Raw genomic sequence first — 203,071 nt, forward strand, 5'->3', positions numbered from 1 at the left:
CGCGTCCGTCAACTCCATGCCTGGCAGCGCGTGCATCCCGTGCACCTTGCCGTACGTCAGCGACGGCCACCGGAACTGCCAGGCGCCTCCCGGACCGGGGGAGTGGTCCAGTACAACGAAGTCGCGCTCCGGCTCGAAACCGGTGCGCCGCAGGTGATAGGCGCTGGACAGACCTGCCTGACCAGCGCCTATGACGACGACGTCGACCTCACGCGTGTTGTTCACGCTTCTACTAACCGCGTCGAGGCCGTGGATCTTCCCCCGCGATTCCCCGCGATCCCCGGTGACACGGGGGGCGCCGCCCGGTCGAGTCCTCAGCCCTTGGAGGCGCGCGCCGGCGTCGTCGAGGGCGGCAGGTCGCCGTTGTAGCGCGTGTCCACGAAGTCCCCGAACTCGACCTTCTTCGGGATCAGCTTCAGCCCCGTGAAGGCGTCGGCGATCTGCTGCTCGGAGGCGATCAGCGGCTTGTCGACGGCGACCGAGATGCGGGTGGCGTTGGTGCGCTTCACCGAGGCCAGCGCCACGTCGTAGGGCAGCCCGGTGTCCTTCGCCCAGACCTTGGCCCACTCCTCCTGGTGGCCGTAGACCCAGGCCGTCGCCCGCCGCAGCCGCTCCAGGTAGTCCTTGATGGCGGCGGCCTTCTTCTTGTCCTGCAGTGCGTTCGGTGCCGCCACCTGGAAGGTGAGCCCGTTGGTGACGCCGTCGCCGGTCGTCAGGACGCTGCCCTGCTTGGCCTGGAGCACCTGCGAGGTGTACGGGTCCCAGACCGCCCATGCGTCCACCTTGCCGGAGGTGAACGCGGCCAGTGCGTCGGCCGGCTGGAGGTACTTGACCTTGACGTCGCTCAGGCTCAGCCCGGCCGCCTTGAGGGACGCGACCAGCTGGTAGTGCGCGGAGGAACCCTGGGCCACGGCGACGGACCTGCCCTTGAGCTGCTCGGGCCTGGTCAGCTTCGAGCCCTTCGGCACGAGGATGGCGTCGCCCCTGGAGGTGCCGTGGAAGGCGGCCACCACCGTGATCTTCGACCCCGCCCCGGCGGCGAAGACGGGCGGGGTGTTGCCGACGCCGCCGATGTCGACGGCCTTGGCGTTGACCGCCTCCAGCAGCGGCGGCCCGGAGGTGAAGGTGGACCACTTGATCTTGTAGTCGAGGTTCTTGAGCTCTCCGGCGGCCCGCAGGATCGCCTCCGAACCACCCTTCTGGTCACCGACGTCGAGCGTGAGGGAGCCCTTGCCGTCGGTGTCGGTCCCCGTGCCGGCGGACGCGTTCCCGCCGCAGGCGGTGAGCAGGAGGGCGAGGGGGAGGAGCAGTGCGGCGGGGACGAGGCGTCGTCGCATGGGGGATCGGATCCGTTCTGTGGAGCTGGGCGGGGGGAGGAGTGCAGGTGCGTGGAACTGGGCTGGGGCGTGGGGGAGTTCAGGCGGCTTCGGCGGCGGTGTCGACGCCGAGGCGTTCCAGCAGGCCGGCGCGGAGTTCGGCGAACCGGGGGTCGGCGATGTCACGGGGGCGTTCGAGGTCGATGAGCTGCTCGTGCGCGATGACGCCGTCGTCCATGACGAGGACGCGGTCGGCGAGCAGTACGGCCTCCTCCACGTCGTGCGTGACCAGCAGTACGGAGCAGCCGCGGCGCTGCCACAACTCGCCCACCAGGCGCTGGGCCTTGATGCGGGTGAGCGCGTCGAGCGCGCCGAACGGCTCGTCGAGCAGCAGCAGATCGGGCTCGCGGACCAACGCCCGGGCGAGGGAGGCGCGTTGGGCCTCGCCGCCGGAGAGGGTCTTCGGCCAGGCGTTCGTACGGTGGCTGAGTCCGACCTCCTCCAACGCCTGGTCGGCGACGGCCCGTTCGGGCTTGCCGGGCAGGCCGAGCAGGACGTTGCGCCAGACCTTCTTCCACGGCATCAGGCGCGGGGCCTGGAAGGCGACGGCCTTGCGGCGCGGCACCAGGACGGTGCCCTGGATGTCGCGGTCGAGACCGGCCAGGATGCGCAGCAGGGTGGACTTGCCGCAGCCGCTGCGGCCGAGCAGGGCGACGAACTCGCCCGGCCGGACGTCGAGTTGGAGGTCGTCGATGACGGCACGGCCGTCGAAGGAGCGGGTCAGCCCCTCGACGTGCACCGCGTGAGACGTCCTGGACACCTGCGGGCTCACCGGCCGGTGAACGTCGGTCGCCATTGCAGCAGCAGCCTTTCGAGGGAGCGGACGATGAAGTCGGCCAGCAGACCGAGGAAGGCGTAGACGATGAGGCAGACCACGATCACGTCGGTCCGCAGGAAGTCCCGTGCCTGCACCATGAGGAAGCCGATGCCGGCGTCCGCGTTGATCTGCTCGGCGAAGACCAGCGCGAGCCAGGCGATGCCGAGGGAGTAGCGCAGCCCGGTGAGCGCGCCGGGCAGCGCCCCCGGCAGCACGACGTGCCGCACCAGGCCCCAGCGGGAGAGCCCGAGGGATTCCCCGGCCTCGATCAACTGGGCGTCCACGCCGCGGATTCCGGCGTAGACGTTGAGGTAGAGCGGGAAGGTCACGCCGAGCGTGATGATGGCGACCTTCGGGGCCTCGCCGATGCCGAACCAGATGATGAACAGCGGGATCAGACCGACGAACGGCACGGTCCGCAGCATCTGCACCGGCGCGTCCACCAGATCCTCACCGATCCTGAACAGCCCGGAGACCAGGGCGAGTCCGGTCCCGACGACGGTGCCGAGCAGCAGCCCGAACGCCACGCGCTGCAGCGAGGTCCCCATGGCCGAGGTCAGCGAACCGTCGGAGATCAGATCCCCGGCGACCTGCGCGATGCGACCGGGCGAGGCGAGCACGTCGGACGTCAACACACCGGTGCTGCTGAGGAGTTGCCACAGGGCGAGCAGCAGCACGGGGCCGGCAGTGCGACGCAGCCAGCGGGGGACGCGGGTGCGGCGGGAGGAGGCGGGGACGATGAGGGTGAGGTCGAGGGAGACGGCCGGGGCGCGGGAGTCGACTTCGTCGCCCTTCGATGCGGATATGGGCGAAATATCGGGTTCGGAGGATTCCGGCGGGGCGTGGCTGATGCTCATGGTTGCTCCACGGGAGGAGAGCGGCCGGTGGGGGGAGGGCGCGACACCTCAGCGCCACCACGTACGGTCATGGCTGTGTGCGCCGACGTGGCAGTGCGCAGGCGGAAAAGGGAGAGAAGAGGGGAAGTGAAAAGGCGTCAGCAGCCGCGACGACACGCGGCGGAGGCCACCCGCAGCAGGTCGATGTGACCGCGCGTGGTGAGCATGGCTGAACGCAACATGCGGCCGAAATTAGCCAGCTGGTCGGTGCACGGTCAATGGCGTCTCGCGGAATGGACCCCTCGTACCAACTGGCGGGCGGCCGTTCGCATGCGGAACCCGGCGAATGGGTCAGGATGGGGTCATGTCAGATGCCTTCACCACCCGAGTGCTGAACGTCGCCACCGGATCCGCGGAGAGGATCGTCGACCTGACCCGCGACTGCGAGTCTTTCCTGCGGGAGGTGGCCGCCGACCGCGACGGCCTCCTGAACCTTTTCGTCCCGCACGCCACCGCCGGAATCGCGATCATCGAGACGGGCGCCGGCAGCGACGACGACCTCCTGACCGCCCTCCACACGCTCCTCCCGGCCGACGACCGCTGGCAGCACCGCCACGGCAGCCCCGGCCACGGCCGCGACCACGTCCTCCCGGCGATCGTGCCACCGCACGCGACGCTGCCGGTGCTGGGCGGGCGGCTGGAGTTGGGGACCTGGCAGTCGGTCTGCCTCGTGGATACGAATCGCGACAACCCGGACCGCAAGGTGCGCCTTTCGTTTCTTGCGGGTTCCTGACCCTCGCGCCCGCGGGGACGGTTCCGGAGCGGAGAGCCTTCCGGAGCGGACATTGGTGTGACCCGGGTCACCGCAACGTGCTCCGTGCGTCGGACAGGGAGGAGCGTGGAGATTTCACTGCGCGCCCGTGTGCGGGCCGGGGATCCGGATGCGTTCCGGCAACTCTTCGACGAGCACGCTTCGGCGGTCTACCGGCACGCCGCCCGGATGACCGGCGACTGGGCCATGGCCGACGATGTCGTGTCGCTGACCTTTCTGGAGGCATGGCGGCTGCGGGAGCGGGTCCTTCCGGGGGAGGACAGCCTGCGCCCGTGGCTGCTGGGGATCGCGACGAACGTCACGCGCAACACGGCGCGGGCGGCGCGAAGACATCAGGCGGCGCTCATGAGGGTGCCGCCTCCCGACCCCGTGCCGGACATCGCCGACGCGGTGGCGCAGCGACTCGCCGACACCGAGGAACTGGCCGCGGCGCAGAGGGCGTTGAGCATGATGCGCCGTGGCGAGCGCGAGGTGTTCACGCTGTGCGTCTGGGAGGGCCTGGACGCCGCCACGGCGGCCGAGGCCCTCGGCGTCGCCGTCGGCACCGTACGGGCCCGGCTCTCGCGCGCGAGGAAACGCCTGCGCAGGCTCACCGAGCTCGAACTCGTCGGTGGCGCGGGTGACGCCGGTGACGGAACAGGCGGCACGGAAGGCGCAACCGGGCAGCGCGGAACGCAACGCCTGGCCGCGGCCGGACAGACACCGGGTAGCCGCCACCAGGCGGCTCGGTCCACGCAGGAGAAGAAGCGACGAACACCAACCCGCGACGACGCGATCAGCCGGCCGACCATCAGGGCCTGGCCGAGTTGCTGCCCGCGCCGGGTCGGCCGGTGCTCGCGCAGGACCGCCACCGCGTCCTCAGGGAATCCTTGATGGAACACATCACCGACCAGGCCCTCCACGAGCAGTCGGGTGCGATCGACACGTCCCCTGTGTCCCCCGCACGCCGGAACCGCAGACGCCTCCTCGTTCTCGTCGCGGCGCCGCTGGCACTGGCAGCCGCCGTCAGCTGGGGCGTGGTGGCGCTCGACGGCGCACACGACGACAAGTCCGGCACGGCTGCCACGAAACACAACGGCGATGCCACGCAGTTGCTGGCCCGGATCGCCCTGGCGGCGGCCGACCGTCCGGCGGTGACGGTGCGCGACGACCAGTACATCTACACCAAGTCCCAGGGATCGGCCGGTGAGTTGGGCGTCGAGTTCAACGATCCCGCGGAGCTCGCGAAGCGCAAGGGGACCTTCAAGGTCGAGCAGTACAAGGGAGCCGTCCGAAGTGAGCAGTGGGATTCGGTGGACGGCAAGCGGTCGGGGCTGAGGAAGGGCGTCGCGGTGGACGACCCCGCCAAGAAGATGACCATGGCCATGTACGGCTCCGGCTACCTGACCTTCCGGCAGCTTGAGGCCCTGCCCACCGATCCCGACGCGCTGCTGAAGAGGCTCTACGGCGACACCAGGATGGGACCGGCCCGCCGCCTGGAAATCGCGCTCGAGAACATCGGAGCCATCATCGACAACGCCACCCTGCTGCCGGATCTGAGCGCCGCGCTCTACCGCGCCATGGCGAAGCTCCCGGGCGCGCACGTGGTGGACCACGTCAAGGACGCCGCCGGGCGGGAGGGTGTCGGCCTCACGTTCGAGGGCGCCTCCGCGGGTTCCGTCTGGGTCTTCGACCCGTCGAGCCTCGTCTACCTCGGAACGACCAGGAGCGCGCTCCTGGACATCGGCGTCGCGGACAGGAAGGGCGAGGCACCGACCGGCTCATCTCCACGGCTGCCCCACTGAAATGACACGAGCTGTTCACTGATCATCCACACATCGCGCCACGCACCGACAAGAACCGGCCATTGACTCACCTCGCGCGGCGCCCGCTCGGCGCCAAGTGGGGTGGATCGTTTCCTTGTCCTGGGGGCGTACGTGCTGTCCGCGTTGCAGGACTCCGACAGACCGGAGTCCGACAGACCCGTGCCCCGCCGGCCGCACACGGCCCGCGGGTTCGGGGACCGGGTCTTCCGGTACCAGTTGACGGCCACCGGGGTCGTCGTGCTCGGCATCATGGCGGCCGTCGGGCTCTTCCTGCTCCTGCGGGCCGGCCAGGCGCTGCGGGCCAGGGGCTTCTCCTTCCTCACCACCGCCGAATGGCAGCCGGACGTCCACCGGTTCGGCATCGCGGCCGTGCTCACGGGCACCCTGCTGATCGCCCTCGTCGCGGTGACGATCTCGGTGCCCCTGGCCGTCGGGACCGCCCTGTTCATCTCGGACGTGGCGCCGCGCGGTCTGCGCCGCACCCTCGTGACGATGGTCGACCTGATGGCCGCCGTCCCGTCGGTGGTGTACGGGCTGTGGGGACTGTTCTTCTTCCAGCAGCACGTCATCGGGCTGTCCCGCTGGCTGTCCGACTGGTTGGGCTGGATCCCGGTGTTCAGGGTGGACGGCACCCAGCCGGGTGAGCCGCTGGCCTCGGACAGCGTGTACACCGCGTCCACCTTCGTCGCCGGGCTCGTCGTCGCGCTGATGGTCGCGCCGATCCAGTGCTCGGTGATGCGCGAGGTGTTCACGCAGGCGCCGGCGGGCGAGCGGGAGGGCGCCTACGCGCTCGGCGCCACCCGATGGGGCGTGATCCGCACGGTCGTCCTGCCGTACGGCATGGGTGGGATCATCGGCGGCACGATGCTGGGGCTCGGCCGGGCGATGGGCGAGACGATCGCCGTCTACATGATCATCTCGCCGGTCTTCGTCATCCAGCCGCACATCCTTCAGACCGGTTCGAACTCGGTCTCCTCGCTCATCGCCCTGCACTACGGCGACGCCTCCACCTTCGGCATGTCGGCGCTGATGGCAGCGGGCCTGGCGCTGTTCCTGCTCACCCTGGCGGTCAACTTCACCGCCTCCTCCATCGTGGCCCGCTCCCGGTCCGGCGCGCAGAGCGAGGCATGACATGACCGTCGTGGAAGAGACAGTGGAGATCGCGGCTCCGGCCGAGGACGCCGTCCCCGCCGAACTCCCGGACCGGCCGCGCCGGATCGGCGGGCCCACCCGCTCCGGTGTGCTGTCGCTGTGCGGGGCCGCGGCCTCCGGGCTGTGCGTCGCGGTCCTGCTGTTCGGGCAACTCGCGCCGTTTTCCGGCCAGTTGGGGTTCTTCGTCACCGCCTATCTCGCCTTCCTGGCGATCTACGCGGTGCTCACCGGCCTGGAGGAGGACGGTCAGGCCGTACGCGACCGGGTGATGACGGTCGTGCTGTGGACGGCGGCCGCGGCGCTGTTCACCGCGCTCGCGCTGGTCGTCGGCTTCACCGCCTGGCGCGGGCGGGAGGCCCTGCCGCACGGGAACTTCTTCACCCAGGACATGCAGGCGGCGGGCCCGCTGGACCCGCTCACCCACGGCGGCATCGCCCACGCGATGCTCGGCACGCTCATCATGATCACGATCGCGCTGGCGATCACCGTGCCGCTGGGGCTGGCCTGCGCCGTGTACCTGAACCAGATCCCCGGGCGTTTCTCCCGCTTCGTCCGCACGATCGTCGAGGCGATGACCGCGTTGCCGTCGATCGTGGCCGGTCTGATGGTGTACGCGACCTGGATCCTCATGCTCGGCATGCAGAAGTCGGGTCTCGCGGCGGGATTCGCGATCAGCGTGATGATGCTGCCGATCGTGATCCGGGCGGCGGACGTCGTACTGCGGCTGGTGCCGGGGACGCTGACGGAGGCGGCGGAGGCGCTGGGCGCCCCGCGCTGGCGGACCGTGTGGCACGTCGTCCTGCCCACCGCACGCTCGGGCCTGGCGACGGCCGTCATCCTCGGCACCGCACGCGGCATCGGCGAGACCTCGCCCGTGCTGCTCACGGCGGGCTTCACGGCGGCCCTCAACGCCGACCCCACGAACGGCCCGATGATCTCCCTCCCGCTGGCCGTCTTCAACTTCGTCCGCTCGCCCGAACCGACCATGATCGCGCGGGGTTTCGGCGCGGCGGCGGTCCTGATGGCGCTGGTCCTGGTGCTGTTCGCGATCGCCCGGATCATCGGCGGCCGGGGGCCCGGCCACCAGAGCGGACGGCAGGCACGGAGGGCGGCACGAGCTTCACGCCGGGACGTCGCCCGCTTCGACGAACTGCACGCACCCACGTTGTCCCTCCTCGACCCCGAGCCTGTCACCGGAGAGAACGACTGATGTCAAGCCACCTCACCCGTCCGCCTCTCCTGCGGGCGCTCGGGATCCTCGGCGCGCTGATCGCCCTCCTCACCGCGGTGCCGGCCGCCCCGGCCGCCGCCGACTCCTACACCCCCATCGCCGGCGCGGGCTCCACCTGGGCCGAGAACGCCGTCGACGAATGGCGCCGGGCGGTGAACCAGTACGGCATGCGGATCTCGTACGCCGGCACCGGGTCCTCCGACGGCCGCCGCCAATTCCTCAGCGGCACCGTCGACTTCGCGGTCTCGGACATCCCGTTCCAGACCCACCCCACCGACGGCAGCGCAGCCGAACGCCCGGGCGCGGGCTCGTACGCCTACATGCCGATCGTCGCGGGCGGCACCGTCTTCATGTACCACCTCACCGTCAACGGCAAGCGGGTCACCAACCTCCGCCTCTCCGGAGACGTGGTCACGAAGATCTTCACCGGTGTCGTCAAGACCTGGGACGACGCGGCGATCAAGGCCGACAACCCCGGCCTCCAGCTTCCGCACCGCACGATCGTCCCGGTGGTCCGCTCCGACGGCTCCGGCTCCACCGCCCAGTTCACGATGTGGATGGCCAACCAGCACAAGTCGCTGTGGCAGGCGTACTGCGGGCGCGTCGGCCGCTCGGGTGCGTGCGGGCAGACCTCGTACTACCCGACCGTCTCCGGCATGATCGCCCAGTCCGGCGACCTCGGTGTCGCGGGTTACGTGGCCCAGAACTACGGCGAGGGCGCGATCGGTTACGTCAACTACTCCTACGCCCTCAACGCGCACTATCCGGTCGCCAAGGTCCTCAACCACGCCGGCTACTACACCGAGCCGACCCCGCAGAACGTGGCGGTCTCGCTGCTCAAGGCGAAGATCAACACCAACAAGAGCTCGCCGGACTACCTCACCCAGCAGCTCGACGGCGTCTACAACGACAGCGACAGGCGCAACTACCCGCTGTCCAGCTACTCGTACATGATCCTGCCGCTGAAGGTGCAGGGCACCTTCACCAAGGCCAAGGGCAAGACGCTCGGCGCGTTCTCGTACTACTTCATGTGCCAGGGCCAGCAGCAGGCGCCCGACCTCGGCTACTCGCCGCTGCCGATCAACCTGGTGCAGGCGGGCTTCGACCAGATCCGCCGGATCCCGGGCGTGCAGACGCAGAACATCAACATCCGCGGCTGCAACAACCCGACCTTCACCACGAGCGGCCGCAACAAGCTCGCCGAGACCGCCCCCTACCCGGCGGCCTGCGACAAGAAGGGCGCCGCGCCCTGCGCGACGGGCAGCGGTGGCGCCAAGTCCGGCAGCGGCAGCGGGAGTTCGGGCGGCAGCGGCTCGGGCGGGTCGACGGGCGGTTCCTCCGGCGGTACGGCGGGCGGCGGTGGCACCGGGGGAGGCGGTGGTGCGGCAACGGGCGGCGGTTCCGGCGGCGGCGGGCAGCCGTCCGTCGACCCCGACACCGGCCAGACGATCGCCGCCGACGGCACCGGCAGCGGCTCCACCACCGCGGGCGGCACCGTCGCTCTCGCCCAGCCGGTCGCGGTCGCCGGGCGCAGCGGCTGGACGAGCACACAGACGCTGATGGTGCTCGCCGCGTTCCTGGTCCTCGGGCTGGTCCTGCTGCCCTCGGTCGTCTCCCGGATGATCCGGCGTGCCTCGGACGGGGGCCGGCGATGAATCGCGTACGACGTCTGCTGCTGAGGATCGTCGCCGGGGCCACCGTCGGTGCACTCGCCGGGTTCGCGGTCGCCCAGTCCGCGCCGCCCGCAACGGCCGCCACCGGATCCGCCGTCACCGTCCCCGGGCGGGGCGAGTTCAAGGACATGCAGTTCACCGTCGGCCAGACCACCCACCTCACCAGCCAGGCCATCACGGTCTCCTGGAAGGGCGGCACCCCGACCACCTTCGCGGGCACGCTGTTCAACACCGACTTCGTGCAGATCATGCAGTGCTGGGGCGACGACGACGGCACCGTCCCGTCGAACCCGGGCCCGCCGCGCACGCAGTGCCAGTACGGTGCCTCCCCGACCACCGGCCGGGGCAGCTGGCCCGGCAACGACTACGACGACACCCGCAAGGTCTTCTACAGCGCCGACCCCACCAACTACGGCCATGACGACCGGTACGGGGCGAGCAACCCCAACGCTCCGGGCGAGGTCCCCTTCAAGCCGGTCAGCGGCGCCACCGTCACTTCCAACACCCAGAACAACCCCTACTTCAGCCGCAACACCACCAACGAGGTCGACTTCGCCCGCACCGGCGCCGACGGCACCGGCACGGAGAACTTCGAGGTGCAGACCGCCAACGAGGCCCCGCACCTCGGCTGCGGCGCGCCGGTGAAGACGAACGGCCTGACCAGGCCCCGCTCCTGCTGGCTGGTGATCGTCCCCCAGGGCGACCTCGACCTCGACGGCAAGCCGTACGCCGACCACAGCCAGGTCAACGCGGGCTCCCCGGTCTCCTCCACCAACTGGAAGAACCGCATCGCCATCCCGCTGAACTTCAATCCGGTCGGCACCAACTGCGCCCTCGGCTCGGACGAACGCCCCACCACGGGCAGCGAGTTGGCCGCCGACGCGATGACCAGCTGGCAGACGGCCCTGTGCCCGACCGGCAAGGTGTACGGCTACACCGAGCTCGGCGAGCCCGACACCCGTGCCCGCCTGGGCAACGACGGATCGTCCGGACTCGCCTTCACCACACGGGCGTTGGGCGCCGACGCGGGCACGACCGCCCCGAGCGGCACCACCGTCTACGCACCCACCGCGCTCTCGGGCACCGTCATCGGCTTCAACATCGAACGCAGGCCCAAGGCCGGAGCCTCCGAGGCGACGCAGAGACTCGCCGGGAGCAGGGTCAGGTCCATCGACCTCAACCCCCGCCTGGTCGCCAAGCTGCTCACCGAGTCCTACCGCAACTCCCCCTGGGGCGCGGTCAACGGCTCCACCGTCGCCAAGGGCTACGGCTGGGCGAGGAACAACCCGGCGGGCCTCGCGAGCGACCCCGAATTCATCGCGCTCAACCCCGAGTTCGGCGAGCTCTCGGTCGCCGAGACCCCCGCCACCGACACCGACCTGCTCACCTCGCTCGGCCACAGCGACTCGGCCCGCGCGGTGTGGCAGTGGATCGTCGCCGACAAGGACGCCCGCAACTTCCTCGCGGGGGTGTCCGACGATTGGGGGATGCGGGTCGACCCGTACTTCAGCACCAACGCGGACCTGAACCCGACCGGTTTCGCCTTCAACCCGGCCGACACCGACACCTACCCGAAGAGCGATCCCTGGTGCACGATCCCGCCGGGCACCGGGGCCACCGAGAAGCAGTGCATGATCGACTTCCATCCGTACGTGTCGGACATGCACGCCGGCGCTCTGCACACCCTGCGCGCCGACAGCCTGTGGAAGGCCACCTGGGACCCGCTGTCCAGCCCGCCCGCGTTCAAGACGCCCGGCCCGCAGACGGTCGGCTCCCGGTTCATGATCACGATCACCGACGCGGCCTCGGCGGCCCGGTACGGTCTGCAGACTGCCCGGCTCCTGAACACCGCGGGCAAGTACGTGGCGCCGACGACCGCCTCCCTGAGCACCGCGGCGCAGAGCGCCTCCGGCAAGGGCGTCGCCGAGATCAACCCGTCGAAGGCCAAGGCGAAGGGCGCCTACCCGCTGGCCCAGCTGGTGTACGCGGCCCTCCGCCCGGCCGAGCTCAAGGCCGACGCCCGCAAGGACTACGCGGCACTGCTGAAGTACGCGGCCGGCGGCGGACAGGTCAGCGGCGCCGACCCGGGCCGCCTCCCGGCGGGGTACGCCCCGCTGTCGCAGAAGCTGCGGACCCGTACGGCGCACGCCGCCGAGACGCTCCTGCACTTCAAGGGCGGCTCCCCGGCGGACGGTTCCGGCTCCTCGGGTGGCTCGACCGGCGGCGACTCGGGCTCGGGCACGGACGGCTCGGCGGGTGCGGGGTCCTCCGGGGGCGGCACGGCGGACGGCGGCACCGGCACCACCAGCGCGGGCGCGGGCGCGAGTGCCACGCCGAGCGGTGCCCCCTCCTACGGCGGCGGCAAGGCGGTACAGACCACCGCCTCGGGCGCCACGCCCGCCGACCCGGCCAACCCGCTGCGCTACGCCGTTCCGGTCGGCGCCGCCCTCGGCGCCGCGGCCGGCGCGGGCGCCCCCTTCGCGGGCGGAAGCCGACTGCGGCTGCCGCTGCGGGTGCCCCTCCCCGGCGGTCGCACGGTGACCGTCGTACCCGAACTCCCCGAGCGTCTACGGAAGTTGATTCCGCGGCGTCGCCCCTGACAGCACCCTGCGGTGCTCCACAGACGGCCGCCCGCCCCGAAAGGCAGTCGGGGCGGACGGTCCGCACCACCCTGCCAGATCGATCCACCCCTTTCGCACAGTCACGGAGACTCTCCATGCGCAGAACGCGCTCCACGGCCGCGCTCGTCGCCGCCGCAGTGGTGGCCGGCGGTGTGGCTCTCGCGAGCCCGGCGTACGCCGACCCCACCCCCGCCGGGACCTTCCGCCAGCTGGTCGGCGTGGGCTCCGACACCACCCAGGACGTGCTCAACGCCCTCGCCGGAGACACGGTCAACGGCACGAGCTACGCCACGACGGCCGTGAAGTCGGCGTCCGGCGCGGGCGTCGCCTCGTACGACGCGATCGGCTCGGCCACCATCCAGACCCGCTCGGGCGGCCCGACCTTCGCCCGCCCCAACGGCTCCGGCGCGGGCCGCGCGGCGCTGAGCGCGTCGCTGACCGGCGACAAGTACCCCAACAGCGACGGTTCCGCCATCACGGGCCAGGTCGACTTCGCCCGCTCCTCCAGCGGCCCGACCGCCTCCGGCACCGCCCTGACCTACATCCCGTTCGCGCGGGACGCGGTCGGCGTCGCGGTCCGCGGCTCCGGCCTCGACAACCTGACGGTCGCCCAGCTGCACGACGTCTACCAGGCGGGCAGCGACCACAAGATCAACGGCGTCACCGTGCACCCGGTCATCCCGCAGGCCAACTCCGGCACCCGCAAGTTCTTCCTCGCGGCGATCGGCCTGGACCAGAACACCGTCGACCCGAACCTGCCGACCGTCCAGGAGAACCAGGCGAACGCCGCCCTCACCGAGGACGGCACCCTCGTCCCGTTCTCCGTGGGCAGCTGGATCGCGCAGAACAACGGTGTCGCCCCCGACTACAGCTCCACCGCGGTCGCCGCCGGCGCCCACCTGGCGAGCGTCCAGCTGCCCAGCGACACCGGTGCCACCAGCCCGGTGACCACGGTGAACGGCAAGCTGGTCCCCGTCTCCGGCTACTACGAGAACGCCACCTTCGGCCGCGACGTCTACAACGTCGTCCCGACCCGCGCCGTCGACCCGACCAGCGTCTTCTTCGACAAGGACGTCTACGACGTCTTCGTCACCAGCGGCAGCCACACCGCTGCCCTGGCCTCCGACGGCGCCGAGCAGGTCATCTCGGCCTTCGGCTTCCTCAACGAGTCGTACAACGGCTCGGTCAACCTGGCCAAGCACGCCAAGCAGGGCGGCCTGGAGAACTCGGGCGCCAACCTGGCCACGCCGGGCGCGCCCACCCTGAAGGCCGCCCCGGGCGACAAGAGCCTCAAGCTCAGCTGGACCGCGCCCACCCCGGCCCCCGCCAACCCGGTCACCGACTACCGCGTCACGCTGAAGGACGCGGACGGCGCCGTCGTCGCCACCAAGGACGTCCCGGCGACCACGACGACGTACAGCTTCACGGGTCTGGCGCTCGGCAAGTACACCGCCACCGTGACCGCCGCGAACGTCAACGGCCTCGGTGCGGACGCCACTTGGACCGGCTCGGTCAAGTACAAGAGCACCACGGCCGCCACGGTCGCCACGACCCCGTACGGCAAGGCCCCGAAGGTCGCCGTCACCGTCACCGGCAGCCACGGCGTCGCCCCGACCGGCAAGGTCACCGTGAAGGAGGGCTCCACGGTCCTCGGCACCGGCACCCTGGACAGCTCCGGCAAGGCCACCGTCGCCCTGTCGAGCCACCTCAAGGTCGCCACGCACACGCTGACCGTCTCCTACGCGGGCACCAGCAAGCTCTACTCGTCCTCCACGACCGCCACCCTGAAGGTCACCAAGGCGACCGCCTCCGTGAGCACCACGGCGCCCTCCTCGGTGAGCCACACCGCCCACGCCAAGGTCACCGTCAAGGTCACCGCGACCGGCACCACGCCCGGCGGCACCGTGAAGATCTACGAGGGCAGCAGGGTGATCGCCACCGGCACCCTGAGCGGCGGCAAGGTGACCGTCACCCTGCCGAAGCTGAGCCGCGGCAAGCACATCCTGCACGCCTACTACGCGGGCTCGTCGACGGTCGCCGCCAAGTCCGGCGCCAACTTCACGATCAAGTCCACCTGATCCATCTCCCTGCGGGCTGCCGGGGAGGGCCCCTCCTCCCCGGCAGCCCCCCTTGGAACTCCGCGAAGGAGGCGGGCCGCCGTGACGGTCGCCCTATCTCTCACGCTCCCGCGCGTCCGGAGCGTCACCGTCGTCCGCCACCTCGCCCGCGGCGGCCTGCTCAGCCTCGCCGCCCTGCTGCTCGGCATCACCGCACAGCTGCTGCTGGTCAGCGGCGTCCAGGAACACTCCGCGCAGCACGCCGCGTTCGACGAACTGCGCGGCCAACTCGCCCTGGGAACGGCGCCGGTGGCGCAGACCGACCAGGAGGGCAGGCTGCTCGCGCCCGGGACGCCGGTCGCGATCGTCGCCATTCCCCGGCTGGGCATGAGTCAGGTCGTCCTCGAGGGCACCGACTCCTCGGTGCTGACCGACGGTCCGGGCCACCGCCGGGACACCCCCATGCCGGGCCAGGCCGGCACCAGCGTGCTGATGGGCCGTGCCGCGGCCTACGGCGGCCCCTTCCGCTCGCTCGGCTCGCTCGCCCAGGGCGACAGGTTCACGGTGATCACCGGGCAGGGCAAGGCGCAGTACCAGGTCCTCGACGTCCGGCGGGCCGGTGATCCGGCGCCCGCGCCGCTCGCCGCCGGCAAGGGCCGGCTGGTCCTGGTCACGGCCACGGGTGCCCGCTTCATGCCGGCCGGCATCCTGCGCGTCGACGCCGACCTGGTCTCCGCGCCCTTCCAGACCCCCTCGGCGGTGATCCGCTCCGGCACGCTGCCGGCCGCCGAGGAGCCGCTGGCCCGCCCGTCCGGAGTGCCCTGGCCGCTGGTGATGTGGCTGCAGGCGCTGCTGCTGGCCTCGGTGGCCGCCGTCTGGACCTGGCATCGCTGGGGCCGCCACCAGACGTGGATCGTCTTCGCACCGGTCGTCGCGGTCCTGGGCCTCCAGGTGGCCACCCGCACCACCGAACTCCTGCCCAACCTGCTGTGACCGTTTCCCGTGAGGTGACCGACGTGACCGAAGTGACCGACTCCCTGACCGACACGGTCGTCCTGCCCCCGGCCGTGTCCGCCACGGCCGTGCCCGCCACGCTCGAGGCCCGGTCCGTCTCGGCCTGGTTCGGCAGCCACCAGGTGCTCAGCCAGGTGTCGCTGACCATGCCCGCAGGCCGGGTCACCGCGCTGATCGGCCCGTCCGGCTGCGGCAAGTCCACGTTCCTGCGCACGCTCAACCGCATGCACGAGCTGATCCCGGCGGCGCAGTTCGGGGGCGAGGTGCTCTTCGAGGGCGAGGACATCTACGACCCGTCGTGGCGCCTGACGGACGCCCGCCGCCGTATCGGCATGGTCTTCCAGAAGCCCAACCCCTTCCCCGCGATGTCGATCTACGACAACGTGGTGGCGGGCCTGCGGCTGACCGGCACGCGGGCGGGCCGCAGAGAGAAGGACGAGCTGGTCGAGGAGTCCCTGACCCGCGCGGGTCTGTGGAAGGAGGTCCGCGACCGCCTCCGCAAGCCCGGCGGTGCGCTCTCCGGCGGCCAGCAGCAACGCCTGTGCATCGCACGGGCGTTGGCGGTACGCCCCCGCGTCCTTCTCATGGACGAGCCGTGCTCGGCCCTGGACCCCACCTCCACCCGCCGCGTGGAGGAGACCGTCCACGAACTGGCCGGCCAGGTCACGGTCGTCATCGTCACCCACAACATGCAGCAGGCGGCCCGCGTCTCCCAGCAGTGCGCTTTCTTCCTCGCCGAACAGGGCACCCCCGGCGGCATCGTCGAGGCGGGTCCCACGGACGACATCTTCGGCACCCCGAAGGACAGTCGCACGGCGGACTACGTGGCGGGCCGTTTCGGCTGACCTTCGGGGGTGGTGGGGCGTCAGCCGGGCGCCACGCTCGCCCGGTACGCCAGGATCTCGGTGCCGTTGCCCTCGTCGCCGTCGTCCGGGGCGGCCCACATCGTGATCCGGGCTCCGTCGGCCGCCGGCTTGAGGGGGTTGGGGGTGGCCGCGTGGCCGGCGGTCGACCACTGCTGGAAGGGCACTTCGTGCAGCACCCGGTGGCTGCGCAGGTCGGTCAGGGCCGTGCCGCCGAGCTCGTAGACGGCGCCGGTACCGTCCCCGGCCGCGGTCCGGGGCAGGTTCGTGACGCCGCCGCAGAGCATCTTGCGGTAGTTGATGAAGTACTGCGGGTTCTCCCAGTCGGCGATCCGCCGCCCCCGCTCGTTCCACTCGTAGAAGTGGCGCGAGCCCCAGTTGTTGCCGACGGGATGACCGGTGACCGCGTCCCGGACGATACCGCCGATGGGGTCCTTGACCTCGAACTCCTTGCGGACGTCAAGGGAATGACCTGCACCGCGGACAGGAAGTTGTGGCCGTCGGCCTGGACCATCCCCTCGGTGTGGTAGGTCGTGAAGTCGAGCTTCAGCCGGACAGTGCCGCGGCAACTACGAGGGCGAATTGAATCAGCGAGGTCGCGGCGGACAACGGGCACACCGAAATGGCGCAGGTCGCTCGACAGTAATTGACGTATTGTCAAATGCCGTTATTAGAAGGGCTGTTGATGGAGCTATGTGGAAGTGAAAGCGCGTACACACTCCTTTTCCGCCGTGTAACTTCTACCCGTCAGTAGGGGCTTGAGTAAGGGTGGATGTGTGGTTGCCTCTCCGCATACGGAAAAGTTCGCCGCCTACCTTCGGATGCTGAAGGACCGCAGCGGCCGGGGCTACGACCGGCTCGGCAAGGAGGCGGGCGTCAGTGGCTCCAGTCTGCACCGGTACTGCTCCGGCCTCGGTGTTCCGACCGACTACCGGGTGGTGCACGCCTTCGCCAAGGTGTGCGGCGCCAGTGCGGAGGAGCTCCGCGAACTCCACCGGCTGTGGGCGCTGGCGGACACCGACCGGGACGCACCGGCCACGGATGGCAAGGAGAACCCGCAACCGCTTCCGGACACGGAACCGGTTGAGCCTGTCGTGCTCGCGCAGGCGGGCACCGGGCCTGCCGACGCCACCCCGCCGGAGATCACCCCCGACAGGACCGACGAGCCTCGACGGTCCCGGCTCCCCGAGAAGCTGTCCGCCCGTTTGGCGGTACTTGCCGCCGTGGTCGCGGTGGTGCTGGTGGCCGGCTTCGTGTGGCTGCCCGGCAGCAGCCCCGACGGTGCCTCGCCGGCGGCCGGTGACCGGCTGCTGGAGTCGCCCGCGTGCAAGTCGGTGAGCATGGGGCAGCACGACGAGTGCGTGCGTGAGGTCCAGAACCTGTTGGCGAAGGCGAAGGGCAAGCTCGCGATAGACGGGGACTTCGGGCCGGAGACCCTGCGCCGGCTGACCGCGTTCCAGGTGCTGGCGGGTCTGCCGGCCACCAGCGTGGCCGACGAGGCCACCAAGAAGGCGCTCTACGCACAGAAGGTGAGTATGACGACCTGGTCGCCGGCCAGGGTGGCGAAGCGGATCCGTGAGGTGTTCGTCGAGGATCCCGACACCGCCGTGGCCATCGCCCGGTGTGCGTCGTTCCTCGACCCGCTGTGGGTGCTGCCCAACACCAACGGCAGTCGCAACTGGGGTGTGTTCCAGATCTCCGACGCCCGCCTGCGGGATCTCGACGGCACGCCCCTGCGGGCGTTCGACCCGGAGTGGAACATCAAGGCGGCCCACCGTCTGTGGAGCGTCCGGCACGACTTCCACGACTGGCCCTCCTGTGAGGCGGCGCTGAAGAAGGACAGACCGAAGAGCTGACGCCCGGGGCCCTTGGGTACCGCCGGAGCGGTACCCAAGGGCCCCGGGATCCCCCGTGGCGGTGTCAGATCGTGCCGCTCTCCCACCACCAGTCGCGGCCGAGGTCGGCCCTGCTGTCGACGTGCTGGTGGTCGACGGTGTAGGTCTCCAGTCCGGAGAACCCGCAGGTCTCCGCCTTCTGGTAGACGGTCTTGTTGGCGACGCCGGGCACGTCGAGGTCGGCCGCGGTGCCGTACAGGTGCATGCTGTCGCTGGCACCGCCGATCTCGGCGTTGTGCGCGATGCTGCGGAAGCCGGAGTTGACCGTGATCGGCTTGTCGCCCAGCTTCTTGCGCAGCGCCTCCAGCTTGTACATGCAGCGGCGGACGTTCTCCTTCACCTGCGCCGCGCTCAGCTTGCCGCCGTTGAACGTGCCGTCCGACTGGTTCACGAACTCGCTCCAGTTGAAGTGGAGCGTGGAGCCGTCCGACTGCTCCAGCGCGTTGAGCTTCGCCTGGGTGTTGGGTCCGACGCTGGCGTCGGCGGTCAGGCCGTACGCCGTCTGGAACCGGCGTACGGCCGCCGCGGTACCGGGACCGAAGTCCCCGTCGATGCTCACCCGGCTGTGGCTTGCGCTGTCCGCGGCCCAGCCCGCGACTCTGATCTGCAGCTCGGTCACGTCGGCGCCGCTGTCGCCCTGGTTCAGGGTGCGCGACCAGGAGTAGGCCTGGGCCACGCCCGAGAACAGCAGCTGACCGAACGCGATGCCGGCGCCGGCGGCCAGCGTGCCACGCAGCATGGTGCGGCGGTCGAGGGGGCGGAAGGAGGAAGTCATGGTCGTCCTTTCGGAACGTCGGAACGGTGGTGCGGGAAGAAGTCAGTAGGCGATCTGGAACGAGACGTTCTGCGCGTCGGTGTCGTAGGCGTGCACACGCAGGACGAAGTGGGTGCCGTCCTTGACGTCGGTGGCGACGGTTCCCCACTCGGTGCCGTGCGTGGTGTATGCGTCTCCGTTGTTGCACTTGCTGGTGTGGTCGACGAACACCACGCAGGCGTCCAGGTACACCCCCGGCTCGTCAGTGATGAGCCGTATGTTGATGTCGTTGCACCGCGAGGACGTGGTGTAGGTGCCGTACTCCTTGGCGGCCGGCTGGTAGTGGTACGTCAGGGGCTTGGCGCCGCGGTAGCAGCTGACGGCGGCGGCCGAGGTCTGTGCCGAGGCGGGCGCGACGGCCGCTCCCAGCAGTGCGGCCGCGGTGAACAGAGCCGAGGCGAAGGTTCTGCTCCGGATCATGGTGGTCTCCGTTGGACGAGGTGGGGGGTCAGAAGGCGATCTGCATGACGGCGTCGTCGCCCTCCAGGGGCACGCCGACGGGCACCGTGAACTTGCTGCCGTCCAGGACGTCGGTGGCGATGGTCGTCCAGCTCCGGCCGACCTTGGTCCAGCGGTTGCAGGTGCCGGTCTTCGCGAACTTCACGCAGGCGTTGACGTAGTCGGCGGTTCCGGCGATGACGCGCATGTTGATGTCGTTGCAGCGGCTCGTGGTCCAGTAGGGGCCGAACTCGAGCGCGTCCCCGTAGCGCACCTTGACCGCTCCGTCGTAGCAGGTCGTTGCCGGGGTGGCCGAGGCGGAGGCGGGTGCCGGAGCGGTGAAACCGAGGGTGGCGAGCAGGGCGACCAGGGACGCGTGCGCGAACCGGGTGGTCATGGAGATTCTCCTTGTCCGGCCGGGATCAGCGGTTGGCCAGCCGGTCCAGATCGGCCTGGGTGCCGTTGAACACGTCCGCGGTCGCCGGTGCCTTGATGCCGGGGAAGAGCGCGGCGTCGGTGTACTGCCACATCGCCCAGGTCGTCGAGCCGTTCGGCAGCGGCGGCTGGGTGATCGACTGGCGGTAGTCCGCGAGTTGCAGCGGATAGCGGGCGAAGGCGGTGGTCGAACCCAGGCAGTCGTCCAGGAAGGACTTCTGGGTGTAGATGATCGGGGTGCGGCCGAAGGCCGCCTCCACCTTGTCGAGCCAGGCCGTGGCGTCGCCCACCGTGCCGTAGGTGGGACAGCGTCCGCTGCCGTCGTCCATGCGTTCCAGGTCGAAGATCGGCGGCAGGTCGCCCGCACGCCGGCCGGTGTAGCCGGTCGTCCGCACCGCGGCGATGAACCGGTCGGCCTGCGCGGCACCCGTGTCGGCCGAGGTGCCCGTGTAGAAGTGGTAGGGCGCGACCGCCAGCCCTGCCGCCCTGGCCGCCTCGAGGTCGGTGGCGAGGTATTCGTCGGTGACGTTCGTGCCCCGGGTCGCCTTGACGGTCGCGAACTCGACACCCGAGGCCCGTACGGCCTTCCAGTCGATCGGCGCGCCGCCGGGGTGCTGGTACTTGGCCGTGTCCAGGCCGTCGATCGGGTAGCCGGCGGGGCGCGGTGGCGTGCAGTACGTGTTGCGGCCGGACCAGTCCACCAGCTTCGCCCAGGTGTTGGGGCCCACGACGCCGTCGGCACTGAGGCCGGCGCAGTGCTGGAGCTCGATGACCCGGCCCTCGGTCCCGCCCCCGAAGTCACCGTCGATCGCCAGCGGCGGATAGTGGGACGGCTCCATGGCCAGGTTCAGACGGCACTGCAGCTCCTTGACCTCAGTGCCTTTCGCACCCTTGCGCAGGGTCGGACGGGCGTCGGTGTGGCCGCACACCGTCGCCTGCGCCGTGCTCGACGTGCCCGGGGTGGCGCAGGTGTGCGGCTCCGCGGCCCAGGTGTTCAGCGCCGCCCAGGTCTGCGGGCCGAGCACACCGTCCACGTCCAGCCCGGCGCACCGCTGGAACTCCTTGACCCGTGTCTCCGTCGCCGGCCCGAACGAGCCGTCCGCCGCGATCGGCGTGTACCGGCTCGGCTTCGTCGCCAGATTGAGCTCGCACTGTGCCTCGACCGCCGAGTCACCGGTCGATCCCCGCTGCAGGGTGGGCTGTGCGCTCGTGTGCCCGCAGACCGCGACCGCGGTGGCTGCCGACTCCGCCGCCTGCACCGCCGTCGGCCCGTACAGGGGCAGGACCGCTGCTGCGGCGAGGGTCAGTCCCCGCACCAGCGTCGTCCTCTTTCCCATCTGGTGTTCCCCCTCTTGTGAGTGGCCGGGAGCCCCGGCGCGGATCATGCTGGCAGCGGTTGCCCCGTGGGGCGGATGCTCTTGTCCCGGATTGGGACGCCAGGACAGTCACACGCCTGTGACCTGCGGGGACGGATCACCGCTGGGACGAACTTGGGACACGGACGGCGGCGGGGGTCACGCGACATGCCGAGAGGGCCGCCGCGGGATGCGACGGCCCTCTCGGTGACGGTTCGTCAGGACAGCGTCCACTGCTGGCTGGTGGCGCCGGTGCCGGTCAGCTGGACGACGCCGCCGCCCGCTGTGGTGGAGGAGGAGTCCACCCCGATGTTCAGACCGCTGTTGACGTTGACGAGCATGAACTTGGTGCCGGTGAGGCTGCCCACGAGGTCGGCGGCGAACTGCTGGTTGGCACCGCCGTTGCAGGTCCACTGCTGCAACTGGACGTTCTCCGCGGTCGACTTGTTCGGCACGTCCAGGCACAGGCCGCTCTTGACGCTGACGAGCGTGTAGACGTTGTCCGCCACCCGGTTCAGCGTCCACTTCTGGTTGTCGCCGCCGTTGGACTGCCACTGGATGATCTTGGCGCCGCTGGTGGTCGAGCCGCCGGCCACGTCCATCAGCATCGAGCTGCCCGCGTCGGTCAGCGTGTGCACCGCGTTGGTGGGTACACCGGAGTTGGGTGTCCAGGTGCCGGCGGTGGTGTCCAGGGACCAGCTCGGGTACTGGCCGACGTTGACCACGGTGCCGCGGATGGTCATGGGCAGCCAGATCAGCTGGGAGTTGCCGAGGTCGCCGGTGTTCCACCGGTCGCCGGCGTAGATGTACGTGGTGCCGGAACTGCCCTGCACGGTGATGATGTTCGCCGTCTGGCTGTTGTACGTGTGGGTGCCCGGCGCCGCGAAGTTCCGCATCGGCGCCCATGTCCCGCTCAGCGACGTGGCGGTGGTGTAGACGTTGTCGTTGGTGCTCCAGCCGGTCAGGTGGGAGGCGAGCAGGTAGTAGGTGCCGTTGCTCTTCACCATGGCGGGCGCCTCGTAGCTGGCCGAGCCGCTGCTGCCCAGCAGGGCCACGCTGCTGTCCACGGAGAGGTAGTCGGCGGAGAGCTTGTAGATGTGCAGGCCGTTGTTGCGGTCCTCGCTCAGCAGGTAGCCGGTGCCGTCGGTGTCCTGGAAGAGGTTCATGTCACGGCTCAGGTTGCCCATCGGCCGGAAGCTGCCCCGGTAGCTGTAGGGCCCGCAGGGGGTGCTGCTGGTGGCCACCCCGACCCGCGCGTCGCCGTAGTTGGTGCTGTCGATGTGCATGTACATCACGTACGTGCCGGTCGACGCGTTGTAGATGACCTTCGGCCGCTCCACGACCCGGCTCGGGCCCAGGTCGCCGCTTGCCTGCTTGGCCAGGGCCACGCCCTGGTAGGTCCAGCTGGAGAGGTCGGTGGAGGTGTAGCAGGGGATGTCCTGGAAGGACGTGTCGGACGAGGTCTCGCCGGTCTTGTCCTCGCCGAAGCCGTACCAGGTGTTGCCGACCTTGATGATGCCCAGGCCGTGCAGCTGGAGCGTGTTGCCGTTCTGGTCGGTCCTGGTGGCGCCCAGGGTGAAGGAGACGGTGGCGGCACTGGCGGGCGCCGCGGGCAGCAGCACTGCCGCGAGGCCTGCGAGCAGCGTGAGGAACGCGGCGGCGGCTGCCCGCAACCGGCCACGCGAGGGTCTGTGGTGGGGTGCTCGATTCGGCATGCTCTGCCTCTCCTTCGAGGTCCTGACATGACCGTCGTCCGCACGACGCGGTGCCTGACGGCGTGGCGGCAGGGGGAGTTGAAGCCGCGAAGGGTGACGAACGCGGCGAACTGACGCAAGCGGCTGCGCGGTTCAGTGGGAAATGAGAGCTTCCTGATCGTCGCGGTGTCAAGAGAAGCGATCGATTTTGTTCGTTCATGACGGAAAGCCGAGCACTGGCCTTGTCCGGACTGTTGACCAGTCGTCCCGGACTGCCGTACAACTGCCCGATGTCGGTGGGGAACCGTTGGTTACTGTTCGGTTGTGTTGAGTCGAGAGGTGCACTGCCATGCAGGTTCCAGCACGCCCGGTGTCCCGGCGCGGACTGCTCAAGGGCGCGGCTGTCGTCGCCGGCGCCGCTGCTGCCGGGATCGGTACGACGGGCACGGCTGCGGCGGCGGACGCCGTGGTCACCGCAACCGCTCCCGACGGCAGTACCACGATCACGATGGCGCTGACCGGCGGCGTACTGACCTGGTCGGCCAAGCGCAGGGGCGCGACCGTCGTCGACACCTCGGCCCTCGGCCTGAAGCTGAGCGACGGGACGACGCTCGGCCGCAGCGGCACGGTCGTCACCAACTACCAGCACTGGACCGTCAACAACACCTGGACCCCGGTCTACGGCCGCAACGCGAACGTCCACGACTGGTACCAGGAGATGCGCTGGAACCTCCAGGACACCGCCACCCTCATCAACTTCAGCGTCCAGATCCGCGCCTACCCCAGCGGTGTCGCCCTCCGGTACGTGCTGCTCGACAAGGGCACCGCCACCGTCGCCGACGAGCTCACGACGTTCGTCTTCCCCGACGGCACACTCGTCCACAGCGCCCGGGACGAGGACGCGTACAACCCGGTCGCCCCGGACGCGATCCCGTCCACCGGGACCTCCGGCACCGACACCGGCCCGCTGACCGACCTCCCGCTGACCGCCACGTACGCGAGCGGCGGTCTGATCGCCTGCATATGCGAGTCGTCCCGGGTCAACTTCCCGCGGCTGATGCTGAGTTCGGTGTCAGGGCAGCCCAACACGCTGGCCGCCTACCTGATGGAGCACACCGCCCGCGGGAGCGGGACGGTCCAGGCGGCCTCCACGGTGACCACCCCGTTCGCCACCCCCTGGCGCGCGGTGGTGACCGGCTCCACCCATGCCGAACTGGTCGACAACGCCGAACTGGTGCTCAACCTCGCCCCTGCAGCCGTGCCGGCCGACACCTCCTGGATCAAGCCCGGCAAGGTCTTCCGCTGCAGCCTGACCACCGCCGCGGGCACCGCGGGCGTCGACTTCGCCGTCGCCCGCGGGCTGCAGTACATCGAGTACGACGCCGGCTGGTACGGGCCGGAAGGCAGCACCACCGACGCCACCAAGCCGATCGACGCCATCGACCTGCCGTCGGTGATCTCCTACGCCACGAGCAAGGGCATCGGCGTCATCCTCTACGTCAACCGCATCGCCCTGACCAGCCCCGACAGCCTCTTCGCCCTCTACCAGGGCTGGGGCGTCGCGGGCGTGAAACTGGGCTTCATCAACGACGGCACGCAGGCCATGACCAACCAGATCACCGGATGGGCCAAGGCCGCGGCCGCGCACAGCCTGCTGATCGACATGCATGACGACGTACGGCCCTTCGGCTACGAGCGCACGTATCCCAACTGGGTGAGCCTGGAGGGCGTGCGGGGCAACGAGCACTTCCCGACCGCTTCCCACAACGTCACGCTGCCCTTCACCCGCAACATCGGCGGGCCGATGGACTACACGATCTGCTACGGGCAGTCGCGCGACCAGACCACCAACGTCCACCAGATGGCGATGGCCGCGGTCTACTACCAGCCGCTGAACTTCCTCTACTGGTACGACTCGCCGTCCAAGTACGCCAACACCGCCAACTGGCCCGGCCTGCCCTGGTTCGACGCCATCCCCACCACCTGGGACGAGAGCCGCACCCTCGAGGGGTCGATCGGCCAGTACGTCGCGGTCGCCCGCCGCAAGGGCACCACGTGGTACCTGGGCGCGATGACCGACGAGTCGTCCCGGACGCTGTCGCTCCCGCTGTCCTTCCTCGGCGGCGGCAACTGGACGGCGACGGTCTACGCCGACGGCACGCCCGGCACCTACGCCTACCAGACCCCTGTCGCGGTGAGCACCCGGACCGTCACCTCGGCGACCGTGCTCAGTGTCGCCATGGCTCCCTCCGGCGGCCAGGCGGTGGTGCTGAAGCCGAGCTGACGCCGGCCGACCCGCAGTCTCCGAGGCCTGCCCCGGGCCCGTCAGCCGTACCGCTTCAGCAGCCCGTGCACGTACGCCTCCAGCCGTGCCCCCAGCACCCCGGGCGTCAGATCGTCCCTTCCCAGCTCACGCCACGGCCCGGCCAGCTTCGCCGCGTCGGGGGAGTAGGCCAGGGCGTCGAGCAGCCGCCAGTACAAGTGGTCGGAGCCGTCGGCGAGGCCGCGGCCGCCGTATGCCTCGTACCGCTCGCGGAAGCCCAACCCGCGCTCCGGCCCGTGCAGCAGCGCGAGCGCTGTCGAGCAGTGCGCCACGTCGAGGTCGGCGGGGCCCCACGAGGTCTCGACCCAGTCGACGACGCCGGTGATCCGCAGCTCGGGCCCGGCTCCGGTGAACAGCACATTCCCCGGGTGGAAGTCGCGGTGCAGGAAGCGGCCTTCGTACGACGGCGGGTCGCGGCGGATCACGTCGACGGCCCGCTCCCACAGGGCACCGTCCGGGGTGCGGACGCGTGCCGGGGACGTCCACGCCTGGTACGTGCGCGGTCTTTCGGCCGGTACGACGCCGTGGGCGCGGACGAGCTGGGCCGCGAGCAGGTCCAGGCGCCGGTCGAGGTCGTCCTCGTCCACGCGGACGCGGCCCGGCAGCGCGGACATCAACAGAGTCGGGTGGTCGCAGTGTTCGGCCGTGGCGTCCACGGCGACGAGACGGGGCGCCGCGACGCCCTCCTCCCCGGCGAGCAGCGCCAGGACGGACGCCTCGCGACTCAGCAGTCCGGGCGCGTGGTGGCGGAAGAACGGCTTCACGAAGGTCCGTTGCACCAGGTCCGTGCCGTCGTCGAGCATGAGCCGGCGCATCTGGGAGCTCCAACCTCCGGACAGGAGACCGGAGTCGGCGACCGAGCGGCCGGGGCCGAGCTGCTTGGCCACCCACGAACGGGTGGCCGACCAGCCCCGGTCCTGGAGGCCGGTCAGCACCGCCTCCACGAACTCCCTCCGGTCCTCGGCGTGATCACGGAACCACAGCCCCAACTGATGCTGCGCGTCCGGGAGTTCGAACCGCGTGTACTGGGCGCGCGCGGCCAACGCGTCCTGTACGGCCTCGGTCACCGCGGGCGGGATCACCGCGTCCGCGCCCGGCACGGCGAGCACCGCCCGGCCCTCGTACGCCCGCAGCGCCTGAAGCGCGGGCGCCTCCCGCCAGCTGTCCGGCCGCCGGATGATCCCGCTGAACCGCCCATTGCCCTCCCCGAAGGGCACGTCCCAGGCCTCGGCCGAGTACACGGCGGGCGCGCACAGCCCCAGCGCCGTCACCCGGTCCCCGTAGTGCCGGACGAGATCCGCCACCGTCTGCCCGCTCATGCTGAACCCCACGAGGACCAGCGGCCCGTCCGCCCCCGCGTACGCGTCGATCACCGAGACGGCCTGCTCGAACCGTCGCCGCAGGCTCAACTCACTGAGCCGTCCGCTGCTTTCGCCGTGCCCGGAGAAGTCGAAGGCAACCCCTCGACAGCCGTGGGCCACGAACTCCCGTACCAGCGGGCGCAGTCGCTCCATGCTGCCGTTGCCGGCGCCGTGCAGCACCACGGCGGTGCCCCCGGAAGGATCACCGCCGTACACGCCGCTGAGCCGTTCACCGTCGTGGTCGTGCGTGAAGTCGAGGAGCATTCCGCTATTCACTCACGCCGTGGCCTCCGCCTTCCGTGCCGCCGCGATCACCTCACGTAGGGCGAGGGCCCCCGGCCACGGAGTTCGCCGTCTCGATGACGACCTCGTATACGACCCCGTCCACCGGCAAGGGCAGCACCGTCGAGCAAGACTCCGGCGCCCATCAGTCGAGTTCGCCGAACCCCGACGTACGCGCGCCCACGAGGAGTCGTCGGAGAGGGCCGAGGAGAACACCCGGTTCCCGCAGCCGAGGGACGGGGCGGCCGGTGTGGCCCATGGCATGGTGACCAGAGTGACCTTCATGCGTGAGGTCCATTTCCTCGGCATGGTTTTCCGGACATCCCCTGCCGAAGAGCCAGCCGGCCGCGGAAGTTCTCCGGCACCGGCGCGAAACGCAGGGCCATCGTGATCTCCTCCGGCCGGTCCACGGTCAACCGGTAGCGGGTGCACAGGAGATGGCACAGGGCCATCAACTGGACCGTTCCGAGATTCGCGCCGATGCACTTCTTCGGCGCCCAGCCGAACGGCACGTAACAGGTGCGGTCCGCCGGGCCGTGCGGCGCGCCCGGCAGGAAGCGGTCCGGGTCGAAGTCGTCGGGCCGCTTCCAGACCCGCTCGTCGCGATGGATCATGTGCGGGCTCAGCAGGTACCACTGTCCCGGCTCCAGCCGGGTCCTGCCCAGGTCGAACCCGAACTTGGAGCGCCGCACCAGCAGCAGCGGCGGGCTCCACATCCGCAGCACCTCCTTCACGAACCGGTGCGTCTCCGGGGCGACACGGGTGGGCGCCGTACGGAACTCCACCGGGTCCACGGCGCCCAGTTCGTCCGTGAGCCGGCGCTGCCATTCGGGCTGCCGTACGAACTCGTAGAGCAGGCTTGCCGCGGCGGTGCCGGGCGGGCCCCCGATGGCGGTGAGGACGGCGGTCACCACGTCCAGGGCGCGGTCCATGCCGAGTTCCGGCAGCAGGTCCACGAACGGGTCGGCGAGGTCCGGCTCGCGCTCGCGCCGGCCGCGGGCACGCTGCCGCAGGACCCGGCGCACCACCAGCCCCGAACGCACCTGGACGGAGATGAACCGCAGGTGGTGCCAGGTGCTGCCCGGCTCGGGCGAGACCAGCCGCAACAACTTCATCTCGAGGTCCCGGCGCACCAGTTCCGCCTCGGCGGAGGTGAGGCCGGTGAGCGCGACGGGCAGCAGCGACCGCAGCGTCACGTCCTGCATCAGCATGGTCAGATCGACGTCCTGTCCGACCCGCGCGTCCATGACGCGCTCCATGCGTTCGATCAGCCGGCCGTGGTGCTCCTGCGTTGCGAGGGTGTGGAGTTGGCCCAGCCACGCGGAGCGGATCCGGCTCCACGGCATCTCGGGGCTGCGACGCCGGCGCACCATGTCGACGAGGCGGTCGTGCATGACGAACCGGTGCCAGTTCGTGGCACTGACGTGGCGCGCCGCCTCCGGCTCGAACACGCCGAGCCGTTGGTCGTCGACCCAGAAGATCCCGTCCTCCTGCGCGCTGCGCATCCGCATGAAACGCAGGAAGTCCTCGGGGTGTTGCGGGGTGGTCATCGCGAACGTTCCCCTCGTGGAGCGCGGGGAGCCGACCGGGCGGCGCGCCTCCCCGCGCAGGGCCGGTCAGATGTGGTGGTACAGGTACCAGAAGTATTCGTACTGCCCTCGGATGTTGAGGACCGACTTCGCCTTGAGATACAGCGCGCGCATGCGGGTTCACCTCCTTTCGGGACGGTCGTCGGGGAGGCTCAGCGTCGCGGTGAAACGCGGCGGAGCCAGCGCCGGGCCCACCTGGGGCCCGCCGCCGTCAGGGGTGACCGACACGCGCCAGTCACGGGACAGAAGACCGACGAGGTCCTCCAGCAGCCGTACGGTGACGGTCGCGCCCGCGCAGGTGTGCGGTCCGAGTCCGAACGGCAGATAGGCCGCGTCGGGCACGCCCGCCGCCCAGCGCTGCGGGACGAACTCGTCGGGGTGCTCCCAGTGTTCGGGGTGGCGGTGCACCAGATAGCTGCACACGACGAGCCGGTCCTGCGGCGTCACCCGCGTCCCGCCCAGCTCCTGGACCCGGCTCGGTGTGCGGGCGAACAGCCACGCCACCGGCCACAGCCGCAGTGCCTCGCGCACGGTCCAGCTCGGCTCGGCCGCGGCCCGGTCCGGGTGTGTGCCCAGCAGGTAGACGGACCAGCCCAGTGCGAATCCGATCGATCCGACCACGGCGAAGAGGAAGGACAGGTAGACCTCGACGAGATCGCGCGGATCCGCCGCCGGACCGCCCCCCTCGACGACGACGTCGACCAGATCGCGCGGTTCACCCGCGCCGCCGAGCTGCCGCAACCGGCCCTGCCGGGCGCGCACTTCGGTGTGCAGCGCCCGCAGCGCACGGCGGCGGAAGAGCAGTCGGGACGGGGCCGGGTGACGCCGTCGTGCACCCGCCAGCACCGCACGGGCGACGATCGCCTCCACGGTCGTGTGCAGGTCGGCCGGCGCGTCCCCGTGCAGCAGCACCTCGCGCAGATGCCGCAGGACGAGCAGGTTCCCGGCGTCCGGCCACTCACTGTGCGGTGCGAGCCGTTCGGCGACCAGCGCGGGCAAGTCCTGCCGCCGTGCGTCGAGATGACGGCGCATCAGCTCCCGTGCCGCGCGGCCGATGGCGACCTGCGCGGAACGCGGCCCGAAGACGCCGTGCCGGCCCTGGAAGAAGTCGGACGTCTCCGCGACGGCGGCGTGCCGGTTGCCCATCACCGCCCGGGCCGCCTCGGGATCGGCCACGCACACCGCGCCCATGGCGGAGTGCCACACGTCGTGCACGCCGTCGAACTCCGCGCTCAGCAGGGCCAACGGGTCGCGGCGGCGGCCCCGCGAGGTCGGCGACGACTCCATGGTGCCCTCCGTGAGTGGTGGTACGGCGATGCGAGGACCGCAGAACGGTCGGACCCTGTACGGCGCGGTAGCGCTTCGGCCGACGGGCTCAGCCTGCTGAGGGGGCATCGCCCTGTCGCCCGATGTGCCGCTGAGCGGAACGGCCGAGCCCCGCCGCGACGGCCGACGCCGCGCGGCGGGCGGCGTCGGCGAGGCGTTCCAGGCGGTGGTCCGGGTCGGTCAGAACGCTCAGTGCCGCCACCGGAACACCGTTCGCCGCACGGATGGGTACGGCGGCGCAGCACACCCCCTCCAGCACCTCCTCCCGGTCGTAGGCGGCCCCGCACTCCCGGATACGGCCCGCCTCTTCCGGCCAGGTCCGCGGCAGCGGGCCGAGCGGCGGGCCGGGACGGGCCGAGGCGGCCAGGACCTTGCCGGCCGCCGTGTACCACGGCCAGGTCTGCCGGTCGTCGGGCAACGCGACGTCCGCGACGGTCGTCCAGTCCAGAACCAGCGTCTGGCCCTGGTGCAGTACGGCGAGGGCGACCGTCATGCCGGTGACGGTCGCCAGCCGCCGCAGCGGCCGCCGGGCGGCCGATCGCAGGCCCGGGTACGGCTGCCACCCGTGACCGAGCCGGAACATGCCCGGGCCGATGCGGTAGCGGCCCGCACTGCGTTCGACGGCCCCCAGCTCCGCGAGTTGGTCGAGCAGCCGGTATGCGGTCGTCTTGGGCAGTCCGCAGGCGGAGGCCAGCCTGGTCACGCCGGCGTCCTCCTCTTGGCGCAGGGCGTTCAGCAGTGCGAAGGCGCCTTCCAGGACACTGCGTCCGGCAAGTGGTCCGTCCGGGCCGGGCAGGGGCGCCGTGGTGAGCGGTCCGGCCCATACGGGCGCCGGTTCCGTCGCGGTCGCCGTGTTCGATCGATGCACGTGTCAACCCCCGTGTTCACCTGTGGTCGCGTGCCGCGCCGCCGTGCCGGCGCGGGCGCCGCTCGGATCAGGGTGGGGGTCGTGGATGGGCCGAGATTTTGCCGAAAGGTTGTCGCCCTGCTCGCGACTGTGAGGAGACTGTGGAGGCAGCGTGAACGGGGGGTGGGGGCGATGCTGCGGCTTTGCCTGTCAGGACCGGTGGAAGTCCTGGTGCGGGAAACACCGGTGGACCTGGGGCCGCCCCAACGCCGGGCAGTGCTGGCCGCGTTGGCCGTGGACGCCGGCCGCCCGGTACCGATCGAGGTGCTCATCGACCGGATCTGGGGCGCCGATCCGCCGACCGGCGCCCGCCGCGCCCTCTACGCCCACATCGCCCGCCTCCGGCGGCTGGCGGAACGTCTGGACGATGTCGGCGAGGGACGATTACCGGTGCTGCGCCGGTCCGGCGGCTACCAACTCGACCTCGATCCCGACCGGGTCGATCTGCACCGCTTCCAGCGCCTGGTCGCGCTGGCCCGCGACAGCGCACAGCCCGACCGCACGCGGGCCGCGCTGCTGCGCGAGGCGCTCGAGCTGTGGCGCGGCGAGCCCTTCGCCGGTCTGCCCGGAACCTGGCCCGCCCGGATGCGCGAGACCTGGCGACGCCAGCGCGTGGAAGCCGCCGTACGACTGGCGGACCTGGAGATCCACAGCGGCGACCCGGCAGCCGTCGTAGGTGAGTTGACCGACCTGCTGGGTGAGTACCCGCTGACGGAGCCCCTGGCGGAAGCCCTCATGCGGGCCCTGCACACGGCCGGCGACAGCGGCGAGGCGCTGCGCTGCTATGCGCAGACCAGGCGGCGCCTGGTGGAGGAGCTCGGCACGGAACCGGGGCGCCGGCTGTGGCAGTTGCACCAGGAGATCCTCCGGGAGCGACCCCTCGAAACCGGGCACGAACACGAGGCGCGGCCTGCCACCGTCCCGCCCCCGTCGGGCGGCAGCGCCCCCTACGCCGCTCCCGCCCAACTCCCCGCGGGCGTACCGGGTTTCACCGGCCGCACCGACGAACTCGCTCGCCTGGACGCGTTGCTGGCGGACACCGGACGGCAGCCGGCGGCGGCGGTGGTGGTGTCGGCGCTGTCGGGCATGGGCGGCGTGGGCAAGACCGCCCTGGCGGTGCACTGGGCGCGCCGGATGCGCCCGGCGTTTCCCGACGGGCAGCTGTATGTGAACCTGCGCGGCTTCGACCCGGGCGGTGCGCCCCTCACGCCGGACCGGACCGTGCGCGGATTCCTCGACGCACTGGGCGTTCCCGCCACCCGGGTGCCGGAGTCACTCGACGCGCAGGTGGGCCTGTATCGCAGTCTGCTGTCCGGCCGCCGGGTCCTGGTCGTGCTCGACAACGCGTGTGACGCCGATCAGGTACGGCCGCTGCTGCCCGGCGCGCCCGGCTGTCTGGCCCTGGTGACAAGTCGCAGCCCGCTGACCGGACTTGCCGCGGCCCAGGGCGCGCACCTGCTCGCCCTCGACCTGCTCACCGCCGAGGAGTGCCGCGATCTGCTCGCCGCCCGCCTGGGTGCCGCACGGGTGGCCGCCGAGGCCGCCGCGGTCGACGAGATCGTCGTGCGCTGCGCCGGATTGCCTCTCGCGCTCGCAGTCGTGGCCGCCCGCGCCGCCGCCCGTCCCCATGTGCCGCTGGCCGGTTTCGCCGAGGAACTGCGCACCGCCGAGCGGATCCTGGACCCGCTGGACACCGGCGACCCGGCCACCGCCGTACGGACCGTGTTCCACTGGTCGTACCGGACACTCAGCCCGCAAGCGGCGCGTCTGTTCCGGTTCCTGGGCCTGCATCCCGGCCCCGACGCCGACCTGACGGCCCTCGCCGCACTCGCCGGCACGGGGGTGGACCAGGTGCGGGCACCGGTGCGCGAACTGACCGCGGCCCATCTCCTGATCGAGCACGCACCCCGGCGCTACACCCTCCACGACCTGCTGCGCGCCTACGCCGTGGAGCTGGTCGCCGATCACGACGACGAGCCCACCGTGCGGGCCGCGACCCGGCGCGTTCTGGACCACTACCTGCACACGGCGTACGCGGCCGACGCCCTGTTGACCCGACGGCACCACCCGATGGCCCTCGCGCCGGCCGCACCCGGCGCCCAGCCCCACCAACCGGCTGACTGCGACGAGGCGTTGGCATGGCTGATCGCCGAACAGGCCGTCCTGCTCTCGGCAGTGGAGCGCCCGCTGCCCGGCTTCGACGCCTACACCTGGCAGTTCGCCGCGACCCTGACCACGTTCCTGGAACGCCAGGGCAACTGGCAGGCGCTGACCGACGTCCACACCGTGGCCCTGCAGGCCGCGTCGGACCACGAGGACCTGGCCGGACAGGCGGCCGCCCACCGCGGCCTGGGGCTGGCCCGCTTCCAGCTGCGGGACTCGCAGGGGGCCCGGCACCACTTCACCCATGCCCTCGATCTCTTCCGGCGGCTGGACAACCACGCCGGGCAGGCCCGTACCCGCCAGAACCTGGCCAAGATGATCTGGGCGCACGGAGCGCCCAGTGAGGCACTGCACCACGCGCGCCGCTCGCTGGAACACTTCCGGCTCGCACACGACCGCGGCGGTCAGGCCGTCGCCCTCAACGACATGGGCTGGTACCTCGCCGAACTCGGCGACCTGCGGCAGGCGTTGGCGTACTGCCGGCAGGCACTGCCGCTCGTCCAGGCGACGGGCGACCTGAGCGGCCAGGCGCACACCTGGGACAGCCTCGGCTACATCCACCGGCATCTGGGCCGCCACGACACAGCCGTGGAGTGCTACGACCGGGCGCTCGCCCTCTTCCGCAAGACGGGCGACCGCCGCAGCGAGGCCATCGGCCTGACCTACCTCGGCGACACCCACGAGGCGGCAGGCGCACCCGGCCCCGCGCTCGCCGCCCGGAGTCGCGCCCTGGAGCTGTTCGACGAACTGGGCCTCCCGGAGGCGGACGCGCTGCGCACCAAACTCCGTTCGGCCGGTCCTTCAGCCCGCGCGGACGATCTCCAGGGTCGGGGACAACAGCTCCGCGCCGACGACGCTCGCCGCGGTGGGCAGCCGAAGAGTGTGGAGAGAGCGCACATGTCGCAGTGAACTCACGTCGATGTCGGGAAGGGGGATCTCCAGTGTCAGCTCGGTCAGATGGGGGAACGTGCCGAGCCACTCCCAGGAACAACGCAGATCCGCCGCGACGCACAGTCCCGTGACGCGGTCTGCCACGCAGCAGTTCCTGATCTCGTCGATGCTCAGCGGAGAGGTGATCCTCAACAAGGACCTTCCGCCGAAACGGCGCAGGGCCTTGAGTTCCCGGACGCTGGACACCACGAAGTAGAGGTCGTCCTCGTGCAGGTGCGCAATGACCTCTTCGGCGTAGCGTTCGGTGTCGAACCGGCTCCAGGCGAGGGCGAGTTCGGCGCGTACCCGTAGGTCGTTCACGGACCGGAACCGGGTCAGCACCGGGATCGCGGCATCGGTTCCGAGACGGACCGCGGTGAGGACGGTGAAGTAGGCCTCGTCGGCAGTGAGATCCTCCGGGCCCTGCAGGAGTTCCAGCACGACGGGGCCGACGTCCGCGAGTGCGCGGGCCCGGGTCGTCGAGCGGGGTGGGATGAGCCTTTCGGCGCGGCGCTGGACTTCGGTTCGCACGGCAGGATCGAGTTCGGTGGCGTCGTCGAGGCAGGCCGCGGCCAGCAGGTGCAGGCGGTGGCGGGTGTCCTTCGAGGTGTCGCCGCGTTCGATCAGACCGGTGAGCAGCCGGGTGCGTTCTGCCGGGCGGGCATGGGCCACGGCCATGCGGATGACGTCCTCCCACTGGTCGAGGTGGGCGTTTCCGCCGAGGAAGTCGAAGTCGAGGCTCTCCACGGCGGCCCTGGCACCGAGGTAGTCCTGGAAGGTCCGGTGAATGAACTGCATGGTGCCCTCGATGGGTTCGAGGAGCAGCCCGCTGCGGACGAGGAGGTAGCGGTAGATCTGCTGCGCCGTGCCCTGTTCGGCGACGCGCGGCATCGCCGTCAACGCCTGGGACAGCAGGTCCAGGACATCCCTTGCGTCCATCTCCGAACGGCCGTTGCGGATCAGCCAGTACGCCAGTTTCTGGATCAGCTGCACCTGGTGGGTCTCGCCGATCCGCATGTCGCCCGTCTGGTAGATGCCGCGTTCGCGGTCCCTCCGGGACAGCAGCATGGACAGCGCCGCGTCGTAGAGCTCCTTGCGTCCGTCGGGGAGATAGCCCCTCCGGTCACGATGCAGTGCGCAGATCAGTGCGCACATGAGGGGATTGGTGGCGAGCCGGGCGAGTTCCTGCTTGGCCCGTACCGCGTAGAGCAGCTCTTTGCCGTACGCGTCCGCGCTGCCGGCCGCCTTGTGCCAGCGTCTGATGAACGCGGCGACATCGTCACGGCTCATCGGAGCCAGGTCCAGTTCCGTGAACTTCTCGTCCGCCAGCCAGTGTTCCCGCACCGCGGAGGGCCGTGAAGTGACGAGCCAGTGGTTCTTCGGGTACGCACCGATGAGGTCCCGCAGCCAGCTGCGGGCTTCCTCGCGTTCCCCCTCGGGCATCTCGTCGATCCCGTCGACCAGCATCAGCCCTCGCCCGGCGGTCAGCACCCGGTCGTACCAGCCGGTGGGCTGGGCGTGAGCGATCGGGCACCCCACCGCCGAAAGGAACTCGTCCGGGGTGGGCAGTCGTGCCCCGGCACGGGTCAGGGACCGCATGGGCAGCACGAACGGCACCAGGCCGTGGAGGTAGAGGAGCCGTTCGTCGAGGTCGTCCCGGGCCGCACTCACCGCCAGCCACTGCACCAGCGTGGTCTTGCCGGAGCCTGCCACTCCGCGCAACAGCACCCGGTCACGCCCGGCCAGGACCTGTTCGGCAGGCAGGACCAACGGGATCTCGCCGACCGTGGTGCCCATGGCCTCCAGGCTCAGATAGGCCGCGTCCAGAGGCCATGCCCTCGAGGATTCGGACAGATCAAGGCCGAAGATGGTCAGCTTGCCGTGTTTGCTGGAGATATGGCGCGCATAGCGCTCCTCGAATCCGCCGTCCGCCGGAGAAGGCGTCCGCCGGATCAGCATGTCGATCTTCGAGGAGAGTTCCTCGATTTTTCGGCTCTGCTCCAAGAGCGTCCGGGGTATGAAGGTGGATCTCGTGGTGAAGAAGTGCAGGATGTGCAGACAGGCCGTATCCACCACCCGCGCGTGCAACAGCACCGCGTCGCTCGAAAGTCCGAGCGTGGCTGCCTGATTGCCCGATCGAAGACTTCGGGACAGTTCCAGATAGCCGAGTTGGACGGCTTGGACGTCGTCCATGTCGATGTGGCCCATGGAACTCAGGGAATGCGTGACCGCGTTCACCACCGCGCGCCGCTCGAAGCCCGGAAGGCGCTCCGACACGCCGGTCGACTGTGCCGCGCGCTCCACCAACTCCTCGGCGATCTTGCGGAGTTCGGCGTCCGAAAGCGTTCGCTTCTCGCCACGGAACGAGACCAGGCTGGAGATGCGCACGGGCCGGTCGACCAGGCCCGCGCCCGGTCCGTCCGCCACGAACAGTTTCTTCACCAGCGGGACGACGACGCTCGAGGCGAGCCGGGCCCCAATGCTCACGGGTTCCATGTCGGCTGCAGCATAGAACTCCCAAGCCGCCCAAGGCTGTTCAATCAGTCACGGCGCACTGAAATGCAATGGGAGCGATCAAACGCGGACAAAGTGCGTCACCGGCGGGCAGCGTTCCGGGTAAGAGCCGGGAAACGTGCCCGGACACTCAGCCTTCAGTCACCGAATCCAGGGACGGCAGCCAGCGCTGCCGACTGCTCTCAGTGTGCAGGAGAGTGCCCACGCGCACCGTTTCCCGGATCATGTCCGGCCACGGGCTGCTGTCGGCGATCGCCAGCAGGTGTGCCGCCGGATCGTCGGTGCGCTTGCGGATGCCGGACCGGATCAGGACGCGCAGGATCTCCCTGGGGCCTTCCCGGACGCCTTCGACGAGCTCCTTCCACTGCTGTGTCGACGCCCGTTCGGCGAGACGGGAGAGCGGGCGATACCAGCGCTGGGCCAGGGACATCACCTGCCCCGTGGGCAGCACGCGCAGCCTCCCGGCAGCCGCGGTGACCAGCTCGACGGCATTCTGCGGCGAGGCCTCGGCGAGCCGTTCGACGAACCGCCCCAGTACGGTCACCTCGTCCACCGTGGTGGCCCTTGCCAGATGGTTCAGCGCGCTCGCATGCGCCTGGGCGATGCGCCGAGGCGTGTCCAAGGCGTGGTGGCGGCACACCAGGCCCGTCAGACAACGGCGGGCCACGGCCCGGACGTCCTGGTGCGTGAAGCCGCGCAGCCGGCCTTCCAGCCGCCGCCACTCCTCCGTGTCGAGCGTGCCGTTCGGGCTGTGGTCGATGACCGTCTCGACCAGGAGCAGCGCGCTCCGGACGTGATGCGGGTGGCCTCGCGCGGCGAGGACGGCGTCGAGACGGCCGGCACTCGGCGGCCCGAGGACACCCCGGACGATGAGCTTGCCGCGCAGATGGAACGAGCTCCGGGCAGCCGCCGACCCGTAGTCGCCCGTCCACGTGACGTCGCAGAGCCGCTCGAGGGCATCCGCGTGGCGGCGTAGCGCGGCGGTCAGCCGCCGGTCGACGTCCGCCTCCCTGTCTCCCAGCGCCTTGTTCAGCCAACCCGCATCCAGGCGTGGGTCGATGGTATCCGGCGCGAGCAACTCGTCGAGCAGTTCGGGATGTTCGGGCACCAGCCGCTGCAGGTTGAGCGCGATCTTCTGGTCCTCCTGCGACACGCCCTGCTTGCGGGCAGGTCCCTTGGCGTGGCCCTTGCCCGCGCGGTCGGCACGCCACAGGCGCAGCGCCTTTCGCGCGTGCGGGTGTCCGGCTGCCGAGGCCGCCACCAGCAGTTGGACGGCGCCCTGCTCGGAAAGCCAGATCCGGCGCAGCCTCTCCTCCGCATCCGGCTCGTCGCCGTCGTCCACCCCCGGCTCTTCGCGGTCGTGGCCTGATGGGTCGTCGTCCTGCGGCCACGCCTCGGTGGCCAGCCGGGCCGTGGTGACGACATCGAGGTCGCGGCTCCAGGTGTGTTCCGCCAGGCGGTGAGCGAAGCCGACGGGGCCGGGACGGTCGAGCGCGCGCAGCTGTCGGGCCAGCCAGGCACGGACCGCGACGGTGGCCGCGGGTTCCGCGCCGGAGGTCCGGCTCGACGGTGTGTCGCCGCCGATCGTGTCGACGGTTCCCTGCGCGGCGGTGAGCAGCGGCAGTAGCAGATGGTCGGTGAGCAACGGCATGGCCGCGGGCCCTGCCGCCTCCTCCACCACGTCGAGCAGGCGAGCGACCTCGTCGTAGGACGCCTGGACCGCCATCTCGCTCACGGCGCGAACCTGGGGATACGACATCGACTCCTCTGGACGTCGGGCCGCCGCGGCCAGGACGGCTTCCGACGAGGGCGGCTGCGCGCCGGTCTGCCACGAGACGGCGGTCAACCGGCCCAGGGCCGCTTGGAGTTCGAATCCGTCCTTGTTGCGCGGGCGTTCCCGGCCCCAGCGGTGGCGGACGACCGGCCGGACCGTCGGGTAGGGGCGCTCCGGCCAGTCCTGTCGCCGGGCCGCGAGCCGCAGACAGCGGGCCATCGGGAGCAGGTCGCTGTGCGGATCCGTCATCAGCGTGCGCAGCCGGGGCCACACCCAGTCGGGTCGCTTGGGTGCCAGTGCCTCGAGTACGGCCAGGAACTTGAAGACCTCCGACTTGTGCCGGGTCAGCAACCAGGCCCACAGGCACTCCTGGGAAGAGCAACGGACGCCTCGGCAGGGGCCGTTGCCGCGCGCCCAGGTGGGGCAGGCTCCGTCGATGACCGAGATCACGCTCTCCGGCAGGCTTTCCGCGAGCCATTTCAGGGCGACGAGCAGCGGCTGTCTGAGCTCCTCGTGCCCACGGCGCCAGATGCCGAGCAGTTCCTCGACGATCCGGCCGCGATCCCGGTGGCAGGTCGTGGGCAGCGCCTCCAGATAGACCCTGCCCAGTACCGGCGGGAGGTCGGCGACGGCCCGTCCGAAGCGCCGCCGAAGTCCGGCGTCAGGGGCCGGCAGCCGTGCGTAGACGCGCAGTTGCATGGCGCGCAGCCCATGCAGCTCGGGCGAGCCGCCCCAGGTCTTGGCGAGCAGTTCGGTCAGCAGCGCCGTGCTCGCTTCCGCGGCCCGGCCGCCGCTCCGACCGGCCTGGACGAGTGCCTGCTCGGCGACGGCGAGCCGGAAGTGATCGTCGGGGTGCTCCTTCAGCCAGTCGAGCAGGTGACCGAGGTGGGAGGGCCTCTCGGGCACGGCCGTCCGCGAGAGCCGGCGGCCGGCGGCGTACTCGAACAGGGTCTGGTGGAAGTAGGAGTACCGCTCTGTGGAGTTCGCCCCCTGACGCTCGATCACGCCGCGCGCCACGAGCCCCTGCAGGTCGTCCACCGGGCCGACGCTCCGGGAGCGGCTGCGCAGCCCCGTACGCACCTCCGCGGCCGACAAGTCCAGGCGGCCCTCCTCCAGCATCAGCCGGGCCACTTCCTCACCGGACTCGGACAGATCGGGCGGTGGCGCGGCGCCGGGCGCGGGGACGTCGAACCCAGCCCGCTGATCCTTGCCGACGCGGTGCTCCCAGTACAGGTCGTAGAGGGTGGTGGCGTCGATCTCCTCGACCAGGGGCGCCTTGGGCGCGAAGGTCTCGAACAGCATGCGCAGCGTCAGGGGGGCCCGGCACACCTCGCGCATCGGCAGACCGCGCACGGCCGCGTTGGTGACCGTGCGGCAGACCTCGTCCACGGACACCTCGGACTGGCCCTCGTAGAAGTACCGGGCGTGGGTGCGGATGGCCGCCTTCTGCTCGCGGTCGCTGTACGGGCCGAGCACCTTCCACTCAAGGGCGAAGTCGCCGACGTACGGCCGCAGGATGCGTGCCTCCTCCTTCCGGCAGGTCATCAGAACGCGCACGGAGTGCTCGGCGGCGAGTGTGAGCAGTTCCTGCAGCAGGAGCAGGCCCGAGGTGTCGGAGACCAGCAGGTCGGCGGTGTCGAGGAGGAAGACCGCCGGACGTGCCAGGCGGCGGCACGCGGCGCGGACCGTCTCCAGGAGCGGCCCGGCGCCGCGCGAGGCGCTCCACAGGTCCCCGGCCCGCAGAAAGTAGGGCCGCGGCCCGGCCGGATCCGCGGCCAGCTCCGTGTGGATTCTCCACAGTAACGTGGTCTTGCCCGTGCCGGGCTCGCCGGTCACACACGCCGAACGGCCCTCGCCCAGCAGGCCGAGGAGCGACCACTCCATGTCCCGGGGGACGGCGAGCGCGGTCAGGTCCAGGGGGTGTGCCCCGGTGCCCGAAGCGCCCTGATGTCCCGCGGCGACGACCGCGGCACGGCTGTAGGCCTCGAGTCCGAGCAGTTCCTCGGACGGATTCGTGGCGTCGCGGTCGGCGGAGAGACGGCCCGGTTCGGTACGGCGCGCAGCCGGGGTGGACCGCCGGTCCCGCCGCTCATGAGCGGCGGAGGCGGCCTGTGGGCCCAGCGGCACCGGCGCACCAACCGGTCGTCCTGCCGGGCGCGGACGGTCTTCGTATGGCTTCAGCAATTCGCCGCCTGCGTGTGCCGCCAGCCGGAAGTACCACCACCGTCCGGCTTCTCCCATGTTTTCGTACGTGCTGAACCGCAGCCCCGTGGCGACGAGCGAGAGCAGGAACTGGGCGGACCACACGTCGTACAGGCCGCCCTCGGCGGCCCTGGCGCAGGTCTGCCCTACCGCTCGGACCAGGCGGCTCGTCGAGGGCGGGATCCTCTCCAGGAGGTCCTTGTGCGGGCTCACCAGGTAGCGCAGCAGGGCGTCACCGCCTCTGGCCGATTCCGCCTGGGCCTCGGGGGCCAGAGCGGACAGGAGCAGCATCGCCACGTCCCGGGAGAGCGGGGCGTCGTCCGCGAAGGTCGCCAGATCGATGAGCTGGAAGTCCTGGTACCGGGCGCTGCCTTCCCGGTGCGGAACCATGATGTTGTGCAGATGGAGGTCGCCGTGCGCCAGCCCGCGTGCGATGTAGAGGGCCGGGTCGGGCAGTTCGGCGTGACCGGTGGCCAGGGCCAGGGGATTCGGCAGGTCCTGGTCGTCGGTCCGGATCCACGCGGAGTCGGCCCGCATGCCCGTGATCCGAGAGCCGTACGCGAGCGCCGAGCCGCCGCGGGAGACGAGCGCACCCAGTTCGCCGCGCAGCAGTTGACCGACGCTCACGGGAACGGGCTCTCGGACCCCCAGGCCGTCGTTCCACCGCGTCAGCAGCCACTTCGTCACGAAGGCGCAGGCGTCCGGGAGTTCGCCGCCCCCGAGTCCCGACAACGTGTCCACGGCGCTCAGGCTCCCGCCCGCCGGGGACTGAAACGTCAGTACGCGGCCGTCCCCCACCGGCCATGTCCACAGCAGGGGAGCCACCCGATCCGGTGCCGTCCGCCTCGCCCGGGCGTGGGTGTGGCCCTCGTCGGCCTGGTCGGTGGTGGACACCTTGACCACCACGGCGCCCGGCCGGGGGGCGACCAGCACCGCGGCCAGCAGGGCTCCGCTGGCGCTCACCCCGGACGGCTGCCACGGGGGTATGACCGGCCGGACGGTGCCGCCGTGGTCTCCGTGCCGGGCCCAGTCGATCAGGGCGTCGGAGGCCGGCTCGTCGTCGAACAGATCCTTGAGACCGTCCTCGTTGTCCACCCTGCCCCCGTCCAGGACCCGTCCGCCCATGACGCCGGGACCGCTCCGACTGCGGAGTCGTCCCGGACTCCTTGCCGGTGCGAACAGTCGCTGACGCTACATCAGCCGGGCTGTGGCGTGCTGCGTCCGACCAGATTCTGCAGGTCGTCCATCGCGGCCTGGAAGTCGGCGCGGTCCGTGCTCTTGAAGCGGCGGAAGAACCAGCCCGGCACGCGGGTGTGCCGCTGCCGGGACTGGAAGACCACGTCCTGGACCTGCCGGGCGAAGCCCAGCAGGGCGGCCGTGTCACCGCCGGCGGCGACCTTGCTCTCCAGCATTGCCATCACCCGCTCCCGCTCCGTGGCCACCTCCCACTGCGTCCGGCACACGTCGAGACCCATCATCACCGCGCCGAGCGAGGGCACGTACCACAGCAGCATCAGGTCGAGTACGCTCATGCGTGCCGAGAGGCCGACCACGAGCCCCGTACCCAGCCAGACCACCATCGCCGTCAGCACGGTTCGGGCATAACGGCGGCGGACTCGGGCACCCCACCCCAGGTTCTGCTGCTGACAGGCCAGCACGTCGTAGGGGCGCGGCAGTTCGGGGATCTCGTAGTAGTCGCGCAGCTCTGACTCGTCGCTCGTGAAGCGCCGGCTGAGGCTGTTGATCTGCTGCGGGGCGGGCGGGGGTCCGGCCACCACGCCGTTCCACTCCAGACGGAACAGCCGGACGTCGAACAGCTCCTGCAGCAGCGCGGCGCGACGCGCCTCGCTGCTCTCCCACGAGGTCAGGCCGACGGAGTACGCCACAGCCCAGAGCCCGCCAAGTACCGTCACGCAGAGGCTGATCCCGGGAAGGAAGACGGTGACGAGTCCGGCCCCGGCCAGCAGCAGCGAGACACCGGTCCGGGCGTTGGCCAGACGCTGGGCCCTGCCGTGGGAGACCGTCATGGCGCGCAGCCTGTGCAGGGCCGGCTCCGCGTTCTGTTCCGACAGGATGCGGGAGCCCTCGCCCGGCCCACTGCCCATGACGTCCCCCTCGCCCTTGGCTGTGGTCCCCACTGTGCCCGTCGGTCCGCCGGCTGTACACAGGGCGTTCGCCGTGCTGGGGGTGCCAGAATGGGCCGGATCGGCTTTCGCCGGTACACGAGCGGCTTGCGGCGCCTTCGCGCGGGGGGACGATGACAGTGCTTGACGAGCTGACCACGTGCCTGGGGGACGAGCGCGCGGCGCGGGCGCTGGTGCGGTGGGGTGAAACCGTGGGGAGTACGGTCATCCCGGTCAGCCCTCGCTGGAAGCCGTCTGGCATGGGGTACACGGGCGCGGCGCTGGCGGCCGTGACGGTCAGCCCGGGGCCGGGCGTCGTCGTGGTGAAGCTGTGTCCCGCCGATCAGTGGGGCGAACACGCGGCTCACGCGCGTGCCCGGCGTGCTTCCCGGCTGCGCGGAGGCTTCGCCGAGCGGCACCTGGCCGAGCAGGTCCGTGATCCCTACCCAGTGGGTGACGGGCGGATCCTGACGTTCCAGAGCCCTGCCTGCGGCGACCTGCGGCAGGTGGTGACCATGGCGCATCTGCGCCACGGCGAAGAGCTGAAGTCCGCCTTCCGCGCGGTGGTCTCTGGGCTTGTGACCGACTGGAACCGGAGCATCGAGGACCGGTCGGCCGAGCCGCGCACCGTCTCGGCCTTCCTGCGCGGCGAACTCGGCGCACTGGTCGGGCAGGACGGCCCGGTGCCGGCGTATGCCGCCGGGGTCGATGCGCTGCTGCTGGACGCGGCACGGGCGGCGTGGATCGAGATCGACGGCGTGGTCGTACCGAACCCCCTGCTCATGGCCCAGGGAAACCGCCAGTTGCCCGATCCGTGGTTCCAGGTCCACCACGGTCTGGCCCATGGCGACCTGCATCTGCAGAACGTCATGGTGCCTTGTCGCAGAGGAACCCCGCGGCCCGAGGACTACGAGCTCATCGACCTGGCCGACTTCGCCGAATCGGCCCCGCTCACACGGGACTTGGCGACGCTGATGCTGTCCGTCCTGGCCGAGAAGGTGCCCGTCGGCCTCGTCGCGGAGCAGGAACTCGCGCTGCTGTCCCACGTGGTGAACCCTCAGGAGGCCCATGTCGCGCATCTCGCCCCGTGGTTGAGCGAACTCCTGGACGCTATGCACGACGCCTGCACCGGCGTCGTCCCGAAAGGCTGGCTGGGCCCGTGGACGGAACAACTGCTGCTGTCCGTCCAGGCGACGGCGCTGCGTTTCACCACGTACGAGAGTCTGGGCGACGCCGGCAGGTGGCGGTTCTTCCGTCTGGCGGCCCATGCGGGCGGCGAGTTGCTGGCGCGGCAGGAGGTGGCGCCGCCGGCGTCAGCGGCGGAGGTCGTGTCACCGTCGTCGACGGGGACAGCGGTCATGCCCGATCCCCTGCCCCGTGCGCCCCTCGCACCGGTCGCGGGGCCGCTCACGTCCGGCCCGCGGTCGCGGACCGATCTGCCGGGCCCGCCGCACATGGCACCCGCCGTCCCGTCGGATTTCGTCGAACGCCCCGAGGAAGGCGGCGACCTGGTCAGATCGCTACTGAAGGCGGCGGCAGGTGAGCAGTCGGAATCCGGCGACGCACCCACCGCCGTCGGACTGACCTCCGCCGTCACCGGCGTCCACGGCACGGGTGGGTTCGGCAAGACCACGCTGGCCGCCTGGGCCTGCCACCACCCGGACGTGCTGGCGGCCTTCCCCGACGGCGTGCTGTGGGTCCAGCTCGGCCAGGACGTGTCGCAGCAACGCATCATCACCGAAGCACGCGATCTCGTACGGCTCCTCACCGGCGCCGAACCCCCGGCCTACGCCACCGTGGAGGCGGCGGGCGCCGCGCTGGGGACGGCACTGGACGGGCGGCGCGTCCTGCTGGTGGTCGACGACGCGTGGCGGCGGGAGGACGTGGAACCCTTCCTGCGGGGCGGAGGCACCTGCGTCCGGCTGGTGACCACCCGCAGACGCGGGGTGCTGGACAGGGCGGCGCCGCTGGTCCGGGTAGACCGGATGTCCCCGGCTCAGGCCCTGAACCTGCTGACGGCGGGGATCGACGGAGCCGACAACACCACAGTGCTGCCGCTGTTCGACCGCTCCGGCCGCTGGCCGCTGGCCCTGCGTCTGATCAACGGCGTGCTGCGCAGCATGGTGCACCGCAGCGGCATGGGCCTGCCCGACGTCGTGAACGAGATGGCCGGCGAGCTCGACCGCCACGGTCTGCAGGATCCGCTCGACGCCTACCCGGACACCGACACCCGCACGGTGGAGGCCACCGTCGACCTCAGCCTCGAAGAGCTCGCCCGGATCCCCGTCACCGGCCCCGACTCCCTGGCCCGGCTGCTGGCCACGGCCTGCTTCCCGGAGGACCAGCACGTCCCCTATCGCTGGCTCGCCCGGCTCTGGCAGGTCTCCGAGCTGACCGCGCGACGGGAGTGCGTACGCCTCGACGACCATTCCCTGCTGGCGCAGCACGACGCCGAGGGCGTACGGCTGCACGACGTCATCCGCGATGTCCTGCGACGCCGCGACCCGCGTGCGGTACGGCAGGCACACCGGACCCTGCTGGACGGGCAGGCCCCGCTGTGCGGCGGGGCGGGCTGGCACGCCCTGGCCGCGCCCGACGCCGACCCCGCGTTCCTGGACAACGTCACCTACCACCTCGCGGAGGCCGACGACGGCGTCGGCCTCAACCACACCACCACGGACTTCCGCTTTCTCGTCGAACGGGTCTGGCGCAGCGGCCCGACGGCCCTGCAGGTGGAGGCGTCGCGCCGCCTGCGGGTGTTCCTGCCACTGGGTATGGAGCGCTACGCGACGGAACTCGGCTGGCTGGTCGAGGGGGAGGCCCATCTGCTGACTGGGCACGCGCAGCGCACAGACCTCGCCATCACCTTGTACAGCCGTTGTCTTGCCTCGGAGCAGGTGATGCGACGGCTGCACCACATGGGCGAGGTCCTGTCCGCCGGGCTGATCGCGAAGGCGCCCTTTCCCGACGGCCCCGACGGGCGGTTGTGGCGGGTGCTGACCGGTCACACAGGCGCTGTGCACGCGCTGTGCTGGCGGCCGGACGGCCGGGTGCTGGCCAGCGGCAGCGGCGACGGCACGGTGCGGATCCGCTGGATCGACGAGTACGACAGACCGGAACTGGTGGTGGACGCGGCGGGCGGCTCCGGCGGTGCGGTGATCGGCCTGTCGTGGAGCCCGGACGTGGTGTTCTTGGCCGTGGGCACCGACTGGGGCGAGGTGCTGCTGGTGGACCCGTCGGAAGGGCTGATCGTGCGGCGGCTGTCCGTCGGCGACGAGGACCGTCCCCGTGTCCTGGCGGCCTTCGCCTCCGACTCCCGGGCCGTCGCCGTGGCATGCGGGAAGGACGTGCGGCTGTGGCATGCACCGTTCACCGGGGAGAGCCTGGGCCCGCCGCTGCCCGGCGGGCGAGACGCCACCTGCACGGCACTGAGCTGGCATGCGAGCGGCGGCCTGGCGGTCGGCCTGGGCGACGGCCGGATCCATCTGTGGAAGGCGGAGGCCGAGGGCGAACCGGTGGTGCTCGACAGCGGACAGTCGGTCGTCCAGGCCCTGGACTGGCATCCGGACGGCAAGCTGCTGACCGTCGTCGGCCACGCGGCAACGGTGACACTCGTCGACTGCGCCGGAACCGGTGCCGCCGCGCGGATCTACGGAGAGGAGCGCACAGGGGCCACCTGGCTCCAGTCGCTGGCCTGGGCGCCTTCGGGAGACACCCTGTTCACGGGGGACAACGACGGGACCGTCTTCGCCTGGAGACTCTCCTGGTGGGCGAATGTGCCACGGCTGGAGCTCACCGACAGTTTCTCCGCCCGGGGCGTCCAGGCCAGGGCGATCGCTCCGCACCCGCAAGGGGACCGGATCGCGGTCGGCACGCGTCAACCCGCCGTGCGGCTCTGGATTCCCGACCGGCAGGCCTCCTCGGAAGCCGGTCCGGCGGAACGGGTGAACACCGTGGCCTGGTCCCCGAACGGGGCCCTGGCCGCCGGAAACACCGGGGGTCGGCTGATGTTGGCCCCGGTGGGAGCCGAGAACCCGCCGGGTTGGTGGTCGCGGTACGCGGTGCCCGCGCACAAGGGCGAACTGCGGGCCCTGGCCTGGGCACCCGACGGGCACCGACTGCTCAGCATCGGTGACGACGGCCGATTGCTGCTCTGGGACGCCGACCGGCACGAGGTGGTCCACACGCCGGCGCGGAAGCTGACCTATCCGGGAGCCGTCGCCTGGAGCCCCGACGGAGGCTGGGCGGCCGCCGGGGACAACACCGAAGTGCTGCTGTGGGAGACGGCGGACTGGCAGCCGGCCAGCCGGATCAACCTCGGTGCCAGTGTCAACGCTCTGGCCTTCGCACCCGACGGATCACAACTGACCGCGGCCACCTCGTCCATGGAACTGCGCGTGGTCCATCTCGACCCGACCGGTCGGCCCACGGGGACGGTCAGTGAGTGGGACGGTCACGTCGGCTCGGTCAGCGCGGTGTCCTGGTCCCCCGACGGCCGCCACCTGGCCACCGCCGGGTACGACGGCTACGTGCTGCTGTGGGACCCGGCCGCCGGACAACCCCGGTGCCTCCTCGAAGGCGACGGATCGGCGGTGTGGTCCGTCGCGTTGTCACCGGACGGTGCCCGTCTCGTGGCCGTCACCATGGAGGGATCGGCCTTCCTGTGGGACACCGAGTCGGAGGCCGAAGTGTGCCAACTGCGCGTGGACAACCACCTGTCCTCGTGCTCGTTCCACCCCCACGACGGCCGAGTCGTCCTCGGCGGTTCGGCCGGTCTCTACTTGTGTGAGGTCCTCCGGCAGTCGACCAAGCAGTGAACTGTTCCTATAAACAAGGGAGTTGACTGCCTCCGCAGGTGAACGAGCCGAGCAGGGCGGGGGTTTTGGGCAATCGTGGTTGGCGCTTTGCCGCCCCATGCGTTGTCCCCTTCACCGCACGCACCTAGCCTCACCTGCGGAACCTGGGAGGGCTGGAATGCTGAACAGCGTCCGAGAGCAGGCCACGGGACTCACCAAGGACCAGCGCAATGCTTTCGTCGCCGCCTACTTGGGCTGGGCGATGGACGCCTTCGACTACTTCCTGGTCGTACTCGTCTACAGCGAAATCGCCGACGACTTCCATGTCTCCCTCACCGACATGGCTTTCCTGACGACCGCCACCCTGATGATGCGGCCGGTCGGCGCTCTGCTCTTCGGCATGTGGGCGGACCGACGGGGCCGCCGCCTGCCGCTCATGGTCGACGTCGTCTTCTACTCGATCGTCGGCTTCGCCTGCGCCTTCGCGCCCAACTACGCCGTGCTGCTCGTGCTGCGTCTGCTGTACGGCATCGGCATGGGCGGCGAGTGGGGCCTGGGCGCGGCGCTCGCCATGGAGAAGATCCCGGCCGAGCGGCGCGGCTTCTGGTCGGGGCTGCTGCAGAGCGGGTACTCGCTGGGCTATCTGCTCGCCGCCGTGGCGTTCTTCGGTATCGAGCCCGCCTTCGGCTGGCGTGGGCTGTTCGCCTTCAGCCTGGTGCCCGCCCTGGTCGCGCTGTGGGTGCGGACCCGGGTGGAGGAGAGCGAGGTGTGGGAGAAGAGCGTCCGGCTCAACCGCACCCCCGCGTACCAGGTGTTCAGGAACCCGGCGGTGCTGAAGCGCTTCGTGTACCTGGTGGCGCTGATGACCGCCTTCAACTGGATGTCGCACGGCACCCAGGACGTTTACCCGACCTTCGTCAAGAAGGGCCTGGGCCTGTCCCCGGACACCGCCATCGCCATCGCCGTGGTCTACAACATCGGCGCCATCATCGGAGGCGCGCTGCTGGGCGCCTTCTCCGAGAAGCTGGGCCGCCGCCGCACGATCATGATCGCGGCGGCCGGGGGCCTGGTCGTCGTGCCCTTCTTCGTGCTGTCCACCATGGTCGGCTGGCTGATGCTCTCCTCCTTCCTGATGCAGATGTGCGTCCAGGGAGCCTGGGGCGTCATCCCGGCACACCTGACCGAGATGAGCCCGGACGCCGTCCGCGGCTTCTACCCGGGCGTCACCTACCAGCTCGGCAACCTCATCGCCGCCCTCAACCTGCCGATCCAGGAGGCCATCGCCGAGCGGCACGGCTACCCGTCCGCGATGGCATGGACCGTGATCCCCGCCCTGACCGCGGTGATCGTGCTCAGCGCCGTCGGCAAGGAGGCCAAGGGCATCCGGTTCGGGGGTACGGGCACACAGGCGCCGAGCACGGCGGCGGCCGACACGGTGTAGCACCGCACGGCGTGACGCGGCTGTGTGCCGCTCTCACAGAGCGTGATCAGTTGGACGGCCGACGCACTCGTCGGATACTGGGCATACCCGGCCCAGCATCGACGTGCGGGGGTTGCCCATGATCCGACGTGATGCGCTGGCGGAGTACGTTCGAGGGTCGCTGTGGGTACTTCCCACGCTGTCCGTGCTGGGTGCACTGGTCGCGGGGGCACTGTTGTCCCTGGTGGAGACCGATGCGGGATCACCGCTGGCCTTCCAGGGGACCGCCGACGACGCCCGGACGCTGCTGATCGGGATCGCCGGGACGATGGTGACGGTCATCGCGTTGCTGCTGGGCCTGACCGTGGTCGCGCTGCAGCTGTCGTCCACCCAGTTCTCGCCGCGGCTGCTGCGCAACTTCCTCCGTGACCGGCCCAACCAGATCGTGCTCAGCGTCTTCGTCGCGACCTTCGCCTACAGCGCGGCCGGGCTGTACACGGTCGGCGTCTCGGCAGGCAGCCGCTCCGCGGAGTTCCCGCGGCTCGCGGTGAGCGGCGCGCTCGTTCTGCTCTTCGTCAGCCTCGGCCTGCTGGTGTTCTTCGCCGACCATCTCGTGCACTCCATCCAGGTCGACGCGATCATGAGCGTGGTGGAGCGCAACACCGTCCGGGTGATCCGCGACGGGGTGTTCGCCGGCGGCGAGGATCACGCGGAAGTACCGGCATGGGCCGTGCCCGTGACCGCCCGGCGCTCCGGGTACGTACAGGTGGTGCGTCCTCATCTGCTGCTGCCGGCCGCGGCCGCGCAAGGCGTCTGCGTGCGGCTGCGGCCCCGGGTCGGCGAACACGTCGTCGCCGGGACGACGCTCGCCTGGATCTGGCACGGCTCGCCGCGCGACCCCGCTCCTGACACCCGTACGTTCTCGCAGGCACTGGACAGCGGCGTCCGCATCGGCTTCGAGCGCACCCTGGAACAGGACGCCGCCTTCGGCATCCGGCAACTGGTCGACGTCGCCTGCAAGGCGCTGTCCCCGGCCATCAACGATCCGTACACCGCGGTCCAGGCCATCGACCATCTGTCCGTGATCTTCTGCGCCCTCGCGCAGCGGCCGCTGGGCAACCACGTCGTCCGCGACGGCGGCACGACCGTCCTGATCATCCCCGGCCGGCGGTTCCCGGAGTACCTCGCCGTGATGTGCGGGCTCGTCCGACGCTACGGCGCCCGGGAACCGACCGTCGCCCATGCCCTGCTCCGGCTGCTGCACAACTGCGCCACCGTGGTCACCGGCGATGCCGAGCGGCTGGCGGCCGTCGATGAACAGGCCCGCATCGTCATCGACGACGCCGAGCGAGAGGTGGCCCAGGCGACCGACCTCGCCCTCGCGCACGCGGAGGCGGAAGCCGTACACCGACGCGTGGCCGAGCACCGGCCGCCGGCTCACCTGCCGGCCGACCCGCCGAAACCCTGATCCGCCTCCCGCCGCCCCCTCCGCCCTGCCCACCGGGTGACAGCCGGGTGAAGCCTGAGCCGCTGTCGGCTTCCCGGGGCATGCATGAGGATCCCGACCGGATCCGGCCGGTCGGCGGACAAGACGCGCTGGAGGCGAGAGTGATGAACGAACGAGTCGATCAGGCCGACCACCACACCGTCAGGGTCCCGGTTCTCATCGTCGGCGGCTCCCTGGTCGGCCTGTCGACCTCGTTGTTCCTGGGGCGGCTGGGGGTGCGGCACCTGCTGGTGGAGCGGCACTCCGGCACCTCCATCCACCCGCGCGGCCGCGGCAACAACGTCCGCACGATGGAGCTGTTCCGGGTGGCGGGCGTCGAGCCCGCGATCCACGAGGCCGCCGCCACCCTGGCCGACAACCACGGCATCCTGCAGACGCCCACCCTGGTCGGCGACGCGGGCGAGTGGCTGTTCCGGGAGATCGACCCGGGCGGCGGACTGGCCCGCTTCAGCCCCGCCGCCTGGTGTCTGTGCAGCCAGAACGACCTGGAGCCGGTCCTGCTCGACCGCGCCCGCGCCCTCGGCGGCGACCTGCGCTTCTCCACCGAGATGATGTCGTTCGAGAGCGATGCCGACAGTGTGACCGCAGTGGTCAAGAGCCGTGAGACGGGTGAGCACACCACCATCCGCGCCGACTACCTCGTCGCCGCCGACGGCCCCCGCAGCCCCGTCCGCGAGCAGCTCGGCATCGGGCAGAGCGGCCCCGGCGACCTGTTCCACAATGTCAGCGTCACCTTCCGCTCGCACCGCCTCGCCGATGTCGTGGGCGACCGTCGCTTCATCGTCTGCTACCTGACCAACCCGGACGCCGACGGCGCCCTGCTGCCGGTGGACAACCGCGAGAACTGGGTCTTCCACGCCCCCTGGCACCCCGAACACGGCGAAACGCTGGAGGAGTTCACCGACGAGCGGTGCGCCGAGCACATCCGCCGCGCGGTCGGCGTCGCGGACCTCGATGTCGAGATCACCGGCCGCGCCCCCTGGCACGCCGCCCAGCGCGTCGCCCGCAGCTACCGCTCCGGACGCGTCTTCCTGGCCGGCGACTCGGCCCACGAGATGTCCCCCACCGGGGCCTTCGGCTCCAACACGGGCATCCAGGACGCCCACAACCTCGCCTGGAAGCTGGCCGCGGTCCTCGGCGGCTGGGCGGGCGAGGGACTGCTGGAGTCCTACGACGCCGAGCGCCGCCCGGTGGCGGAGGCGACCAGCGCCCGCGCCGCCGTCCGCTCGGCCGAGCACAGCCACCCCGGATTCACCCCGCCGCCCGGCGCCGGCGGCGGCCGCCAGCGCGGCATCCTCAACGTGGCCCTCGGCTACCGGTATCCGCAGGGCGCCGTCCACGGCACCGACCCCGCGGCCCCCGTGGTCCCGGAGAACCTCGACCTGAGCGGCGAGCCCGGCAGCAGGGCGCCCCACCTGTGGGTACGGCACGGCGCCGCGCGGATCTCCACCCTCGACCTCTACGAGCGCTCCCTGGTCCTGCTCAGCGACGCCGGTGACCCGAACGGATGGCACGAGGCCGCCACCCGCCTCGCCGCAGAACTGTCGGTCCCCATCACGTCGTACCGCATGGGCATCGGTCCCTGCGCCGAGCTGGTTCCGGACGGCGATGCGGACTGGGCCGAACGCCACGGCACGACACCCGGAGGTGCCGTACTCGTCCGGCCGGACGGGTTCGTCGCATGGCGGTCGCCCGGTCCTGACCCGGATGCCGAATCGACGCTGCGCCACGCCCTGAAGCGGGTCCTGGCACTGTCCTGACCCGGGGTCAGCGGGCCCGGCCGAGGCCACCGTCATGTCACCCGGGTGATCGTTCCAAGTGGTGGCGAGTCGGTCCTTGACTGACGGTGGTTCACGTCGGGGCCCGGTCAATTCAGCTGACGAAGCGCCAGCTGCCGGGCCGTGACGGGAAGGGCCATCAGATGCGCTCTGCTCGCATGATCCTGGCTACGGCGGCGGTCTCGGCCGTCCTCGCCATCGGCGCACCCGGCGCGTACGCGGCCGGGGGCGACTGGGACCAAGACGACTCCTCGTACGGCCAAGAGCACGGCGACGAGCACGGCAAGGAGCACGACAAGGAGCACGGCAAGGAGCACGGCAAGGAGCACGACAACGACTCGGGGCACGGCAAGCCGCACGGCGGGGTGCACACCGGTGGTGGTGCGCTGACCGCGGTGAACGACGGCGACTGGGGTTCAGGCGGGGACCGCAAGCAGGACCCGGACTACTGGAAGGACAGGGACGGCGACCACGAGGAGAACTCCTGGGGCGACCACGACAAGCCCAAGGGCGGTATGCACACCGGCGGCGGCGGGCTCGCCACGACGTCGGGAGTGACCGCGGGCGGGCTCGCCGTGCTGGCGGTCGCCGCGACCGGACTGTACGCCTCGCGTCGCAAGAGGCCGGCCGGAAGCGCGGCCTGACCCATGCCGGATGCGATAGCGGGGCCGCGGCCGTCACCCAGCCCCGAGTGGCGGCCGCGGCCCCGCTCCCCGCCCACCCCTCCGCCGTGCTGCCGTGCCTGAGCGAGGTGTTCTCCGATGGCAGTTACCCCTCCTTCCCCCACCGACGGCGACCCCGCGCCCACCGGATCGGGATCGTCCCGCTCAGGGGCGATGATGATGTGCGCCGCGGCCCTGACGATCCTGGCCGCCACCCTGATCGGCGGCAACGACTCGTCGACCGACACCGCCGACCGGCCCTCTGCCGCACAGGCCGCGTCGGCCCCGTCGGCCGCCGCGTCGGCCCCGTCCGCCGGACAGCCGGCGCAGAAGTACCTGCCCCGCTCGCGGCCCGTACGCCTGCGCATCCCGAAGATCTGGGTCGACGCCCCCTTCACCGACCTGTACATCGGCTCCACCGGCCAGTTGGAGCCGCCGCCCGCCGCCGACACCAACCTCGTCGGCTGGTACGCCAAGGGAGCCTCCCCCGGGGAGGCGGGCACCTCGGTCATCGCCGGGCACGTGGACACGAAGACCGCCGCGGCCGTCTTCGCGAACCTCTCCGAGCTGCGAAAGGGCGACCTCTTCTACGTTCTGCGGGCCGACAGACGCGAGGCGACCTTCCGGGTCGACAGCGTGGAGACCTTCGACAAGCAGCACTTCCCCAGCGACCGCGTGTACGACGACACCCCCCAGGCCCAGGCGCGGCTCATCACCTGTGCGGGTGACTACGACCGGTCGGTCAGGGACTACACGGACAACCTGGTGGTCTTCGCCCATCTCGTCTGAGGGGGTCACCCGCGTAGTTCATTCGAGTCGCGCGCTTGCGGGGACGGGCACACGATCGAGGAACGCCGATGTCGCCTCACCGCGGCCGACGTTCATCTCCGTCCCGAGAAGGAGTTGTGCACAGGATGACCACCACGTCCGAGCGTGTTTCCGGTTCGCCGAAGCGGCAGGTGTCGCCACGTGTCTCCCAGTCCGTGTTCGATGGCTCCCGGCTGAGGGTCGTCCTGCTGGTGGACGTCTACGACGGTGCCCAGCAGCAGTTCCTGGAGGCCTACGAGCACCTGTGCAACCAGGTCGCGTCCGTCCCCGGGCACGTCAGCGACCAGCTGTGCCAGTCCATCGAGAACCCCTCCCAGTGGCTGATCACCAGCGAGTGGGAGAGCGCCCCGCCGTTCCTCGCCTGGGTCAACAGCGAGGAGCACGTGCGGATGGTGGAGCCGCTGCACAGCTGTGTCCGCGACACCCGGTCGCTGCGCTTCCACATCGTCCGCGAGACCGGCGGCCCGGCGGTGGACGCCGATCCCGCGGAGCGCCGGCTGCAGACCTCGCCCAGGATCGGCGACGGCATGATCCGGCACGCCCTCACCTTCACCGTCAAGCCGGGCAGCGAGGAGATGGTCGCCAAGATCCTCGCCGACTACGCCTCGCCCGAGCCGAAGGTCGACGACTCCACCCGGCTGTGCCGCACCTCGCTGTTCATGCACGGCAACCGGGTCGTACGGGCCATCGAGGTGCGCGGCGACCTGCTCGCCGCACTGCGCCACGTCGCCCGCCAGCCCGAGGTGCGGGCCGTCGAGGAGGCCATCAACCCCTACCTCGAGCAGGACCGGGACCTCAACGACCCGGAATCCGCCCGGGTGTTCTTCACCCGCGCCGCACTGCCCGCCGTGCACCACGTCACGGCCGAGCAGCAGGAGCCGTCGGCGGAGCGGCACGCCCTGTCCTACCCGGTCAAGCCCGGCTGCGGCATGCGGCTGGCCGAGCTGCTGGCCCGTCAGGACGAGGCGGCGGCCGATGACCCGCGCAGCCCGGTGCTGCGCAGCACGATCTTCCAGCGCGACGACGTCGTCGTACGGCTGATCGACGTGCGCGGCAGGCTGGACGCCGCCGATCCCGCGCTGGCCCTCGGCCTGTCCGACCCGCGGCAGGCGGCCGAACTGACGACTTTCGCCGCGGACGCGTCCGCGCCGCGGGGCGGTGAACTCGCGCGCTGGCTCGAACTCGCGCGCATGGACCTCGTCACCGACCGCCGGTCGCCCGACGCCTGATCCACCCTCACGTGGGTCGGGGCCCAGCCCACGCCCCCGCCACGTCGGTCCAGCACACCATCGGAGGAACGTCGTGATCACATCCAGTCCCAGAATCGTGGATCTCAGCGAGGTCGAGCCGAACCGCCGCCGCGGCGGCGACCTGCGCGCCATGCTCACCCCGGCCACGGTCGGCTCCACCAGCGGCTTCATGGGCGTGGCCCTGATCCGGCCCGGCGAGCGCATCGGCGAGCACTACCACCCGTACTCCGAGGAGTTCGTCTACGTCGTGTGCGGGCAGCTCGAGGTGGACCTGGACGGCGAGCCCCATCCGCTGCGGCCCGAGCAGGGCCTGATGATCCCGATCAACATGCGGCACCGCTTCCGCAACGTGGGCAATGTCGAGGCCCGTATCGTCTTCCACCTCGGTCCGCTGGCCCCGAGCCCGCCGCTCGGCCATGTCGACACCGAGGAGACCGACGCCGAGGCCGTGGCGGTCGGGGCCGAGGCGGCCGAGCGAAGTCAGGTGCGTTCATGACCAGACGGGTGGCGGTCACCGGTATAGGCGTCGTCGCCCCCGGCGGGATCGGCGTCCCGGCGTTCTGGGATCTTCTGGCGGCGGGGCGCACGGCGACGCGGGCCATCACGTTCTTCGACCCGGCCGGCCTGCGCTCGCGGATCGCCGCCGAGTGCGACTTCGACCCGGCGGCCCACGGGCTGGACGCCGAGGACGTCCAACGGTGCGACCGCTACATCCAGTTCGCCCTGGTCGCCGGGGAGGAGGCGGTCCGGGACTCCGGTCTCGACCTGCCCGCCGAGAACCCCTGGCGCATCGGCGTCTCGCTCGGCACCGCAGTCGGCGGCACCACCCGGCTGGAGCACGACTACGTGCTGGTCAGCCACGGCGGGCAGCGCTGGGACGTGGACCACCGGGAGGCGGCCCCACAGCTGCACCGCGCGTTCTCGCCCAGCACGCTGGCCTCGACGGTGGCGGAGCGGTTCGGGGCGTGCGGGCCGGTGCAGACCGTCTCCACGGGCTGCACCTCGGGACTCGACGCCGTCGGGTACGCCTTCCACACCATCGAGGAGGGCCGCGCCGACATATGCATAGCCGGCGCTTCGGACTCGCCGATCTCCCCGATCACCATGGCGTGCTTCGACGCGATCAAGGCCACCTCGCCGAACAACGACGACCCCGCGCACGCCTCGCGCCCCTTCGACGCCGACCGGGACGGGTTCGTCATGGGCGAGGGCGGTGCCGTACTGGTCCTGGAGGAACTCGACCACGCCCTGGCCCGCGGAGCGCACGTGTACTGCGAGATCAGCGGCTACGCCACCTTCGGCAACGCCTACCACATGACCGGCCTGACCAGTGAGGGCCTGGAGATGGCCCGGGCCATCGAGGAGGCACTCGAGCACGCCCGGCTCGACGCCACGGCGATCGACTACGTCAACGCGCACGGGTCGGGCACCAAGCAGAACGACCGCCACGAGACCGCCGCGGTCAAACGCGTCCTGGGCGGGCACGCCTACGCCACCCCCATGAGCTCCATCAAGTCCATGGTGGGCCACTCCCTCGGCGCGATCGGCGCGATCGAACTCGTCGCCTGCGTCCTGGCATTGGCGAACCAGGTCGTACCGCCGACCGCGAACTACGAGACGCCCGACCCCGAGTGCGACCTGGACTACGTCCCGCGCGTGGCCCGCGAGCGCAAGCTGGCCGGCGTGCTCTCGGTGGGCAGCGGCTTCGGCGGCTTCCAGTCCGCGGTGGTCATGAACCGGCCCAGGGAGAGGACACGATGAGCGAACCCCACGCACGGCGCGCCGCCGTCACGGGAATCGGCGTGGTCGCGCCCAACGGAGCCAGCACCGACACCTTCTGGAAGGCCACCAAGGAGGGCATCAGCGTCCTGGACCGCATCACCCGCGAGGGCTGCGACCATCTGCCGCTGCGGGTGGCCGGCGAGGTCCGCGACTTCGACCCGACGGCCGCCATCGAGGAACGCTTCCTCGTCCAGACCGACCGGTTCACGCACTTCGCGATGGCCGCGGCCGACCTCGCACTCGACGACGCGCGCCTGGGCCGGCCCGCCACCGACGAGGCACCGTTCGAGGTGGGCGTGGTCACCGCGGCCGGTTCCGGCGGCGGCGAGTTCGGCCAGCGGGAACTGCAGCAGCTGTGGGGCAAGGGCAGCCGCTTCGTCGGCCCGTACCAGTCCATCGCCTGGTTCTACGCCGCGAGCACCGGCCAGATCTCCATCCGCCGCGGCTTCAAGGGACCCTGCTCGGTCGTCGCCGCCGACGAGGCCGGCGGCCTGGACGCCCTCGGGCACGCGGCGCGGGCCGTGCGCCGCGGTACGGAGGTGATCGTGGCCGGCGCCACCGAAGCACCCATCGCGCCGTACTCGGTGGTCTGCCAGCTCGGCTACGAGGAGCTCAGCACCGTCGACGACCCGGTCCGGGCCTACCGCCCGTTCACCGCCGCGGCCTGCGGTTTCGTGCCCGCCGAGGGCGGCGCCATGGTCGTGGTGGAGGAGGAGGGCGCCGCCCGCTCGCGCGGCGCCCAGGTGCGGGCCTACCTCGCCGGACACGCGGCGACGTTCACCGGCGCCTCCTGCTGGGAGGGCTCCCGCGAAGGGCTCGCCCACGCGATCCGGGGCGCCCTGGACGAGGCCGACTGTTCCCCCGAGGAGATCGACGTGGTGTTCGCCGACGCCCTCGGCGTACCGGAGGCCGACCGCGCCGAGGCGCTGGCCATCGCCGACGCCCTCGGCGTGCACGGCACCCGTGTGCCCGTCACGGCGCCGAAGACCGGGATCGGCCGGGGCTATTGCGCGGCGCCCCTGACGGACGTCGCGGCGGCGGTGCTCGCCATGGAGCACGGCCTGATACCCCCGACCCCCAACGTCTTCGACATCTGCCATGACCTCGCCCTGGTGACCGGCCGGGCCCGCACCGCCGAGGTGCGCACGGCACTGGTCCTGAGCCGCGGGCTCATGGGGTCGAACTCGGCGCTGGTGCTGCGGCACGGCGCCCACGACGCCTCGTAGCGAGGCGCCTCGAAAGTAGAGGAGAGGACTGATGACTGACCGCATAACCGTGGAGGAGCTGGCCGAGCTCATGAAGAAGTCGGCCGGTGTCACCGTCGATGCGGACGAACTCCGCCTGAACAACCCGGGGTTCGCCACCCTCGGCGTCGACTCCCTCGGCCTGCTGGGCATCGTGGGCGAGCTGGAGAACCGGTACGGCACCTCGATGCCTCCCGAGGCGGAGCGCTCCAAGACGCCCCGGCAGTTCCTCGACCTCGTCAACAGTGCCCTTATGACAGGAGCGTGAGATGACCGGACACACGCAGAACGAGATCACCATCGAGGCACCGCTGGACCTGGTCTGGGAGATGACCAACGACCTGGAGAACTGGCCGTATCTGTTCAGTGAGTACGCCTCCGTCGAAGTGCTGGAGCAGGAGGGGAAGCGGACCACCTTCCGGCTGACCATGCACCCGGACGAGAACGGCACCGTGTGGAGCTGGGTCTCCCAGCGCGAGCCGGACCCGGAGACGCTCACCGTCAAGGCCCGCCGGGTCGAGACCGGGCCCTTCGACCACATGACCATCCTCTGGCAGTACCAGGAGGTGCCGGGCGGCACCCGGATGGTCTGGACGCAGGACTTCGCGATGAAGCCGGAGGCGCCGGTCGACGACGCCTGGATGACCGACAACATCAACCGGAACTCCAAGGTGCAGATGGCGCTGATCCGTGATCGCATCGAGAAGGCCGCCGCCGAGCAAGGGCTCGCGCCCGGCCTGACCGACTGAGCCGGACGGAGGACGGTCCCATGCACCAGGCTCTGATCGTCGCCCGTATGGCCCCGGGATCGGCTCCCGACATCGCCAAGGTGTTCGCGGAGTCCGACCGGGGAGAGCTGCCGCACCTCGTCGGGGTGGTCCGGCGCAGCCTCTTCCAGTTCGGCGACGTGTACATGCACCTGATCGAGTCCGAGCACGAGCCCGGGCCCGCCATCGCCAAGGTCACGGGACATCCCGAGTTCCGGGACGTCAGCGAGCGGCTTGCCGCGTACGTCAGCGCGTACGACCCCGAGACCTGGCGTTCCCCGAAGGACGCCATGGCGCAGCGCTTCTATCTGTGGGAGCGCGAACCGGCCGGCTGACGCCGCCCGAAAACCCACCGGCCGCCGGGCCCCGCGAAGCTCCCGGCGGCCGGTGTCCTGTGCGGACCCGGTTCGATCAGGCGGGCACGTGGCAGTCGAACGCGTGCAGATAGGGGTTGACCGGGCGGATGTCGTCGATGACCAGGCCCGCGTCGGTCAGCCGGCCGACCATGCTCTCGGTGGTGTGCTTGGCCCCGCCGACGTTCAGGAGCAGCAGCAGGTCCATCCCGGTGCTGAACCGCATCGAGGGCGTGTCGTCGACGAGGTTCTCGATGACCACCACCCGGGTGCCGGGGCCGCCCGCCTCGCGGACGTTGCGCAGCAACCGGGCCGTGCTCTCGTCGTCCCACTCCAGGATGTTCTTGATGACGTAGACGTCGGCCTTCACCGGTACGGCCACCCGGACGTCGCCGGGCACGATGCGCGTGCGGTCCGCGAGGTCGCCGCCCGGGCGCAGCCGCGGCACCGCGTTCTCCACCACCCGGGGCAGGTCGAGCAGGGCGCCGTGCATCGCGGGGTACTTGTCCAGCAGGCTCGCCACCACGTGCCCCTGGCCGCCGCCGAGGTCGGCGACCGACGAACTCCCCGACAGATCGAGGAACTCGGCGACGTCCCGCGCCGACTGCACACTCGATGTCGTCATCGCCCGGTTGAAGACGTCGGCCGACTCCGGGGCGTCCTCGTTGAGATACGGGAAGAACTCCTTGCCGTACAGGTCCTCCACGACATTGCGGCCGGAGCGCACCGCCTCGTCGAGCTTCGGCCAGGCGTCCCAGGTCCACGGCTCGGTGCACCACAGCGAGATGGCGCGCAGGCTGTTGGGGTCGTCCTCGCGCAGCAGCCGGGAGACGTCGGTGTGCGCGAAGGTCCCGTCGGGCTGCTCGGCGAAGACGCCGTAGCAGGACAGGGCGCGCAACAGCCGTCGTAGCGGCCGGGGTTCGGCCTTCACGGCGGCAGCGAGGTCCTCCACGGTCATGGGGCTGTCGCCGAGGGCGTCGGGGACTCCGAGCCGGGTGGCCGCCCGGAGGGCGGCGGCACATGCCGCCGCGAACGCGAGCTCCCTCAGCCGCATGGACGGCGGTGGGGCGGTCTGTGCGGTCGTCATGTGCCGCTTCCTTCCTTCTTGTTTTCCTGGTCGGCCGCGGCCGACGGGTCGTCAGACGGCTCTCGTCGAACGGGTCAGCACAGTCCCTTGGGCTGGGACGCCCGGCAGGTGTTGGCCACGAAGGCGTTGTCCTTGCCGAGGTCGGTGTTGACCAGGTCCGCGGGGGAGTTGCCCTCGACGACGTTGTCGCTGATGCGGTTGCGGTCGCTGGTGACGCCGACGAAGCTCTTGAACAGCACGATGCCGCCGGACAGCGGGGACTTGCCGACGTTGCCCCGGACCACGTTCCCCGTCACCAGGGTGTCGTCGACGCCGGTCAGGACGATGCCGGAGCCCTCGAGCGCGTCGAGCCGCGGCGTCTTCGGGCACGACTTGTTGTTGTGCGCGATGTAGTTGTCGCGCACGGTCACGGCGCCGGCCTTCGGCTTGTTCTCGTCACCGACGACGAACACGGCCGCGCAGTTGCCGGTGAGGTGGTTGCGCCCGACGACCAGGTTCCGCAGCCGCCGTACGGTGACGCCGATCCGGTTGCCCTCCAGCCGGTTGCGCTCGATCACCGTGCCCTCGGTGTCCGAGGCGCCCGCCTCCTCGGTGATGGTGTTGGCGAGGAACAGACCCGCATCGCCGTTGTCCCGGGCGAAGTTGTCCAGGAACCGGCCGCGGACGGAGCGCTCCTGGGCGATGCCCCACACGCCGTTCTTCACCGCGGTCACGTTCTGCACGGTCAGCCCGTCGGTCGCCATGGAGAACACGCCGGTCCTGGCGAAGCCGGTGACGGTCACGGAGGTGACGGTGACGCCCTCGACGTTGCGGTCCTTGGTGCCCACGACGCAGATGCCGTTGCCGCCCTCGGCGCACTTGTTGGCGTCCTTCTTCGTGCCGGGCTCGAGTACTGTGGCGCGCCCCATGCCCCGCAGGGTCAGCCCGGGGGTGCCGATCTTGACGCTCTGGTGGAAGGTGCCGGGGGCCAGCAGCACGGTGTCCCCGGGCTTGGCGGCGTCCACCGCCTTCTGGATCGACTCGTCCGGCCACACCACATGGACCCCATGGTGGGCAACCGGTGGAGCGGCGGCGCCAAGCCCCGTTGCGGCCACCGTTGCGGTGCACATCAGATACGCGATGCGGTATTTCGTCATATTCCGAACGCTATGACCCGATGTGCCGTTTAGCGGCCAGATGGGCCATCCGGCGGCGTGTCAGACACTTCCTGACTATGGCCCCGGACACATACCAAACGGTATACAGACCCAGTCGCATGTCATGCCCGCGCCTTTGCTGCGGGCCCGCGCGACGCCGGGCTCTCAGGGGGAGGAACGCCATGACGGACGGCACACAGGCGCACAGACCGGCGAGACGCCGGCGTCGGACGGCCGTGGTGGGGGCGGCGCTGGGCAGCTGTGCCCTTCTCGCCGCCTCGACGACGGCCGCCGCGGCGGACGACGGCAGGCACGGCCGCGACACGGACTACGTGTCACTCGGGGACTCGTACACGGCCGGTCCCCTCATCCCGAAGCAGGTGGACGCCAACTGCGCCCGCTCCGACCACAATTACCCCTCGATCGTCGCGGCGGAGCGAGAGGTGACCGCGTTCAAGGACGTCAGCTGCAGCGGAGCGACGACCGAGAACATGTGGAAGCCGCAGGGCACCAACGGCCCCCAACTCGACGCCCTGGGGCGGGACACCGACCTGGTGACGGTCCAGATCGGCGGCAACGACGTCGGCTTCGGCTCCATCATCAGTACCTGCGCGCGCCTCAGCGCCCAGGATCCGACGGGCAATCCCTGCCAGCGCTACTACGGCGCCTCCGGGATCGACCAGCTGACGGTGAACATCGCGCAGACCGCACCGAAGATCGACCGTGTGCTGCGCGCCGTCCACGCCAGGGCGCCGCACGCACGGGTCCTCGTCGTCGGCTACCCCGATCTGCTGCCCGACGACGGCAGCGGCTGCTACCCCTCGGTGCCGTTCGCGGCCGGGGACTTCCCGTATCTGCGGGACACCGGCAAGCGGCTGAACCTGATGCTGCGTCTGGTGGCCGGGTGGAACCGTGCGGAGTATGTCGACACCTACGGTCCGACGCGCGGCCACGACATGTGCAAGCCGCCCGCGGACCGCTGGATCGAGCCGCTGCAGCCGGCCTCCCCGGCGGCCCCCGCGCATCCGAACGCCAAGGGCGAGGAGGCCATGGCGCGTGCCGTGCTGGACCGCCTGGCCAAGGGGCGCGGACACGGCTGAGCGGCAGGGCGCCGAGCGGCACAACGCCGTACGGGTGTGACGTGCGCTACGGGGCCGAATGAAAGGTGAGGAAGCGGCAACGTTCCCCTTCATGCCCCGTACGAACCTCCCCTCCCGGATGGCGCGATGACGGCGGTGACCCGGGCGACCGGGACGCCGCCCGCCACCGCGACCACGAGCAGCGCTCCTGCGCCCGCCGCGCTGCCCTCGCTGCCGTCCCTCACCGGACTGCGGTGGGTGGCCGCGCTGCTGGTGTTCGGGCTGCACGTGCACAACTTCGGCTACTTCGGCGGCACCGCCGGCCGGATAGTGAACTGGGCATTCGGGGCGGGCTCCACCGGGGTGTCGTTCTTCTTCGTGCTGTCCGGGTTCGTACTGATGTGGTCCGCGCGGCCCGGCGACCGCGCCACCGCCTTCTGGAGACGGCGCATCGCCCGCATCCTGCCGGTGCACCTGGTCACCGCCGCGCTCGCCCTGCTGATGGCGTACACACCGGCCCATCTGGCGAAGCCGACGCCGGAACAGGCCGTCGCCAATGTTCTGCTGGTGCACTCCTGGTGGCGGCCGTGGTGGCAGACGCTGGACCCGGTCAGCTGGTCGCTGGCCTGCGAGGCCTTCTTCTATGCCCTCTTCCCGCTGCTGGCACTCCTGCTGCGCCGGCTCGGCGCCCGCGGCCCGGCGGCGCTGGCCGGAGTCTCGGTGCTGACGATCCTGGTGCTGGGCTGGGCGGACGCCCACCACTGGACGCAGCAGATCTACTCCTTCCCTGCCGCGCGCCTGCCCGAGTTCGTCCTCGGTCTCGCCGTCGCCCGGCTGGTGCTCCTGGGCCACTGGCGCGGGCCCGGCCTGGAGGCGTCGCTCGCCCTCGCGATCATCGGCTACTTCCTGGTGCCGCAGGTCACGCACGGCTACGGGGCCACCACCTGCACCGTCGTCGGTTTCGCCCTGCTCATCTCGGCGGCGGCCGTCGCGGACCTGAAGGGGCTGCCCTCGCTGTGGCGGCACCGGCGGCTGGTACGGCTGGGGGAGCTGTCGTTCGCGTTCTACATGGTCCACCTCCTGGTGGTGCGGGCGGCCACGAACCTGTTCGGGACCTCCCCGCACTTCGGGCTGCCGGCCACCGCCCTCGCGTTCTCCGTGTCGCTCGGACTGGCGTGGGTGCTGTACGAGGCTGTGGAATGTCCTGCGAGACGGTGGTTGCTGAGGGGCCGGAGGCCTTGATGAGTGAGCGGTCGGAGAACCTGATGAGTGCGGTCGATGCGGTTCCGTCCTTCCCGCTCGGCGCCGCGACCACGCTCGCCGAGCTCGCCCGGGATCCGCATCCGCGGCTGGCGCTGCTGCGTGCGCACGAGCCGGTGTCCTGGCTGCCCGAGCTGGACGGCTGGCTGGTGACGCGCCGCGATCTCGCGCTGAGCGTGATGCGGGACGCCGCGACCTTCACCGTCGACGACCCCCGCTTCTCCACCGCACAGGTCGTCGGGCCGAGCATGCTGTCCCTGGACGGCGAGGCGCACACCCGCCACCGCGAGCCTTTCAACGCCCCCTTCCGCCCCCGCCAGGTGCACGAGGGCTTCGCCTCCTTCATCGAGCAGGAGACCGACCGGCTGATCACCGCACTGGAACCGCAGGGCTCCGCCGAACTGCGCCGCTCCTTGGCCGGCCCCCTCGCCGTCGCCGTCGTGACCGAGGCCCTCGGACTGGTCGGCACCAGCGCGGACACGGTGCTCTCCTGGTACGACTCCATCGTGCGGACGGTCTCGGACATCACCGCCGGCCACGAGACGGGAACCGACGGAGCCGCGGCCTACGCGCAGCTGCGGGCCGCCGTCGAGGCCACGATCGCCGACCCGGGCGGTGCCTCGCTGCTCCTCTCCGCTGCCGGACGGCTGGCGCCGCCCGAGGTGGCGTCCAATGCCGCGGTCCTGATGTTCGGAGGCATCGAGACCGTCGAGGCGATGGTCACCAACGCACTGTTGCACCTGCTGCAGCGCCCCGACCAACTTGCCCTGGTCCAGGCCGACTTCGACCTGCTGGACGGTGCGATCGAGGAGTCCTTGCGGCTGGAACCCGGCGCGGCCGTCGTCGACCGCTACGCCACCCGGGACACCGTCCTTGGCCCGGCCACCATCCGCAAGGGCGACCTGGTCACCGTCTCCCTCGCGGGCGCCAACCGCGACCCGGACGTCTTCCCCGACCCCGACCGCTTCGACGTGCGCCGCGCGAACGCACGTCTCCAACTGGCCTTCGCCCACGGCCCCCACCACTGCATCGCCGCGCACCTCGCCCGCCTGGAGACGCGCATCGCCCTCCAGGGCCTGCTCGAACGCCTCCCGGACCTCCGCCTCGACCCGGCCCGCCCCGACGCCCCGTACGGCCTGGTCTTCCGCAAGCCGCCCACCCTGCACGTGCTGTGGGGCAGCCCTACCGCTACGCCGAACAGGCCGCCGTCCGAGCCGAGTTGACGGTCCAGGCGTCGTCGTCCAGGGCGAGGAGGCGGTCGGTCTGCGCTCGCGGCGGCATGACGGGCACGTCGTCCCTGGTCCGCAGCGCGGCCGCGGCCGCCAGATGGCCCAGGCGCAGCCGGGCGCGCTCGTCGCGGTCCTCCAGCAGGCCGGCCAGGTAACCGGCGGCGAACGCGTCGCCCGCGCCGACCGGTTCGACCACCTCGACGGGCAGCGAGGGCACGAACGTGCGCACCCCGCCGGCGTACGAAGTCGCCCCGTACTCGGCGTCCTTGACGACCACGACGGGCGCGGCGCCGAGCAGGCCCGCGATGTCGTCCGGGCGGGCGGTGCCCCACAACTCCTCGGCCTCGTCCCGTCCGACGAACACGAGGTCGGCGGCGCGGGCGAGCGTCAGCAGGGTGCGCGCGGCGTCCTTGCCGGCCGCCCGCCACAGCGCGGGGCGGTGGTTGACGTCGAAGGAGACGACGGGTCCGCGCACGGTGCGATCGCGCAGTATCGCCTCCAGCAGCCGGCCGCAGCTGTCGGAGAGGGCCGCGGCGATGCCCGACACGTGCACGACACGGGCCCGGCGCAGCGCGGGATGCCGGGCCCACTCCGGTCCCATCCCGGTCGCGGCCGACCCTCCGCGGTAGTAGTGCGTACGGGTGCGGTCCGGGCCCGGGTCCTTGAAGTAGACCCCGGTCGGACGCTCCGGATCCGTTTCCACGGCGCTCACGTCCACGCCGTGCGCGGAGAGTTCGGCCAGGATGCGGCGGGCGAACGGGTCGTCGCCCAGGCGGCTGAGCCAGGCGGCGCGATGCCCGAGTCCGGCCAGCCCGCAGGCGACGTTGGACTCGGCGCCGCCGACGGCCAGGCTCAGCGCGGGCTGCTCGGCGAGCGGGCGGTCGTCCGGCGGGCTGAGGACGACCATGGTCTCGCCGACGCAGACGACGTCGGCGGCACGGGAAGCGACGGACACCAAGAACTCCTATGCCTCTGCGGCCAGCCGCAGCATGACCTTGCTGCTGCCGCTTCCCGGGTCGGCGGCGACCGCAAGGGCCTCCTCGGCACGCTCCAGCGGGAAGCGGTGGGTGATCAGCGGGCGTACGTCGAGACCGTCCCGGAGAGCGCGCAGCGCCTCGTCGATCTCGTCGACGAACCGGTAGGAGCCGATCCAGGTGATCTCCCGGGTCACCAGGTCGCCGAGGGCGGCGGGTACGGCCGTTCCGGGCAGGTTGCCGACCTGGACGACGGTGCCGGCCTTGGCCGTGGCCCGCAGGACGGGCCCGAGCGCGGCCGCGGCGCCGGAGGCCTCGAAGACCACGTCCATGTCGTCGGGCAGTACGTCACCGCTCGACAGGTCCCGTGTCTCGTCGGCGCCCATGGCCTTCGCCACGGACAGGGAAGCGGACGCGAGGTCGGCCGCGACGACCGTGTCCGCGCCGCCGAGCCGCGCGGCCGCCACGACCAGCGAGCCTATGGGCCCGCAGCCGTTGACCAGGACCGTGCGGCCACGCAGCGCGGGGACCCGGCCGGCGGCGTGCAGTGCGACCGCCAAGGGCTCGGCCAGCGCGCCCTGTTCGGTGTCGACGCCCTCGGGCAGCGCACGGATCTGGGCCGCGGGCACCGTACGGAACTCGCTGAACCCGCCGTCGGTGTGCGGGTCGAAGGCCGCCGAGCCGAAGTAGCGGACGCGTGGGTGGAGATTGGTCCGCCCGGCGATGCGGGAGGGAAGGCCGCCGTCGCCGACCAGTTGGGCCGGATGGACGGTCACCGCCTGTCCCTCGACGAGCCCGGTGACCCCCTCACCCAGCCCGGCGATCCGGCCCGCCACCTCGTGCCCGAGGACCAGCGGGTGCGCGAGCGCCGCCGTCCCCGAGGCGCCCTTCTTCCAGTAGGCGATGTCCGATCCGCAGATCCCGCCCCACTCCATGGCCATCAGCACCTCGCCCCGGCCGGGCACCGGGATCGCGCGTTCGTCGATGCGCAGGTCGCCGGGGCCGTGCACGACCACCGCCTTCATCGGGTTTCTCCTTTGTGGATATTCCCGGCTTCAGCCGGGGGAGGAAACGAAGCTCCTGCGGAGCAGGGCGGGGAAAGCCGGTTGGCCGCCAGGGCGGACCAGCGGTCTTCGGCCACCGGCCAACCCCCTCTATTCACATGGGATCTGATAGAACGTGAGGCATGACGCGGCAGGTCAAGCGGGCGTTCAAGTACCGCTTCTACCCCGCGGACGAGCAGGCGGCTGAGCTGTCGCGCACGTTCGGCTGCGTCCGCCTCGTCTACAACAAGGCGCTGGATGAACGCACCCGGGCCTGGTATGGCGAGCAGCGCCGCATCTCCTACGTGCAGTCGTCCGCCGCGCTGACGGAGTGGAAGAAGACCGAGGAACTCGCCTTCCTGGCGGAGGTGTCCTCCGTCCCGCTCCAGCAGGCGCTGCGCCACCTGCAGACCGCGTTCGCCAACTTCTTCGCCAAGCGCGCCAAGTACCCCCGGTACGTGCCGCTGAACGTCCGCGAGTGGACATGCGAGCACTGCGGTGCCGTACATGACCGCGACGTGAACGCGGCACGCAGCATCCTGGCCGCCGGGCTGGCGGCATCTGCCTGCGGAGACGGTGTAAGACCTCAACGGGAGTCCTCCCGGACGGGGCGGTCGTCGATGAAGCAGGAAGCCCAGCGGGCGACCGCTGGAAACCCCCGCCCTTAGGCGGGGGAGGAAGTCAAACGGCGTCCTCCAACCGGACCAGATCGCGTCCGCGTGTCTCGGGCGCGAGCAGCGCGCTGACGAAGGTGATGAGCGAGTAGACGACGAGCATCGCCGCGATGGGCCACCAGCTGCCGGTGACGGCCGTGAGGGTGGCCGCGAGGACCGGGCCGATCGCGGTGGCGAGGATGCCGCCGATCTCCTTGGCGAGGGCGAGCTGGGTGAACCGGGTGCGGGAGCCGAAGAGTTCGGCCATGGTGACGCTCTCCAGCGAGAACAGGCCGAGGACTCCGATGTTCAGGCCGAGGACCATGCCGAGCATCACGCCCGCCGTCGAGCCGGAGGTGATCAGGAGCATCACCGGGAAGGCGACGACGACCGTCAGCGCCGTGAGCGCGAGGTAGAGCGGGCGGCGCCCGAAGCGGTCACCGAGCAGACCGATGACCGGCACGGTGACGAAGCCGGCCAGCGAGCCGTACACGATGGCGTCCGTCGGGACGGACCGGCCGACCGCGAGGTTGGTGGCGATGTAGCCGACCAGGAACGTCTGCATCAGACCGGAGTTGCCCGCCTGGCCGAAGCGCAGCCCCAGCGCGAGGAAGAACGCCCTGCCTTTGCGCTGCCGGATGCCGGCCGCCAGCACGCTGCCCTCGTGCTCGTCGGCCGTGGCGATCGCGGACTCGACCTCGTCCTTGGCCATCGCCACACCGTCGACCACGTCGGGCCGCTCCTCGAAGACCGGGCTCTCCTTCAGCCCCCGGCGCAGCCAGAACGCGAACAGCATCAGCACGAAGCTCAGCAGGAACGGCAACCGCCAGCCCCAGGACAGCAGTTGGTCCTCGCTGAGCACGGAGAGCAGCACGGCCCACAGTCCGGAGGCGGCCAGCGTCCCGGAGTTGGTGCCGAGCGACACGAGAGAGGCGACCAGGCCGCGCCGCTTGACGGGCGCGTACTCGGCCAACAGCACGGTCGCGCCCGCGATTTCGGCACCCGCGCCGAAGCCCTGGATCAGCCGCAGCGCGACGAGCAGGATCGGCGCGAGGATGCCGATGGCGGCGTATGTGGGCAGGGCGCCGATGAGGGTGGTGGAGGCGCCCATCAGCAGGATGGTCAGGTACAGCACCTTCTTGCGGCCGATACGGTCGCCCATCCGCCCGAAGTAGACGGCGCCGGCGAGCCGGGCGACGTATCCGACGCCGTATGTCGCCATCGCGGCGATCAGCCCGATGGCGGGGCTGACGTCCGGGAAGAAGATCTTGTTGAAGACGATCGCGGCGGCCAGCGAGTACAGCTGGAAGTCCATGAACTCCATCGCCGTGCCGAGCCAGCCCGATACGGCGGCCCGGGCCAGGTCGCGTGTGGTTCGTCGGCCTGGGAGCGTCTGCTGAGCGGCTATGACGCTGTCCTTCATCGTGAACTCCGTTGTTCGGGGACAGAAGGGGAGCGAGCAGGGGGAGCGGGGATCAGATTTCGATGCGGCCGGCGCGCAGGGCGGGCAGTCGGTCCGTAACGGCTGCGGTGAGGGAGTCGTCGTCCGCCAGGTCCGCGGCGCCGAGGCCGCGCAGCTGGGCAGGAACCGTGTCGACTCGCCCGGTGTTCAACACCCAGGCGGCGAGGGCGAGTTCGAGGAACGGGGTGCTCGCGCCCCGGGTGCGCAGTTCGCGCAGAGCGGGCAGCCAGCGCTCCGGGATCTTCAGCGGGCCGTCGGTGCCGATCTGCCGGAGCAGGTGCCGCATGGCGGGGTTGCGGAAACGTACGACGAGATCGTCGGCGTACGACAGCGGATCGGGGCCGCCCGCGGGGAGGGTGGGGGCCAGCTCGGCGCACCACCCGCGCACCAGGCGCTCGCCCCAGTCCGCCGCCATTGTCTCGGCGATCGTGGTGAGGCCGGCCGCCATGCCGAGGTAGGCCAGGGCCGAGTGGGAGCCGTTCAGCAGTCGTAGCTTGGTGAGTTGATAGGGCGTCACATCCCGGACGAACAGGGCACCGTCGCGCTCCCACGGCGGCCGTGCGGCGGCGAAGGAGTCCTGCAGCACCCACTGCCGGTACGGTTCGGCCGTCACGGGCAGGGCGTCACGCACGCCGAGCGCCGCCAGAGCCCCGGCCCGGTCCTCCTCGCCGGTGGCCGGCACGATCCGGTCCACGACGGTCGCGGGGAAGGCGACGGCGTCCGTCATCCGATCCAGAATCCGGGCGCGGTCCGGCCAGTTGGACTCCCGCACGAAGTCGTGCACCACCCCGGCCAGCACAGCCCCGTTGTCCGCCATGTTGTCGCAGGACACGACACTGATCGGCGGCGCCCCCGCGCGCATCCGAGCAGCCAGTCCGGCGGCCAGACGACCGATCACGGTGGTGAGCGGGCCATCGGGGTCCGCCGTGAGGTCGGCGGCGACGGCCGCGGTGTCCAACCCGCCCGTCGACGGCGAGCGTTGATATCCCTTCTCGGTCACGGTCAGCGTCACGACCGTCACCTCGGGATCGGCCAGCAGCGCATCGACGGCCTTGGCATCGGGCCCCAGGACCAGCGCGTCCACGACCGAGCCCACGACACGACTCCGATTGCCCTCCGGACGCCGCTCGGTCAGCGAGTACAAGAAGTCCTGCGTGCGCAGGGCCCGCACGGTCTTTGCCGACCGGGGTGCGACCGCGGTGATGCCCCAGTCCTCACCGGAGAGGGCGGCGGCGCGCTCGGTGTAGAGGGCCTGGTGCGCCCGGTGGAAGGCGCCGAGCCCGAAGTGGACGACACGGGTGCGCAGTTGGGCCGGATCGACGGCCGGGCGCAGTCCGGCGGGGAGTCGGGAGACCGTCTCGCGGTTCAGTGCAGCGCTCACCAGTCGTGCACCGAGCCGTCGAGACGGCGCGCGACCGGCAGATAACGCCGCTGGTAGGGGAAGCGTTCGGCCGCCTTGTCGTCGTACTCGACACCGAGGCCCGGCTCGTCGGAGGGGTGCAGCATGCCGTCGGCGAAGGTGACGCCCGTACGGAACACCTCGGCGGTCTCGTCGGGGTGGCCCATGTACTCCTGGATGCCGAAGTTCGGCACGGCGATGTCGAGATGAACGGCGGCGGCCATGCTGACGGGGGAGAGGTCGGTCGCTCCGTGCGAGCCCGTACGCACCTGGTAGAGCGCGGCGAGGTCGAAGATCCGGCGCAGGTGGGTGATGCCGCCGGCGTGCACGACGGTCGTACGGACGTAGTCGATGAGCTGCTCGGTGATGAGGTGCTGGACGTCCCAGACGGAGTTCATCACCTCACCGACCGCGATCGGCGTCGTGGTGTGCTCGCGGATGAGGCGGAAGGACTCCTGGTTCTCGGCCGGCGTCGGGTCCTCCATCCAGAACAGCCGGCAGCCCTCCACGCTCTTGCCGAACCGGGCCGCCTCGATCGGGGTCAGCCGGTGGTGGATGTCGTGCAGGAGATGGAAGCCGAAGCCGAAGCGCTCCCGGACCGCCTCCAGATAGGTGGGCGCGAAGCGGAGGTAGGCCTCGGTGTCCCAGGGCTGCTCGTCGGGCAGTTCGGTCGCGGCCGGCTCGTAGACCTTGCCCTTGCGCACCCCGTACGTCCCCCCGACGTCGGGCACGGCGGCCTGCGCCCGTACGGCCTTGTAGCCCAGCTCCAGATAGCGCTCGACGTCGTCGAGGAGCGAGGGCACGTCGCTGCCGCTGGCGTGCGAGTAGACCAGGACGCCGTCGCGGGAGCGGCCGCCGAGGAGGTCGTGGACCGGGAGGCCGGCCGTCTTGCCCTTGATGTCCCACAGTGCCGTGTCGACGGCGGCGATCGCGGTCATGGTGACGGGGCCGCGCCGCCAGTAGGCGCCCTTGTAGAGGTACTGCCACATGTCCTCGATGCGGGCAGGGTCTCTCCCGATCAGCAGCGGCACCACGTGGTCGCGCAGATAGCTCGCGACGGCCAGCTCCCGCCCGTTGAGGGTCGCGTCGCCCAGCCCGGTCACCCCGTCGGTCGTGGTGATGCGCAGTGTGACGAACGTGCGCCCGGGGGAGGCGACGAGCACCTCGGCCCGCTCGATCTTGCTCACTGACGGCTCCCATCTTGTCGTACAGTACTTGTATACAAGCACCTGTCGCGCAGACGGACAAGACCTTTGCCCAGCTACGAAGGAGCTTTGCCCGGCTACGTGGGAGGCGCCCGGCTACGTAGGATGTGGCCATGGCTCAATCGAACGGGCGGCGGACGAGTCGGCGCGACATCTACCTGAAGTTGCGTCAGATGGTGCTGACCCTCGAACTCGCCCCGGGCGCCGCCCTGTCGGAGAACGAACTCGCCGCGTCACTGGGCGTCAGCCGCACCCCGGTGCGGGAGAGCCTGATCATGCTGGCCCAGGAGGGCCTGGTGCAGGTCTTCCCGAAGATCGGGTCGTTCGTGTCGCGGGTGGACCCGGCGCAGGTCGCTGACGCGCAGTTCCTGCGGGAGGCCGTGGAGCTCGCCTCGCTGGAGGATCTGCCCGGGCAGCTGGATGCGGCGCTGGTCGGGGAGCTGCGCGACAACCTCGAGCGTCAGCGGCGAGCGGACCTGGACCTGGAGGAGTTCTTCGCGCTGGACGAGGCGTTCCACCACGGCCTGATGCGGCTGAGCGGCCACGGCAACGTCTGGACCACGGTCGCCGCGGCCAAGGGCCACCTCGACCGGGCCCGGCGCCTCGGACTGCACGAGAACGTGTCCCCGGCCGTGTTCGCCACCCAGCACCACGAGATCTTCGAGGCCATCGTCGGCGGCGACATCCCGCTGGCCCGCAGCGCCATGCGCACCCACCTGCGCGCCGTCTTCAGCGACATCGAACGCATCCGCGCGCACTCGCCCGAACTCTTCGCCACCGATGCCTCGACGGTGCCGGTGCGGCGGAACGTCGTCGTCTGGGAGTGACGGGCGGCCCCATTGCGGGAATGCTGCGGGCACGGTCGGCGTGAGCTCTCGTGCCGACTCCGCGGGGGGACGGGGGCCGCATGCAGTTCATCGAGGTGACCGAGCTGGCGGGGGTCCGCTCGGCGGTCATACGCTTCAGCAAGCCGGGAACGGGGCTCGAATTCCTGCTCTTCCCGATGATCCATCTGGGCGAGGCGGCCTTCTACCAGGAAGTGACGGCCCTGCTGCGGCGCCGCTGCGACCTCGTCGTCGCCGAGGGAGTCGGCGAGGGCTCGCCCGGCGCGAAGGCGCTCGCGGACTCGTACGCACGGCTGGACCGGCACGAGCGGCTGGGGCTCGTCGTGCAGGACATCGACTTCGACACGCTCGGCGTGCCCGTGATCTGCCCCGACATGGGCGGGCGGGAGTTCGAAGAGGGCTTCCGGCGGCTGCCGCTGAAGGAACGCGCCGTGCTGGCCACGGTCGTGCCGGCCGTCACGGCGGGCATGCGGCTGTTCGGCACCCGCCGCTACCTCGCCCGGCACCTGGCGACCGAGGACCTGCTCAGCGAGGCCGAGGAGGCGACGGCGGAATTCTGGCCCGGCCTGGAGGACCTGGTGATGCGACGCCGGGACAAGCTGCTCACCCGCGCACTGACGGACTTCCACCGCGCCTCCGCCGACCGCTCGGACTCCTTCACCATCGGCGTCGTCTACGGCGCCGACCACATGCGCGCCGCGGCCGACACCCTGGTCGGCCTGGGCTACCACGCGGCGGACGCGGACTGGGTGACGGTGTTCCATCTGGAGCCGCCGGAGGGATCGGGCCCGGAGGGGACTCGGGCCCGCTCGGCGTGATCCGTGTGGCGCTGCGCGGTGCCGCCCCGGGTGCTGCGGCACCCCCAGTCGCTCAGCAGCCTTTGCGATGCCGTCCACGACATGACTCGCAGGGAGCCGGCCGCCGTCGCAGACGCGGTGGTCGAAGGCCGGGGAGACGGCGTGAACGTGCCGCCGGTGCGGTGCTCGGCGGGCAGTCGCCCTCGGCCGTCGAGGGCGGTGAGCCGCCGCAGCTCGCCGCCGAGGACGTCGAGCGACAGACGGTCGGCGTCCGGGCCACGGGAACCACCAGGCCGTGGTCCGTCTGGGCGGCGAAGCCGAGATGCACCTGGGGGAGGACGATCTCCCGACGGCCTTCCTCGACACGGGAGTTGAGCTCCGGGAACTCGGCCGGCGCGTCGATGCCGACGCGGGCGAGCAGCGGCATCAGGCCCGTCCCGTGGGCGGCGTGGGCCGCGAGCAGCCGTTTGTGCAGTACGTCGACGAGCACTGGACCGACATACGCCCGACGAGCCGTGTCCGTAGCGGTGCCGATCCGGGGTACTCGGCTCGCTGTCCGTGATCCGCACGGCGGGCAGCCGTCCGCGCCCGTCGATGTTCCAGGGAGGCAGGCGCAGTCATGAGCACAGTGAAAGAAGCGGTCGAGGTCGCCGTACCGGTGCGTACCGCGTACAACCAGTGGACTCAGTTCGCGGAGTTCCCGAGGTTCATGGAGGGCGTCGAAGAGGTGACGCAGCTCGACGACACCCACAACCACTGGACCACCAAGATCGGTGGTGTGCGGCGGGAGTTCGACACCGAGATCGTGGACCAGCTTCCGGACGAGAGGATCGCCTGGCGCACCATCGGCGGCGACACCAAGCAGATGGGCATGGTGCGCTTCCAGAGCCTGGACGACCTGCACACCCGCGTCGAACTCGTCATGGACATCGATTCGAGCGGTCCGGCGGAGAAGACCGCCGACCTCCTCGGACTGATGAACCGGCGGGTCAAGGGCGACATGCGGCGCTTCAAGGAGTTCATCGAGGAGCGCGGCGGCGAGTCCGGTTCGTGGCGCGGCCGTGTCACTCCGGGATGAGAGCCGCTCCGTCCCGAGACACCCGGCATGACGGTCCGGGACAACTGCCGAGAGCTCGGCGGCAGGCGCCGGCCGACGGCCTCCCCGGCCACGACCGGCCACCCGTGCTGCCGGAACCGGTGGGTGCGGTCGGCGCCGGTCAGTGTCGTATCTTCACCTTGTGGATCGCGGTGACGCCGAGCGCCGCGAGGGCGATCTGGATGAGCCATTCGATCCAGTCGACGCCCTTGGTGTCGGCGACGTCGAGTCCGGATGCGATGCCGGTTCCGATGAACGCGGCGACGATGCCGATGAGAATCGTCCACAGAACGCCGATGCGCTGGCGGCCGGGGACAACGAGTCGGCCGAGAATGCCGAGCACGATGCCGATGAGGATCGCGCTGATCACGCCTGAAATCTCCATGAGCGGTCTGTCACCCCTCCGTCGTTGTTGACGTTCGAGTGCCCGTTCGAGACGCCGCCACTCCTTGGTTCGGTGGGCGTGCCCGGGGAACTCGGCGCCCATGAACACCTTCGCGGCCGAGCAGGGTTCGTACTGGATCGAGACGGCTCCCCAGGGAGACCCTCACCCGTCCCTGGACCGTGACCTCACGGTCGACGTCGCCGTGATCGGTGCGGGCATCGCGGGACTCAGCACGGCGTGGGAGCTGGCCCGGACCGGGCGTGGCGTGGCGCTCCTGGAGGCCGGCCGGGTGGCCGCGGGGGTCACCGGTCACACCACCGCCAAACTGACCGTGCTGCACACCCTCGTCTACGAGCGGCTGCGCCGGATCCGCGGCCCGGAGGCCGCTCAGCTGTATGCGCAGTCCCAGACGGAAGCCGTCCGCCGTGCCGCCGAGCTGGTCGAGGAACTCGGCATCGACTGTGACTGGGAGGAGCGGGCGGCCTACACCTACGCCGAGGACACCGCGCTCGTCGGGGAACTGATGGCCGAGGCGGAGGCCGCCCGTGCGGCGGGCCTGCCCGCCGACTACGTGACCGGGACGCAGCTGCCGTTCCCCGTCGCCGGTGCGGTCCGCGTCGCCGAGCAGGCGCAGTTCCATCCCCGCAAATACCTCCTCGCCCTCGCCGACGACCTGCACCGGCGGGGCGCACTGATCTACGAGCACACCCGTGTCGTCGGCCTCAAGGAGGGCGAGCCCTGCCGCCTGACCACCGAGGGAGGAGCCACGGTCACCGCCGATGACGTCGTCGTCGCCACCCACTACCCCATCTTCGACCGGGCGCTGCTCTTCACCCGGCTCTCCCCGCGCCGGGAACTGGTGTGGGCCGCACCCATTCCGTCCGAGCTCGATCCGCAGGGCATGTTCATCACCCCCGAGCAGCGCACCCGCTCGGTGCGCACGGCTCCGTACGACGACGGGCAGCGTCTGCTGATCGTCACCGGTGAGCACTTCACGCCGGGTGCCGGCCATGTCGACAGGCGGTTCGAACGCCTCGCCGACTGGGCCGTGGAGCACTTCGGGAAGCTCGACTTCACACACCGCTGGGCCACGCAGGACAACGACTCCACCGACTCCGTGCCGCTCGTGGGCCCGCTCCCCACGGCGAGCCGCCACACCTACGTGGCGACGGGATTCGGCGGCTGGGGCCTGAGCAGCGGCATCATGGCCGGCCGGCTCCTGACCGACCTGATCAGCGGGCGGAAGTGCCGGTGGAGCGGGCTGTACGACCCCCGCCGGCTGGGCACGGTCATCCGCGAGGCGCCCGCCTTCCTCAGGCACCAGGCCCAGGTCGCCCGGCACTTCGTCGGCGACCGGCTGCCCTCGGTGCCGAGTGTCTCGGTCGACGACATCGCCCGGGGAGACGGGGCGGTCGTCCTTGCCGGCGGGCACCACTGCGCGGTCCATCGCGACGAGGACGGAGAGCTCCACGCCGTGGCCGCGCGCTGCAGCCATCTGGGCTGTCTGGTCGCCTTCAACCGGACGGAACGCACCTGGGAGTGCCCCTGCCACGGCTCCCGCTTCGACCCGGACGGGAACGTCCTCCAGGGCCCGGCGACGGGGCCGCTGGAGCGGCGGAACGTCTGAGGGCCACGAGAGGCCGGCGTGCAGGCCCGGGCGCGAACCGGGGCACGGCGGCCGGGCTCAACCTCCTCGCAGAGCAACGAGGTTGAGCCCGGCCGCCGTTCCCCCGTGCGTTCAGGAGAGCTTCGCCGCCGACACCGCGGTGGCCGTCACCGTGTTGTCGCACTCGGCGAAGACACCGTCGTTCAGGGCGACTTGGTGCGCCCCGGAGCCGGGCAGAGCGACCACCAGGGTCGGGTACGACACGGGCTTGGAGCCGGATTCGCAGTAGCCGTCGGCCTCGCCCTGGACCTGTACGAAGGTCAGCTTGAGCCAGGCCTTGCCGCCCGGTGCCACCTTCACCGGCGTGGCGGAGCCCGTGGGCGTCACCTTCAGCGGGGCGTTGTGCTGCGGGGAGCCGTTGCCCGCGCCGGCCACCGTGGGGTGGCCCTGCAGCAGGCACGGGGCACCGGAGGTGTTGGTGAACTCGATGATCGCGGCTCCGGTTCCGGTGCCGTCCGGGCGATCGGTGGCCTGGTATGCGGCCGCCTCAAGGGCGGTCGCCGCGCACGTCTTCGCGGTCGTACCGGTGGATCCGGATCCGGATATGGGGGAAGCCGTCGCGGTCGGCGCCTTCGACGTGGGCGCGTCGGAGGCTTCCGGGGCCTTCGTGCCCGGTGTCGTGGAAGCGGACGGCGAGCTGCTCGGCGCGTTCGACGACGATTCGGCCCCCGCCTTGGAGCCGCCGGCCTGACACGCGGTCACCGACAGGGCGGCCAGGAGCGCGGCGATCGCCGGCGCGGCCTTGCGGATGCCGTTCACGTACTGCATGGAGTCCCCCGAGTTCGGATGGTGCGGGGCCGGTCCTCGCCGGCGCCCGCCGATGGAGACACAGCTGCCTCACCGGGGGTTTCTCCTGTGGATCACCTGTGACAGTTCGGTGACCGGACGGTGCCGACCCGCAGGCCGGAACCGTCCGGTGCATGAGCCGGGGAGGTCAGGCGGCAGCGGGCGCCTCGTCCTTCGCGAGGCCCACCGTCGCGGCCTCGTCGCCCTTGCCGCGCAGGGCGATCACGCTGAGGAGGCAGCACGCCAGGGCCGCGATGCCGCAGACCACGTAGCCGATCGCGTAACCGTTGCCGAGGGCCTCCAGGGCGATCGGGGCCGCGCCGCCCGGTGGGGACGACGGCGGGACCGAGTTGGAGGCCAGCGGGCCGCCCTCGGCCGCCACCTGCCCGGCCGCCGCCTTGACCTCGGCCGACAGGCTGGAGGTCGCCAGCTTCTGGGTGAACTCGTCCGCGGCGCGGCTGAGGGCGATCGCGCCGATGACCGCCGGGCCGAGCGTGAAGCCGAAGTCGCGCAGGAGACTCGTCGACGCGCTGGCCATGCCCGCGTAGTGGACCTCCACCGTGTTGACGGCCGTCGCGGTGATCGAGGAGACGGTCAGCGCGAAGCCGATGCCGACCAGGCCGATGGGCAGGATGAGCGAGGTCAGGGCGCGGTCGTGGACCGAGAGGGTCGCGGCGATGAAGTCGCCGGTCGCCATGAGCGCCAGACCGGCGCCGAGCACCCAGCGCGGGCTGACCTTCTCCAGCAGCCGGGAGATCAGCGGCATCAGCAGCAGCGTCCAGGCGTTGAGCAGGATGAAGGCGAACGAGCCGCGCAGCGGGCTCTGGTGCTGGATCGGGCCGAGCCGGATGCTGGTCGCGTACGCGGTGCCGAGGTAGCTGAACATGCCGACCACCGCGACGAACGACGCCACCGCGAAGGCCCGGTTCTTGAACAGGTCGAGCCTCAACAGCGGGGAGGCGGCCCGGCGTTCGGCCACCACGAACAGCACGATGAACACCGCCGCGACCACGTACGCGATCACCACCGGCGTGGCGGTCCAGCCGTCCGCCGGGCCCTGGATCACGGCGTACAGCAGGGCGAACATGCCGATGCCGATGGTGATCTGACCGGCCAGGTCGAGTGAACGGCCCTCCGGGGCGCTGGAGTTGTGCGCGAGGAACTGGCTGAGCAGCGTGCTGATCACGGCCAGGCCCGTGACGACGATGAACGCCCACCGCCAGGAGCCGTAGTTGCCGGTGATGCCGCCCAGGACCGGGGCGACGAAGCCGCCGCTGGACAGGGCGGCCGCCCAGATCGTGATGGTGCGGGCGCGGTCGCGGGCCGAGTGGGTGCCCGAGGCGATCATCGCGAGCGAGGTCGGGAACAGCGCCGCCGCGCCCAGACCGGCGATGGCCTGGCCCACCCAGAGCATGTGGATGCCGGTGCTGGCGGCGGCCAGCGCCTCGCCGGCCACCAGCAGTCCGCCGCCGCCGACCAGCAGCCGCTTGCGGCCGAAGAGGTCGCCGAGGACGCCGAAGGTCAGCTCCAGGACGGAGACGGGCAGCAGGAACGCGTCCGAGATCCAGGTCAGCTGCGAGCCGACGGGGTGCAGGTCCTCCTGGAAGAGTCCGTTGAGGGTGGCCGGCATGGCGAGGGCGATCTGGGCCAGGCAGACCGCGAAACAGCCGGCGACGAGGGTGCCGACGGGGAGGCCGCCGGACGACGGTCCGGCGGCGGTGGAAGCGGGTTCGGTGCGTGTTTCAGTGGACACGTGGGGCTCCCCTTTGAGCGGGTTTGTCGGGGGATGACGGAGCCGTGAAGCGCTGCGAATGTAGGGCAGTTTTTCGACGGCGGTCAATGGGTTGCCCAGTATTGGTGGACAGACCTCTCCGCCCAGGGGCGGTGAAGGAGGGGTCCTAGGAGGCCGCCACCGCGATCACGTCCAGCGTGCTCGCGGCCTCCCGGCCCGCCAACTCCGCGTAACGGCCCGCGAGTTCACGGAAGAGCTGCTCCGCGCGGGCGGCCGGCCAGTCCTCGGGCAGGTGCTCTGCGGGCAGATGCGGATCCTGGCGGACCTGCTCCAGCCAGTCGGTGTGCAGCAGCAGCTGCCGTACGAGCGCCCCGGCCTCGTCCGCCTCCGCGGCGCCCGTGCTCCAGCGGGCCAGGCACGCCTCGTAGCCCTTGGCGACGGACTCCACGTCGAACGCCGTGCGCAGGACCGTGCGGGCGTCGCTCGGACCGGCGGCCGCGGCCCCCTGGAAGACCCGCAGATACGCGTCGAGGCCCAGCCCCGCGACCACCTCGGGCACATCCACCGTGCCGGGCGCCACCCACAGGCCGTTCTGCAGCGGGCCGAAACCGCTCCACACCAGCCGGGAGCGCAGGTCGTGCCGCTCGCTGCGCCAGGCTTCCGGCAAGGAGAAGCCGACCAGGGTCCAGGTGCCGTCCCAGTCCCGGTTGACCGCGCCGGTGCACCAGATCCGGTCATGGCCGTCCTGCAGGACGCGGGCGGCGCGCGGGGTCGGCCCGAAGTACGTCTTGCGGCCCCGCCGGTGCCGCTCCAGCAGGCCGCGTTTGACCATGCGGGTCAGCGTGGACCGTACGGCGTCCTCGGTGATCCCGGCCCGCCCGAACACGTCGATCAGACAGCCGGCCGCCACCGCGACGTCCCGGCCGAGGGCGTGGATGCCGAAGAAGGTCAGCATCAACGACTGCGGCCGGGGCGCGCCGCCCGCCTGGTCCGGCTGATCGAAGCTGGTCACGGGGCAAGGGTAGATGCGGTCCGGGGACCGATCATTCCCAGGATGCGTTCGCGGTCTCCGTCCCCGCCCGGAGCGAGACTTGCTTCCCCGCCCGGAGTGCGACCTCGGTCCCCGCCCGGAGCGCGGCCACCGGATCGGCCGCCTCGTCCAGTTCGATGAGCACGGTGCCGGCGCCCGGGGTGCGGGACATCGCGTCGGCCCAGCCGTGCCAGTCGACGACACCCGTGCCCAGCGCGGTCATGTACGGCTGCTGCCGGGCGAAGATCGTGTCGTCGACGGTCAGGTGGACGTCGATCGGTCCGACCGCGTCCTTCCAGTGCGCGAGCGCGATGCGCGGGGCGTGGCGGCGCGCCACGGCGACGGGGTCGCCGCCGCCGAGTGCGATGTGGCAGGAGTCGGGGCACAGCCACACGTAGCGCGGGTCGGTCAGGGCCATGAACAGGTCGATGTCCCGCTCGTACCAGAGCGTGCTGTGCGACTCCGTGTGGAGGGCGAGCTTCACGCCGTGCCGGGAGACGGCCTCGCCGACCGCGTGCGCGATGTCGGCCATCCGCGTCATGTACGCGGCGTCGACGAAGAAGGGCGGACGCGTCCCGAACGTCGTACGCATGGGCAGCCCGGTCACCAGGATTTCCGCGCCCGCTTCGGTGAGGAAGGCCGCGCGCCGCTCGGCGTCGGCGACGATCGCGGGCAGGTTGTCGCCGAGCCGCCAGTCGGCGGCGTCGGCATCGGCGATGAAGGCGCTCACCACGGACAGGCCACGGGCGGCGAGTTCGCGGCGGAAGGAGGCCGCGCTGTCGAAGGCCCGCAGAGCCGAGTCGATGCCGCCGGGAGCGAAGGTCAGCTCGATGCCGGTGACGCCTGCCTCGGCCAGCGCGTCCATCACCCGTACCCAGAAGGCCTTGGGGTTGTCGTGGGCCCAGTCGCGCAGGGCGTCGGCGGAGTCGAGTCCCCAGAACTCCGGGTGGTAGAACGTGACGACGTCGGTCGCGAACCGCGGGGTCACTCCTCACCTCCGCGGGCGTTGTAGACGGTGACGTCGTCGGAGTCGACGGCCTGCCGGTAGTTGCGGAACACGTCAAGGGCCTCGTCCCGGAGCACGTCCCCCGTGACCTTGATGCCGCGTGCCTCGAACTGCTCGGCCCAGTCCGCGCCGAGCGGTCCCTCGTCGAACGTGGTGATCTCCTCCAGCTCCGGGCCCTCGCCGGCGACCACGAGGCCGCGTACGCCGGACCACATGGTGGCGCCGTAACACTGCACGCAGGGACGCCAGTTGACGACCAGCTCGTGCGCCTGCCGCCCCTCGCCGCCGAGGTCCCAGCTGCCGGTCGCCTTCTGCGCCAGGCCGAGTGCGAGGACCTCGGCGTGTGCGCTGGAGACGCCCGAGAGGAGGACGACGTTCACGCCGACCGAGACGATCCGGCCGGTGTCCTGCTCGGCGACGAGCGCGGCGAACGGACCGCCGTTGCCCTCGCGCCAGTTGCGGTCGGCGAGACGGTGCACCAGGCGCATCCGGTCCTCGCGGCCGGGGACCACGCCGGGCACGTCGGCCAGCTCGTCGTCGATCCACGCCGGCAGTGCCACGCGGTATTCCCTGGCGATGTCGATCACGATCGGACTTCCTCTCCAAGTGCCGCACGGCGTGCGGCAGTTGCGGTGGTCCGTACGGCGACGGCACGCGCGGCCCGTACGGCGGTCACCGCGCCGGTCAGGGTGACGTTGGCGGCCATCGCGGTGGGGATCACGCCGTTGCCGGCGAGGTACAGATTGTCGTGGCCCCACACCCGGCCGTCCGGGTCGCACACGCCGGTGCCGTCGTCGGCGACGCCGGCCCGGACGGTGCCGGTCAGGTGCAGCGACGAGCCGGGCGGCAGCAGCGCGCTCTCGCTCGCCGGGTCGAAGGGGCCGAACTCCTCGGCCAGCGACCGGACTTCGGCCAGTCCTCGCCGTATCAGCGCACGGTCGGTGTCGGAGTAGGCGAACTCGATGCCGATCCGCGGCATCCCGGCGAGGTCGGTCTCGGTCGTCGAGAAGACGAGGCGGTTCTCGGGGCGGGACTCGACCGGGGCGTACAGCGAGAGGCCCACGGAGTGCGCGAGGGGGCGGCCGGTCTCGTCGACGTAGGTGCGGTTCATGATCTGGCCGTGGAACGGCTGCGCCGCTCCGTTCTGCGGCAGCCAGAGCGAGTCCGTGCTGAACTCGCCGGGCCGCGGCAGCGGAAGCGCGTCGAGGTCGAGGCCGAACCGGTCGAGGTCGAGCAGCACCCGGGCGGTGATGAACGCGTGCTCGTTGAGGTGCCGGCCCAGCGCCCGGGGCCTGATGCCGGAGGCGAACAGCAGCTGGGGTGTGCGCAGCGCGTCGGCGCACACCACCACGGCGTCGGCACGGAGCTCCGAGGTGGCGCCGTCGGCGACGCGCTTCAGCCGGGCGCCGGCCACCCGGCCGTCGTCGGACACGAGCAGCCGTGTCACGAGCGTCCCGGTCACCAGCGTGAACGCGGGGTCCCCGCCCGTCGCGATCGCGGGGAAGACGGTTCCGGGAGCCGTGCGCGGCATGGGGCCCGAGGCCGTCGCGGCGACCGCCATGGGCATCGGCTGCGGGCGCCGATCGCCCGGTCCGACGCCGTCGTAGCGGCGGCGCAGCACATCGAGCACCAGCCGGCCGACCCCGGTCGGGCCGATCGCGGCGGGCGTGACCGCCAGCACCCGGCGCGCGGTCTCCAGGTCCGCCGCCCAGCGCACCGGGTCGCCGAAGTCGAAGACCTCGTCCCCGGCGGGCCACGGCGTCGCGGCGGTCCAGTGCACACCCATGCCCCCCGCGTTCCACGCCAGCGCGGCCTGAGGCATCGCCTCGGCGTCCTCTCCGAGGGCGAGCGCGTGGTACATGCCGGGCGGCAGCCCGGGGAGGCTGTCCGCGACCTCGCGCACCACCTCGGCGCCCGTGTACATGCCCTGGATTCCGGTGGCGACCTGCTCGTTGTAGCGCGACCACAGGGCCGGGTCGTCGAGGTCGTGCAGATGCAGGCCGGGCGTCTCGCCGATCGCGCTGCCGCCGTCGACCATGACGATCTCCAGGGCCGGATCGGTCTCGCGCAGCAGCCGCGCCACGACGGATCCCATGATGCCGCTGCCCACGATGAGGACGTCGGCACGGGGTGTACGGGTCACAGTGGGACTCCAGGGTGAGTCTGATGACGTGGGGGAGTGGGGGATCACTTGGCGGGTGCGAGCGGGCCGAACAGCTCGGTGTCCATGCGGTCGAGCGCCAGCTTGACGGCGCCGATGAGCGTGGCGTCGCGGCCCAGACCGGTGGCGCGCACCTCGACCGCGGGGGTGCGGGCGGCGCGCAGCGCGTCCCGCACCCGGGGCAGCAGCACGTCGGCCGCGTCCTCCAGACCGCCGCCGAGCACGATCAGCGAGGGCGCGACCGTCCACGACAGGGTGGTGAGGATCGACGCGATGTTCTCCACGAGCTCGTCGACCTCGGCGAGCGCCGTCGAGTCGCCGGCCCGGGCCGCGTCGAACAGGCCGAGGGCGATGCGCCGTTGGGCCGGTTCCGGTGAGGTCAGCCAAGCCACCGGGCGGTCCTCGACCGAGCCGGTCGGCATCGACGCCGCCTCGACGATCTCGCCCGCGGCACCGTCAAGACCGCGGTGCACCGTGCCCCGGATGAGGATGCCGAGGCCGGTCCGGTTGCCGAGAATCGCCCATACGACGGTGTCGTGACCGCCGGCCACGCCCCGCCAACGCTCCCCGAGCGCACCGAGGTTGGTGTCGTTGTCCGCGAACCAGGGCACCCGGATGCGCCGACCGAGCTCCTCGGGCAGATGCACTCCCTGCCAGCGCGTCGTGTGCACCAGCCGCCGGACCACTCCCTCGTCGTCGATCGCACCGCCGCTCGCGACCGCACCGGCGCGCAGCCGGTCCGGTGATCCGCCCGCGGCCTCGAGCGCGGCCAGCACCAGCGACGCCGCGTCGTCGAGGGTGAGCTGCGGATCCTGGTAGGCGCGCAGCGGCCGGTGCGCACGGCCGACGATGCGGCCGCGCACGTCGGCCACGACCGCGGACACGTCCTCGGTGGTGATCTGCACGGCCGCCAACAGGGCGTGCTCGGCGCGCAGTTCGTAGCGGCGGGCCGGACGCCCGGCACAGCCGACGGTCGGCGCGCGGTCCAACTCGCTGACCCAGCCCGCCTCGACGAGCGAGTCCAGAATCAGCTCGATGGTCCGGCGGGACAGGTCGGTCTGCTCGGCGAGCGCGGTCAGCGTCGTCGGCCCGGCGGATACCGCCAACGCCCGCAGGATCACCGAGGTGTTGACCCGTCGGACGGCGCTCTGGTTCATCCCGGACATCAGCACGCCTCCACCGCCGCGCGTACGACGGGGTCGAACACCCCGGTGGTGTCGGCCGCGAACGGGGCGCCGGGCCGACCGTACTCGCGGGCCGGGTCTCCGAGCGCGCCGGTCGCCCTCGTCCAGGCCGGCGCCTCGCCGCGGACGAACGCGACCAGGTCGGCGTGCATCAACACGCCGAGTTCCGCGGGCGGGTCGGCGCCGAGTGCCGCCGTGACGCCGGGTGCGTCGAGGACGTCGTAGAAGAACGGGATGTCGATGCAGTGCGTGGCGCCTCCGGTGGTCGGGGAGGGCCATTCGAAGGAGTACAGCCAGGTGCCGGCGGGGGCGTGTCGGCGGGCCGCCGCCGCGCGGGGGCAGGCGGCGCGGAAGAAGGTGTCCGTGAGGCGGGTGCCCGCGGTGCGTGCGGATTCCGGTGCGGCGGGGCCGTCGAACTCGTCGCCCGTCGCGCCGAGCAGCAGGGGTAGGTCGTGGCTGTGCGCCGCGAGTCCGTCGACCACGGGTACCGGCAGGATGTCGTCGCCGACGAACGGGCCGAGTACGAGTGCTTCGTCCGCCCTCAACTCCCTTACTGCCCACTGCAGTTGGTCCCTGGTGCAGGTGGCGAACCCGTCCCGCGTCGGGGGCACGGCGAGCCGTTCCCCGAGCCGTTCCAGGAAGCCGCGAGCGGTGTCCTCGGCCACCTCGAAGAAGCCGCCGGACAGGCTGACCGCCCGCTGGAAACGCCCTTCTGCCGCCGGCGAGGAGAGCAGCGCCAGCACCGCAGCGCCCCCGGCCGACTGTCCGGCGAGGGTGACCCGGCCCGGATCGCCGCCGAACGCGGCGATGTTGTCCCGCACCCAGTCCAGAGCGAGCAGCAGGTCGCGCAACCCTCGATTGGTCGGTACGTCGTCCAGCGGGGCGAACCCCTCGACGCCCAGGCGGTGTCCGACCGTCACGGTGACCACGCCGTCGCGGGCGAAGGAACGGCCGTCGTACCAGGGGCTCGCCGGGCTGCCCGCCAGGAAGCCGCCGCCGTGGACCCACACCAGGACGGGGCAGTCGGCGCGGTCGACCGGGGCGACGACGCTCAGGTTCAGCACGTCGTCGCCCGGCACGGACGGTTCCGGGATCGTGGTCGCCTCGAACAGCGGCACGACCTGGGCCGTGGCGCCGTGGCGCGTCGCGTCGTACGGCTGCGGGAACCGGCCGCGTCGGACCGGTGCCGCGAACCGCCGTGCGCCGACGGGCGGTTCGGCGTACGGGATGCCGAGGAAGCGCCGTACCCGGCCGGCACGGCGGCCGACGATCGTGCCCGCGGGGGCCTGCACCATGTCTGTGGTCGTCATCGTCACCGCATCCCCGTCCCGGCGACGCCCTGCACGAAGTACCGCTGCAGGAACAGGAAGAGCACCAGCACCGGCAGCATCACGACGATCGCGCCGGCGAGCATCAGGCCGTAGTCGGTGACGTGGGCCGCCGCCTGGCTGGTGGCGGCGAGGCCCACCGGGAGGGTGTAGGTCGACATGCTCTGGGCGACGATGAGCGGCCAGATGAAGTTGTTCCAGGAGTACAGGAACGACATGATCGTGATCGTCGCGACGGCGGGACCGGCCAGCGGCAGGAAGATCCGGAAGAAGATCCGGAACTCGCCCGCGCCGTCGATCCGGGCCGCCTCCAGCAGCTCGTCGGGGATCGACAGCGCGTACTGACGCATGATGAACACCGACAGCGGAAGTGCCACCGAGGGCAGTGCGATGCCGGTCAGGGTGTCCGCGAGACCCATGTCGACGGTGATGACGAACTGGGTGATGAACACCGACGTGACCGGCACCATCATCGCCGCCATGACCGCGCCGAACGCCAGCCGCCTGCCCGCGAACTCCAGCTTGGCGAGGGCGTATCCGGCCGCCGACGCGGCCACCACATTGCCGACGACCACCATGACCGCGACGACGACGCTGTTGACCAGGAACCGGCCGAAGCCCTGCGTCCGGAACAGCCGGACGAAGTTGTCGAGGGTCACGTGGTGCGGCAGCCAGGCGCCGGGGTCGGAGCGGATCTCGTCCAGGCTGCGCAGCGAGCCGCTGAGCACCCAGACGAACGGCAGCAGCGTGAGCAGCGCGCACAGCAACAGGGCGCCGTAGAGGGCGGGTCGGGAGACGGAGCGGCGGCGGACGGCGATCCGCTCGGCGGTCGGTTCGGCCTTCTGCAGCGCGGCGACGGCGGTCATGAGCGGGGCCTCAGCAGTCGGAACTGGACGACACTCACCAGGGCGACGAGGACGAGCATCACGAAGGACGCGGCCGAGGACACGCCCAACTCGCCCACCCCGAACTGGTGGTAGGTGTACAGCGCCACCGACTCGGTGGAGCCGAGCGGGCCGCCGTCGGTGAGCAGATACGGCTCGTCGAACACCTGGAGGTAGAAGACGGTCAGCAGGACGGAGACCATCAAGGTGGTCGGCATCAGCATCGGCAGCGTGATGTGCCTCAACTGCCGCCATTTTCCGGCCCCGTCGAGCGATGCGGCCTCGTACACGTCCTGCGGGATGGCCTGCAGACCGGCGAGGAACAGCACCATCGCGGTGCCGAAGTTGCGCCAGACGCCGAGCGCGATCACCACGGGCACGGCCAGGTGCGTGTCGTCCAGCCAGTTCGGCCCGGCGAGGCCGACGGCACCGAGCACCTTGTTGACGGTGCCGTTCTGGTTGAAGGCGTACCGCCAGATCAGGGCGACCGCGACGATGTTCGTGACGACCGGCGCGAAGAAGACGGTGCGGAAGGCGCCGCGCAGCCGCCGGATGCCGGAGTTCAGCGCCAGGGCGAGCGCGAAGCCGACGCCCATGGTCAGCGGCACCCCGACGACCACGAAGACCGCCGTGTTGAGGATGTCCCGCAGAAAGCTGTCGTCCTGGAACAGACGGACGTAGTTGTCCAGGCCGGTGAAGTTCACCGCGAACGGATGACGCAGGTCCGCGCCGCGCAGATCGGTGAGGCTGAAACCGAGCGCGGAGACGGTCGGGATCGCCGTGAAAAGCAGGAACACCACCGTGAACGGCGCGAGGAACAGCCAGGCGACGGCCGTCCGGCGGGTCCTCACTTCGCTCCCGTGCCGAGACTCTCGGCGTACGCCTGCACGCTCGCGGCGGCCTTCGCGGCGCTCTGCGTGCCCTTGGCGACGGCCTCCGTCTCCTTGCCCAGCCGGGTGGCGACCTGCTGCCAGGTGGTCACCTGCGGGAACGCCCGTGTGTTCTTGAGCTGGGTGAGGAAGGCGTCGAGCAGCGGCTGCCCCTTGATGGCCGGGTCGTCCCAGGCGGAGACGACGGCCGGCAGCGAGCTGTACGCCTTGTACTGCGCGACCTGGGTGCTCGGCTCGGCGAGGTGGCGGACGAACTTCCAGGCCGACTCCGCGTTCCCGCTGTCGGCGAGCACGCCCCAGCTGCCGCCCGCGGAGAAGGAGACACTGCTCGACGAACCGGCCGGCAGCGGTGCGGTGGCGACATGGGACGCCGTCCAGCCGTCCTTCTTGGCGGTCGTGTCGAGCTGGCCGATCACCCACGGCCCGGTGATCATCGTGGCCGTCTTCCCGGACACGAAGTACGGCTGGGCATCCAGGAAGGTCGGCCCGCTGGTGTCGGCTGCCTTGGAGGTGAAGAACGAGGCGTTGTACTTCAGCGCGTCGACCATCGCCGGTGTGTCGAGGGTCCACTTGCCGCCCGAGAGCAGCGAGCCGCCCGCCTGCCAGGCGTACATCGCGACGTCCTGGCCGTTGAAGATGTCCCAGCCGATGTCGGCCCCGAGCCCGTGCCCGGCGCCCGCGCCCTGGAGCGCCTTGAGGAACGGCACCATCTCGTCCCAGGTCGTCGGCGCCTTGACGCCGGCCTTCCTGGCGAGGTCGGAGCGGTAGACCAGCGCGTACGTGTACGCGTACCAGGGCACCGTGTAGGCGACGTCCCCGGCGACACCGGCGTCCCACAGGCTCTTGAAGAAGCTGTCCGGGTCGACGAGACCGTCCGGCACGGCTTGCAGGATCGAGGAGTCCAGGAACTGCGCCTGCGACTCCGGGAAGAACTGCGCGACGTCCGGTCCCTTGCCCGCCGCGATCGCCGACTGGAGCTTGGTGTAGTACTCGGCGTTCGGGATCAGCGTGAACTTCACGGTGAGGTCGGGGTTCGCCGCCTTGAAGGGCTTGATGACCTTGTTCAGGACGTCGGCGTCGCCCTGGGCGGCCCAGACGTCGAGGCTTCCGGTGGCCGGGCTGTTGTCGATGGGCGAGGCGGAGGTCTGGGCGGCCGTGGTCTCACTGCCGCGGCCGCAGCCGGTCAGGGCCGAGGCGCCGAGAAGCGCCAGGCCGGCGGTCAGTTTCAGGGCGCCACGTCTGGAGGGATTGGACACTCGGGGGCTCCTGGGGGATTTCGCGAGAAAGCAGCGTTATTGGCTGCCAGCGAAGCTACGAACGCGGTGTTGCGGCGGCGTGGCCGAGCCATCACGAATAATTTCGGAACTTGTAGCGAAATCGATTGACCCCGCCTTGCCCGGAAATCCCCCAGTTCCCCCTGCCTCATCTCAATCGGCCTGCCTCACCTCCACCGAGAGGTCGTTGTCGACCGTGTAGTAGGGCCGCACCACGCTGCCCCCGACGGTGGCCGTCGGATAGACGAAGACCTCCTTGCGGTCCGCCACGTCGTCGAGGAGGCGGGCGACGCGGACGAGAGGGGCCTCGGGTGCGGGTCGGACGAAGACGTTCCAGACGCCGCCCCCGGCTCCCGTGGCCGCGGCCAACTCCTCGTGGGTGATCGTGACGGAGAAGGTCCGGCCGTCGTCTGCGACCCGTGACGCCGGCGTCCGTACGGTGTCTCCGCTCCCGCGCAGCCGCAGGTGCACCGCCGCCCCGTCCCGGAGCGAGGCGCCGTGCAGGCGTGCGCTCAGCGTGATCGAGCGGTCGGTGACATCGATGCCGTCGGCCTCCGCGTGGGCGGGGCGCAGCCAGGCCCGGACCGCGAGATGGCCGTCCTTGGTGACGTAGGGGATGCGGACGGCCAGCGGTGCGGGCCGGTCACGGAGGTGGCCGTCGACGAGGGCCCGCAGGTCGCGCAGGCCCGGGCGCAGCCGCTCCCGCCGGGCCCCCTGCTCACGAAGCAGGTACACGTCCCAGCGGCCCTCCGCGAGGACGGCGTCCGGGCCCAGGACGGCGCGTCGGCCACCGTCCTCGGCGGGTTCCAAGTCCAGTACGTGCAGGGCGTTTTCGGGCTGTCCCTTCTTCGGGCGCAGCCGTAGCAGCAACTGCCCGCCCTCGGCGGGCCGTGCCGGTACGTCGAAGGTGATCCGGCCGTCCGCGTCGACCGCGCAGCCCACGCGCGCTTCCGTACTCACCGCTGCCCCTTCCGCAGTGCGCGCCGTACGCTGCCCGCCGCGGTGTGCGCGGCGTCGCGGGCGGCGAAGCCGTGGCCGTACAGGACGCGGTGCACGCGGGCGCGTTCGCGGACGACCCGGTGGCCCGCCCTGCGCGCCGAGACCGCCTCGGAGATCAGGCGTTCGGCCAGCCCGACCACCGGACCGGGAGCGAACCGGCGGGCGTTCTCCAGGGCCGCGCGGCCCGTACGGCGGCGCCGCTCGTCGTCACGGACGAATTCCAGCAGGGCCGCGCCCAGCGCCTCGCGGTCCCCGACGGGCACCAGCCGGCCGTCGACTCCGTCCGCGATGATCTCGCCGGGACCGTGCGGGCAGTCGGTGCTCACCACCGGCAGGCCGCAGCGCATGGCCTCGACGATCGTCATGCCGAACGGCTCGAAGTTGGAGGCGGCCGCACCGATCGAGCCCTTGACCCACTCCGCCTCCATGGGTGTTGCCGCACCCATCAGGAAGACGTTGTCCCACACGCCGAGATCCGCGATGAGCCGCCGCAGCCGGTCGTGCTCCTCGCCCTTGCCGTAGATGCGCAGCCGCCAGTCGGGGTGTTCGGCGGCGACCGCGGCGAAGGCCTCGATGAGCAGGTCGTAGCGCTTGACCGGGACCAGCCGGCCGGCCGCGACGACCACCTTCGAGGTGCCGTCCGCGGCCGGCAGCGCCGGATCCGGCACGCTGTTGGGCAGCGCCTGGACCCGTACGCCGGGCAGCCGCATCTTGCGCCGGTAGACGGCGGCGTCCGCCTCCGTCACCGTGGTGACGACGTCGAGCCCGCGGTAGGCGCGGCGCAGCGCGGTGCGCAGCCGGGGCGAGTGGTTGTCCAGTGTGAGGTGCTCCTGCCCGATGCGGGCGACGTGCGGCGGGGCCTGGAGCGCCAGATGTACGTTCAGCCCCGGCCGCGTGCCTATCACCGCGTCCGCGTCGATCGCGGCCAGGCACTCGCCGATCCGACGGTCGGTCAACTCGCTGTACTGCCCGTACCGGTACTCGGCGCGCGGGAACACCCGGGCCGGTCTGAGATGTAACGCGTGCCCCTTCTCGTGCCGGAGGTCCACCAGCGGCCGCAGCCTCACCCGCGGGTCCAGGGTGAGGTTGGGGCGCTCCCGGTGACGTAGCACGGAGACGATCTCCACCTCGTGCCGTTCGGCCAGTGCGTGGGCCAGGTTGAAGGTGGTGGTGATGGTGCCTCCGATCCCGTAGGCGTTGTGCAGCAGAAAAGAGATCTTCATGGTGGGGTGGACCACGGCAACTTCCCTACGGTTGCCGCCTGTTACCACTTCGTTTGAATCTTCGTAACTTGTCCGTGGCTTCCTGACGGGGAGTCACCGGGCCGCGGGCGGCTACCCGATGTGGACCACATGTGCCCAGGCGGGCGGCGAGTCCGGCACGTAGTCGGGGTCGTCCTCGCGCCATCCCTCGTCGTAGTCCCGCCGGGGGAACAGACCGACCACCGTCCGGCACGGCGGCCGGGTGCTCGGCCAGGGGGTCTGGCCGTCGGTCAGGGCCACGACGACATCGGGGCGGGGCCGGGTGCGCAGCGCCTTGGCGAAGCCCGTGCGCAGATCCGTGCCGCCGCCGCCCACCAGCGGAATGCCCTCGGCACGGCACAGCGGGTGGGCGATCCTCGCCGCCGCGTCGCACGGGACCACGGTGACCAGGTCGCGGCGTCCGCCCACGGCTCGGGAGATCGCGGCAACCTCCAGGAGGGCACTGCCCAGTTCGGCGTCGCTGACCGACCCGGAGGTGTCGATGATCACGCTGACCCGGGGCGGTCTGCGCCGCAGGCTCGGCAGGACGACGCCGGGCAGTCCGGCCGAGCGCCGCGAGGGCCGGCCGTAGGTGTAGTCCTCGCCCGCGCCCGGCGCCGAGGCCGCCGAGCGGACCGCCGCGCCCAGCAACTCCCGCCACGGCTGCGGCGGATGGAACGCCTCCTCCGCCCAGCGCTGCCATCCCTCCGGGGCGCTGCCCGGACGGCCCTTGATGCCCTGCGCCACCCGGAACCGCACCGCGTCCCGCTCCTGCCTGCTCAGGCCGTGGGCGCCGTCCGGACCCAGCTCCCACTCCCGGTCCAGTCCGTCGGCGCCGCTGCCGCAGTCCAGCCAGGCATGCAGCTGTGTGCGCGGGCCCAGCCGGAACTGGCGCAGATAGTCCTCCATGAGCTGCCCCTCCGGCAGCTGCAACGTCCTCGGCACGACGGCGCCTTCGGGCTGGACGAGTCCTTCGCCGAACGCGTCGTCGTTGATCTCGCAGTCAGCGGCGATGTTCATCCGCAGCCGTTCGCCGGGGCCGGTCAGCCCGCGCTCGCGCGCGACCCGGTCGCTGCGGCCGTGGTGGTCGCGGAGCAGGTGCGAGACCTCGTGCACCCATACGCTCGCGAGCTCCTCGACGGGAGTCCGTTCCACGAACGCCGGCGAGACATAGCAGCGCCAGTGCCGGTCGACGCCCATCGTCGGTACGTGGTTCGACTCGACGGTGTGCAGGGCGAACAGGGCGGTGGCGAGGTAGGGCCGGGCGCGGGCGGCCTGGAGGCGGGCGGCGAAGAGCTTGTCCAGGTCCAGCGTGCCCGGCGCGTCGGCGGCCGTCATCGGCGCACCTTCGTGGCGGCTGTTGCGGCGCGGGCCGCCGCCTGGTCCGCCCGCCGGGACAGGGTCACCACTCCGGCGAGCTTCTCGATCGACTCCGGTACGTCCCAGTCCTCGCGGCGCAGCGTCGCGAGGGTGGTCGCCGGGACGACGACCAGGTCGGGGGCGCCGGTCTCCACCGCCCGGACCAGCAGCGTCCATGCCGCGTCCCAGCGGGACTTGTCCGGGCGCAGGCGCACCGCGGCCACGACACCGTCGAGCACGGCCTGGCGCAGATCCCCGCGCTCGGGCAGCTCGGCACCGAGCGGGTCGGCGAGGACGTCCTCGGGGTCCGGGAGGTCCATCCGGTCCAGGCTCGCCAGCAGCTCCAGCCCCGGACCGTCGCCCACCGTGCCCCTGACCAGCAGCGAGAGCACCTCCCGGGAGGAGCCGGCCGCGGTCGCGAAGGCGATCAGGCACAGGGCCATCTCCCAGCTGCGGGGCGACGGCCAGGCACCGCCTCGTCGCGTCTCGCTGCTGGGCAGCTGGTGCACGAGCTTGGGACGGGCGCCGAGCAGCCCGCACACCGCGCGGCGGGCGAAGTCCACCGCCTCCGGCAGCTTCTCCGGCGTGAGGCGCGGCAGGGTCGCCCGCGGCCAGGTCCCGCCCAGGCCCCGTACGACGACCTCGTGGTCGTGGGTCCACTGCAGGTGCACGAACCGGTTGGCCAGCGGCGGGCTCAGCTCCCAGCCGTCGGCCGCCGAGGACCGCGGGTTGGCGGCGGCCACGATCCTCACGCCGGGCGGCAGTTGGAGGGAGCCGATCCGCCGCTCCAGCACCAGCCGGAGCAGCGCGGACTGCACGGCCGGCGGCGCGGTGGACAGTTCGTCCAGGAACAGCAGCCCCCGGCCGGCCCGGACCAGACGGACCGCCCAGTCCGGCGGGGCCATCGGGACGCCCTGTTCCGCGGGATCGTCCCCGACGATCGGCAGCCCCGAGAAGTCGGACGGCTCGTGCACACTGGCGATCACCGTGGTCAGCGGCAGGTCCAGGGCCGCGGCCAGCTGAGTCAGTGCCGCGGTCTTGCCGATCCCCGGCTCACCCCACAGCAGCACGGGCAGATCGGCGGCCACGGCGAGCGTCAGGGCCTCCAGTTGGATGTCGGGGCGCGGTTCGGTGGTCGAGTCGCGCAGCAGGGTCAACAGGCCGTCGGCGACGTCGAGTTGGGTGGTGGGGGCAGGGACGGACAGGGTGCTTGTGGGCATAAGTGATCACCTTTGGGTTCGTGGCGAGCGCGATGGACGGACGCGGAGGCGCGGGAGGAAAAGGGGAGCGAGGCCCCGGGTCAGGCGAACGTGTGGCGCGGGTGCGTGCGGTGGCTGCGGGGACGGGGAAGGCCCGGACGGATGCGGTCGGGCCCCGGGCCGACCAGACCCGACCGGTACAGCCCGTAGGTGATCCGCCGCTGCGCGGCCGCCTCGAGTTCGTCCCGCAGCGGGCCGTCGCGCAGCACCGCCTCGGGGCCCAGCAGGCCCTCTACGACGGCCAGCGCGCCGGCGACGTCGCCGTGGTCCAGGCGTTCGCGGACACCGGTGAGACAGTCCGGGCGGCGGTGCGCCGCGTCGATCGCCTGGAGGCAGGGAAGCGGAGTGCCGGTCAGTGCGACCAGCAGTTCCTCCCGCCGGATCTCGGCCGGGTCGTGGTCCAACGGGGCCAGCACCCCCTCGACCAGAGCGATCCGGTGTCGCGCGCCCCGGCACTCCACCAGATGCGGCTGTCCCGGCCGGTCCTCAGGCCCGGGTGGACCGGTCGGCAGGTGATCCGGTACGAGAGCGGAGGCGACCAGCGGGTGCAGCCGCTCGGCGTCGATCGCACCGCTGCGGAGCAGTTCCAGATCGGGCGGTGTCCAGGTCGCCGCGTCGGGCAGGACGGGGAGCACGCCCGCGCCGCCGTCCGGTGGCGCCGCCGCGATCCGCACCTTGGGCGAGCAGCGCTCCCCGGTCGCCTCCAAGGCCAGCCGATGCCGGCCCCCGAGCCGCACGAGAACGGCACCGGCGGACCTGGGGCGCCCCTCGGCCCGTAGCAGAATTCCCGCCTCGGCCGCCCAACGCTCCACGGCACAGCGGTGTCCCTGCGGCACCGACCGCAGCAGCCCCGCGCCCGCCACGAGGGGTCGGCCGGCGGTCGGCCGATCCGCCCCGGACCGGACCCGCAGCTCATCGGTCCTGCGCGCGTCCCACAGATGACGGTGCAGGTCGAGGCGGAAGCGCCGGCTGGGATGGGGATGCGGATGACGGCGGGCGCCGTGGTCGGCATGGGAGCCGTCCCACAGCGCGAGGCTGATCCGCTGACCGCCGTCGGCCCAGGCCGGCGGGGTCCGCACCACGAGCTGCACCGTGCGCTCGCCGTCCGGTCCCGAGGTGTCGTAGCGGGCCAGAGCGAGGGTCAGGCCCGGGCGCAGCAGCCCGTGCGGAGCGACCCTCGGCATGTGCCAGCGCAGCAGCTCCGGCACCAACTGGCGTAGATCCGCCCGGAGTCGGGTCGCGACGTCGCGGCCGTACGCGCGCGCCACGGCACGCACGCTCAGATCGACGTCGATGCCCGCGGCGGCGCACGCCCCCGCCCAGTCACCGGCGAGGCGGCGGGCGGTCGCGGTCTCGATCATGGAGGGCGGCACGGCGAACTCGCGCACGCGCAGCCAGAAGGAAAGGCGGGAATCCCCGTTCGCGGTCTCGGTGGGCATCAGCACTCACCTTGCGCGGACGGGACCCCCAATCTGCCAACAGAGTCAGTGGTCATCGCGGGTGAGCGTATCGGGCGCTCGTCGCGGGCCGCCACGTATTTTTTGTCGATCTTTCGCTGGGAGGCCGGGTTGCCGAGCCGCCCGCGATCGCGGAGGATCTTTTGCCCCGGCCCGGCATCCCCAGGAGCTTCCCGTGACGTACGACATCACCGCCCTCCGCTCCCAATTCCCCGCCCTGAAAGCCGGAATCGCCCACTTCGACGGCCCCGGCGGCACCCAGACCCCCCAGCCCGTCATCGCGGCCGTCGCCGACGCGCTGTCCCACCCCCTGTCGAACCGGGGCCACACGGCGGAGGGCGAGCGCAACGCCGAGGCGATCGTCACCGAGACCCGTCGGGCCGTGGCCGACCTGCTGGACGCGCAGCCGTCGGGGATCGTGTTCGGCCGCAGCGCCACCCAGCTCGTCTACGACTTCTCCCGCACCCTCGCCAGGACCTGGTCGCCCGGTGACGAGGTGGTCGTCACCCGCCTCGACCACGACGCCAACATCCGCCCCTGGGTGCAGGCCGCGGCGCAGGCCGGTGCCACCGTGCGCTGGGCCGACTTCACCCCGGAGACGGGGGAGTTGACCGTCGACGACATCCGCGCGGTGCTCTCCGAGCGCACCCGGCTGGTCGCCGTCACCGCCGCCTCCAACCTGATCGGAACGCGGCCCGCGATCGCCGAGATCTCCCGACTGGCCCATGAGATGGGCGCACTGACCTTCGTCGACGGCGTCCACTACACCGCCCACTCGCCGGTCGCCCTGGAGCAGCTCGGCGCGGACTTCTTCGTCTGCTCGGCGTACAAGTTCCTCGGCCCGCACCACGGAGTCCTGGCCGCCCGGCCGGAGTTGCTGGAAACCCTGCGGCCGGACAAGCTCCTGCCCTCGACCGACGTGGTCCCCGAGCGCTTCGAACTGGGCACCCTGCCCTACGAGTTCCTCGCCGGCACCAGGGCGGCGGTCGACTTCCTGGCCGGCCTCGACCCGAGCGCCACCGGAACGCGACGGCAGCGCCTGCTCGCCGCGTACACGGCACTCGAAGCGCACGAACAGACGCTGCGCACACAGCTCGACAAGGGGATCTCCGCACTCCCGGGCGTCGTGGTCCACTCCAGGGCGGCCGACCGCACGCCGACCCTGCTGCTGACCTTCGAGAACCACAGCACGACCGACGCCTACGCCTACCTCGCGGAACGCAAGGTCCACGCGCCGTCCGGCTCCTTCTACGCCATCGAGGCCTCCCGCCGCCTCGGCCTCGGCGACACCGGCGGCCTGCGTATCGGCCTCGCGCCCTACAACAGCTCGGAGGACGTCGACCGGCTGCTCACCGCACTGGGCGACTTCCTGGCGCAGTGAGCGGGCGGGGCGGCGGTGCCGTAAGGCAACCTCCTCAGGCCCGGCCGCCGCGCTCCAGGGGGATCTTCTCGCCCGTCTCGATGGCCACCGGCAGCCGGTTCTCCGTCGGCGGCAGGGGGCAGGTCGCCAGGTCCGTGTAGGCGCAGGGCAGGTTGGCGGCGCGGTTGAAGTCGATGGTCACCCGGCCCTCGGTGTCGGGGGCGGCGATCTGCAGGGAGCGGTTCGCCGCGTACGTGGTCACGCCCGAGGTCTTGTCGGTGAACAGCACCATCAGGGCGCCGGGCGTCCGGCCGTTGAACGCGGTGAGGCGGTAGTGCTCACCGTCCAGTTCGAACTCGACCCGGCCGGGGGAGTCGTAGACGTGCTCCAGGCCCTCGACGGCGGCGCCCACGGTCACCGCGCGCGGGGAGTCGAAGGGCAGGAACCGGCCGGGGCGGACCCAGCGCGGGTCGGGCTCGTAGGCCGGGGTGCGGGTGAAGGCCGTGCGCAGCGGGTTGCCGGGGTGGCGGGGCCGCACGATGTCGTTGCCGCCGCGCTTGGCGACCTCGATCACCGCGTCGCCCCAGCCGACGTACACACTGCTGCGTTCGGCGAGGACACCGAAGTCGTGGCGGCCGCGCACCGGTTGGTCGTCGAGGGTGATCTCCTCGCCTTCGTCCAGCTCGACCACCACCCCGTCGGCGGTGCTCGACCAGGCTCCCGGGGCGTCCTCGAAGCGGGTCGGCCGCTCGGTCAGCCAGCGCAGGCTGGTGATCGCGAGGAACCCGTGCGGATCGGACAGCACCGCTTCCTTCTGCCGGTGCCACTCCTGCCATTCCTGTACGAAGCTCGCGCGGTCGACGTCCTGGACGGTCATGCCGGCTCCCTCTCGCTGCACTGGATGTGCTTCGTGCAACCACCGCGCCCGCACATGTCATCCCGAACAGCGACGCCGATCCGGCGCTGGGCGCGACGCCGATCCATGTCGTCGCCGCGCGTTGGGGCTTCCCCCGCGCCGCCGAGTTCACCCGGGCCTTTCCGCCCGGCCTACGGCGTCCCGCCGAGCGAACACCGTGCACGTGCCAGCAGTGGACTCTCAGCCAAGTAGCTGTGCACCGTCCGCCAACGACACAGCGGTGACCGTCCGCGCATCCTTGTGATCAGCGCAGGTGAGCGGACCGGGCGGGGCCAGGACCACGGGGGAGTCCTGGCCCCGCCGACGTATGGGCGGTGGGTTACAGTGACTTTGTGTTTGAATTCTCAAGCACGTCGGATGGTCGCTCACGCCCGGATCGAGGCCGGTTCCCATGCACGTCGTCATCAGTGGTTCCTCAGGATTGATCGGCGGTGCGCTGTCCGCGTCGCTGCTGGCCGACGGTCACCGGGTGACCCGACTCGTCCGGCGGGAGCCGCAGACCCGGCCCGACGGCAGCCACGAGGCGCGGTGGGACCCACAGTCCGGCGCGGTGGACCCGGCGGTGCTCGACGGCGCGGACGCGGTGGTCGGGCTGGCCGGCGCCGGGGTCGGCGACCGCCGCTGGACCGCCGAGTACAAGCGGGAGATCCACGACAGCCGGGTGCGCGGCACGACCGCCCTGGCCACGGCGATCGGCGGCTGCGAGAAGCCGCCGCCGGTGTTCGTGTCGGGATCCGCGGTCGGCTACTACGGCGAGACGGGCGAGGCCCTGGTCGACGAGTCGGCCGCCCCCGGTGACGACTTCCTGGCCGGGGTGTGCCAGGACTGGGAAGCCGCCGCCGAGGGCGCCCGGGCGGCCGGCACCCGGGTCGTCACCACCCGTTTCGGGATCGTCGTGTCCCCCCGGGGCGGCGCGATGGGCCGCCTGCTGCCGCTGGCGCGCGCCGGACTCGGCGGGCGGCTGGGCAGCGGCCGCCAGTACTGGAGCTACATCTCCCTGCCCGACACGGTCCGCGCCCTGCGGCACCTGATCGACACGGACTCGGTCAACGGCCCGGTCAACGTGACCGCACCGCACCCCGCGACCAACCGGGACATCACCGCCACCATCGGCAGGACCCTGCACCGCCCCACGATCCTGCCCGTCCCCGGCCTCGCCCTGCGCCTCGTGCTCGGCGAGTTCGCCGACGGCATCCTGATGAGCCAGCGGGTGGTGCCCGGACGCCTCCTGGAATCGGGCTTCACCTTCGAACACCCCACCTTCGAGGCGGCGTTGAGCTCGGCGGTGCACTGACGGGACGATCCTGACGTACGGCCCGGATGCGCGGCTCAGGCCCGGCTGCCGCCGTCGACGCTGAGGACCACACCGGTCACGTAGGAGGCGCGGTCGCTCAGGAGCCAGGCGGCGGCCTCGGCGATCTCGTGCGGGTCGGCGGCCCGGCCCAGCGGGGTCTGTGCGGTCAACTGGTCGATGATGCCCGGGGAGTTGGCCTCCCAGTGGTCGATCATCTCGGTGAGTGTCGTGCCGGGCGCGATCGCGTTGACGCGGATGCCCTCCGGACCGTAGGTGACGGCGGCCGACGCGGTAAGGCTGTTGACCGCCCGCTTCGCCGCTCCGTACACCGGCAGCCACGGGTTGCCCATCAGGCTGCCGACGCTGGAGTTGTTGACGATGGCCCCGCGGCCGGCGGTGGCCCGGATCGCGGCGACCTCGGCGCTCATGGCCAGCCACGGGCCCTTGAGGTTGACCGCCAGGACATGGTCGAAGTCGGCCTCCGGCAGCCGGTCCATCGGGCCGGGCTGCTGGGCCGTGGCGCCGTTGTTGAAGGCGACGTCGAGCCGGCCGTACAGCTCCACGGCCCGGTCGACCGCGGCCCGGACGCTCGCCGGGTCGGCCAGGTCGCAGCGCACGTACTCCGCGGTGCCGCCGGCCGCCCGTATGTCCTCCGTCACCGCCTTGAGCTGGGCCTCCGTACGGGCCGCGAGCAGCACCCGGGCACCCTCGCGGGCGAACAGCCGCGCCGCGGCGGCGCCGATGCCGCGACCGGCACCCGTGACGAAGGCGACCTTGCCGGCAAGCAGACCGGGGGACGTGGTGGACGTGATCGATGTGTCGTTCATGGCATCGAGCCTGCGTCCGCCCGCACTCCTCATCCAGGCATCGGCGGTACCTGGCTACGCCCACGGCATCCGCGCACACTGGACGGGTGGACCGACAAGAGCTGGCCGACTTCCTGCGCAGCCGACGCGAGCGCATCACCCCCGCCGAGGTGGGGCTGGCCGCCGGGCCGCGGCGCCGCACCCCCGGGCTGCGGCGCGAGGAGGTGGCACAGCTGGCGTACATCTCGACCGAGTACTACACCCGTCTGGAACAGGCGCGTGCCCCGCACCCCTCCCGCGAGGTGCTCGCCCAACTCGCCCGCGCCCTGCGCCTGTCGGACGCCGAACGCGGCCACCTGCACGACCTCGCGGGCACACCGCAGGGGCCGCCGCCGGGACCCTCGCGGGAGGTCCGGCAGAGCATCGTCGACCTCCTGCACCGGCTGCCGCAGGCCGCGGCGATCGTGCTCTCGGCGAGCCACGAGGTCATCGCCTGGAACGACCTGGCCGCCGCCCTCATGGAGGACTTCTCCGCCCTGTCCCGCCGCGACCGCAACCTCGTGCGGCGCGCCTTCCTCGGGCCGCACCGGGAGGGCGGTCGGCTGTACGGCGTCTCGGACGCGGAGGAGTTCGCCCGATCCTCGGTCCAGCACCTGCGCGCCACCGCGGCCCGCTACCCCGACGACCCCGAGGTGACCGCGCTGGTCGAGGAACTCCGCGCCGGCAGCGAGGAGTTCGCCCGGTTGTGGGCCGCCCACGACGTGACCGCCGCGCCCACCCTCTGCAAGACCTTCGACCACCCCGTCGTCGGCCCGGTCACCGTCAACTGCGACGTCCTCGACATCGTCGACCGCGACCAGCGCGTCGTCATCTACACGGCCGCCCCCGGCTCACCGTCCGAGGAGGCACTGCGCCTGCTGTCGGTCGTCGGGACGCAGCGCATGGGCGTGGCCGGCTGACGACCTCCTGACGGGGCTGGGTCAGGACCGTGGGGCCGAGGCGTCCACCGGCCCACCCGTCATGGCCTGCAGATGACGAAGAAAGGCGAGCGTGGCCGGGTGGGTGGGAGTGCTCGGCCAGGCCATGCGGACCGTCACGGGCGGCACGTCCGCCAGGGGCAGATAGCGCACGCCCGCGTGCGGATGGCTCTGCTCGGTGGCCTCCGCGGTGACGCCGACCGCCTCTCCCGTGGCGATCACGGTGAGCCATTCGTCGACGTTGGCCACCTCGAACGTGCGGGGGCGCCGCCCCTCGGGCCAGAGATCGGCGGTGGTGGCGGCCGTCGCACACAGCACCACCGAACGGTCGGCGAGATCCGTCAGCCGCACCGCCGGGCGCCCGGCCAGCGGATCACCGTCGGGTACGGCGGCCATGCGCCGCTCCCGGTACAGCGGCCGCACCTCGAGGGCGGCGCCGGGAGCGGGCTCGGTGCGCAGGAGCGCCGCGTCGATCTCCCCGCGCCGCAGCGCCGCCTCCGGATCGTCACGGCGGTGCACCTGCACCGGGGTCCCGGGATGCTCCTCGCGCCAGGTGCGCAGCAGCGGCACGGTGAGGTCGCCGAGCGCCGCCCAGGCGAAACCGATCCGCAGCGGCCGCACTCCCGCGGCGGCCTCCGTCAGCGCGTCGTCGAGCTGATGGAGGATCAAGTGGGCGCGTTCATACAGTCGTTGACCGGCGTCGGTGAGGGACAGGGTGCGGGTGGTGCGGTCCACCAGCCGCACGCCGACCCTGCTCTCCAGCTGCTCCAGGGTGCGCGAGAGGGCGGGCTGGCTGATGTGGAGCACGGCCGCGGCACCGGTGATGGAGCCCTCGTCGCCGATCGCCGCGAGTGCCCGCAGATGCCGTAGCTCCACATTCATAACCATGAAGCATAAGTGCTCACCGGAAGGTATTTCCCTCCCGCCGGGGGCCGGACCTACCGTCGCAGTCATGAAGATTCTGCTCATCGGCGCCACCGGCACGCTCGGCGCGGCTCTCCACAAGGCACTGGACACCCGCGGCCACGAGGTCCTCACCGTGGGCCGCAGCGGCGGCGATCTGCGTTACGACATCACCGACCCGGCGCAGGTCACCGAGCTGTACGACCGCGCCGGCCGGGTGGACGCGGTGGTCGGCGCGGCCGGGCACGTGCCGTACAAGCCGGTCACCGAGATGACCCCCGAGGACTATCTGGCCGCCTTCCACGGCAAGGTGCTCAGCCAGATCGACCTGGTGCGCCAGGGCGTCCCGCGCATCGCCGAGCGCGGCTCCTTCACCCTGATCACCGGCGTGCTCGCCCGCGAGCCGATCCCCACCGGCAGCGCGGCCTCCATGGCCAACGGCGCGCTGGAGGCGTTCGTGCGCGCCGCCGCCATCGAGATCGCCCCGCAGCGCATCAACGCGGTCAGCCCGACGGTCTTCACCGAGAGCCTCGCCGAGTACGGCGACTACTTCCCGGGGATGCCGCCGGTGGATCTCGCCGACGTGACCCAGGCGTACGTGCGATCCGTGGAGGGCGCCCAGACCGGGCAGATCTACGCCTTGTAGGGACGTACCGGCAGCCCGTTGAGGTAGCGGGAGGAGAATGTGCCGCCGTTGCCGCGGGAACACCACCGCCGGCGGGACCCGCCGGAAGTTCGACGCATCGACCGAGTACTGCGCCGCACACCGCCGGCACCCTGGAGTGTCACCGTCATGCCCGCGCCGCCTCGAAGTGTGCCGCGGCCACCACCAGGTCCTCCCAGGCCATGCCCACGCTCTTGAACAACCGCGGCCTGTCCGGCGCGAGTTGGGCCTTGCCGCGCACGAGATCGGCGAGACCCACCAACGCCCCGGGATCGACAGCCCCCGCCTCGACCGCCTGAACGATGTCACCGGCCTCCCGCAGCGCCGCCGAAGCCGCCTCCACCACCACCGTCGAACGACCGACCGCCGTCTCGTCGACCTCCCGGGCCTCCGGCTCGTGCGAACCGACGGCCACCACGGTCGCGTGCGCGGGCAGCAGCGAGCCGTCGAACACGGGTGTGCGCGCCGTGGTGCAGCAGGCGACGAGGTCCGCGTGCGCCACGTCGTCCGCGGTGCCGACCCGCGCCCCGGTCTCCTCCGCGAACGCACGGGTCCGCACGGCGTCCCGGCCGACGACCACGACGTCCCGCACCGGTCGGACGCACCGCAGGGCCTCCAGATGCGACCGCGCCTGTGGCCCCGTCCCGAACAGCACCAGCCGGCTCGCGTCCGGCGTGGCCAGCGCGTCGGCGGCCACCGCCGAAACCGCCGCGGTGCGCACATTCGTGAGGGCGATCCCGTCGAGCAGGGCCAGCGGGGCGAGCGTCTCGCCGTCCAGCAGCAGGTAGTTGCCCTGGATCCGGGGCAGCCCCCGGGCCGGGTTGTCCGGCGCGGCGCTCACCACCTTGACCCCGACGTACGAGCCCCACTGGGCCGGCATGACCAGCAACTGCCCACGTGGCACCGGGACGACCGAGCGCGGCGGACCGGCCTCCGGATCGAGCCCGCCGAGCAGGCTCGAGCGCAGGGCGCCGATCGCCGCCTCCATGGGCGGCGCTCCCTCCAGAACGGTGATCACAGCTGGAACCCCTCCTTGCCGGCCGATCATGTCCGACCGGGTCCTCCCCACGATGCGGACCGGTCAGGCCTGCCCACAAGGACCAGAAGCACCGTCCGCAGCACGTCGACCAGCGTGGCAGGTCCGTCACGCTGCTGACGCCGAAGCCCGTCTCGACCGGCACGAGCGTGACCGCGGTGTCGGTCACCCCGTGCTGCACATCCGGTGCAGGCCGAGCGCCTGATCCACCCGGTTCATGGACGTCAACGGTTGGGTGAGCCACGATGGCGGGCAGAAAGCTGATCAGCGTCCAGCCACCTACTGACGGCCCAAGCCGCACCCGCCGACCCGAAGCCCTCGGCCCCGGGGCGGCCTCCGGAAGGGACGGTCCGTTGTCCTCCTCATCCACCTTCCGCTCCGTTCCGCAGACCGCCGAAGTCGTGATCATCGGCGGTGGTGTGATGGGTGCCAGTGCCGCGTTCCACCTCGCCGAGGCCGGGGTCACCGACGTCGTCGTGGTCGAGCGCGGCGAGCTGGCCTGCGGCAGCTCGGGCAAGCCGATCGGCGGCGTCCGCGCCCAGTTCTCCGACCCGCTCAACATCGAACTGGGCAGCCGAAGCCTGCGCGCCTACCGGGACTTCCCCGACCGCCCCGGCGCCGACATCCGGCTCGACAGCGTCGGCTACCTCTTCCTGCTCACCACCGACCGGCAGGCCGCCGACTTCGAGGCCAGCGTCGAGACCCAGAACGCCCTCGGCGTCCCCACCCGCATGATCACCCCGGACGAGGCCCGTGAGCTGTGCCCCTACGTCACCACCGACGGACTCGTGGCCGCCACGTACTCGCCCACCGACGGCCACGCCCGCCCCGGACTCGTCGTCCACGGATACGCCGACGCCGCCACCCGGGCCGGCGTCACCTTCGCCACGCACACCACCGTGACCGGCATCGACACGGCCGGAGACAAGGTCACCGCCGTGCACACCGACCGCGGCCGCATCGACTGCGCCACCGTCATCTGTACGGCGGGCGCCTGGTCGGCCCAGATCGGCGACATGGCCGGCGTCCACCTCCCGGTCCGGCCGGTCCGCCGCCAACTGGCCTTCACCGAACCGCTGTCGCCCCCGGCGCCCCGCATCCCCTTCACCATCGACTTCACCTCCTCGGCCTACTTCCACAACAGCGACGACGGTCTGCTGTTCGGCCTTGCCGACCCGCGCCAACCGGACGGCTTCGACACCACCTGGACCCCGGAGTGGCTGGAGCTGTTCCAGGACGCCGTACGGCAACGGGCCCCCGAACTGGCCGACATGAAGACCGTCGGCGGCTGGGCCGGCCTCTACGAGGTCACCCCCGACCACAACGCCCTCATCGGACGCTCCGGCGACCTGGTCAACTTCCTGTACGCCACCGGCTTTTCCGGCCACGGCTTCCTGCAGGGTCCCGCTGTCGGCGAGATCCTGCGCGACCTGCACCTGGAGCGCGAGCCGTTCGCCGACATCACCCCGCTCAGCGCCGACCGCTTCCGGGCCGGAGCCGGGATCCGTCCCGAAGCCCACGTGGTGTGACCGCCGAGGCTCACGTGGTGTGACCGCCGAAGCTCATGTGGTGTGACCGGCGAGACCCACTTCGTGTGTCCTCCCGAGGCCCCGTGGTGCGAACTCCCCGGATCGAAAGGGCACTTCGGCTCGCGCGAGGGCAACGAACGCGCCTTGCGCGCACAGGGGCGACGCCGAACGGCTCGGTTGCATCGGCCGCGTGGCCGCCGTGTGGTCCTGGAACTCCGCCGTGGTCCTGGCCTGCGACCGGTTCCTGGCCCCAGGCCGCCGGCGAGGTGGGCGCGCCGCGCTCGTCAGCGTCACCGGCTCCACCTGCATGGGGCGCGCGATCGGCCCGTGTCGCGGCCCGCTTCGGCCGCAGCCTGCTCGACGGGGGCGTCGAGGGGCCGCTGGGGCCGTCCCATCGGCTTGCTCCAGGGGCATCTGCCGGGAGGGCCACCCCCAGGCGGTCAGCCCCGCCGCGCGAGCATGCTCAGGCAGTTGGCGACGACGATGGCACCGATGCCCGCCCACTCCGGCCGGCCCAGGTTCTGGCCGAGGCCGACCCGGCCCACGACGGCGGCGAGCACGGGGTTGACGCTCATGAACAGGCCGAACGCCTGGGCCGGCACCCGGCGCAGTGTGAACAGGTCCGCGAGATACGGCACCGCGGAGGAGAGCACCCCGGCCGCGACGGCGCAGCCCACCGCCGCCGCGGTCGGCGGATGCCGCAGGACCACGGCGATGCCGACGGGCAGGAACATCAGGGCGGAGAGACCGGCGGCCGCCGCGGACCCCTGCGCGCCGGGGACGCGGCGGCCGACGCTGCGGTTGAGCAGGATGTACGACGCCCAGCAGCCGGCGGCGAGCAGACCGAGGCCCATGCCGAGGTAGTCGGCGGACGGCTGCGGGCGCATCAGCGTCACGACGCCCGCCGCGGCGACCACGGCACAGCAGGCGTCCACGCGGTTGCGGGTGGCGGCCAGTGCGACGGCGAGCGGGCCGAGGAACTCCAGGGTGACCGCGAGCCCGAGGCCGATGCGGTCGATGGCGCTGTACAGGGACAGGTTCATCGTGCCGAACACCAGGGCCAGCAGCAGGACCGGCTGCCACTGACGCCAGGTGAAGGCGCGGAGCCGGGGCCGTCCGACGGCCAGCAGGACGACCGCGGCGACGTACTGCCGGACCGCGACGACACCGACCGGGCCGAGCACCGGGAAGGCGAGCGAGCCGATCGCGGCACCGGTCTGGTTGGACAGACCACTGCCGACCATCGTGACCACGCCGGCGAGCCGCCGCGCCGGGCCGGTACTCGGGCTTTCGGGAACTGCGCCCTGCGCAGACGCTGAGACAGATGCGGGGGCCATGCCCCGATCGTGCTCCGGAAGATGACTTGCACAAAATGCGTGGCCCAGTCGATCCATACGCTTGAGTCATGGATGCTGGTGCCATGGATGCTCGTGTCATGGACGTGGAACTCCGGCAGCTGCGCTGTCTCGTCGCCATCGTCGACGAGGGCACCTTCACCGACGCGGCCATGGTGCTCGGCGTCTCCCAGGCGGCCGTGTCCCGCACGCTCGCCTCGCTCGAACGGACCCTGGGCGTACGGCTGTTGCGCCGCACCTCCCGCGCGGTGACGCCGACCGCGACGGGGCTGCGGGTGGTGGCGCAGGCCCGGCGGGTGCTCGGCGAGGTCGACGACCTGGTCCAGACGGCCACCTCGGGCCACACCAGTCTGCGCATCGGCTACGCCTGGTCGGCACTGGGCCGCCACACACCCGCCTTCCAGCGCCGCTGGGCCCAGGCCCACCCCGGCACGGACCTGCACCTGGTCCGGGTCAACTCCGCCACCGCCGGACTGGCGGACGGCGCCTGCGACCTCGCGGTGGTGCGCAGACCGCTGGGCGAGGACCGGCGCTTCGACTGCGCCATCGTCGGCCTGGAACGCCGACTGTGCGCCCTGGCCGCCGACGACGCCCTGGCCCGGCGCCGCTCGGTCCGGCTCACCGACCTCGCCGGACGCACCCTGCTGATCGACCGCCGCACCGGCACCACCACCGCCGCACTGTGGCCGCCGGACGCCCGCCCGGTCACCGAGGAGACGCACGACATCGACGACTGGCTCACCGTGATCTCCAGCGGCCGGGCCATCGGAGTCACCGCGGAATCGACCGCCCACCAGTACCCGCGGCCCGGCGTCGTCTACCGCCCGGTCCGCGACGCCGAGCCCATCGCCGTACGCCTCGCCTGGTGGCGCGACGACCCGCACCCCGCCACCCCCGCGGCGATCGAACTCCTCACCGCCCTCTACCGCAACGGCTGATATCGCGCGGTGACGGCCGCGAGGTACCCGCGCAGCATGACCTTGGCCTCGTCCAGGAGCTCGGCGTCGCCCTCCGCGTCCCGCCGGAACGCCTCCTGGGAGAGCGCGTCGGCCGCCAGGACCGAGGCGTGGCAGGCGCGGGCGAGGGCTTCGTCGTCACGGGCCACGCCGAGCGCGATCAGGACGCGGCGGATTCCGTCGGCCATACGGCGCTTGTGCTCGCGGTCCGCAGCGCGGGTCCGTTCGGTCAGGCCGCTGCCGAACCACAGGGCTCGGAAGCCGTGTTCGGTGCGGTAGATCCCGGCGAACGCGTCGACGAGCACGCCCACGGGGTCGTCCCACTCCTGCGCCGCCGCGGCCTCGACGAAGCCGTCCATGGCGGCCTCGAGCTTCGCGAAGTATCCGGCCGCCAGCGCGTCGATGATCGCGTCGCGGTCCGGCAGGTACTGGTACAGCGAGCCCACCGACACCTTCGCCTCCGCGGCGACGCGCGTCGTGGTCAGCGCCTCCACCCCCTCGCCGACCAGGACCCGCTCGGCCGCCTCCAGCACCCGCGCCAACCGGGCCTTGCTGCGCGCCTGTTGGGGCGTACGGCGCAGGGGAGCGGCCCCGCTGATATCCGCGGTCGGCTCACCCACGAAAACCTCCGAACCTGAACGTGACTTTGTTTCACGTTTAGGTTACGGTCCCGCACATGACCGACTCAAGCACGGCGCTCGGGCGGGAGCGGGCCGCCGTGGCGGACGCCTGCCGTCGGCTGGGGGCCGAGGGCCTGCTCATCGGCACGGCCGGGAACGTCAGTGTGCGCGTGGAGGACCGGGTCGCGATCACCGCGACCGGAGCGGTGCTCGCCGAACTCACCGAGGACCAGGTGACGGTGGTCGACCTGGACGGCAAGCTCGTGGCCGGGCAGCTCGAGCCGACCTCCGAACTGGACCTGCACCTCGGCGTCTACCGCCGCTACGGCACCGGGGCCGTCGTCCACACCCACGCCCCGATGGCCACCGCGCTCTCCCTCGTCCTCGACGAACTGCCCTGCATCCACTACCAGTTGCTCACCCTCGGCGGCACCGTCCGCGTAGCGCCGTACGCCACCTTCGGCACCCCCGAACTCGCCGGATCGGTCCTCACCGCGCTGGAGGGCCGCAGCGCCGCCCTGATGGCCAACCACGGCGCGGTCACCCACGCGCCGACCCTCGACAAGGCCGTCGAACACGCCCTGCTGCTGGAGTGGGCCTGCGGCGTCTACCAGCACGCGGCCGCGCTCGGACCGCCGCGCGTCCTCGACGAGCAGCAGCAACTCGCGGTCATCGAGGCCGCGATCGCGCGCAACTACGGCACCACCCACCCCGTACCACCCGAGCAGGAGGGAAAGCGATGAAGGTCGTCACGATGGGCGTGCACGTGCTGGACGTACTGGTACGGCCGGTGGAGGAGATACCCGAGGGCCAGGGCGCGACCCTCGTGGACGACATCCGCATGACCGCCGCCGGAACCGCGGGCGGCACCGCACTGACCCTCGCCAAACTCGGCGCCCGGGTCCGCACCGCCGGCGCCATCGGTACCGATCCGACCGGCGACATGCTCGTCCAGCTGCTCAACAGGGCGGGAATCGACACCGAGTTGCTCGTCCGCCGTATCGACACCTCCACCTCGGCGAGCGTCCTGCCCATCCGCCCCAACGGCGACCGCCCCTCCCTCCACCTCCTCGGCGCCAACATCACCTACGGCCTCGACGACGTGCCCTGGGACGCGGTCGCCGAGGCCACCCATCTGCACCTGGGCGGCCCGGAGTTGATCGGCGCGGACGTGGCGGCACGCATCCTGTCGTACGCGAAGGACCACGACGTGGTCACCTCCGTCGACCTCCTCGCCCCCGGCGAGCTCGGCACCTTCGACCAGATCGAACCGCTGCTCCCGTACGTCGACTTCCTCCTCCCCAACGACGACCAGGTGCTCGGCTTCAGCGAGGAGCAGGACCTCGTGACCGGCGCGAAGAAGCTCCTCGCCGCCGGGGCCGGTCTCGTCGCCGTCACCCGCGGCGGCGACGGCGCGCTCCTGGTCACCGCCGAGGGCACCGAGACGGTCCCCGCCTTCGAGGTCGAGGTCGTCGACACCACCGGCTGCGGCGACGCGTTCTCCGCAGGCTTCATCCGCGGCGTGAGCCTGAACCGCACCCCGCGCGAGTCGGCCATACTCGGCAGCGCCGCGGCGGCACTCGTGGCGCAGGGGCTCGGCAGCGACCACGGGGACTTCGACCTCGCGGAGGCCGACGAGTTCTCCATGACCCGGAAGACCCGCTGACGAACCCGGTAAGGACTTCGGTCTCGCCATGAGGTCAGTTGCCCCTCTTGGAAGAGTCGTGTTCGAGTCCGGCCGTTTCGTCCACGGCGACCCCGACAAGGTTCGGGATCGTCGACGCCGACCCCGAGCGGGGCGCCTTCCTGGGCCCCCTGCTCGTCTCCGCCGACCCGGACGCCGCCGCACCGCACGAGGTGGAGCCCTTCGGTCCGGCGGCGACCGTCCTCGCCCACCGCGACACCGCCCACGCCACGGACCTGCCGACGCGCGGCCGCGGCAGCCTCGCCGTTGCCCGCCCTCAAGCACGGCGGCCCCGGCCAGGCCGGCGGAGGCTCCGAGACGGCGGGCATCCGAGGCGTCGTGGAACTGATGCAGCGGAGGCGCTCCAGGCGTCACCGCGGCTGCTCGACGCCCTCCAGAGCTCCTGCAGAGCGGGTCTCCCCAATCGAGTGGTGACGGCTACGGCAGGAGCGTACGGTCGAACAGTGGACGGCACCGTTCACTGACTCCTCGTGAGGGCTCAACCCCCGAGAGTGCGACACCTATGAGCAGCAGCCCGCAGCCGGCCTCCGCATCACAGGCCACCACCCGGGAACCGGGCGGCGGCGGAAGCGGCATGGCGCTGCTGGTCATCGCTTCCTGCCAGTTGATGGTGGTCCTCGACATCACCATCGTGAACATCGCGCTGCCGCACATCCAGACCGCGCTGGACTTCTCCACCACCAGCCTGTCCTGGGTGGTCAACGCGTACACGCTGACCTTCGGCGGTCTGCTGCTGCTCGGCGGCCGCACCGGGGACATCCTCGGCAGGCGGCGCGTGTTCATCTTCGGCGTGCTGCTGTTCGCGCTGGCCTCCCTGCTGGGCGGGCTGGCGCAGAACTCCGGCCAGCTCCTCGCCGCACGCGCACTGCAGGGCGTCGGCGGCGCCATCGCGTCCCCGACGGCCCTCGCCCTGATCAGCACGACCTTCCGCGAGGGTCCGGAACGCAACCGCGCCTTCGGGGTCTTCGCCGGGGTCTCGGCGGGCGGCGGCGCCATCGGGCTGCTCGCGGGCGGGGTCATCGTCGAGTGGCTGAACTGGCGCTGGGTGCTCTTCGTGAACGTCCCCATCGCGGTGCTCATCGCCCTCGCCACGCCCCGCTGGATCAAGGAGTCCGAACGCCACCCGGGCCACTTCGACCTCGCCGGCGCGCTGACCTCCACCGTGGGCATGGTGCTGCTGGTGTACGGCTTCATCAGAGCGGCGCAGGACGGCTGGCGGGACGCGCTCACGCTGGCTTCGTTCGGTGCGGCCGTCGTCGTCCTCACGGCGTTCATCCTGATCGAGCGGCGTTCCAGCCAGCCGATCACACCGCTGCACATGTTCGCCGACCGCAACCGCGCCGGCACCTACGGCATCATGCTCAGCCTCGCCGCCGCGATCTTCGGCATGTTCTTCTTCCTCACGCTCTTCGTGCAGAACGTGCTCGGCTTCAGCCCACTGGCCACCGGGTTCGCCTTCCTCCCGGTCAGTGCGGTCATCGCCCTGGGTGCCGGGCTGGCCTCGCGGTTCCTGCCCACCTTCGGCCCCAAGCCGTTCATGGTGGTGGGGGCGATCCTCGCGGCGGCCGGCCTGGCCTGGCTGACCCTGACCGACGTCCACTCCACCTATGCGGGCAGCATTCTCGGCCCGATCCTCGTCTTCAGCCTGGGCATGGGCATGGAGTTCGTCTCGCTCACCCTCATGGCGCTGTCGAACGTCTCCGTCGAGGAGACCGGCGCGGCCTCCGGGCTCCTCAACGCCACTCAGCAGGTGGGCGGTTCGCTCGGGTTGTCCATCCTGGTCACCATGTTCGGCACGGCCAGCAGCAACGAGGCGGACAAACAGATCCCGCGCTTCCTCGCCCAGGCGACCCCCGCCGAACGCCTGCACTTCCGCCGCACGGGACAGCTGCCGTCCCCCTGGTCCGACGAGATCCTGACCGCCGGAATCTCCGCCGCGTTCGTCATGGCTGCCATCTTCACCGCCGTCGCCGCCCTGGTCGCGGTGTTCGCCATCCAGGTCCGCCCCTCCGACCTGGAACGGCTCAAGGGCGGGGCGGGGCCTGGGGCGGTCTGAGGATCGCTCGCTCCCGCTCCCGACCGCTCCCGATGTCACAGACGTCCGGGTCTGTCTCGTCTCTGCACCGAGAGGCAATTCGGGAAGCGGGAAGGTGATCGTTGTGCGGGTGTTCGTGGCAGGCGGGTCCGGAGTTCTCGGGCGGCGACTGGTGCCGCAGCTCGTGGCCCGGGGCCACCAGGTGACGGCTACGACGACGAGCGCGACCAAGCTGGGTCTGCTGGGGCGACTGGGCGCGGACGGGGTCGTGATGGACGGGCTGGACGCGGTCTCGGTCGGCGAGGCGGTCGCCCAGGCCCGGCCGGACGCGATCGTGCACCAGATGACCGCGATCTCCATGGCGCACGCGGGCAAACCCGATCTGAAGCACCCGGACCGCTGGTTCGCGAAGACCAACCGGCTGCGCACCGAAGGGACGGACCACTTGCTGGCCGCCGCCGAGGCGACCGGCGTCTCCCATGTCGTCGCGCAGGGCTACGCCAGCTGGAACGGCATCCGCCGGGGCGGCTGGGTGAAGACCGAGGAGGACCCGCTGGACCTCCTGGAGGGAACGGCCGCGCAGGCGGGCATGGAGGCGATGCGGCACGTCGAGGACACAGTCCTCGAGGCGGGCGGGGCGGTGCTGCGCTACGGCGCGTTCTACGGGCCGGGCGCCATCGACGACCAGGTCGTGCTGGTGCGCAAGCGGCAGTACCCGCTGGTGGGGAGCGCCGCCGGGTACAGCTCCTGGATCCATCTCGACGACGCGGCGAGCGCCACCGTCCTGGCCGTGGAGCAGAAGGCCACCGGCGTGTTCAACATCGTCGACGACGAACCGGCCCCGGCCAACGACTGGCTGCCGTACCTCGCCGCGTGCGCGGGGGCCAAGCCGCCGATGCGGGTGCCCAAGTGGCTGGCCCGGCTGCTCGCCGGGGACCAGGCGGTGATCATGATGACCGAGGGGCGTGGCTTCTCCAACGCCAAGGCCAAGCGTGAGCTCGGCTGGCAGCTGCGTTACCCGTCGTGGCGCCAGGGCTTCAAGGAGGAGCTGGCGTGAGTCGCACGGAGGAGTTCGAGGAGCTGAGGCCGCTGCTGTTCGCGATCGCCTACCGCATCCTCGGCAGCGTCAGCGAGGCGGAGGACGCGCTCCAGGAGGCCTGGCTGCGCTGGGAGACCACCCCGACCCGGCCCGCCTCGACCAAGGCCTATCTCTCGGCGGTGGTCACCCGGATCTCGGTCGACGTCCTGCGCTCGGCCCGCGTCCGGCGGGAGCAGTACGTCGGCCCGTGGTTCCCCGAGCCGCTGCTGGCCGACCCCTACGAGGACCCGGAGCGCTCGGCGGAGCTGTCCGACTCGCTGTCGATGGCGGCCCTGTTGCTGCTGGAGCGGCTGACCCCGCTGGAGCGTGCGGTGTTCGTGCTGCGGGAGGTCTTCGGGTTCGGCTTCCCGGACATCGCATCGGCCGTGGGGCGCTCGGAGGCGGCCTGCCGCCAGCTCGCCGTACGGGCGCGCCGGCACATGGACGCGGGCCGGCCCCGGTTCGAGGCCGACCGCAAGGAGCGCGAGGAACTGGCCGGGCGGTTCTTCGACGCCTTCCGGGAAGGAGACGTCGACGCGCTGCGGGAACTCCTCGCGGCCGACGTCCACATGGCGGGCGACGGCGGCGGCAAGGCCCCGCAGCTGGCGAACGCCGTTATCGGCTCCGAGAAGGTGGCCCGGGTACTCGCCGAGTTCGCACCGCAGATCGTCACGATCGGTGTCGTACTGGAACCGCACCAGGTCAACGGCCAGCCGGGCGCGGTCTTCCGCGACCGGGACGGCAAGGTCGTGAGCGCCATGGTGCTCGACATCCTCGACGGACGCGTCCAGACGATCCGCTCGGTGATCAACCCCGACAAGCTCGGCCACATGGGCCCGGTCGCGGACGCATGGGCGCTCCGGCGCGAGGCGGACCAGGTGCGCCGCTTCCAGGCCGACGGGGCGAGCTGACCGTGCGGCTCAGGACACCGAGGTGCCGCCCCACTCCTCCGGCGCGACGTCCGCGAGCGTCTCGGAGAACGTCCACTGGTGGCCGGCCAGGTCCTCGGCGGTGTACTGGCGCTCGCCGTACTCGAAGTCGATCGGTTCCATGAGGATGCGGGCGCCGTGCTCCCGGGCCCGCTCGCAGTGGGCCCGGGCGTCCGGCACGCGCACCGTCACCGAGTGCGTGACCTCGCCGGGGCGCGGCGGACGGCGCTCCTTGCGGACGTCCCCGACGATCACTGCCCCGTCCCCGAAGGCGAGTTGGGCGCGGTGGTCCTCGCCGATCCGCACCCGCTCCACGAACCCGAAGGCCGCGCCCAGCCAGTCGACCGCCGCGCGCACATCGGGGTAGATCAGGACGGGGATGACGGTCGCCGCGGGGATGGAGCGGTTCGGCTTCACGGCTGACTCCGAGCGGTCGCGGACGGTGTCGGGACCAGGCCGAGCCGCTGTGCGCGCAGGACCGTGCTGATGCGGTCTCGGGTGCCCAGTTTGCGGTAGATGTTCTCGACGTGCTTGTGGACCGTGCGGTCCGAGATACCGAGCCTACGGCCGATGGCCGCTGCCGTCAGGGCGTCCGTGAGCAGGAGCAGGACGGACAGCTCGCGCGGGGTGAGGGCGCAGTCCGCGGCCGGATCGACGGACGGTTCGGCCGAGCGCCGCAGGCGCTCCAGGAGCTGCCGCTGCTGCTCGACCGCCGCCAACAGCGGCTGCAGCTTCTGGGCCGCGCGGACGTGGTCGTCGGTGAAGTCCCTGCCGGAGCGGTAGATCATGCAGCCGGTTATCGGGGCCGTCGTCCGCGGCAGCGGAATCGCCAGTACGTGGTCCGCGCCCATCACCTCGCCGATCAGCCGCGCGGTCGGGCTCGAGGACCACGCGCGTCCGGCCCTGCGGCGCGCCGTGAGCGGCGCTCGGTCGGGGCCGGCCGCGTAATGGCGGGCGAAGGGATAGCCGGCGCGCAGAAGGGCCAGGTCCTCGTCGCCGAGCCGTGCGAACGCGGCGGCGACCTCGGACGGAATGCCGACCGTGCCCTCGGCCTCGTTCCAGTCGTCCAGCTTGTAGATCAGGTTCTCGCCACCGCACAGCTCCGGCAGGGCGGACGCCACCAGGGGCCACAGCCGCTCGGGATCACGTTCGTGGAGTGCCGCGACGGCCACCGACAGCCCGCGTTCGTACACATTGCCCAGCACGTTCCATCTCCGCTCGTCCGCCGCGTACGCAGTTGTACCCATACCGGCGACGTCCCGCACTGTCCCAGACTTCATACGAGCAACAGGGACGTTCTCGGATGTACTCCAGCACATCGTCGCTCCGGCGGCCACGGCGGGGGAGACCCGGCGGTTCGGTGGGGGACGGCCGGTGCTCCCTCCTGCCCCCGGAGCCCGTGCGGGCCGCCGGCGCGGGGGACCGGCGGGCCGCACGGCTCCGGGCCCCTCAGCCTTCCCGCACCGCGTCCGAGATCGACTTGACGCCGCCGTGTGCGGTGAGGCCGCCGTCCACGGGGATCTCCGCGCCGGTGATGAAGGACGACTCGTCGGACAGCAGGAACAGCACGAGCGGGACGATGTCCTCGACCGTGCCGCTGCGGCCGAGCGGCGTCTCCCGGACCGTCGCCTCGACGAACGCGGGGGTCGCGGCGGCCGTCATCTCGGTCTCGATGTAGCCGGGGTGGACGGTGTTCACGCGGATGCCCCGCGGCCCCAGCTCCATCGCCGCGATCTTCGACACCCCGCGCAGCGCCCACTTGCTGGCCGTGTACGCCACCGGGTAGTAGCCGGTGAGCGCTGCGGACGAGCCGACGTTGACGATCGACGAGCCGGGCGGCATCAGCGGGGCGAGGTACTGGATGCCCAGCAGCGGCCCGGTGGTGTTCACCGCCTGGACCTGCGCGAAGTCCTCCGGCCGCACCTCGCCGAGCCGCTCGCGCCGGATGACGCCCGCGTTGTTGACCAGGCCGTGGACCTCGCCGTACGACTCCTTCAACTCCGCGGCCAGCTCCGCCCAGTCGCTCTCGCTGCTGACGTCCAGCCGCCGTACCTCACCCTCGGTCCGCACATCGGTGGCGACCACCCGAGCACCCGCCCGGGCCAACGCCGCCGCCTCCGCCGCCCCTTGGCCCCGGGCCGCGCCGGTGACGACGACGACCTTCCCGGCCAGACGCTGTGTCCGATTCATGCCGGACAACGTAGTGCCGCCGTCCGAGCTCCCCTCCCACCCGCACTGCCACCTCGCTGAACTGCGCCTTTCGAGTCGGTTCGAAGGCCGTTGAGCCCCTTGCGGCAGACCCCGCACGCTGAAGACGTCCACTCGCCGACCTACGGCGGGCTACGAACAGCAAGCGACGATCGGGGGATTCACATGGCGTACCTGACATGGCTGGCGGACATAGGACGGCGGCGGCCGGCGGCCTGACGTCACAGCCGGGCGGCTCCCAGCCAGGCGGCCACGGCGGCGAGCACCAGCAGGGCGATGTTCAGCCCGATCACCCGGACCTCGCCGCGCGAGACGTGGACCACGATGCCCCCGACCTGGATCAGGACGAATCCGATCGCCGCGGCGACGGCGAGCCCGGGCGCGATCCCGGTCAGCGGCGGCAGGACCAGGCCCGCCGCACCGAGGACCTCCAGCGTGCCGATGCCCCTGACGACCGGCATGGGGATGCGGTCGACCCACCCCATCATCGGCCGGAGCTGCTCCTGGCTCTGCAGGACCTTCTTGCCTCCGGCGTAGAGATAGAACACCGCCAGCAGCACGGCGAGTATCCAGAACGCAACGTCCACACCGACCCCCAACACGACAGTTACCAGGCGTAAGTTGCCTCATCATGAGTGACTGTCGGGGGGCTTACAAAAGGCACACGCGTGTGCGCTAGGCACAGGGGGTTGTCATGCCGCAGCAGTACCAGCACACCTGCATGATCCGGGGCGACGGCGGGCGGACGATCCGCGCTGTGCTCGACCGGATCTGCGACAAGTGGACGCTGCTGATCGTCGCGACCCTCGAACAGGGACGCCTGCGCTTCACCGATCTGCAGCGTCAGGTCCCCGGGATCTCGCAGCGGATGCTCACGCTGACCCTCAAGAACCTGGAGCGCGACGGCCTGGTGTCGAGGACGGCCTACGCGGAGGTCCCGCCGCGCGTCGAGTACGAGCTGACCCCCACCGGGCAGAGCCTCATCCCACCTGCGCTCGCCCTCGCCGGCTGGGCGATGGAGCACATCGCGGAGATCGAGGCCAGCAGGGCAGCCTACGGCGACCGGGCCGGATGACCCCGCACTCGGGGTCATCCGGCAGTACGCCTGACCAGCGCGGCAGTTCGAGCTCGTAGTCCGGATCCGCTGCATGTAACCGGTGTCGTCGCGCGTGCGCACCCCCGACTCCACATACAGCCGGTGCAGCCGCTCCAGCGCCTCGTGGTCCAGCTCCACGCCCAGCCCGGGACCGGTCGGGACCCTGACCTCGCCGTCGCGGAACTCCAGCACCCCGGGGCGGATGACGTCGTCGGCGAAGTTCCACGGGTAGTGCGTGTCGCAGGAGTGGGCGAGGTTGGGGATGGCCGCCGCGACATGGGTCATGGCGGCGAGGCTGATGCCCAGGTGCGAGTTGGAGTGCATGGACAGGGCGAGCCCGAACGCCGCGCAGACGGCGGCCAGTTCACGGGTGCGGCGCAGTCCGCCCAGTACTGGTGGTCGGTGAGGAGCACCTGGATCGCGTCCTGTTCGATCGCGGGCTTCAGATGCTCCCAGGCGATCACACACATGTTGGTGGCGAGGGGGAGCGGCGAGTCCTGCGCCACCTGCGCCATGCCTTCGATGCTCTTGGTCAGGCCCTCCAAGTACTCGAGTACGCCGTCCAGTTCGCGGGCGACATACTTCGACGTCTCCACCGTCCAGGCCGTGTCGGGGTCGAGCCGCAGCGGCTGCCCGGGGAACGCCTCCGCCAGCGCCCGGATCGCGGCGATCTCCTCGTCCGGCGGAAAGACACCCCCTTCAGCTTGAACGACCGGAATCCGTACCGCTGTTGCATCAGCCGGGCCTGCTCCACGATCCCCGCAGGATCCAGCGCCTCGCCCCAGTCGTCGCCGATCGCCTCCCGTCCGTCGAGCGCGGGGAGCACGCCGTCCGGAGCGTCGAACGACGGCGCGCGGGACGTTGTGCGTTCCATCGAAGGGTTGAATCCGGTCCGGGCCTTCGGGCGACGCGGGCAGCGGCCCTGCCGGGCGAGACTTGCCGCGCTCGCAAAGGATCACCGAGGAGAGGACCCCCACCATGTCCACGGACTTCAGCAGGCGCCGGCTGCTCGCCGCAGGCGCGGGCGTCGCGCTTGCCGGTGCCGCCGCCGGCACCGCATCGGCCGCACAGGGCGCCGGGAGCTCCGGGACGTCCGCCTTCGGCGTGCGTGAGGAGACGCGCTCGCTCGACGAGCTGTACGAGGCCGCGGTCGCCGAGGGCGGCAAGCTCGTCCTCTACCAGGGCGGCGACGTCGACAGCCAGGCCGCCGGGACGCGGGCCGCATGGGCCCAGCGCTTTCCCGAGGTCGAGCTGACCGCCGTCGTGGACTACAGCAAGTACCACGACGTCCGCGTCGACAACCAGCTCGCGACCGGCACCCTGGTCCCCGACGTCGTCCAGCTGCAGACCCTCCAGGACTTCACCCGCTGGAAGCGCGAGGGCAGGCTGCTGCGCTACAAGCCCGCCGGGTTCTCCGAGGTCCACCAGGGGTTCAAGGACCCGGACGGCGCGTGGACCGCGATCCAGGTCATCGCCTTCAGCTTCCTGTACGACATCGCGGGGGCCGGCGCGGGCGCCCCGAAGTCCCCGCAGGACCTGGTCGACTCGCGCTGGAAGGACGCCATCGCCTCGTCCTACCCGCACGACGACGACGCGGTGCTCTACCTCTTCTCGCTGTACCAGAAGGCGTACGGCTGGGACTGGGTGGCGCGGTTCGCCGCGCAGAACCCGCAGTTCGCCCGCGGCTCCAACAGCCCGTCCGTCGCGGTCGGCGGCAGGCAGAAGACCATCGGCGTCGGCACCAGCGGCAGTCCGGTCTCCACCTCGACCACGACCAAGTGGGTCCTGCCCGAGGGGCACCCTTTCATGGCGTGGGGCCAGCGGGCCGCGATCCTGAAGCAGGCCGCCCATCCCGCCGCCGGCAAGCTCTACCTCAACTGGGTGCTGTCCGAGGAGCGGCAGAAGGGCAGCTTCAACGGCTGGTCGGTCCGTATGGACGTCACGCCGTCGCCGGGTCTGAAGCCGGTGTGGGAGAACCCGGACGCGCACGTGGACGGCTTCCCGCGGTTCATGGAGGACCGTGCCGCGATCGAGCGGCTGAAGCAGACCTTCGCCCTGTACTTCGGCGAGGTCAAGGGCGACCCCTCGCCGGGCTGGCTCGGACTGCACCCCGGGCGCTGACGCCCGCGCGGGACAGCGGGCTCCCCGGGGGCTTACAAAGGTCACACAGGTCGCGGCATACAATCTGCACACTCTTGTCGCATCCGACCGGCCCGCCCCCAGGGAGCCGCCGCCGTGCCCGCCAACGCCCTCGCCGTCCGCCGGCCGTCCGCCTCGGCGCGGCACCTTCCGCACCTGGTCTTCCTGGTCGCCGTCGCCGGCACGCTCGTACGGCTGGTGCACCTGTACAACGAGCTGTGCTGGTCCATCGCGCCGCCCACCGCCGCACTCGCCCTGCTGTACGCCGCCGGGCTCGCCCGGTGGGACCGGCTGGGCCGCCGGGGGCTGCCGGTCTGGCTCGGGCTGCTGTTGGTGCTGTGGACGTGGGTGGCCTGGAAGCTGCCGGCGCCGCTCGCGTTCGGATACGCGTGGCTGGCCGTGCCGTTGGCCGTCGTCGCCGTACGGATGCCGAGCCGCGCCGGGCGGGCGGTGGCCCTCGGCGCCATCACGGCGCTGCTGCTTGCTTCGCTCGTGCGGATCGGCGGCGGCCCCGACCCCGATGTGCTGGCGCCTCCGGTCGCCGCCGTCTGGGCCACCGTGCTCCTGTACCGCAACCAGCAGCGACTGACGACCGAACTGGCTGCCACCCGGGGCGAGTTGGCCGTGCGGCAGCGGGAGGCCGGGCGGCTCGCCGAACGGGCCCGGATCGCCCGGGACCTGCACGACACCCTCGCCCAGGAACTCTCCGGCAGCCGCATGCTCCTCCAGGCCGCCGAGCGCGACTTCAACCGCAACCCCGACGCCGCCCTGCGGCAGGTGCGGGCGGTCTCCGAGGCGCTCGGCGCGCACCTCGAGGAGACCCGCACCATCATCAGCGACCTCACCCCGCCCGCCCTGGAACGGGACGACCTGGACACGGCACTGCGCGAGCTGTGCACCCGCCCGCAGCCGACCGCCGCGGCACCCCGGATCACCTTCCGCACACAGGGCGAGCCGTTCCCGCTGCCCGCCGAACAGGCCGTGACCCTGCTGCGAGTCGCCCAGGGCCTGCTGGCCAACGCCTGCGAGCACGCCGGGGCCACGCACATCCACGTCACCCTCGCCTACCGGGACGGCGCCACCGCGACCCTTGAAGTCCGCGACGACGGAACGGGCTTCGACCCGCACTCCACCCTCCCCAAGGCCACCGACCGCGGCTTCGGACTGGCCGCCGCCCGCGACCGGCTGAGCACCCTCGGCGGCACGCTCGTCGTCGACAGCGCACCCGGACGCGGCGCCCGCATCCGCGCGGTCCTCCCCGTCGACGAGCGCATCCTGATCGGCGCCCGGTGAGCGAGGACGCCCCGCCGCTGCGGGTCATGATCGTGGACGACCACACTGTCGTACGGGCCGGACTGCGCGCCCTGTTGGAGGGCGAGCCCGGCTTCGACGTCGTCGAGGAGACCGGCGACGGCAGGCAGGCCGTGCGGCTTGCCGAGCGCCTGCGGCCGGACGTGGTCCTGATGGACCTGCGCCTGTCGGACGCCGGCGCCGCGGACGACGGCTTCGGCGGCATCGAGGCCACCCGCCGCATCACCGCCGCGGCGCCCGGCGTCAACGTCGTGGTGCTGACGAGCTCCAGCGGCCGGGGCGATGTCGTACGGGCCGTGGAGGCGGGCGCCCGCGGCTACATCCTCAAGGCGGGCCCGCCCGAGGAACTCTTCCGCGCCGTACGCGCCGCGGCCGCGGGCGGCATGGGCCTGGCCCCGGAAGCCGCCGCCCGCCTCGTCGGCACCGCAGCCGACGCGGGCCCGGTCCTCAGCGACCGCGAGATCGAGGTCGTAGGCCTCCTCGCCCAGGGCCACAGCAACAGGGCCATCGCATCGGCCCTCTTCCTCACCGAGGCCACGGTCAAGACCCACCTCGTGCGGATCTACCGCAAGCTCGGCACCGAGAACCGGGCAGGCACGGTCAGCGAGGCCGTGCGGCTCGGACTGCTGGAACTGGACGGGCAGTTGTGACGGGCGTGCGCCCCGAACCGGGACCATGGCCGCAGCGCCGGCAGTCGGTGCGGCCGGGTGCGGAGCGGGCTCGGCTTCGAGGCGGCGGCCTGCCGCTGATCCGGCGCTCGAACCCGACGCGTCCCGAGACTCACCGGATGCCGTGCGTGCGCGCACCCGCGGCCAGTGCGGTCGCGCTCAGTACGGCGACCGCCAGCAGGTAGTACGCCGGTGAGACGCGTGATCCGGTCGTGGTGACCAGGGCCGCCGCGATCGTCGGGGTGAAGCCGCCGAAGACGGCGACCGTGGTGTTGTAGCTGAAGGACAGGCCGGTCGCCCGCGCCCGCACCGGGAACACGTCGGACATCACCGAGGGCAGCGCCCCGAAGTACGCCGCCTTCAGCGGACCGAGAGCCGCCATGCAGAGGGTGAGGGTCAGGAACGACGGCGAGGTCGTGAGCCACACGAACAGCGGGACCGCGGCGGCGCCGATCAGGAGGGCGGCCGGCAGCATGATGCGCAGCCGGCCGTACCGGTCGGCGAGCAGGCCGACGAGTGGTGTGCCGAGGGTGAGGATCGCGCCGGTGACGAACAGAGCGACGTAGGAGAGGGAGTCGTCCAGGCCCAACTCCCGTATGCCGAAGGTCGGCAGGTACTGGAGGATGAAGTTCAGCGCGGTCGACACCACCAGGACACCGCCCGCGATCAGCAGGCCGCCCCGGTGGTCGCGGAACACGGTGAGGACGGGGGAGCGCGGTGCGCGTTCCTGGTTCAGCGCCGGGGACTCCTCGACGTAGCGGCGCACGAAGTAGCCCACCGGCCCGATCAGCAGTCCGAACACGAACGGCACCCGCCAGCCCCACGACGTCATCTGTGCGTCCGACAGCATCGCGGTCAGCCCGGCCGCGAAACCCGCCGCCAGCAGTGTCGACAGCCCCTGGCTGGCGAACTGGAAACTGCCGAGGAACCCCTTGCGCGCCGCGTTCTGCTCGACGAGGAAGGACGTCGCCGCGCCGAACTCCCCTCCCGCGGCGAAGCCTTGGAGCAGCCGGGCCAGGACGATGCCGACGGTCGCGGTGATGCCGAGCGTCCCGTAGCCCGGCATGAACGCCATCAGCAGCGTGCCTACGACCATCAGCCGGATGGACAGCATCAGCGCCTTCTTGCGCCCGCGCCGGTCCGCGTACGCACCCAGCACCAGCCCGCCGACCGGGCGGATCAGGTACGTCACCCCGAACACCGCGTGGGTCTGGACGAGTAACGGGAGCGATGGCCGACTTCCGGCGGGCGCATCCGGACGTCACCTTCCGCCTGGACATCGTGCACCGCCAGGAGGCGACCCGGCGGGTGGCCGAGGGCATCGCCGACGTCGCCGCCACCTATGCGATGGGCCCGCAGCACGACGTGCGGGTGGAGTGCGCCGTCGTCATCCCGGTCGCGGCGATCGTCCCGGTCGGGCACGGGCTGGCGGGGCGGGAGCGGATCACCCTCGCCGAGCTGTGCGCCCACCCGCTCGCGCTCGGCTCGGCCGGCACCAGTCAGCGTGAACTGTTCGACATCGGCGCCCAGTTGGAGGGACTCACGGTCCGGCCCGCCCTGGTGTGCGACGCGCTCGCCCCGCTGTACGAGTTCGTGCGCTGCGGCGGCGGCATCGCCCTCGTCGGTGATCTCGGCGACCTGGACGAGGGCACCGAGGGCGTCGTGCACGTACGGGTGGACCACCCGGTCTTCCGGCAGCGCGAGGCCCAGGTCCGGACGATGCTCGGCCGCCGACTCGCGTGGGCGGCCTCGCAGTTCACCGAGCTGCTGGTGTCGCGGCTCGAGCGGCGTTCCTGAGACTCACGCGGGCCGTACGGCGATGCGGATCGCCGCCTCCCCGGCGTTGTGGATCGACTCCTCGCGGATGACCGAGCCCGGGCCGGGCGCGTGGATCATCATGCCGTTGCCGGTGTAGAGGCCGACGTGGCTGAAGTTGTCGTGGAAGAAGATCAGGTCCCCGGGCCGGCTCTCGGCGAGCGGGATCACCGTGCCGGTGCTCGCCTGCTCGGACGTGGACCGCGGCAGGGCGACCCCGGCGGCCCTCCAGGCGGCCTGGGTGAGACCGGCGTTGTCGTACGACTCCGGCCCGACCGCACCCCACAGGCAGGGCCTGCCGATCTGCGCCTGCGCGAAGGCGACGGCCCGGTCGGCCTTGGTGCCGATGGGCGTCTGCGGCGCCGGGACACCGGTGTCGAGCACCGACGGCTGCTGCGCGCGCCAGTCCTGGGTCATGGGTATGCCGGTGTCGAGGACCGTCTGCTCCTGCGGGCGCCACTCCCGCGTCATGGGCACGCCGGTGTCCAGAACCGTCTGCCCCTGCGGGCGCCACTGCTCGGCCATCGGCACGCCGGTGTCGAGCACCGACGGCTGCTGCAGCCGCCACGCCTCGTCGGCCGCACGGCGGGCCTGTTCCTGCGCCACCGGGTCCTGCCAGCCGCCCTGGGCCGGCTGCGCCTGCACGACGGCCTGCTGCGCCGTGGTCGCCCAGGCGGGCTGCGGCTGCTCGATCGCCGCGAGCGGCGCGCTCTGCTGCACGGCCGTCTGCCAGGTGTCCTGGGCCGGTCGCGGGTCGAGGACCGGGCGCGGCAGCGAGGTCTGCTGGGCGGTGTAGCGGTACAGCAGCTCGCTGGCGGCCGCGATCTTGCGCTGGCTCTCCTGCTTGGACTTCCGCAGCGAGGACTGCTTCGACTCGGGGGCTGCGGGCAGGGCGGGGGCGGTCTCCTGACGCGGGGCCGGCACGGCGGGGAGCGCGGTCGCGGGTCCGGCGGTCAGCTCGGCGACCGGACGGCGGGCGCCTGCCGCGGGCAACTGGGGCAGGGCCCGCGCGGCAGCCTCCAGCTCACGGCCGGTACGGCCGTCCCCTGCGCGCTCCGCCGGACGCGCGCGCCGGGTCTCGGCCGGGCGGGCCGGCGTGCGATCGGACGGCAGCACCGCCGGCACCGTCGGGCCCAGCGAGGCCCGCGCCCCGTCGAACCACTGCCTGGTGACGTTGTCGAGGTCGGGATCCGAGCGCCTGCCCCCGCCCGCAGGGGTGACGCGGCCGCGCTTGGCCGCCTGCTGGATGCGGGTCAGGTTGTGTTGGCCGGTGTCGTCCTCGGCCCGGTCGTACAGGCTGCTCACGCGCTGCCGGACGTCCTCGCGGCTGGGTCCCTCGTCCCCCGTGAGCGGTGCGGCGTCGGCGGTCTGCGACAGCAGCGCCACCGAGGTGAGGGCCGCCGTGGCGAGGGCGGAGTTGCGCATACCGGGGAGGCCAGTGCCTCCAGGACGCGACGATCGTTCCGGCGCCATGGGAGCCGTACTCCTTCCGTACTCCGCCTACCGAGTTAGCTGTCGGGTTCGGGCGGTCGTTCCGGAAGGATTGCCCTACGGCCCTTGCCCCGAAGGGCAGTTGGGCCGATTCACCCCATGATTCGGTTGGGTCCCCGGCTCCGGCTGCCCACACAGGCGCACCGGACTCGGCGGAGGCCGCGCTTCCCGACGGGGTTCGCCGGAGTGACTCGAGCGGCCTGATGCCAAGCTAGCCAACTTGTGCGGCTCGTGTGAAGGTTGAAGGGCGGAATGTCCGATACGCTTTTGTGACCTTCGTCTTGATGCGCCGTCAGATCCGCCCCTTCATATACGCACGGAGTCCGGGCGGCGACGGACTGTCGCGGCCCGGACTCCGGGACGTCAGGATCGCGGGTGGTCGGCGCCGGCCGCGCGCTCGGCGTTGCGCTTCTTGATGCGCGCCCCCTCCTTGCGGACCTCGGCCTGGGTGGCGCGCTCCTTCACCAGCCACTCGGGCTGCTCCTGCTTCAGGGCCTCGATCTGCTCGGTCGTCAGCGGCTCCGTGATCCCGCCGCGGGCGAGACCCGAGATGGAGATGCCCAGCTTCTCCGCGACCACCGGGCGGGGGTGCGGACCGTTGGCCCGCAGCTCGCGCAGCCACTGAGGCGGATCGGCCTGGAAGGCGTCGAGCTGGGCGCGCGAGACGACACCCTCCCGGAACTCGGCGGGGGTGGCCTCGAGGTACACACCCAGCTTCTTCGCCGCGGTCGCGGGCTTCATCGTCTGGGTGGTCTGGTGCGACTTCATGCCGTCCAGGGTAACGAGCGCGTGCGGGCCCGCCGACCACGGCCGGTAACCTGGCGGAATGCCAGGCTCGGAAGCACCCCCAGTGTTCCGGCTTGCGTACGTCCCGGGGACGACGCCCGCCAAGTGGGTGCGGATCTGGAACGAGCGCCTGCCCGACACCCCGCTGACCCTCCTCGCCGTACCGGCCGCCGAGGCCTCCGGCGTGCTGCGCGACGGTACGGCCGACGCGGGGCTGGTGCGGCTGCCGGTGGACCGTACGTTCTTCAGCGCGATCCCCCTCTACACCGAGACGACGGTGGTCGTGGTCCCCAAGGACCACGTGATCACGGCGGCGGACGAGGTGACCCTCGACGACCTCGCCGAGGAGGTCGTCCTCCACCCCCTCGACGACGTCCTCGACTGGGACCGGCCGCCCGGCGAGCCCGCCTTCGAGCGCCCCGCCACCACCGAGGACGCCGTGGAACTGGTCGCGGCGGGCGTCGGCCTCCTGGTCGTCCCCCAGTCGCTGGCCCGCCTCCACCACCGCAGGGACCTCACCTACCGGCCGGTCGTGGACGCCCCGCAGTCGGGCGTCGCCCTGTCGTGGCCGGAGGAGGCCACCACGGACATGGTCGAGGACTTCATCGGCATCGTCCGCGGCCGCACGGTCAACAGCTCCCGTGGCCGACAGTCACCGTCGGCTCAGCCCCAGGACAAGGCCGGCCAGCCGCGCCGTAAATCCGCGGCTGCGAAGACGACGCCGAAGGCGAGCGGAAAGACGACCGGGAAGGCGACCACCCGGAACCCCCGCGGCGGTACGGCCGGCTCCAAGGGCGCCAAGCCCGCCAAGCGCGGAAAGCCGCGACGCAGGTCGTAGGCCGACGTCCGGCAGGCTCACCCGGCGGGGTCGACCAGGCCGACCAGCTCGGTCCGGTCGGCCGGCCCGAGTTCGACCGCCCTCTGTGCCGCGTGCCGGTCGGCCGCGCCCCGTTCGCCTGCCGTCTCCGCCGCCGACCGTTCGGCCAGTGCGTTGACCGCGGTGTTGAACCGCTCCATGGACGCGGGACGGTCCGGGCCGAGGACGTACTCCTTGAGGACGCGGCGGTGCGCGGCCATCGGGTCGTGGTGCGGTTCGCGGACCGAGCCCAGGATCTCCGGCAGCCGGGTGCACTCGCGGTCGAGGAGATAAGCACCTCCGGCAGTGGTGTACGCGGCCCGGAACTCCTCGTCGGGCAGGCCCAGCGCGTTGGTCAGCACATACGGCTTGAGACTCGCGACGAAGTCGGCGACCACCGAGGAGACGTCGCTGATCAGGACGTCCGCCTGGTTGAAGCAGTCGTACAACGTCGGCAGCTGCTCGGTGATCACGTGGTGCCGGACCGGGCCCGAGCTCTCCCAGAAGAGCCGGTGCCACTCCGCGCGCAGCTCGTGCCACTCGGCCGCGCCGCCGCGGTCGGGGACGCGCGCGTCACGGGTCTGCTGGACGTAGTCGCCGTCGTGCTGCCCCGACACCTCGTCGAGCCGGGCCCGGATCTCCGTCAACCGCCGTTCGGCCGAGGCGAGTTGAGCCCCCACGGGCTCGTGCCGCTCGTTGGCGGCGGCGAGCAGGTCACGCACGGCCCGGTCCGCGGCGGCCGCCTCGGCGGAGCGGCGGCCGGTGAGCGGGTGCGGCTTGTAGATGACGCGGACGTTCTGCGCGAGAAGCTGCTCGACGAGAGTCACGCCCATGGGGATCAGGGAGGTGTGGCAGTCGTCGTCGCTCCAGCCCTCCCAGGTCGGGGCGTACAGGACGGCCGGCAGCGGTCCCGGGGTGTGATCGGCGTGCAGCCGGATCGGCGCCAGCTGCGGGCGGCCCACCTCGACGATGGCCTCGTCGCTGATGGCGTGCCGCACGCGTTGGTAACGGTCCCGTCCGGCCCGTCCGGCCACCCAGATCTCGTCGTACACCTTGCTGACACGGTTGCTGCTGGCGAGCTTGTCGCTGTCGCCGTGGCCGATGAAGACGTGCTTGGCCTCGGCGACGCGCAGCATGTGCACGTTCTTGCCGGCGTTGCCCGGATACAGGACGACCCGGACGTCGGGCAGGTCCAGCTCGGCCAGGTCGTCCGCCTTCGGGACGCAGACGACCGGGATCCAGGTGCGGCTGAGATGCCGGAACGAGGCATGCTCACGAAGGATGATCAAGGGCCGCCGGTCGAGTTGCTCGAGCGTCTCGATCCACATGTTGACCTGGTACATGAAGTCCCGGGAGACCGCGGCGAAGCTGAAGTAGAGCGCCACTTCGGGCCGGTACTCGGCCAGTTGCCGGTTGACCTCGCCGATCGCGTCCTCGCGGCGCGGCATCCGGCGGGCCGCCCGGAACTGTCCCCACAGCGCCAGCACCGCCGCCACCGCCAGCCCCGACGTGAGCGCGTAGCCGATGCCGGCCGGGTACCACGTCCCGGTGGCCAGCGCGGTGAGCAGTCCCGCGTGGGCGGGCAGGTCGAGATGGAGCAGCTTGCGCAGGAACCGCCGGTAGAGGAGGTCCGGCGGGCTCTGTGGGATGCCCGCCCCGCTCATGTCGAGATTGCGTACGACGACGGGAAGCATCCGGCGGCGCCGGATGGCGTGGTGCAGTGCCGAGTACAGCATCACCATCGTGAAGTGGGCGGCGAAGACGGCGAGCCCGACGACCAGGACCGGATCCGGCGCGTCCATGCGGTTGGCCAGGGCGAGCAGCATCACCGATCGGACGGCGAACCGCAGGGTGCGGTCGAGCTGCAGGGCCGCCAGCCGGCGCACGAAGCCGGGCGCCCGGGTGTGCAGCACCTCGTCGGCGACATAGCTCGCCGCCGACGCCGCGGCGAAGCCCCACAGGGACGGCAGCAGCGCGAAGACGGGCAGTGCCGCGAAGCCCGCTCCGAACAGGAAGACAAGCAGCAGGTCGGCCTTCCCGCGCACACGCAGGACGCCGCACCACCAACGAACGGTCGTGAACAAAATTCCCCCCCAGGAATCGCATTGCGGCAGCGCCGCCGATGTTCGCCAGTTCGACATGAGGAGGGGGTGAATGGTTGTACACCTGACGGACAGCGGGTGTTCACTTTCGGGCCTTCAAAGTTTGCGCAAGGCGACAACCATTACACTCGCCAACCCAGAACCGCTCATGCGGGCGCGATCGGCTCGAGAGCCGCCGCGGGCTGTCAACCATCGGGGGAGATGCCATGCAGGATCCTGAGCCGTCAAGGGCGGATACCGACGTCCCGGCCGGGCGTGCGCCCGTGCGGGACGTGCTCGTGCTGAGGCTGCCGGCCGTCGCCGCCATCGCCTTCCTGCTCCTCGGCTTCGCGCTGCGCCACTTCGACGGCCGGCCCTACGTCGGCGAGGGGCTGATCACGGTCGGGCTGATCGCGGGGGCCATGGCCGTCGGAACCGCGGTCGGCGACCTCGCCTGGGTCTATGTGACGGCGGCCCGTAAGTGTTCCGGCGCGGACGACGGGGCCGCGGAGGACGGGCGTTAGGCGACCGGGGCGTGCCGGTCCGGCTCATACACTGGGGCGGCGCACGTGCGTTGAGGGTGACCGGGCGGGACGGGAGAGGACTGTGGCAGTCGACGTCGGGGGATTCCAGGACCCGCCCGCCGAGGTACTGATGGAGGCGGCCGCCGCCTTCGGACTGCTGGCCTCGTCCGCCCGACTGCACCTCATGTGGGCGCTGGCCCAGGGCGAGAGCGATGTCACCCGCCTCGCGGACCGGGTGGGCGGCGCCCTGCCCGCGGTCAGTCAGCACCTGACGAAGCTGAAGCTCGCCGGCCTCGTCCGCTCCCGCCGGGACGGCCGGCGGCAGATCTACTTCGTCGACGACCCCGATGTCGTGACCGTGGTGCGCCTGATGGTCGGCCAGCTCGCCGCACGCGCCGAGGCGGCCTCCGTGCCCGTGCGCGCGCTGCGCGGGACCGGTGGCTGAGACCTCCGCGACCGTGGCACCCGGCGCCGGGGCTTCCCGGGACGAGCCGGCGCCAGGGAGCGTCTCGGCTGAGCCGGGCGTGCCGACGTTGCTGGAGACCCTCCGGCGCCTGGACAGCGGCCCCCGCGGACTGACCGAGACCCAGGCCGAGGAGCGCCTGGACCGCTTCGGCGCGAACACGCTGCCCATGCAGCGCGACCCTTCCTGGCCCCGGCTCCTCGTCCGCGGTCTGCGCGATCCGTTCACCGCCGTACTGCTGTGCCTCGGCCTGGTGTCGGCCACCGTCACCTCCTGGGGAACCGCCTGCGTGATCCTTCTGCTGGTGGCGGTGAGCTGCGTCCTGCGCGCCACCGGCGAGCACCGCGCCGACCGGTCCATGGCCGCGCTGCGGGACCTGGTCGCCACCACCGCCACCGTCCTGCGCCGCCCCGGTGAGGAGGCCTCGCCCCGGGCGCGGGAGATACCCGTGGCCGAGCTGGTGCCCGGCGACGTGATCCGTCTCGGCCCCGGTGACGTGGTCCCGGCCGACGTACGGCTGCTGCGGGCGCAGGGCCTGACCGTGCACCAGGCCCCGCTGACCGGCGAGTCGGCTCCCGCGGCGAAGGACGCCGCCGACACGGTCCGGGCGGCAGGCGGCGGGGACTTCGACCGGCCCCAACTGTCTTTCCAGGGCAGCAGCATCGCCTCCGGCAGCGGTACGGCGGTCGTCCTGGCGACCGGTGCACGGACCCGGTTCGCCGCAGCCCACGGCGCGCTCGCCGCCCGGCGGCAGGCCGGCGCCTTCGACCGCTCGGTGCACGGGATCTCGTGGATCCTGATCCGGTTCATGCTGCTGACCCCGCCGCTGGTCCTCATGGTCAACGCCGCGCTGCGCGAGCGGGGCCCGGAGACCCTGCCGTTCGCCGTCGCGGTGGCCGTCGGGCTCACCCCCGAGATGCTCCCGGTGATCGTGACCACGTGCCTGGCACGCGGGGCGGCGCAGCTCGCCCGCGGCCACGGAGTGATCGTCAAGCGGCTGCCCGCGCTGCACGACCTGGGCGCCGTCGACGTGCTGTGCCTGGACAAGACCGGCACCCTCACCCAGGACCGGCCCACCGTCCACCGCGCCCTCGACCCGTACGGCCGCGACGATCCGGCGGTGCTGCGATGGGCCGCGGTGAACGCCTGGTGGACCCTCCAGCTCGTCGATCTGCCCGCGCCCGACGCCCTCGACGACGCACTCCTGGACGTCGCAGACGAGGACGACCCGGCGGCGTACGAGGGCGTGACGGCGATCCCCTTCGATGCGGTACGGCGCCTCGCCACCGCAGTCGTCCGCACGCCGGGGGCTCCGCTCGGCACGCACACCCTGGTCGTCAAGGGAGCCGTCGAGGCCGTACTGGATCGCTGCACGGCGACGGACGAGGAGCGCGCCCGGCTGCTCGCCCTCGCCGCCGTCCACGCCGACGACGGGCTGCGGGTGCTGGCGGTCGCCACGGCCGAACGCGTCAGCCGCATCCGGGACTTCACTCCGGCCGACGAACGCGGCCTCACCTTCCGCGGGTTCGTCACCCTGCGCGACGCCCTCGCGCCCACCGCCGCCGCGGCCCTGGAGGTCCTCGCCGACCGGGGCGTCACCGTCAGGATCCTCACCGGCGACCACCCGGGCACCGCGGTCCGCGCCTGCCGCGACCTGGGGATCACCGTGCCCGAGGACGGCGTCCTCACCGCCGACCGCATCGACGGCCTCACCGAGCCCGAGCTCGTCGAGGCCGCCGCCCGCACCGTCGTCTTCGCCCGCTGCGCCCCCGAGCACAAGGTCCGCATCGCCGCCGCCCTGCGCGCGGGCGGGCACACCGTCGGCTACCTCGGCGACGGCGTCAACGACCTGCCCGCGCTGCGCGCCGCCGATGTCGGCATCGCCCCGCGCGACGCCGTGCCGGTCGCCCGGGAGAGCGCGGACGTGGTGCTGGCCGAGAAGGACCTGACCGCGATCGGCCACGCCGTCGCGGCCGGCCGGCACGCGGGCGGCAACATCGCCGCGTACCTGCGCATCACCCTCTCCTCGAACCTCGGCAACGTGATCGCGATGCTCGGCGCCGGTCTGCTGCTGCCCTTCCTGCCGATGCTCCCCGCGCAGGTGCTGGCCCAGAACCTGTGCTTCGACGCCGCCCAGCTCGCCTTCGCATACGACCGGCCGCACCCGCGCGTGCTGCGCCGCCCGACCGTGCTGCGCCCCCGCGACCTGCTGCGCTTCATCACCGGTTTCGGTGCGCTCAACGCGGTCGCCGACCTGGCCACCTTCGGCGTACTGGCGCTCGCCCTGCGCGGCCCGGACGCCCTGGACGACGAGGCGGTGTTCCACTCCGGCTGGTTCAGCGAGAACCTGCTCACCCAGGCCGCCGTGATGCTCCTGCTGCGCGCCGGCCGCCACCGGACGCAGGGCCGGCTCCCGGGCCCGATCGGCTGGGCCGCCGCCGCGCTGACCGCCGTAGGCCTGCTGCTGCCGCTGTCCCCGCCGGGCGCGCTCCTCGGCCTGACCGCGCTGCCGCCGCTCTACTACCTGCTGCTGGCCGCCGTCCTCGGGCTGTATGCGGCCGGGCTGCCGGCCGTCGGGGCACGTGACGCACGGCTCGTCGCCGACCTGGAAAAACAGGCCTGAGGATCCGAACCGGAAGGCCCGTTCCGTCATCTTGTTCTACGGAATCTGCGGCGTCGGGCGTCCATGTCCGTACATCTCCTCGGGGTACGTACGGCGATCCCCAGGACGTCCTGTTGGCGGGGGACTTAGGGGGCACCTTTGCTCTGCGAGGAAAAGCTGTGCGAGGACGATCTGTTCCATGACGAGCCGTCCCGCGCGCCGGGCACTGGCGCGCGGGAGCGGCCGCCGGCGGTGTGGCGGCGGGCGGCGGGGTTCGTCTGGCGCACGGTGCGGGGGGAATGGCAGGGCATCGTCGTCGATCCGGTACGGCAACTGCGGGCCCGCGGGCTGCCCGCGCTGACCCTGGCGTTCATCGCCGCGTTCGGGGTGATCTTCTTCCACGCGGTGGCGCAGCGGCCGGCCGGTGCGGTGGTGGTACGGATGCTCGGCGGGGTCACCGCCGACCTGCCGTTGGGGCTGGCGCTGCTGCGCACTCCGGTTTCGCTGTATGTGCCGGCCCTGGATCTGCCGGTGTGGGCGGGGATCACCCAGCTGTTCCTCGCGTTCGCGCTGGCCGAGCTCGCCCTCGGCAGGGCCCGGACGCTGGCGGTCGCGTACGCGACCACGCTGGCCGGCACCCTGATGGTGCGGGTGATGATCGCGCTCGGGCCGGGCTGGTGGGGGCTGGGGCTGCCGCCCGAGATCGGGCACGTCCTCGACACCGGACCCTCGGCCGCCGTCGTGGGCCTGTTCACCTATCTCTCCGTCGTCCGGCGGGCACCCGTGCTGTTCATGCTCACCGGCGGGTCGATGGTGTGGGAGTCCGTCGCCGTACCGAACCTCGCCGGCCGCGAGCACCTCATAGCCATCGGCGTGGCGATCGTCATGGGCCTGCTCCACGTCCGGGGGCAGAGGTGGCCGAACGCCTCGGCCACCTCCGCCCGCCGCCGCCAACTGCTCCCCCGCCCGCAGGCGACCGCGCTGGCCCGGCAGCAGTACGCCGCGCACTCCGTACGGAAGCCGATGTACTGAGGGCGGGCGGCACGCCCTGCCCGCCGGCCTACGGGGCGGGCTCGGTCACGCGACCCGGCCCCCGAACGCCGCCGTGCCCGCTCGGCCCTTGGCTTGGTTCTCCGCGACGTACGGCCGCAGTTCGGCCTCGTACGCCGTGAACGCGCTCGTGTGGTCGCCGTTCGCCTCGGCCGGCCGCCGGGTCAGGACGCGCGCGCCGATCAGGGCCTGCGAGGTGCCCATGCCGCTGGTGGGCGCGGCGCAGTGGCCGCGTCGCCGACCAGGGCGATCCGGCCGTGCGACCAGGTGCCCAGCCGGACCTGGGCGGAGGAGGAGAAGTGGAAGTCGTCCGCCGCCGACATCGCCGCCGGCAGTCGCGGCGCCATCTCCCAGCCGTGTCCGGCGAACGCGTCCCGCACCGCCTGTTCCTGCTCCTCGCGCCCGAGCCGGTCCAGGGCGGGCGAGTCGGTCTCGAAGGAGAGGCCCACCGCCATCCGCTCCTTGCCGGCCGCGCTGAACGCGTAGACTGCCGTGCCCTTGCCCTGCTGCAGCAGACCGGTGTGGTCCAGGCCGAGGAAGTTGGCCGTGGTGAACCCGGTGCCGGACAGCCCCAGATGCCGCAGCGCGTCGGCGTGCGGACCGAAGGCGAGCTGCCGCACCTTCGAGTACAGCCCGTCCGCCCCGAGCACGAGGCCGAACTCGCGGGCCGCGCCGCGCTCGAACTCGACCCGCACGCCGGCGTCGTGCTGAGTGAGCGCGGCGATCGAGTCGTCGAACACGTACTCCACGTCGTCCGCGGTGATCCGGTGCAGGATCCGGGTCAACGCCTGCTTGGGGACCTCGAGTTCACCCGCGAACACATCGGCCGGTAACCGCCCGGTCCCGCCCCCGCCGCATCCAGGAGAGCGGTGCCGCGCATCTGTGTGTCGTGCCCGCGCACTTCGTCGAGGATGCCCATCTCGTCCAGTACGTCGAAGGCGGCGCCGCGGAAGTCCACGGCATACCCGCCGGCGCGGAGGTCCGGCGGCCCGCCCTATGACTTCACAGGATCACAGTCGCCTCCCTCTCCCCTCTAATGGAAATCAAGCCGACGGGGGAGTCGGAAGACGGCTGATCGAAGTGAGGGGTGGCCACGGTGCGGGCTTCCAGGTTCGTGTCCACGGTGGCGCTGTCGATGTGCGTGGCGACCATGGTCGGCGGCTGCGGCAAGGGCGACGACGCGGGGAAGCCGCGGTCCGTGCCACGGTCCACCAGGGCCCAGGACGATCTGCTGAAGAAGGCTCAGTCCGCGCTCGTCCAGCGCTGCCTGACGGACCGCAAGGTGGCGGTTCCGCCGACGCCGAGCGGGTCGGTGAAGTCGACCGCACAGGCTCGAGTCGGCGAAGGCGAGCGCCAGTTCCCGTACGGGATCGACGATCCGGCCTGGGCCGCCCGGCACGGCTTCGGCATCGCGGCGCAGGCCGGGCGCACACAGCGGACGGAGCAGGCACCGCAGCCGGACAAGAAGACCCTGGCGCAGCAACAGCGGCTGTCCGACGCGCTGTTCGGGACCGGACGCCGCGAACTGTCCACCCGGACCGCCACCGGACTCGTCGTCAAGGCCAACAGCGACGGCTGCCTCGCCGAAGCGCAGCGGGTCCTCTACGGCGACCAGGCGGCCTGGTTCCGCAGCGATGTCGCCGTGAACAACCTCGCCGCCGCCGCGCACCGGCGCGTGACTCAGGACCCGGCGTACCGGGCCGCCCTCGCCCGCTGGGCGCGCTGCATCGCGCCGGTGCACAAGGCCGAGGATCCCGCGGACCTGCGCGACGCATGGCGGCGCAGCGCCCGTGACCTCGAGCCGGGTCAGGCCGCCAAGCTGCAGAAGCGGTACGCCGTCGCGGAGGCGCGGTGCGTCCGGCGCACGGACCTGGCGGCCACCGGCGCCCGTCTGGAGAAGCGCAACAGTGCCGAACTGCGCGCCGAGTACGCCGACTTGATCGGCAGGCACCGGCAACTGCGCGAACACGGCCTGGAGTACGCCGTCCGGCACGGCATCTGAGACGTCCTCCGGGCGACTTCACCACCCTCGCAGCACCCGCTCGACCGCACCTTCGCTGCGAACACTCGACCTCACTCACCGCAATCACGCAACCGCAATGTGTTAGATACCGAAAGGAACCGCATCATGCGCAAGGCCTTCATCTCCGCCGCCGGCGTGCTCCTCGCCGCCGGAACCGCCCTGGCCGCCGTACCCGGCACCGCCCAGGCCGCAGCCACCTGTGCCTCCGGGAGCTTCTGCGCCTACACCGACGCCAACTTCGGTGGGCTGTCCGTGAGTTGGACCGGCGACGACGGCTGGTGGGAGAGCAACATCGCCGACGAGGACAGCTCCTGGGCCAACCACGGGATCTCGGGCCCGGGCATCAAGGACCACGTCAAGGTGTACGCCAGCGCCTGGCAGAGCGACGGCGTCACCATCTGCCTCGCCCCCGGACAGGAGGTCGGCTACAACGCGGCCGCCAACGACCGGGGCGACTCCCACATCTGGGCCACCGGCTGCTGAACTCGCCGAACGGGCCGGTTCACCATCCGCGATGGTGAACCGGCCTCGTGCGCGGTGCGGGCCCCTGCTCGTGGGGCGCGTCAGACGTCGAAGTACAGCTCGAACTCATGTGGATGCGGCCGCAGTTGCAGCGGAGCGATCTCGTTCGTCCGCTTGAGCTCGATCCATGTGTCGATCAGGTCCGGCGTGAAGACGTCCCCCTGCAGCAGGTACTCGTGGTCGGACTCCAGGGCGTCCAGGACGGAGGGGAGGTCGGTGGGGACCTGGGGGACGTTCGCGTGTTCCTCGGGGGCGAGTTCGTAGAGGTCCTTGTCGACCGGCTCGGGGGGTTCCGTCTTGTTCTTGATGCCGTCCAAGCCCGCCAAGAGCATGGCCGAGAACGCCAGGTACGGGTTGCAGGACGGGTCGGGGGCGCGGAACTCCAGGCGCTTGGCCTGCGGGTTGGCGCCCGTGATCGGGATGCGGATGCAGGCGGAGCGGTTGCGCTGGGAGTAGACGAGGTTGACCGGCGCCTCGAAGCCGGGGACCAGGCGGTGGTAGGAGTTCACCGTCGGGTTGGTGAAGGCGAGCAGCGACGGGGCGTGTTTGAGCAGGCCGCCGATGTAGTGGCGGGCCGATTCCGACAGGCCTGCGTAGCCGCCCTCGTCGTAGAAGAGCGGGCTGCCGCCCTGCCACAGGGACTGGTGGCAGTGCATGCCGGAGCCGTTGTCGCCGAAGATCGGTTTGGGCATGAAGGTGGCCGTCTTGCCGTTGCGCCAGGCGACGTTCTTGACGATGTACTTGTAGAGCTGCAGGTCGTCGGCGGCGTGCAGCAGGGTGTTGAACTTGTAGTTGATCTCTGCCTGGCCCGCGGTGCCGACCTCGTGGTGCTGCTTCTCCACCAGGATGTTGCACTTGATCAGTTCCAGGGTCATCTCGGCGCGCAGGTCCGCGAAGTGGTCGACCGGCGGGGCCGGGAAGTAGCCGCCCTTGTAGCGGACCTTGTATCCGCGGTTGTCCTCCAGTGCGCCGGTGTTCCAGGCGCCCGCCTCGGAGTCGATGTGGTAGAAGGCCTCGTTGGTCCTGGTCTCGAAGCGCGCGCTGTCGAAGACGTAGAACTCCGCCTCCGGGCCGAAGTACGCCGCGTCCGCGATCCCCGTCGACACCAGGTACGTCTCCGCCTTCTTCGCCACGTTGCGCGGGTCGCGGCTGTACTGCTCGCCGGTCACCGGGTCGTGGATGAAGAAGTTGACGATCAGCGTCGTGTCCTTGCGGAACGGGTCCAGGCGGGCCGTCGACAGATCGGCGCGCAGCGCCATGTCGGACTCGTGGATGGCCTGGAAACCGCGGATCGAGGAGCCGTCGAAGGCCAGCTCGTCGTCCGGGTCGAAGATCTCCACCGGCACGGTGAAGTGCTGCATGATGCCGGGCACATCGCAGAAGCGGACGTCCACGAACTTCACGTCCACGTCCGAGATGAACTTCCTGGCTTCCTCGGCGTTCTGGAACATCCGACTCACCCTTCAAGCCGCGGGGTGTCCACCTGCTGTGCACTGTAGGCACGGGGCGTGGGCCCGGGGAAGGCCGAAGGCCCCCTCAGGGCGGACAGCGGGAGTTTGACGACCGGGCCAAGGGGAGGCCTTCGGGCGGTGGTGTTCATGAAGGCCTGCCGTACAGAATCGGCGCGTGGACCGGGGGATCCTCGAACGTGAGCCCGAGCTGGCACGACTGGCCTCGGCCGCGCGTGAGGCGGCGGACGGGGCGGGGTCGGTGCTGCTCGTCTTCGGCGAGGCCGGCATCGGCAAGTCGAGCCTGGTCAGGGCCATGCCCGACCGGCTCCCGCTGCAGGCACGGGTGCTCGTCGGCCAGTGCGACGACCTCGCCACGCGGCGGCCGCTCGGCCCGTTCCGCGACCTCGTCGGCAGCGTCGGCGCCGAGCTGGCCCGCGCCGTCACCGAGGGCGGGGACCGGCATCGCGTCTACGAGGCCCTGCAGGGCGAACTGGCCGTGAGCCCGCACCCGGCGGTCCTCGTGATCGAGGACGTGCACTGGGCCGACGAGGCCTCCCTGGACGCCCTGCGCTTTCTCGTACGGCGGATGGAGCGGCTGCCCGCGCTGCTCGTGCTCACCTACCGCGACGACGAGCTGAGCCGCGGCCACCCCCTGCGCCACCTCCTGGGTCAGGTCTCCCGCGCGCCCCGTGTGCACCGCCTGCCCCTGGCCCGGCTGTCCCTCGACGCGGTCCGCACGCTCAGCGCGCCCGGTGGCCTCGACCCGGCGCAGGTGTACGAGGTGACATCGGGCAACCCCTTCTTCGTCAGCGAGGTGGTGGCCGCGGGCGGCACCGGGGGAGTGCCCCCGACGGTCGTCGACGCCGTCCTCGCCCGGCTGCGGGGGCTCGATCCCGCGACCGTGGACGCTTTGGAGCAGCTCGCCGTCGTCTCCTCCGCGGTCGAACGCTCCCTGGTCGACGAGCTGTTGATCAAAGGTGTGGCCGTCCTCGCGGAAGCCGAGCAGCGCGGGCTGCTGGCCGTGGCCCCGGAGCGGGTGGCGTTCCGGCACGAGCTGATCCGGCGCGCGGTCGCCGACTCCGTGCCCGCCGCCCGCCGTATCGACCTCAACCGCAACGTCCTCGCGGCGCTCGTCGCCCGGCCCGGCTCGGACGCCGCCCGCATCGTCCACCACGCCGCCCAGGCCGGCGACCGGGACGCCATCGCCCGGTACGGCCCCGACGCGGCCCGCGACGCCTCAGGAGCCGGCGCCCACCGCGAGGCCGCCGCCCAGCTCCGCCTCGTTCTGCACCAACGGCACCGCTACAGCCCGCCCGAACTCGCCGACCTGCTCGAACGCTACGCGGTGGAGAGCTACACGATCGCCGACTCGGCGGCGGCCGTCACCGCCCAGCGCGAGGCGGTCTCCCTGCGCCGCTCGCTCGGCGACACCCTCGCCCTCGGCGGCGACCTGCGCTGGCTGTCCCGTATCCACTGGTGGGCCGGCGACGCCGACGAGGCGCAGGCCGCCGCCCGAGAGGCCGTCGCCGTACTGGAACACGCCGGCGACGACCGGCTGCTGGCGCTCGCCGTCAGCAACATCGCCCAGCTGCGGATGCTCTCCGACCGCTATCCCGAGGCCGTCGAGCACGCCGAGCGGGCCATCGTCCTGGCCCGCAAGACGGACGACGCGGCGATCCTCTCGCACGCCCTCAACAACCAGGGCACGGCCCGCTGGCGGGGCGGAGACCCCGGCGGGCGGCACCAGCTGGAGGAGAGTCTCGAGGTCGCCCTCGAGGCCGGCGAGGTCGAGCACGCCTGCCGCGCCTACGCCAATCTCATCTGGACCCTGCTCGACAATCTGCAGTACGCGGAGGCCGACCGCTTCCTGCCCCCGGCCATGGACCTCGCCGACCGCGCCGAACACCTCGGGTTCCTCACCTATCTCCACGTCGAGCTGGCCATCCGCCGGCTCGCCGCCGCCGACTGGGAGGACGCCGAGCGGCACGCCGAGTTCGGCATCCACGACTTCCTGCCCGCGCGCTGCCCGGCGCTGACCGTCCTGGCCCGCATCCGCACCCGCTGCGGCCGGCCCGGCGCCGGTGAACTCCTCGCCGAGGCCCGGGAGATCGCCATACGGACCCGGGAACTCCAGCGCACCGGCCCCGTCGCCGCCGCCCTCGCGGAGGCGGCCTGGCTGCGCGGCGACCATGCCGCCGTGATCGAAGCCGTCGCCCCGCTCCACGCCCAGGCCCGCCACCTGGCCGGCGTCCCCTACCGCGCCGAGCTCGGCTACTGGCTCACCAAGGCCGGGCAGCCCGTCCCGGCCGATGACGACTCCGGGCATCCGTACGCGCTGCAGGCCCGCGGCCAGTGGCGGCGCGCCGCGGCCCTGTGGCACACCGCGGGCTGCCCCTACGAATACGCCGCCGCGCTCGCCGAGAGCCCGGAACCCGCCGACAAGCTCACCGCCCTGTCCAAGCTCGACGCGCTGGGCGCCGAACCCCTGGCCCGGCTGGTCCGCGCCGAGCTTCGCGGGCTCGGCGTGCGGCACATCCCGCGCGGCCCGCTCGCCGCCACCCGCGGCAACCCGGCCGGCCTCACCGAACGGCAGCTGCAGGTCATGCGGCTGCTCGCCCAGGGCCTGACCAACTCCGAGATCGCCGCCCGGCTCGTCGTGTCCGTCCGCACCGTCGACAACCACGTACGCGCCGTCCTCGACAAGCTGGACGCGCCCACCCGGCGCCACGCCGCCGTCCGCGCGGCGGAGCTCGGACTGCTCGCGGACCGCGAAACGTAGGTACCCCGCGAGCCCGAGCTAGGTGACACCCACGGATACCCGCTCCCGCGCTACCCGAGTAGAACGTACCAATCGACCCGACTCCGAAAAAACGGGGGATATCCGTATGTCCAGCACAGTCGCGCAGGCCGCACGCCGTGAACTGGCCGACTTCTCCGGAGAGCTGATCGGCCCCGAGGACTCCGGCTACCAACAGGCCCGCGCCGTCTACAACGCGATGATCGACCGCCGCCCCGCACTCGTCGCACGCTGCGCCGACGCGGACGCCGTCGCCCGCGTGATCGGCTTCGCCCGCGCCCACGACCTGCCCCTCGCCGTCCGCGGCGGCGGCCACCACGGGGCCGGGCTCGGCACCGTCGACGGGGGCGTGGTGGCCGACCTGTCACCCATGAAGGACATCCAAGTCGACCCCGCGGCCCGCACCGTCCAGGTGAGCGGCGGCTGCGTCTGGGGCGAGGTGGACCGCGCCACCAACCCGCACGGCCTCGCCACCCCCAGCGGCATCGTCTCCACCACCGGCGTCGGCGGCCTCACCCTCGGCGGCGGACTCGGCCACCTCACCCGCAAGTGCGGTCTGAGCATCGACAACATCCTGGCCGCCGACGTCGTCCTGGCCGACGGACAGCAGGTGCGCGCCAGCGCCGACGAGAACACCGACCTGTTCTGGGCGATCCGCGGCGGCGGCGGCAACTTCGGCGTCGTCACCTCGTTCCGCTTCCGGCTGCACGAGGTCGGCACCGTGGTCGGCGGACCGACCTTCTGGCCCGTCGAGATCAGCGCCGACGTCCTCAGCGCCTACCGGGACTTCCTCCCGAACGCACCCCGCGACCTCAACGCCTTCTTCCTGTACGGCACCGTCCCGCCGGCCCCGCCGTTCCCCGAGGACATCCAGATGCGCAAGACGGCTGGCGTCGTCTGGTGCTACGCGGGCAGCGACCCCGAGGCGGCCGCACGCGAGATGGCCCCGCTGCTCGACGCCCTCCCGACGCCGATGCTGCACTTCACCGCACCGATGCCCCACCCCGACCTGCAGTCCATGTTCGACGGGCTCTACCCGCCCGGCCACCAGTGGTACTGGCGCGCCGACTTCGTCAACGAGATTCCCGACGAGGCCGTCCAGCTCCACGCCAAGTTCGGCGCCGAGGTCCCGACCATGCAGTCGACCATGCACCTGTACCCGATCGACGGCGCCGCCCACGACGTCGGCCCCGACGAGACCCCCTGGGCCTACCGCGGCGCCCAGTGGTCCTCCGTCTACGCCGGCGTCGACCCCGACCCGGCCAACGCCGAACTGATCAGGCGCTGGACCGTCGACTACTTCGACGCCCTGCACCCGTACTCGGCCGGCGGCGCCTACGTGAACATGATGATGGACGAGGGCCAGGACCGCGTCCGGGCCAGCTACCGCGGCAACTACGACCGCCTGGCCCGCATCAAGGCCGACCGCGACCCGGACAACGTCTTCCGCCTCAACCAGAACATCCGCCCCAGCTGAGCAGGTTGGCTCACCGGGCGGCCATGAACGGCGGTGCCCCGGGCGGGGGACGGGGCACCGCCGGGCTCCCCTCACCAGGTGTCCACGAACGGCCGGTGCCCAGGCTCGGGCACGGGGCACCGCTCCAACGCCGAAAGGATCCAGGCCCGCGACCCGGCCGGGTCGATGACCGCGTCGATCTCCAGCGCGGCCGCCGCGTTGACCGCCTTCCCGCGCTCGTACAACTCGGCGACCCGCTCCTCGAAGACGCGCGCACGCTCGGCCGGGTCCGCGATCGCCTCCAGCTCCTTGCGATAGCCCAGCCGGACCGCGCCCTCGAGGCCCATGCCCCCGAACTCCCCACTGGGCCAGGCCGCCGTGGCCAGCGGAGCCCGGGTCGAGCCGCCCATCATGGCCATCGCACCGATCCCGTACGCCTTGCGCAGCACCAGGCTCACCACCGGCACCCGCAGGTTGGCGCCGACCACGAAGAGCCGCGCGAAGTGCCGTACGGTCGCGGTGCGTTCGGCGTCCGGGCCGACCATGAACCCCGGGGTGTCGCACAGCGAGACGACCGGCAGCCCGAAGGCGTCGCACAACTGCAGGAACCGCGCCGCCTTGTCGGCCGCGTCCCGGTCGATCGCCCCGCCCAGATGCGCCGGATTGCTCGCCAGCAGCCCCAGCGGCCGCCCCTCGATCCGCACGAGACAGGTCAGCACGCCCACCCCGAACTCCGGCCGCAGCTCCAGCACCGAGCCGGTGTCCGCCAGCCCGCTGATCGCCGCCCGCACGTCGTACGCCCGCCGCCGGTTCTCGGGGACCACCTGCCGCAGCAGCCGCTGATCGGGCGCCTCCCAACTCCCTTGTGCTCCTTGGAAGTACGACAGGTACTGCCGCGCCACCCGCACGGCCTCCGCCTCGTCGGCGACCGCGACGTCCACGACGCCGTTGGGCACCTGCACCGACAGCGGCCCCACCTCCTCGGGCCGGTACACGCCGAGCCCGCCGCCCTCGATCATCGCGGGTCCGCCCATCCCGATCGTCGCGTCGGGCGTGGCGATCACCACGTCGCAGACGCCGAGCAGCGCCGCGTTGCCCGCGAAACACCGCCCCGAGACGACGCCGACCAGCGGCACCAGGCCGCTCAGCCGCCCCATCCGCTGGAAGGTGGTCACGTCCAGACCCGACACGGCCGTGGTGTCCGTGTCCCCGGGCCGGCCGCCGCCGCCCTCCGCGAACAGCACCACGGGCAGCCGCCGTTCCTCGGCGAGCTCCAGCATCCGGTCGGTCTTGCGGTGCCCCTGCAGTCCCTGGGTGCCGGCCAGGACCGTGTAGTCGTACGACATCACGGCGCAGGGCCGGCCGTTGGTGTGCCCGGTGCCGGTGACGATGCCGTCCGCCGGTGTCGAGCGGATCAGGTCGTCCAGGGAGCGGCGGCTGCGCTGGGCGGCGATCGCGAGCGCACCGAACTCGGTGAAGGTGCCCGCGTCACAGAGGTCCTCGATGTTCTCGCGGGCGGTGCGCCTGCCGAGGGCATGCCGCTTCGCGACCGCCTCCGGCCGGTTCTCGTCCAGCCCGAAGGAGTGCCGGTGCACGACCTCGGCGAGGTCGGGACGCACGGCGTCCGGATCGACCCGCGCCTCGACGAGCCCGTCCTCGCCGCCGCCGGTCACCTCGTCCAGGGCGGCCAACGGGGCGCCTCCACCGACCGTTTCACCCACCCGCACGTGCAGCAGCCGTACCACTCCGGAGCCGGGAGCCCGCACCACGTGCTCCATCTTCATCGCCTCCAGCACCAGCAACTGCTGTCCGGCACGCACCGGTTCACCGGGGGAGACGTCGACGGAGACGACGGTGCCGCTGAGAGGCGCGACGACCGTGCCGTCCGGGGAATCCTCCTGGGGAGCGACGTGGGCCCGGGCCAGCTCCGCCACCACACCCGTGTGCGCCCAGAAGCGCGGCCGGGCCAGCACCTCCCGCAGCAGCGGAATCCCGGTCCGCACCCCTTCCACGGCGAACTCGCCCAACGCCCGCCGCGCCCGCGCACACGCCGCCTCCGCCTCGCCCGCCGGGACGTGCGCGACCACCTTCGCGAGCAACGGGTCGTAGCGGACGCCGACTTCGGCCCCCGTACGGATCGCCGTGTCGACCCGCACGCCCGGTCCGGACGGCAGGTCGAAGCGCGTGATCCGCCCCGCCCCCTCGGCGCTGACCCGGGCCTGCACGGCGAACCCGCGCGGCGGAGCGGGCGGCCCCGACAGCCCCAGTCCCTCCAGCGTGGCCCCGGCCGCCAACCGCAGTTGTACGGCGACCAGGTCGACGCCCGTCACCTCCTCGGTGACCGTGTGCTCCACCTGCAGTCGGGGATTGGCCTCGATGAACCAGAACTCCTCGCCCCGCAGCATGAATTCGAAGGTCACCAGGCTCGAACACCCGGCGGCACGGCCCATCCGCAACGCGGCGTCGAGGATCATCTCCCTCGTCTCCTCGGGGAGTTCCGGCGCGGGCGCGATCTCGATCACCTTCTGGTGGCGGCGCTGGGCACTGCAGTCCCGGTCCCACAGATGCGTGACGGCCCCGGTCGCGTCCCCGACGACCTGGACCTCGATGTGCCGGGCGCCCTCCAGCAGCCGCTCCGCGTACAACTCGCCGCGCCCGAAGCCCTGTTGCGCCTCCGAAGCGCACCGCTCCCAGGCCTCGTCCAGCTCCGCGGCCCGCCGCACGACCCGCATCCCGCGCCCGCCGCCCCCGCCGACCGCCTTGATCATCACGGGTCCGGCGGCCAGCAACTCCCGTGCCCCGTCCGGTCCGTCGGCCCCGGCGAGCACGGGAACCCCCGCCTCGACGGCGAACTCACGGGCCCGAGCCTTGTCCCCGAAGACCGCCAGCACCTCGGGCGTGGGCCCCACGAAGGTGACTCCGGCCGCCAGGCAGCGGCGCGCGAAGTCTGCGTCCTCGCTGAGAAAGCCGTACCCGGGGTGCAGGAAGTCGCATCCGGTGCTCCGCGCGGCCGCGAGCAGCGCGTCGCCGTCGCGATAGTCGCCCAACTGCACGGCCTCGTCGGCCAGTCGGACATGCGCGTCGTCACCCTCGACGTACACCGCGACCGAGCGCAGCCCGATCTCCGACGCGGCCCGCAGGAGGCGTACGGCGATCTCCCCGCGGTTGGCGACCAGTACGGCGGCAGAACCCATCGAAGCCCTCCAAGGACGCGGACGTCATCGACCGGCCCCGCCATGCTCATTGACATTGACGTCAACGTCAATACGCTCCGAGTGTGGCACGCACACAGAAGGCCTGGGCGGTCCGCACCGCCCGCGACCGCACCGAGGCCCCGGTCCGCGCCCGGCTCCTGGACGCCGCCGAGGCCGTCTTCGCACGGCTGGGACTCGGCCCGGCCACCGTCGCCGACATCACCGCCGAGGCCGAGGTCTCGCGGGCGGGCTTCTATGTGTACTTCGCCTCCAAGGAGGAGATCTTCGGCGTTCTCGCGGTCCGCGTACGGGACGCGTTCCTCGCCGCGCAGGAGGTGCCCGGCGTCGACACGGACGACGCACACGCCGTCGCGGAGGCGTCCGTCGGCGCGTTCATCGCCGCCTACGCCCGACACCAGCCGCTGCTCGGCCTGTTGGAGCAGCAGGCCCGCACCGACCCGGACATGGCGCACCTGTGGGACGAGATCCGCGAACGGCCCGTCCACCGCCACGCCCGCTACATCCGCCGCCTCGCCGACCGCGGCCGGGCCGCCCCCGTCGCCGAACCACTGGCCCTGGCCCGCGCGGTGGGCGGCATGTGCGTCGAGTCCGCCCGCCGGGTCGCCGCGCACCCCGACGCGTACAACGACGCCGTACGCGATGTGACCGCCATGTACCTGCACCTACTCGGAGCCGCACCGAATCGTCAGGAGTAGCCGCACCATGACGTCAACGCCAAGCACCGACGCCTACCTTGCCGACCTGCGCGCCCGCTGGGCGAAGTCGCGACGGCGGGTGGGGCAGCCGGACACCGTGACACACCGCGCCGGGACGCGGACGGTGCCGGGATATGTACGGCACTGGGCGCGGGAGACGCCCGACAAGGCCGCGTTCGTCGCCCACAGCCAGTCGCTCTCCTACCGCGAGCTCGACGACGCCGTGGACCGGTTGGCGGGCTGGCTGGAGGGCCGCGGTGTGCGCGCCGGGGACCGGGTGGCCGTCCATCTGCCCAACAGCGTGTTCTTCGCCGTCGCGTTCCTGGCGATCCTGCGGCTCGGAGCGGTGCACGTGCCGGTCAACCCGATGTTCAAGGCGGCGGAGGTGCGGCACGAAATCGAGGACTCCGGCGCCGAGTCGGTGCTGTCCTTCGAGCCGCTGCGGGACGTGCTCGCCGAGGCGCTCGAAGGTACGCCGGCTCGTGCGGTACTGCTGGAGGACGAGTGGGCAGGCATCATGAAGCACCGGCCCCTGGCGGCCCCGGCCGAGGACCTCGACGCGCTCGCCGCCCTCAACTACACCGGCGGCACCACCGGACTGCCCAAGGGCGTCGAGCACACCCAGCGCCACATGGTCTACACGGCGACCGCCATCCAGAACGGCATGCCCGGCGCCGAGGACGGCATCGTCTCCCTGTGCTACCTGCCCGTCTTCTGGATCGCGGGCGAGAACCTCGGCATCCTCGCCCCACTGGTCTCCGGCGGCACCAGCGTGCTGCTCACCCGCTGGGAGCCGGCCGCTGTCCTCGAGGCGATCGAGACGCACGGGGTGACCACCCTGGCCGGAACCGTCGAGAACTACCTCGAGCTCCTCGACCACCCCGACTTCCCGCACCGCGACCTGAGCAGCCTCACCGCCCCGCTCGCCATCTCCTTCATCCGCAAGCTCACGCCCGAGGTGCGCGCCCGCTGGCGGCAGGCCACCGGCGGCACCCTGCGCGAGGCCTCGTACGGCATGACCGAGACCCACACCAGCGACACCAACACCCTCGGCTTCCAGGACGGCGACCACGATCTGCTCGGCGACCCCGTGTTCTGCGGACTGCCCGTACCCGGAACCGAGTGCATGGTCGTCGACTTCACCACCGGCGAGCCGCTGCCGCTGGGCGAACCCGGCGAGATCGTCGTCCAGGGCCCCTCGGTCCTCACCCGCTACTGGCGTGCGCCGGAGGCCACCGCCCGCGCGCTGCGTGACGGCTGGCTGCACACCGGGGACATCGGCAGCCTCGACGAGGACGGCTGTCTGCGCTATCTCGGCCGCAACAAGGACATGATCAAGGTGAAGGGGATGAGCGTGTTCCCCACCGAGGTCGAGACCCTGCTCGGACGGCATCCCGAGGTGCTCGCGGCAGCCGTCGTCGCCGTCGAGGACGCGGACAGTGGTCAACTGCCGTACGCCTTCGTGCGGACCGTACCCGGCTCGGGGCTGACCGCCGACGCACTGCGCGTCTGGGCGAAGGGGGCGATGGCGACGTACAAGGTGCCGCTGGTCGAGATCGTCCCCGAGCTTCCGCTCACCCCGACCGGGAAGATCAGGAAGACGGAGCTGAGCGCACGAGCCAGTCGTACGCACCCCGTGCCGTGAACTGCGCACTCATTTCCGTGCCGCGCGACCGATCGACTCGACCAGCGGCAGCAGCCGCTGCGGCACGCGCTCGCGCAGGGCCACCTCGGTGCGGGTGCGGACGACGCCCGGCAGGCTGATGAGTTTCTGGATCACGTCCTCGAGATGGGCGTTGTCGCGTGCCACGACCCGGGTCAGCAGATCGCCGCCGCCCGTGATCGAGAATGCTTCGACGATCTCCGGCACGGCGGCCAGCGCGTCCCCCACGTCGTCCAGATGCCCCTGGGTGACCTCGATGTGCACGAACGCGAGCACCGGGTGGCCGAGTGCGGCGGGGGAGAGCGTCGGGCCCGTGCCGGTGATCACGCCGTCCCGTTCCAGGCGGTCGAGGCGGGCCTGCAGGGTGCCGCGGGCGACAGCGAGGATGCGGGCGTACTCGCGCACGCTCGTGCGCGGCTGCTCCATCAGCAGCCGCAGGATGCGGGTGTCGAGCTCGTCCACGGCCATGGTGCGCGGTCCCTCCTCGTATGTGGTCCGTTGGCCCGTCGATGGACGAGCCGGAACCGATATGTCTGTGCCAATGGCCCAGCATATTCGAGGCCGCTTGAGCCAGTCGCCGCGATGATGCTCCAATGAAGCGGTCGATGGCGCTGCGGACTCCGCGGCGCCTTTTTCATGCCGTTGTCTATATGCCGTTGTCCAAGGGGGCGGGAAGCAGTGCTGAAGAGGGTGTTCATGGCTCCGGATCCGGGCCGGGTCCGGCTGCGCTTCGCGGCGCGGGCCGTGCTCGGCATCGGGCTCGCGGTCGTCGTCTGCGGCCTGGCCGGACTCTCCCTCGTCGGCACCGTCACCGGCGGGCTCGCCGCGCTGCTCGCGCTGTTCACCGTCACCGACGCCACCGTCCGCGGGCAGGCCCTCACCACCGCGCTGCTGCCGGCCGTCGGCCTGCCGGTGCTGGCCGCCGCGGCCGAGCTGCACGACCATCCCGTGGCCCGCGACCTCACCTTCCTCGCCGTGATCGGCGCGGGCGTGTACGCGCGCCGGTGGGGCCCGCGCGGGCACAGCCTCGGCGTGTTCGCGTTCATGACCTTCTTCGTGGCGCAGTTCCTGCACGCCACCACCGCTCAACTGCCCGAGCTGTACGCCGCCGTGGTCCTGTCGCTGCTCGCCGCGTCGGCGGTGCGTTTCGGTGTGTGGTGCTACGAGAGCCGGCAGCCCCCGGCACCGGTGCCCGCCCCGGCGGCCGGTGCCGGACTCGCCCGCGTGACCACGCGCCAGGCGGTGCAGGCGACGGCCGGCGCGGGCTTCGCCCTCGTCGTGGGCCAGCTGGTGTCCGGGCAGCGCTGGTACTGGGCCGTCGGCGCCACCTGGTGGATCTTCGTCAACACCGCCTCGCGCGGCGAGACCCTGGTCCGCGGCTTCCGCCGGGTCCTCGGCACGGTGATCGGCATCGGTCTCGGCCTGCTGATCGCCGTGCCGGTGCACGGGGCGGCCCTGCCCACCGCCGTACTCCTCGCCGCCTGCGTCTTCGGCATCTTCTACACGGCCGCCGTCTCGTACACCTGGATGATGCTCTGGGTGACACTCCTGGCCGAGCTCCTCTACGGCCTGCTGGGCGTGCTGGACCCGGGCCTGCTCGCCCTGCGCCTCGCGGAGACCGGGGTCGGCGCGCTCGGCGCCGCGCTCGCCGTGCTCCTCCTCCTGCCGGTCACCACCCACACCACCACCGATGCCTGGATCCAGCGCGCCCTGCGGTGCGTGCACGCCTGCACGGCGGAGGCCGCCGCCCGGCTCGCGGGCGCCGCGGACGCCGACCCGGCACCGCGCGTCGCGGAACTGGAACAGCTCCTGGGGCGCGTACGGCTGTCCGTCGCGCCCCTGGTGCACCCCCTCAACCCGATGCTCGGCCGCAAGCGCCGTGCCCGCCGGGTCCTCGCCCTGCTCGACGACTGCGCTCATGAGATCCGCGGCCTGGCCGGCGTCGCCGCCGACCCGGAGGCCTCCCACGACGCCCGCCTGGCCGCGGCCTGCTGGCGGGTGGAGGCGGCGGTCGAGGCACTCACCGGAGGCGACCGCGCCCACGTCACCGTGGCCGCCGAGTCCCCCGTCACGGAACCCGCGCTGGCCCACCTCCACGGCCTGGAACGGGCCCTCGCGGAACTGGCCGTCCCGCTGCGGACCCGGCCCGGCTCGCCGCTCGTCGGCGCGTGAAGGCACATTTATGGGCCATCTATAGGGTGGATCAGGCCACCGTGCGGGTAACTCCGCCGCTATCGGACGCCCGACCCCCGAGGGCCGCGCGGGAGCGGTCCGCGGGCGTGCCACCTGGGGGTGTGCCATGCGGAACTTCCCGCGCAGGGACGGACGCTGGAAACCTGACTCCGGAGGCTGCCCACCGCCCCGGGCGGACGAGCCGGGCGGCTGGCTGGAGCGCTTCGAGACCGACGGCTGTCCGAGCACCCTCTCCCAAGTGACAGGCCTGCGCGGGCGGGTGCTCACCGGCGGTCCACCGGTCCCCGTGCGACGCGATCCGCCGCCGTACGAACTCCTGCGTGCCGCCGCCGAGTTCCTCACCCTGCACCACACCGAGGAACGCCTCGGCGACCCGGCCCGCCGCATCGCCGCCGCACATGCCGAGATCGCGGCCACGGGCACCTACCGCCACACCACGGAGGAACTCGTCTTCGGCGCCCGGGTGGCCTGGCGCAACGCCAACCGGTGCATAGGGCGCCTGTACTGGCGCTCCCTGCGCGTGCGCGACCTGCGGGACGTGCGCGCAGCGGACGCCGTGGCCGAGGCGTCCGCCGACCATCTGCGGGAGGCGACCCGCGACGGGCGGATCCGCGCCCTCATCTCCGTCTTCGCGCCCGACGAGCCGGGCCGCCCCGGGCCGCGCATCTGGAACGAACAGCTCGTCCGCTACGCCGGCTACACCCGCCCCGACGGCACGGTCACCGGCGACCCGCGCAACGCCGGCATCACCGCCCTCGCCCTCCGCCTCGGTTGGCCCGGCGGCCCCGGCACCCCCTTCGACGTCCTGCCCCTGATCGTCCAGGGCGCCGGCGACGAACGGCCCGACTGGTTCGACGTACCGGGCGACGCCGTACTCGAAGTCGACCTCACGCACCCCGAGTACGCCTGGTGGCCCACGCTCGGCCTGCGCTGGCACGCGGTGCCCGCGCTCGCCAACATGTGCCTGGAGATCGGCGGGATCTGCTACCCGGCGGCGCCCTTCAACGGCTGGTACATGGGCACCGAGATCGGCGCCCGCAACCTCGCCGACGCCGACCGCTACGACCTCCTGCCGTACATCGCCGACCGGCTCGGCCTCGACACCCGCACCGACCGCACACTGTGGAAGGACCGCGCGCTGGTCGAGCTGAACCGCTCGGTGCTGCACTCCTTCGACCGCGCCGGTGTCACCGTCACCGACCACCACACCGAGTCCCGCCGGTTCATCGACCACCTCGACCGCGAGGAGCGCAAGGGCCGCCGGGTGGGCGCCGACTGGTCGTGGATCGTGCCGCCGATCTCCGGGAGCACCACGCCCGTCTTCCACCGCACCTACGACACCGTGGAGGGCGGCCCCGCCTACGCCCACCACCCCGAGGCCCTCGCCCGGGCCCGTGGCGAGACGGGCGGCGCCTCCATTGCGGCCCGGTCAAATCCCCCTCGTATGGTCTAGACCGCTGGTGATCGACTGCTAACGTCGCCCCGACGGAACCGGACCGAGAGGGGACAGCGGTGACAGACGGCGGCGGGCGGCGACGGCGGGCCTTCATCGGGTCGTTCACGGCGGCGGGAGGCCCCGGCATCGTGACGGCGGCCGTGGCGGCGGACGGCGGCGCGCTGACCGCCCTCAGCAGCGTGGACGGCGTACCCGACCCCTCGTACCTGGCCCTGGCGCCCGGCGGGGACACCCTCTACGCGGTCAGCGAGACGACCGAGGGCGCGGTGGCCGCGTACCGGGTGACGGGGGAGCGGCCCGAGCAGGCCGGCTCGCCGGTGCCGGTCGGCGGGAGCGGGCCCACGCACCTGAGCGTCTTCGCCGGCCATGTCCTGACCGCCAACTACGGCTCAGGCAGCGTCACCGCCGTGCCGGTACGGGCCGACGGCAGCCTCGCGGGCGCCGCGTCCGACGTGCTCCAGCACAAGGGCTCGGGTCCGCACACGCGCCGCCAGCAGGGCCCGCACGCCCACCAGGTGCAGCCCGACCCGAGCGGCCGGTGGGCCGTCAGCATCGACCTCGGCACCGACTCCGTACGGGTGTGCACGCTGACCGGCGGCAGCCTCGCGGTGCACCGGGAGATCTCGCTGCGGCCCGGCTCGGGCCCGCGCCACCTGGCCTTCCACCCGGACGGCACGCGCGCGTACGTGCTCAACGAACTCACCCCCACCATCACCGTCTGCCGTTGGGACGCCGCCGAGGGCCTGCTGGAGCCGCTGACCGAACGGCAGGTCCTGCCCGACGCCCCGGCCGACGACGCCTACCCCTCGGGCGTCGTCGTCTCGCCCGACGGCCGCTTCGTGTGGACCGCCACCCGCGGCGAGGACGTCCTGTCCACGTTCGCCGTCGAGGGGGAGGAACTGCGGCTGGTCGGCACGGTGCCCTGCGGCGGCGACTGGCCGCGCGCCGTCGCCAAGTCCGGGGGATTCCTGTACGCCGCGAACGAGCGCTCCGGCAACGTGACCTGGTTCGCCCTCGACCCGGCCACCGGCCTGCCCCGCTACGAGGGCTCGCTCGCCGTACCGGCCGCGTCCTGCGTGGTCTTCGACTGACCGCCTGCGGCCCCAGGACGCCTTCTGCCCGATGCACGCCGAAGGGCCCGGCTCCCGAGTGCGGAGCGGGCCCTTCGGCGTTGTTACGTCTGTGCCGTGCGCGTCAGCGGACCGGCGTGCCCTGCGGCTGCGGCGGGGCGATGCCCAGGGCCGTCGTGTACTTGGCCAGGGCGAGCTTGCCGATCGCCGGGTAGGGGCCGAGGCCCTCGGCCGCGGCGCAGCCCGCCTCCTTGGCCGCCTCCTCGATCAGGCCGGGGTCGATCTCCGGTCCTATCAGGTACGGCGCCAGGGCCAGCTGCTGCGAGCCCGAGGACCGCAGCTGCTCGGCGACGGCCGCGATCGAGCCCTCCTGGTCCAGGGCCGCCGCCATCACCGGCACGGCCAGGCGCGCGGCGAGCAGCATGCCGGTGATCCCGGCCGCCTGCACCGCCTCGTCACCGCCGACCGAGGCCAGGATGATGCCGTCCGCGGCGGTCGCCACGGTGAACAGGCGGGCGCGGTCGGCGCGGGCCAGACCGGCCTCCGACAGCCGCACGTGCAGCGCCTCGGCGAGCAGCGGGTGCGGGCCCAGGACGTCGGTCAGGTCGGCCGCGACACGGCTGTCCATGACGGCCTGGCGGATGCGCCGCAGCAGGGCGCTGTCCGGGCCGGCGAGCAGCGGCACGACGACGGCGACGGGGCCGTCCGGCTCCTTCACGTCGAGACCCGCGGCCTTGGCCTGCTCGTAGCGGGCCCTGCGCTCCTCGGCGGCGTGCACGAGCACGGCCTGGAGCGTGGGGTACTCCGCGTCGTCCCCGTCCAGGTAGCCGATGCGGCCGTCGAGGCCCGGGAGCTCGGAGCGGGCGATGCTCACGACCTCCTCGGCGAGGTTGCGCGTGGCGCTGCCGGGAGCGCCCGGCACCGCGATGACGAGCGCGGGCGCGCCCTCGGGAGCCGCCAGGGGCTCGGGTCGGCGGTGCCGCCCGGGCTGACGAGGTCGCGGCATTCGTACTGGCAGGCCGGACGCGGGCCCAGTGGGGGAGCTCATGGCGACGCATGTTACTGGCTTCCTGGGCTCCCCTGTTCGGGGAGGGTGCAGGTGAGCGGTATCCGTCCGGTTTTGTCTGATGAGTTACGTACGGATCAGAAGTGATCGGCACCCCGGGAACGACCCCTCGTCCCGGTTGTCACACGGGGCTCGTTACGCACAGCATTGTCTCGTCACTCGGAAGAGTGAGCACTCCCGCCGCGAGATCGTCCGCGATGCGTACCGCGCCCGCGAGCGGATCACCGGCGGACGGCACCAGCGGCGCGTGCGGCAGCCGCCGCGCCAGCTCTTCCTTCAGGGGCACGAGGAGCGCGTCCCCCATCTTGAACAGGCCGCCTGTGACGGCCACTCGAGGCTCTCCCGTGGCCGGGCAGACCGCGGCCGCCGACTCGGCCATGTGCCGGGCCGCCGCGCGCAGGATGTCGGCGGCGACCGGATCGGCGTCGGCGCAGTCGGCCACCTGCGGCGCGAAGGAGGCGAGGACGGCCGGGCGGTCCGGGCGCGGGTAGAGCCGGCCCGGCAGCCCCGGCATCGGCCCGAACACCTCCGTGGCCCGGGCCAGCAGCCCGACCGAGCCCCCGGGCCGCCCGTCGTGCGCGCGCAGGGCCGCCTCCAGCCCCGCCCGCCCGATCCAGGCGCCGCTGCCGCAGTCGCCCAGCAGATGACCCCAGCCGTCCGCCCGGCGCCAGCGGGCCAGGTCGGTGCCGACGGCGATCAGGCCCGTACCGGCGGCGACCACGGCACCGGGCCGCGGCCCGAGCGCACCCACATAGGCGGTGACGGCATCGGCGACCAGGGCGACGCGGCGGATGCCGAACTCCCGCTCCAGCGCACCCGGCAGCTCGGCACGCAGGGCGTCGCCCAGGGAGGCCAGCCCGGCGGCCCCGACAACTGCCGCGCTCAGCGCGGTAACACCGGTCTCGGCGGTCAACTCCCGCACCATCGGCGCCAGTTGCGCCATGAGATGCCCCGGGTCGATCCCCCGGGCACCCGTACGGACCGGTTCCCGGGACTCCCGCTGGGCGTGCACGGCAGGCGCCAAGCCTTTGACGACGACCCGCAGTCCGGAGCCGCCGGAGTCGACCGCGAGGATCCCGGTCGCAGCCCGCGCCCGCTCCCCTTCCGCGTCCGTCCCCGGTCCGTCGCCCGCGGCGGTCACGGCAGGCGCCAGTCCACCGGCTGTCCGCCCTGGCCGATCAGCAGGTCGTTGGCCCGGCTGAACGGGCGGGAGCCGAAGAAGCCGCGGTCCGCGGACATCGGGGAGGGATGCGCGGACTCCACCGACGGGAGGTTTCCGAGCAGCGGGCGCAGATTGCGGGCGTCGCGGCCCCACAGGATGGACACCAGCGGTTTGCCGCGTGCGGCGAGCGCGCGGATGGCCTGCTCGGTGACCTCCTCCCAGCCCTTGCCGCGATGCGCCGCGGGCTTGCGCGGGGCGGTGGTCAGCGCCCTGTTGAGCAACAGCACGCCCTGCTGCGTCCACGGCGTCAGGTCACCGTTGGACGGCTGGGGCATCCCGAGGTCGGTGTGCAGCTCCCGGTAGATGTTGATGAGGCTGCCCGGCAGCGGACGCACCTCGGGCGCCACCGAGAACGACAGCCCCACCGCATGCCCCGGGGTCGGATACGGGTCCTGCCCGACGATCAGAACGCGGACGTCGTCGAAGGGCTGCTGGAAGGCCCGCAGAACGTTCGGCCCGGCCGGCAGATAGGTGCGCCCCGCGGCGATCTCCGCGCGCAGGAAGTCCCCCATCCCGGCGATCCGTTCGGCCACGGGTTCCAGGGCCTTCGCCCAGCCCGCCTCGACGATTTCATGCAACGGTCGTGGTGCCACGGGCGTCACCCTACTGCCGTACGGGCAGCGGAGATCAACCGGTGGCCACGGCCCTGCGGTCCCCCTGACGGTTCAACCGACCACCGCGGCCCGCACGCACAGCACGTCCGGCAGATGCGAGGCCAACTGCCGCCAGCTGTCGCCGTCGTCGGCCGATGCGTACACCTCGCCGTTGCGGTTGCCGAAGTACACGCCCGCCGGGTCGGCGTCATCCGTGCACATCGCGTCGCGCAGCACCGTGCCGTAGTGGTCCTCCTGGGGCAGGCCCGCCGACAGCGGCTCCCAGCTCTTGCCCGCGTCCGCCGTACGGAAGACCCGACATCGGTGATCGGCGGGCACCCGGTCCGCGTCCGCGTTGATCGGGTACACGTACGCCGTGTCGCCGCGGCGGGGGTGGGTGGCCGCCGCGAAGCCGAAGGTGGACGGCAGCCCTTCGCCGATGTCGGTCCAGTGCGCGCCCGCGTCGTCGCTTCTGTACACCCCCCAGTGGTTCTGCAGGTACAGGCGGTCCGGGGTCGCCGCGTCCCGTGCGACCTTGTGCACGCACTGGCCGAACTCCGGGTTCGGGTCGGGCAGGAACACCGCGGAAACACCGGAGTTGGAGGGGGCCCAGCTCGCGCCGCCGTCGAGGGTGCGGAACACTCCGGCCGTCGAGACCGCCACCGTCACGGCCTGCGGGTCGCGCGTGTCGGTGAGTACGGTGTGCAGGCCCTCACCGCCGCCGCCCGGCACCCACTTCGAGCGGGTGGGGTGCTCCCACAGGGGGCGGACCAGCTCGAAGGTCTCGCCGCGGTCCTCGGAGCGGTACAGCGCGGCCGGTTCCGTGCCCGCGTACACCACGTCCTCTTCCGCCGCCGCCGGGTGCAGCTGCCACACCCGCTCCAGCGAAGCACCCGTGTCCTTGGGGAACTTGACGGCGGGCTGGGGCGGTTCGGTCCAGGTGCGGCCCAGGTCGTCGGAGTGGAACACGGAGGGGCCCCAGTGGGCGCTGTCGCCGCCGGCCAGCAGGCGCGGGCGGTCACCGCGGGTGTCGATGGCCACCGAGTACAGGGCCTGGGCGTTGAAATAGGGCGTCTCGTCGAACTCCCATGTCCCACCGCGCCGACGCCCGATGAACAGGCCTTTGCGTGTGCCCACGGCGAGCAGTACCTCGGTCATGCCGATCACCTCCGCGACATCTTGGTCCCAGACACCCGCAAGTCTGCACCCCGCCACTGACAGTCACCTCTGGAAACGCCGTCCACGCAGGTCAGAGTGGTATCGGCCAGTCGGCGCGGTGATCCGGACCTGTTTTCGAAGATGCCTGCGCGGACGGGGTGACTCGTGCGACCGTCGATTCGGGGGGCTCGCCCTGAGCATCCAGACGCCTTCGCCCGTATGGGAAGGAGGCCGAAGGAGTCTGTGCTCCGCGGCTGTGGGGAGGATGTGCGCTCGTGAGGAGGATGCCTGCGATGGCGTTCCGTGGTCCTAAGGTCTGGCTGTGGCGATGGCGGCGCAACCCGCTCAAACGCCGCGCGGACGCGGTGGAGGCCTGGGTCGTGCTCGGCGCCTGGCTGGTCACCGTCCTTGCCGGGGTGCTCGCCGGTCTGACGGCCACCAGATCCGTCGAGGACGGGCTGGCCCGCGAGCGCGTCGAATGGCATCAGGTCGCCGCCCGGCTGACCGAGAAGGCCCCCGGAACCGCCCCCGACCACAACACGTCCAGCGGCGACCAGGTCTGGGGCAAGGTGCGCTGGACCGTGCCGGACGGCACCACGCACACCGGCCAGGTCCGCGTCCGCCCCGGCAGCGCCGCCGGCACGGAGGTCCCTGTCTGGACCGACCCGCAGGGACACCTGGTCTCCAAGCCCGCCACCGCCGCACAGGCCCAGCTGCGGGCCTCGCTGATAGGTGCCCTGGTGGGCATGAGCGCCGCGGTGGTGCCCTTCGTCGGCGGCCGCGTCCTGTGCGGCCGCCTCGAACGCCGCCGTATGTCCCAGTGGGACACCGAGTGGGCCCGCTTCGGGCCCCTGTGGGGACGCAAGACGGGCTGACGGGCCCGGCCTCCGGATCACCGGTGACTCGCCCGGGCCGGGCCCGCCCGGGCGCGCGCGTGCCTTACCCGTCACCCACTGCCTGTCGGCACGCCCGCAGCAGTTGTTCGTCCTCGACGATGTCGCGGGTGCCGTATCCGCCGAGCGAAGCCTGATGCCGCCGTGGCGAGGAGACTTCCGCGCGCAGCAGATCGTGCAGCGGTGCACCCGCGGGGCCGAGTTCGACGGCGCACGCTGCGATGGTGTGCCGCGTGTGCGGGTTCTGCGCCCAGGCCGCCCTCAGGGCCGGGACGGCGATCTCCGGGTCCCCGCCGATCCGCCACACGGCGCACGCGGCCGACGTCCGGTCCCACACGTCCTCGGACTCGGCCATGCGGCGCAGTTCCGGCAGGGCGGGGCGGGCCGCCGCGCCCAGGCGGGCCAGCGTCTCGGCCGCCGCCCGCCGCCCGTGCCGCCCGCTCGTCAACTCCCGGACCAGCACGGGCAGTACGGCAAAGGCGTCACCCTCCACCGACCACAACGCCCCGGCGGCGGCGACCGCCGACCCGGTGTCCAGCAGCCCCCGCAACGCGGGAAGCGCCTCCCGCGCCGCCACCCCGAACGCCCCCAGAGCGCGCGCCGCCGCCTCCACCACCGTCTCCCGCGACGGCACGCCGTCCGGCATGCCCAGCAGCACCCGCAGCACCTCCGGCACCGACTCCCCGTCGCCGAGCGCCTCCAGCGCCCACAGCAGCGGCGCCGCCCGCTCGTACGTCTCGGGGGAGTCCAGCGGAACGTCCCCGAGCCTGCGCCGCAGCGCCGGCGCCAACGGGGCCGCGGCGGGCCCCAGATGGACGATCACACGCCCCAGGTCGTCCGGTACGACCTGCCCGGCCAGCACCTGTGACAGCACCGGCGTCGCCCGCGCATCCCCGCACTGGGCAAGGACCTTGACCGGGCTGCCCAGCGTCGGCGCCCCGCGCTCCCACCGCCGTACCCACAGATCGGGGCGGGAGGTCACCAGCGCGTCGAGGTGGTCGGCGGCCGGGGCGGCCAGGTCGAGGAGGCCGTCCAGGGCGGACAGTGCGGCCTCGCGCAACCGGTCGTCCTCCGTGCCCAGTTGCGCGCCGATCAGGGCCACGGGCTCGCTGTGGTCGGCGCGCCATTCGCGTATCAGCCCGGGGAACATCCACACCGCGTTGCACCGGTCCGTCGGGTCCGGGCTGCTCAACTGTCCCACCAGCAGGGCGATCCGGTCGCCCACCCGGTCGTCGAGCGCGCTGTGCAGGGTCCGCAGCAGCTGCGAGCCCTCCTCGTCCGAGGGGCGCAGCCGTCGCAGCCGGCCGACCAGCGTGTCGGTGCCGGGACAGTCCGGCTTCGCCCGCCTGCAGGGCCGCTGCTCGGAGCGTTCCCTCAGCAGCCCTACGACGGTGGGCACAAGGTCGGTCGGAAGCCGGTCGGGCGCACAGCCCGCGAGCTGGCCGAGGGCGGCCAGGCGCAGCCCGGGGCCGTACGGCGGGACGCTGTGCGCCGTCAGGAGGTCCACCGCCTCGGCGGCCTGCCCGGGGTGCCGCCGCACGTAGAGCCCGAGGCTCTCGGTCAGGGCGAGCAGCACCCGGTCGTCCCGCTCCACGGTGATCCGCTCCCGCAACAGGCCCAGCACGCGCGCCGGTTCGGCGAGAAACCGCACCAGCGCGCCGGGAGCCGCCCGCCGCACCCCGCAGTCCGGATCCCCCGCCAGCCGGGCGAAGGCCTCGGCGCCCGCGCGGATCGCGGTGTACGCCTTCGCGCAGGCCCCGTCCGTGTCCGCCCGCGCCTCGCCCTCCCGGCCGATGCTCACCAGCAGCTCCACGAGGCCGCCCCGGTCCCGCACCTGCGCGCACTGCACGAGCGCGAACAGAAACGGAACGCAGGCCAGTGTCGAGTCGTACACGTCTCCCTGGTGGTGCACCGCGCCGTACATCGCGTCGAGCGCGACCTCCCGCTCGGCGGGGTCCGCGGAGGCGAGGCCCCGCAGCAGTCCGGGCACGTCCTCCGCGCTGCCGTACGCATGACGCAGTGAGGCCCAGTCGACCTCGTCGATCCCCGTGAACACGTTGTCCTCCCCAGGCGAAGTGCCAACCGATCGTGAGTCTGCACCACGCCACTGACAACGAAGCGGAATCGGGAGGTGACTCTGCGCCAAACACGCGCGCCCGGCGGCCGGAGGGTCAACTGCCCCCGGGCAGCGCACGATTCAGGACGGCGTCCACATCGGCCGCGTCGGACAGCGTGCCGAAGGCGTGCCCCCAGTCGCCGCCGAGCCGGCTCGCGCAGAAGGCGTCGGCGACGGCCGGCGGGGCGTGCCGGACCAGCAGGGAGGCCTGCAGGGTCAGGGCCATCAGCTCGACCAGCCGGCGGGCACCGGACTCGGACCCCGTGACCAGGAGGCTCTCCAGCCGGGTCACGGCGGCGTCCAGACGGGCGTCCGCGCCCTGCGCCAGGGCGAGTTCGCCGAAGAGGGCCTGCGCGGTGGCGGGCTCACGCCGGAGCGCCCGCAGCACGTCGAGGGCGTTGACGTTTCCCGAGCCCTCCCAGATCGACAGCAGTGGAGCCTCGCGGTAGTGGCGGGGCATGCCCGACTCCTCCACATAGCCGTTGCCGCCGAGGCACTCCAGGGCCTCCGCGGTGAAGGCCGGACCCCGCTTGGTGACCCAGTACTTGCCGACCGCGGTCGCGATCCGCCGGAACGCCGCCTCGCCCGCGTCCCCGCGCACCGCCCGGTCCGCGGCGCCCGCCAGCCGCAGCGTGAGCGTCGTGGCCGCCTCGGACTCCAGCGCGAGGTCGGCCAGAACGTTGCGCATCAGCGGCTGATCGACCAGCCGGGCCCCGAACGCGCTGCGGTGGCGCGCATGGTGTCCCGCCTCGACCAGCGTCTTGCGCATCAGCGTGGCCGACATCATCACGCAGTCCAGCCGCGTGCAGTTGACCATCTCGATGATCGTCTTGACGCCCCGCCCCTCCGGCCCGACCAGCCAGGCGAGGGTCCCGTCGAACTCCGGCTCGGAGGAGGCGTTGGAGCGGTTGCCGAGCTTGTCCTTGAGGCGCTGGATGCGGAAGGTGTTGCGGGTCCCGTCCGGCAGGATCCGCGGCACCAGGAAGCAGGACAGCCCCTCCGGGGCCTGTGCCAGCACCAGGAACACGTCGCACATGGGCGCCGAGGTGAACCACTTGTGCCCGCGCAGCGCGTACAGGGCGGGCTCGGCGGTCGGCCACGCCGTCGTGGTGTTCGTACGGACGTCGGAGCCGCCCTGCTTCTCCGTCATCCCCATGCCGGCGAGCAGACCGCGCTTCTCGGTCGGCACCCGGAGCTCCGGCTCGTACTCCCGGCCGGTCAGCAGGGGTTCGTAGACCTTCGCCAGCTCGGGCTGCGCGCGCAGCGCAGGGATGGCCGCGTACGTCATCGACGTGGGACAGCCGTGCCCGGCCTCGGTGTGCCCCCACACCAACCCGCCCGCGGTACGGGCGACATGGGCACCGGGACGGTCGTCCGCCCAGGGCGCGCCGGCCATGCCCGCGGCGACCGCGGTCCGCATCAGGTGGTGCCAGCTCGGGTGGAAGTCGACCTCGTCGACACGGTTGCCGTACCGGTCGTGCGTGCGCAGCACCGGCTCGTGCACGTTGGCCTGCTCGGCCCACTCCTGCGCCTCGGCACTGCCGGCCCTCAGCCCCAGCCGCCGCACCTCCTCCTCGGCCCATCCGCCGCCCTCGCGGTGCAGCCCCTCCAGCAGGGCCGTGTCCTCGGAGGCGTCGTACGGCGTCAGGGGCGGGGGCTGGTTGGTGACGTCGTGCGTGGCGTACTGCTGCTGGGGTCGCGCGGGCGCGGGTGTCGAGGTCATGCACCTATGTTGCATGTTTCCTGCGGCCGTAGCAATGATGCAACAAGAAGGCGCACGTACAGTACGTGACCATGCACATGAACGTGTCGGAGCAGCCCGGTGAGGTCGATCTGCGCCCCTTGTCCGCGCGGTCGGTCGTGCTGAGCCTGCTGCTGGGCACGCATCCGCCGGAGCTCCCGGTGAGGGACCTCGTCCGCGCGGTGGAGCCCTTCGGGGTCGGCGGCTCCACGCTGCGCGCCGCGCTCAGCCGGATGGTCGCCGCCGGTGACCTGCGGCGCACCGACGCCGTCTACCGGCTCAGTGACCGCCTGCTGGCCCGCCAGCGCCGCCAGGACGAGTCGGTGGACGCCCGCACGCGCGCGTGGAGCGGCAACTGGGAGATGGTGGTGATCACGGCGACGGGCCGCGGTCCCGCCGAACGAGCCGATCTGCGCCACCGGTTGACCGCCCTGCGCATGGCCGAACTCCGCGAGGGCGTGTGGCTGCGCCCGGCCAACCTGATCCGCCCCCTCCCGGACGACCTGGACCCGGTGGCCGAGTCCTACACCTCCCGCCCCGACCACCCCGCACGCGAACTGGCCGCCCGACTCTGGCCGTTGGACACCTGGTCCGCCACCGCCCGCGCCCTGCTCGCCCACATCGCCGGTGCACACCATCCGGCCGACCGCCTCACCGCCTTCGCCGCGGTCGTACGGCACCTGCTGGCCGACCCCGTGCTGCCCCCCGAACTGCTTCCCGCGGACTGGCCGGGCGCCGCCTTGCGCGCCGCGTACGCCGAGTACCAGCGGGAGATCGTCGGATCGATGGGGCACTGAGAACCGGCCGTCAGCCGCTGTCCCTCTTGCTTACTCCGATAAAGGCGCTTTAGTTTGGTCAGCATGATGTTGACCCAGCGGGAGCGCGAGATCATCGCGCTGCTGCGCCGTGACCCGCTCGCCGGGGCGCAGGCGATCGCCGACGCCCTCGGGAGCACGCGGGCGGCGGTGAACGTGCACCTGTCCAACCTGGGGAAGAAGGGCGCCATCCTCGGCCGCGGCTACATCCTCCGCGAGGAGAACGCGGTCGTGGTCGTCGGCGGGGCCAACGTCGACGTCAAGGTGCGCAGCCTGGCCCCCGTACGGCAGCGGACGAGCAACCCCGGGCGGGCCGGCACCACGGCGGGCGGTGTGGGCCGCAACATCGCGGAGAACCTGGCGCGGCTCGGCACCCCGACGCATCTGATCGCCGCCGTCGGCCGGGACGCGGCGGGCGAGCGCCTGCTCACGGAGACCGCGGCCGCCGGGGTGCGCCTGGACCACGTGCACCGCAGCGCCCACCCGACGGGGACGTACACCGCGGTCCTCGACGCCGACGGCGACCTGGTCGTGGCGGTGGCGGACATGGCGGCCACCGAGGCGCTGGTGCCGGAGGATCTGCGCCCGGCGCGCGAGTTGATCGCCCACGCCGACCTGCTGGTCCTGGACGGCAACCTCCCGGCCGAGGTGCTGGCGTACGCGATGGACGTCGCGCACCCCGCGGACGTGCCGGTGGTGATCGACCCGGTCAGCGCCCCCAAGGCGGCCCTGCTCGCCCCGCTGCTCACGGCCCGCCGCCCGGTCCTCGCCCTCACGCCGAACCTCGACGAACTGCGCGCCCTGCTCGGCCGGCCGGTCGGCGCCAGCGAGGCCGAGGTGACCGCCGCCGCCGACACGCTGCACGCGCGCGGAGTGCGCCACGTCTGGGTACGGCTCGGCGCGCGCGGCAGCGTACTGAGCACTGCCGGCGAGAACGCGACGTTCCTGGCGGCGCCCCCCGCCGAGGTCGCCGATGTCACCGGCGCCGGCGACGCCATGCTCGCCGCCTTCGTCCACGCCCTGCTGGCGGGCGGCGACCCGACGGCTGCCGCGCGCTACGGCCATGCCGCCGCGGCCCTGACGGTCGAAAGCCCGGCGACGGTCCGCCCGGACCTCACCTCACGCCTGGTCGAGGACGCACTGACCGGCGCGAGCGCGCCGAGAGAACGCAACGACCCGCCCGGCCCGCACGACCTCGCCGACTCACCGGCCTGAACAACTTGCCCCACCACACCCCTCGACCCACCTGCCGACTCGCCCCACCTGAACAACCCGATGCGGAGCCAGAGATGATCACGCCCACCCCCGCCCCGACCCCCGCGACCGCCGTGCCGCATCCGCGGCTGGTGCTGACCGACGAGGTCCGCGAGGCGTTGCGCGACGGGCGGCCCGTCGTGGCACTGGAGTCGACGATCATCAGCCACGGCATGCCGTACCCGCAGAACGTGGAGATGGCCGTCGAGGTCGAGCAGATCATCCGCGACGGCGGCGCCGTCCCGGCGACCATCGCCGTACTGCACGGCAGGCCCCGCATCGGGCTGACCTCCGAGGACCTGGAGCTCCTCGCGACCGCACCGGACGTCACCAAGGCCAGCGTCCGCGACCTCGCATACGTCGTCGCGCGCGGTGCGCACGGCGCGACGACCGTCGCCGCCACCATGCGGCTGGCCGCCCTCGCCGGCATCCGTACCTTCGTCACCGGCGGCATCGGCGGTGTGCACCGCGGCGCGCCGACGACGTTCGACATCAGCGCCGACCTGACGGAACTGGCCGCGACCGGCGTCGCGGTGATCAGCGCGGGCGTCAAGAGCATCCTCGACATCGGCCTGACCCTGGAGACCCTCGAGACCCTCGGCGTCCCGGTCCTCACCTACGGCACGGACGAGTTCCCGGCGTTCTACTCCCGCCGCAGCGGCTTCACCTCGCCCATGCGCGTGGACTCCCCGGCCGAGATCGCCGCCGTGATGCACGCCCGCTGGGACCTCGACATCCCCGGCGGCATCAGCATCGCCAACCCCGTGCCCGAGGACGAGGAGGTTCCCGCCGAGCGCATGGACGGCGTCATCACCCAGGCCCTCGCCGAGATGGTCAAGGTCGGCATCACCGGCAAGGACACCACCCCGTACCTGCTCGGCCGGATCGTCGAACTCACCGGCGGCGAGAGCCTGCGCACCAACATCGCCCTGGTCAAGAACAACGCCCGGCTCGGCGCCCGGATCGCCGTCGAGTACGCCGAGCTGGGCTGACCTCCGGGAGACCCGCAAACACACGGCGGCCGTACGAAGCGCCGTGCGGGTGCGCTTCGTACGGCCCGTTCCCCGTGGGGGGTCTGTGCTTGGCCTACTTGTAGGTGATGTCCGACGAGGCGTACTTGCAGTACGTCCCGTCCGGACCCGAGCCGTTCTTGGGCGGCTCGGCCCCCGTGTTGTTCCCGATGTACTTCTGGCAGGGAACGATCTTCTTGCCGGAGTCTCCCACGATGGTGATCTTCTTCAGGGTCGCGCTGTCGCCGTAGTTGGTGTTGATGCCGACGAGCCGCCCGCCCTTGTAGGTCGCCTCGATGGTGTTGAGGTTGATCGTCCGCTTGTACTGGCCGCTCTTGCAGTTGCCGCACGAGCGGACGAAGGTGCCGAAGTTCTGCACGGCGAAGTTCGAGACGTTCAGCGTCCCGGCACCGTTGAACTGGAACACCTTGTCACTGGCCTCCTTCGCGCCACCGCCGGAGACGGTGTACACGTTGGACGACGAGGAGCCCAGGAACGTCGCCGCGTCCTCGCCGACGTCCTCCCACCACACGTTCTGCAGCGTGCAGCTGCCCTTGCAGTGGATGCCGTCCGCGGCGGGCGAGCCGATGATGACGTTCTTCAGGACGGCGCCGGGGGCCAGTTCGAGGATCGGGTCCTGGTCCTCGTTCTGGCCGCCGGTGCCCAGGTCGCCGCTGCCGTACAGCCGCTTCATCCCGTAGTCCTTGGTGCCGGAGACCGGGATGGTGGCGGTGACCGCCTGGCTGCCGTTGGCGGTGGGCCAGGTGGCCGCGCTCGCCGGAGACAGCGCCCCTTCCGTCATGATCATGCCAACCGAGAGGCCGACCGCGGCCAGGCCTCCGGCGAGTGCGCGCCGACGGGCACGCGTGCGTGCTGGTGAAGTCATGTCCCGAATGCCTTCTTCCAGGTGGGGGGTCGGGTCAGAGCTTTCCGGCGCCAGCGCCGGCGGTCACCGAGGCGACGACGGACGAGGCGGGTTCGGCGGTGTAGCCGTACGGCGGGCTGGTGAACGTGCCGACCTGCGAGACCTCGGTGGAGGCACCGCCCAGGTCGTTGCCCTTGAGGTTGGCGTAGCCGTCGACGTCGCTGTCCCGGTTGGTCGTGACGGCGACCCCGGTGCTGCGGAACACGTTGTTCTCGACGAGCATCTGCGCGCCCATGCGGGAGTGCACGGCGGTCTCGGCGCCGACGACGTAGTTGTCGTAGAAGTGCCCGGTGCCGAAACGCAGGCTGGGGATGCGGGAGTTGACGTTGTCGAACCAGTTGTGGTGGTACGTCACCCGCAGATGCCCGGTGTCCTCGCTCGCGTTGTTGTCGCTGTGGCCGACGAGCGAACCCTTGTAGTGGTTCTTGAAGGTGTTCCAGGAGACCGTGACGTAGTCCGAGGCATGGGTGATGTCGACCAGGCCGTCGTAGTAGTCCTTGCCGTGGTCGCGGTCGGACGAGAAGGCGTTGTGGTCGATCCACACCTTCGTCGACTTCTGGACGGTGAGTGCGTCCGTGCCGACCGCCTTGCTGATGTTCAGATTGCGGATGACGACGTTGGTCGCGTTCTTCAGGCGCAGCCCGCCACCGGTGAACCCGGAGGCCGAACCGACGCCCAGCACCGTGGTGTTGGAGCCGACGTCCACCTGACCGCTCAGCGAGATCAGGCCGTTGACCTTGACGACTTTCGCGGTGCTGCCGGTGACCGCCGACTTGAACGCGCTCAGCGTCGAGACGGTGACCGCCGTCGTGCTGCCGCCGCCGGTCGTCCCGGCCCCGAACCCGACCGGCGAGGACTCCGCCGCCCCGGCCGACTGGGGGAGGGCGAGGGCGGCCGCCGTGGCGAGTGCGGCCGCGGCGGCCACCACCAGCGTGGATCTTTGCGCGTGTGTACGTGGGGGGCGAGTACGCATGCGGGTGCGTCCCTTCAGGAAGACTCTCTCGATCCTGTACGTGAACGACGTACGCCATGTTGAACTCCGCGCGCGAGCACGGTGACCGTTCGGGGCCGGTAGGGCCTCTGGCGGTCACGGTGCTGAACGGAACGTAGGGGGCAAGCGCTTTCTAGTCAACGCTTTGCGCAGAACGCATTCCGTAAGGCCTGGTGGGCGGCAAGGGCTGTCTGAAACCGGATGCCGAAGGAGTGTGGGAGCGCTTCCATGACGGTCGTGTCCATGCCACCATGCGACGGGCGCTTCCCTTTTCCGAGAGATTCCCGAGAGATTCCGAGCGGTTTCCGAAAGGGGCGGGTCGATGACGACTCCACGCACGCGTACGTTCGCCGGCGGACCGGTGCTGCTCCCGACGGCCGTCTGCGCTCTGGCCCTGTCGCCGGGGACGGCTGCCGCCGGCGTGGGAAGAGGCGACCGAACCGGGTCACTCACAGGCCCGTCCACAGGCCCGTTCACCTGGTCGTCCACCCGCCCGCTGATCGGCCCCGAGCCGGACGCGAGCCACCCGGTCGTCTCGGCCGAGGACCCGCCCCGAGCGGCGACTACTCCCCACTTCCCTGGCGGGCTGGGCCTGTTGACCCAGACCAACTCCGCCTGGCCGAAAGGCCCGCCGAAAGACGTCCGCTCCTCAGCCGCGACCAGAAAGGGTCAAGGACGTGTCCCTCACCCCCCGCAACTCCGCACGGAGACCGCTGCGTTCGGCACTCCTGGCGCTGTTCGCCGCGCTCGTGCCGTTACTCGCCGCGGTGACCCTCACCGCACCCCCGGCCGCCGCGCGCACCGTCGTCCCCACCGCCGCCCTCACCGAGGTCACCGACTTCGGCACCAACCCCAGCAATCTGCAGATGTACCTGTACGTACCGGAGAGCGTCACCGCGCATCCCGCGGTCGTCGTGGCCGTGCACTACTGCACCGGCTCCGGACCGGCCATGTACAACGGCACCGAGTGGGCCCAACTGGCCGACACCCACGGCTTCGTCGTGATCTACCCGTCGGTCACGCGGGCCAGCAAGTGCTTCGACGTCTCCTCGCCCCAGGCGCTCAAACGCGGCGGCGGCAGCGACCCCGTCGGCATCAAGTCGATGATCGACTGGGTCACGCGCACCTACTCCGCGGACACGGGCAGGATCTACGCCACCGGTATCTCGTCGGGCGCGATGATGACCAACGTCCTGCTGGGCGACTACCCCGACGTCTTCGCCGCGGGCGCCGCCTTCTCCGGCGTACCGTTCGGCTGCTTCGCCACCACCGACGGCTCCGAGTGGAACAGCGCCTGCTCCGGCGGCACCGTCCTGCACACCCCGCAGGAGTGGGGCGACCTGGTCCGCGCCGCCTACCCCGGTTACACCGGGCCCCGGCCGCGGATGCAGGTGTGGCACGGCACCGAGGACGACGTGCTGCGCTACCCGAACTTCGGCGAGGAGATCAAGCAGTGGACCAACGTGCTGGGCGTCGGCCAGACCCCGGCCGCCACCGACTCGCCCGCCTCCGGCTGGACCCGCACCCGCTACGGCTCCACCGGTGACCAGGCCCCCGTCGAGGCGATCAGCCTCCAGGGCGTCGGCCACAACCTGTACAGCTACGGCATGGCGGCCCGCGCGCTGACCTTCTTCGGCCTCGACGCCGCCGGCCCGGCACCCCAGCCGCAGCCGGGCGGCTGCAAGGTGACGGCCACGACCAACGCCTGGAACACCGGCCTGACCGCCTCCGTGACGATCACCAACACCGGTACGACGACGATCAACGGCTGGCAGCTCGCCTTCACCCTGCCCGCGGGCCAGACGATCACCAATGGCTGGGGCGCCACGTACGCACCGGCGGCCGGTGCGGTGACGGCCACGAACGCCTCGTACAACGGCAGCCTCGCCCCGAACGCGAGCGTCACCATCGGTTACCAGGCGAACCACACGGGCAACAGCGCGGCGCCGGGCGCCTTCACACTCAACGGGACGGCCTGTACGGCGAGTTGACGTCATCGTGCCCGCGGGAGGCGCCGACCCCGACGAGGGCCTCCCGCGGGTGGACGTCCGACCTCTCATCGACCGGCCGGAGACCGGGTGACCTCGCGCAGGGCGGGAACCCGGCGAACCGGAAGCGATGTCGGACGTCAAGGGAAAGAGGCGGATCATGGCTCGGCAGCAGTCGTCGTCGACGACCCTCCCGGAGCCGCTGCGGACCGCGGCCTCGGCGCTGCGGCGCGTGCCCGGCGCCGGGGCGGTGAGCAGGGCGGCCGAGGGAGCGCTGGACAAGGTCGGGGCCGTGTCGCCGCGCGGGCGGCGCCTGGCGGTGTACACGGGAGCCGGGGTGCTCGGTGTCGCGGGCATCGTGGAGTGGCCCGTCGCCATCACCGGCGCTGCGGTGGCCTGGCTGACACAGCCACGGCCCGAGGAACGGGAGCGCCCGGAAGGCGAGTTCCCCGCGGGCGGCGAAGGCGGGATCCCCGCGGCCGCCGTCCCGGCGGGCGCTGAGCGCGGGATGCCCGCGGGCGACATGGGCGAGATCCGTGCCGGTGAGGTGCGCGAGGAGCCCTCGGGCGACGTGGGCACCACACCCGGCGTCGGTCTGGGCGCGACGCCCGGCGGTACCTCCGCCGGTGCGGAGCCGTTGACCGCCGACCCGGAGCCGCTGCCCGGCCCGGAGGCACCGGAGCCCGGTGCGGCGGAGCCGCCCACCGGCCCGACCGGTGCCGACCGCGAGAAGGACGGTACCACCACGGCGCCGTCCGGCCCCGCGATCAGCTAGGGGGTGTGATGGCTCTGGGGCTGCTGACACGTCCCGTGGCCGCCGCGGCAGGGCTCGCGGCGGCCGGCCCACGGCTGCTCGTCCGCGGCACCGCACCCGCCGTGGGCGCGGCGGCCGGGGCGGTGGCGGGGACGGCACGGGCCGGCGTACGGGGTGCGGACGGCGCTGCGCAGGCCGTACGGATCGTCCGGGGTGCGCTGCCGGGGGGCCCGCGTCACTGGCGCTACGGCACGCGGGCGCACCTCGCGCTGCGGCCGGACGAGCCGGGCGGGGCGCGACGGGAGGGTGGGACGGAGCAGCTGGCGCGCCGGGTGGCCGCGACGCTGACCGAACGCCCGGACGTGGCGCTCGCGTACTGGGACGGCGGGCTGCGCAGGCTGGTGGTGGTCGCCGTCGAGGAAGCGGTCGGCGACCACGTCGTGGAGGCGGCCACGGAGGTTGCCGCCCGCCACGGCCTGACCTCGACGCACGAGTCGGTGGAGGAGTTCGCCCACCCGGCCGACCCGGCCGGTGTACGGGCCGCCGCGGCGGCGCTCGCGGCCGACGGGCTGGGCATCACCGCGGGCGTGGTCGGCTACGCCCTGCGTCTGCCGCCCACGCCCCGCCAGGTGACCGCGGTGGTGACGCTGCTGCGCGAGAACCCGAGCGTCCGCGCCTGGCTGCGGGCCCGGCTCGGCCGTACCCGTATGGATCTCGCGCTGGCCGTCCTGAACGCGACCGCGCACGGTGCGGGCCGTACCCCGAGCGCCCTGGTGCTCGATGCGGCGCTGCGCGCCTGCCAGCTGGCCGAGACGGTGGCCCGGGTGGCCGCGTTCGAGACCGTGCACGACGAGGTGTGCACGCCGGAGAAGTGCGGTGTGCCCGCGGACCACGGCCCCCGCCCACCGCTGCACACTTCCCCCGCGCAGGAGTACGCCGGACACGCCTCCGCCGGGTCCCTGCTCGGCGCCGTGGCCGCCCTGCTGGTCAAGCACGACGGCTCGGAGGCCGCCGAGGCGGTCCTCGCGGGCTCGCCCAAGGCGGCGCGCTACGGCCCCGCCGCCTTCAACGCCGTGCTGAGCGCCGCGCTGTCCCGGGCGGGCGTCCTGGTGCGCGACACGGAACGCCTGCGCCAGCTGGAGATGGCCGACACGGTCGTGCTGCATCCCAGTGCGCTGCGCACCCCGGACGCGGGAGCGGACGCGTGGGTCGAGCCCGTGCTCGACGCGGCGCGGACCGCGGGGCTGCGGGTGGTGCTGGGGGACGACCCCGCGCTGGCCGACTTCACCGGTCTCGCGGACACCGTGGTGCCCGGCGAGCGGCCCCTGGGTGAAGTGGTGCGCGAGCTGCGCGACGAGGGCCGTACGGTGGTCACGGTCGCCCGGCCGCGGTCGGCCGACGACACGGACGTACTGGCCGGGCTGCTCGGCGGTGACGTGGCCGTCGCCCTGGCCGACCAGGACGGTGCCCTCGTGTGGGGAGCGGACGTGGTGGCCCTGCACGGTCTGACCGACGTATGGCGGCTGCTCACCGCGATCCCGGCGTCCCGCGCGATCGGCGGCAGGTCGCAGACGCTGGCCCGGTCCGGCGCCACCCTCTCGGGGCTGCTGGTGGCCGTCGGCGAGCACCGCAAACGGAGCCGTACGCCGTGGCCCGGCCTGCGGCACACCCCCGTCGACGTGAGCGCGGCGATGGCGCTGTTCTCGGGCGCCCGCGCGGCTCGGCGGGTGGCGGCGGCCGAGGCCCCGCATCCGCGGCCCCGGGTGGCCTGGCACGAACTGGAACCCGAGGACGTACGAGACCGGCTCAAGAGCCTGCCGGACGAGGAGCCGGCCCAGGAGCAGGAGGCCACCGCCCGGCCGGGCGAGGCGGCCGGCGGGCATCCGCTGGCGGCGCCGGTGCGCTGGTCGGTGCAGCTCGCCCGGGCGGTGCGCGGTGAGCTCGACGACCCCCTCACCCCGGTCCTGGCGGTCGGCTCGGCCGCCGAGGCGATCCTCGGCTCGGCCATGGACGCCCTGCTGGTCGTCGGCGCACTGGATCTGAACGCGCTGGTCGGCGGCGTGCAGCGGCTGCGGGCCGAGCAGGCGCTGTCCCGGCTGCTCGCCCAGCAGAAACAGAAGGCACGCGTCGCAGCCCCCGACGAGGAGGCGCCTGCGGACACCGCTGCACGCCCGGACGAGGGCGCGGCTCGTGACGAAGACACAGTCCCGGACACGAGCGCGTCCCCCGACGAAGACGCGCCGAGCGGCCTGCACATCGTCGACGCCGCCGAGCTCAGGGCGGGCCACGTGATCGAGCTCAAGGCGGACGACGTGGTGCCCGCCGACGGCCGGCTGCTGTGGCACGACGGCCTGGAGGTCGACGAGTCCGCGCTGACCGGGGAGTCCCTGCCGGTGGAGAAGCAGACGGATTCGACGCCGCAGGCCACGGTCGCCGAGCGGAGCTGCATGGTCTTCGAAGGCACGACCGTCGTGGCCGGGCACGCCCGAGCCGTCGTCGTGGACACCGGCGACCGCACCGAGGCCGCCCGGGCCGTCCATCTCGCCGCCCGCACGCCCCCGTCCGCGGGAGTGCAGGCCAGGCTCCAGGACCTCACGCGCCGGGCACTGCCGCTGACCATGGCGGGCGGGGCCGCGATGACCGGGCTCGCGCTGCTGCGCGGCACCCCGATCCGCGAAGCGGTCACCGGTGGAGTGGCCGTCGCCGTGGCGGCCGTACCCGAAGGGCTGCCCCTGGTGGCCACCGTGGCGCAGCTCGCGGCGGCCCGGCGGCTGAGCCGGCGCGGTGTCCTGGTGCGCACCCCGCGCACGCTCGAGGCGCTGGGCCGCATGGACACCATCTGCTTCGACAAGACCGGCACCCTCACCGAGAACCGGCTGCGTCTGACGCGGATCTCCGACCGCGACGGCACGGTGCGGGCCACGGACGAGGCGGCCTCCGGGGACACGTTGCGGGCCGCCGCACGCGCCTGCCCGCAGGTCAACGGCGGCTCCGACCGGCCGGTGCACGCCACCGACGAGGCGGTGCTCGACGCGGCCCGCCCCGACCCCGACTGGGCACAGCTCGAGGGCCTCCCGTTCGAGGCCGCGCGCGGGTACGCGGCCGCCGTCGGCCGCGCAGGAGACGGCCCGCGCACGCTCGTCGTCAAGGGCGCCCCGGAAACCGTCCTGCCCGCCTGTGCCGACCTGCCCTCGCAGGCCTCCGACGCGGCGCACGCGCTCGCCCGCGACGGACTGCGGGTCCTCGCGGTGGCCGAGCGGCGCCTCGCCGACGGCGGGAGCAAGACCGGCGTACTCGACGAGCCGCTCGCCGACCTGGAGTTCACCGGCCTGCTGGCCCTCGCGGACGCCCCCCGCGAGACCTCCCCGGCGCTCCTGGGCGGCCTGAACGAGGCGGGCGTACGACCGGTCATGCTCACCGGCGACCATCCGCAGACCGCCCGCGCCATCGCCGCCGACCTCGGCTGGCCCAAGGACACGGCTGTGGTCACCGGCGACGAACTGACCGCCGCGGACCGGTCGGCCCGGGCCCGGATGCTGCGCGACGTGGGCGTCGTGGCCAGGGTCGCGCCCGAGCAGAAGCTCCAGGTCGTCGAGTCCCTGCGGGACGCGGGCCGGGTGGTCGCCATGGTCGGCGACGGCGCCAACGACGCCGCGGCGATCCGTGCCGCCGACGTCGGCGTGGGCATCAGCGCCCGGGGCTCGGCGGCCGCCCGCAACGCCGCCGACCTCGTCCTCACCGAGGACGACCTGTCGGTGCTGATCGAGGCCGTGCGGGAGGGCCGCGCCCTGTGGCACAGCGTCGCCGACGCCATCGCCATCCTGATCGGCGGTAACGCGGGCGAGGTCGGCTTCGGCATCCTCGGCACGCTGCTGTCCGGCCGGGCGCCCCTGTCCACCCGGCAGATGCTCCTGGTCAACCTGTTCACGGACCTGTTCCCGGCGATGGCGGTGGCGGTGACGCCGAACGAGGCGGCGCAGCAGGCGGCGGCCGGGGCGCCGGAGGACACCTCCGAGGTCCTCGGCGGGCCCCTGGTCCAGCAGATCCGCCACCGCGCCCTGACCACGACCCTGGGCGCGCTCGCGGCCTGGCTGTGCGGCCGCTTCACCCCGGGCACCGCCCGCCGCTCCGCCACCATGGCGCTGTGCGGCGTCGTCGGCACCCAGCTCGCCCAGACGCTCCTCGACCGCCGCGACAGCCCGCTGGTCCGGGCCACGTCCGTCGGTTCCGGGATCGCCCTCGTCGCGCTCATCCAGACGCCGGGCGTCAGCAACCTCTTCGGCTGCACCCCCCTGGGCCCGCTCGCCTGGCTCGGCGTCACCGCGTCGATCGCCCTCGCCCTGTCCGCCCAGCGGAGCCTGCCCCACCTGGAGGAAACGGTGCAACGCCTGCTCGGTCATTCCGCGCAAACTCAATAGAAATCCCGGGCCTGTAACACTGCGGCGTCCGCGCAACGCTGACGTAGATGGAAAAGCGATACGTCAGATTGGAATGCAGTGAGCAATATCGACCCGATCCCGGGTTCACCCGTCTATGACCAGCCCCAGGGCCACCCGCACCACCACGAGCGAAGCCGCAGCACCGCCCGGCGGACGGCCCTGGCCATCCACACGATCGCCGACATCGCCGCCGCTTTCCTGGGGCTGTGGATCCTGCTCCACCTGCTCGGAGCCAATGAGGCCAATGTCTTCGTCGAGTTCGTGCACGGCACGGCCGATTGGCTGGCGGGTTGGTCACAGGACATTTTCACCATGGACACAGAAGGGCTGCGCGTTCTCCTCAATTACGGTCTGCCGGCCGCTATCTATTTGCTGGTCGGTCACGGAATCGCCGCAAGGTTGGGGCGCGCATGAATTCAAATGAAAACGACCACCTGCCGGTCTACGACAGTCTTGTGCGCGAACGTGGCGATGTCGTGGAGGAAGCGCGCGTGGTGTCCGAACAGATGCAACACCAGGCACGGCGGGCCCTCGCCGGGCACGAGCCTGTGCCGCCGGAGGCCCGCCGGGCCTGAGCTATGCGGAGGCGTTGTCGGTGGCGCTCGGCAGGCCGTCCGCCTCGGGGACGGCTGAACCCGTCCTCGCCGGAAGGTGGTTGAACAGCAGGTTCAGCACGATCGCCGTCAGGCAGCCCGCGCTGATGCCGCTGTTCATCACCGTCTGGAACCAGTCCGGGAACTTCTCGTAGACCGTGGGCACCCCGACCGGCAGCACGCCGACGGCCACTGACACCGCCACGACCGTGAGGTTGTGGTTGTCCTTGAAATCCACCTGGGACAGGGTCCTCAGGCCGCTCGCGGCCACCGTCCCGAACATCACCAGACCCGCGCCGCCCAGTACCGGAGCCGGTATCGCCGCGACCACCGCGCCCAGCTTGGGCAGCAGACCGAGCAGGACGAGGATGCCGCCCGCGGTGGCCACCACCCAGCGGCTGCGCACCCGGGTCATGCCGACCAGGCCCACGTTCTGCGCGTACGCCGTGTACGGGAAGGTGTTGAACACACCGCCCAGCACGGTCGACAGGCCGTCGGCGCGCAGACCGTCCGCCAGCGAGCGCGGCTCCACCTTGCGCGCGGTCATCTCGCCGACCGCGATCAGGTCACCGGTCGTCTCGGTCATCGTCACCAGCGCCACCACCAGCATCGAGATGATCGCCGACGCCTCGAACGTGGGCGCCCCGAAGTGGAACGGCGTGCTGATGCCCACCCAGTCGGCGTCCCCGACCCCGCCGAAGTCCGTGAACCCGAACGGAACCGCCACCAGCAGACCCACCGCGATGCCGATCAGCACCGCGATCCGGCTCAGGAACACCGGCGCGAACCGCTGCACACCCAGCACCACCGCCAGCACGAACCCGGCGAGCGCCAGGTTCTTCGGCTCCCCGAAGTCCTTCGAACCGACCCCGCCCGCGGCCCAGTTGCCCGCGACCGGCAGCAGCGACACCCCGATGATCAGGATGACGGTGCCGGTGACCAGCGGCGGGAAGAGCCGCAGCAGCTTCCCGAACACCGGCGCGAGCAGCACGATGGCCAGTCCCGCGACGATCACCGAACCGTAGATCGCGGGCAGTCCGCCGCCCGTCGTCCCGATGAGCACCATCGGCGACACGGCCGCGAACGTACAGCCCTGCATGATCGGCAGCCGCACACCGAACCGCCAGAAACCCACGCACTGGATGAGCGTCGCGATGCCGCACACCAGCAGATCGGCGGTGATCAGATACGCCAGATCCGCGGGCGACAGCTTCATCGCCCCGCCCACGATCAGCGGCACCGCCACCGCGCCCGCGTACATCGCGAGCACATGCTGCAGACCGAAGGCGGCCAACTGCCGTGCGGGTGGGACCTCGTCGACGGGATGGACGGGGGCGGGCGTGGCCATGGGCACTCCAGAGCGGCGGCGGAGGGACATCCGAACAGCACGAGACCGTAAGTGACTTGAACAGTTTGTTGATTGCGGGGTTGTTGCCGATGTGTGTCCTGCCCACCCATATGCAGTCGACTCTGCTACGAGGCCTGTTGCGAGCCCGCCGCCCGTGCCGCAGCCAGCAGCGCCTCCCAGTCCGCCAGCTTGACGACGCTGCGCCCGAGCTTGGCCCCGAGCGCCGCCTCGGCCCGCTCGATCGCCTGCCAGCCCGCCCACTGCACCGGCTCGATGCCCTCCGCGCGCAGCAGCGCGAGCGGATCTCCGGGAAGATCCTTGTGTACGAGCACGGAGGCGTCGTCGAGCAGCGACAGCACCGTCTCCTTGGCGCACGGACGGTTGGTGCCGATCACGCCCGTCGGACCGCGCTTGATCCAGCCGGCCACGTACTCGCCCGGCGCCACGACATCGGCACGCAGGACGCGTCCGGCCAGATGCGGCACGGTGCCGCTCGCCGCGTCGAACGGCAGCCCCTCCAGCGGCACTCCGCGATAGCCCACCGAACGCAGCACCAACTGCGCCTCGATGTCCTCGTACTGGCCGGTGCCCATCACCCCGCCCGAGCCGTCGGGCACCGTCCGCTCGAAGCGCACCGCGCCCACGCGCCCGCCGTCCGCGAGCAGTTCCACCGGCCGCAGGAAGAACCGCAGCCGGATGCGGCGCCGCGCGTCCACGGCGGGCCGCTGGGCCCAGCCGCGCAGCACCTCCACGTTGCGGCGCTGGACCGCGGGCAGCGCAGAGGGGTCGCCGTACGCCGGATCAAGCTCCAACTCCGCCGGATCCACCGTGAGTTCGGTGCCCGGCAGACCGCCCAGCTCACGCAGCTCCTTGGTCGTGAAGCGGGCCTGCGACGGGCCGCGCCGGCCCACCATGTGCACCTCGCTCACCCGGCTCGCGGCCAGCGCACCGAGCGCCGCCTGCGGCATGTCGGTCGGGCTCAGCTCGGCCGCCCCGCGGGCCAGCATGCGGGTGACGTCCACCGCGACGTTCCCCACGCCGATGACCACGGCCGACCGGGCGCCCCGTACGAAACCGTCGTCGACGGCATCCGGATGGGCGCTGTACCAGGACACGAACTGCGTCGCCGACCAGCTGCCCGGCAGATCCTCCCCGGGGATCCCGAGGTGGCGGTCGGTGGCGGCCCCCACGCAGTACACCACCGCGTGGTACAGCTCCCGCAACCGCTCGACCGGCACCCCGCCCGGGCCGATCTGGACGCCGCCGAGGAAGCGCACCCGCTCGTGCTCCAGGACCGTACGAAGGTTGTTCTGCAGAGACTTGATCTTCTCGTGGTCCGGCGCCACCCCGTACCGCACCAGGCCGTACGGGCACGGCAAGCGGTCCAGGACGTCGACGAGCACCTCGGAGTCCAGCTGGACGAGGCTCTGGGCGGTGTAGACCCCGCTCGGCCCGGAGCCGACGACGGCGACACGCAACACGGCGGAACTCCTTACGACAGGAGATCGCTGACGGCTCCAGGATCGCACCGCAGGTGCTCCGCTGACAGGGTGCAGGGCGGACGCGGCGTGCGTGTCCGTTCTTATGGAGTGTGATCGGGCGGTTACGTTCCGTGTGTGCTAGAAGCATCCTTTCTTAATCTTTCTGATCGTTTTCCGACGGACGCAACGGTGTCCGTGCGGCTCGCGTGGGAAGTGCAGGAGGCCGAGGGCGCCACGTCGTGGTTCACGGTCGGGCTGGCGTTCACCGACGGTGCCCGGGTCGACGCCCTCGCCGTGGTCTGCAAGGGGTGTGCCTCGCTGGAGGAGGTGCGGGCCCAGCCGGCCCTCTCCCTGGACGACCTCGCGGAACTCGCCGAGTGGATCGAGGAACCGCTCTCCGAAGCCTGCGGCCCCGGGCCGGATCCGGCCACGGAGCACGGTGCGTCCGCGGTCGCGCGGCGGGCCCGGCCGTCCTGGCCCCGCGGCGTCGAGGGCCGTCGGCTCGTCGCCCACAAATACCGCGCGGCCCAGGCGGAGGGCGCCGACCCGGTCCTCGCGGTGATGTGCGCGACGGGGCACAGCCGCCGCAGATCGCTTCGGATGATCTCGGAGGCGCGGGACGCGGGATTCCTGCCACCGCGGCATGTGCGGCACTGACGGGCTCAGTCGCGGCCGGTGGGATCCCCGGTCGCGAAGAACCGTGACAGATCCGCCGGGCGGGTTGCGCCGGATGCCGCCCCGGTCTCCGGCGGGACGCCCATCTCCCAGTCGAGCCGGTAGCGCTTGAACAGCTCGGCCCGCAGAGGCGTGATCGACATCGGCACGTTCGGCAGCACCATCGCGTAGACGGCACCCATCAGCACCGAGCGCAGCATCGGATAGTCCGCGTCGACGTCCTGCGACCCGTGCCCGGCGACGACACCCCGCAGCAGTTCGGCCAGCCGCTGCTGCTCCGGGCACTGCACAAAACCCTCCGCCTGCAGCAGCCCCGCCATGTGCTGGCGCATCAGCACGGGCCGGTCGCGGCCCAGGCCCAGGATCGCGTCGATGGCCCGCGCCAGCCGCTCCCGGCCGTCCGTCGTGCGCGGCTCGCGCTCCAGCGCCTCCTCCAGCGTGCGGTGCATCAGCCGGTGCACCGCGGACTGCACGAGCTGGCGTTTTCCCGGGAAGTAGTACGACACCAGGCCGCGCGCCGAACCGGCTCTGTCCGCGATGTCGCCGAGCGTCGTCGCCTCGTATCCGCGCTCGCCGACCAGCTCGACGGCCGCCTGCAGGAGCCGCTCCCGGGAACGTCTCCGCAACTCTTCATTGACCGAGGCGCTGCGCGGGGACATGCTGTAACTCCTGCGTTGACTGGCTGCCAGCCAACTATACTCAGCACGTCCCCGACCGGCTCCCCGAAGAGCCTGGTCAGGGGCTGCCGTCTGCCCTGGGCGACGCGGGGGATCGTCCAGGGTGGACAGGCCCTGGAGCTCCACCACTCCTAGAGTGGACGGGAGTGCCGAGCCGAGGAGGCCTGGGGAGATGGAACAGGACCAGCGGATCCTGGCCAGGATCACGGAGATGGTCGAGGACGAGCGCAAGCTCCGCGCGTCCGTCGCGTCCGGTGAGATCGACAGCGGGACGGAACACCAGCGGCTCGGCCAGTTGGAGCGCGAGCTCGACCAGTGCTGGGACCTGCTGCGGCAGCGGCGCGCCAAGACGGAGTTCGGGGAGAACCCCGACGAGGCGCAGGTGCGGCCGTCGTCGCAGGTGGAGGGCTATCTGGAGTGACCAGCCGGCGCTGAGGTCAGCCCAGCAGGTCCAGCACCGCACGCAGCCCGTCCGGCCGCTCGGCCACCGGCAGATGCTCCACCAGGTGCACCCGGCACCCGAGTGCCGCCGCACCGCCGTCCGCCCGCGCGTCGTCGCCCACCATCAGAACCTCGCCCGGCTCGACCTCCAGCGCCTCGCAGGCCGTCGCGAACAGCCGCGGGTCGGGCTTTTGGACACCGTGTTCGTACGACAGGACGTACGCGTCGACGTACCGGTCGAGGCCGTGCTCGCGAAAGATCGGGCGCAGGTCCCAGCCGATGTTGCTGACGACGCCGATGCCGATACCGCGCTCGCACAGCGCGTGCAGCACCTCCTCGGCGTCGGGGTACGGGGCCCACGCGGCCGGCGTCCGGTGCCGGTCGTACAGCGCGTCGTGCAACCGCGGGTCGGGAAGCGGTACTTGGCGGGAGAGCCCGGTGTAGGCGGCGCGGTGCAGCTCGGCGCTTTCGTCCCGGATCTTCCACACCTCCGCGAGGTGCTGCGGCAGTTGGGCCGGAAACGCACCGCCCGGCAGCGCCCCCGCCACTTCCAGCGCCTTCGCGGCCTGCGCCAACTCCGGCTCGGGGAGCGCGATCCCGCTCTCGTCCAGCACTGCGCGCAGCCAGGACTCGGTGGACTCGATGCGGAAGAGGGTGCCGGAGAAGTCGAAGAGAACGGAGAGCATTGATCAAGGGTAGCGTGCGGCGCGACGCGCATGAGGCGGGTGATGGATTACCGCTTGGGTTCGGAAATTCGGGTCCCGTAACAGTTGCAGCGGACCGGAAACGATGAATGCTCCAGCAGGTGATTCCTCTTGCACGGCGGGAGTGCACTGGCTTCGGCGGCCGCACGGGCCGTCGAACCCGACGGGGGATGTGATTCACCATGCCGAAAGCGAAACCTCAGGCGCGACGTGGCCGCCTGACGGCTCGTGCGATCTCGGTGGCGATGATTGTTTTTCTCGCGGTAATCGGGGGATCCGCGATCTCGCAGGCAGCCGAAACGTCCGCCCCACCTGGCGCGGCGCATGACACCGTCATCGCTCAGGAAAAGAGTGCGGAAGATTGGGTGCACGAAGCCGAAGATTTCATTTCTCGGCTCGTTCATGATTTCGCAGAAACTGTCAAACCGAGCGTGAGCGTCCATTTCGCCGTGACGATCGGGATCGCACTGGCCGGCTCCCACCTCGCGCTCAAGTTCGTTTTCAGGTCCCGCCGCACCTCTCGCAACAGCACCCGCAACAGCATTCGCAATGACTACCGCGACTACCGGAGGTGAGCCCGGGCAGACCCGGACAACCTCGACGGCCCGCCGGTGAAACCGGCGGGCCGTCGACGTGTCACGGGCCGACTCCCGCCCCCGTCCGTCCGTGAGCCGCCCGCCACTCGTACGTGCCCACCGCCACCGCCACCACCAGCGCCCCGATCAGCCAGCCCCCCACCACGTCCGACGCCCAGTGCACGCCCAGCCACACCCGCGTCAGACCGACCCCGACCACCGACACCACGGCCACCACCAGCGCCGTACGCCACAGGACGCGGCCCACACCGTGGCGGCGCAGGAGCCAGAGCAGGAGGCCGCAGACGACCGTGGCGGTCAGGGCGTGGCCCGAGGGGAAGGCCGCGTAGCGGGCCGAGTCGACGGGGTCGGGCCAGACGGGGCGCGGCCGGTCGACGGCGGCCTTCAGGGACTGCTGCAGCACGGTCCCCCAGGCACAGGCGCCCGCCAGCCACAGCGCCGTCCACCACGCCGCGTAGCGCCACACCAGCCACACCACGGCCGCCGCGCATGCCAGGCGCATCGTCCAGGGGTCCCAGACCCAGTCCGTCAGGATGCGGAAGGTGTGGGTGAGGCCGGGTTCGTCGACGGCCCAGCGGTGAGTGGTGCGGGCGATGTCCCCGTCGGCGTTGATCAGGGGATGCCACCTGACCGCGACCAGGACGAGAAGGACGGTTGAGCACACGGCCAGGACGGCCGCGGCGCGGACAGCGGTGCGGTGGGCCGGCGGACGGGGCGGTGACTCGACGGGCAGGTTGTGCATGAAGTGATCCTCGCCGACGGGCGGGGCGCGAGGCCAATGCGGGAGACCTGTGCCTCTTCCCGGGGGCTCGTCCCCGCGCGGGCCCCGCCTAGCCCAGTGCCCGCAATCCCGGCACGAACGCCACCAGCAGCGGCACCACCGGCACCAGCGTGGCCGTCGCGGTGAGCCCCAGGCGGCGGGCCGCCGTGAGGCGGTTGGGCGGGGTGAGCAGGCGGTGCACCCGCTGCGGGACGTGGGCCTGCGGGGTGGGGGAGGGGCCGAACACGCCGCGGTCCTCGTTGAGTTCGACGAGGGCGAGCGCGGTCGTCAGACGGCCGTGGCGGCGGGAGGCCGTGTCGTCGGCGGCGAGCTCGACCAGGCGGTGCATCTCGGCGCGGAACGCGGCGAACACCGGCACCTGCGGAAACCCGCCGGCCAGCGCGGCCGAGCAGTGCAGCAGCCAGTCGTGCCGGGCCTGGGCGTGCCCCTGTTCGTGCGCGAGTACGGCATCCAGCTGTCGGCCCTTGAGGCGGCGCAACGCGGCGGTGGTGACGACGAGTTGCGGCGCGGCACCCGGCAGCCACCAGGCGTCGGACCGCTCGCCCTCCAGCACCACCAGCCGTCCGTTCGCGGGCTCCTCCCCGGGCAACAGCGGCGCCTGCACGAGAAGTTCGGCCCGGTGCAGGCGACGGCGGGCACGTGTCCGTACGACCTCCCGGACCAGCATCGCGACGCTCCACAGACCGGCGCAGGCAAGGGCCACCGCGGTGGTCGCCGCCCAGGGGCCCGCGCGCAGCGCGTAGGCGTCCACGACGGCGTGCGGCGCCGCGGCGAACACATGGCCGCGCACCGCCTGCCAGGCCGCCGCCGCGCTGAGCGTCATCGACAGCGCACAGCACAGGAGCACGGCGGCCACCACGCACTGCCACACCCACAGCGCGACCACCGGTTCACGGTCCGGCCAGTCGGCCCGGGCGAGCAGCCTGGGGGCGACGACGGCGGTCAGCGCGCCGAGCAGCAGCAGTGCCGCGGGGACCATCATGGCGATCACCCTATGAGCGACGCGCCCTTCGCAACACGGCCTGTCTCGGCAAAGTGACGCAAGCAACGGATGCGGGCGACGGCCGTCAGAGCGCGATCAGCATCGCCACCATCGCGATCCCCATCGACAGCCGGCACGCCCGCGCCAGTTCCGGCCGGTCGCTCCACCCCACCGCACCGCCACCCGCGGCGACGGGTATCAGCCGGACCCCGGACAGCAGCACGTAGCCCATGAAGTAGAGCAGCAACACCCCGGTCAGCAACGGGACTCCGGACGCACTCCCGTGCCCGCCACGGTGTCCGGAGGAGGTGGCCATCACGACCGCCATGTACACCATGGCCGCGGCACCGACCAGGTGGTGCAGATGATGTGCGCTCGTCCGCGCCGCCCACAGCGCCCGCAGCGCGGCGGTGCCGAACACGACCGCGTACAGCGGCCAGGCCCACGACGGCGGGCTGACCACCGCCGCCGGCACGGCCATCGCCGCCATGCCGAAGCCCATCAGCGCCTCGCCGCCCGCGGACCGGCGCTGCTCCTCGACGGTGCTGCGCATCCGCAGCAGACAGTAGGCCCCGGTCGCCGCACACAGCGCGACCAGCAGCCAGCCGGGCGAAGCCGGTCCGTGCACGCGCACCTCCCCGCTGGACGGTCTCGACAGTCCGTGGATGCCCGGGGGACGCGGTGCGCACGCGAGCGCAAGGGTGTACACGGGGAGCACTCGACGGAGCACAGCAGGTGAGCGTGGCGCCCGAAGATTCTTTACGAGTAAAACACCTGCTAAGCTGATTTCCATGAGCAGTGCGCCCTCCACCTCCGCCGCCCCGCGCGTCCACCGCCTCCCCCTGGCCGGCGTGCTCCGCCTGGGCCGGCCCTCGGACATCTGGTTCAAGCCCGCCCTGAGCGTGCTCGCCTCGGTCGCCCCGCCCAACCTGACGCTGCTCGCCCTCGGCCGGCTCGACCTGGCGATGTACACGATGGCCGGGTCGCTGTGCGCCCTGTACGCCCACAACCGTCCCTACGCCGCCCGGGCCCGCGCCCTGGCCTGGGTGGTGCTCGGCATGGTCGGCGGGCTCGCCGTCGCGCTGGTCGCCGCCTCGCTCACCGCCGACGCCGTCGTGCTGGTCACCGTCGGCGCCCTGCTGGCCGCGCTGCAGAAGGCGCTGTGCGACGCGACCCGTATCGGCCCGCCCGGCAATGTGGTCCTCACCTTCATCAGCTCCGCCTCCCTCTTCGCCCCGCAGACCCTGGGTCAGGTCCCCGGCCACCTCGCGCCGGCCCTCGCGGCGGGCGGCTGGGCCTGGCTCGTCGGCATGGCGCCCGGCCTGCTGCGCCCGCACGGCCCGGAGCGCCGGGCCACCGCGGGCGCCCTGAAGGCCGCCGCCGCGTACGCCGCCGCGCACCCCACCGGTGACGGCCCCCCGCGCTCCCGCGCCGCCGCGGCCGCCGCCGTCCAGGCCGCATGGCAGGCACTCCTGGCCACCGCAGCCCGGTCCGCCCGCACCCGGCGCGCCCTCGAGCACCTCCTCGTCCGTGCCGAGGTCGCCCTCGCCGCCCCCGCCGACTCCGACCCCGAGCAGCTGCGCGCCTGGGCGCGCGAACTGAGCGGCACCGGCCCCGTCCCCGAGCTCCACGACCCGCGCGACGGCGACGAACTCCTCGGCGTCGACGCCGAACTCGCCGCCCCCGCCCGCCTGTTTTGGACCAGGCTCGGCCCGCTCGCCCCGATCGCCGTCCGCACCGCCCTGGGCTGCGCCCTCGCCGGCTACGCGTCCCTCGCCCTCGGTGTCGGCCGCCCCTACTGGGCCCTGGTCACCGCCGCCTCCCTCTACCAGGCCAACATCCGCCTCACCTGGAGCCGGGGCGTCCAGCGCGTCGTCGGCAACCTGGTCGGCGTCCTGCTCTTCGCCGCCGTTGTCCCGCTCGCCCACCTCGGCCCGGCGGCCCTCGTGCTCGTCTGCCTCGCCTTCAACTTCGGCGCCGAGGCGCTGATCAGCCGCAACTACTGGCTCGGCAGCGTCTGTGTGACCCCGATGGCGCTGCTCATCACCGAGTTCACCCGGTTCCAGGAGCCCGGCCGGCTGATCACCGAGCGGGTTGTCGACACCGTCGTCGGCGCCCTGGTCGGCTTCCTGGCCGCCGTCGCCGTCACCAACCGCCGCGCCGGCGACCGGGTCGAGGACGCGCTGGCCGCCGTCGAGCACTGCCGCGAGCGCACCGCCCGCCTCCTGTCGCAGCCCGCCGCCGCGCCCGCCGCCCTCGAGGCCGCCCGGCGCTCCCTCGCCACCGCGCTGACCGACCTGCGCACCGCCGTGGACGCCGCCTCCGGCGAGTGGTGGCAGCGCGCCCTGCCCCAGGAGCGGGTCGTGCGCGCCGAGCAGGCCGGACACCGTACGCTCGCGGCGACGGTACGGCGGCAGGGGCTGCACCGGAGGGCGACAACGGAGGGCGTACGGCCATGACGGCACCGAACGGACGGCAGGCGGGCGCGACCAGGGGCGACGACACCGTCTCCGCGGTCGTCCGGCAGTGGCAGGCCGTCCACCCCGACCTCGACACCGGGCCCATGGAGATCATCGGCCGCATCAACCGCTGCGCCGCCCTCCTGCAGCAGGCCGAGGACGCCCCGCTGCGCCGGGCGGGCCTCAGCCGCCCCGAGTTCGACCTGCTCGGCGCGCTGCGCCGCACCGGCCACGAGCTGACCCCCAGCGAACTGGCCCGCGAGACCTTCTCCTCCGGCGCCGCCGTCACCAAACGCCTCAAGCAGCTGACCGAGCGCGGCCTGGTGGAGCGCCGCGGCGACACCCGCGACCGCCGGGTCGCCCACGTCCGCCTCACGGACGCCGGCCGCGCCCTGGTCGACGGCATCCTGCCCGAGCAGCTCGCCCACGAGACCGCCGTACTGTCCGTGCTGAACCCGCAGGGGCAGGGTGAACTGGCCGGACTCCTCGGTGAGTTGCTCGGCCGGCTGGAAGGCCGCCTGGGTGCCGTCCGGGTCTGAACGACCGCTGTCGGAACTTTCGGAAGCCACCCCACCGTTGACGTGATCGACGCTTCTCCCTACGTTCGTCAGGCCGGTTCGGATCATCGACCGGCGTACGACATGCCGAACGAAAGAGGGATGCCGTGACAGCCGAGAGGCTCACTGTCGACCTGGGCGCGGAGACGGGCCCCTTCCACGGCGGCGCGAGCGGCACGCTCTACGGCCTGTACGGCGACGGCGTGCCCAGCCGCGCCGTCGTCGAGGGCATGTACGTCCGCACGGTCACCACCAAGGCCCAGGACGGCATCCAGCACCCCGGCGCCGACGCCCTGGAGGTCCTGCCGCCCTTCGTCGCGGCCGGCGGCAGGGACGTGTACGTCTACCTCACCGACATCCACCGCGGCTTCCCCTACGAGTGGCCGGGCGCCACCGGCGAGGAACGGCTCGCGACGTACCTGGGCAGCGTCCGCCACCAGGTCGAGCAGGCGCAGAAGCTGGGCGCGCTCAGGTCCCACATCGTGTGGGTGCCGTTCAACGAGCCCGAGGGCAACATGTTCGGCACGGGCGAGTGGAGCTACGACGGCGTCTCCTGGCACACCGAACCGGGCCCCTACTTCGCGGCCTGGCAGCAGGCGTACCGCCTGATCCGGCAGATCGACCCGGAGGCGCGCATCGCCGGACCCAACACCTGCGTGCTGTACCCGGAGGTGCGCGGCTTCCTGGAGTTCGCGCGCGATCACGACGTGCTCCCGGACGTGATCACCTGGCACGAGCTGTCCTCGCCCGACGAGGTCCGCACGAATGTCGCCAAGTACCGTGCGCTGGAGCGGGAGTTGGGCATCGGCCCGCTGCCCGTCAACCTCAACGAGTACGCGCACAACTACCACCTGTCCGTCCCCGGGCAGATGATCCAGTGGATCGCCGCGATCGAGGAGTCCAAGGTCGACGCCGACCTGGCGTACTGGAACATCGCCGGGAACCTCAACGACTCGGCGGTGGAGGCGAACAGGGGCAACGGCCAGTGGTGGCTGTTCAACGCCTACGGGCAGCTGTCCGGGAACACCGTCGAGGTCAGGGCACCGCACCCCAACGTGCAGTACACCCTGCAGGGCGTCGCCGCGCTCGACCGGGACAAGCGGCAGGCGCGGGTGCTGTTCGGCGGCGGGAGCGGCGCCGCGGACCTCGTCGTCGAGGGCGTCGACGCGGACCTCTTCGGCACGACGGTCCACGTACGGCTCCAGGAGATCCCCTGGACCGGCCAAGTCGGCGCCAGTGGCCAGCCGTTGCGGCTGCGGGACACCGAACTGCCCGTCGTGGACGGCCGGGTGAGCCTGCCCCTGACCGGCCTCGACGAGATGTCCGCCTACCAGCTGACCCTCGCACCCGGCGGCCACGGCGCCACGCTGCTGCCGCCGTCGGTGAGTTGGCGAGGAACGTACGAGGCCGAGGACGCCACCTACACGGGCAGCGGCTACTCGAAGAACGGTCCCGAAGGGTCCCCGTCCGACGTCGACAAGTTCGCCACCTCCGGCGGCCACCACGTGGGCGGCCTGCGCACCGGTTCCGACGGCGTGCTCGCCTTCGACGTCGAGGTCCCGCAGGAGGGGACGTACGACATCCGGGTCTTCGCCAACTCCCACAACCTCGCCGACGCGGTGCGCGAGCAGGGCCCCACCAACGTCTTCCTGCGCGTCGACGGCGAAGACGCGCGCGAACTGCGGCTGCCCCTCGGCTACAAGTGGGCGGTGTGGGGCCACACCGACACCGAGGCCGCGCTGACCGCCGGCCCGCACCGCATCACGCTCGCCGCGCAGGACCCCGACCTCGGCGTGACCAAGGGCGACGCGGTCGTCGACAAGCTGGACCTCGTCCTGCGTGACGGCGAGCGGACGGCCGTGTACGACGCCGAGTATGCGGCGCTCGGCGGCGGCGCCCGGACCAGCTACGCCCACCTCGGCGCCTCCGGCCCCGGCGCGGCCGTCCTCCCGCAGGGCGGCACCGTCACCTTCTGGGTGCACGCCGCCGACGACGGCGAGGCCACCGTCACGGTCGACCTGCTCGGCCCCGGGGAGGGCCGACTGACCGTCAACGGCGAGGAACTCGGGCGCGTCCAGCGCGGCGCCGTCCCGCTGTTCCTGGCCGGGGGGATCAACAAGGTGACGGTGACCGGGACTTCGGAACGCCTGGTCGTGGACCGGCTGCGCGTCGCCCCCTCCGGCGGACTGCTGCCCGCACGGTCGTCCGCCGCAGCGGAGGGCACCCTGACCGGCACCGCGAAGGTGACCGCATACCCGTACGCGACCGGCGGCAAAGCGGTCGACGGCATCGGCGCGGGCCCCGCCAACACGCTCACCCTCACCGTGACCGCCGCGCGAGCCGGACGCCACGCGCTCACCGTCCGTTACTCCAACGGCGAGCAGGCCCCCGCCACCCACTACAACCCCGACCCGGTCTGCCGCCACGCCGACATCTCCGTCAACGGAGCCGCCCCGCACCGCGTCCTGTTCCCCACCACCTTCCACTTCAACAACTTCTGGAACCTCTCCGTCCCGGTCACCCTGACCGAGGGCCCCAACACGCTCACCTTCACCGCCGACGAACTCCCCGACTTCGACGGCCACACCACGAACGGCTACGGCCAGCGGTCGGCGTACGCCCCGGTCGTCGACCGGGTCACGGTGACGCCGCTTGCCTGACCAGCCACTGCTCAGCCTTCCGCACCGGCCGGATGCACCCCGAAGACCGCCCCCTGCGGATCCCGCAGCACCGCGATCCGTGGCCCGTCCGGCACCGAGGTCGGCTCCATGAGGACGGTGCCGCCCGCCTCCGTCGCAGCGGCCGCGGTCGCGTCCACGTCCGCCGCCGCGAAGTACGGCAGCCAGTGCGGCGGCACCTCGGGCGGGAAGTTCTCGTCCATGCGCACCATGCCGCCGAAGTCCTCACCGTCGAGGCCCCACTACGTGTAGTGCTCCGAGGCGCTGACGCAGCCGAACACCGTCGTTTGAAGTTCTCCCCTCCCTTCGCAAGCTCAGGAAGGGGATTCCCGCCTACATTGCTGCGGTGGGTTTGACGGTCTTACCCGCCCTGCGACCGCGCCTTCCGGCGGCCGGGACCTCCACGACGACGTGGCCGATCCGGTACAGGTGCAAGATATTCCGGGCCGCGTTCCAGTCGGCGTTCGCCGTCCAGCCGCAGTCAGGGTTCTTGCATACGAACAGTTCTTGACTCGCTCGGCTACCGGGGACGGTGAAGCCGCAGGCGGAGCAGCGCTGGGAGGTGTAGGGGGCGGGGACCTTGACGAGCCGGCCGCCGCAGCGGTCGGTCTTGTACGTCAGCATCGTCACGGTCCGCCCCCACGCCTCCTGCGCGATCGCACGGTTCAGCCCGGCCTTCGCGGCGGCCCCGTTGTGCAGGAACGCTCCCGCGTTGTCGGGGTCGGGCCTGGGCGCGGGGGCCTTGGTCATGCCGAGGATGTTGAGCCGTTCCACCACGATCACGCCGTACGTTTGGGCGAGGTAGGTGGTGGTCTTGTGCTGCCAGTCTTCGGCTCGTCGCTTGGCTTTCGCTCGGAGCGCCCGGATCTGGTCGTACACGGCACGCAGGCGATTGCTGGTGCGCTCGCCCTTCTTGCGGTGCTGCTTGAGCCTGGCGGCCTTGTGCTCCAGGCGAAGCAGCCTGGCCTTCTCGTCGGCGTTCAGCCACTTGTCCCGGTCGGAGGTTCCGCCGGGGGTCCAGGTGGCACGTCCGTGGTCCTGGTGGTCGCCGTTGGAGAGGGCGAGGGGGATGCTGACCCCGGCGTCGATGCCGACCTCCGGCCCCTGGTGCGGCCCGGGGGCGCGTTCGATGGTCTGGACGCGGAAGGCGATGTGCCAGCCGAGCGCGTCCTTGACGAGGCGGGCGCCGGTGATCCGGTTCTCCTGGTTCGCCCGCTTGCCGACCGGGAGGTCCTTGGTCCAGCGGAAGCGGACCCGGCCGACCTTGGGAATGTTGACCATGCCCCACCGGCGGTGCACGCGGACGATGTTCAGGTCCCGGCCCTGCGGAATGTCCACGGACATCGGCGCGCGGAAGCGGCCCTTGTAGGTGGGCTCCTGTGCCCGTCCCTCCCAGCAGTTCACCCACGCCCGGTGGTACGTCTTCAAGACGGCCTGCGCGGCCTGGGCGGGAAGGACGGCGAGGTAATCGAGATCCTTGCGGGCCTGCCGTATCGCAGCGTCCGCGCCCGCCAGGGTGCGCTTGCCCTTGGGCATCATCTGCCACCAGGAGTGCAGGCAGTTCCACAGGGTGCGGGCCGCGTGCGCCTGGTCGTCCATGACCCGGATCTCGGCTGGGCTCAGTGCCAGTCGGGCACGGTGCCCGAACTGCCGCCTCACCACGCCGAATTCACCCACAGTGATCAACATACTGCACGTGGTTGATGTCGCCGCGCTGGAATCCGAATCCCGACGTCAGAACCGGTCGTCACGCCGTCTACCACCTCCACATCCACTCGGTGTTCATCACCAAGACCCGGCGGGCGGCGTTCACCGGCGAGATGCCGACGCGCTGCGAAGAGATCACGCGGGTGGTCTATGCGGACTTCGAGGCCGACCTGAAGCAGTTCAACGGCGAACAGGACCACGTGCACCTGCTCGTGCACTACCCGCCGAAAGTCCAGCTCTCCAAGCTGGTCAACTCCCTCGAGGGCGTATCCGCTCGCCGGCTGCGCAAGGAGTACGACGCGCACGTGCGCCGGTACCTGTGGGGCGGCCACTTCTGGTCCGGCTCCTACTTCGCCGGAAGCTGCGGCGGGGCGCCCCTGACCGTCGTACAGCAGTCCATCAAGCAGCAGCAGCGCCCCGTGAGCTGAGGCTGACACTGCGGACCCGTGCCCATGGCGCCGGTCAGAGCAGTCTTGAGATGGCCTTCACCATCCGGCCTGAAGGCCGGAGCACTGGCCAAGATCAAAGGTAGAACCGCTTGGCCGCCTCCAGATCACCGGTCCCGAGCTCGGTCCAGCAGGGCCCGCCGGTCACCGGCTTGTCGAGCTTCATGGTGTTCCTTCCGAGCAGGTGCTTCGGCGCCCCCTCCAGCACGCTATGCCCGGGCCCGGCGCCGGGCCATCCGGCCCTCCGGCCAAACCCCTCGCGCCCGGCGCCACGGCCGACGTACGCTCACCCCTGTACCGCACCGCATGGCGGCCTCCGCTCCACCACCACACCCCGGAGGACCCGCATGTCCGCGCTCACGGTGCGCCCCTTCCGCCGCGACGACCGCGACCAGCTCACCGACCTGATCAACGCGCACGTCGCCGCCGTCGTCCCCGGCGTCTCCGTCTCGGTCAACACCGTCCTGAGCGACCTGGAGCGACAGCCCGGCGAGTTCATCACCGACCCATGGGTCGCCGAGCGCGTCACGCTCGTCGCCGAGCAGCGCCGCTACGTCGTGGCAGCCGCCCATCTGCTGCGCTACCGCTCCGGCGCCGAGGTCGGCGAGACCTGTCGGGACGCCGGTGAGATCGACTGGTTCGTCTGCCATCCGCCGGCGTCCTTCTGGCCGGACGCCGAGCAGGCCGCCGACCAGCTGATGGCCGCGTGCCTGGCCCAGTTCGCCCGCTGGAACGTACGCGTCCGGTACGCCGACGGCGCCGTACCGGCCCCGGTCGTCTACGGTCTGCCCCGGAACTGGCCGCACATCCGGGCCGTCTACGAACGCGCCGGCTTCCGCCACACCGGCGACACGGAGGTCATCCTGATCGCGCGGGTGTCCGACCTGCCGGCCCCCGAACCCCACCCGGGCTTGACGTTCGAGCGGACGCTGGGGGAGTGCGGCACCCGCTTCACGGCGTACGTCGACGCACACGCCGTCGGCTTCATAGAGATCGACACGACCCTGGCCCGCCCCGAACGCCAGGCGCGCACCGCGGGCCTGGCCGACATCGGCAACCTGCACATCGACCCGGCCTCCCACGACAGGGGCCTGGAGCACCGGCTCCTGGCCCACGCCACCGCCTGGCTCCACCTCGCCGACGTGAACCGGCTCTTCGCCTACGAGCAGGCCGACGACAAGCCGGCCATCGACCTCCTGCGCACCGCAGGCTTCCAGGAACTGACCCGCACGGACCGCCGCTGGGAACACCGCGCGCGCTGAGCCCGGATACGGATCAGATCCCCGGCCGGTACCGGATCGGATGATCCGCGGGCACCTCCACCAGCACGATCCGGGTCCCGTCCGGATCGGCGATCCACATCTCGATCAGCCCCCACGGCTCCTTCACCGGCGACCGCACGATCTCGACGCCCTTGCCGAGCAACTCGTCGTGCGCCGCGGCGACGTCCTCCACCTGCAGCCACAGCTGCACGGCGGGGGACGGCGGAGCCTCGGACCGACCCGACACCTCCAGGAACCCGCCGCCGAGGAAGTACACGGTGCCGCGCTGCGGCCCCGTACCGAACTCGCGATAGACGGCGAGCCCCAACTGCTCGCCGTAGAAACGACGCGACCGCTCGGGATCGGTGGGGTGGAGAAGCGTCCGGCTGCCGAGAACGTGCACCATGCAGCGAAGACTAGTGGCAGGGTTACGCTCGACTCTGCCCGAGCCGCGCCCGAGATTCGGAGATCCGCTCCATGGACACCGCCGCCACCGCCGCACTGACCTTCCGTGATGCCACCGATGCCGACGTGGACGTCCTGGTCGCGTTGATCGAGTCGGCCTACCGCGGGGACTCCAGCCGGACCGGGTGGACCACCGAGGCGGACATCCTGGAAGGGCAGCGCACCGACCCGGAGGGAGTGCTCGCCGTCATCAAGTCGCCGGACAGCCGGCTGCTGACGGTCGAGCGGGACGGTGTCGTCGTCGCCTGCTGCCAGCTCGAACACCGCGGCACGCACGCCTACTTCGGGATGTTCGCAGTCAGCCCCGCGCAGCAGGGCGGCGGCCTCGGCAAGGTCATCATCGCCGAGGCGGAGCGCACGGCGCGCGAGACCTGGGGCGCCACGGAGATGCACATGACCGTGATCTCCGTACGCAACGACCTCATCGCCTGGTACGAGCGCCGCGGCTACCGCCGTACGGGACAGATGACCCCGTTCCCGTACGGCGACGAGCGCTTCGGCGTCCCGCAGCGCGACGACCTGCAGTTCGAGCTGCTGGTCAAGCAGCTGGCGTGACGTTCATGCCGTGAAGCGGCCGGTGCGCTTGATCTCCGGGTAGTCGGTGGTCGCGCCGTCCAGCTGCAGGGCCCGTACGAGACGCAGGTGGTCCTGGGTGTTGACGACCCAGCCGATGATCCTCAGGTCCGCCTTGCGGGCCAGTTCCACGACCTCCAGCGTGAGGCGGCGGATGTTGAGACAGAGGGTCTTGGCGCCGGCCTCGACGGCACGGTCCACGATGTCGGTGCCGTAGCGGCTGCCGATCAGCGCGGTGCGTACGCCCGGCACCAGGCGGGCGATCTCGGCGATCGCCTCGTCGTGGAAGGAGGACACCTCCACCCGCGCGACCAGGTCCCGGTTCAGCATGACCTCGGCCAGCGCCCGCGCCGCCGCCACGTCCTTGATCTCGGCCTGCAGCGGCGCCCGTACCGCCTCCAGGACCTCCTCGAAGACCGGGACGCGTTCCCCGAGCCCGGCGTCCAGGGCGCGGATCTCGGCGAGGGTCTTCTCGGCGATCGGGCCGGTGCCGTCGGTCGTGCGGTCCACGTCGGTGTCGTGCATGACGACGAGGGCGCCGTCCTTGCTCAGGTGCAGATCGAGTTCGATCAGGTCGAGGCCGGCCTGTTGGGCGGCGACGAAGGAACGGAGGGTGTTCTCGGGTTCGGTACCCATGACTCCGCGATGACCGATGGTAAGGAAGTTCAAGGTTCAACTCGCTTCCGTCGACGGCGGCTCGGCTCCACGCGCGACCGGAGCGGACGGCCGTGCGGGCAGATCCGCAGCCTAACGGCCCCGACCCGTGATGTACCCGCGCGTACACGGGGGATTGGCGTGGCACCAGGGGCGGACCTGGCCCGTACCGGCGGGGGCGGTCACCCTGGCGTGGGCGAGTCCTGCGGGCATTGACCGGTGGCCGGTTTCGGCGGCCCGGACCCGGGGTAGCCGCGCGATACCCATATGCCTGCCGGATCGGTTTCCGGCAGGAAAAAGTTCGGTGACCATCGGAATACGCAGGATAATCTCCCGATGATCCTCTTGCTGGGAGGAAGCTCGTATGTATACGGTCTCCTGACGCGAGCTTCTCCTGTGAAGGATGGGACATGACGGAAATTCTTGTGCAGTCGGCTTCGGGGGAGCAGGTTCCTCCCGCGACCAGGGTGGTGGACCACCCGGCGTGGGCCGTGCTCAAGGATGCCGTGGAGCAGATCCGGCCATGGCAGTCCAAGGACGGATCGATCGACCTCGAGGCCGAGGGTGCGCCCCGTCGCACCGACGCCGAGGCCGCCGTACGGCGTGTCATGGACGCCGTGGAGGAACTGTCCCCGCTGCTTCCGCATGACCGCGCCTACCACGAGGCCCTGGTCAAGGACCTGGACCGCTGGGCCGTCGACGGCTTCCAGGTGCCCGACTTCCTCGACTCGCTGCTGGCCTTCCAGCCCGCCGCGAACCGTGCGGACGGCCTGCAGCACCTGGTCGTCTTCGCGATGTACACGCAGAACGGCAATCCGGACCGCAACCTCGAGGCGGTCGTGCTGCACATGGTGTGGCCGGACTGGCTGGCCGAGCTGGAGCGCACCCGCTACGACAACCCGCTGTTCTGCGGCATCAAGTTCGAGGACTTCACCTCCGGCTACGACACCAACTCCGCCGTCCTCTTCCCCGAGACCATCGCCGTGCGCGAGGCGCCGGAACGTTTCTCCTGGGGTGGCATCTTCTGCGACCGCGAGGCCGCCCGCTTCCGCCGGGTCACCGACGCCGCCGTCGGCATCCTGGGCCTGGAGCTGCCCGAGGACATCGCCGCGATGGTCCACGACCAGAAGCGCTGCGAGGAGGCCTTCGTCCTGTGGGACATGGTCCACGACCGCACCCACAGCCACGGCGACCTGCCCTTCGACCCCTTCATGATCAAGCAGCGGCAGCCGTTCTGGATGTACGGCCTGGAGGAGCTGCGCTGCGACCTCACCGCCTTCAAGGAGGCCGTGAAGCTGGAGGCCGACGGCGTCCCGCAGGCCCGTGACGTGCAGTACGCGGTGCTGTTCGACCGGATGTTCCGCTTCCCGGTCACCGGCGAGCGCGTGCGCAACTACGACGGCCTCGGCGGCCAGCTGCTCTTCGCCTACCTGCACAAGCACGACGTCATCCGCTGGACGGACAACAAGCTGTTCATCGACTGGCAGCGCGCACCGCAGGTGACGAACCAGCTGTGCGCCGAGATCGAGGAGCTCTACCGGGCGGGCATCGACCGGCCGAAGCTCGTCCACTGGTTCGCCGCGTACGACCTGGTGTCGCAGTACCTCGCCCCGCACCCCGGCTCCCGCTGGGCCAAGGGCCCCGACGCCCTCGACCTGAGCCGGCCGCCGCGAAAGCTCGTCGACGACGTGCTTCCTGACGAGTTTCCGCTGAGCATGTTCTATGAGGCCCTCTCCAAGAAGCTGAAGAACGTGATCGCCTCCACCAGGGGCATCACGGCGGAGAGCGCCGAGCGGGTGGCCGCGTGAGCGACCGCATCACCGAGAACAAGGCTCAGGAGGCGAAGAAGATGGCGGGGAACGGAGCTCTCAGCGGTGCGGTGATCGCGGTGGCCGGCGCGGGCGGACCCGCCGGGCGCGCGGCACTGGTCCGGCTCGCCGAGGCGGGCGCGACCGTCGTGGCCGCCGACAACGATCCCGAGCGGCTGGCGGAGGCCGTGGACGCGGCCCGCTACGCCTCCGGCGGGGCCACCGTCACCGGCGAGCCCGTCGACCTCCTCGACCTCGACTCCACCCGGGACTGGGCCACCCACATCGAGAAGGACTTCGGCCGCGTCGACGGCCTGGTCCACCTCGTCGGCGGCTGGCGCGGCAGCGAGACCTTCATCAAGACCAGCCTCGACGACTGGGACTTCCTGGAGCTGCTGCTCATCCGCACCGTGCAGCACACCTCCCTCGCCTTCTCCGAGGCGCTGCAGCGCAGCGAGCGCGGCCGCTACGTCCTGATCAGCGCGGCCGGCGCGAGCAGGCCGACCGCGGGCAACGCCGCGTACGCCGCCGCCAAGGCCGCCGCCGAGGCGTGGACGCTCGCCATGGGCGACTTCTTCCGCAAGGCCGGGGGCGCCGAGGGGCCGACCTCCGCGGCTGCGATCCTGGTGGTGAAGGCGTTGGTGCACGACGCGATGCGCGCCGAGCGCCCCAACGCGAAGTTCGCGGGCTTCACCGACGTCAAGGACCTCGCCGAGGCGATCGCCGACGTCTGGGACAAGCCCGCCGCCGAAGTGAACGGAAAGCGTCTGTGGCTGACCGAGAAGCCGTGAATCCACCGAAGACCGACGCCCGTCGCCACCACGACCCGTCGGTCCGCGGCTTCGCCAGCGACAACTACGCCGGGGCCCACCCGGAGGTGCTCGCCGCCCTGGCCCTGGCCAACGGCGGGCACCAGGTCGCGTACGGCGAGGACGACTACACCGAGAACCTCCAGAGCATCATCCGCAGCCACTTCGGCGCCACGGCGGAGGCGTTCCCGGTCTTCAACGGCACCGGCGCGAACGTCGTCGCGCTCCAGGCGGTCACCGACCGCTGGGGCGCGGTGATCTGCGCCGAGAGCGCGCACATCAACGTCGACGAGGGCGGCGCCCCCGAGCGCATGGGCGGCCTGAAACTCCTCACGGTCCCCACACCCGACGGGAAGCTCACCCCGCAACTGATCGACAAGCAGGCTTACGGCTGGGACGACGAACACCGCGCGATGCCGCAGGTCGTGTCGATCACCCAGAGCACGGAGCTCGGCACCCTCTACACACCGGACGAGATCCGCGCGATCTGCGACCACGCCCACGCGCACGGCATGAAGGTCCACCTGGACGGCTCCCGCATAGCCAACGCGGCCGCGTCCCTGAACGTCCCGATGCGGACGTTCACCAACGCGGTCGGCGTCGACATCCTCTCCCTGGGCGGGACGAAGAACGGCGCGCTGTTCGGCGAGGCGGTCGTCGTCATCAACCAGGACGCCGTCAGCCACATGAAGCACCTGCGCAAGCTGTCCATGCAGCTCGCCTCCAAGATGCGCTTCGTTTCAGTGCAGTTGGAGGCCCTGCTCGCCAAGGACCTCTGGCTGCGCAACGCCCGCCACTCCAACGAGATGGCCCAGCGCCTGGCCGAGGGCGTACGCGCCGTGCACGGCGTGGAGATCCTCTACCCGGTGCAGGCCAACGGCGTCTTCGCCAGGCTTCCGCACGACGTGAGCGAGCGGCTGCAGAAGCGGTTCCGGTTCTACTTCTGGGACGAGGCCGCGGGCGTGGTGCGCTGGATGTGCGCCTTCGACACGACCGAGGACGACGTGGACGCGTTCGTGGCGGCGGTCAAGGAGGAAATGGCCCGCTGACGCACCTCCAGCGATGCATAGATATGCGGTCGCCCGAAAAGTCATTGACTCTCGGGTGATCGCATTCCTATGCTCTGCGGGTATGGAGCTGATCCAGAACACCCCTGACCTGTCCGCTTACTTGGCTGCTGACGAGGTCATCGACCATGGCCACCCGGTGGTACGGGAGACGGCTGCCCGTCTCGCCGAGAACGTACCGGACTCGTATGCCTATGCGCAGGCAGCCTATGAGTTCGTGCGCGACACCATCCCGCACTCCCAGGACTCGGGCGATCTGCGCGTCACCTGGCGGGCCTCCGACGTGCTGCGGCAGGGCACCGGCATCTGCTACGCCAAGGCCCATGCCGTGGCCGCCCTGCTGCGGGCCGAGGACATCCCCGCCGCGCTCTGCTACCAGCGGCTGGCACACGACGACGGCTCGGGGTATGCCGTGCACGGTCTGGTCGCCGTCCGCTTCAACGGCGCCTGGCACCGGCAGGATCCGCGCGGCAACAAACCGGGCGTGGACGCCCGGTTCTCCCTCGACGGCGAGCGGCTGGCCTGGATCCCCGACCCGGAGTCCAATGAGGTGGACTATCCAGTCCTGTATGCTGAACCGCACCCGGCGGTGCTCGATGCCCTCAAGGCCGCACTCGACCGGCCTTATCTCTGGCAGACGCTCCCCACCGCACTCTGAGGCAGACCATGACGCTCTCCCTGACCGTGTCCGACGAGGTGCGCGCCCTCGCCCCCGGTTTCACCCATGTCGCGATCGAGGCGCACGGCCTGGTCAACGGGCCCAGCACGGAGGAGAGTTCGGCGCTCCTGGACGAGGCGGCCGACCGCCTCGCCGTACGCCTGGACGGGCGCGCCCCGCACGAGGACCCGCACATGGCCGCCTGGCGCGAGGCGTACACGGCGTTCGGCTCGAAGCCCTCGCGCACCCGCAACTCGGCGGAGGCGCTGGCGAAGAGGGCGCTGTCGGAGGCCGGACTGCCCCGCATCAACCTGCTCGTCGACCTCTACAACGCCATCAGCGTCGCCCATCTGATCCCCGTCGGGGGCGAGGACGTGGAGCACATCCAGGGCGGCATGCGCCTCGTACGGGCCACCGGCGACGAGGACTTCGTCACCGTGGCCGGCGGCGAGGAGGTCGTCGAACACCCCGACGCGGGCGAGGTGGTCTGGCGCGACGACGCGGGCGTGACCTGCCGCCGCTGGAACTGGCGCCAGGGCCCGCGCACCCGCCTCACCGAGAACACGACCTCGGGCATCTTCCTGCTGGAGAGCCTGCCCCCGATGCCGGTCGCCGAGGTCGAGGCGGCGGGCGCCGAACTGGCCGAACTGCTGGGGAAGTTCAGCCCGGGAGCGCGGATCACGGTGGGGGAGGCGGTCCGGGCCGCCCGATGAAGTCGACCTCGCGCCGGGCCCAGGCGCGCAGGATCTCCCCGAAGCCGTCGGGGACGGGGAGGTCGGGCAAGGGAGCGGCGGCCACGCCGAAGCGGGTTGCCGCGTAGGGATACAGGTCGGTGAGAGGGCCCAGGAGTGGGGCAAACCGCTCGATCATCGGCTCCCGGCTTGCCTCCATGGATGTCAGAAGCATGACCGCGGCGCCCAGGTAACCGTCGGGATCGAGGGGCTGCCGAACACGCCGGTCCATCGAGGCCAGCGATTCGGCGATGTAGTCGAGGAACGGGGACACGTCGTCGGCCCGGTCCGTCCACGGCGGGCTCGGATGCTGTCCCAGCCATGAGCCGATCGTGCCGCAGTCGCGCAGAGCCGTCTCGACCAGAGGGCGGCAGCCCTCGGTGCCGATGAGCAATACGAACACGCAACGGGTCGCGTACGGCCACCACGTACTGTTCCGGCTGCGAATTCCCATGCCCCAGCCTTCGAAGATCGCCCCGAACTCCAGCCGGCAGCGCTCGAAACAGTCCTCCAGATCTGTCAGCCCGTGGCACAGGCAGACGTCCATCAGGCCGATGTGGTCCTCGGCCGCTGCCCGGAACTCCGGCGCGTACTCATCGATCATCGAGCGCGCGAAGTCCCACCACCACTCCGAGGACACGGGCGTGCTCTGGGCCATGGCACCCGCGTAGGCCGCCAGCACCAGTGCCACCTGCCGCCGGGAGGCGTCAGTCGATCGAACGGCATCGGCGATCGCGCCGGTGAGCTCGTCCGCGACGAGATCCCGGCAGTTCCAGCAGCTGCTGAGCAGAGCGACGACAGGACCGCTGAACTCCTCCGTCTCCGGATCACCTCGCATGAGGTGGTCCATCGCCTCCCTCGTCAGCCGCCGTACGATGCGCGGCGGTGGATCCACACCCGTGAGGCAGCGTGCGAGGAACGCGAGCACGTTCGCACGGCCGGCCGCAGACCGCCTTCGGCGTTCGTCGAGCAGCACGGCGAAGACCCGGGCTGCGCCGTCCGCGGTCGTACGGTCCTTGATCTGCACGGCCAGTTGACCGACTGTGTCCCACTCCTGCCGGGCCACCTTGGGAGCGATCCGTCGGGCAAGTGCCTCCGGAGTGTCACTGGTACTGGCCAGCTCAGCGGCGGCGAAGTACTCGAGGAACGTACGGTGCGTGAAGGTGTAGAGCCCGTCGCCGCCCGCCGTGGTGCCCACCTCGCTGAACACCCATGCGCGCCCGCGGCAGAACGCGACGAACTGCCGTGCCGCCTCCTCAGCCGCTTCGCGTTCTTCGTATCCGCGGCCGTCCAGGAACTCCACGACCCGGTCCACGAGTTCGCGTTCGGTCACCGCCTGCGCGTCGCCGTCCCGGGTGAACAGCCAGAAGGCGAGATGGCGCATTGCGGGCTCGACCAGACGTGACATCGCGAGTTCCACATGGATCCGACGCCGGACGTCCCACTTGTGGAACAGCAGCGTCGCGCACTGCTCGTAGACCTCTGGACGGCTGCGCGGCATGGAACCCGTACCCCGGTAGAGGATGCACATGAGCGCCAGCATCAGCGGGTTGGCCCGCAGATCCGTCAGCCCGGAGCTCTCGTCCAGGAAGCTCTCCGCGCTGCGCCGGGCCTCCTCCGGTGTGTTTTCCTCCAGCGCGAACCACTTCTCGACGTACGCCTTTGCCTGCTCGGCGCCGAACGGTCCGAGGCGGTAACACTCGAAGAAACGGCTGTCGAGCTGAGCCTCGCTGTAACCCACGATCCGTGAGGTCACCAGGACCTGCGCCAACGGGTACCTGCTGCAGAAGAGCTCGACGATCTCCGTCATCTCTCGCCGTCGGGTGGAGTCGACCAGTTCGTCGAGCCCGTCGAAGACCACCGACGCGGCCCCGCTGAGCAGGAGCCGGTCGACGGCACCCGGCGGCGCGGCGCACTGGTAGTACGTCTCCAGCCGGTGCTCGATGTGGTCGACGACCGAGCGTTGGTCCGCGTCCGCCAGGGCGAAGTCGCGCAGGACGACGAGGAAGGGAAGCGGAGAGCGGGGATCTGTCGCCCGCCGGTGCATGAGCACCTGACAGGTGGTGGACTTGCCGCATCCCGGATCGCCGAGCAGCACTGTCCGGTCGAGGGCGAGTTCCAGGTCTGCCAGGGCGAGTGTCGGTCCGTCGTTCACGCCCGCACGGCCGACGGCGACGATGCCCGGGCTCACATGCAGGGCGTCGATCGGAACCCGTCGCCGCCGCTCGAAGTCGGGCGGTTCCAAGGACCCGTGGGCGAAGGCGACTTGGCGCCGGTAGGAATCCGCGAATGCCTGGTCGGCCGCGAGGCAGGCCGAGTCACGCAGCGACAGGGCCCGGGTGTGACGTTCGACCGCCCCCAGGACGGAGATGATGCGGGCCCAGAACGCCTCCTGCCGGATCCGGTCGAGCAGCCCCGAGTCGGAGCCGGCCAACTCCCCGACCATTCCGGAGATCTCCAGATCACAGTGGTCGAAGAAGTCCCGTCCCAGGGTTTCCACAGCCGCGTCGGGGTGTGGCTGCCCAGCCGTGGCGAAAACGGTGCCCAAGGCCGCCCGGGCAGAGGCCGCGTAGGCCTCTCGCAGCCTCCCGAGCACGGACTCGGGTGCATCCGTGAGACGCGCCGCGAGCAACTCGTGCAGCACGGCCTGGCTGTCGTCGCAACGGAAGAATTCCTCTACGGAGCGTACGTCCGCACCGTCCGGCAGTGTGGGCCCGCCGTCCGGCGCCGCCGAGAGCCGGTAGGTGTCGAACCAGCGGAGCAGCGCAGCCTGATCGCTCCCGTCCCCGCCCGCCGACTCACGGCGCAGCCAGCGGGCGGTGCCGGCGATGGCCTCCACGATCACACCGGCCGCGACCTCGGCAAGCACGCAGCTCGGACCCCCTCCCCGTGTCTCCGCTCGATACGGCGACCGTAGCCGTGGGCGGACCGGGCGTCCAGACGACCGGAAGCGGCCTACTGGCAGGGGAACACGCGCAATAGGACTGGTTCGGGCGGGCGTCCTGTCAGCGGGCCTCGGCCGCCTTCACCTCTTCGGGAGTGGGTGCCGTACCGCCGAGATGGGCCGGCATCCACCAGGTGTCGTCCGGGCCCTTGGGCCGTACGGGATAGGCGCGCTGTGCGGCCTCCAGGAGCTCCTGGACGCGCTCGCGCAGCCGCCGTGTGATCGCACCCGCGTACTGGTCCTGGGGTGCCTCCACCGGCTCGCCCACCCGGATCGTGATCGGGGTGTGGCTGCGCTTGAAGTTGCGCGGGTGGCCCTTGGTCCACAGCCGCTGGGTGCCCCACAGTGCCATCGGGATGAGCGGGACGCCGGCCTCCTGGGCCATGCGCGCGGCGCCCGACTTGAAGCTCTTCAGGGTGAAGGACTGCGAGATGGTCGCCTCGGGGAAGACGCCGACGATCTCGCCGGAGCGCAGCGACTGCAGCGCGTGCTGGTACGCCGCCTCGCCGTTCTTCCGGTCCACCGGGATGTGCTTCATGCCGCGCATCAGCGGACCCGAGATCTTGTGCCGGAACACCGACTCCTTCGCCATGAAGCGCACCAGACGCTTCTGCGGCAGGGCGGCCAGACCATCGAAGATGAAGTCCAGATAGCTGATGTGATTGCTCACCAGCACAGCGCCGCCCGAGCGCGGAATGTTCTCCGATCCCTTCAGGTCGATCTTGAGGTCCCAGGCCTTGAACAACGTTTGGGCGAGACCCACGACGGGACGGTAGACAAGCTCAGCCATGGACGGAGTGGACCCTTCTCTCTGCCTGGGAAGGGGTTCTCCCGGCGGGAAGTTACGCTGCCGTAGGTTTACGGCATTGCGCAGATCGTGCCCGAAGAACGAACGGCTGGCCAGTCCTGGTGCCGCAGAACGGCGAGATCCTCGTCACGTCCATCACTGGTTCCACCTTGGACTTTTCCTCGGTCTTTACTCCGCACGGACCGTCACGCGGCGTACGACCAGGTACATCTCGCACCCGAGGCAGTACCCGAACGCGGCATTGAGGAACGCGGCGGCGAGCGCGGCACCGGTCGCGGCAAGCCCCAGCCAGGTCGGTCCGAGGGCGTAACCCACAAGCCCCACACCGGCGAAGACCAGCCCGACCGCCTGCGCGAACCGTGGCGGCTCCGGGGACTCGAACTCGGTCGGCGGCCCGATCCGGGGACGAACGGCCTTGCGGAACAGCCAGCCGTACGGCGAACGCGCCACCCCGCCCGCCGCGCCGAGCGCGAACGCCAGCGTCTGCCAGGCCAGCAGCCAGGCGTTCCCGGTGATCAGCACGACCGCCAGCACGACGGTCGTCACGGCCGCGCCGAAGCGCGGCCCCCTCACATCGATGTCCATGAATCAAGCATTCCGCAGCGGAAATGATTCGGGGAGTCGGGAATCTTTGCAGTCTCGTGAATGCTTGTGCAGGTGATGACCGGACTTGTGGTGTGTGTGGTGGTGCTCGCCGTGGCGGGCGCCTACGGGGTACTTCATCGGAAGCGGAGCGGGAGGGTACGCGTGCGCGTGCGTGACGGCGGAAAGCGGCTCGGGGCGGCCGAGTTGGGCGTGGAGCTCGGCGAGCGCGCCACACTCGTGCAGTTCTCCAGCGCCTTCTGCGCGCCCTGCCGGGCCACCCGGCGGGTCCTCGGCGAAGTGGCCGACATGGTCCCGGGCGTGAGTCACGTCGAGATCGACGCCGAGGACCGCCTGGAACTCGTACGCGAGCTCGACATCCTCAAGACCCCGACGGTGCTGGTCCTCGACGCCGACGGCCAGGTCGTCCGACGCGCCACCGGCCAGCCGCGCAAGGCCGATGTCATCGCCGCGCTGGGGGAGGCGGTTTGACGGCTGTGCCATGGACGGTGAGGCATCTCCCATATGCCGGAACGTACTTGACTGGCCGCACCATCTATCGTCAGCCTGACCGTATGCCCAAGGAACTCCTTCTTTTCGGGCGGGTCCACGTCGACCTCGCCCGCACCGCGAGCGCGCGCTGTCCGGGTTGTTGACCCTCCTCGGCCCCGCTCGCCCCTCTTCGCAGAAGGACAACTCCATGACGGCCTCGCCCGACCTCGGCACCCGTACCCCTCAGCTCGCCTCTCCCGACCTGCTGCGCTCCGTCTTCCGGCGGCACGCCGCGGGCGTCGCCGTGATCACCGCGCGCGGCGACGCGGGCCCGGTCGGCTTCACCGCCACCTCCCTCACCTCCGTCTCCGCCGAGCCCCCGCTGCTGTCGTTCGGCATCAGTACCGGCGCCTCCAGCTGGCCCGCGATATCGGCCACCCAGCACATCGGCGTCCACATACTCGGCGAGCACCAGCAGGAGCTGGCGGCCACCTTCGCCAGGAGCGGCGCCGACCGCTTCGGCGCGCCCACCGCCTGGCGCGAGGGCCCCGAGGGCGTTCCCGTGCTCGACGACGTGCCGGCCTGGCTGGTGTGCCGGGTGGTGGGCCGGGTGCCCGCCGGAGACCACCGCATCGTGCTGGCGGAGGTCGTCCTCGGCGACCCCGCGGGCCCCGGGCGCCCCCTCCTCTACCACCAGGGCCGGTTCAACGGCCTGCGTGACTGATCCCGAGCCGGCTCCCGCTGCGAAGCGGTCGAGTTCCGATTACGCTGCGTTGCAAAGGTCACAGTTCAAAGCGCTTGCTTAGCGGGAACGAACTGGGTGTACTGACGAGTAATATTTCGCTCGGAGCGCGGGTCGCCCCGATCGGGATCGGCCGCTTGAGGCGCCTATGCTGCCTGAAAGTAGGCAGCACCGAAATGACGATGCAGTAGGAGAGCCGGCGTGAGCTTGAGGATCGTTGTCACTGTGAAGTACGTGCCCGACGCCACTGGCGACCGGCACTTCGCCGATGACCTGACCGTCGACCGGGACGACGTGGACGGTCTGCTCTCCGAGCTGGACGAGTACGCGGTCGAGCAGGCGCTGCAGATCTCCGAGAACTCCGACGACGACGTGGAGATCACCGTGCTGACGGTGGGTCCGGAGGACGCCAAGGACGCGCTGCGCAAGGCGCTGTCCATGGGCGCGGACAAGGCCATCCACGTCGAGGACGACGACCTGCACGGCACCGATGCGATCGGCACCTCGCTGGTGTTGGCGAAGGCGATCGAGAAGGCCGGCTTCGACCTGGTGGTCTCCGGCATGGCCTCCACGGACGGCACCGGCGGCATCGTGCCCGCGCTGGTCGCCGAGCGGCTGGGGGTGCCGCAGGTGACCCTGCTGTCCGAGGTCGCGGTGGCGGACGGCACGGTCACGGGCCGCCGCGACGGCGACGCCGCCAGCGAGCAGCTGGAGGCGTCCCTGCCCGCGGTGGTGTCGGTGACCGACCAGTCGGGTGAGGCGCGGTACCCGTCCTTCAAGGGCATCATGGCGGCGAAGAAGAAGCCGGTGACCTCCTGGGACCTGTCCGACCTGGAGATCGACGCCGAAGAGGTCGGTCTGGACGGTGCGTACACCAAGGTCGAGGCGGCCGCCGCGCGTCCGGCGCGGACCGCGGGCACGATCGTCAAGGACGAGGGCGAGGGCGGCAAGCAGCTCGCCGAGTTCCTCGCGAGCCAGAAGTTCATCTAAAGGGGTCCTGGCCCCTCAAGGGCCGGTAGCCCCGTCACGGCTCAACTCCCTCACCGCCCCTCAGACTTCGCACATCCGCAAGGAGTTTCGTTCCCATGGCTGAAGTTCTCGTCTACGTCGACCACGTGGACGGTGCCGTCCGCAAGCCCACCCTGGAGCTGCTGACCCTGGCCCGCCGCATCGGCGAACCGGTCGCCGTCGCGCTGGGCAACGGTGCCGCCGACACCGCGAGCGCGCTCGCCGAGCACGGCGCCGTCAAGGTCCTGACCCACGAGGCCGCCGAGTACGCCGACTACCTGGTCGTCCCCAAGGTCGACGCGCTGCAGGCCGCGGTCGCCGCCGTCGCCCCGGCCGCCGTGCTGGTCCCCTCCTCCGCGGAGGGCAAGGAGATCGCCGCCCGCCTCGCGCTGCGGATCGGCTCCGGCATCCTCACCGACGCCGTCGACCTGGAGGCGTCCGAGGAGGGCCCGGTGGCCACCCAGTCGGTGTTCGCCGCCTCCTTCACCACCAAGACCCGCGTCATCAAGGGCACCCCGGTCATCACCGTCAAGCCCAACTCCGCCGCGGTGGAGGCCGCCCCGGCCGCCGGCGCGGTCGAGGCCCTGACGGTGTCGTTCTCCGCGCAGGCGGCCGGCACGAAGGTCACCGCCCGTACCGCGCGGGAGTCGACCGGGCGTCCGGAGCTGACCGAGGCCGCGATCGTGGTCTCCGGCGGCCGCGGCGTCAACGGGGCGGAGAACTTCCCGCTCATCGAGGCCCTCGCCGACTCCCTGGGTGCGGCGGTGGGTGCCTCGCGGGCGGCGGTGGACGCGGGCTGGTACCCGCACACCAACCAGGTCGGCCAGACCGGCAAGTCCGTCTCGCCGCAGCTGTACATCGCCAACGGCATCTCCGGCGCCATCCAGCA

At 71.8% G+C, this 203,071-nt stretch carries 172 protein-coding genes, 6 pseudogenes and 1 riboswitch (1 of these 179 cut by a window edge); of the genes and pseudogenes, 92 read left to right on the top strand and 86 right to left on the bottom strand.

The features are described from left to right. The 5 genes from ABZ880_RS17460 to ABZ880_RS17480 all read right to left on the bottom strand — a co-directional run. Nucleotides 1–225, bottom strand: partial view of an NAD(P)-binding domain-containing protein gene (locus ABZ880_RS17460; RefSeq protein WP_361263020.1) — the 5' portion only. The gene continues 852 nt to the left of window position 1, outside the view; only the first 225 of its 1,077 coding nucleotides appear in the window; it begins with the start codon at nucleotides 223–225; the stop codon falls past the left edge of the window. Nucleotides 226–314: 89 nt separating this feature from the next. Beyond that, nucleotides 315–1,337, bottom strand: coding sequence for an ABC transporter substrate-binding protein (locus ABZ880_RS17465; RefSeq protein WP_361263023.1), 1,023 nt, complete (start codon nucleotides 1,335–1,337; stop codon nucleotides 315–317). 79 nt (nucleotides 1,338–1,416) lie between these two features. Continuing rightward, nucleotides 1,417–2,172 (bottom strand): ABC transporter ATP-binding protein, encoded by a 756-nt coding sequence (locus tag ABZ880_RS17470; protein WP_361263025.1) that lies wholly within the window; start codon nucleotides 2,170–2,172, stop codon nucleotides 1,417–1,419. Continuing rightward, the gene (locus ABZ880_RS17475; protein WP_361263028.1) at nucleotides 2,145–3,050 is read right to left on the bottom strand and encodes an ABC transporter permease; all 906 of its coding nucleotides are present in this window, start codon (nucleotides 3,048–3,050) and stop codon (nucleotides 2,145–2,147) included. The genes ABZ880_RS17470 and ABZ880_RS17475 overlap by 28 nt, the downstream gene beginning before the upstream one ends. A 137-nt stretch (nucleotides 3,051–3,187) precedes the next feature. Continuing rightward, a complete protein-coding gene (locus ABZ880_RS17480) occupies nucleotides 3,188–3,271 on the bottom strand; it encodes a putative leader peptide (RefSeq protein WP_351276907.1) in 84 nt (27 codons plus the stop codon). A gap of 122 nt (nucleotides 3,272–3,393) precedes the next feature. Between ABZ880_RS17480 and ABZ880_RS17485 the strand changes: the two genes are divergently transcribed. From ABZ880_RS17485 to pstB, 10 genes and pseudogenes are all read left to right on the top strand, one after another. Further along, nucleotides 3,394–3,822: a YjbQ family protein gene (locus ABZ880_RS17485; protein ID WP_361263030.1), complete on the top strand. Its 429-nt coding sequence runs from the start codon at nucleotides 3,394–3,396 to the stop codon at nucleotides 3,820–3,822. Nucleotides 3,823–3,927: 105 nt separating this feature from the next. Further along, a pseudogene (locus tag ABZ880_RS17490) lies at nucleotides 3,928–4,467 on the top strand (RNA polymerase sigma factor); the annotation flags it as partial. A gap of 266 nt (nucleotides 4,468–4,733) precedes the next feature. Next, the gene (locus ABZ880_RS17495) at nucleotides 4,734–5,645 is read left to right on the top strand and encodes a CU044_5270 family protein (protein ID WP_361263032.1); all 912 of its coding nucleotides are present in this window, start codon (nucleotides 4,734–4,736) and stop codon (nucleotides 5,643–5,645) included. A gap of 102 nt (nucleotides 5,646–5,747) precedes the next feature. Continuing rightward, on the top strand, nucleotides 5,748–6,797 hold the full coding sequence (pstC, locus tag ABZ880_RS17500) for a phosphate ABC transporter permease subunit PstC (protein WP_361263035.1): 1,050 nt from the start codon (nucleotides 5,748–5,750) through the stop codon (nucleotides 6,795–6,797). A gap of 1 nt (nucleotide 6,798) precedes the next feature. Continuing rightward, a complete protein-coding gene (gene pstA / locus ABZ880_RS17505) occupies nucleotides 6,799–8,028 on the top strand; it encodes a phosphate ABC transporter permease PstA (RefSeq protein WP_361263037.1) in 1,230 nt (409 codons plus the stop codon). Further along, nucleotides 8,028–9,704 (top strand): phosphate ABC transporter substrate-binding protein PstS, encoded by a 1,677-nt coding sequence (locus ABZ880_RS17510; RefSeq protein WP_361263040.1) that lies wholly within the window; start codon nucleotides 8,028–8,030, stop codon nucleotides 9,702–9,704. The genes pstA and ABZ880_RS17510 overlap by 1 nt, the downstream gene beginning before the upstream one ends. Beyond that, nucleotides 9,701–12,322, top strand: a complete 2,622-nt coding sequence (locus tag ABZ880_RS17515) for a hypothetical protein (protein ID WP_361263043.1) — start codon at nucleotides 9,701–9,703, stop codon at nucleotides 12,320–12,322. The genes ABZ880_RS17510 and ABZ880_RS17515 overlap by 4 nt, the downstream gene beginning before the upstream one ends. A gap of 116 nt (nucleotides 12,323–12,438) precedes the next feature. Continuing rightward, nucleotides 12,439–14,421, top strand: coding sequence for an Ig-like domain repeat protein (locus tag ABZ880_RS17520; RefSeq protein WP_361263046.1), 1,983 nt, complete (start codon nucleotides 12,439–12,441; stop codon nucleotides 14,419–14,421). 81 nt (nucleotides 14,422–14,502) lie between these two features. Then, entirely contained in the window at nucleotides 14,503–15,393 is an 891-nt protein-coding gene (locus ABZ880_RS17525; RefSeq protein ID WP_361263048.1) for a sortase, read from the top strand. A gap of 89 nt (nucleotides 15,394–15,482) precedes the next feature. After that, complete coding sequence (gene pstB / locus ABZ880_RS17530) at nucleotides 15,483–16,259, top strand: phosphate ABC transporter ATP-binding protein PstB (RefSeq protein WP_361263476.1); 777 nt, start codon at nucleotides 15,483–15,485, stop codon at nucleotides 16,257–16,259. A gap of 20 nt (nucleotides 16,260–16,279) precedes the next feature. Here pstB and ABZ880_RS17535 read toward each other — a convergent pair whose 3' ends face one another. After that, nucleotides 16,280–16,846 carry a DUF6454 family protein gene (locus tag ABZ880_RS17535; protein WP_361263050.1) on the bottom strand — a complete coding sequence of 189 codons (567 nt, stop codon included), beginning with the start codon at nucleotides 16,844–16,846 and terminating at the stop codon, nucleotides 16,280–16,282. A gap of 207 nt (nucleotides 16,847–17,053) precedes the next feature. On the opposite strand from ABZ880_RS17535, the gene ABZ880_RS17540 reads away from it, so the two are divergent. Then, nucleotides 17,054–18,133: a helix-turn-helix domain-containing protein gene (locus ABZ880_RS17540; RefSeq protein ID WP_361263053.1), complete on the top strand. Its 1,080-nt coding sequence runs from the start codon at nucleotides 17,054–17,056 to the stop codon at nucleotides 18,131–18,133. Between the two features lie 64 nt (nucleotides 18,134–18,197). Here the strand turns inward: ABZ880_RS17540 and ABZ880_RS17545 are convergent, their stop codons facing one another. The 5 genes from ABZ880_RS17545 to ABZ880_RS17565 all read right to left on the bottom strand — a co-directional run bounded on the left by ABZ880_RS17545 (nucleotide 18,198) and on the right by ABZ880_RS17565 (nucleotide 22,929). Next, a complete protein-coding gene (locus ABZ880_RS17545; protein ID WP_361263057.1) occupies nucleotides 18,198–18,947 on the bottom strand; it encodes a D-Ala-D-Ala carboxypeptidase family metallohydrolase in 750 nt (249 codons plus the stop codon). 42 nt (nucleotides 18,948–18,989) lie between these two features. Then, nucleotides 18,990–19,406, bottom strand: coding sequence for a hypothetical protein (locus ABZ880_RS17550; protein ID WP_361263060.1), 417 nt, complete (start codon nucleotides 19,404–19,406; stop codon nucleotides 18,990–18,992). Nucleotides 19,407–19,434: 28 nt separating this feature from the next. Beyond that, complete coding sequence (locus tag ABZ880_RS17555; RefSeq protein ID WP_361263063.1) at nucleotides 19,435–19,821, bottom strand: hypothetical protein; 387 nt, start codon at nucleotides 19,819–19,821, stop codon at nucleotides 19,435–19,437. Between the two features lie 25 nt (nucleotides 19,822–19,846). After that, nucleotides 19,847–21,196, bottom strand: coding sequence for a GH25 family lysozyme (locus ABZ880_RS17560; RefSeq protein ID WP_361263065.1), 1,350 nt, complete (start codon nucleotides 21,194–21,196; stop codon nucleotides 19,847–19,849). Nucleotides 21,197–21,432: 236 nt separating this feature from the next. Next, nucleotides 21,433–22,929: an RICIN domain-containing protein gene (locus tag ABZ880_RS17565; RefSeq protein ID WP_361263068.1), complete on the bottom strand. Its 1,497-nt coding sequence runs from the start codon at nucleotides 22,927–22,929 to the stop codon at nucleotides 21,433–21,435. 328 nt (nucleotides 22,930–23,257) lie between these two features. On the opposite strand from ABZ880_RS17565, the gene ABZ880_RS17570 reads away from it, so the two are divergent. Continuing rightward, nucleotides 23,258–25,192 carry a glycoside hydrolase family 97 catalytic domain-containing protein gene (locus ABZ880_RS17570; RefSeq protein WP_361263071.1) on the top strand — a complete coding sequence of 645 codons (1,935 nt, stop codon included), beginning with the start codon at nucleotides 23,258–23,260 and terminating at the stop codon, nucleotides 25,190–25,192. Nucleotides 25,193–25,233: 41 nt separating this feature from the next. Here ABZ880_RS17570 and ABZ880_RS17575 read toward each other — a convergent pair whose 3' ends face one another. The 4 genes from ABZ880_RS17575 to ABZ880_RS17590 all read right to left on the bottom strand — a co-directional run bounded on the left by ABZ880_RS17575 (nucleotide 25,234) and on the right by ABZ880_RS17590 (nucleotide 30,657). Continuing rightward, nucleotides 25,234–26,856: an alpha/beta fold hydrolase gene (locus tag ABZ880_RS17575; RefSeq protein ID WP_361263073.1), complete on the bottom strand. Its 1,623-nt coding sequence runs from the start codon at nucleotides 26,854–26,856 to the stop codon at nucleotides 25,234–25,236. A 299-nt stretch (nucleotides 26,857–27,155) separates the two neighbouring features. Beyond that, nucleotides 27,156–28,424 carry a cytochrome P450 gene (locus ABZ880_RS17580; RefSeq protein WP_361263077.1) on the bottom strand — a complete coding sequence of 423 codons (1,269 nt, stop codon included), beginning with the start codon at nucleotides 28,422–28,424 and terminating at the stop codon, nucleotides 27,156–27,158. Between the two features lie 159 nt (nucleotides 28,425–28,583). Then, nucleotides 28,584–29,750: a cytochrome P450 gene (locus ABZ880_RS17585; RefSeq protein ID WP_361263080.1), complete on the bottom strand. Its 1,167-nt coding sequence runs from the start codon at nucleotides 29,748–29,750 to the stop codon at nucleotides 28,584–28,586. Between the two features lie 88 nt (nucleotides 29,751–29,838). Next, the gene (locus ABZ880_RS17590) at nucleotides 29,839–30,657 is read right to left on the bottom strand and encodes a helix-turn-helix domain-containing protein (protein ID WP_361263083.1); all 819 of its coding nucleotides are present in this window, start codon (nucleotides 30,655–30,657) and stop codon (nucleotides 29,839–29,841) included. A 210-nt stretch (nucleotides 30,658–30,867) separates the two neighbouring features. Between ABZ880_RS17590 and ABZ880_RS17595 the strand changes: the two genes are divergently transcribed. After that, nucleotides 30,868–33,768 carry a BTAD domain-containing putative transcriptional regulator gene (locus ABZ880_RS17595; RefSeq protein ID WP_361263086.1) on the top strand — a complete coding sequence of 967 codons (2,901 nt, stop codon included), beginning with the start codon at nucleotides 30,868–30,870 and terminating at the stop codon, nucleotides 33,766–33,768. On the opposite strand, the gene ABZ880_RS17600 is transcribed toward ABZ880_RS17595, so the two are convergent. From ABZ880_RS17600 to ABZ880_RS17610, 3 genes are all read right to left on the bottom strand, one after another. After that, nucleotides 33,661–36,285 (bottom strand): NACHT domain-containing protein, encoded by a 2,625-nt coding sequence (locus ABZ880_RS17600; RefSeq protein ID WP_361263088.1) that lies wholly within the window; start codon nucleotides 36,283–36,285, stop codon nucleotides 33,661–33,663. The two genes, ABZ880_RS17595 and ABZ880_RS17600, sit on opposite strands and share 108 nt — an antisense overlap. A 148-nt stretch (nucleotides 36,286–36,433) precedes the next feature. After that, nucleotides 36,434–41,404 carry an ATP-binding protein gene (locus ABZ880_RS17605; RefSeq protein ID WP_361263091.1) on the bottom strand — a complete coding sequence of 1,657 codons (4,971 nt, stop codon included), beginning with the start codon at nucleotides 41,402–41,404 and terminating at the stop codon, nucleotides 36,434–36,436. Between the two features lie 71 nt (nucleotides 41,405–41,475). Continuing rightward, nucleotides 41,476–42,384, bottom strand: a complete 909-nt coding sequence (locus ABZ880_RS17610) for an S-4TM family putative pore-forming effector (protein WP_361263094.1) — start codon at nucleotides 42,382–42,384, stop codon at nucleotides 41,476–41,478. A 152-nt stretch (nucleotides 42,385–42,536) separates the two neighbouring features. Between ABZ880_RS17610 and ABZ880_RS17615 the strand changes: the two genes are divergently transcribed. From ABZ880_RS17615 to ABZ880_RS17675, 13 genes are all read left to right on the top strand, one after another. Then, nucleotides 42,537–47,219, top strand: coding sequence for an NB-ARC domain-containing protein (locus ABZ880_RS17615; protein ID WP_361263096.1), 4,683 nt, complete (start codon nucleotides 42,537–42,539; stop codon nucleotides 47,217–47,219). 157 nt (nucleotides 47,220–47,376) lie between these two features. Next, complete coding sequence (locus ABZ880_RS17620) at nucleotides 47,377–48,639, top strand: MFS transporter (RefSeq protein ID WP_361263099.1); 1,263 nt, start codon at nucleotides 47,377–47,379, stop codon at nucleotides 48,637–48,639. Between the two features lie 118 nt (nucleotides 48,640–48,757). Then, nucleotides 48,758–50,086: a DUF2254 domain-containing protein gene (locus ABZ880_RS17625; RefSeq protein ID WP_361263102.1), complete on the top strand. Its 1,329-nt coding sequence runs from the start codon at nucleotides 48,758–48,760 to the stop codon at nucleotides 50,084–50,086. Nucleotides 50,087–50,229: 143 nt separating this feature from the next. Continuing rightward, on the top strand, nucleotides 50,230–51,885 hold the full coding sequence (locus ABZ880_RS17630; protein ID WP_361263105.1) for an FAD-dependent monooxygenase: 1,656 nt from the start codon (nucleotides 50,230–50,232) through the stop codon (nucleotides 51,883–51,885). 161 nt (nucleotides 51,886–52,046) lie between these two features. After that, the gene (locus ABZ880_RS17635; RefSeq protein WP_361263108.1) at nucleotides 52,047–52,547 is read left to right on the top strand and encodes a hypothetical protein; all 501 of its coding nucleotides are present in this window, start codon (nucleotides 52,047–52,049) and stop codon (nucleotides 52,545–52,547) included. A 117-nt stretch (nucleotides 52,548–52,664) separates the two neighbouring features. Continuing rightward, the gene (locus ABZ880_RS17640; RefSeq protein ID WP_361263111.1) at nucleotides 52,665–53,354 is read left to right on the top strand and encodes a class F sortase; all 690 of its coding nucleotides are present in this window, start codon (nucleotides 52,665–52,667) and stop codon (nucleotides 53,352–53,354) included. A gap of 125 nt (nucleotides 53,355–53,479) precedes the next feature. Beyond that, a complete protein-coding gene (locus ABZ880_RS17645; RefSeq protein ID WP_361263114.1) occupies nucleotides 53,480–54,622 on the top strand; it encodes a SchA/CurD-like domain-containing protein in 1,143 nt (380 codons plus the stop codon). A 73-nt stretch (nucleotides 54,623–54,695) separates the two neighbouring features. Further along, complete coding sequence (locus tag ABZ880_RS17650) at nucleotides 54,696–55,139, top strand: cupin domain-containing protein (RefSeq protein ID WP_361263117.1); 444 nt, start codon at nucleotides 54,696–54,698, stop codon at nucleotides 55,137–55,139. Further along, on the top strand, nucleotides 55,136–56,404 hold the full coding sequence (locus tag ABZ880_RS17655; protein WP_361263120.1) for a beta-ketoacyl-[acyl-carrier-protein] synthase family protein: 1,269 nt from the start codon (nucleotides 55,136–55,138) through the stop codon (nucleotides 56,402–56,404). Before ABZ880_RS17650 ends, ABZ880_RS17655 begins: the two co-directional genes overlap by 4 nt. After that, nucleotides 56,401–57,651, top strand: coding sequence for a ketosynthase chain-length factor (locus ABZ880_RS17660; protein WP_361263123.1), 1,251 nt, complete (start codon nucleotides 56,401–56,403; stop codon nucleotides 57,649–57,651). The genes ABZ880_RS17655 and ABZ880_RS17660 overlap by 4 nt, the downstream gene beginning before the upstream one ends. Nucleotides 57,652–57,682: 31 nt before the next feature. Further along, entirely contained in the window at nucleotides 57,683–57,937 is a 255-nt protein-coding gene (locus tag ABZ880_RS17665) for an acyl carrier protein (protein WP_361263126.1), read from the top strand. Nucleotide 57,938: 1 nt separating this feature from the next. Then, on the top strand, nucleotides 57,939–58,418 hold the full coding sequence (locus ABZ880_RS17670; RefSeq protein WP_361263129.1) for an SRPBCC family protein: 480 nt from the start codon (nucleotides 57,939–57,941) through the stop codon (nucleotides 58,416–58,418). Between the two features lie 20 nt (nucleotides 58,419–58,438). Further along, complete coding sequence (locus ABZ880_RS17675) at nucleotides 58,439–58,771, top strand: TcmI family type II polyketide cyclase (protein ID WP_361263132.1); 333 nt, start codon at nucleotides 58,439–58,441, stop codon at nucleotides 58,769–58,771. Between the two features lie 76 nt (nucleotides 58,772–58,847). Here the strand turns inward: ABZ880_RS17675 and ABZ880_RS17680 are convergent, their stop codons facing one another. Beyond that, nucleotides 58,848–59,876: a methyltransferase gene (locus ABZ880_RS17680; protein ID WP_361263134.1), complete on the bottom strand. Its 1,029-nt coding sequence runs from the start codon at nucleotides 59,874–59,876 to the stop codon at nucleotides 58,848–58,850. Between the two features lie 74 nt (nucleotides 59,877–59,950). Then, the gene (locus ABZ880_RS17685) at nucleotides 59,951–61,012 is read right to left on the bottom strand and encodes a right-handed parallel beta-helix repeat-containing protein (protein WP_361263137.1); all 1,062 of its coding nucleotides are present in this window, start codon (nucleotides 61,010–61,012) and stop codon (nucleotides 59,951–59,953) included. Nucleotides 61,013–61,194: 182 nt separating this feature from the next. On the opposite strand from ABZ880_RS17685, the gene ABZ880_RS17690 reads away from it, so the two are divergent. From ABZ880_RS17690 to ABZ880_RS17700, 3 genes are all read left to right on the top strand, one after another. Then, on the top strand, nucleotides 61,195–62,112 hold the full coding sequence (locus tag ABZ880_RS17690) for an SGNH/GDSL hydrolase family protein (RefSeq protein ID WP_361263140.1): 918 nt from the start codon (nucleotides 61,195–61,197) through the stop codon (nucleotides 62,110–62,112). Nucleotides 62,113–62,238: 126 nt separating this feature from the next. Next, a complete protein-coding gene (locus ABZ880_RS17695; RefSeq protein ID WP_361263143.1) occupies nucleotides 62,239–63,333 on the top strand; it encodes an acyltransferase in 1,095 nt (364 codons plus the stop codon). Continuing rightward, nucleotides 63,333–64,574: a cytochrome P450 gene (locus ABZ880_RS17700; RefSeq protein ID WP_361263146.1), complete on the top strand. Its 1,242-nt coding sequence runs from the start codon at nucleotides 63,333–63,335 to the stop codon at nucleotides 64,572–64,574. The genes ABZ880_RS17695 and ABZ880_RS17700 overlap by 1 nt, the downstream gene beginning before the upstream one ends. On the opposite strand, the gene ABZ880_RS17705 is transcribed toward ABZ880_RS17700, so the two are convergent. Next, nucleotides 64,540–65,535 (bottom strand): sugar kinase, encoded by a 996-nt coding sequence (locus ABZ880_RS17705; RefSeq protein ID WP_361263149.1) that lies wholly within the window; start codon nucleotides 65,533–65,535, stop codon nucleotides 64,540–64,542. The two genes, ABZ880_RS17700 and ABZ880_RS17705, sit on opposite strands and share 35 nt — an antisense overlap. Before the next feature lie 9 nt (nucleotides 65,536–65,544). Then, nucleotides 65,545–66,579, bottom strand: coding sequence for an L-idonate 5-dehydrogenase (locus ABZ880_RS17710; RefSeq protein ID WP_361263152.1), 1,035 nt, complete (start codon nucleotides 66,577–66,579; stop codon nucleotides 65,545–65,547). 161 nt (nucleotides 66,580–66,740) lie between these two features. Here ABZ880_RS17710 and ABZ880_RS17715 point away from each other — a divergent pair, with 161 nt between their 5' ends. After that, nucleotides 66,741–67,265: a helix-turn-helix domain-containing protein gene (locus ABZ880_RS17715; RefSeq protein ID WP_361263155.1), complete on the top strand. Its 525-nt coding sequence runs from the start codon at nucleotides 66,741–66,743 to the stop codon at nucleotides 67,263–67,265. Nucleotides 67,266–67,278: 13 nt separating this feature from the next. Here ABZ880_RS17715 and ABZ880_RS17720 read toward each other — a convergent pair whose 3' ends face one another. From ABZ880_RS17720 to manD, 3 genes are read right to left on the bottom strand one after another with little or no spacing between them, the layout of a single operon-like run. Then, nucleotides 67,279–68,673, bottom strand: coding sequence for an MFS transporter (locus ABZ880_RS17720; protein ID WP_361263159.1), 1,395 nt, complete (start codon nucleotides 68,671–68,673; stop codon nucleotides 67,279–67,281). Nucleotides 68,674–68,725: 52 nt separating this feature from the next. After that, entirely contained in the window at nucleotides 68,726–70,093 is a 1,368-nt protein-coding gene (locus ABZ880_RS17725) for a mannitol dehydrogenase family protein (protein WP_361263161.1), read from the bottom strand. Next, on the bottom strand, nucleotides 70,090–71,298 hold the full coding sequence (manD, locus tag ABZ880_RS17730) for a D-mannonate dehydratase ManD (RefSeq protein ID WP_361263164.1): 1,209 nt from the start codon (nucleotides 71,296–71,298) through the stop codon (nucleotides 70,090–70,092). Before manD ends, ABZ880_RS17725 begins: the two co-directional genes overlap by 4 nt. A gap of 131 nt (nucleotides 71,299–71,429) precedes the next feature. Here manD and ABZ880_RS17735 point away from each other — a divergent pair, with 131 nt between their 5' ends. Then, nucleotides 71,430–72,143: a GntR family transcriptional regulator gene (locus ABZ880_RS17735; RefSeq protein ID WP_361263165.1), complete on the top strand. Its 714-nt coding sequence runs from the start codon at nucleotides 71,430–71,432 to the stop codon at nucleotides 72,141–72,143. 80 nt (nucleotides 72,144–72,223) lie between these two features. Continuing rightward, the gene (locus ABZ880_RS17740) at nucleotides 72,224–72,979 is read left to right on the top strand and encodes a hypothetical protein (protein WP_361263167.1); all 756 of its coding nucleotides are present in this window, start codon (nucleotides 72,224–72,226) and stop codon (nucleotides 72,977–72,979) included. A 52-nt stretch (nucleotides 72,980–73,031) separates the two neighbouring features. Here ABZ880_RS17740 and ABZ880_RS17745 read toward each other — a convergent pair whose 3' ends face one another. Continuing rightward, nucleotides 73,032–73,448: a 2-oxo acid dehydrogenase subunit E2 gene (locus ABZ880_RS17745; RefSeq protein WP_361263169.1), complete on the bottom strand. Its 417-nt coding sequence runs from the start codon at nucleotides 73,446–73,448 to the stop codon at nucleotides 73,032–73,034. Between the two features lie 129 nt (nucleotides 73,449–73,577). Between ABZ880_RS17745 and ABZ880_RS17750 the strand changes: the two genes are divergently transcribed. After that, nucleotides 73,578–74,036: an SRPBCC family protein gene (locus ABZ880_RS17750; protein WP_361263171.1), complete on the top strand. Its 459-nt coding sequence runs from the start codon at nucleotides 73,578–73,580 to the stop codon at nucleotides 74,034–74,036. Nucleotides 74,037–74,175: 139 nt separating this feature from the next. On the opposite strand, the gene ABZ880_RS17755 is transcribed toward ABZ880_RS17750, so the two are convergent. Continuing rightward, a complete protein-coding gene (locus tag ABZ880_RS17755; protein ID WP_361263174.1) occupies nucleotides 74,176–74,439 on the bottom strand; it encodes a GlsB/YeaQ/YmgE family stress response membrane protein in 264 nt (87 codons plus the stop codon). A gap of 100 nt (nucleotides 74,440–74,539) precedes the next feature. On the opposite strand from ABZ880_RS17755, the gene ABZ880_RS17760 reads away from it, so the two are divergent. Next, nucleotides 74,540–76,066 (top strand): FAD-dependent oxidoreductase, encoded by a 1,527-nt coding sequence (locus tag ABZ880_RS17760; RefSeq protein ID WP_361263177.1) that lies wholly within the window; start codon nucleotides 74,540–74,542, stop codon nucleotides 76,064–76,066. Nucleotides 76,067–76,177: 111 nt separating this feature from the next. Here ABZ880_RS17760 and ABZ880_RS17765 read toward each other — a convergent pair whose 3' ends face one another. The 16 genes from ABZ880_RS17765 to ABZ880_RS17840 form a co-directional block, all read right to left on the bottom strand. Next, a complete protein-coding gene (locus ABZ880_RS17765; protein ID WP_361263180.1) occupies nucleotides 76,178–76,873 on the bottom strand; it encodes a DUF4232 domain-containing protein in 696 nt (231 codons plus the stop codon). A 166-nt stretch (nucleotides 76,874–77,039) separates the two neighbouring features. Further along, the gene (locus ABZ880_RS17770; RefSeq protein ID WP_361263183.1) at nucleotides 77,040–78,644 is read right to left on the bottom strand and encodes an MFS transporter; all 1,605 of its coding nucleotides are present in this window, start codon (nucleotides 78,642–78,644) and stop codon (nucleotides 77,040–77,042) included. Nucleotides 78,645–78,789: 145 nt separating this feature from the next. Beyond that, a complete protein-coding gene (locus ABZ880_RS17775; RefSeq protein WP_361263186.1) occupies nucleotides 78,790–79,635 on the bottom strand; it encodes a PaaX family transcriptional regulator C-terminal domain-containing protein in 846 nt (281 codons plus the stop codon). A 31-nt stretch (nucleotides 79,636–79,666) separates the two neighbouring features. Next, complete coding sequence (locus tag ABZ880_RS17780) at nucleotides 79,667–80,641, bottom strand: sugar phosphate isomerase/epimerase (RefSeq protein WP_361263189.1); 975 nt, start codon at nucleotides 80,639–80,641, stop codon at nucleotides 79,667–79,669. Then, nucleotides 80,638–81,246 carry a nucleoside deaminase gene (locus ABZ880_RS17785; protein ID WP_361263192.1) on the bottom strand — a complete coding sequence of 203 codons (609 nt, stop codon included), beginning with the start codon at nucleotides 81,244–81,246 and terminating at the stop codon, nucleotides 80,638–80,640. Before ABZ880_RS17785 ends, ABZ880_RS17780 begins: the two co-directional genes overlap by 4 nt. Then, nucleotides 81,243–82,802: a GMC oxidoreductase gene (locus ABZ880_RS17790; RefSeq protein ID WP_361263195.1), complete on the bottom strand. Its 1,560-nt coding sequence runs from the start codon at nucleotides 82,800–82,802 to the stop codon at nucleotides 81,243–81,245. Before ABZ880_RS17790 ends, ABZ880_RS17785 begins: the two co-directional genes overlap by 4 nt. Before the next feature lie 44 nt (nucleotides 82,803–82,846). Then, nucleotides 82,847–83,977, bottom strand: a complete 1,131-nt coding sequence (locus tag ABZ880_RS17795; protein ID WP_361263479.1) for an ROK family transcriptional regulator — start codon at nucleotides 83,975–83,977, stop codon at nucleotides 82,847–82,849. A gap of 8 nt (nucleotides 83,978–83,985) precedes the next feature. Further along, on the bottom strand, nucleotides 83,986–85,314 hold the full coding sequence (locus ABZ880_RS17800; protein ID WP_361263198.1) for a carboxylesterase family protein: 1,329 nt from the start codon (nucleotides 85,312–85,314) through the stop codon (nucleotides 83,986–83,988). Nucleotides 85,315–85,316: 2 nt separating this feature from the next. Continuing rightward, nucleotides 85,317–86,198, bottom strand: a complete 882-nt coding sequence (locus ABZ880_RS17805; protein WP_361263201.1) for a carbohydrate ABC transporter permease — start codon at nucleotides 86,196–86,198, stop codon at nucleotides 85,317–85,319. Then, on the bottom strand, nucleotides 86,195–87,067 hold the full coding sequence (locus ABZ880_RS17810) for a sugar ABC transporter permease (protein WP_361263204.1): 873 nt from the start codon (nucleotides 87,065–87,067) through the stop codon (nucleotides 86,195–86,197). The genes ABZ880_RS17805 and ABZ880_RS17810 overlap by 4 nt, the downstream gene beginning before the upstream one ends. Then, nucleotides 87,064–88,362, bottom strand: a complete 1,299-nt coding sequence (locus ABZ880_RS17815) for an extracellular solute-binding protein (protein ID WP_361263207.1) — start codon at nucleotides 88,360–88,362, stop codon at nucleotides 87,064–87,066. The genes ABZ880_RS17810 and ABZ880_RS17815 overlap by 4 nt, the downstream gene beginning before the upstream one ends. A 171-nt stretch (nucleotides 88,363–88,533) precedes the next feature. Then, nucleotides 88,534–89,340, bottom strand: a complete 807-nt coding sequence (locus ABZ880_RS17820; protein ID WP_361263210.1) for a hypothetical protein — start codon at nucleotides 89,338–89,340, stop codon at nucleotides 88,534–88,536. Continuing rightward, a complete protein-coding gene (locus ABZ880_RS17825) occupies nucleotides 89,337–90,602 on the bottom strand; it encodes a glycosyltransferase family 4 protein (RefSeq protein WP_361263482.1) in 1,266 nt (421 codons plus the stop codon). The genes ABZ880_RS17820 and ABZ880_RS17825 overlap by 4 nt, the downstream gene beginning before the upstream one ends. 111 nt (nucleotides 90,603–90,713) lie before the next feature. Continuing rightward, complete coding sequence (locus ABZ880_RS17830) at nucleotides 90,714–91,958, bottom strand: VWA-like domain-containing protein (protein ID WP_361263213.1); 1,245 nt, start codon at nucleotides 91,956–91,958, stop codon at nucleotides 90,714–90,716. After that, nucleotides 91,955–93,199 carry an AAA family ATPase gene (locus tag ABZ880_RS17835; protein ID WP_361263216.1) on the bottom strand — a complete coding sequence of 415 codons (1,245 nt, stop codon included), beginning with the start codon at nucleotides 93,197–93,199 and terminating at the stop codon, nucleotides 91,955–91,957. Before ABZ880_RS17835 ends, ABZ880_RS17830 begins: the two co-directional genes overlap by 4 nt. Nucleotides 93,200–93,279: 80 nt before the next feature. Next, nucleotides 93,280–94,677, bottom strand: coding sequence for a hypothetical protein (locus ABZ880_RS17840; protein ID WP_361263219.1), 1,398 nt, complete (start codon nucleotides 94,675–94,677; stop codon nucleotides 93,280–93,282). 193 nt (nucleotides 94,678–94,870) lie between these two features. Between ABZ880_RS17840 and ABZ880_RS17845 the strand changes: the two genes are divergently transcribed. Continuing rightward, nucleotides 94,871–96,076 carry a cysteine desulfurase-like protein gene (locus tag ABZ880_RS17845; RefSeq protein WP_361263222.1) on the top strand — a complete coding sequence of 402 codons (1,206 nt, stop codon included), beginning with the start codon at nucleotides 94,871–94,873 and terminating at the stop codon, nucleotides 96,074–96,076. Between the two features lie 34 nt (nucleotides 96,077–96,110). Here ABZ880_RS17845 and ABZ880_RS17850 read toward each other — a convergent pair whose 3' ends face one another. Beyond that, entirely contained in the window at nucleotides 96,111–96,932 is an 822-nt protein-coding gene (locus tag ABZ880_RS17850; RefSeq protein WP_361263225.1) for a DUF1684 domain-containing protein, read from the bottom strand. Between the two features lie 74 nt (nucleotides 96,933–97,006). Here ABZ880_RS17850 and ABZ880_RS17855 point away from each other — a divergent pair. Next, nucleotides 97,007–97,163: pseudogene (locus ABZ880_RS17855) on the top strand (AraC family transcriptional regulator); the annotation flags it as partial. 199 nt (nucleotides 97,164–97,362) lie between these two features. Then, complete coding sequence (locus tag ABZ880_RS17860; protein WP_361263228.1) at nucleotides 97,363–98,265, top strand: TIGR01777 family oxidoreductase; 903 nt, start codon at nucleotides 97,363–97,365, stop codon at nucleotides 98,263–98,265. Between the two features lie 35 nt (nucleotides 98,266–98,300). Here ABZ880_RS17860 and ABZ880_RS17865 read toward each other — a convergent pair whose 3' ends face one another. Then, complete coding sequence (locus ABZ880_RS17865) at nucleotides 98,301–99,092, bottom strand: glucose 1-dehydrogenase (protein WP_361263231.1); 792 nt, start codon at nucleotides 99,090–99,092, stop codon at nucleotides 98,301–98,303. Nucleotides 99,093–99,178: 86 nt separating this feature from the next. On the opposite strand from ABZ880_RS17865, the gene ABZ880_RS17870 reads away from it, so the two are divergent. Then, nucleotides 99,179–100,030, top strand: a complete 852-nt coding sequence (locus tag ABZ880_RS17870) for a helix-turn-helix transcriptional regulator (RefSeq protein WP_361263234.1) — start codon at nucleotides 99,179–99,181, stop codon at nucleotides 100,028–100,030. A 21-nt stretch (nucleotides 100,031–100,051) separates the two neighbouring features. On the opposite strand, the gene ABZ880_RS17875 is transcribed toward ABZ880_RS17870, so the two are convergent. Next, on the bottom strand, nucleotides 100,052–100,930 hold the full coding sequence (locus tag ABZ880_RS17875; RefSeq protein WP_361263237.1) for a LysR family transcriptional regulator: 879 nt from the start codon (nucleotides 100,928–100,930) through the stop codon (nucleotides 100,052–100,054). Between the two features lie 70 nt (nucleotides 100,931–101,000). Here ABZ880_RS17875 and ABZ880_RS17880 point away from each other — a divergent pair, with 70 nt between their 5' ends. Continuing rightward, nucleotides 101,001–101,597 (top strand): short chain dehydrogenase, encoded by a 597-nt coding sequence (locus ABZ880_RS17880; RefSeq protein ID WP_361263240.1) that lies wholly within the window; start codon nucleotides 101,001–101,003, stop codon nucleotides 101,595–101,597. 145 nt (nucleotides 101,598–101,742) lie between these two features. Here the strand turns inward: ABZ880_RS17880 and ABZ880_RS17885 are convergent, their stop codons facing one another. After that, a complete protein-coding gene (locus tag ABZ880_RS17885) occupies nucleotides 101,743–102,633 on the bottom strand; it encodes an ornithine cyclodeaminase family protein (RefSeq protein ID WP_361263243.1) in 891 nt (296 codons plus the stop codon). A 371-nt stretch (nucleotides 102,634–103,004) separates the two neighbouring features. Between ABZ880_RS17885 and ABZ880_RS17890 the strand changes: the two genes are divergently transcribed. After that, nucleotides 103,005–104,180, top strand: a complete 1,176-nt coding sequence (locus tag ABZ880_RS17890) for an FAD-binding oxidoreductase (RefSeq protein ID WP_361263245.1) — start codon at nucleotides 103,005–103,007, stop codon at nucleotides 104,178–104,180. Nucleotides 104,181–104,620: 440 nt separating this feature from the next. Here the strand turns inward: ABZ880_RS17890 and ABZ880_RS17895 are convergent, their stop codons facing one another. Continuing rightward, nucleotides 104,621–105,424: an EamA family transporter gene (locus tag ABZ880_RS17895; protein ID WP_361263484.1), complete on the bottom strand. Its 804-nt coding sequence runs from the start codon at nucleotides 105,422–105,424 to the stop codon at nucleotides 104,621–104,623. 191 nt (nucleotides 105,425–105,615) lie between these two features. Between ABZ880_RS17895 and ABZ880_RS17900 the strand changes: the two genes are divergently transcribed. Beyond that, nucleotides 105,616–106,473, top strand: coding sequence for a LysR family transcriptional regulator (locus ABZ880_RS17900; RefSeq protein ID WP_361263487.1), 858 nt, complete (start codon nucleotides 105,616–105,618; stop codon nucleotides 106,471–106,473). On the opposite strand, the gene ABZ880_RS17905 is transcribed toward ABZ880_RS17900, so the two are convergent. After that, entirely contained in the window at nucleotides 106,458–107,111 is a 654-nt protein-coding gene (locus tag ABZ880_RS17905; protein WP_361263248.1) for a TetR/AcrR family transcriptional regulator, read from the bottom strand. The genes ABZ880_RS17900 and ABZ880_RS17905 overlap by 16 nt on opposite strands. A gap of 56 nt (nucleotides 107,112–107,167) precedes the next feature. On the opposite strand from ABZ880_RS17905, the gene ABZ880_RS17910 reads away from it, so the two are divergent. The 5 genes from ABZ880_RS17910 to ABZ880_RS17930 all read left to right on the top strand — a co-directional run bounded on the left by ABZ880_RS17910 (nucleotide 107,168) and on the right by ABZ880_RS17930 (nucleotide 112,840). Next, nucleotides 107,168–107,854 (top strand): class II aldolase/adducin family protein, encoded by a 687-nt coding sequence (locus tag ABZ880_RS17910; RefSeq protein WP_361263251.1) that lies wholly within the window; start codon nucleotides 107,168–107,170, stop codon nucleotides 107,852–107,854. After that, the gene (locus ABZ880_RS17915; protein WP_361263254.1) at nucleotides 107,851–108,777 is read left to right on the top strand and encodes a carbohydrate kinase family protein; all 927 of its coding nucleotides are present in this window, start codon (nucleotides 107,851–107,853) and stop codon (nucleotides 108,775–108,777) included. The genes ABZ880_RS17910 and ABZ880_RS17915 overlap by 4 nt, the downstream gene beginning before the upstream one ends. A gap of 541 nt (nucleotides 108,778–109,318) precedes the next feature. After that, a complete protein-coding gene (locus ABZ880_RS17920) occupies nucleotides 109,319–110,872 on the top strand; it encodes an MFS transporter (protein ID WP_361263257.1) in 1,554 nt (517 codons plus the stop codon). A gap of 94 nt (nucleotides 110,873–110,966) precedes the next feature. Further along, entirely contained in the window at nucleotides 110,967–111,908 is a 942-nt protein-coding gene (locus ABZ880_RS17925; protein WP_361263260.1) for an NAD(P)-dependent oxidoreductase, read from the top strand. Next, on the top strand, nucleotides 111,905–112,840 hold the full coding sequence (locus ABZ880_RS17930; protein ID WP_361263263.1) for an RNA polymerase sigma-70 factor: 936 nt from the start codon (nucleotides 111,905–111,907) through the stop codon (nucleotides 112,838–112,840). The genes ABZ880_RS17925 and ABZ880_RS17930 overlap by 4 nt, the downstream gene beginning before the upstream one ends. Before the next feature lie 9 nt (nucleotides 112,841–112,849). Here ABZ880_RS17930 and ABZ880_RS17935 read toward each other — a convergent pair whose 3' ends face one another. The 4 genes from ABZ880_RS17935 to ABZ880_RS17950 form a co-directional block, all read right to left on the bottom strand. Next, nucleotides 112,850–113,275, bottom strand: coding sequence for a VOC family protein (locus ABZ880_RS17935; RefSeq protein ID WP_361263266.1), 426 nt, complete (start codon nucleotides 113,273–113,275; stop codon nucleotides 112,850–112,852). Further along, nucleotides 113,272–114,105 (bottom strand): LuxR C-terminal-related transcriptional regulator, encoded by an 834-nt coding sequence (locus ABZ880_RS17940; protein WP_361263490.1) that lies wholly within the window; start codon nucleotides 114,103–114,105, stop codon nucleotides 113,272–113,274. Before ABZ880_RS17940 ends, ABZ880_RS17935 begins: the two co-directional genes overlap by 4 nt. A 202-nt stretch (nucleotides 114,106–114,307) precedes the next feature. Further along, nucleotides 114,308–115,048, bottom strand: a complete 741-nt coding sequence (locus ABZ880_RS17945) for an SDR family oxidoreductase (protein WP_361263269.1) — start codon at nucleotides 115,046–115,048, stop codon at nucleotides 114,308–114,310. 239 nt (nucleotides 115,049–115,287) lie between these two features. Further along, nucleotides 115,288–115,653, bottom strand: coding sequence for a DoxX family protein (locus tag ABZ880_RS17950; RefSeq protein ID WP_361263272.1), 366 nt, complete (start codon nucleotides 115,651–115,653; stop codon nucleotides 115,288–115,290). A gap of 107 nt (nucleotides 115,654–115,760) precedes the next feature. Here ABZ880_RS17950 and ABZ880_RS17955 point away from each other — a divergent pair, with 107 nt between their 5' ends. Beyond that, nucleotides 115,761–116,141, top strand: coding sequence for a helix-turn-helix domain-containing protein (locus ABZ880_RS17955; protein WP_361263275.1), 381 nt, complete (start codon nucleotides 115,761–115,763; stop codon nucleotides 116,139–116,141). Nucleotides 116,142–116,175: 34 nt separating this feature from the next. Here ABZ880_RS17955 and ABZ880_RS17960 read toward each other — a convergent pair. Further along, nucleotides 116,176–116,976, bottom strand: a pseudogene (locus ABZ880_RS17960) (enolase C-terminal domain-like protein); the annotation flags it as partial. 164 nt (nucleotides 116,977–117,140) lie between these two features. Between ABZ880_RS17960 and ABZ880_RS17965 the strand changes: the two are divergent. From ABZ880_RS17965 to ABZ880_RS17975, 3 genes are all read left to right on the top strand, one after another. Then, the gene (locus ABZ880_RS17965) at nucleotides 117,141–118,283 is read left to right on the top strand and encodes an ABC transporter substrate-binding protein (protein WP_361263277.1); all 1,143 of its coding nucleotides are present in this window, start codon (nucleotides 117,141–117,143) and stop codon (nucleotides 118,281–118,283) included. A gap of 114 nt (nucleotides 118,284–118,397) precedes the next feature. Then, nucleotides 118,398–119,594: a sensor histidine kinase gene (locus ABZ880_RS17970; protein WP_361263280.1), complete on the top strand. Its 1,197-nt coding sequence runs from the start codon at nucleotides 118,398–118,400 to the stop codon at nucleotides 119,592–119,594. Between the two features lie 26 nt (nucleotides 119,595–119,620). Then, nucleotides 119,621–120,262, top strand: coding sequence for a response regulator transcription factor (locus ABZ880_RS17975; protein ID WP_361263492.1), 642 nt, complete (start codon nucleotides 119,621–119,623; stop codon nucleotides 120,260–120,262). A gap of 130 nt (nucleotides 120,263–120,392) precedes the next feature. Here ABZ880_RS17975 and ABZ880_RS17980 read toward each other — a convergent pair. Continuing rightward, a pseudogene (locus ABZ880_RS17980) lies at nucleotides 120,393–121,484 on the bottom strand (MFS transporter); the annotation flags it as partial. Nucleotides 121,485–121,510: 26 nt separating this feature from the next. Between ABZ880_RS17980 and ABZ880_RS17985 the strand changes: the two are divergent. After that, nucleotides 121,511–122,077 (top strand): LysR substrate-binding domain-containing protein, encoded by a 567-nt coding sequence (locus tag ABZ880_RS17985; RefSeq protein ID WP_361263283.1) that lies wholly within the window; start codon nucleotides 121,511–121,513, stop codon nucleotides 122,075–122,077. Between the two features lie 3 nt (nucleotides 122,078–122,080). Here ABZ880_RS17985 and ABZ880_RS17990 read toward each other — a convergent pair whose 3' ends face one another. Together ABZ880_RS17990 and ABZ880_RS17995 are read right to left on the bottom strand one after the other, a co-directional pair. Beyond that, the gene (locus tag ABZ880_RS17990) at nucleotides 122,081–123,520 is read right to left on the bottom strand and encodes an NlpC/P60 family protein (protein ID WP_361263286.1); all 1,440 of its coding nucleotides are present in this window, start codon (nucleotides 123,518–123,520) and stop codon (nucleotides 122,081–122,083) included. A 56-nt stretch (nucleotides 123,521–123,576) separates the two neighbouring features. Continuing rightward, a riboswitch (cyclic di-AMP (ydaO/yuaA leader) is annotated at nucleotides 123,577–123,751 on the bottom strand. A gap of 198 nt (nucleotides 123,752–123,949) precedes the next feature. Next, nucleotides 123,950–124,354 (bottom strand): DUF5997 family protein, encoded by a 405-nt coding sequence (locus ABZ880_RS17995; RefSeq protein WP_361263289.1) that lies wholly within the window; start codon nucleotides 124,352–124,354, stop codon nucleotides 123,950–123,952. Between the two features lie 58 nt (nucleotides 124,355–124,412). Here ABZ880_RS17995 and ABZ880_RS18000 point away from each other — a divergent pair, with 58 nt between their 5' ends. Further along, entirely contained in the window at nucleotides 124,413–125,210 is a 798-nt protein-coding gene (locus ABZ880_RS18000; RefSeq protein WP_361263292.1) for a LysR family substrate-binding domain-containing protein, read from the top strand. Between the two features lie 17 nt (nucleotides 125,211–125,227). On the opposite strand, the gene ABZ880_RS18005 is transcribed toward ABZ880_RS18000, so the two are convergent. Continuing rightward, nucleotides 125,228–127,273, bottom strand: a complete 2,046-nt coding sequence (locus ABZ880_RS18005) for a hypothetical protein (protein WP_361263295.1) — start codon at nucleotides 127,271–127,273, stop codon at nucleotides 125,228–125,230. A gap of 263 nt (nucleotides 127,274–127,536) precedes the next feature. Between ABZ880_RS18005 and ABZ880_RS18010 the strand changes: the two genes are divergently transcribed. The 4 genes from ABZ880_RS18010 to ABZ880_RS18025 all read left to right on the top strand — a co-directional run bounded on the left by ABZ880_RS18010 (nucleotide 127,537) and on the right by ABZ880_RS18025 (nucleotide 131,930). Beyond that, nucleotides 127,537–127,833 carry a hypothetical protein gene (locus tag ABZ880_RS18010; RefSeq protein ID WP_361263298.1) on the top strand — a complete coding sequence of 99 codons (297 nt, stop codon included), beginning with the start codon at nucleotides 127,537–127,539 and terminating at the stop codon, nucleotides 127,831–127,833. A 130-nt stretch (nucleotides 127,834–127,963) separates the two neighbouring features. Then, nucleotides 127,964–128,278, top strand: coding sequence for a metalloregulator ArsR/SmtB family transcription factor (locus ABZ880_RS18015; RefSeq protein WP_361263496.1), 315 nt, complete (start codon nucleotides 127,964–127,966; stop codon nucleotides 128,276–128,278). Between the two features lie 79 nt (nucleotides 128,279–128,357). Then, nucleotides 128,358–130,919 carry a magnesium-translocating P-type ATPase gene (mgtA, locus tag ABZ880_RS18020; RefSeq protein ID WP_361263301.1) on the top strand — a complete coding sequence of 854 codons (2,562 nt, stop codon included), beginning with the start codon at nucleotides 128,358–128,360 and terminating at the stop codon, nucleotides 130,917–130,919. 231 nt (nucleotides 130,920–131,150) lie between these two features. Then, nucleotides 131,151–131,930 (top strand): hypothetical protein, encoded by a 780-nt coding sequence (locus ABZ880_RS18025; protein ID WP_361263499.1) that lies wholly within the window; start codon nucleotides 131,151–131,153, stop codon nucleotides 131,928–131,930. 45 nt (nucleotides 131,931–131,975) lie between these two features. Here ABZ880_RS18025 and ABZ880_RS18030 read toward each other — a convergent pair whose 3' ends face one another. Both ABZ880_RS18030 and ABZ880_RS18035 read right to left on the bottom strand, forming a co-directional pair. Continuing rightward, nucleotides 131,976–132,152 carry a hypothetical protein gene (locus tag ABZ880_RS18030; RefSeq protein WP_361263304.1) on the bottom strand — a complete coding sequence of 59 codons (177 nt, stop codon included), beginning with the start codon at nucleotides 132,150–132,152 and terminating at the stop codon, nucleotides 131,976–131,978. Further along, on the bottom strand, nucleotides 132,131–132,769 hold the full coding sequence (locus tag ABZ880_RS18035) for a hypothetical protein (protein WP_361263307.1): 639 nt from the start codon (nucleotides 132,767–132,769) through the stop codon (nucleotides 132,131–132,133). Before ABZ880_RS18035 ends, ABZ880_RS18030 begins: the two co-directional genes overlap by 22 nt. A 275-nt stretch (nucleotides 132,770–133,044) precedes the next feature. On the opposite strand from ABZ880_RS18035, the gene ABZ880_RS18040 reads away from it, so the two are divergent. Both ABZ880_RS18040 and ABZ880_RS18045 read left to right on the top strand, forming a co-directional pair. Continuing rightward, a complete protein-coding gene (locus ABZ880_RS18040) occupies nucleotides 133,045–133,950 on the top strand; it encodes a hypothetical protein (protein ID WP_361263309.1) in 906 nt (301 codons plus the stop codon). 126 nt (nucleotides 133,951–134,076) lie between these two features. Continuing rightward, nucleotides 134,077–134,454, top strand: coding sequence for a peptidase inhibitor family I36 protein (locus ABZ880_RS18045; protein ID WP_361263312.1), 378 nt, complete (start codon nucleotides 134,077–134,079; stop codon nucleotides 134,452–134,454). 80 nt (nucleotides 134,455–134,534) lie between these two features. Here the strand turns inward: ABZ880_RS18045 and glnA are convergent, their stop codons facing one another. Next, nucleotides 134,535–135,944 (bottom strand): type I glutamate--ammonia ligase, encoded by a 1,410-nt coding sequence (glnA, locus tag ABZ880_RS18050; RefSeq protein WP_361263315.1) that lies wholly within the window; start codon nucleotides 135,942–135,944, stop codon nucleotides 134,535–134,537. A 175-nt stretch (nucleotides 135,945–136,119) separates the two neighbouring features. Here glnA and ABZ880_RS18055 point away from each other — a divergent pair, with 175 nt between their 5' ends. Then, on the top strand, nucleotides 136,120–138,723 hold the full coding sequence (locus ABZ880_RS18055; protein WP_361263318.1) for an AAA family ATPase: 2,604 nt from the start codon (nucleotides 136,120–136,122) through the stop codon (nucleotides 138,721–138,723). A 106-nt stretch (nucleotides 138,724–138,829) separates the two neighbouring features. Continuing rightward, a complete protein-coding gene (locus tag ABZ880_RS18060) occupies nucleotides 138,830–140,218 on the top strand; it encodes an FAD-binding oxidoreductase (RefSeq protein WP_361263321.1) in 1,389 nt (462 codons plus the stop codon). Between the two features lie 71 nt (nucleotides 140,219–140,289). Here the strand turns inward: ABZ880_RS18060 and ABZ880_RS18065 are convergent, their stop codons facing one another. Next, nucleotides 140,290–143,391: a carboxyl transferase domain-containing protein gene (locus ABZ880_RS18065; RefSeq protein ID WP_361263323.1), complete on the bottom strand. Its 3,102-nt coding sequence runs from the start codon at nucleotides 143,389–143,391 to the stop codon at nucleotides 140,290–140,292. 83 nt (nucleotides 143,392–143,474) lie between these two features. Here ABZ880_RS18065 and ABZ880_RS18070 point away from each other — a divergent pair, with 83 nt between their 5' ends. Both ABZ880_RS18070 and ABZ880_RS18075 read left to right on the top strand, forming a co-directional pair. Then, entirely contained in the window at nucleotides 143,475–144,107 is a 633-nt protein-coding gene (locus ABZ880_RS18070; protein WP_361263326.1) for a TetR family transcriptional regulator, read from the top strand. Between the two features lie 7 nt (nucleotides 144,108–144,114). Further along, nucleotides 144,115–145,752, top strand: a complete 1,638-nt coding sequence (locus ABZ880_RS18075; protein WP_361263329.1) for an AMP-binding protein — start codon at nucleotides 144,115–144,117, stop codon at nucleotides 145,750–145,752. A 9-nt stretch (nucleotides 145,753–145,761) separates the two neighbouring features. On the opposite strand, the gene ABZ880_RS18080 is transcribed toward ABZ880_RS18075, so the two are convergent. Beyond that, nucleotides 145,762–146,238, bottom strand: a complete 477-nt coding sequence (locus ABZ880_RS18080) for an Lrp/AsnC family transcriptional regulator (RefSeq protein ID WP_361263331.1) — start codon at nucleotides 146,236–146,238, stop codon at nucleotides 145,762–145,764. Between the two features lie 210 nt (nucleotides 146,239–146,448). Here ABZ880_RS18080 and ABZ880_RS18085 point away from each other — a divergent pair, with 210 nt between their 5' ends. The 3 genes from ABZ880_RS18085 (at nucleotide 146,449) to ABZ880_RS18095 (ending at nucleotide 150,510) form a co-directional block, all read left to right on the top strand. Continuing rightward, complete coding sequence (locus ABZ880_RS18085) at nucleotides 146,449–147,942, top strand: FUSC family protein (protein WP_361263334.1); 1,494 nt, start codon at nucleotides 146,449–146,451, stop codon at nucleotides 147,940–147,942. Between the two features lie 259 nt (nucleotides 147,943–148,201). Next, the gene (locus ABZ880_RS18090; protein WP_361263337.1) at nucleotides 148,202–149,416 is read left to right on the top strand and encodes a nitric oxide synthase oxygenase; all 1,215 of its coding nucleotides are present in this window, start codon (nucleotides 148,202–148,204) and stop codon (nucleotides 149,414–149,416) included. 59 nt (nucleotides 149,417–149,475) lie between these two features. After that, nucleotides 149,476–150,510 carry a lactonase family protein gene (locus ABZ880_RS18095; RefSeq protein WP_361263340.1) on the top strand — a complete coding sequence of 345 codons (1,035 nt, stop codon included), beginning with the start codon at nucleotides 149,476–149,478 and terminating at the stop codon, nucleotides 150,508–150,510. 103 nt (nucleotides 150,511–150,613) lie between these two features. Here the strand turns inward: ABZ880_RS18095 and ABZ880_RS18100 are convergent, their stop codons facing one another. The 4 genes from ABZ880_RS18100 to ABZ880_RS18115 form a co-directional block, all read right to left on the bottom strand. Next, nucleotides 150,614–151,537, bottom strand: coding sequence for a hypothetical protein (locus ABZ880_RS18100; RefSeq protein ID WP_361263342.1), 924 nt, complete (start codon nucleotides 151,535–151,537; stop codon nucleotides 150,614–150,616). Nucleotides 151,538–151,676: 139 nt separating this feature from the next. Further along, nucleotides 151,677–152,630 carry a BadF/BadG/BcrA/BcrD ATPase family protein gene (locus ABZ880_RS18105; protein WP_361263502.1) on the bottom strand — a complete coding sequence of 318 codons (954 nt, stop codon included), beginning with the start codon at nucleotides 152,628–152,630 and terminating at the stop codon, nucleotides 151,677–151,679. A 62-nt stretch (nucleotides 152,631–152,692) separates the two neighbouring features. Further along, nucleotides 152,693–153,370, bottom strand: coding sequence for a uracil-DNA glycosylase (locus tag ABZ880_RS18110; protein ID WP_361263345.1), 678 nt, complete (start codon nucleotides 153,368–153,370; stop codon nucleotides 152,693–152,695). A 72-nt stretch (nucleotides 153,371–153,442) separates the two neighbouring features. Further along, on the bottom strand, nucleotides 153,443–154,528 hold the full coding sequence (locus tag ABZ880_RS18115) for an exo-alpha-sialidase (protein WP_361263348.1): 1,086 nt from the start codon (nucleotides 154,526–154,528) through the stop codon (nucleotides 153,443–153,445). Nucleotides 154,529–154,821: 293 nt separating this feature from the next. Here ABZ880_RS18115 and ABZ880_RS18120 point away from each other — a divergent pair, with 293 nt between their 5' ends. Then, entirely contained in the window at nucleotides 154,822–155,403 is a 582-nt protein-coding gene (locus tag ABZ880_RS18120; protein ID WP_361263350.1) for a hypothetical protein, read from the top strand. Between the two features lie 64 nt (nucleotides 155,404–155,467). Here ABZ880_RS18120 and ABZ880_RS18125 read toward each other — a convergent pair whose 3' ends face one another. After that, nucleotides 155,468–157,477, bottom strand: a complete 2,010-nt coding sequence (locus tag ABZ880_RS18125; protein WP_361263352.1) for a HEAT repeat domain-containing protein — start codon at nucleotides 157,475–157,477, stop codon at nucleotides 155,468–155,470. Nucleotides 157,478–157,592: 115 nt separating this feature from the next. Beyond that, complete coding sequence (locus ABZ880_RS18130) at nucleotides 157,593–159,260, bottom strand: acyl-CoA dehydrogenase family protein (protein WP_361263354.1); 1,668 nt, start codon at nucleotides 159,258–159,260, stop codon at nucleotides 157,593–157,595. 71 nt (nucleotides 159,261–159,331) lie between these two features. Here ABZ880_RS18130 and ABZ880_RS18135 point away from each other — a divergent pair, with 71 nt between their 5' ends. The 3 genes from ABZ880_RS18135 (at nucleotide 159,332) to ABZ880_RS18145 (ending at nucleotide 162,339) form a co-directional block, all read left to right on the top strand. Beyond that, nucleotides 159,332–160,075: a PaaX family transcriptional regulator C-terminal domain-containing protein gene (locus ABZ880_RS18135; protein ID WP_361263357.1), complete on the top strand. Its 744-nt coding sequence runs from the start codon at nucleotides 159,332–159,334 to the stop codon at nucleotides 160,073–160,075. A 63-nt stretch (nucleotides 160,076–160,138) separates the two neighbouring features. Further along, nucleotides 160,139–161,308 carry a PfkB family carbohydrate kinase gene (locus ABZ880_RS18140; protein ID WP_361263360.1) on the top strand — a complete coding sequence of 390 codons (1,170 nt, stop codon included), beginning with the start codon at nucleotides 160,139–160,141 and terminating at the stop codon, nucleotides 161,306–161,308. A gap of 74 nt (nucleotides 161,309–161,382) precedes the next feature. After that, nucleotides 161,383–162,339, top strand: coding sequence for a pseudouridine-5'-phosphate glycosidase (locus tag ABZ880_RS18145; protein WP_361263363.1), 957 nt, complete (start codon nucleotides 161,383–161,385; stop codon nucleotides 162,337–162,339). A gap of 94 nt (nucleotides 162,340–162,433) precedes the next feature. Here the strand turns inward: ABZ880_RS18145 and ABZ880_RS18150 are convergent, their stop codons facing one another. Next, nucleotides 162,434–163,243: a pectate lyase gene (locus ABZ880_RS18150; protein ID WP_361263366.1), complete on the bottom strand. Its 810-nt coding sequence runs from the start codon at nucleotides 163,241–163,243 to the stop codon at nucleotides 162,434–162,436. A gap of 34 nt (nucleotides 163,244–163,277) precedes the next feature. After that, entirely contained in the window at nucleotides 163,278–164,255 is a 978-nt protein-coding gene (locus ABZ880_RS18155; protein ID WP_361263369.1) for a polysaccharide lyase family 1 protein, read from the bottom strand. 695 nt (nucleotides 164,256–164,950) lie between these two features. Here ABZ880_RS18155 and ABZ880_RS18160 point away from each other — a divergent pair. The 5 genes from ABZ880_RS18160 (at nucleotide 164,951) to ABZ880_RS18180 (ending at nucleotide 172,029) form a co-directional block, all read left to right on the top strand. Beyond that, complete coding sequence (locus tag ABZ880_RS18160; RefSeq protein WP_361263372.1) at nucleotides 164,951–166,264, top strand: PHB depolymerase family esterase; 1,314 nt, start codon at nucleotides 164,951–164,953, stop codon at nucleotides 166,262–166,264. A 157-nt stretch (nucleotides 166,265–166,421) separates the two neighbouring features. After that, the gene (locus tag ABZ880_RS18165) at nucleotides 166,422–167,036 is read left to right on the top strand and encodes a hypothetical protein (protein ID WP_361263375.1); all 615 of its coding nucleotides are present in this window, start codon (nucleotides 166,422–166,424) and stop codon (nucleotides 167,034–167,036) included. An 8-nt stretch (nucleotides 167,037–167,044) separates the two neighbouring features. Further along, complete coding sequence (locus ABZ880_RS18170) at nucleotides 167,045–171,433, top strand: cation-translocating P-type ATPase (RefSeq protein WP_361263377.1); 4,389 nt, start codon at nucleotides 167,045–167,047, stop codon at nucleotides 171,431–171,433. A gap of 78 nt (nucleotides 171,434–171,511) precedes the next feature. Then, the gene (locus tag ABZ880_RS18175) at nucleotides 171,512–171,868 is read left to right on the top strand and encodes a hypothetical protein (RefSeq protein ID WP_361263380.1); all 357 of its coding nucleotides are present in this window, start codon (nucleotides 171,512–171,514) and stop codon (nucleotides 171,866–171,868) included. Further along, nucleotides 171,865–172,029 (top strand): hypothetical protein, encoded by a 165-nt coding sequence (locus ABZ880_RS18180; protein ID WP_361263383.1) that lies wholly within the window; start codon nucleotides 171,865–171,867, stop codon nucleotides 172,027–172,029. The genes ABZ880_RS18175 and ABZ880_RS18180 overlap by 4 nt, the downstream gene beginning before the upstream one ends. Nucleotide 172,030: 1 nt before the next feature. On the opposite strand, the gene ABZ880_RS18185 is transcribed toward ABZ880_RS18180, so the two are convergent. Together ABZ880_RS18185 and ABZ880_RS18190 are read right to left on the bottom strand one after the other, a co-directional pair. Then, nucleotides 172,031–173,395: a nucleobase:cation symporter-2 family protein gene (locus ABZ880_RS18185; protein ID WP_361263385.1), complete on the bottom strand. Its 1,365-nt coding sequence runs from the start codon at nucleotides 173,393–173,395 to the stop codon at nucleotides 172,031–172,033. Nucleotides 173,396–173,520: 125 nt separating this feature from the next. Next, the gene (locus ABZ880_RS18190; RefSeq protein ID WP_361263388.1) at nucleotides 173,521–174,876 is read right to left on the bottom strand and encodes an FAD-dependent oxidoreductase; all 1,356 of its coding nucleotides are present in this window, start codon (nucleotides 174,874–174,876) and stop codon (nucleotides 173,521–173,523) included. Between the two features lie 189 nt (nucleotides 174,877–175,065). Between ABZ880_RS18190 and ABZ880_RS18195 the strand changes: the two genes are divergently transcribed. Then, on the top strand, nucleotides 175,066–175,533 hold the full coding sequence (locus tag ABZ880_RS18195) for a DUF6214 family protein (RefSeq protein ID WP_361263391.1): 468 nt from the start codon (nucleotides 175,066–175,068) through the stop codon (nucleotides 175,531–175,533). Nucleotides 175,534–175,538: 5 nt separating this feature from the next. Here the strand turns inward: ABZ880_RS18195 and ABZ880_RS18200 are convergent, their stop codons facing one another. Further along, nucleotides 175,539–176,210, bottom strand: coding sequence for a helix-turn-helix domain-containing protein (locus ABZ880_RS18200; RefSeq protein WP_361263394.1), 672 nt, complete (start codon nucleotides 176,208–176,210; stop codon nucleotides 175,539–175,541). A 190-nt stretch (nucleotides 176,211–176,400) separates the two neighbouring features. Between ABZ880_RS18200 and ABZ880_RS18205 the strand changes: the two genes are divergently transcribed. Next, nucleotides 176,401–176,649, top strand: coding sequence for a DUF2630 family protein (locus ABZ880_RS18205; protein ID WP_361263396.1), 249 nt, complete (start codon nucleotides 176,401–176,403; stop codon nucleotides 176,647–176,649). Nucleotides 176,650–176,665: 16 nt separating this feature from the next. Here ABZ880_RS18205 and ABZ880_RS18210 read toward each other — a convergent pair whose 3' ends face one another. After that, nucleotides 176,666–177,355, bottom strand: coding sequence for an HAD-IA family hydrolase (locus ABZ880_RS18210; protein WP_361263399.1), 690 nt, complete (start codon nucleotides 177,353–177,355; stop codon nucleotides 176,666–176,668). A gap of 200 nt (nucleotides 177,356–177,555) precedes the next feature. Between ABZ880_RS18210 and ABZ880_RS18215 the strand changes: the two genes are divergently transcribed. Further along, on the top strand, nucleotides 177,556–177,948 hold the full coding sequence (locus ABZ880_RS18215) for a hypothetical protein (protein ID WP_361263402.1): 393 nt from the start codon (nucleotides 177,556–177,558) through the stop codon (nucleotides 177,946–177,948). Nucleotides 177,949–178,009: 61 nt separating this feature from the next. Here the strand turns inward: ABZ880_RS18215 and ABZ880_RS18220 are convergent, their stop codons facing one another. From ABZ880_RS18220 to ABZ880_RS18230, 3 genes are all read right to left on the bottom strand, one after another. Continuing rightward, the gene (locus tag ABZ880_RS18220) at nucleotides 178,010–178,711 is read right to left on the bottom strand and encodes a phosphatase PAP2 family protein (protein WP_361263405.1); all 702 of its coding nucleotides are present in this window, start codon (nucleotides 178,709–178,711) and stop codon (nucleotides 178,010–178,012) included. A gap of 88 nt (nucleotides 178,712–178,799) precedes the next feature. After that, complete coding sequence (locus ABZ880_RS18225) at nucleotides 178,800–179,732, bottom strand: M56 family metallopeptidase (RefSeq protein WP_361263408.1); 933 nt, start codon at nucleotides 179,730–179,732, stop codon at nucleotides 178,800–178,802. An 85-nt stretch (nucleotides 179,733–179,817) separates the two neighbouring features. Next, nucleotides 179,818–180,360, bottom strand: a complete 543-nt coding sequence (locus ABZ880_RS18230) for a DUF5134 domain-containing protein (RefSeq protein ID WP_361263411.1) — start codon at nucleotides 180,358–180,360, stop codon at nucleotides 179,818–179,820. Between the two features lie 163 nt (nucleotides 180,361–180,523). Here ABZ880_RS18230 and ABZ880_RS18235 point away from each other — a divergent pair, with 163 nt between their 5' ends. From ABZ880_RS18235 to ABZ880_RS18245, 3 genes are all read left to right on the top strand, one after another. Further along, entirely contained in the window at nucleotides 180,524–182,191 is a 1,668-nt protein-coding gene (locus ABZ880_RS18235) for an FUSC family protein (RefSeq protein ID WP_361263414.1), read from the top strand. After that, nucleotides 182,188–182,730 (top strand): MarR family transcriptional regulator, encoded by a 543-nt coding sequence (locus ABZ880_RS18240; protein ID WP_361263416.1) that lies wholly within the window; start codon nucleotides 182,188–182,190, stop codon nucleotides 182,728–182,730. Before ABZ880_RS18235 ends, ABZ880_RS18240 begins: the two co-directional genes overlap by 4 nt. A 125-nt stretch (nucleotides 182,731–182,855) precedes the next feature. Next, entirely contained in the window at nucleotides 182,856–185,408 is a 2,553-nt protein-coding gene (locus ABZ880_RS18245) for a cellulosome protein (RefSeq protein WP_361263419.1), read from the top strand. A gap of 11 nt (nucleotides 185,409–185,419) precedes the next feature. Here ABZ880_RS18245 and ABZ880_RS18250 read toward each other — a convergent pair. Both ABZ880_RS18250 and ABZ880_RS18255 read right to left on the bottom strand, forming a co-directional pair. Then, nucleotides 185,420–185,713, bottom strand: a pseudogene (locus ABZ880_RS18250) (VOC family protein); the annotation flags it as partial. 46 nt (nucleotides 185,714–185,759) lie between these two features. After that, the gene (locus tag ABZ880_RS18255) at nucleotides 185,760–187,103 is read right to left on the bottom strand and encodes a transposase (protein ID WP_361263422.1); all 1,344 of its coding nucleotides are present in this window, start codon (nucleotides 187,101–187,103) and stop codon (nucleotides 185,760–185,762) included. 26 nt (nucleotides 187,104–187,129) lie between these two features. Here ABZ880_RS18255 and tnpA point away from each other — a divergent pair, with 26 nt between their 5' ends. Continuing rightward, nucleotides 187,130–187,561 carry an IS200/IS605 family transposase gene (gene tnpA, locus ABZ880_RS18260; protein ID WP_361263425.1) on the top strand — a complete coding sequence of 144 codons (432 nt, stop codon included), beginning with the start codon at nucleotides 187,130–187,132 and terminating at the stop codon, nucleotides 187,559–187,561. A gap of 100 nt (nucleotides 187,562–187,661) precedes the next feature. On the opposite strand, the pseudogene ABZ880_RS18265 reads toward tnpA, so the two are convergent. Further along, nucleotides 187,662–187,745, bottom strand: a pseudogene (locus tag ABZ880_RS18265) (VOC family protein); the annotation flags it as partial. Nucleotides 187,746–187,926: 181 nt separating this feature from the next. Here ABZ880_RS18265 and ABZ880_RS18270 point away from each other — a divergent pair. After that, nucleotides 187,927–188,841 carry a GNAT family N-acetyltransferase gene (locus ABZ880_RS18270; protein ID WP_361263428.1) on the top strand — a complete coding sequence of 305 codons (915 nt, stop codon included), beginning with the start codon at nucleotides 187,927–187,929 and terminating at the stop codon, nucleotides 188,839–188,841. A gap of 13 nt (nucleotides 188,842–188,854) precedes the next feature. On the opposite strand, the gene ABZ880_RS18275 is transcribed toward ABZ880_RS18270, so the two are convergent. Continuing rightward, nucleotides 188,855–189,247 carry a VOC family protein gene (locus tag ABZ880_RS18275; RefSeq protein ID WP_361263431.1) on the bottom strand — a complete coding sequence of 131 codons (393 nt, stop codon included), beginning with the start codon at nucleotides 189,245–189,247 and terminating at the stop codon, nucleotides 188,855–188,857. 71 nt (nucleotides 189,248–189,318) lie between these two features. On the opposite strand from ABZ880_RS18275, the gene ABZ880_RS18280 reads away from it, so the two are divergent. Then, on the top strand, nucleotides 189,319–189,861 hold the full coding sequence (locus ABZ880_RS18280; RefSeq protein ID WP_361263433.1) for a GNAT family N-acetyltransferase: 543 nt from the start codon (nucleotides 189,319–189,321) through the stop codon (nucleotides 189,859–189,861). Between the two features lie 3 nt (nucleotides 189,862–189,864). Here ABZ880_RS18280 and ABZ880_RS18285 read toward each other — a convergent pair whose 3' ends face one another. Then, nucleotides 189,865–190,548 (bottom strand): glycerophosphodiester phosphodiesterase family protein, encoded by a 684-nt coding sequence (locus ABZ880_RS18285; protein ID WP_361263436.1) that lies wholly within the window; start codon nucleotides 190,546–190,548, stop codon nucleotides 189,865–189,867. A gap of 395 nt (nucleotides 190,549–190,943) precedes the next feature. On the opposite strand from ABZ880_RS18285, the gene ABZ880_RS18290 reads away from it, so the two are divergent. The 5 genes from ABZ880_RS18290 to ABZ880_RS18310 all read left to right on the top strand — a co-directional run bounded on the left by ABZ880_RS18290 (nucleotide 190,944) and on the right by ABZ880_RS18310 (nucleotide 195,588). Beyond that, nucleotides 190,944–192,341: a DUF6421 family protein gene (locus ABZ880_RS18290; RefSeq protein WP_361263439.1), complete on the top strand. Its 1,398-nt coding sequence runs from the start codon at nucleotides 190,944–190,946 to the stop codon at nucleotides 192,339–192,341. Nucleotides 192,342–192,382: 41 nt separating this feature from the next. Continuing rightward, on the top strand, nucleotides 192,383–193,132 hold the full coding sequence (locus ABZ880_RS18295) for an SDR family NAD(P)-dependent oxidoreductase (protein ID WP_361263505.1): 750 nt from the start codon (nucleotides 192,383–192,385) through the stop codon (nucleotides 193,130–193,132). Further along, nucleotides 193,129–194,199: a low specificity L-threonine aldolase gene (locus ABZ880_RS18300; RefSeq protein WP_361263442.1), complete on the top strand. Its 1,071-nt coding sequence runs from the start codon at nucleotides 193,129–193,131 to the stop codon at nucleotides 194,197–194,199. Before ABZ880_RS18295 ends, ABZ880_RS18300 begins: the two co-directional genes overlap by 4 nt. Before the next feature lie 82 nt (nucleotides 194,200–194,281). Then, nucleotides 194,282–194,875, top strand: a complete 594-nt coding sequence (locus tag ABZ880_RS18305) for a transglutaminase family protein (RefSeq protein ID WP_361263445.1) — start codon at nucleotides 194,282–194,284, stop codon at nucleotides 194,873–194,875. An 8-nt stretch (nucleotides 194,876–194,883) separates the two neighbouring features. Then, nucleotides 194,884–195,588: a phenylalanine--tRNA ligase beta subunit-related protein gene (locus tag ABZ880_RS18310; protein WP_361263447.1), complete on the top strand. Its 705-nt coding sequence runs from the start codon at nucleotides 194,884–194,886 to the stop codon at nucleotides 195,586–195,588. Here the strand turns inward: ABZ880_RS18310 and ABZ880_RS18315 are convergent. The 3 genes from ABZ880_RS18315 to ABZ880_RS18325 all read right to left on the bottom strand — a co-directional run bounded on the left by ABZ880_RS18315 (nucleotide 195,554) and on the right by ABZ880_RS18325 (nucleotide 199,943). Continuing rightward, on the bottom strand, nucleotides 195,554–198,475 hold the full coding sequence (locus ABZ880_RS18315) for an NACHT domain-containing protein (protein WP_361263449.1): 2,922 nt from the start codon (nucleotides 198,473–198,475) through the stop codon (nucleotides 195,554–195,556). The genes ABZ880_RS18310 and ABZ880_RS18315 overlap by 35 nt on opposite strands. Nucleotides 198,476–198,611: 136 nt before the next feature. Further along, nucleotides 198,612–199,340 (bottom strand): lysophospholipid acyltransferase family protein, encoded by a 729-nt coding sequence (locus ABZ880_RS18320; RefSeq protein ID WP_361263452.1) that lies wholly within the window; start codon nucleotides 199,338–199,340, stop codon nucleotides 198,612–198,614. Between the two features lie 186 nt (nucleotides 199,341–199,526). Beyond that, nucleotides 199,527–199,943 carry a DUF4395 domain-containing protein gene (locus tag ABZ880_RS18325; RefSeq protein WP_361263455.1) on the bottom strand — a complete coding sequence of 139 codons (417 nt, stop codon included), beginning with the start codon at nucleotides 199,941–199,943 and terminating at the stop codon, nucleotides 199,527–199,529. A 75-nt stretch (nucleotides 199,944–200,018) separates the two neighbouring features. Between ABZ880_RS18325 and ABZ880_RS18330 the strand changes: the two genes are divergently transcribed. The 4 genes from ABZ880_RS18330 to ABZ880_RS18345 form a co-directional block, all read left to right on the top strand. Then, nucleotides 200,019–200,432: a thioredoxin family protein gene (locus ABZ880_RS18330; protein ID WP_361263507.1), complete on the top strand. Its 414-nt coding sequence runs from the start codon at nucleotides 200,019–200,021 to the stop codon at nucleotides 200,430–200,432. 208 nt (nucleotides 200,433–200,640) lie between these two features. Next, nucleotides 200,641–201,156 carry a flavin reductase family protein gene (locus tag ABZ880_RS18335; protein WP_361263458.1) on the top strand — a complete coding sequence of 172 codons (516 nt, stop codon included), beginning with the start codon at nucleotides 200,641–200,643 and terminating at the stop codon, nucleotides 201,154–201,156. Between the two features lie 219 nt (nucleotides 201,157–201,375). Next, nucleotides 201,376–202,164, top strand: coding sequence for an electron transfer flavoprotein subunit beta/FixA family protein (locus ABZ880_RS18340; protein WP_361263461.1), 789 nt, complete (start codon nucleotides 201,376–201,378; stop codon nucleotides 202,162–202,164). A gap of 95 nt (nucleotides 202,165–202,259) precedes the next feature. Next, nucleotides 202,260–203,071 (top strand): electron transfer flavoprotein subunit alpha/FixB family protein (locus ABZ880_RS18345; RefSeq protein WP_361263464.1); only part of this gene is annotated, 812 nt, incomplete at its 3' end.

Source organism: Streptomyces sp. NPDC047043 (genome assembly GCF_040644055.1).
Taxonomy (GTDB): Bacteria; Actinomycetota; Actinomycetes; order Streptomycetales; family Streptomycetaceae; genus Streptomyces.

What these genes read in the sequence shown, in the direction of transcription:
- ABZ880_RS17915 (WP_361263254.1), top strand. Translation starts at nt 107,851, where the DNA reads ATGAAGGTCGTCACGATGGGCGTGCACGTGCTGGACGTACTGGTACGG.
- ABZ880_RS18030 (WP_361263304.1), bottom strand. Translation starts at nt 132,152, where the DNA reads ATGGGCACCTCGCAGGCCCTGATCGGCGCGCGCGTCCTGACCCGGCGG.
- ABZ880_RS18295 (WP_361263505.1), top strand. Translation starts at nt 192,383, where the DNA reads ATGGCGGGGAACGGAGCTCTCAGCGGTGCGGTGATCGCGGTGGCCGGC.
- ABZ880_RS17510 (WP_361263040.1), top strand. Translation starts at nt 8,028, where the DNA reads ATGTCAAGCCACCTCACCCGTCCGCCTCTCCTGCGGGCGCTCGGGATC.
- ABZ880_RS18210 (WP_361263399.1), bottom strand. Translation starts at nt 177,355, where the DNA reads ATGCTCTCCGTTCTCTTCGACTTCTCCGGCACCCTCTTCCGCATCGAG.
- ABZ880_RS18290 (WP_361263439.1), top strand. Translation starts at nt 190,944, where the DNA reads ATGACGGAAATTCTTGTGCAGTCGGCTTCGGGGGAGCAGGTTCCTCCC.
- ABZ880_RS17475 (WP_361263028.1), bottom strand. Translation starts at nt 3,050, where the DNA reads ATGAGCATCAGCCACGCCCCGCCGGAATCCTCCGAACCCGATATTTCG.
- ABZ880_RS18320 (WP_361263452.1), bottom strand. Translation starts at nt 199,340, where the DNA reads ATGGCTGAGCTTGTCTACCGTCCCGTCGTGGGTCTCGCCCAAACGTTG.
- ABZ880_RS18010 (WP_361263298.1), top strand. Translation starts at nt 127,537, where the DNA reads ATGCAGGATCCTGAGCCGTCAAGGGCGGATACCGACGTCCCGGCCGGG.
- ABZ880_RS17565 (WP_361263068.1), bottom strand. Translation starts at nt 22,929, where the DNA reads ATGCCGAATCGAGCACCCCACCACAGACCCTCGCGTGGCCGGTTGCGG.
- ABZ880_RS18205 (WP_361263396.1), top strand. Translation starts at nt 176,401, where the DNA reads ATGGAACAGGACCAGCGGATCCTGGCCAGGATCACGGAGATGGTCGAG.
- ABZ880_RS17605 (WP_361263091.1), bottom strand. Translation starts at nt 41,404, where the DNA reads ATGGGCGGACGGGTCCTGGACGGGGGCAGGGTGGACAACGAGGACGGT.
- tnpA (WP_361263425.1), top strand. Translation starts at nt 187,130, where the DNA reads ATGTCGCCGCGCTGGAATCCGAATCCCGACGTCAGAACCGGTCGTCAC.
- ABZ880_RS17895 (WP_361263484.1), bottom strand. Translation starts at nt 105,424, where the DNA reads ATGGTCGGCAGTGGTCTGTCCAACCAGACCGGTGCCGCGATCGGCTCG.
- ABZ880_RS17865 (WP_361263231.1), bottom strand. Translation starts at nt 99,092, where the DNA reads ATGAACGACACATCGATCACGTCCACCACGTCCCCCGGTCTGCTTGCC.
- ABZ880_RS18330 (WP_361263507.1), top strand. Translation starts at nt 200,019, where the DNA reads ATGACCGGACTTGTGGTGTGTGTGGTGGTGCTCGCCGTGGCGGGCGCC.
- ABZ880_RS17695 (WP_361263143.1), top strand. Translation starts at nt 62,239, where the DNA reads ATGACGGCGGTGACCCGGGCGACCGGGACGCCGCCCGCCACCGCGACC.
- ABZ880_RS17830 (WP_361263213.1), bottom strand. Translation starts at nt 91,958, where the DNA reads ATGACGGCCGCCGACGCGCCGGGCACGCTGGACCTGGACAAGCTCTTC.
- ABZ880_RS17610 (WP_361263094.1), bottom strand. Translation starts at nt 42,384, where the DNA reads ATGGGCAGTGGGCCGGGCGAGGGCTCCCGCATCCTGTCGGAACAGAAC.
- ABZ880_RS17560 (WP_361263065.1), bottom strand. Translation starts at nt 21,196, where the DNA reads ATGGGAAAGAGGACGACGCTGGTGCGGGGACTGACCCTCGCCGCAGCA.
- ABZ880_RS17860 (WP_361263228.1), top strand. Translation starts at nt 97,363, where the DNA reads ATGCACGTCGTCATCAGTGGTTCCTCAGGATTGATCGGCGGTGCGCTG.
- ABZ880_RS18080 (WP_361263331.1), bottom strand. Translation starts at nt 146,238, where the DNA reads ATGGCCGTGGACGAGCTCGACACCCGCATCCTGCGGCTGCTGATGGAG.
- ABZ880_RS17945 (WP_361263269.1), bottom strand. Translation starts at nt 115,048, where the DNA reads ATGAATCGGACACAGCGTCTGGCCGGGAAGGTCGTCGTCGTCACCGGC.
- ABZ880_RS17720 (WP_361263159.1), bottom strand. Translation starts at nt 68,673, where the DNA reads ATGAAGGACAGCGTCATAGCCGCTCAGCAGACGCTCCCAGGCCGACGA.
- ABZ880_RS17940 (WP_361263490.1), bottom strand. Translation starts at nt 114,105, where the DNA reads ATGGGTACAACTGCGTACGCGGCGGACGAGCGGAGATGGAACGTGCTG.
- ABZ880_RS17715 (WP_361263155.1), top strand. Translation starts at nt 66,741, where the DNA reads ATGACGCGGCAGGTCAAGCGGGCGTTCAAGTACCGCTTCTACCCCGCG.
- ABZ880_RS17975 (WP_361263492.1), top strand. Translation starts at nt 119,621, where the DNA reads ATGATCGTGGACGACCACACTGTCGTACGGGCCGGACTGCGCGCCCTG.
- ABZ880_RS18305 (WP_361263445.1), top strand. Translation starts at nt 194,282, where the DNA reads ATGGAGCTGATCCAGAACACCCCTGACCTGTCCGCTTACTTGGCTGCT.
- ABZ880_RS17645 (WP_361263114.1), top strand. Translation starts at nt 53,480, where the DNA reads ATGACCACCACGTCCGAGCGTGTTTCCGGTTCGCCGAAGCGGCAGGTG.
- ABZ880_RS17900 (WP_361263487.1), top strand. Translation starts at nt 105,616, where the DNA reads ATGGACGTGGAACTCCGGCAGCTGCGCTGTCTCGTCGCCATCGTCGAC.
- ABZ880_RS18325 (WP_361263455.1), bottom strand. Translation starts at nt 199,943, where the DNA reads ATGGACATCGATGTGAGGGGGCCGCGCTTCGGCGCGGCCGTGACGACC.
- ABZ880_RS18180 (WP_361263383.1), top strand. Translation starts at nt 171,865, where the DNA reads ATGAATTCAAATGAAAACGACCACCTGCCGGTCTACGACAGTCTTGTG.
- ABZ880_RS18155 (WP_361263369.1), bottom strand. Translation starts at nt 164,255, where the DNA reads ATGCGTACTCGCCCCCCACGTACACACGCGCAAAGATCCACGCTGGTG.
- ABZ880_RS18335 (WP_361263458.1), top strand. Translation starts at nt 200,641, where the DNA reads ATGACGGCCTCGCCCGACCTCGGCACCCGTACCCCTCAGCTCGCCTCT.
- ABZ880_RS17765 (WP_361263180.1), bottom strand. Translation starts at nt 76,873, where the DNA reads ATGCAGTACGTGAACGGCATCCGCAAGGCCGCGCCGGCGATCGCCGCG.
- ABZ880_RS17825 (WP_361263482.1), bottom strand. Translation starts at nt 90,602, where the DNA reads ATGAAGATCTCTTTTCTGCTGCACAACGCCTACGGGATCGGAGGCACC.
- ABZ880_RS18200 (WP_361263394.1), bottom strand. Translation starts at nt 176,210, where the DNA reads ATGTCCCCGCGCAGCGCCTCGGTCAATGAAGAGTTGCGGAGACGTTCC.
- ABZ880_RS17805 (WP_361263201.1), bottom strand. Translation starts at nt 86,198, where the DNA reads ATGACCGCCGTCGCCGCGCTGCAGAAGGCCGAACCGACCGCCGAGCGG.
- ABZ880_RS17910 (WP_361263251.1), top strand. Translation starts at nt 107,168, where the DNA reads ATGACCGACTCAAGCACGGCGCTCGGGCGGGAGCGGGCCGCCGTGGCG.
- ABZ880_RS17585 (WP_361263080.1), bottom strand. Translation starts at nt 29,750, where the DNA reads ATGGAGTCGTCGCCGACCTCGCGGGGCCGCCGCCGCGACCCGTTGGCC.
- ABZ880_RS17835 (WP_361263216.1), bottom strand. Translation starts at nt 93,199, where the DNA reads ATGCCCACAAGCACCCTGTCCGTCCCTGCCCCCACCACCCAACTCGAC.
- ABZ880_RS18225 (WP_361263408.1), bottom strand. Translation starts at nt 179,732, where the DNA reads ATGATGGTCCCCGCGGCACTGCTGCTGCTCGGCGCGCTGACCGCCGTC.
- pstA (WP_361263037.1), top strand. Translation starts at nt 6,799, where the DNA reads ATGACCGTCGTGGAAGAGACAGTGGAGATCGCGGCTCCGGCCGAGGAC.
- ABZ880_RS18045 (WP_361263312.1), top strand. Translation starts at nt 134,077, where the DNA reads ATGCGCAAGGCCTTCATCTCCGCCGCCGGCGTGCTCCTCGCCGCCGGA.
- ABZ880_RS17750 (WP_361263171.1), top strand. Translation starts at nt 73,578, where the DNA reads ATGAGCACAGTGAAAGAAGCGGTCGAGGTCGCCGTACCGGTGCGTACC.
- ABZ880_RS17485 (WP_361263030.1), top strand. Translation starts at nt 3,394, where the DNA reads ATGTCAGATGCCTTCACCACCCGAGTGCTGAACGTCGCCACCGGATCC.
- ABZ880_RS17685 (WP_361263137.1), bottom strand. Translation starts at nt 61,012, where the DNA reads ATGACGAAATACCGCATCGCGTATCTGATGTGCACCGCAACGGTGGCC.
- glnA (WP_361263315.1), bottom strand. Translation starts at nt 135,944, where the DNA reads ATGTTCCAGAACGCCGAGGAAGCCAGGAAGTTCATCTCGGACGTGGAC.
- ABZ880_RS18280 (WP_361263433.1), top strand. Translation starts at nt 189,319, where the DNA reads ATGGACACCGCCGCCACCGCCGCACTGACCTTCCGTGATGCCACCGAT.
- ABZ880_RS17955 (WP_361263275.1), top strand. Translation starts at nt 115,761, where the DNA reads ATGCCGCAGCAGTACCAGCACACCTGCATGATCCGGGGCGACGGCGGG.
- ABZ880_RS17880 (WP_361263240.1), top strand. Translation starts at nt 101,001, where the DNA reads ATGAAGATTCTGCTCATCGGCGCCACCGGCACGCTCGGCGCGGCTCTC.
- ABZ880_RS17580 (WP_361263077.1), bottom strand. Translation starts at nt 28,424, where the DNA reads ATGACCACCCCGCAACACCCCGAGGACTTCCTGCGTTTCATGCGGATG.
- ABZ880_RS18120 (WP_361263350.1), top strand. Translation starts at nt 154,822, where the DNA reads ATGGCGTTCCGTGGTCCTAAGGTCTGGCTGTGGCGATGGCGGCGCAAC.
- ABZ880_RS17660 (WP_361263123.1), top strand. Translation starts at nt 56,401, where the DNA reads ATGAGCGAACCCCACGCACGGCGCGCCGCCGTCACGGGAATCGGCGTG.
- ABZ880_RS18140 (WP_361263360.1), top strand. Translation starts at nt 160,139, where the DNA reads ATGATGTTGACCCAGCGGGAGCGCGAGATCATCGCGCTGCTGCGCCGT.
- ABZ880_RS17630 (WP_361263105.1), top strand. Translation starts at nt 50,230, where the DNA reads ATGAACGAACGAGTCGATCAGGCCGACCACCACACCGTCAGGGTCCCG.
- ABZ880_RS17515 (WP_361263043.1), top strand. Translation starts at nt 9,701, where the DNA reads ATGAATCGCGTACGACGTCTGCTGCTGAGGATCGTCGCCGGGGCCACC.
- ABZ880_RS18150 (WP_361263366.1), bottom strand. Translation starts at nt 163,243, where the DNA reads ATGACTTCACCAGCACGCACGCGTGCCCGTCGGCGCGCACTCGCCGGA.
- ABZ880_RS18065 (WP_361263323.1), bottom strand. Translation starts at nt 143,391, where the DNA reads ATGGGTTCTGCCGCCGTACTGGTCGCCAACCGCGGGGAGATCGCCGTA.
- ABZ880_RS17640 (WP_361263111.1), top strand. Translation starts at nt 52,665, where the DNA reads ATGGCAGTTACCCCTCCTTCCCCCACCGACGGCGACCCCGCGCCCACC.
- ABZ880_RS17675 (WP_361263132.1), top strand. Translation starts at nt 58,439, where the DNA reads ATGCACCAGGCTCTGATCGTCGCCCGTATGGCCCCGGGATCGGCTCCC.
- ABZ880_RS17570 (WP_361263071.1), top strand. Translation starts at nt 23,258, where the DNA reads ATGCAGGTTCCAGCACGCCCGGTGTCCCGGCGCGGACTGCTCAAGGGC.
- ABZ880_RS17615 (WP_361263096.1), top strand. Translation starts at nt 42,537, where the DNA reads ATGACAGTGCTTGACGAGCTGACCACGTGCCTGGGGGACGAGCGCGCG.
- ABZ880_RS17740 (WP_361263167.1), top strand. Translation starts at nt 72,224, where the DNA reads ATGCAGTTCATCGAGGTGACCGAGCTGGCGGGGGTCCGCTCGGCGGTC.
- ABZ880_RS18270 (WP_361263428.1), top strand. Translation starts at nt 187,927, where the DNA reads ATGTCCGCGCTCACGGTGCGCCCCTTCCGCCGCGACGACCGCGACCAG.
- ABZ880_RS18310 (WP_361263447.1), top strand. Translation starts at nt 194,884, where the DNA reads ATGACGCTCTCCCTGACCGTGTCCGACGAGGTGCGCGCCCTCGCCCCC.
- ABZ880_RS17875 (WP_361263237.1), bottom strand. Translation starts at nt 100,930, where the DNA reads ATGAATGTGGAGCTACGGCATCTGCGGGCACTCGCGGCGATCGGCGAC.
- ABZ880_RS17990 (WP_361263286.1), bottom strand. Translation starts at nt 123,520, where the DNA reads ATGCGCAACTCCGCCCTCGCCACGGCGGCCCTCACCTCGGTGGCGCTG.
- ABZ880_RS17495 (WP_361263032.1), top strand. Translation starts at nt 4,734, where the DNA reads ATGGAACACATCACCGACCAGGCCCTCCACGAGCAGTCGGGTGCGATC.
- ABZ880_RS17655 (WP_361263120.1), top strand. Translation starts at nt 55,136, where the DNA reads ATGACCAGACGGGTGGCGGTCACCGGTATAGGCGTCGTCGCCCCCGGC.
- ABZ880_RS17690 (WP_361263140.1), top strand. Translation starts at nt 61,195, where the DNA reads ATGACGGACGGCACACAGGCGCACAGACCGGCGAGACGCCGGCGTCGG.
- ABZ880_RS17545 (WP_361263057.1), bottom strand. Translation starts at nt 18,947, where the DNA reads ATGACTTCCTCCTTCCGCCCCCTCGACCGCCGCACCATGCTGCGTGGC.
- ABZ880_RS17520 (WP_361263046.1), top strand. Translation starts at nt 12,439, where the DNA reads ATGCGCAGAACGCGCTCCACGGCCGCGCTCGTCGCCGCCGCAGTGGTG.
- ABZ880_RS17920 (WP_361263257.1), top strand. Translation starts at nt 109,319, where the DNA reads ATGAGCAGCAGCCCGCAGCCGGCCTCCGCATCACAGGCCACCACCCGG.
- ABZ880_RS18215 (WP_361263402.1), top strand. Translation starts at nt 177,556, where the DNA reads ATGCCGAAAGCGAAACCTCAGGCGCGACGTGGCCGCCTGACGGCTCGT.
- ABZ880_RS18235 (WP_361263414.1), top strand. Translation starts at nt 180,524, where the DNA reads ATGAGCAGTGCGCCCTCCACCTCCGCCGCCCCGCGCGTCCACCGCCTC.
- ABZ880_RS18275 (WP_361263431.1), bottom strand. Translation starts at nt 189,247, where the DNA reads ATGGTGCACGTTCTCGGCAGCCGGACGCTTCTCCACCCCACCGATCCC.
- ABZ880_RS17470 (WP_361263025.1), bottom strand. Translation starts at nt 2,172, where the DNA reads ATGGCGACCGACGTTCACCGGCCGGTGAGCCCGCAGGTGTCCAGGACG.
- ABZ880_RS17680 (WP_361263134.1), bottom strand. Translation starts at nt 59,876, where the DNA reads ATGACGACCGCACAGACCGCCCCACCGCCGTCCATGCGGCTGAGGGAG.
- ABZ880_RS17600 (WP_361263088.1), bottom strand. Translation starts at nt 36,285, where the DNA reads ATGGAACCCGTGAGCATTGGGGCCCGGCTCGCCTCGAGCGTCGTCGTC.
- ABZ880_RS17995 (WP_361263289.1), bottom strand. Translation starts at nt 124,354, where the DNA reads ATGAAGTCGCACCAGACCACCCAGACGATGAAGCCCGCGACCGCGGCG.
- ABZ880_RS17555 (WP_361263063.1), bottom strand. Translation starts at nt 19,821, where the DNA reads ATGACCACCCGGTTCGCGCACGCGTCCCTGGTCGCCCTGCTCGCCACC.
- ABZ880_RS17985 (WP_361263283.1), top strand. Translation starts at nt 121,511, where the DNA reads ATGGCCGACTTCCGGCGGGCGCATCCGGACGTCACCTTCCGCCTGGAC.
- ABZ880_RS18135 (WP_361263357.1), top strand. Translation starts at nt 159,332, where the DNA reads ATGCACATGAACGTGTCGGAGCAGCCCGGTGAGGTCGATCTGCGCCCC.
- ABZ880_RS17575 (WP_361263073.1), bottom strand. Translation starts at nt 26,856, where the DNA reads ATGCTCCTCGACTTCACGCACGACCACGACGGTGAACGGCTCAGCGGC.
- ABZ880_RS17700 (WP_361263146.1), top strand. Translation starts at nt 63,333, where the DNA reads ATGAGTGAGCGGTCGGAGAACCTGATGAGTGCGGTCGATGCGGTTCCG.
- ABZ880_RS17465 (WP_361263023.1), bottom strand. Translation starts at nt 1,337, where the DNA reads ATGCGACGACGCCTCGTCCCCGCCGCACTGCTCCTCCCCCTCGCCCTC.
- ABZ880_RS17840 (WP_361263219.1), bottom strand. Translation starts at nt 94,677, where the DNA reads ATGCCCACCGAGACCGCGAACGGGGATTCCCGCCTTTCCTTCTGGCTG.
- ABZ880_RS18240 (WP_361263416.1), top strand. Translation starts at nt 182,188, where the DNA reads ATGACGGCACCGAACGGACGGCAGGCGGGCGCGACCAGGGGCGACGAC.
- ABZ880_RS18220 (WP_361263405.1), bottom strand. Translation starts at nt 178,711, where the DNA reads ATGCACAACCTGCCCGTCGAGTCACCGCCCCGTCCGCCGGCCCACCGC.
- ABZ880_RS17550 (WP_361263060.1), bottom strand. Translation starts at nt 19,406, where the DNA reads ATGATCCGGAGCAGAACCTTCGCCTCGGCTCTGTTCACCGCGGCCGCA.
- ABZ880_RS18185 (WP_361263385.1), bottom strand. Translation starts at nt 173,395, where the DNA reads ATGGCCACGCCCGCCCCCGTCCATCCCGTCGACGAGGTCCCACCCGCA.
- ABZ880_RS18100 (WP_361263342.1), bottom strand. Translation starts at nt 151,537, where the DNA reads ATGAGCTCCCCCACTGGGCCCGCGTCCGGCCTGCCAGTACGAATGCCG.
- ABZ880_RS17710 (WP_361263152.1), bottom strand. Translation starts at nt 66,579, where the DNA reads ATGAAGGCGGTGGTCGTGCACGGCCCCGGCGACCTGCGCATCGACGAA.
- ABZ880_RS17965 (WP_361263277.1), top strand. Translation starts at nt 117,141, where the DNA reads ATGTCCACGGACTTCAGCAGGCGCCGGCTGCTCGCCGCAGGCGCGGGC.
- ABZ880_RS18075 (WP_361263329.1), top strand. Translation starts at nt 144,115, where the DNA reads ATGACGTCAACGCCAAGCACCGACGCCTACCTTGCCGACCTGCGCGCC.
- ABZ880_RS17625 (WP_361263102.1), top strand. Translation starts at nt 48,758, where the DNA reads ATGATCCGACGTGATGCGCTGGCGGAGTACGTTCGAGGGTCGCTGTGG.
- ABZ880_RS18145 (WP_361263363.1), top strand. Translation starts at nt 161,383, where the DNA reads ATGATCACGCCCACCCCCGCCCCGACCCCCGCGACCGCCGTGCCGCAT.
- ABZ880_RS17620 (WP_361263099.1), top strand. Translation starts at nt 47,377, where the DNA reads ATGCTGAACAGCGTCCGAGAGCAGGCCACGGGACTCACCAAGGACCAG.
- ABZ880_RS17760 (WP_361263177.1), top strand. Translation starts at nt 74,540, where the DNA reads ATGAACACCTTCGCGGCCGAGCAGGGTTCGTACTGGATCGAGACGGCT.
- ABZ880_RS17735 (WP_361263165.1), top strand. Translation starts at nt 71,430, where the DNA reads ATGGCTCAATCGAACGGGCGGCGGACGAGTCGGCGCGACATCTACCTG.
- ABZ880_RS18130 (WP_361263354.1), bottom strand. Translation starts at nt 159,260, where the DNA reads ATGACCTCGACACCCGCGCCCGCGCGACCCCAGCAGCAGTACGCCACG.
- ABZ880_RS18060 (WP_361263321.1), top strand. Translation starts at nt 138,830, where the DNA reads ATGTCCAGCACAGTCGCGCAGGCCGCACGCCGTGAACTGGCCGACTTC.
- ABZ880_RS18115 (WP_361263348.1), bottom strand. Translation starts at nt 154,528, where the DNA reads ATGACCGAGGTACTGCTCGCCGTGGGCACACGCAAAGGCCTGTTCATC.
- ABZ880_RS17635 (WP_361263108.1), top strand. Translation starts at nt 52,047, where the DNA reads ATGCGCTCTGCTCGCATGATCCTGGCTACGGCGGCGGTCTCGGCCGTC.
- ABZ880_RS17755 (WP_361263174.1), bottom strand. Translation starts at nt 74,439, where the DNA reads ATGGAGATTTCAGGCGTGATCAGCGCGATCCTCATCGGCATCGTGCTC.
- ABZ880_RS18170 (WP_361263377.1), top strand. Translation starts at nt 167,045, where the DNA reads ATGGCTCTGGGGCTGCTGACACGTCCCGTGGCCGCCGCGGCAGGGCTC.
- ABZ880_RS17795 (WP_361263479.1), bottom strand. Translation starts at nt 83,977, where the DNA reads ATGAACCAGAGCGCCGTCCGACGGGTCAACACCTCGGTGATCCTGCGG.
- ABZ880_RS18000 (WP_361263292.1), top strand. Translation starts at nt 124,413, where the DNA reads ATGCCAGGCTCGGAAGCACCCCCAGTGTTCCGGCTTGCGTACGTCCCG.
- ABZ880_RS17480 (WP_351276907.1), bottom strand. Translation starts at nt 3,271, where the DNA reads ATGTTGCGTTCAGCCATGCTCACCACGCGCGGTCACATCGACCTGCTG.
- ABZ880_RS18015 (WP_361263496.1), top strand. Translation starts at nt 127,964, where the DNA reads ATGGAGGCGGCCGCCGCCTTCGGACTGCTGGCCTCGTCCGCCCGACTG.
- ABZ880_RS17850 (WP_361263225.1), bottom strand. Translation starts at nt 96,932, where the DNA reads ATGACCGTCCAGGACGTCGACCGCGCGAGCTTCGTACAGGAATGGCAG.
- ABZ880_RS17800 (WP_361263198.1), bottom strand. Translation starts at nt 85,314, where the DNA reads ATGACGACCACAGACATGGTGCAGGCCCCCGCGGGCACGATCGTCGGC.
- ABZ880_RS17670 (WP_361263129.1), top strand. Translation starts at nt 57,939, where the DNA reads ATGACCGGACACACGCAGAACGAGATCACCATCGAGGCACCGCTGGAC.
- ABZ880_RS18165 (WP_361263375.1), top strand. Translation starts at nt 166,422, where the DNA reads ATGGCTCGGCAGCAGTCGTCGTCGACGACCCTCCCGGAGCCGCTGCGG.
- ABZ880_RS17665 (WP_361263126.1), top strand. Translation starts at nt 57,683, where the DNA reads ATGACTGACCGCATAACCGTGGAGGAGCTGGCCGAGCTCATGAAGAAG.